190 protein-coding genes, 1 tRNA gene and 2 pseudogenes (2 of these 193 running past the window's edge) are annotated in these 230,686 nt (G+C 47.9%); 80 read left to right on the top strand and 113 right to left on the bottom strand.

Annotated features, from left to right (window positions below):
- Both H3H32_RS34950 and H3H32_RS34945 read left to right on the top strand, forming a co-directional pair.
- A protein-coding gene (locus H3H32_RS34950) for an Ig-like domain-containing protein (RefSeq protein ID WP_182460313.1) crosses the window boundary here: on the top strand, window positions 1-6,173 show its 3' portion. Its footprint begins 1,918 nt before the window's first position; the window shows 6,173 of its 8,091 coding nt (coding positions 1,919-8,091); its start codon lies beyond the left edge, outside the window; it ends in the stop codon at window positions 6,171-6,173.
- On the top strand, window positions 6,148-6,933 hold the full coding sequence (locus tag H3H32_RS34945) for a T9SS type A sorting domain-containing protein (RefSeq protein WP_182460312.1): 786 nt from the start codon (window positions 6,148-6,150) through the stop codon (window positions 6,931-6,933). The genes H3H32_RS34950 and H3H32_RS34945 overlap by 26 nt, the downstream gene beginning before the upstream one ends.
- A 277-nt stretch (window positions 6,934-7,210) precedes the next feature.
- On the opposite strand, the gene H3H32_RS34940 is transcribed toward H3H32_RS34945, so the two are convergent.
- The 19 genes from H3H32_RS34940 to H3H32_RS34855 all read right to left on the bottom strand — a co-directional run bounded on the left by H3H32_RS34940 (window position 7,211) and on the right by H3H32_RS34855 (window position 25,209).
- Window positions 7,211-8,206 carry a vWA domain-containing protein gene (locus H3H32_RS34940; RefSeq protein ID WP_182460311.1) on the bottom strand — a complete coding sequence of 332 codons (996 nt, stop codon included), beginning with the start codon at window positions 8,204-8,206 and terminating at the stop codon, window positions 7,211-7,213.
- Window positions 8,207-8,222: 16 nt separating this feature from the next.
- Complete coding sequence (locus tag H3H32_RS34935) at window positions 8,223-8,972, bottom strand: J domain-containing protein (protein WP_182460310.1); 750 nt, start codon at window positions 8,970-8,972, stop codon at window positions 8,223-8,225.
- Between the two features lie 117 nt (window positions 8,973-9,089).
- Window positions 9,090-10,301, bottom strand: coding sequence for a hypothetical protein (locus tag H3H32_RS34930; RefSeq protein ID WP_182460309.1), 1,212 nt, complete (start codon window positions 10,299-10,301; stop codon window positions 9,090-9,092).
- A gap of 212 nt (window positions 10,302-10,513) precedes the next feature.
- Entirely contained in the window at window positions 10,514-11,515 is a 1,002-nt protein-coding gene (locus tag H3H32_RS34925) for an IS110 family RNA-guided transposase (protein ID WP_182457633.1), read from the bottom strand.
- A 372-nt stretch (window positions 11,516-11,887) separates the two neighbouring features.
- The gene (locus tag H3H32_RS34920; protein ID WP_182460308.1) at window positions 11,888-12,172 is read right to left on the bottom strand and encodes a hypothetical protein; all 285 of its coding nucleotides are present in this window, start codon (window positions 12,170-12,172) and stop codon (window positions 11,888-11,890) included.
- A 180-nt stretch (window positions 12,173-12,352) separates the two neighbouring features.
- Window positions 12,353-13,288: an ATP-binding protein gene (locus tag H3H32_RS34915; protein WP_220472580.1), complete on the bottom strand. Its 936-nt coding sequence runs from the start codon at window positions 13,286-13,288 to the stop codon at window positions 12,353-12,355.
- 58 nt (window positions 13,289-13,346) lie between these two features.
- Window positions 13,347-13,751, bottom strand: a complete 405-nt coding sequence (locus H3H32_RS37225; protein WP_220472579.1) for a hypothetical protein — start codon at window positions 13,749-13,751, stop codon at window positions 13,347-13,349.
- A gap of 3 nt (window positions 13,752-13,754) precedes the next feature.
- A complete protein-coding gene (locus tag H3H32_RS34910; RefSeq protein ID WP_182460307.1) occupies window positions 13,755-13,922 on the bottom strand; it encodes a hypothetical protein in 168 nt (55 codons plus the stop codon).
- Window positions 13,919-14,413 (bottom strand): helix-hairpin-helix domain-containing protein, encoded by a 495-nt coding sequence (locus H3H32_RS34905; protein WP_182460306.1) that lies wholly within the window; start codon window positions 14,411-14,413, stop codon window positions 13,919-13,921. The genes H3H32_RS34910 and H3H32_RS34905 overlap by 4 nt, the downstream gene beginning before the upstream one ends.
- Window positions 14,414-14,415: 2 nt before the next feature.
- On the bottom strand, window positions 14,416-15,303 hold the full coding sequence (locus H3H32_RS34900) for an OmpA family protein (RefSeq protein WP_182460305.1): 888 nt from the start codon (window positions 15,301-15,303) through the stop codon (window positions 14,416-14,418).
- Between the two features lie 10 nt (window positions 15,304-15,313).
- Window positions 15,314-15,730 (bottom strand): type VI secretion system tube protein TssD, encoded by a 417-nt coding sequence (gene tssD / locus H3H32_RS34895; RefSeq protein WP_182460304.1) that lies wholly within the window; start codon window positions 15,728-15,730, stop codon window positions 15,314-15,316.
- Window positions 15,731-15,759: 29 nt separating this feature from the next.
- Window positions 15,760-16,158 (bottom strand): type VI secretion system tube protein TssD, encoded by a 399-nt coding sequence (gene tssD, locus H3H32_RS34890; RefSeq protein ID WP_182460303.1) that lies wholly within the window; start codon window positions 16,156-16,158, stop codon window positions 15,760-15,762.
- 59 nt (window positions 16,159-16,217) lie between these two features.
- Window positions 16,218-17,591 carry a DUF5458 family protein gene (locus tag H3H32_RS34885; RefSeq protein WP_182460302.1) on the bottom strand — a complete coding sequence of 458 codons (1,374 nt, stop codon included), beginning with the start codon at window positions 17,589-17,591 and terminating at the stop codon, window positions 16,218-16,220.
- A gap of 49 nt (window positions 17,592-17,640) precedes the next feature.
- Entirely contained in the window at window positions 17,641-18,099 is a 459-nt protein-coding gene (locus H3H32_RS34880) for a hypothetical protein (protein WP_182460301.1), read from the bottom strand.
- Between the two features lie 180 nt (window positions 18,100-18,279).
- Window positions 18,280-20,772, bottom strand: a complete 2,493-nt coding sequence (locus tag H3H32_RS34875) for an ATP-dependent Clp protease ATP-binding subunit (protein ID WP_182460300.1) — start codon at window positions 20,770-20,772, stop codon at window positions 18,280-18,282.
- A gap of 26 nt (window positions 20,773-20,798) precedes the next feature.
- Window positions 20,799-23,288 carry a type VI secretion system protein TssR domain-containing protein gene (tssR, locus tag H3H32_RS34870; RefSeq protein ID WP_182460299.1) on the bottom strand — a complete coding sequence of 830 codons (2,490 nt, stop codon included), beginning with the start codon at window positions 23,286-23,288 and terminating at the stop codon, window positions 20,799-20,801.
- Window positions 23,285-24,172, bottom strand: coding sequence for a PKD domain-containing protein (locus H3H32_RS34865; protein WP_182460298.1), 888 nt, complete (start codon window positions 24,170-24,172; stop codon window positions 23,285-23,287). Before H3H32_RS34865 ends, tssR begins: the two co-directional genes overlap by 4 nt.
- Before the next feature lie 5 nt (window positions 24,173-24,177).
- The gene (tssO, locus tag H3H32_RS34860) at window positions 24,178-24,693 is read right to left on the bottom strand and encodes a type VI secretion system TssO (RefSeq protein WP_182460297.1); all 516 of its coding nucleotides are present in this window, start codon (window positions 24,691-24,693) and stop codon (window positions 24,178-24,180) included.
- A gap of 9 nt (window positions 24,694-24,702) precedes the next feature.
- On the bottom strand, window positions 24,703-25,209 hold the full coding sequence (locus H3H32_RS34855; RefSeq protein WP_182460296.1) for a type VI secretion system TssO: 507 nt from the start codon (window positions 25,207-25,209) through the stop codon (window positions 24,703-24,705).
- 70 nt (window positions 25,210-25,279) lie between these two features.
- Here H3H32_RS34855 and H3H32_RS34850 point away from each other — a divergent pair, with 70 nt between their 5' ends.
- Entirely contained in the window at window positions 25,280-26,212 is a 933-nt protein-coding gene (locus tag H3H32_RS34850) for a type VI secretion system baseplate subunit TssG (protein WP_182460295.1), read from the top strand.
- Window positions 26,213-26,233: 21 nt separating this feature from the next.
- Here H3H32_RS34850 and H3H32_RS34845 read toward each other — a convergent pair whose 3' ends face one another.
- Genes H3H32_RS34845 through H3H32_RS34835 form a run of 3 tightly spaced genes read right to left on the bottom strand, consistent with a single transcriptional unit; the run spans window position 26,234 to window position 30,527 of the window.
- Window positions 26,234-28,132 (bottom strand): outer membrane beta-barrel protein, encoded by a 1,899-nt coding sequence (locus H3H32_RS34845; protein ID WP_182460294.1) that lies wholly within the window; start codon window positions 28,130-28,132, stop codon window positions 26,234-26,236.
- Between the two features lie 22 nt (window positions 28,133-28,154).
- Window positions 28,155-30,050, bottom strand: a complete 1,896-nt coding sequence (locus H3H32_RS34840) for a type VI secretion system baseplate subunit TssF (RefSeq protein ID WP_182460293.1) — start codon at window positions 30,048-30,050, stop codon at window positions 28,155-28,157.
- A 45-nt stretch (window positions 30,051-30,095) separates the two neighbouring features.
- Entirely contained in the window at window positions 30,096-30,527 is a 432-nt protein-coding gene (locus tag H3H32_RS34835) for a GPW/gp25 family protein (RefSeq protein ID WP_182460292.1), read from the bottom strand.
- 172 nt (window positions 30,528-30,699) lie between these two features.
- Between H3H32_RS34835 and H3H32_RS34830 the strand changes: the two genes are divergently transcribed.
- From H3H32_RS34830 to H3H32_RS34820, 3 genes are all read left to right on the top strand, one after another.
- A complete protein-coding gene (locus tag H3H32_RS34830) occupies window positions 30,700-32,430 on the top strand; it encodes a type VI secretion system Vgr family protein (protein WP_182460291.1) in 1,731 nt (576 codons plus the stop codon).
- Between the two features lie 144 nt (window positions 32,431-32,574).
- The gene (locus tag H3H32_RS34825) at window positions 32,575-33,852 is read left to right on the top strand and encodes a tetratricopeptide repeat protein (RefSeq protein ID WP_182460290.1); all 1,278 of its coding nucleotides are present in this window, start codon (window positions 32,575-32,577) and stop codon (window positions 33,850-33,852) included.
- Between the two features lie 180 nt (window positions 33,853-34,032).
- Complete coding sequence (locus tag H3H32_RS34820; protein WP_182460289.1) at window positions 34,033-37,029, top strand: DUF6531 domain-containing protein; 2,997 nt, start codon at window positions 34,033-34,035, stop codon at window positions 37,027-37,029.
- Here H3H32_RS34820 and H3H32_RS34815 read toward each other — a convergent pair.
- The 11 genes from H3H32_RS34815 to ubiE all read right to left on the bottom strand — a co-directional run bounded on the left by H3H32_RS34815 (window position 36,923) and on the right by ubiE (window position 48,393).
- The gene (locus H3H32_RS34815) at window positions 36,923-38,077 is read right to left on the bottom strand and encodes a hypothetical protein (protein ID WP_182460288.1); all 1,155 of its coding nucleotides are present in this window, start codon (window positions 38,075-38,077) and stop codon (window positions 36,923-36,925) included. The two genes, H3H32_RS34820 and H3H32_RS34815, sit on opposite strands and share 107 nt — an antisense overlap.
- Before the next feature lie 6 nt (window positions 38,078-38,083).
- Window positions 38,084-38,962 (bottom strand): TssN family type VI secretion system protein, encoded by an 879-nt coding sequence (locus H3H32_RS34810; protein WP_182460287.1) that lies wholly within the window; start codon window positions 38,960-38,962, stop codon window positions 38,084-38,086.
- A gap of 6 nt (window positions 38,963-38,968) precedes the next feature.
- Window positions 38,969-39,259, bottom strand: coding sequence for a PAAR domain-containing protein (locus H3H32_RS34805; RefSeq protein WP_182460286.1), 291 nt, complete (start codon window positions 39,257-39,259; stop codon window positions 38,969-38,971).
- An 80-nt stretch (window positions 39,260-39,339) separates the two neighbouring features.
- On the bottom strand, window positions 39,340-39,738 hold the full coding sequence (locus H3H32_RS34800) for a LytR/AlgR family response regulator transcription factor (protein WP_182460285.1): 399 nt from the start codon (window positions 39,736-39,738) through the stop codon (window positions 39,340-39,342).
- Between the two features lie 1,015 nt (window positions 39,739-40,753).
- Complete coding sequence (locus H3H32_RS34795) at window positions 40,754-40,954, bottom strand: winged helix-turn-helix transcriptional regulator (RefSeq protein WP_182460284.1); 201 nt, start codon at window positions 40,952-40,954, stop codon at window positions 40,754-40,756.
- Between the two features lie 181 nt (window positions 40,955-41,135).
- Window positions 41,136-42,347: a phage tail-like protein gene (locus H3H32_RS34790; protein WP_182460283.1), complete on the bottom strand. Its 1,212-nt coding sequence runs from the start codon at window positions 42,345-42,347 to the stop codon at window positions 41,136-41,138.
- A gap of 565 nt (window positions 42,348-42,912) precedes the next feature.
- Window positions 42,913-44,799, bottom strand: a complete 1,887-nt coding sequence (locus H3H32_RS34785) for a patatin-like phospholipase family protein (protein ID WP_182460282.1) — start codon at window positions 44,797-44,799, stop codon at window positions 42,913-42,915.
- A 542-nt stretch (window positions 44,800-45,341) separates the two neighbouring features.
- Complete coding sequence (locus H3H32_RS34780; protein WP_182460281.1) at window positions 45,342-46,634, bottom strand: ApeA N-terminal domain 1-containing protein; 1,293 nt, start codon at window positions 46,632-46,634, stop codon at window positions 45,342-45,344.
- Window positions 46,635-46,735: 101 nt separating this feature from the next.
- Window positions 46,736-46,810, bottom strand: a tRNA-Val gene (locus tag H3H32_RS34775).
- A gap of 123 nt (window positions 46,811-46,933) precedes the next feature.
- Window positions 46,934-47,713 carry a type IX secretion/gliding motility protein PorT/SprT gene (gene porT, locus H3H32_RS34770; RefSeq protein ID WP_182460280.1) on the bottom strand — a complete coding sequence of 260 codons (780 nt, stop codon included), beginning with the start codon at window positions 47,711-47,713 and terminating at the stop codon, window positions 46,934-46,936.
- Complete coding sequence (gene ubiE, locus H3H32_RS34765) at window positions 47,656-48,393, bottom strand: bifunctional demethylmenaquinone methyltransferase/2-methoxy-6-polyprenyl-1,4-benzoquinol methylase UbiE (protein ID WP_182460279.1); 738 nt, start codon at window positions 48,391-48,393, stop codon at window positions 47,656-47,658. Before ubiE ends, porT begins: the two co-directional genes overlap by 58 nt.
- Before the next feature lie 218 nt (window positions 48,394-48,611).
- Here ubiE and H3H32_RS34760 point away from each other — a divergent pair.
- Together H3H32_RS34760 and H3H32_RS34755 are read left to right on the top strand one after the other, a co-directional pair.
- Window positions 48,612-49,821: pseudogene (locus H3H32_RS34760) on the top strand (dipeptidase).
- A gap of 138 nt (window positions 49,822-49,959) precedes the next feature.
- The gene (locus tag H3H32_RS34755) at window positions 49,960-51,270 is read left to right on the top strand and encodes a Gfo/Idh/MocA family protein (RefSeq protein WP_182460278.1); all 1,311 of its coding nucleotides are present in this window, start codon (window positions 49,960-49,962) and stop codon (window positions 51,268-51,270) included.
- Between the two features lie 248 nt (window positions 51,271-51,518).
- Here the strand turns inward: H3H32_RS34755 and H3H32_RS34750 are convergent, their stop codons facing one another.
- Both H3H32_RS34750 and H3H32_RS34745 read right to left on the bottom strand, forming a co-directional pair.
- A complete protein-coding gene (locus H3H32_RS34750) occupies window positions 51,519-51,788 on the bottom strand; it encodes a hypothetical protein (RefSeq protein WP_182460277.1) in 270 nt (89 codons plus the stop codon).
- 271 nt (window positions 51,789-52,059) lie between these two features.
- Window positions 52,060-52,377, bottom strand: coding sequence for a hypothetical protein (locus tag H3H32_RS34745; protein ID WP_182460276.1), 318 nt, complete (start codon window positions 52,375-52,377; stop codon window positions 52,060-52,062).
- Window positions 52,378-52,959: 582 nt separating this feature from the next.
- On the opposite strand from H3H32_RS34745, the gene H3H32_RS34740 reads away from it, so the two are divergent.
- The 10 genes from H3H32_RS34740 to H3H32_RS34695 all read left to right on the top strand — a co-directional run bounded on the left by H3H32_RS34740 (window position 52,960) and on the right by H3H32_RS34695 (window position 64,182).
- Window positions 52,960-53,208: a hypothetical protein gene (locus H3H32_RS34740; RefSeq protein ID WP_182460275.1), complete on the top strand. Its 249-nt coding sequence runs from the start codon at window positions 52,960-52,962 to the stop codon at window positions 53,206-53,208.
- Between the two features lie 843 nt (window positions 53,209-54,051).
- Window positions 54,052-57,699, top strand: coding sequence for a DUF11 domain-containing protein (locus H3H32_RS34735; protein ID WP_182460274.1), 3,648 nt, complete (start codon window positions 54,052-54,054; stop codon window positions 57,697-57,699).
- Window positions 57,700-57,930: 231 nt separating this feature from the next.
- Window positions 57,931-58,683: a Fe-S cluster assembly ATPase SufC gene (gene sufC / locus H3H32_RS34730; protein ID WP_182460273.1), complete on the top strand. Its 753-nt coding sequence runs from the start codon at window positions 57,931-57,933 to the stop codon at window positions 58,681-58,683.
- Between the two features lie 81 nt (window positions 58,684-58,764).
- A complete protein-coding gene (gene sufD, locus H3H32_RS34725; RefSeq protein ID WP_182460272.1) occupies window positions 58,765-60,087 on the top strand; it encodes a Fe-S cluster assembly protein SufD in 1,323 nt (440 codons plus the stop codon).
- A gap of 89 nt (window positions 60,088-60,176) precedes the next feature.
- On the top strand, window positions 60,177-61,097 hold the full coding sequence (locus H3H32_RS34720) for an esterase-like activity of phytase family protein (protein WP_182460271.1): 921 nt from the start codon (window positions 60,177-60,179) through the stop codon (window positions 61,095-61,097).
- A gap of 96 nt (window positions 61,098-61,193) precedes the next feature.
- Complete coding sequence (locus H3H32_RS34715; protein ID WP_182460270.1) at window positions 61,194-62,432, top strand: cysteine desulfurase; 1,239 nt, start codon at window positions 61,194-61,196, stop codon at window positions 62,430-62,432.
- Between the two features lie 2 nt (window positions 62,433-62,434).
- Entirely contained in the window at window positions 62,435-62,860 is a 426-nt protein-coding gene (locus tag H3H32_RS34710) for a DUF433 domain-containing protein (RefSeq protein WP_182460269.1), read from the top strand.
- Window positions 62,850-63,314 (top strand): SufE family protein, encoded by a 465-nt coding sequence (locus tag H3H32_RS34705; protein ID WP_182460268.1) that lies wholly within the window; start codon window positions 62,850-62,852, stop codon window positions 63,312-63,314. The genes H3H32_RS34710 and H3H32_RS34705 overlap by 11 nt, the downstream gene beginning before the upstream one ends.
- Before the next feature lie 19 nt (window positions 63,315-63,333).
- On the top strand, window positions 63,334-63,645 hold the full coding sequence (locus H3H32_RS34700; protein ID WP_162387681.1) for a DUF59 domain-containing protein: 312 nt from the start codon (window positions 63,334-63,336) through the stop codon (window positions 63,643-63,645).
- A 105-nt stretch (window positions 63,646-63,750) separates the two neighbouring features.
- Window positions 63,751-64,182 carry a BrxA/BrxB family bacilliredoxin gene (locus tag H3H32_RS34695; RefSeq protein ID WP_182460267.1) on the top strand — a complete coding sequence of 144 codons (432 nt, stop codon included), beginning with the start codon at window positions 63,751-63,753 and terminating at the stop codon, window positions 64,180-64,182.
- A gap of 84 nt (window positions 64,183-64,266) precedes the next feature.
- On the opposite strand, the gene eboC is transcribed toward H3H32_RS34695, so the two are convergent.
- Entirely contained in the window at window positions 64,267-65,142 is an 876-nt protein-coding gene (gene eboC / locus H3H32_RS34690; protein ID WP_182460266.1) for a UbiA-like protein EboC, read from the bottom strand.
- Window positions 65,143-65,213: 71 nt separating this feature from the next.
- On the bottom strand, window positions 65,214-66,146 hold the full coding sequence (locus H3H32_RS34685) for a TatD family hydrolase (protein WP_182460265.1): 933 nt from the start codon (window positions 66,144-66,146) through the stop codon (window positions 65,214-65,216).
- Between the two features lie 222 nt (window positions 66,147-66,368).
- On the opposite strand from H3H32_RS34685, the gene H3H32_RS34680 reads away from it, so the two are divergent.
- Together H3H32_RS34680 and H3H32_RS34675 are read left to right on the top strand one after the other, a co-directional pair.
- Complete coding sequence (locus H3H32_RS34680; protein WP_182460264.1) at window positions 66,369-67,040, top strand: DUF4136 domain-containing protein; 672 nt, start codon at window positions 66,369-66,371, stop codon at window positions 67,038-67,040.
- A complete protein-coding gene (locus H3H32_RS34675) occupies window positions 67,037-67,690 on the top strand; it encodes an OmpW family outer membrane protein (RefSeq protein ID WP_182460263.1) in 654 nt (217 codons plus the stop codon). The genes H3H32_RS34680 and H3H32_RS34675 overlap by 4 nt, the downstream gene beginning before the upstream one ends.
- 102 nt (window positions 67,691-67,792) lie before the next feature.
- On the opposite strand, the gene H3H32_RS34670 is transcribed toward H3H32_RS34675, so the two are convergent.
- The gene (locus H3H32_RS34670; protein ID WP_182460262.1) at window positions 67,793-68,467 is read right to left on the bottom strand and encodes an EboA domain-containing protein; all 675 of its coding nucleotides are present in this window, start codon (window positions 68,465-68,467) and stop codon (window positions 67,793-67,795) included.
- 196 nt (window positions 68,468-68,663) lie between these two features.
- Here H3H32_RS34670 and H3H32_RS34665 point away from each other — a divergent pair, with 196 nt between their 5' ends.
- Together H3H32_RS34665 and H3H32_RS34660 are read left to right on the top strand one after the other, a co-directional pair.
- The gene (locus H3H32_RS34665) at window positions 68,664-70,475 is read left to right on the top strand and encodes an SGNH/GDSL hydrolase family protein (protein WP_182460261.1); all 1,812 of its coding nucleotides are present in this window, start codon (window positions 68,664-68,666) and stop codon (window positions 70,473-70,475) included.
- Window positions 70,476-70,521: 46 nt separating this feature from the next.
- Entirely contained in the window at window positions 70,522-70,941 is a 420-nt protein-coding gene (locus tag H3H32_RS34660; RefSeq protein WP_182460260.1) for a hypothetical protein, read from the top strand.
- 157 nt (window positions 70,942-71,098) lie between these two features.
- Here H3H32_RS34660 and H3H32_RS34655 read toward each other — a convergent pair whose 3' ends face one another.
- The 7 genes from H3H32_RS34655 to rpsU all read right to left on the bottom strand — a co-directional run bounded on the left by H3H32_RS34655 (window position 71,099) and on the right by rpsU (window position 85,294).
- Window positions 71,099-77,269, bottom strand: coding sequence for an NHL repeat-containing protein (locus tag H3H32_RS34655; protein ID WP_182460259.1), 6,171 nt, complete (start codon window positions 77,267-77,269; stop codon window positions 71,099-71,101).
- 101 nt (window positions 77,270-77,370) lie between these two features.
- Window positions 77,371-77,598, bottom strand: a complete 228-nt coding sequence (locus tag H3H32_RS37700; RefSeq protein ID WP_240543585.1) for a helix-turn-helix domain-containing protein — start codon at window positions 77,596-77,598, stop codon at window positions 77,371-77,373.
- Window positions 77,599-77,620: 22 nt separating this feature from the next.
- Window positions 77,621-81,517 (bottom strand): hybrid sensor histidine kinase/response regulator, encoded by a 3,897-nt coding sequence (locus H3H32_RS34650; protein ID WP_240543584.1) that lies wholly within the window; start codon window positions 81,515-81,517, stop codon window positions 77,621-77,623.
- 191 nt (window positions 81,518-81,708) lie between these two features.
- Window positions 81,709-82,674, bottom strand: a complete 966-nt coding sequence (locus H3H32_RS34645; RefSeq protein ID WP_182460258.1) for a methylenetetrahydrofolate reductase — start codon at window positions 82,672-82,674, stop codon at window positions 81,709-81,711.
- Between the two features lie 39 nt (window positions 82,675-82,713).
- The gene (locus H3H32_RS34640; protein WP_182464577.1) at window positions 82,714-83,646 is read right to left on the bottom strand and encodes a tyrosine-type recombinase/integrase; all 933 of its coding nucleotides are present in this window, start codon (window positions 83,644-83,646) and stop codon (window positions 82,714-82,716) included.
- A 49-nt stretch (window positions 83,647-83,695) separates the two neighbouring features.
- The gene (locus tag H3H32_RS34635) at window positions 83,696-84,697 is read right to left on the bottom strand and encodes an IS110 family RNA-guided transposase (protein ID WP_182457633.1); all 1,002 of its coding nucleotides are present in this window, start codon (window positions 84,695-84,697) and stop codon (window positions 83,696-83,698) included.
- Window positions 84,698-85,096: 399 nt separating this feature from the next.
- Entirely contained in the window at window positions 85,097-85,294 is a 198-nt protein-coding gene (rpsU, locus tag H3H32_RS34630) for a 30S ribosomal protein S21 (RefSeq protein ID WP_093830837.1), read from the bottom strand.
- A 56-nt stretch (window positions 85,295-85,350) separates the two neighbouring features.
- Here rpsU and H3H32_RS34625 point away from each other — a divergent pair, with 56 nt between their 5' ends.
- From H3H32_RS34625 to H3H32_RS34595, 7 genes are all read left to right on the top strand, one after another.
- Window positions 85,351-86,274 (top strand): Ppx/GppA phosphatase family protein, encoded by a 924-nt coding sequence (locus H3H32_RS34625; RefSeq protein WP_182460257.1) that lies wholly within the window; start codon window positions 85,351-85,353, stop codon window positions 86,272-86,274.
- Between the two features lie 97 nt (window positions 86,275-86,371).
- Window positions 86,372-87,364, top strand: a complete 993-nt coding sequence (locus tag H3H32_RS34620) for a bile acid:sodium symporter family protein (protein WP_182460256.1) — start codon at window positions 86,372-86,374, stop codon at window positions 87,362-87,364.
- A 111-nt stretch (window positions 87,365-87,475) separates the two neighbouring features.
- Window positions 87,476-87,880, top strand: coding sequence for a MarR family winged helix-turn-helix transcriptional regulator (locus H3H32_RS34615; RefSeq protein ID WP_182460255.1), 405 nt, complete (start codon window positions 87,476-87,478; stop codon window positions 87,878-87,880).
- Window positions 87,877-88,338, top strand: a complete 462-nt coding sequence (locus H3H32_RS34610; protein WP_182460254.1) for a DinB family protein — start codon at window positions 87,877-87,879, stop codon at window positions 88,336-88,338. Before H3H32_RS34615 ends, H3H32_RS34610 begins: the two co-directional genes overlap by 4 nt.
- Before the next feature lie 138 nt (window positions 88,339-88,476).
- Complete coding sequence (locus H3H32_RS34605) at window positions 88,477-89,007, top strand: DUF4442 domain-containing protein (protein ID WP_182460253.1); 531 nt, start codon at window positions 88,477-88,479, stop codon at window positions 89,005-89,007.
- Window position 89,008: 1 nt separating this feature from the next.
- A complete protein-coding gene (locus tag H3H32_RS34600; protein ID WP_182460252.1) occupies window positions 89,009-89,518 on the top strand; it encodes a PaaI family thioesterase in 510 nt (169 codons plus the stop codon).
- Window positions 89,519-89,528: 10 nt separating this feature from the next.
- Window positions 89,529-90,203 (top strand): alpha/beta hydrolase, encoded by a 675-nt coding sequence (locus tag H3H32_RS34595; protein ID WP_182464576.1) that lies wholly within the window; start codon window positions 89,529-89,531, stop codon window positions 90,201-90,203.
- Here H3H32_RS34595 and H3H32_RS34590 read toward each other — a convergent pair.
- From H3H32_RS34590 to H3H32_RS34580, 3 genes are all read right to left on the bottom strand, one after another.
- Window positions 90,174-90,917: a carboxypeptidase-like regulatory domain-containing protein gene (locus tag H3H32_RS34590; RefSeq protein WP_182460251.1), complete on the bottom strand. Its 744-nt coding sequence runs from the start codon at window positions 90,915-90,917 to the stop codon at window positions 90,174-90,176. The two genes, H3H32_RS34595 and H3H32_RS34590, sit on opposite strands and share 30 nt — an antisense overlap.
- A gap of 19 nt (window positions 90,918-90,936) precedes the next feature.
- A complete protein-coding gene (locus tag H3H32_RS34585; RefSeq protein WP_182460250.1) occupies window positions 90,937-91,404 on the bottom strand; it encodes a hypothetical protein in 468 nt (155 codons plus the stop codon).
- A 191-nt stretch (window positions 91,405-91,595) separates the two neighbouring features.
- Window positions 91,596-92,348, bottom strand: a complete 753-nt coding sequence (locus tag H3H32_RS34580; protein ID WP_182460249.1) for an SDR family NAD(P)-dependent oxidoreductase — start codon at window positions 92,346-92,348, stop codon at window positions 91,596-91,598.
- Between the two features lie 259 nt (window positions 92,349-92,607).
- On the opposite strand from H3H32_RS34580, the gene H3H32_RS34575 reads away from it, so the two are divergent.
- The 9 genes from H3H32_RS34575 (at window position 92,608) to H3H32_RS34535 (ending at window position 101,833) form a co-directional block, all read left to right on the top strand.
- Complete coding sequence (locus H3H32_RS34575; protein WP_182460248.1) at window positions 92,608-93,597, top strand: glycosyltransferase family 2 protein; 990 nt, start codon at window positions 92,608-92,610, stop codon at window positions 93,595-93,597.
- Between the two features lie 200 nt (window positions 93,598-93,797).
- Window positions 93,798-94,964 carry a 3-dehydroquinate synthase gene (locus H3H32_RS34570; protein ID WP_182460247.1) on the top strand — a complete coding sequence of 389 codons (1,167 nt, stop codon included), beginning with the start codon at window positions 93,798-93,800 and terminating at the stop codon, window positions 94,962-94,964.
- A complete protein-coding gene (gene eboE, locus H3H32_RS34565) occupies window positions 94,961-96,223 on the top strand; it encodes a metabolite traffic protein EboE (RefSeq protein WP_182460246.1) in 1,263 nt (420 codons plus the stop codon). The genes H3H32_RS34570 and eboE overlap by 4 nt, the downstream gene beginning before the upstream one ends.
- 47 nt (window positions 96,224-96,270) lie before the next feature.
- Entirely contained in the window at window positions 96,271-97,659 is a 1,389-nt protein-coding gene (locus H3H32_RS34560; RefSeq protein ID WP_182460245.1) for an alkaline phosphatase family protein, read from the top strand.
- A gap of 39 nt (window positions 97,660-97,698) precedes the next feature.
- Window positions 97,699-98,253, top strand: coding sequence for a hypothetical protein (locus H3H32_RS34555; RefSeq protein WP_182460244.1), 555 nt, complete (start codon window positions 97,699-97,701; stop codon window positions 98,251-98,253).
- A gap of 398 nt (window positions 98,254-98,651) precedes the next feature.
- Window positions 98,652-99,227, top strand: a complete 576-nt coding sequence (locus H3H32_RS34550; RefSeq protein ID WP_182460243.1) for an RNA polymerase sigma factor — start codon at window positions 98,652-98,654, stop codon at window positions 99,225-99,227.
- On the top strand, window positions 99,208-100,431 hold the full coding sequence (locus H3H32_RS34545; RefSeq protein WP_182460242.1) for a hypothetical protein: 1,224 nt from the start codon (window positions 99,208-99,210) through the stop codon (window positions 100,429-100,431). The genes H3H32_RS34550 and H3H32_RS34545 overlap by 20 nt, the downstream gene beginning before the upstream one ends.
- A 106-nt stretch (window positions 100,432-100,537) precedes the next feature.
- Window positions 100,538-101,047: a hypothetical protein gene (locus H3H32_RS34540; protein ID WP_182460241.1), complete on the top strand. Its 510-nt coding sequence runs from the start codon at window positions 100,538-100,540 to the stop codon at window positions 101,045-101,047.
- A gap of 36 nt (window positions 101,048-101,083) precedes the next feature.
- Window positions 101,084-101,833, top strand: a complete 750-nt coding sequence (locus H3H32_RS34535; RefSeq protein WP_182460240.1) for a cupin domain-containing protein — start codon at window positions 101,084-101,086, stop codon at window positions 101,831-101,833.
- A 482-nt stretch (window positions 101,834-102,315) separates the two neighbouring features.
- Here H3H32_RS34535 and H3H32_RS34530 read toward each other — a convergent pair whose 3' ends face one another.
- The 3 genes from H3H32_RS34530 to H3H32_RS34520 all read right to left on the bottom strand — a co-directional run bounded on the left by H3H32_RS34530 (window position 102,316) and on the right by H3H32_RS34520 (window position 103,490).
- Window positions 102,316-102,456, bottom strand: a complete 141-nt coding sequence (locus H3H32_RS34530) for a hypothetical protein (RefSeq protein WP_182460239.1) — start codon at window positions 102,454-102,456, stop codon at window positions 102,316-102,318.
- 80 nt (window positions 102,457-102,536) lie between these two features.
- Window positions 102,537-102,785, bottom strand: a complete 249-nt coding sequence (locus H3H32_RS34525) for a hypothetical protein (protein WP_182460238.1) — start codon at window positions 102,783-102,785, stop codon at window positions 102,537-102,539.
- A 159-nt stretch (window positions 102,786-102,944) separates the two neighbouring features.
- A complete protein-coding gene (locus H3H32_RS34520; RefSeq protein ID WP_182460237.1) occupies window positions 102,945-103,490 on the bottom strand; it encodes an RNA polymerase sigma factor in 546 nt (181 codons plus the stop codon).
- A 317-nt stretch (window positions 103,491-103,807) separates the two neighbouring features.
- Here H3H32_RS34520 and H3H32_RS34515 point away from each other — a divergent pair, with 317 nt between their 5' ends.
- From H3H32_RS34515 to H3H32_RS34500, 4 genes are all read left to right on the top strand, one after another.
- Complete coding sequence (locus H3H32_RS34515; RefSeq protein ID WP_182460236.1) at window positions 103,808-104,233, top strand: Hpt domain-containing protein; 426 nt, start codon at window positions 103,808-103,810, stop codon at window positions 104,231-104,233.
- Entirely contained in the window at window positions 104,230-104,922 is a 693-nt protein-coding gene (locus tag H3H32_RS34510; RefSeq protein WP_182460235.1) for a LytR/AlgR family response regulator transcription factor, read from the top strand. Before H3H32_RS34515 ends, H3H32_RS34510 begins: the two co-directional genes overlap by 4 nt.
- Before the next feature lie 728 nt (window positions 104,923-105,650).
- Entirely contained in the window at window positions 105,651-106,382 is a 732-nt protein-coding gene (locus tag H3H32_RS34505) for a 3-keto-disaccharide hydrolase (protein ID WP_182460234.1), read from the top strand.
- 29 nt (window positions 106,383-106,411) lie between these two features.
- A complete protein-coding gene (locus H3H32_RS34500) occupies window positions 106,412-107,140 on the top strand; it encodes a carbohydrate-binding protein (protein WP_182460233.1) in 729 nt (242 codons plus the stop codon).
- 9 nt (window positions 107,141-107,149) lie between these two features.
- Here the strand turns inward: H3H32_RS34500 and H3H32_RS34495 are convergent, their stop codons facing one another.
- The 3 genes from H3H32_RS34495 to H3H32_RS34485 form a co-directional block, all read right to left on the bottom strand.
- Window positions 107,150-109,123 (bottom strand): sensor histidine kinase, encoded by a 1,974-nt coding sequence (locus H3H32_RS34495; protein WP_182460232.1) that lies wholly within the window; start codon window positions 109,121-109,123, stop codon window positions 107,150-107,152.
- 126 nt (window positions 109,124-109,249) lie between these two features.
- Window positions 109,250-110,680: a Gfo/Idh/MocA family protein gene (locus tag H3H32_RS34490; RefSeq protein ID WP_182460231.1), complete on the bottom strand. Its 1,431-nt coding sequence runs from the start codon at window positions 110,678-110,680 to the stop codon at window positions 109,250-109,252.
- A 129-nt stretch (window positions 110,681-110,809) separates the two neighbouring features.
- The gene (locus tag H3H32_RS34485; RefSeq protein WP_182460230.1) at window positions 110,810-111,106 is read right to left on the bottom strand and encodes an SCP2 sterol-binding domain-containing protein; all 297 of its coding nucleotides are present in this window, start codon (window positions 111,104-111,106) and stop codon (window positions 110,810-110,812) included.
- A gap of 112 nt (window positions 111,107-111,218) precedes the next feature.
- Between H3H32_RS34485 and H3H32_RS34480 the strand changes: the two genes are divergently transcribed.
- The gene (locus H3H32_RS34480) at window positions 111,219-111,671 is read left to right on the top strand and encodes a hypothetical protein (protein ID WP_182460229.1); all 453 of its coding nucleotides are present in this window, start codon (window positions 111,219-111,221) and stop codon (window positions 111,669-111,671) included.
- Between the two features lie 230 nt (window positions 111,672-111,901).
- The gene (locus H3H32_RS34475; RefSeq protein ID WP_182460228.1) at window positions 111,902-112,357 is read left to right on the top strand and encodes a DUF2147 domain-containing protein; all 456 of its coding nucleotides are present in this window, start codon (window positions 111,902-111,904) and stop codon (window positions 112,355-112,357) included.
- A gap of 127 nt (window positions 112,358-112,484) precedes the next feature.
- Here H3H32_RS34475 and H3H32_RS34470 read toward each other — a convergent pair whose 3' ends face one another.
- The 9 genes from H3H32_RS34470 to H3H32_RS34430 all read right to left on the bottom strand — a co-directional run bounded on the left by H3H32_RS34470 (window position 112,485) and on the right by H3H32_RS34430 (window position 124,831).
- Window positions 112,485-113,726, bottom strand: a complete 1,242-nt coding sequence (locus H3H32_RS34470; RefSeq protein WP_182460227.1) for an alkaline phosphatase family protein — start codon at window positions 113,724-113,726, stop codon at window positions 112,485-112,487.
- 124 nt (window positions 113,727-113,850) lie between these two features.
- Window positions 113,851-114,933, bottom strand: coding sequence for an endo-1,4-beta-xylanase (locus H3H32_RS34465; protein WP_182460226.1), 1,083 nt, complete (start codon window positions 114,931-114,933; stop codon window positions 113,851-113,853).
- A gap of 73 nt (window positions 114,934-115,006) precedes the next feature.
- Window positions 115,007-115,810, bottom strand: a complete 804-nt coding sequence (locus tag H3H32_RS34460; protein WP_182460225.1) for an SDR family NAD(P)-dependent oxidoreductase — start codon at window positions 115,808-115,810, stop codon at window positions 115,007-115,009.
- Window positions 115,810-117,978 (bottom strand): alpha-glucuronidase family glycosyl hydrolase, encoded by a 2,169-nt coding sequence (locus H3H32_RS34455; protein ID WP_182460224.1) that lies wholly within the window; start codon window positions 117,976-117,978, stop codon window positions 115,810-115,812. The genes H3H32_RS34460 and H3H32_RS34455 overlap by 1 nt, the downstream gene beginning before the upstream one ends.
- 137 nt (window positions 117,979-118,115) lie before the next feature.
- Window positions 118,116-119,330: a mannonate dehydratase gene (gene uxuA, locus H3H32_RS34450; RefSeq protein WP_182460223.1), complete on the bottom strand. Its 1,215-nt coding sequence runs from the start codon at window positions 119,328-119,330 to the stop codon at window positions 118,116-118,118.
- A 98-nt stretch (window positions 119,331-119,428) separates the two neighbouring features.
- A complete protein-coding gene (locus H3H32_RS34445; protein WP_240543583.1) occupies window positions 119,429-120,859 on the bottom strand; it encodes an alpha/beta hydrolase family protein in 1,431 nt (476 codons plus the stop codon).
- A gap of 42 nt (window positions 120,860-120,901) precedes the next feature.
- Entirely contained in the window at window positions 120,902-122,218 is a 1,317-nt protein-coding gene (locus H3H32_RS34440) for an MFS transporter (protein WP_182464574.1), read from the bottom strand.
- Window positions 122,219-122,500: 282 nt separating this feature from the next.
- Window positions 122,501-123,778, bottom strand: a complete 1,278-nt coding sequence (locus tag H3H32_RS34435) for a mandelate racemase/muconate lactonizing enzyme family protein (protein WP_182460222.1) — start codon at window positions 123,776-123,778, stop codon at window positions 122,501-122,503.
- A 108-nt stretch (window positions 123,779-123,886) separates the two neighbouring features.
- On the bottom strand, window positions 123,887-124,831 hold the full coding sequence (locus H3H32_RS34430; RefSeq protein ID WP_182460221.1) for an RraA family protein: 945 nt from the start codon (window positions 124,829-124,831) through the stop codon (window positions 123,887-123,889).
- Between the two features lie 321 nt (window positions 124,832-125,152).
- Between H3H32_RS34430 and H3H32_RS34425 the strand changes: the two genes are divergently transcribed.
- From H3H32_RS34425 to H3H32_RS37685, 9 genes are all read left to right on the top strand, one after another.
- On the top strand, window positions 125,153-127,681 hold the full coding sequence (locus tag H3H32_RS34425; RefSeq protein WP_182460220.1) for a glutaminase family protein: 2,529 nt from the start codon (window positions 125,153-125,155) through the stop codon (window positions 127,679-127,681).
- A gap of 160 nt (window positions 127,682-127,841) precedes the next feature.
- A complete protein-coding gene (locus H3H32_RS34420; protein ID WP_240543582.1) occupies window positions 127,842-129,764 on the top strand; it encodes a glycoside hydrolase family 2 protein in 1,923 nt (640 codons plus the stop codon).
- A gap of 154 nt (window positions 129,765-129,918) precedes the next feature.
- Window positions 129,919-130,164 (top strand): hypothetical protein, encoded by a 246-nt coding sequence (locus H3H32_RS37695; protein WP_240543581.1) that lies wholly within the window; start codon window positions 129,919-129,921, stop codon window positions 130,162-130,164.
- Complete coding sequence (locus H3H32_RS34415; RefSeq protein ID WP_240543580.1) at window positions 130,100-130,918, top strand: family 43 glycosylhydrolase; 819 nt, start codon at window positions 130,100-130,102, stop codon at window positions 130,916-130,918. Before H3H32_RS37695 ends, H3H32_RS34415 begins: the two co-directional genes overlap by 65 nt.
- A 278-nt stretch (window positions 130,919-131,196) precedes the next feature.
- A complete protein-coding gene (locus H3H32_RS34410) occupies window positions 131,197-131,568 on the top strand; it encodes a BlaI/MecI/CopY family transcriptional regulator (protein ID WP_182460219.1) in 372 nt (123 codons plus the stop codon).
- Window positions 131,565-133,973, top strand: coding sequence for a TonB family protein (locus H3H32_RS34405; protein ID WP_220472578.1), 2,409 nt, complete (start codon window positions 131,565-131,567; stop codon window positions 133,971-133,973). The genes H3H32_RS34410 and H3H32_RS34405 overlap by 4 nt, the downstream gene beginning before the upstream one ends.
- A complete protein-coding gene (locus tag H3H32_RS34400; RefSeq protein ID WP_182460218.1) occupies window positions 133,970-135,346 on the top strand; it encodes a M56 family metallopeptidase in 1,377 nt (458 codons plus the stop codon). The genes H3H32_RS34405 and H3H32_RS34400 overlap by 4 nt, the downstream gene beginning before the upstream one ends.
- A 257-nt stretch (window positions 135,347-135,603) precedes the next feature.
- On the top strand, window positions 135,604-135,999 hold the full coding sequence (locus H3H32_RS37690) for a hypothetical protein (RefSeq protein ID WP_240543579.1): 396 nt from the start codon (window positions 135,604-135,606) through the stop codon (window positions 135,997-135,999).
- A 4-nt stretch (window positions 136,000-136,003) separates the two neighbouring features.
- Complete coding sequence (locus tag H3H32_RS37685) at window positions 136,004-136,426, top strand: hypothetical protein (RefSeq protein ID WP_240543578.1); 423 nt, start codon at window positions 136,004-136,006, stop codon at window positions 136,424-136,426.
- A gap of 30 nt (window positions 136,427-136,456) precedes the next feature.
- Here the strand turns inward: H3H32_RS37685 and H3H32_RS34390 are convergent, their stop codons facing one another.
- The 5 genes from H3H32_RS34390 to H3H32_RS34370 all read right to left on the bottom strand — a co-directional run bounded on the left by H3H32_RS34390 (window position 136,457) and on the right by H3H32_RS34370 (window position 142,242).
- On the bottom strand, window positions 136,457-136,717 hold the full coding sequence (locus tag H3H32_RS34390) for a hypothetical protein (protein ID WP_182460217.1): 261 nt from the start codon (window positions 136,715-136,717) through the stop codon (window positions 136,457-136,459).
- A gap of 64 nt (window positions 136,718-136,781) precedes the next feature.
- A complete protein-coding gene (locus tag H3H32_RS34385) occupies window positions 136,782-140,057 on the bottom strand; it encodes a M4 family metallopeptidase (protein ID WP_182460216.1) in 3,276 nt (1,091 codons plus the stop codon).
- 95 nt (window positions 140,058-140,152) lie between these two features.
- Complete coding sequence (locus H3H32_RS34380) at window positions 140,153-140,650, bottom strand: FAD-binding oxidoreductase (RefSeq protein ID WP_182460215.1); 498 nt, start codon at window positions 140,648-140,650, stop codon at window positions 140,153-140,155.
- 126 nt (window positions 140,651-140,776) lie between these two features.
- A complete protein-coding gene (locus H3H32_RS34375) occupies window positions 140,777-141,283 on the bottom strand; it encodes a histidine phosphatase family protein (RefSeq protein WP_182460214.1) in 507 nt (168 codons plus the stop codon).
- Window positions 141,284-141,435: 152 nt separating this feature from the next.
- Window positions 141,436-142,242, bottom strand: a complete 807-nt coding sequence (locus tag H3H32_RS34370) for a 3-keto-disaccharide hydrolase (RefSeq protein ID WP_182460213.1) — start codon at window positions 142,240-142,242, stop codon at window positions 141,436-141,438.
- Between the two features lie 134 nt (window positions 142,243-142,376).
- On the opposite strand from H3H32_RS34370, the gene H3H32_RS34365 reads away from it, so the two are divergent.
- The 3 genes from H3H32_RS34365 to H3H32_RS34355 all read left to right on the top strand — a co-directional run bounded on the left by H3H32_RS34365 (window position 142,377) and on the right by H3H32_RS34355 (window position 147,156).
- Window positions 142,377-144,263, top strand: a complete 1,887-nt coding sequence (locus tag H3H32_RS34365) for a 3-keto-alpha-glucoside-1,2-lyase-like domain-containing protein (protein ID WP_182460212.1) — start codon at window positions 142,377-142,379, stop codon at window positions 144,261-144,263.
- 89 nt (window positions 144,264-144,352) lie between these two features.
- The gene (locus H3H32_RS34360; protein ID WP_182460211.1) at window positions 144,353-146,371 is read left to right on the top strand and encodes a c-type cytochrome; all 2,019 of its coding nucleotides are present in this window, start codon (window positions 144,353-144,355) and stop codon (window positions 146,369-146,371) included.
- 191 nt (window positions 146,372-146,562) lie between these two features.
- Window positions 146,563-147,156 carry a hypothetical protein gene (locus H3H32_RS34355; RefSeq protein WP_182460210.1) on the top strand — a complete coding sequence of 198 codons (594 nt, stop codon included), beginning with the start codon at window positions 146,563-146,565 and terminating at the stop codon, window positions 147,154-147,156.
- Window positions 147,157-147,259: 103 nt separating this feature from the next.
- On the opposite strand, the gene H3H32_RS34350 is transcribed toward H3H32_RS34355, so the two are convergent.
- Complete coding sequence (locus tag H3H32_RS34350) at window positions 147,260-147,574, bottom strand: hypothetical protein (protein ID WP_182460209.1); 315 nt, start codon at window positions 147,572-147,574, stop codon at window positions 147,260-147,262.
- 201 nt (window positions 147,575-147,775) lie between these two features.
- Between H3H32_RS34350 and H3H32_RS34345 the strand changes: the two genes are divergently transcribed.
- On the top strand, window positions 147,776-148,912 hold the full coding sequence (locus H3H32_RS34345) for a TlpA disulfide reductase family protein (RefSeq protein ID WP_182460208.1): 1,137 nt from the start codon (window positions 147,776-147,778) through the stop codon (window positions 148,910-148,912).
- A 72-nt stretch (window positions 148,913-148,984) separates the two neighbouring features.
- On the opposite strand, the gene H3H32_RS34340 is transcribed toward H3H32_RS34345, so the two are convergent.
- A complete protein-coding gene (locus H3H32_RS34340) occupies window positions 148,985-150,037 on the bottom strand; it encodes a PD40 domain-containing protein (protein ID WP_182460207.1) in 1,053 nt (350 codons plus the stop codon).
- Window positions 150,038-150,223: 186 nt separating this feature from the next.
- Between H3H32_RS34340 and H3H32_RS34335 the strand changes: the two genes are divergently transcribed.
- The gene (locus H3H32_RS34335; protein WP_182460206.1) at window positions 150,224-151,291 is read left to right on the top strand and encodes a PLP-dependent cysteine synthase family protein; all 1,068 of its coding nucleotides are present in this window, start codon (window positions 150,224-150,226) and stop codon (window positions 151,289-151,291) included.
- Window positions 151,292-151,491: 200 nt separating this feature from the next.
- Here the strand turns inward: H3H32_RS34335 and H3H32_RS34330 are convergent, their stop codons facing one another.
- A complete protein-coding gene (locus tag H3H32_RS34330; RefSeq protein ID WP_182460205.1) occupies window positions 151,492-151,881 on the bottom strand; it encodes a T9SS type A sorting domain-containing protein in 390 nt (129 codons plus the stop codon).
- Between the two features lie 259 nt (window positions 151,882-152,140).
- On the opposite strand from H3H32_RS34330, the gene H3H32_RS34325 reads away from it, so the two are divergent.
- Both H3H32_RS34325 and H3H32_RS34320 read left to right on the top strand, forming a co-directional pair.
- The gene (locus tag H3H32_RS34325) at window positions 152,141-153,745 is read left to right on the top strand and encodes a DUF1800 domain-containing protein (protein ID WP_182460204.1); all 1,605 of its coding nucleotides are present in this window, start codon (window positions 152,141-152,143) and stop codon (window positions 153,743-153,745) included.
- A 90-nt stretch (window positions 153,746-153,835) separates the two neighbouring features.
- Window positions 153,836-155,122 (top strand): DUF1501 domain-containing protein, encoded by a 1,287-nt coding sequence (locus H3H32_RS34320; protein WP_182460203.1) that lies wholly within the window; start codon window positions 153,836-153,838, stop codon window positions 155,120-155,122.
- A gap of 90 nt (window positions 155,123-155,212) precedes the next feature.
- Here the strand turns inward: H3H32_RS34320 and H3H32_RS34315 are convergent, their stop codons facing one another.
- The 7 genes from H3H32_RS34315 to H3H32_RS34285 form a co-directional block, all read right to left on the bottom strand.
- Window positions 155,213-156,016, bottom strand: a complete 804-nt coding sequence (locus H3H32_RS34315) for a mycofactocin-coupled SDR family oxidoreductase (protein WP_182460202.1) — start codon at window positions 156,014-156,016, stop codon at window positions 155,213-155,215.
- 3 nt (window positions 156,017-156,019) lie between these two features.
- Window positions 156,020-156,565, bottom strand: coding sequence for a carboxymuconolactone decarboxylase family protein (locus H3H32_RS34310; protein ID WP_182460201.1), 546 nt, complete (start codon window positions 156,563-156,565; stop codon window positions 156,020-156,022).
- A 163-nt stretch (window positions 156,566-156,728) separates the two neighbouring features.
- The gene (locus H3H32_RS34305) at window positions 156,729-157,895 is read right to left on the bottom strand and encodes a methionine aminotransferase (RefSeq protein WP_182460200.1); all 1,167 of its coding nucleotides are present in this window, start codon (window positions 157,893-157,895) and stop codon (window positions 156,729-156,731) included.
- Between the two features lie 3 nt (window positions 157,896-157,898).
- Window positions 157,899-158,189 carry a hypothetical protein gene (locus tag H3H32_RS34300; RefSeq protein ID WP_182460199.1) on the bottom strand — a complete coding sequence of 97 codons (291 nt, stop codon included), beginning with the start codon at window positions 158,187-158,189 and terminating at the stop codon, window positions 157,899-157,901.
- Between the two features lie 119 nt (window positions 158,190-158,308).
- Window positions 158,309-159,265, bottom strand: a complete 957-nt coding sequence (locus tag H3H32_RS34295) for a DUF1684 domain-containing protein (RefSeq protein ID WP_182460198.1) — start codon at window positions 159,263-159,265, stop codon at window positions 158,309-158,311.
- A complete protein-coding gene (locus H3H32_RS34290) occupies window positions 159,262-160,491 on the bottom strand; it encodes a sterol desaturase family protein (RefSeq protein ID WP_182460197.1) in 1,230 nt (409 codons plus the stop codon). Before H3H32_RS34290 ends, H3H32_RS34295 begins: the two co-directional genes overlap by 4 nt.
- A 7-nt stretch (window positions 160,492-160,498) precedes the next feature.
- Window positions 160,499-161,317: a phytanoyl-CoA dioxygenase family protein gene (locus H3H32_RS34285; protein ID WP_182460196.1), complete on the bottom strand. Its 819-nt coding sequence runs from the start codon at window positions 161,315-161,317 to the stop codon at window positions 160,499-160,501.
- Window positions 161,318-161,813: 496 nt separating this feature from the next.
- On the opposite strand from H3H32_RS34285, the pseudogene H3H32_RS34280 reads away from it, so the two are divergent.
- Window positions 161,814-164,976, top strand: a pseudogene (locus H3H32_RS34280) (SusC/RagA family TonB-linked outer membrane protein).
- A 112-nt stretch (window positions 164,977-165,088) separates the two neighbouring features.
- On the top strand, window positions 165,089-166,621 hold the full coding sequence (locus H3H32_RS34275) for a SusD/RagB family nutrient-binding outer membrane lipoprotein (protein WP_182460195.1): 1,533 nt from the start codon (window positions 165,089-165,091) through the stop codon (window positions 166,619-166,621).
- 239 nt (window positions 166,622-166,860) lie between these two features.
- On the opposite strand, the gene egtD is transcribed toward H3H32_RS34275, so the two are convergent.
- The 5 genes from egtD to H3H32_RS34250 all read right to left on the bottom strand — a co-directional run bounded on the left by egtD (window position 166,861) and on the right by H3H32_RS34250 (window position 172,747).
- Entirely contained in the window at window positions 166,861-167,805 is a 945-nt protein-coding gene (egtD, locus tag H3H32_RS34270) for an L-histidine N(alpha)-methyltransferase (protein WP_240543850.1), read from the bottom strand.
- Between the two features lie 62 nt (window positions 167,806-167,867).
- The gene (gene egtB, locus H3H32_RS34265) at window positions 167,868-169,085 is read right to left on the bottom strand and encodes an ergothioneine biosynthesis protein EgtB (RefSeq protein WP_182460193.1); all 1,218 of its coding nucleotides are present in this window, start codon (window positions 169,083-169,085) and stop codon (window positions 167,868-167,870) included.
- 89 nt (window positions 169,086-169,174) lie between these two features.
- Entirely contained in the window at window positions 169,175-169,447 is a 273-nt protein-coding gene (locus tag H3H32_RS34260; protein ID WP_182460192.1) for a UBP-type zinc finger domain-containing protein, read from the bottom strand.
- 107 nt (window positions 169,448-169,554) lie between these two features.
- Window positions 169,555-171,216, bottom strand: a complete 1,662-nt coding sequence (locus H3H32_RS34255; RefSeq protein WP_182460191.1) for an NAD(P)/FAD-dependent oxidoreductase — start codon at window positions 171,214-171,216, stop codon at window positions 169,555-169,557.
- Window positions 171,217-171,346: 130 nt separating this feature from the next.
- Window positions 171,347-172,747 carry an ATP-binding protein gene (locus tag H3H32_RS34250; RefSeq protein ID WP_182460190.1) on the bottom strand — a complete coding sequence of 467 codons (1,401 nt, stop codon included), beginning with the start codon at window positions 172,745-172,747 and terminating at the stop codon, window positions 171,347-171,349.
- Between the two features lie 208 nt (window positions 172,748-172,955).
- On the opposite strand from H3H32_RS34250, the gene H3H32_RS34245 reads away from it, so the two are divergent.
- Window positions 172,956-173,867: a ChaN family lipoprotein gene (locus H3H32_RS34245; RefSeq protein WP_182464571.1), complete on the top strand. Its 912-nt coding sequence runs from the start codon at window positions 172,956-172,958 to the stop codon at window positions 173,865-173,867.
- A gap of 132 nt (window positions 173,868-173,999) precedes the next feature.
- The gene (locus H3H32_RS34240; protein ID WP_182460189.1) at window positions 174,000-174,764 is read left to right on the top strand and encodes an SDR family NAD(P)-dependent oxidoreductase; all 765 of its coding nucleotides are present in this window, start codon (window positions 174,000-174,002) and stop codon (window positions 174,762-174,764) included.
- Between the two features lie 22 nt (window positions 174,765-174,786).
- On the opposite strand, the gene H3H32_RS34235 is transcribed toward H3H32_RS34240, so the two are convergent.
- Genes H3H32_RS34235 through H3H32_RS34225 form a run of 3 tightly spaced genes read right to left on the bottom strand, consistent with a single transcriptional unit; the run spans window position 174,787 to window position 176,869 of the window.
- Window positions 174,787-175,170, bottom strand: coding sequence for an iron chaperone (locus tag H3H32_RS34235; RefSeq protein WP_182460188.1), 384 nt, complete (start codon window positions 175,168-175,170; stop codon window positions 174,787-174,789).
- An 11-nt stretch (window positions 175,171-175,181) separates the two neighbouring features.
- The gene (locus H3H32_RS34230; RefSeq protein ID WP_182460187.1) at window positions 175,182-175,802 is read right to left on the bottom strand and encodes a transposase; all 621 of its coding nucleotides are present in this window, start codon (window positions 175,800-175,802) and stop codon (window positions 175,182-175,184) included.
- Between the two features lie 17 nt (window positions 175,803-175,819).
- Window positions 175,820-176,869, bottom strand: coding sequence for a hypothetical protein (locus H3H32_RS34225; protein WP_182460186.1), 1,050 nt, complete (start codon window positions 176,867-176,869; stop codon window positions 175,820-175,822).
- A gap of 218 nt (window positions 176,870-177,087) precedes the next feature.
- Between H3H32_RS34225 and H3H32_RS34220 the strand changes: the two genes are divergently transcribed.
- From H3H32_RS34220 to H3H32_RS34190, 7 genes are all read left to right on the top strand, one after another.
- Window positions 177,088-178,305 carry a putative sugar nucleotidyl transferase gene (locus H3H32_RS34220; protein ID WP_182460185.1) on the top strand — a complete coding sequence of 406 codons (1,218 nt, stop codon included), beginning with the start codon at window positions 177,088-177,090 and terminating at the stop codon, window positions 178,303-178,305.
- A 247-nt stretch (window positions 178,306-178,552) separates the two neighbouring features.
- Entirely contained in the window at window positions 178,553-179,668 is a 1,116-nt protein-coding gene (locus H3H32_RS34215) for a DNA polymerase III subunit (RefSeq protein ID WP_182460184.1), read from the top strand.
- Window positions 179,669-179,759: 91 nt separating this feature from the next.
- Entirely contained in the window at window positions 179,760-180,227 is a 468-nt protein-coding gene (locus H3H32_RS34210) for an ATP-dependent zinc protease family protein (protein WP_240543577.1), read from the top strand.
- A gap of 69 nt (window positions 180,228-180,296) precedes the next feature.
- Window positions 180,297-181,205 (top strand): 30S ribosomal protein S6--L-glutamate ligase, encoded by a 909-nt coding sequence (gene rimK, locus H3H32_RS34205; protein ID WP_182460183.1) that lies wholly within the window; start codon window positions 180,297-180,299, stop codon window positions 181,203-181,205.
- Between the two features lie 121 nt (window positions 181,206-181,326).
- The gene (locus H3H32_RS34200; protein WP_182460182.1) at window positions 181,327-181,878 is read left to right on the top strand and encodes a hypothetical protein; all 552 of its coding nucleotides are present in this window, start codon (window positions 181,327-181,329) and stop codon (window positions 181,876-181,878) included.
- A 33-nt stretch (window positions 181,879-181,911) separates the two neighbouring features.
- A complete protein-coding gene (locus H3H32_RS34195; RefSeq protein ID WP_182460181.1) occupies window positions 181,912-182,151 on the top strand; it encodes a hypothetical protein in 240 nt (79 codons plus the stop codon).
- Window positions 182,136-182,423 carry a type II toxin-antitoxin system RelE/ParE family toxin gene (locus H3H32_RS34190; protein WP_182460180.1) on the top strand — a complete coding sequence of 96 codons (288 nt, stop codon included), beginning with the start codon at window positions 182,136-182,138 and terminating at the stop codon, window positions 182,421-182,423. The genes H3H32_RS34195 and H3H32_RS34190 overlap by 16 nt, the downstream gene beginning before the upstream one ends.
- 76 nt (window positions 182,424-182,499) lie before the next feature.
- On the opposite strand, the gene H3H32_RS34185 is transcribed toward H3H32_RS34190, so the two are convergent.
- The 4 genes from H3H32_RS34185 to H3H32_RS34170 all read right to left on the bottom strand — a co-directional run bounded on the left by H3H32_RS34185 (window position 182,500) and on the right by H3H32_RS34170 (window position 187,272).
- Window positions 182,500-183,354, bottom strand: a complete 855-nt coding sequence (locus tag H3H32_RS34185; protein ID WP_182460179.1) for a porin family protein — start codon at window positions 183,352-183,354, stop codon at window positions 182,500-182,502.
- 45 nt (window positions 183,355-183,399) lie between these two features.
- On the bottom strand, window positions 183,400-184,161 hold the full coding sequence (locus H3H32_RS34180; RefSeq protein ID WP_182460178.1) for a DUF3575 domain-containing protein: 762 nt from the start codon (window positions 184,159-184,161) through the stop codon (window positions 183,400-183,402).
- Between the two features lie 107 nt (window positions 184,162-184,268).
- The gene (locus H3H32_RS34175; protein WP_182460177.1) at window positions 184,269-184,910 is read right to left on the bottom strand and encodes a response regulator transcription factor; all 642 of its coding nucleotides are present in this window, start codon (window positions 184,908-184,910) and stop codon (window positions 184,269-184,271) included.
- 67 nt (window positions 184,911-184,977) lie between these two features.
- A complete protein-coding gene (locus tag H3H32_RS34170; RefSeq protein ID WP_182460176.1) occupies window positions 184,978-187,272 on the bottom strand; it encodes an ATP-binding protein in 2,295 nt (764 codons plus the stop codon).
- A 198-nt stretch (window positions 187,273-187,470) separates the two neighbouring features.
- Between H3H32_RS34170 and H3H32_RS34165 the strand changes: the two genes are divergently transcribed.
- The gene (locus H3H32_RS34165; protein ID WP_182460175.1) at window positions 187,471-188,382 is read left to right on the top strand and encodes a TIGR01777 family oxidoreductase; all 912 of its coding nucleotides are present in this window, start codon (window positions 187,471-187,473) and stop codon (window positions 188,380-188,382) included.
- A 72-nt stretch (window positions 188,383-188,454) separates the two neighbouring features.
- Here H3H32_RS34165 and H3H32_RS34160 read toward each other — a convergent pair whose 3' ends face one another.
- The gene (locus H3H32_RS34160; protein WP_182460174.1) at window positions 188,455-189,879 is read right to left on the bottom strand and encodes a mandelate racemase/muconate lactonizing enzyme family protein; all 1,425 of its coding nucleotides are present in this window, start codon (window positions 189,877-189,879) and stop codon (window positions 188,455-188,457) included.
- A 265-nt stretch (window positions 189,880-190,144) separates the two neighbouring features.
- Here H3H32_RS34160 and H3H32_RS34155 point away from each other — a divergent pair, with 265 nt between their 5' ends.
- Both H3H32_RS34155 and H3H32_RS34150 read left to right on the top strand, forming a co-directional pair.
- Window positions 190,145-191,083, top strand: a complete 939-nt coding sequence (locus H3H32_RS34155) for an RraA family protein (RefSeq protein WP_182460173.1) — start codon at window positions 190,145-190,147, stop codon at window positions 191,081-191,083.
- A 148-nt stretch (window positions 191,084-191,231) separates the two neighbouring features.
- Window positions 191,232-192,164, top strand: coding sequence for an RraA family protein (locus H3H32_RS34150; protein WP_182460172.1), 933 nt, complete (start codon window positions 191,232-191,234; stop codon window positions 192,162-192,164).
- Between the two features lie 151 nt (window positions 192,165-192,315).
- Here H3H32_RS34150 and H3H32_RS34145 read toward each other — a convergent pair whose 3' ends face one another.
- From H3H32_RS34145 to H3H32_RS34135, 3 genes are all read right to left on the bottom strand, one after another.
- The gene (locus tag H3H32_RS34145; protein WP_182460171.1) at window positions 192,316-194,436 is read right to left on the bottom strand and encodes a peptidylprolyl isomerase; all 2,121 of its coding nucleotides are present in this window, start codon (window positions 194,434-194,436) and stop codon (window positions 192,316-192,318) included.
- A gap of 170 nt (window positions 194,437-194,606) precedes the next feature.
- A complete protein-coding gene (locus H3H32_RS34140; RefSeq protein WP_182460170.1) occupies window positions 194,607-195,155 on the bottom strand; it encodes a sll1863 family stress response protein in 549 nt (182 codons plus the stop codon).
- Window positions 195,156-195,272: 117 nt separating this feature from the next.
- Window positions 195,273-195,860 carry a thioredoxin family protein gene (locus H3H32_RS34135; RefSeq protein ID WP_182464569.1) on the bottom strand — a complete coding sequence of 196 codons (588 nt, stop codon included), beginning with the start codon at window positions 195,858-195,860 and terminating at the stop codon, window positions 195,273-195,275.
- Between the two features lie 100 nt (window positions 195,861-195,960).
- Here H3H32_RS34135 and H3H32_RS34130 point away from each other — a divergent pair, with 100 nt between their 5' ends.
- Window positions 195,961-198,120 (top strand): ATP-binding protein, encoded by a 2,160-nt coding sequence (locus H3H32_RS34130; RefSeq protein WP_182460169.1) that lies wholly within the window; start codon window positions 195,961-195,963, stop codon window positions 198,118-198,120.
- 12 nt (window positions 198,121-198,132) lie between these two features.
- Here H3H32_RS34130 and H3H32_RS34125 read toward each other — a convergent pair whose 3' ends face one another.
- From H3H32_RS34125 to H3H32_RS34070, 12 genes are all read right to left on the bottom strand, one after another.
- Window positions 198,133-198,588 carry a hypothetical protein gene (locus H3H32_RS34125; protein ID WP_182460168.1) on the bottom strand — a complete coding sequence of 152 codons (456 nt, stop codon included), beginning with the start codon at window positions 198,586-198,588 and terminating at the stop codon, window positions 198,133-198,135.
- Complete coding sequence (locus H3H32_RS34120; RefSeq protein ID WP_182460167.1) at window positions 198,585-201,983, bottom strand: fibronectin type III domain-containing protein; 3,399 nt, start codon at window positions 201,981-201,983, stop codon at window positions 198,585-198,587. The genes H3H32_RS34125 and H3H32_RS34120 overlap by 4 nt, the downstream gene beginning before the upstream one ends.
- Before the next feature lie 2 nt (window positions 201,984-201,985).
- Window positions 201,986-204,112, bottom strand: coding sequence for a fibronectin type III domain-containing protein (locus tag H3H32_RS34115; protein ID WP_182460166.1), 2,127 nt, complete (start codon window positions 204,110-204,112; stop codon window positions 201,986-201,988).
- A 29-nt stretch (window positions 204,113-204,141) separates the two neighbouring features.
- Window positions 204,142-205,320, bottom strand: a complete 1,179-nt coding sequence (locus H3H32_RS34110; protein ID WP_182460165.1) for a hypothetical protein — start codon at window positions 205,318-205,320, stop codon at window positions 204,142-204,144.
- Complete coding sequence (locus H3H32_RS34105) at window positions 205,320-211,292, bottom strand: hypothetical protein (RefSeq protein ID WP_182460164.1); 5,973 nt, start codon at window positions 211,290-211,292, stop codon at window positions 205,320-205,322. The genes H3H32_RS34110 and H3H32_RS34105 overlap by 1 nt, the downstream gene beginning before the upstream one ends.
- 52 nt (window positions 211,293-211,344) lie before the next feature.
- On the bottom strand, window positions 211,345-213,039 hold the full coding sequence (locus H3H32_RS34100; RefSeq protein WP_182460163.1) for a hypothetical protein: 1,695 nt from the start codon (window positions 213,037-213,039) through the stop codon (window positions 211,345-211,347).
- 205 nt (window positions 213,040-213,244) lie between these two features.
- Entirely contained in the window at window positions 213,245-213,430 is a 186-nt protein-coding gene (locus H3H32_RS34095; protein ID WP_182460162.1) for a hypothetical protein, read from the bottom strand.
- A gap of 525 nt (window positions 213,431-213,955) precedes the next feature.
- Window positions 213,956-214,714: a hypothetical protein gene (locus H3H32_RS34090; RefSeq protein ID WP_182460161.1), complete on the bottom strand. Its 759-nt coding sequence runs from the start codon at window positions 214,712-214,714 to the stop codon at window positions 213,956-213,958.
- A 54-nt stretch (window positions 214,715-214,768) separates the two neighbouring features.
- Window positions 214,769-215,464 carry a hypothetical protein gene (locus tag H3H32_RS34085; protein ID WP_182460160.1) on the bottom strand — a complete coding sequence of 232 codons (696 nt, stop codon included), beginning with the start codon at window positions 215,462-215,464 and terminating at the stop codon, window positions 214,769-214,771.
- Window positions 215,465-215,717: 253 nt separating this feature from the next.
- Complete coding sequence (locus H3H32_RS34080; protein WP_182460159.1) at window positions 215,718-216,344, bottom strand: response regulator transcription factor; 627 nt, start codon at window positions 216,342-216,344, stop codon at window positions 215,718-215,720.
- An 80-nt stretch (window positions 216,345-216,424) separates the two neighbouring features.
- Complete coding sequence (locus H3H32_RS34075) at window positions 216,425-218,356, bottom strand: tetratricopeptide repeat-containing sensor histidine kinase (RefSeq protein ID WP_182460158.1); 1,932 nt, start codon at window positions 218,354-218,356, stop codon at window positions 216,425-216,427.
- A 106-nt stretch (window positions 218,357-218,462) separates the two neighbouring features.
- A complete protein-coding gene (locus H3H32_RS34070) occupies window positions 218,463-220,403 on the bottom strand; it encodes a tetratricopeptide repeat-containing sensor histidine kinase (protein ID WP_240543576.1) in 1,941 nt (646 codons plus the stop codon).
- Between the two features lie 181 nt (window positions 220,404-220,584).
- On the opposite strand from H3H32_RS34070, the gene H3H32_RS34065 reads away from it, so the two are divergent.
- The 3 genes from H3H32_RS34065 (at window position 220,585) to H3H32_RS34055 (ending at window position 223,260) form a co-directional block, all read left to right on the top strand.
- Window positions 220,585-221,196, top strand: a complete 612-nt coding sequence (locus H3H32_RS34065) for a TetR/AcrR family transcriptional regulator (RefSeq protein ID WP_182460156.1) — start codon at window positions 220,585-220,587, stop codon at window positions 221,194-221,196.
- Window positions 221,197-221,388: 192 nt separating this feature from the next.
- On the top strand, window positions 221,389-222,771 hold the full coding sequence (locus H3H32_RS34060) for a TolC family protein (RefSeq protein WP_182460155.1): 1,383 nt from the start codon (window positions 221,389-221,391) through the stop codon (window positions 222,769-222,771).
- 54 nt (window positions 222,772-222,825) lie between these two features.
- Window positions 222,826-223,260 (top strand): DUF3995 domain-containing protein, encoded by a 435-nt coding sequence (locus H3H32_RS34055; RefSeq protein WP_182460154.1) that lies wholly within the window; start codon window positions 222,826-222,828, stop codon window positions 223,258-223,260.
- A 68-nt stretch (window positions 223,261-223,328) separates the two neighbouring features.
- Here H3H32_RS34055 and H3H32_RS34050 read toward each other — a convergent pair whose 3' ends face one another.
- Window positions 223,329-223,658, bottom strand: coding sequence for a hypothetical protein (locus H3H32_RS34050; RefSeq protein ID WP_182460153.1), 330 nt, complete (start codon window positions 223,656-223,658; stop codon window positions 223,329-223,331).
- Window positions 223,651-223,869, bottom strand: coding sequence for a DUF433 domain-containing protein (locus tag H3H32_RS34045; protein WP_182460152.1), 219 nt, complete (start codon window positions 223,867-223,869; stop codon window positions 223,651-223,653). The genes H3H32_RS34050 and H3H32_RS34045 overlap by 8 nt, the downstream gene beginning before the upstream one ends.
- A 77-nt stretch (window positions 223,870-223,946) precedes the next feature.
- Between H3H32_RS34045 and H3H32_RS34040 the strand changes: the two genes are divergently transcribed.
- Entirely contained in the window at window positions 223,947-225,020 is a 1,074-nt protein-coding gene (locus H3H32_RS34040; protein ID WP_182460151.1) for an efflux RND transporter periplasmic adaptor subunit, read from the top strand.
- 98 nt (window positions 225,021-225,118) lie between these two features.
- A complete protein-coding gene (locus H3H32_RS34035; protein WP_182460150.1) occupies window positions 225,119-228,190 on the top strand; it encodes an efflux RND transporter permease subunit in 3,072 nt (1,023 codons plus the stop codon).
- Window positions 228,191-228,514: 324 nt separating this feature from the next.
- Here the strand turns inward: H3H32_RS34035 and H3H32_RS34030 are convergent, their stop codons facing one another.
- The 5 genes from H3H32_RS34030 to H3H32_RS34010 form a co-directional block, all read right to left on the bottom strand.
- Complete coding sequence (locus H3H32_RS34030; protein WP_182460149.1) at window positions 228,515-228,778, bottom strand: hypothetical protein; 264 nt, start codon at window positions 228,776-228,778, stop codon at window positions 228,515-228,517.
- 8 nt (window positions 228,779-228,786) lie between these two features.
- On the bottom strand, window positions 228,787-229,500 hold the full coding sequence (locus H3H32_RS34025; protein ID WP_182460148.1) for a hypothetical protein: 714 nt from the start codon (window positions 229,498-229,500) through the stop codon (window positions 228,787-228,789).
- On the bottom strand, window positions 229,478-229,972 hold the full coding sequence (locus H3H32_RS34020) for an RHS repeat-associated core domain-containing protein (RefSeq protein WP_182460147.1): 495 nt from the start codon (window positions 229,970-229,972) through the stop codon (window positions 229,478-229,480). Before H3H32_RS34020 ends, H3H32_RS34025 begins: the two co-directional genes overlap by 23 nt.
- Before the next feature lie 212 nt (window positions 229,973-230,184).
- A complete protein-coding gene (locus H3H32_RS34015; RefSeq protein ID WP_182460146.1) occupies window positions 230,185-230,556 on the bottom strand; it encodes a hypothetical protein in 372 nt (123 codons plus the stop codon).
- Window positions 230,557-230,568: 12 nt separating this feature from the next.
- On the bottom strand, window positions 230,569-230,686 hold the 3' end of the coding sequence (locus tag H3H32_RS34010) for a DUF6443 domain-containing protein (protein WP_182460145.1). The gene runs 3,398 nt beyond the window's last position; 118 of the gene's 3,516 nt are visible here — the last part of the coding sequence; its start codon lies beyond the right edge, outside the window — the gene reads right to left on this strand; its stop codon occupies window positions 230,569-230,571.

The following is a 230,686-nucleotide window of genomic DNA, read 5'->3' as shown; positions in this document are numbered from 1 at the left end:
CGGGTTCCTTAGTCTCATCAGTCACCGCAACAGGTACACTGACATGGTATACGGCCTCCAGTGGTGGTACAGGATCTACAGTGGCTCCCACCTTATCAACTACTGCCACAGGAACGACCACCTATTACGTCACGCAGACAAGTAGTAGCGGTTGCGAGAGTGATCGGGCAGCGATCACCTTTACCGTGAATCCACTACCTCCGGCTCCAACGGTGGCCTCTCCACCTTCGATTTTATACTGTCAGGATGTGACGGCTGCGGCTCTAACCGCTACGGGAACAAACCTGAAATGGTATACTGCGCAAACGGGTGGCGCCCTCTTGCCAACCCCTTTTACTCCCCCAACGAATGTGGCGGGTGCGATTCCCTATTATGTAAGCCAGACGGATGGCAATGGGTGTGAAAGCGCGCGCACAGAGTTCACGGTAGTCACTGCCTCCAGACCTGTTCCGCCAACGGTTAGTTCAACACCCGTCGTTTACTGCCAGTACGATACACCTGTTTCCCTGACTGCGACGGCCCTTCCCGGAAATACACTCGTATGGTATGGTCAGAGCGAAACTGGTGGTACAGCCTCAACGGGTTCAGGGTTCACCATACCAACAACTGATCCTGCTGTTTCTACTCGTTACTACGTCAGTCAGAAAGATGGGAATAATTGTGAGAGCACCACTCGGTCATTTATTACCGTTACAGTGAATGCTAAACCCGCTGCGCCCACCACAACGTCTATTACACTTTGCCAGAATGCCAGTACGGTTTCGTTACAAACAGGAGTTACCTCAGGCAGTAATCTAAAATGGTATGATGCGCAAACTGGCGGTACTATGTATACCGGAACGCCTGTTCTCTCTACCTCTGCCGTGGGTTCCACCACGTACTACGTGAGCCAGACCAGTGGCGATGGCTGCGAGAGCGATCGGAGCGCTGTTGTGGTAACGGTTAAACCTCTTCCTGTGGCACCTACCGTAACGCCGAACCCCCAATTGCTCTGCCAGAGTTCGGTACCGAGTCCATTAACGGCCATCGCTACAGGAACCCTGCGGTGGTATGATACTAATGGAAATGTCTATACGTCGGTAACTCCTTCGACAAACGCCGTTGGTCCTCTGTCGTATTCGGTAAGCCAGATTGTGGATGGTTGCGAAGGCCCAAAGGCTGCCCTGAACATTGTCGTGATTCCCAAACCAGCAGTGCCAACGGTGACCAGTTCGATTGCTGCCTGCCAATTGTCAACGCCAGTTGCGCTGACGGCTGTGGGCACTAACCTGAAGTGGTATACAGACCCAACGGCAGGAACTCCATCAACCATAGCGCCAACACCTTCCACAAATACACCTGGCCCAACTACCTATTATGTTACCCAAACGGACGCCAATGGTTGTGAAAGCGACCGGGCATCCATTTTGGTTCAGATTAAACCCAAGCCCAATGCACCTGGAACGGTACCCGTTAGCTTCTGTTCTAATCAGGTTACGGCTCTGACCGCCACGTTCGATCCAGGCACGACGCCAAACTGGTACGGCCAAAATCCCGCAAGTACGCCAACTGCAACCGCGACAATTCCAACAACTGCTGTCATTGGAGCACCGATCAATTACTACGTTAGCCAGACGCTGGACGGCTGCGAAAGTGACCAGGCAGCTATTGCCGTTACTATCAAGGCTCTTCCTGTAGCGCCAACGGTTAGCACCACCCCCGTTTTATATTGTCAGGATGCCACCGCAGCACCTTTATCGGCTACTGCGGCCAGTGGTGGAACGCTCAACTGGTATACGGTATCTACAGGCGGCAATGCTTCCTCCACGGCACCCATTCCACCAACAACCACCGGCACGCCACTTACTACCTACTACTATGTGAGCCAGACGGTTGACGGCTGCGAAGGGCCACGGGCCACCATTGCGGTTACCATTAACCCGAGACCAGTTGCACCAACGGTTACTGCATCGCTATCCTACTGCCAGAATGCAACGGCAACTCCCCTTAACGCCATCGCGCCAGGAACGTTGAAGTGGTACGCCGATCCAACAACGACTACCGTCATCCCGACGCCAACGCCGTCAACAACTACACCCGGCCCTACTAGCTATTATGTAACGCAAACCGATGTCAATGGCTGTGAGAGCAACCGGGCTAGTATTACCGTAACGATTATTGCCACCCCCACGGCGCCCGTTACCACAACCGCCACATTCTGTCAGGATGCTACGCCCGTTGCGTTGACGGCCACGGCTAGTTTGGGCGGCACGCTGAACTGGTATACCACTTCAGTTGGAGGTGTACCAACGTCAACCGCGCCTTTCCCGCCAACATCAGCTACGGGTACTACCACCTATTATGTTAGCCAGAGTATTAACGGATGTGAAGGGCCAAGAGCCAGCCTGGACGTTGTCGTCCTTCCTCGACCAGTGGCTCCTGCGGTCAGTACCACCCCGCTAAACTACTGTCAGAATGCAGTATCCGTTCCACTATCGGCTACGGCCAGCACGGGCGCTACGCTGAACTGGTACATAGTTCCAACCGGCGGAACGCCAAGTTCGGTGAGCCCAACTCCGTCTACGTCAGGAGTTGGATCTACTATTTATTACGTGAGCCAAACGGTGAATGGTTGTGAGGGACCACGGGCTAGTATTACGGTTACAATCAAGTCGCTACCCACGGCTCCTAGTGTTAACCCTACGGTCAATATCTGTCAGAATACGCCACCCATCACCTTGACGGCTACGGCCAGTTCGGGAGGGACGCTAAACTGGTATACTGTATCGATAGGAGGGACGCCATCGTCGACAGCACCCATAATCACGACGAGTCAATCCGGCACCACTACGTACTACGTGAGTCAGATTGTGGATGGCTGCGAAGGGTCACGAGCGGCTATTACGGTAATCATTACCGCTACGCCGGGAGCACCGGGCACATCGGCCATAAGTTTCTGTCTGAATGGAGCCGCAACGCCCTTAACCGCAACGGCCAGCTCTGGCGCTACGCTGAATTGGTATACGACTTCAACCGGCGGATCGCCCGTTGCAGCGCCAACGCCACCCACCTCGGCTACGGGTACCTTTACCTACTATGTGAGTCAGAGTTCGAATGGTTGTGAAGGTCCTCGGGCTAGTCTGGATGTGACCATACTACCTCGGCCAGCAGCGCCTACGGTGAGCACCAGTTCGGTAAGTTACTGTCAAAAAGAGGTCGCCACGGCGTTAACTGCTACACCGAGTAGTGGTGGCACATTGAACTGGTACACGATTTCGACGGGTGGAACGGCGAGCGCTTCGGCCCCTATTCCGCCGACAACAACCGCGCAGACGCTTACATACTACGTTAGCCAAAGTGTTAATGGTTGTGAAGGTCCTCAGGCTACGATTACTGTCACGATCAAGCCCTTGCCTGTTGCACCTAGCATCAATTCCAGCACGGTAAACTTTTGCCAGGGTAGTGTGGCTACAGCCTTGTCAGCTACACCTAGCCCTGGCGGTATCCTGAATTGGTATACTGTGCCAACCGATGGTACACCAAGTACAGCAGCCCCAACGCCACCCACATCGACACCAGGTATTACAATCTATTATGTTAGTCAGACCGTTAATGGTTGTGAAGGTCCTCGGGCAGCTATTACGGTGACCATTACGGCCACGCCTGGCGCACCAGGCACATCGGCGGTGAGCTACTGTCTGAATGCCGTTTCTGCACCACTAACAGCAGTAGCCAGTCTTGGCGGTACCTTGAACTGGTACCTTAACCAGACTGGTGGTGTATCGACGCCCATTGCGCCTTCTCCACCGACCACAACGGCGGGTGGTCTCACGTACTACGTCAGCCAGAGCGTTAACGGCTGTGAAGGACCACGAGCTAGCATTGCGGTTACGATCAAATCGCTGCCCTCGGCTCCTGGTCTCAGTGCCAGTGCGTTGAGCTATTGCCAGAACGCGACGTCTGCTCCTTTAACGGCCATTCCTAGCTCGGGTGGTACCTTAAACTGGTATACTGTGCCAGTCAATGGAAGTCCGAGTCAGACGGCACCAACTCCGCCAACCTCAGTGGTAGGTATTCTTAATTACTACGTCAGCCAAACGGTTAACGGTTGTGAGGGTGACCGGGTTAATATCGCTGTTAACATTAAAGCATTGCCCACGGCTCCGGGTGTTGCTACAGCCCCAATCGTTTATTGTCAGGGCGTTATAGCCACTGCGTTAACGGCATCGCCAACCAGTGGTGGCAGTTTGAACTGGTATACCACGCAAACGGGCGGAGTGGCTTCGTCGATAGCTCCTATACCGCCAACCACCTCACCGGGATACTTTACCTACTTTGTGAGTCAGACCGTTAGTGGTTGCGAAGGGCCAATGGCTTCCATTACTGTACTCATCCAGCCCACGCCCCCCGCGCCAACCGTTGGAAACGCACCCATTTATTGCCAGGGTGGTACCTCCACAGCCTTGTCGGCTGTGGCGACCAGTGGGGGTACGTTGAGCTGGTATACAACGCCAACAGGGGGGACGGGTTCCGCAATTCCGCCCGTTCCGCCGGTTACGGCTGCGGGTACGGTTACGTACTATGTCAGCCAGAATGTGAATGGCTGCGAAGGGCCACGAGTTAGCCTGGTCGCAACCATAAAAGCGTCTCCATCAGTGCCCGCCGTAACAGCCTCGCCTACGTACTGTCAGAATGCAGTTGCGGCTCCTTTAACAGCTACACCAAACGGCGGTGTGTTGAACTGGTACACGGCTTCGGCGGGGGGCAGTGCCTCGTCTATAGCGCCGGTTCCTCCAACAACTACGCCCGGAACCCAGGTCTATTATGTAAGTCAGACCGATGCCAATGGCTGCGAGAGTAACCGGGCACCCGTAACGGTTAAGATAAATCCGCTTCCAGTGGCACCTTCCACAACACCAGCTACTTTCTGCCAGGGCTCGGTAGCCACAGCACTTGTTGCGACGGCGGGGAGTGGAGGTTCGCTGAACTGGTATACAACGCCAACGGGTGGAACGAGCACACCGCTGGCACCGACACCCATTACAACGAATTCGGGCGTGTTGCCTTATTATGTGAGCCAGACCGATATCAATGGCTGTGAAAGCCCCAGGAGTTTGCTACTCGTGACGATTACGGCCATGCCAGCGCCACCTGTTTTCCCGGCAATAGCGCCAGTATGTCAGAATAGTACGCCTTTTGTTCTGGCGGCTGCCGGGCAAAGCCTGAAATGGTATGCCGATGCAACCACAACAGCAAGTCTGGGTAGTGCAGTTACACAGACAACTACGGTTCCCGGAACGTTTGTTTACTACGTCAGTCAGACCGTGAACTCGTGTGAAAGCGCCCGAGCAACGGCGCAGGTTGTTGTTAATCCCTTGCCAGCTGCGCCAGCGGTAGCTGCCAATCAAAACGGGTGCCAGGACGCCATCGTACAGCCACTTACCGCTACAGGTACGGCCCTTCAATGGTATGATGGGAACGACAACCTGATTTCGCCCCCAACGCCTGTAACTAAGGTTGACATTACCCAATCGTACAGCTATAAAGTGACGCAAACGATCAACGGTTGTGTGAGCCCCAAAGCCACAATTAACTATGTCGTTAACGTTACGCCATTGCCAACGGTTGTTTCGCCCATTGCCTTCTGTCAGAACACAACTCCGAGACCGTTAACGGCTTCGGGAACCAATTTGAAATGGACTGATCCGACGGGAGCTGTAACGACAAACGCACCGACTCCACCCACGGCCGTCGTAACTGCCGGTACCAGTTATTCGGTTACCCAGACAAGTGCGCTAGGTTGTGAAAGCCGGAAAGCCGAGATCAGGGTTGCCATCAATTCAGCGTCGGCGGCTAAACTGGAAGGTACTTCGTCTATTTATCTGGGTAATTCAGCGGTACTCACTCTGACGCTATCAGGCGTAGGGCCTTATAGCTATACGCTTTCCGATGGAACCAACGGAACGGCAGAAACAGCCCCAAATGGGGAGGCAACCGTCCGTAAAATTTCTGTTACGCCGGCCACCAGCACAACCTATGCCGTAACGGGTGTCGCGAATGCCTGTGGGAATGGCACAGTAACAGGGGGGGGCTGCGGTAACCGTCAAAGTACCTACCATTGCTACCAATGCGCTGTCGACATCCGTAGTCTGTACCAACACATCGTTTGTGGTACCGTTTTCAACTACGGGTGAGTTCGTATCCGGAAATGCCTTCACCGTCGAAATTGCGAGTGCCGTTGGCGATTCAGCCTCCCGAAAATACACTCCCATTGGTAATGGCGTTGTTCAAAGTGGTGGCATTAGCACCAGTATTCCGGGTACGTTTGCTTCCGGTCAGTACTATGTTCGGGTAATTGCCTTAAACGCGCCCTATCCGATTCTGGGAACACGGAGCCCAACCTTACTTACGGTGAGAGCTGCCCCAACTGCGTCGATAAGTGCCAGCAGTAATGTCATTTTTAACGGACAAAGCGTTGAACTCAATTTCGCGTTGACTGGCGAGGCACCCTGGACGGTAACTTATTCGAATGGCACGCAGGTTGCCGCATTTGGTACAAATTCGAATGTGTTTTCGGCGACCGTTACGCCCAATACGACAACTACCTATAAGCTACTGACGGTATCTAACGGGTGTGGCTCCGGCAAGATAGAAGGCGTTGATACGGTACGGGTTCGTGTCGATGTGTTAACGGCAGAAGAGGATTTGTTGAGCAATTCGGTGAAAGTATATCCCGTTCCGACGGATGGTACCGTAACGGTTGATATTGATTTATCGCTTCAGAAGGAAGCTGCCCAGTTGCAATTGGTAGGGCCTAACGGAGCTATTTTCGAGCAGGTAACGACTAAAAAACGCCAGACCCAGTTAGACTTGAACAAGGAGCCTGCGGGTACGTATTTGTTACACATTACCATCGGCGACCGCTCAACTGTCCGCAAAATCCTTAAATTGTAAGAGCGGAGATGCTGATTTCTAGGTGATCATATAGATTTTAAAACACATGGAATCGCCCGTATCCTCGGTCTATCTGAAACTCCGTCAGGAGTGACCTGTTAATAGAAAATAGTAGATTGGGCATAACCCCAAGCGCCGTAGGTGCGACCTATATACCAAGAATTAGGTCGCACCTACGGCGCTTCAGGCTCTTACTAAGCGACACGATCTATTGACAGGACGCCCTTACAGGGCTGGTTAGCCGTTGTCAAAAAGGTAAGTAAATGAAAAACCTTACCTAAATTCCGTTTGCCTGGAGGTTGGCTGCGAATCGCTGGTTATGCTGGGTAGGTGTGCCGATGTTCATGAATTTGACCAGCACGTTCATATCGGCGTTGCTGCACATGCCCACGTAGGTTGTTCGCTGATCGAGTCCAAATAGACTGGCAATGTCGGTATGGTACGGAGCGGGCATCTCACTCGACATATCGTAGAGTAACCGCGCGTATTGATCGGTTCCCAATTCGGCGGCTTTGGAGGGGAACAAAATGGTTTTACCCTGCTCGTCCGACACGTGAATATTCATCAGTAACACATGCCCGTCCATCGTATGAAGGCTCTTCAGCCGGTCGCAGCTGGCCAGTAGTTCGTCAGGCGTTGCATCCGTTGCTACGCCATCGGTAATATTGATGACCGTGGGCGGGTAAACGTCTTTGCCATTTTGGGCCGCCAGCCATTGCTGTATAAGTGACTCGGCCAGGCAGATGGCGCTTTTCATCGGCGTCCGATGCCGGTGAACCGGATTCAGCCAAACGGGCCGCTTCTCTGTAACGGAGAAGGTTCTTCCCCGGATGGTTCGCTCGGTGGCAATCTCCTCTACCCGAATGGTGGCTGCCGCTAGTTCGGCGGGCGAGAGAAACGTTTTCCCGGCCATATCTCCCGACCAGAGCAGATTTGCTTTGTCATCGCTGTAACCGCCGTAGCCAATCAGCGCAATATCGTAGTAATGGCGGATCTCGTCGCCTTTCTGGCAACGCAGGACTAATTCCAGCAACGTCTGATTAATGATCTGAGCTACCGCTGCGGCCTTGGAAAGCGATTGCCCCCGATAGATCGTTTGCTCATCCATTGACCCCGACTGATCAATCAGGAAAATAAACGCCGTGGGCGTCTGGCGCATGATCTGAGCCGAATAAGGTCGCTCTTTGATAGGTCGTTGCAGCAACTCCTGTACCGTTTTTTGTAAATCGGCAGCCGACAAGGCGTAAGACGGTAGGGGCTGTAGTTCAGACATAATACTGAATTGGTGGTTATGACGATTGGAATTGGTGTTGCAGATGGACTAGCTGTTGCTGCATCTGTTCCCGCAGGTTGGCAAAATGAGCGATTAAGTCAATGTCGTTGGCGATGCATTGATAAGCTTCGGTCGCTTTCAGATGATTGACTTCGGTTTGCAACCCTGCCTGACGACCCACAAGCCGTTGATGCCATTCGCGTAATGCCTCCAGATCGAGGTTCGTTTCAGGCCTGGTTATGAAGAGCAATCCATCGTTGAGGTCCTGCACCAACTGACGGACGGTTGTGAGGTCCCGACGCTGATAGGCGTCGTTGAGCCGAGCCATATAGGTTGTTGCCTGCGCCATGCGATCGGGATCATTGACATGCCGATCGGGGTGGGCCAGCATAACGGCTTGCCGATAGAGTCGTCGGATTTCCCGTTCTGCAATCTCGTCGAAGTCAGTAGGCTGGTGGGCAACGGCCTCCCGCACGGCCCGATTGGTTTTCTCAAACGTATCTTGCCAGGCTTTCGCTGTTTCGGCATCACTCCGTCGGCCAGTCTGAGCTGCTTTTCGGAGTGATAATGTCAATTGAAGTTCAACGGTCTGTGTAAGCAGGTCGCCGAGTTGGAGCCGGAACAGGCGATAATATCGGTCAATCTGGTATTGACAGGCTGCTTTCTCTTCCTCCAACAGCGCAATTTGAGCCTCTAACGCCCGAATCTGAGCCAGTAGATCATCTTTGGCAGGGTGCGGAGCAGGCAGGGACGATTGGACGTTCATCAACACCAAATATAAGCCAGAATCACCCAGGTCAGTTAACTAAATCGGCTCCATTTTTAAATCAGGCAACAAAGGAGACAATTCGGCTATGGATTTATAACCGAATTGACATAAAGCTCAAAGATTCGGATTAACATTAGGGGGCGTTTTTAGTTGAGCGTGCCTAAAGTAAGCTGTAAGCAGTTGCTGTTTGTAAGTACGAGGGGTAATAAGGCTAATCGGCGAAGCCCGGCGCATTAATGGCCTTGGACTACCAACTGCCAGACCCATAAGTCCCTTCCTGGCTCTATCGTTCCATTGACTCAGGGTGAACATATCACCGTCTTTTACAGGCAAATAAGCTGTTGACGATGTTGCTCCAGTATCTTTATTCTGCTCCCCTTTTACACTCTCCATATACATAGACAGCCCCTGAGACCATCCTTTGCCTGCTTCAATCCATTTGTACATAGCTGGATGAACCAGGTCTTTATAACCTCGATTGATTAACCGTTCGGCAGTAGCCCACTTCCGGCGTTCGCGCGAATTATGCGTGTCGATTGCCGCCTTCCTGAAAGCAAGAGTTTTGGTTTTTATTCCTCCTTTAGATTTATAAATTGATCCATGCACAGGGTGATAGCCCACTTGTGTACTGCCAGTTGGCGAAACCGTATCAAGTTGAGCAAAGGGCTCGCTGAATAGCTGATTGGTCATGATATTCGCCATGATACTGGTATCGGTCAGCCTATCTTCTTCAGTTCCAGCTTTTGAATTGTATTGATTCAATACCCACTTGCCCCGTAATCTGTCTTTAGTCCCATGATCACCCGTTAGTCCACGGCGCATATCCCCCTGGTCTTGACTAAGCGCTCCAGGGTGCCCACTGAGCGGCCTCTTTTGTTCGTTGGTTGTCCAGAGGAGATAACGAACTTCTTCACGCTCTCTTGACAATAAATCCGTTACATTTTTAATGTCTTCGAGCGATCGCCTATTATCTTTCATGTGCTGAACAATCTTACCAACAGTTGCCGTACTGACCATTTCATCGAGTCCAGTACCGCCAAAGTTTGCCCGGTGCTGAATCTGATTCATCCGGTATTTTTTTTTGTCCAGTGTCTTGGTAGAGCTAATTTGATTACGCCCCCAACGGCCGTATACGGCAGGCAGCCCTATTGTTGGACGACCTTTTACTTTTGTTGCATGTAAAATGAGCCGTTGTTGATAGCCTCTCGCGAAAGCATGTTTGCGCTTTACAGCGGGAATTTGGGCCGTTGCCCGACTACCTGCAGAAGGAATACCGCTTTTTTTTCGGGTAACCCATTTATCAAGATTCTTATTTGTATGTGGCATCTGTTGTATTTGAATTATACAGGTAGATGTACAAGAAGATTGCCCATTAGTTTAGTAAGTAAATATGGCTAGGGATTTTAATGGGAAATCCCTATTTTGACTATAATGTAGATAATTTGTTGATGTGTATTTCTTTATTTTTTATAGCCAGAACCTGTTTAAACTTTTGACTTAACAGCGTTTTTGTCATGAACTGTGTCAAAAAACAAGTTTTAAGCCAAATTTTGTTTGGATAGGCTGAACCCATTGACGAATTCAATATTCTTCTTCACCACCACAAACACCTGATGCAACAACTTATTCATCACCGCCACCATCGCCACTTTGTGGCATTTACCCTTGGCCCGTAGCCGATCATAAAGCGCTTTACAGCCCAAATTGTATTTACGGGCCGAACGAGCTGCCATGTATAAAAGGCCCCGTACATACCCTAAACCCGTGCGGGCCATCCGACCACGCCGACGAACCGAACTGCCCGATTGAGTTTGACTGGGGGCAATGCCCACGAACTTAGCTACCGCTTTGGCTGACTCGAATCCAGCCAGCCCATTGGTGGCCGTGCACAAGGCTTGAGAGGAAGCCGGCCCAATCCCCTTGACCCGCTGCATCCGCTCCGAAATGGCCTGCAACTCCTGTTGACTCAGCTGATCCAGTTCCTCTTCAAAGAGCGCAATCTGAGTCAGGTAGCTCTGTTGGAGAACCAGCAGGCTAGCCTTGACTTTCTGACTGGCCCGGGGGTCGAACGACAGCGCATGAAGCTGATTAGCCACCGCTTGCTGACTGATTCGCAGGTCGTTGAGGTGTTTGTGCTGTTGGCGAAGCTGATGTAGAGACTCATCGGCCAGTTGCGAAGGCTGGGGCTGAAAGACTTGTCCGTAGCGCGCCAATAGTGCCGCATCGCTCCGGTCGGTCTTGCTGATAGACTTCAGAGTGGCGGCAAAGCCTTTGCTTTGGTTGGGCGTAAGGAGGCTAAAGGGGCGATTTTGCAGGGCTAATACCCAAGCTAATCGAGCCGAATAGGTACCTGTATGCTCGAAAATGAGGTGGCTATTGGCGGGCAGTTCAGCAGCCCATTGCTCAATGGAGTCCGCTTGGTTGGGCAGGGTTTGATAGGCCCATTGGGGTTGCCCATTGGCATCGATTCCGATTTGGTAGCTGATGTGTAAGGTCTCTTTACTGACATCAACCCCGTAATAGATAGCTGGTTGGTTCATGCTAAAAACGAAAAAAGCGGGATACTACTCATGCTCTCGACATCATTGTGAAACGGGCTATATGCCCACTGAACTGTCCGGGTTCCATGAGATTGGCTCTCCAGGCTACCGATCATGACAACCGGTCTTTTAGACCATCCCGACGTAGGTATGACCTGGAGAACCAAAGATTATTTGTTCAGAGCAAACTTACAATCCCGACGCAGGAGGGATGACAAAAACTCCAATTATGACTCGGCTACAGAAAGTTTAAACAGGTTCCCAATAAAATAGAAGTATCGCCAAATAGTTTTCCTGAAAAATAATCCATTTGGCGATACCCAATTTTAATTCTACCAGCTACGTTAAACCTCAGTTAAAGGATAGTCATTATTATTCACCAGTGGCCTGACCGATAGCCCATCTTGTACCTACAGTCGCAGCACCGGCTAGCATCGTCATACGCCCTAGAGGTGTTCGTAACATGCCCCATCCCATCTGTCTCCTAAAAGCAGAAAAGCTTCTGGCTGGCATGTCAGCCCTCGTTAAACCTGCAGCCCTAGCCCCGCGATTAAGCAGGAAACCAGTTGCCGCAAAATAGCCCGTCATTCCATCTCTGGCCATTTGTTGAGGGTTATTATTATACCTCTGGTAGACCCGATCTCTTATAGAATCCATACGTATATAATTTAAGTGGTTGGGAATTAATTAAATCATTACTTTTTTGTTGACCAGTTAAACTTTTTTTGATAAGAAAATATGAGACTCTTTTTTGTCATTCCTACTAAAGTCGGAATGACAAAAAAAACGATTCAAATTCACCTAAAATAAGAAAGTTTCAAACAGCTTCAATAGTTATTAATTTCTGAATGTCTTTTTTCCAATTTCTTCCAGTGTTTTTCCTTCTTTATGAAATTCACGTTGCAAGCTTGATATAATATCATCGGAAGTAATTGGCCGTTGCCGATTAATGTTAATCATTACACAGGCTCGTAAAACATTCATGATAATGGCACCTGTAACCGCAAAGCGCTCACCTAGCTTGTCAAAGTCAATACTTGGATCAACGTCAACTGAATCCTTAAACGCCTGTCGCCACAAATTGGCGCGTTTCGATGCGTTGGGTGCGGGGAAATAAATCATGGACTGAAAGCGCCGGGCAAAAGCTTCGTCGATGTTATCTTTCAGGTTGGTTGCCAGAACAATTACACCCGGAAAGTTTTCCATCCGTTGCAGCAGAAAAGCCACTTCCTGATTGGCGTGCCGATCGTTAGACGACGTTGTTTCGGTCCGTTTACCAAACAGGGCATCGGCCTCATCAAAAAACAGAATCCAGCGCCGGCGCTCCGCTAAATCGAACACCCGCCCCAGGTTTTTCTCCGTTTCACCAATGTATTTAGACACAATCATGGATAGGTCAATTCGATACACATCCAGACCTGTCGATTTCCCTAACAAGCTAGCTGTTAGCGTTTTTCCCGTACCGGGTGGGCCATAGAACAACGCGCGATAACCGGGTTTGAGGTATTTTTTTAGCTGGGCGTTTTTTAAAATTGTGTCCGAATTATCAATCCAGGTTTTTATCTCTTTCACTTCCTCCATAATCTGATAGTCGAGAACCAGATCATCCCACTCTAGCGTGGTGGTTACGCGGCTGGCCGGAAAATCAGCACTAAAATCAGGACGGTTGCTTTCGCCCGTTGTAAGCAAGGCCCGGTATTCGTCAGATATAGTCAGCGCTCCACAGGTACTAGGTTCATTAGGGCCCGCGGGGTTTACCTGGATAATGTTCAACTGTACAAGCAGTGAATCATGAAATAAATAGGTCTGTAACCGGATACGGCGTGTCAGGTCAGAACCGGCTACCAGAAATAAAATTGTCTCGACCGTCGGTAAAAAACCACCCCGAGTATTGTCGCGAATCCCACCAAATTCCGTAAATGCCCGATCGTACGTAAGATTTCGGGTGAAAAAAAAAGTCGAGCACTTGCGGCCGAATATGCGGGGCAAGTGCCATAATCAGCATTAACCGCTCATAATTGCCAAGGCTATGCTCGCGAACTAACTGCGCATAGGCCGACTGATTATCGGTTAAATTAGGTTCATCAATCTCTTCAATAGAACCATAGGGGCTTTCCTGATTGAAGTAAAGTTCAAAACGAGTCGAAATCACGGCCTCCAGCCAATTTAACTCCCATTGCAGGGCATTTGAATTGGCAGTGATTGCAAACAACTCAATCATCGTTACATCACTCATTTGTCATTTCGGTAATACGTTTAATTTCTTCTGTAACTTCCGGATAGCCTGCTTTTGCGCGTCTATCTGCTTACGGTATTGCAGCCAGGCAATACCGCGGCCTAACCCGAAGGCCACTCCCAGCAAGAGGAGAATTTCTGTCAGTGCTACCCAGGGATTTAACGGATTCATGGCAAATAGAGTGGGCTAGTTCCTCTGGATTCACCCCGACGCATTTGCTCCTGCCAGGTGCGTAATTCATCCCAACGGCCCTCGGTCGCTAGTAACGCTTGCCCTGGCCAGGTTGCCGGATCATAGGTATGCAACAACGGACCATGTTCGGCCAGCACCCGGCGAACGGTAGATACAGGGGTTTCGGCCAGTTGTGAAAATCGGAAGACCCCGATGCTATTCAGGATCGCTTCTGACTTAGTATTAATGCCCGCAATCTCCTTTAAATCATCCCGACCGGGCATCGTTACAAATACTTCTTCAACTTCTGGTTCAATAATCTGCTCTATATCAAACGCTTCCTGAAGAACCTGACGTTTAGTCACTAAGTCGCTCAGTTGTTTCTTGAAGCGTTCCCGAAAAATGAAATAAGCCAGTACAGCTGTTCCCTGAAGCATCAGGAAGTGCAGCAGACTGGCGTCTTCTAAGTGAAACGGATTCAGTTCAAACATACTCAACGTCGTTCTACAAGCAACGTTACCCGTCGGTTCGCTTCACGACCCTCGGGTAAAGCGTTCGGCGCAATGGGCGATTTATCGCCCTGGGCTACTAACTGGAGCCATCGCTTATCGGCTCCTTGTTTCACCAGCGAATCCTGAATCACTCGCGCCCGTAGCCGCGACAGTTGCAGGTTCCGTACTTCTGTTCCAACACTATCCGTATGACCCGTAATCACTAGTCGATCCCGTTTGTGGTTGCGCAGGTAGGCAATGGCTTCGCGGGCAAACTGTTCGTTGTCGGGCGTATGGATATAGGCTGTACTTCCCGTCTGGAAATACAACTGTAGCGGATGAAACAGATCAACATACTTCTGGTGCCGCGCCAGCCAGTTTGCGTCAATCGTTATCGACTGAAAGGCAAACGACAGGGCATTCGTAGAATCCTGCACAAACAGCAACGCATTGGAAGCTTCTCCCCAAACCTTGATCTGCTCTTCGGGTACCCCGGCGCTCACCAAATACTGCTGAACACTGGTGGCCCGTAAAACCCCTAAGTTGGAAATCAATGTTTGCTTGCCTTCGGCTGGGGTATAATAACCAATCACCGTGAGCCATCGGCGAGGATTCGCTTTTAGGTAATCAGCCAGCGTATCCAATCCAGAACGGATGTTCCCGGAACGACTGTTCGCTGACCGATTACCTATTGATTTTAGTTCGCTGCCCGCCTGCTGGAATAGATTACCCCGTAGTTGAATCCGCAATTGATTGCCGTCAATAATGTGTACAGGGGGCAGAACAGGTTCTTCCGACAGCCGAATACGTTTGATGTAGAATAGGTGTACACAAACAGAAACGATTACCCAAACACCTAATCCCATCCACCATACCCATAGCTTACTCATGCGGGATCAATTAGCTATTGATTGGCCAGCCTGCGTCATATGCTGCCTTACCAACAGTTATTTTCTCTGCCGTGATGGATATATCTGCACTGAAATTGCTTGATCCTGCTGGTTGAAAGCCTTCCTTGTAGCTAGTAATGTAGCCATTTTTGAAATCGACCGTACGGAAAACTCCGTCTTTACCTGATTGCCAGAACTCGATTTTGCCATCGACGGCTTTATTCTGAGCATTGATCATCTTATCGATCAAATCTTCGTTTTGGGTTATTTCGATCGTCAATGACATATCACCCGCCCGAACGGCCGAGGAAGGACGTCCTTTCTGGTCATAATCCCGGCTGAAGGACGTACCAAAACTAAGAACGTCAAATGTACTTGTGCCAATAGTAAGTTTTGACGTAAAACCTACATCTGCTGCGTCTGCCATAATTAGTTAGTAATAAAGAGTTTAGGGAATTATTTCTTCACGGGCCACCGCTGATCCAGTACCGCTTTTTGAATGGTTATTTTTTCGGCCGAAATCGTAATTGAGCACGTATAGGCTGCGCCAGCCGCCGAAAACGATTCGCTATAGTTGACGATGTAAGCATTCGCGAACTCGATCTTGCGGGTTACTCCATCATCACCAGCATCCGTAAATTCTAAGGCTCCTTTATCAAAAGGTTTATTTTGCGAATTGACCATGTGCTCGACCAAGGCTGATTTCTCCGTGACTTCCACCGTAAATGAGAATTGGCCACCCATGACGTGGCTGGACGGTCTTCCTTTGACATCAACGCTTCTGGAAAAGCCAATGTCTCCTCCCAGAATATCGAATGTGTCGGCGCCCAGCGTAATTTTACTTGAATATGGCATAATGCTAGCTATAAAAAGTTGAAAGATGAAACGTTAGGAATAGTCAGTTTACAGGGCGGTTAGATCTGACCGTAATCAGATGTCCATTCTGGACTTTCCACGTCATCGCCCCGACGACCGTCGAGCCGAATAACAAAGCTCTTGGCAGGGAAGTAAGGCGTCAGTCGGATGTCGAGATAGATACGATCCTTTATTTTGTCATCGCGTTCCAGGCGCATGATGCGGAATTGATCGATCAGTTTATCTGGTCCTTTAATGCTATCCAGGAAGCCAGCAATCTGCCGACGTAAATCCGCTTCGATGAGCGAGTTCCAGTTTTCGAAGGCCCGACGGTTCAGGAAGTCGAATAGCACTTTGGTGATGTAATCGAATACCCGAACAACGGAGTAGGTTTGTAGACCCATGTTGTCGCCGTTAAAGAGGGTTTTGCTACCGAAAGCCATAACCCGACCGTACTCGTCGATCATGGGCACCAGATTCAGGCGCTCAACGGCCGACAGTTCGCTTTTACGAAGTGGGAAGCGAACACCCGGTACTTCATTCATACCACCGTGTTTCTTACCCGCCGTTACCTGCGACATCAGCGTGTAGTAGATTTTGCCGGCCAGTGCCATGGAAGGCGGAACGTACAAATTCTCTACTTCACCTACTTCAGCTACTTTACTACGGCCCACAACCCAGTTACAGGTCATGATAACGCTGGAGCGGAACAACTCTGCCCCTGTCATATTGGCTGTGCTGAACAGGTCGATAACGTCTTCTGAGCTTTCAAGATCGGCGAAATCGGTGAACAGGGTTACTTTGTTGTTATGCGCAATTTTGGCCCATTTCTCTAACACGGCATTCGATCCCATGAAGCCAGGAACGACCAAAAGCGAATAGTTCTGACGCAGGTCAAGGCGATCATAGTTCTGTTTCAGCTCATCGGCGATGTAATCGATGAAGCGAGAGTTGTCCAGATCGGTCAGTTGATCAAAACCAGCATTAACGATGGTAACGTTCGACAACTTATCCGCTTCGGCATTCTTGTAGAACAAAGAAAGCGCCCGGTAGTTGGTTTCCAGTTCCCGCGTTGTTTCCAGCGCTGTTAACAGGTTTTTTTGCAGATTTTGCTCAACTTCCGTTGCCTTATCTTTTGCCGTATCGAGCATTTCGTTCTGATTTTCAGACGAGCTCAGTACTTCGATCCAGAGTTTAAGTTTTTCTTTCAGGACGGCCCGATCCGTTTCTTTGGTTGGGTCGCCCATGTATATTTTCTTCCGCGCTTTGCGGTCGGGGTTCAGGTTTTGTGAACCATCAATAAAACTTTCGATAAAGGCATAACCACCGTAAGCGGATAGGGCAGGAATGCCAGGAAGGGTGGCGCCACGGCTAATCCCTGTAGAGGGCCGTGCATCAAGTTGTGCTGAGGATGCTGTAGGTTCGCTTTCCATGAAGACGTATAAGGGACTGATTGAGAGAAAAGAAGAAGAGTTTGATAAGTTAAGCCTCGGTTTTTTCGCCTGCTTCGAGTTCCGCCACTAAGGCTTGCAGCGTTTCGATCAATGCCGCTTTGGTATCGGGGTTCCCCAAGGCTGTTTGCAGAATCCGGTGGCCCTGCAAGCGACGGCTGATTTGGGTGTATTCCTGAAACTGGGCATCCAATGAGCGAAGAAATGGGCTTTGAGCAACCATTTCTTTAACCCGAAAATCGGCTACGCTCCGAAATTTCAAGGTTTCTTTCTTTGGCATACCCTCGATCGTTTCCATCTCGACTTCCACTTCGGGCTTAAAGTGATCGAAAACAGCTTCAACGGTTTTCAAGCCATAGACAGTCTCTGGATTAACCGGAGTCTGGTGCGTAAGTTTTTGTGCTAGCAGCGTACGATTGAAGGGGATATTAACGATACCCTCCGCTGATTCGGGCTTAATCTCGTTACCACCAATTTCGAAGTCAAACATATCTTATTCAGCTGATTTTTAAGTTTATCAAAGCTATCAATAAGACGGTAGGCAGCAAGATGCTCGCTTCGCCAAGGGGGGTAATTTCAAACAAACGGTATCTTTTTTTGCGGCTCGCAATCAGTGCCCAATCTCGTTTTTTTACTGCGAAAACTATAAAGTATACAAAACGGGTAACGCCTAGTTTATCTGCCAAACCAGCTCAGCGGCTTGCTCATCCCAGCCAACGTTCAAGGCCTGGCCTTTCTGCAATTGCCCGGAAATAATCAGGCGTGAGATTGGTCGGCGTAGCTGGTTCCGGATAATACCGGCCAGTGGGCGAGCACCGTATTGAGGAGTGAACCCCTGCAAGGCTAACTGCCGTCGGGCTTCTTCGCTGACGGTTAAATCAATACCCTGTTGCTGAAGACTTTTGTGCAGATGCGCCAGCTGGATGTCGAAAATCCGGACCACATTTTCCTCTTTCATTGGGGAGAATGGGATGATTTCGGTAATCCGGGCCAGAAATTCAGGGCGAAACTGGCCCGTCATCCGCGTCATTAATTGCTGCGACGTTGGCATTCGCCCGGCCTGAAACTCACCGCTAATCCATTCACTACCAATGTTGGAGGTAAAAATGAGCAACGCATTCGTAAAGTCGCCTTCCTTGCCGAGCTTATCGTGCAAACGACCTTCATCCATGATTTGCAGAAAGATGTCGAAAACAGAGTTGTGGGCCTTTTCAATCTCATCGAACAGAACAACGGAGTAAGGCTGTTTCCGAATCTTATTTACCAATAATCCGCCCTCTTCATAACCGACATAGCCCGGAGGGGCACCATAGAGTAAGGCCGCGGAATGTTCTTCCTTAAACTCCGACATATCGAAACGGATCAGCGCCCGTTCATCGTTGAACAGAAAATCGGCCAGCGATTTCGACAATTCGGTTTTTCCGGTACCCGTAGGCCCAAGCAGGAAGAACGAACCAATGGGCTGGCCTGCTCGCTGCAAGCCACTGCGCGATTCCAGAATAGCGTCGGACAGGGCGTGTAAGGCGTGATCTTGCCCCACCACGCGCCGTTGCAGAAAGCTCTCCATCGACAAGAGTCGCTCCTTTTCCTGGGCCTGCACCTTGCCCATCGGAATCCCCGTTTTGTGGGCCACAACGGCCGCCAGGTCGCTGGTGGTAACTGTGGCTTCCTGTTTACTGGCTAATTCCTTGAAACGACCTAATTTCCCGATGATGTACTCATGATACGCCACGGCTGTTTCCAGCTCGGCTGGGTCGATGTCGTCTTCCCACTGGCCCAACAAAACCGGGCTGACCTGGTGATGCAGCAACGTGTCAATCCAGCGGTATTCTTCCAAGGCCTCTTCCGGCGTTAGGTCGCCCTGGGCCAACTCGTTAATGGTCTTTTCAATCTGACTCAGTTCAGTACCCGACGTTTCCATTGCCATCCGAATGGCGGCCATCGTTCGGTCGAGCAGATCAAGGGCGGAGTCAGGTAATCGGCGTTCCTTGCTGTATCGGCGGGCTAGCCGGATGCAGGTTGAGATTACCTCTGGCTGTATTTTTAACTGGTGATGCTGTTCGTAGGCTGGCACAAGCCCGCGCATCATTCGTTCGGCCACTTTCTCGTTGGGTTCCGCTACGGTCAGCATCTCAAACCGACGGCTCAGTGCCTGATCGGGTTCAATTAGCTTTCGGTATTCTTCGGGGGTTGTTGCCCCAATCACAGTCAGTTCACCCCGCGCCAGTTCTGGCTTTAGCAAGTTGGCCACCCCGTTTCCGGCCGATCCTTTCGGATCGAGCAGCATGTGGATTTCGTCGATGAACAGAATACACTTTTCGTATTGCTTGACGTCTTTGATGACCGTTTTTAGCCGGTCTTCCACTTCACCTTTGTACGAAGCGCCAGCCAGCAAGGCACCGGGGTCCAGTTCCAGCAGAATGGCATTTTTCATTCGGGCAGGCACCAATCCTGCCACGATCTGTTGCGCCAGCCCGTCGATCAGTGCGCTCTTCCCAACACCCGGATCACCCACCACCATCACGTTAGGCTTGCTGCGTCGACCCAGAATCTCAAGCATGGTTCGTACTTCTTCATTTCGCCCAACCACAGGGTCCAGTTTGCCCGCACGGGCCTGAGCGGTTTTGTCGATGCAGAACTTGGGTTCTTTGGTCATCGACGGATAACTGGTCTGCTCCTTCCCGTTGGTACCTGTTCCTGTCTGAGCGCCAGTTGTAGAAGGAGCTGTCGATAAATCGCGCACAAACCGTTCCATCAGATCGCGCTCCTGCAACGGTAGCGAGCGAAGCTGATCGGCCGAAAAACCAACACCTGGCTTGGTTAAAGCGGCCAACACACAGATGATTTCGATGTAATCCAGCCCCAGCTTGACGCGCAGAAAGTCGGCTTCGTTCATAACCCGCTCCACCGATTCGTCGGGTTCTGGATTTGTTACCGCCTGCCCCACACGAGGCAGTTCTTCCATCCAGACATCGGCCCAGTCGAAAATATAAGCCACATCATGCTGTAAGGCGCTCAGCAAAGCACTCCCGCCCACATCATCATGAAGCATAGCCCGCATGAGGTGGGCTGCCGAATATTTCTCATTGTAGTACTCACGTGCTAAGGCACGGGCAATGTGTAGGGCTTTTTCGACCGATTGATTCAGAGGTAAGTGGCGCATAACCGAGCAGAGTTGAGGTAGAGGGTTTATTTAAATAGGTCTTCGCTAATCCAGTAGTAAGTCCGGCCGTTCGATGCGAATCGGCTGTTTCGGAAGGTGGGTATGCGTCGAAAATAGTCGCGTCGTTCGCGTAGTACATACAAAACCTGATTGAGCAACGCATCGGACACCTGCTTACGGCTGGTCAAATCGCCAAGAGCAATGCGTTTAAACAACGGATTCGCAACGGGCAAATCCAATAAGCCTTTCAGTAGTTGATCCAGCGTGACGGAGCCCCGAGTGGATAAACTGGCTTCGTTCAGCACCTGTCGATAACGATTATGGAGCCGTATCCGGTCGAGGTAAAGGCTTGGGTCGATGTCATCACCGCTTAGCATATCCAGCCATCGGCCAATGCCATCATATTCATCAAGCGGAAGTAAGGCAATATACTTCCAGCGTGTCCCTCCGCTAAGTCGCTCCGGCGTGTACGCCCGCGTCAGGTACGGATATTCGTCAATACGCGTCAGCGTAGAGGGGCTGACAGGCAGTTTCAGTCCCGCAGAGGCATACACCGGGCTCAGCTTTGGATTTACCCGGTCGCCCTGAGGTTCCAGTTTCTGAAAGGTTTTTTCTAAAGCCGCCGTCACTTTCTGCGATTCGTTGGAGACTTGCTGAAACAGACTATCGGTAGCGGCATATAATTCCTTGAAGGGTAGCGCCTGATTTTTACGGGGAAAAAGCACCCAGCCCGGCACCATGCTGCGGTCGGGATACGCCAGTTGGTACACATTCCGGTCGCCCATCCGAAGGTTAAACTCATTCGTAGCGGTAACCATATCGGGCCGAACAAGCCGCGCTTTTTTGAGATCGCTGCCTCTGTTGGCTATCTCCATAACCAACTCCCGGCTGTGGAGAATAAAGTTATTGGGAATGTCGCCCGGAGCGCCGAAAGGCTGAAAAGCCAGCAATCGACATTCTATCGTTTTCAGCGCTGTTGGAATCAGCTTACCGTCAATAATCGACTGTACATCGCCGTTGATTCCGACCAATATGATAATGTTGTTTTCGTCGGGATGGTTAGCAAACTGCTTTAAGGCTTCGCTAACACCCGATCGGATGCATTTCGGTTCGGCCTCCGGGCGATTCCGGGGCGGTGGCGCAATGCGACTTAACCGACTCAGCAAGCTCGTGTAATTGGGCGTTAAGGGAAGGAGCGTAACCTTGCCTTTGAGCGTCTTGCTGTCATCCGATTTTTCATAATCGTCATAAACGACTGAGCCAACCTGTAACGAAATGGTCCGTGTCGTATCCTGCGACAGCTGAGTAATTGTAAACTGAATGGTGTTCATCAATTCGCCCCAATAGGGCTGCATGGCGGGACTCCCTTCTACGACGTAAACAAGATTATAATTCGCTGTATTGGCCCGGACACGGGGCAGTATTTGGTTCGAAATCGTCTGTCCGATCACATTCAGCACTGGAACCTGTCGCTTCTCAACCAGCGGGGTTAGCGCATTGGTCAGCAATACAACCTGGCTGTCTTTAACGCTGTATTGTTTCAGTACCGGAAATTTAGGCCCCAGCCGATCCCAGGAAACAGCCGGGAAGGTACTGTTAATGAGGGTTGAATCACGACCTCCCCGAAGCAGTGCCGAAACGGATCGATAAAAGGAAATGGGCTTGGACGATAGGTTGGCGGTGTCGGCTTCGATGAATAAACGCTGGCCAATCGGCTGTAACACTTCAATGGGTGTCCAGCCTAACATGATCTGTTTGACACTATCAGTTGGGAACCAGGATGCTCGCCCGACCAGCGCTTGCCGACGCGTTTCGGAGAGTTTATACACATAGGCCAGGTCATACAGGCGCATTCTGGTATCAGCAAGCGCCTGCTGAGAAGGGTCCATATAAAGCCGAATCGAGTCATTGGACAGGTAATGCTCGGGGTTTGTCAGCAGGGCGGGTTGGGCTAATACAGCACTTACGATCTGTGCCCGGCGTTGATCCGACGATCGACTACTCTGGTTAGCCAGCAAAAAGCGGCTTTTGAGCGCCCAGCCGTAGTAAACAACGGCTTTTCGATCGGGGATAACACGCTTGGAAAACTTATTGCCAATAACGAGCGCCGGATCGTACTTAATGAGTTTTAAATAGCCATTGCGCTCTTTCAGCACATAAAAGGCTTCCATAAACCCCATTTTCTTAAAAGGCGTTGTGCCGTTTGAACTCCGAAACGTTATGTTGTTATTGCGATCAGAATAGACAATCCAGGGCGAACCGCCAGGTGGCTGTAGATTAGCCTTAGCGCCTGATTTGGATATGCCAACACCTGATTGCATCTGGTTGGGCGTTCCCGATACGGGTACCAGATTGTCGGGCTGACGAGCCACGCGCAGGAAAAAAGGCAATTGGGCTCGGGCCAGGTCGGGACAGCCGAGCCAAAGCGTCAGAACAACAAGGCAATACCAGAGCCGGTCTAACCGAAACTGCCGATTAGGGGAATAAACTGGCCAGTAAATCGGCAGGCATTTCATGGTTTATGTTGAGTCACATTTAAGCGTGTAATGCAGGACGTAACCGAATCGGAAACGACTGCAACCCCATCAATATGGACTCCCTGATCGAACTGGAGACCCATGCAATAGGAATAAAAATCGTTGGCTTTTGTGTTGTTAATCTGAACAAGCGAATTGTTGCGATTGCACAGGTATTTGCTCAGCAAATAATTATAGTTGCTATTAAATGATTGGCCATCAGCAATTTGCTGAAGCCGACGTCGAATATCACTGCCAACGATATCCAGCGAATCGATGGGGGGATCAAACTTGTTATAGCCCCGTATGATGGTAATCTGCTTCCGAATCGGATACTTCGTTACATCCGTCATCAACTCAATGGTATAGGTATGGGGCTTCGAACGATCTTCGTCGGCAGGGTAACTATAAATAGCCGTCTGATCGCGGGAATCGACCTGTCCGCTGGCCCCGAATCGCCAGGTGAACTGACTCGCCCGCCCACCCACAGCCGTAAAAACCAGCTTCTCCCGTTCATAACCCGTTGATGGTCCCTGTATCTGCACGAGAGAATCCTGCCGGATAACCATCGGCTCTGGTCTGATCACGACTGAAAACGTTCGGGTTACTTCTTTATTGACCCGTAAGCGAATCAGATAGGTACCCGGCCGATAATAGCGGACTACCCCCCTTGCTCGCGGTGACTCCTGCCCATCGCCAAATTCCCAGTGCCATTGTTCGGCCTGACTCGTGCTATCCATGTAGCGAACCGGCTGGCCAACCACTTGCTGAACAGGGTACACCCTGGCCTGAATTTCTACATCGGAGGTATACCAGTACAACACAACCAGCATACCTACAGTAAGCAAAAAGGCCCGGGCCGATAAGGTCATTTTACTGTTCATAGTACTTATCGGGAACTGGTGACAGACGGATTTGCGCCTGGGGCTGGGGCAGCACCGGGGAACATCCCGACACTACAGTCATCCAATTGTTTACGAAACAAACTAATGTTCGATTGTTTACTCCAAACCAGCTTTTTGTCTACGTACATCATCTTGTAGAAGTCGGCAATCTGCGCAAACGTCCGAAACCGGGTCCCCTCCGATTGTGGGTTGGATAGGCGACGGATTTCATTCAGGCGATCTTCAATATCGACTTCAATAAATACAGCATTGATCTCAGGCCGATAGACAACAATGGCATGATAGGCCGAATCGAGCAGGGGTATGTTGTCAAGTTGGCTTTTCAAGACCCGTTCTTTCATCTTGATTTGATTCGACAGGTACTTCGATTCTGAACTTGAATACGTTTTATTACGAAACGCAATCCAGCTAACTACTACAGACAAGAAGCTAATAGCCGCCAGCAGGTAGATAAATTGGAGACGACGTTCGCGCATCGTAAGCCGAAAAAAACTATTCATAAGACTGGGTTAATTAGCGATGGGCCCTCTCCGTTTATTTTGCCGATTTTCCTCTACAGCCTGTTGCAAACATCCTCTTAGTTCATCCCGCAGGTCGCCTTCTTCAACCATTGACTTGTTCAGGGAGTCTTTTAACAATAACATCTCGTTTACATGACTGAATAAGCGATTGTAAACCACAAAGTACTGCTGGGTTTTCTGTTGCTGACTGACCAATCGGGTAAACTCTTCTTTCTTCCGGGTAACCAACCGTTGTAATTGCTGGTCATCCTGATTCCGATTTGTGTTCATCAGGCTCATATAGGTGTACAATGAGTCAACTTTATCGGCCAGCATCGCATCCGTATAAATGACCCGATCAAACGCTTCTTTTTGCTGAATCAATTGAGTTGCCTGACGCAAACTTGTTTGAACACAGGAATACACACAGAGTATCGTTACCACCAATAAGCTGGTAAACCAGGTAAAAAAATGATTGAAAGCCTGCTTAATCTCTTTATGATTTAATGATTTCATTCGCGTAGAAAGATTCTTTCATTGGAAACTGATAACTTGTTCTTTCAATACCTCAACTCCTTATAAACTCATGTCTGTCTCTGATCCATCGGCCGTTTCATCTCCTTATTTCCTCGATCTCCTTGATGTCGATTTTAAGGCCGAAATTTTAGCGGCTTCCCTGGCTAATCAACAGATGGCTCCCGAACGGATCATTGTCAATCCAACCGGGCTCTATAGTCGAGCCTACTCCAAAGACATTGAGGACGTTAGCGACTGGTTGCTGGAAGGCTCAACCTTCATTTACAACCGCATCGATACACCCCGCGAGGGCTTGTTCGATATGTTGCCCCATTACCTGTTTTTCAGTCCAGCAGAATCGACAGGTCCCCAAAATGTCGATCAACTTCTTGACGGCATACGACGGGATCGGGATGAAGAACGACAGGCGCGCTTGTTTTTTCTTCCCTTCGATGCTGAACTGAATCACCTGCGTACCCTTTCTGTTCATTACGATAGTTCGGTTGACCATCTGGATGGCGCTACCGAGATTATTAAACAGTTTGCCGAACACTGGCCAATCATAAACGCTATGAGCCGTAGTCAGGCGGGTATTTTTATTCAAATACTGCCCTGGCTACACCTGCTTCGCAGTAATCTGCCCTGGTTCGGCCGCTTTCTCCACCTCTTCTTTGGGGTTCCGGCTCAAGTTGAAGCGGGACGCCGATTAGATGAATCAACACGCGAGGGCGGCTTACCAAGACTGGACAACTGCCGACTTGGCATTGATACCGTTGTTAGCGACCATTTCGACGCCGACTGGAATGGGATACGGATTAGTATTGGTCCCGTTCCGGATAACCGGGTGGCCGATTTTCTGCCACACTCAAAAACGATTGCTCTATTGCATAATCTCATTGACTATTTTTTACCTGTTTCCAGCGAAGTATCGGTTTCCGTGTTAACGAAATCAGATGCTCCTAAAACAGCGGATACATTTCTGGGTTACAATTCTTTTCTTTAACCACATCGTAGTTTCCCGGCATTACGGCTTGCCTTTTTTCGTTGGTGAGCGCGTTGGTTTCTTTATCGACGGTTGCCTGATTGGGCCAGTGCGCGGACCCATATAGTGTAAGCGTTGATCTTTTGTTGCCTCGCCAATGATCATTGAACAGCCATCGGGCTCAACGATTATATAGTTGTTTTGCAGGAGCTCCTGGCTATTGACGCGATTAATCGTATACTGATACACCGTTGGCTGCGTCGGTAGCGGAAGACGACTCGGCCAGCTAAAATCCAGCTCCTGCGTTGCTCCTTCATAAAGAAGCCTAAAGACGATTTTGGACGTATAGAGTTCCGTATTCGCCCGCACAGAATCAGAACGTATTGCCGTACTCTTCACAGAGTCTGCCCGAACGGAATCAGATCGGACAGCAATGGCGCGCGCAGAATCAGAACGCACTGCATTTACCCTGGCTGAATCCAACCGAATCGAATCCGTCCGGATCGAATCTGATCGCATCGCCTTATCCCTCGCAGAATCAGAGCGCACAGAGTCGGGACGTAGGGCAGCTGTTTTTACCGAATCTACTTTTGCCGAATTCGCCCGAATTGTATCAGTTCGTGCAACAGGCTGACTAACAGGCTTGGTTTGAGCCGGTTTTTGTGACCCTACACTTGGTTTGGGTGCAGGTTTGGTGGCTTTAGACGTAACCCTGGCGACCCTTTCTAAACTCAACTCATACAGTTTAAGCGTATAGATAGGAGCCGGTTCGCGGGGAATAGCTGCCTGTCGGGCCGATGGACGTATATAAAAACCGAGTGTTCCAGCAACGGGCTCGCTGCGGCACGATTGCTCAAATTCGTCATTGCGAACGGTAGAAACGGAGTAGAAAAAATAACTCGCTGAATCTGGCAATGCGAGTTGCGTTGGCCAGATGAACTGAGAATCTTTCCCCGTTTTTTCGTAGATCAGCCGGTTGCCGGGTAAGGTATACAGCCGGAACGAATACTGTTCGCCCTCGGTATAGATAGGCGCACTACTTCGCCATTTCAACGTCGGTCGACTATTTATACCCACCTCGTATTCGTTGGGCTGATTGGGGTCCAGAATGGGCGGATAACAAACAGGCTTGGGCGCTCTTGCGGGAACGTCGTTGGTCCCTTGCCGTTTGGACGACAGAAACCGGTACGAAACCCCAAACTGAACACCTATCGTATTCATATCCAGACGCTTCTGCGAAAAGCCATTTGAACTGTTTACCTGTGTATACCCAAGCGAGGTCAAGGTCGTGTTGGCCGATAAGCCTATTCCTACTTGCGGACTAACCTGGTATTTGAAGCCAGCACTTCCGGTGAATCCAATTCGAGCCCGTTGATCGCTTGGCGAAACTGTTGTAACGTATGTGCCATTCAACAGATTATCCTGTGTAGTACCCGATATGTAAGCGCCCAGAATAGGGGCATCGTTATAAAATACTCCGCCCCTAAGCTCTACATCGAACAGTAGTCGCTGGCTCAGTGGAAATGAAAAAGCGGGCCCAACCGCCAGCATAAAACTGTGCTGGGAGGTAAGCGGCAGCACATGAGGAGTCGGGAATAAAGGGATCGACTTATCCAGTCGGTATAAATCACTTACCCGTAAATTCTGATAGCCAGCTAAAACGCCAATCCCCCAATTTCGCCCAACAAAATAATCGGCAGAGAGCGTGGTCTGAACTCCATTTGTCAGATACAGATTGTCATTCAAATAGCCTTTCTGTTGTAACTGGTGGTAGCCAATAGTACCACTCAATCGCCATTTAAAAGGGGCAAAAGCATCAATGGATGTGGGGTGGGTTAATACTAAGGGGTTAGGATTGTAAAGTAGCGAATCCTGTGCCACCCCCCGATTAACCAGGGCAAGAACAGCATAACTAACTACAAACCAGAAAACGATACGCATAAACGATATACATGGCTAAAATCTAAACTTGTGTGGTTACGTCGGCCAGGAATAACCTGTACGTAGTAACCTGCCCCGACCGATGAATCAGTTTCTGGAGAAGTCCCTCCATAACAACATGCCATTCGGCCTGGGTAAGGGTGCAGTCCTCTGCCGGATGCAGGCTAATATCAACAGTGCGCATCAGACCTTCTTTTACTGTACCTCCTGTAGCAACTCCTTTTTTTATTGTTACCGACTCCAGTAAAGGGCCTAGTTCATGGTGAAAAAAGGCCCTGGTATCTTCCAGCGTTACTATACGCTGGTGGGTCATGAGCGCATATCGGTAGGTTTGAACGCGATGAAGCGCATCAGGGCGATTCCGGCCGCCAATAGTGGTCGTTAACAACCGAATACTGTCGTTGTGCAAACTGCTCGTATCAAAAGCCTGTAAAAGCGTGCCCACCGGAATGCGGTTGGCCAGTTCGCAGTTGGTTGTCCAGAAATCGACCTGCATCGTGTCTCCCTCTTCAAACGGTTTAAACAGCACATACTGATTAAGCGCTATCGGCGACGTCATGGTAGTCTGCACTTTGCGCTCAAGCTGCTCAAGCTTCTCCTGGAGTTGAGTCAGTAGTAAGCGCACCGTATCCTGCCCATATACAGCAAACGCAACCGACTCATCCCGAAGTAGTTCGAGCAGAAATGTCAGTTGTTCACGGGCGTTTCGTTCGTCGAATCGTTCTACTCCACCCCGCCGAACGGAATAGCCGCCTTCTTCGATATGATCGGCTTTATGAAACGGAAAGGGGCTGAAAAGGCGCTCCTTGCTATCCATAACCATCCTAACCAGTAGCAACGTTTCGAACGGAGCGGTTCGCAAAGGCAGAAGGTTATAATTGGCGGTTGTCCGGTAAAGAATCCGGTTCGCTTTCCGGTTCAAGACCGGAAATGCATTGAGTTCAACCGATACCTTTTCCAATATCGTTTCGTCGAATCGGGCCGGAAAAGTCACCTGCAACCAAAGTAATGATTCGCTTGCCAGTGGGCCTAGATTTTTTACCCCAAAAGCTTCCGCAAACGCAGGCGGATAAGGCAATTTTTCATCTTCCAACTGCCCGATTTCAGGCTGTTTAAGGTGAACAAAGCGAGGCTGATACATCTGGCGGATGTCATTCTCGAGTTGATAACTGATCTCGTATTCCGACAGTAACTGCGCCGGGCCATCGTGCTGGCGCTGATTCGATTCTGCGTAAGCTGGGCCAACAGCTGTTTGTAGCGGAGCCCCATTCAGGTACCAGCCACTTAAGGCTAGTAATGGAAGCAACGGCTGTGGATTTACGTCACTAGGCCAGTCGAAGAAGAAATTTACCCGATCGAGGGATTCAACGGCCGAATTAAGCGCCAACCCAATCCAGAGCGTTTTTGGTGCAAGCTTACGCAGCGGCATGGTTTGCGCGACAAGGCGTTTGCCCAACTGCGGATGAATCGAATATAACTGGGCACCCGAAGCGAGGTAGGCTATACGGCCATCAACAAGTCGTAGCGAGTCGACGGGGGAGAAAAACATATCCTGCAAACTGTCCAGTTCGCCCATCAACTGCGACGCGTATTTCTGTTGATAAAGAAAGCTTTGTGTCGGCTCTAACTCAACAACCGGTTCGGCCGGGTAGGCCTGCATAATTGCGTGGGCCGGGCGAGGAATGGTCAGCAGATCTGGCGTTAGTAAATCGGCCAGCCGCTCCAATACCCGCCCCTCCGACTCCATAAACTCATTGCTGATTTTATAGACCTCATTGGCCAGGGTATCGATCAGCATCCGGACGAACGTATCGAGATTGTTCAGGTCCCGCACTCCCCACATCTGCATGATGTGGAGTAGTAAACGTTGCCGAATAGCCTCCTGGGAAAAATACGATCGTTGGTCACTCAGCGGCATGGGTGTTCAGGTAAGGAAAGTGAGACTACCAGTAAATACGGTTTGTTAGCTTGCCAGTTGCCCTACATGGAGTTGGGTCGAAAACCGGAACGGCTCTTCCGTTTCAACCACCGTAGCGTTTACTGTCACGGTCGCCAATTGTCGATAATCTTCCGGAGCACCTTCTGAGCGATGATCAACGGCTCGGAACTCTACTGAAATTTTAGGATTTCGCAGGCGGGGTTCGTGTTGCCGAATGGCCACTTCAAGCGATTCGCGCAGGTAGTCAATCCAATGGCTGGTTCTAATCGTACGATCGAACTCGATGTCCCAGATTTTGCAGCCAAATGAGCGGTCGCTTCGGAGTTCACCGTAACGGGTATGGAGTAATAAATAGAGCGTCTGTGCAATGGAAACGCCCACCCCACAGGTTGGTATTTCCTTTCCGGCCATGATGGGGCCAAATCGGATCGGCAGGCGGTAAAGTGACTGATTCATAACAGTTTACAGGTAGAGGAAGAGGCTGCCTTAACAAAGACTAACCAATAAACAAAATTGGTTGGTAATCGACAAGCATTTTCTTACATTCGGCGTGCTTAATTCCAGTACCGGAATGAAGGCTCATTTCTCATCGTAGTTTGAAAACCTTTTCTCCCTACTTCCTCTTGCCATGCCTGCTTATTCCATTGTTGCCGAAACAACCTTACTCATCGACGGGAAAAAAATCTCGTCTTTTCAATCGCTAACGTTACAGCAGTCTATCCACTCCACCCACGAATTTCGGGTATTCTTCGAGCACGACGCCATTGAGGAATTGGTGACGTTGTTTTCGGATAAATTTGATCAGCTACAGCGGAAGTCGCTCGATCTGACGATCAAAGGAGACCCATCGTCAGCACCCCTGGAGTTTAAAGGCGTTATTACCCAAACGGAGTTGCGGCAACAGGATGATGGCTATTGGGGACTCATGACGCTGATTGGTCATGGAAACTGTGAAGCGCTGAAGACGGTGCCCGGTACACAAACGTTTATTGATAAATCGATTTCGGATGTGGTGTCGGCCTGCCTGAGTTCATACAGCCAGCCCAAGAAGGTAACCGCTCCGCTAGGACCTGCCAAGCTGCCATTTTGCGTTCGTTACCAGGAGTCGACCTGGGACTTTCTTAAACGACTGGCCTATGATTTCGGGGCCTGGTTTTACTACGACGGTGGCAAGCTGCAATTTACGACCAGCCCCGGCACACCTTCGGCCCTGACCTTAACGTTTGGGGCCAATCTGGTTCAGTTTCGCACGGGTGTACGAGCGGCACCTACTTATTTCAAACACTATGATTATTTGCCAGAAGAGGATCGGCAGTTAGAATCGGAAACAGGAAAGGATCTGGCTCCTTATGGTAAACCCGAAACCAGTGGGGGAATTAACCCACACCCGGCTCAGGCTACAGCTGATATGACACCCTATCGCGACAATCGTAAAGCGGCCCTGGCTGCCGAAGAAAAATACATGGATGGTCAGGCTAGAGTGCCTGGGCTGTACCCCGGTTGCAAGATTGTTGTAAAAGATGCTCCGTCGGGTAGAGGTGGGCAATCGGTCCCGTATCTCATCACGGATATTGTCCATTACGTGAGCGGAGTTGGGCAGTATCATAATCGGTTTCGGGCTATTCCTGCCGATGTGGTGGCCATGCCTGTGCGTAAGCTGGTGCGACCAATGGCCCAAACACAAATTGGCACCGTTACCGACAACAAAGATCCTAAAGGGATGGGCCGGGTAAAAGTACAGATGCTTTGGATGAAAGCCCCGGAAACGACTCCATTTATCCGGATGACTCTGCCGCACTTTGGCCTTCACGCCGACAATAAAAAAACGCGTGGGTTTCAGTTCGTACCCACCGTTGGCGATCAGGTTATGGTCGGTTTCGAATACAATGATCCTGAACGCCCCTTTGTGATTGGGGCACTACCGCACGGCAAGAATAGCGGCATCGATACCAGTAAGCCCGAGGAAGAAAAGCATATTAGCGTAGGCAGCGGCAGCACGCTGACCTTCATTGAGAAACCGACGCTTAAAGAAATTTATGTGAAAGTGGATGATAAGAATTTCATCCAGATTTCCGTACCCAACGGACAGGGAGCCATCACCGTCCAGTCGTCAAAGGATATATTGATAAAGGCCACAGCCAAAGTTACTGTTGAGGCTCAGGAAATTGCCTTGTCGGGTACCACTGTTACCATAGAGGGAAAACAGGCTGTGAATATTAAAGGGGCTCAGATAAAAATAGAAGGAACGGGCTCGGTGGGTATAAAGGGGGCCATGACCGATGTGGAAGGGTCGGGCACCTTAAACGTTAAAAGCTCGGGAATGACAACCGTAAAGGGGTCAATGGTCATGATCAATTAAGGAGAGGTTTAATGAATAATGGATAATGTAAAATGGACAATGCGTAGTCGTTAACTTCCGCTCTCATAACCAATACTTTAACTATTATCCATTACACATTGTACATTATTCATTTTACATTATCCATTATCCATTAAGTAGTTTATGCCGTTTGTTGCGACAAATCCGCTGAGTCAGCGGCTGGCGGTTCTGGAGCGGCTTTGGCTGGAATTCCGTCGGCTCTCCAACGCGCGCTTGTGCCGATGGTTATTTGCTCCCGGAGAAGCCTGGTTTTTAGATACCTTTCTGCAGGAACAAGCAGGAGTTGACGCGGTTTCTAACGATATTTTTCTGACCCTCCGAACGCCTGTTCAACATTGGCAAACGTATTTCGAGCAGGCATTAGACGAGTTAACCGGCCTCATCAACCACGATGTAGCGCTACTGGCCGACCGGGATTTGGCTATCGTTTGGGCGAGCGAACCGAAAAAAGCGGAGGAAGACCCACTGGCCCGTTTTGTTGGTTATCTGAATCGATTCATGAAAGGGCTGAGTGCCCATACCGACGGCGCACTCGTATTATGCTTACTGCCAAAATCATTCGCAAGCCCTACCGTACTGGATCAGATGCTGACGGCGCTATTGCAGGCTAATTTATCACCCGATATTCGACTTATTGTAGCCGATACCATTGGCGAAGAACAACTGGCAACGCTACCGGGTCGTTTTGGGAAGGCCGTACATTCGCATCCGATTGATCTCCAGCTCCAGAAACTAACCCGTCAACTTGCCTCGTTTGGGCCACCCACCGCGCCCGATGTGAAATTTCGCCAATGGCATGCCGAACTGACCAATGCCATGGCACAACGTAATCTGCGCGATGTGGAGTACTTTGCCAACAACTGTTTACTGATTTGCCAGCAGGAAAATTGGCGTAGTTTGGAAGCCAGTGTAAATTTATCCGTGGCCCATGCCTATGTTGATCATCGTCGGTACGAAGAAGCGCTCTCGCTCTATAATCGGGTTATTGATCAAATGGAAATTTTATTCAATCAGGGCGACGAGACTGCGGGTCGAATGAGCATTATGGCCTGGTTGGGGGCGGGTAGTGTATACACGGAGTTACGCCAGCGGCAACGCGCCATCGACTGTTATGGGCTGGCCAGTGAACGAGCCGAGGCATTACAGGAATGGCTGCTGGCTATTGAAAGCCATCGTCGGTTAGGGGCTGCTTATACACAAGAGAGCCGAATGCGCCTATCCGAAACGCATTATCTCCAGTTATTTACATTAGCCGAGCACTTACCAGCGGAGCACCATCAACTGGCGAGGCTACCCGAAATCGGTCAACTTTATTGGCAGCAACAACAAACGCCCGAAAAAAGGCAGAAAGTGACGGAGTTGCTAAACCAGTTGCTGGGTACTGGTTGGCGTAAAACATAAACAAATGGCCATTGCTGTGATGTCAGATTCTTAAGTCTTATCGTGATGTCAGGTTCTTCAACCTGACATGTTAGGTTTCTCAAAACCTACTGTTCGCACCTATAGGTTTTGAGAAACCTCGCATGTCGGTTATAAGTAACCGACACCACAGTACGCAGTTTTATAATCAGAATCTTCCCTATGTCAGAATCTCCCGTATTTCGTTCAGGCTTGCGTCGATTACTTTACCCCGCCAGTACCCGTAGCCTAGTTACGGAAGAAGTAAGCAATGGGCAACTGGACGAGTTACTGGAACGGTTGGAGCTTCGACCTGAGGATTGCCAGGCCTTACCATCCACACAGCGCACCCTGGCCGGGCGATTTGTAGATGTAACATCCGGCGAAGTACTGGTAGAGCAAATGGATGTTGATATTCCGGGTGTAGTGCCATTCCGGTGGGGTCGTTTCTGGCGTTCCAATCAGTTAACAGTTGGTTCTTTGGGCAATGGCTGGCGGCATTCGTACGATTTTGTTTTGCTGGAAGATCGGCGGAGTAGGCAGGTATTGATCCGGCTGCCCGATACTAGAGGAGTGTTCTTCCCAGTCCTGCTTGAAGGAGAAACCTTTCTGAATCGATCCGAAAAGCTCAGGCTCAATCGGGATGAGCAAGGATACTGGTTACAGGGATCGGATGGGTTGCGGTATCGTTTTGCCATGAATCCCAGTGGCAGCCTTTGTCGGTTAGCGGCTGTCGAAACGGTCGGAACAGCGTATCGTATCCGGTTCAGTTATAGCAGCACAGGACATCTACGGCGAATAAGCGATGATTTTCAGCGGGTAATTGACGTTATAACAGACGCTCAACATCGCATTGTCCGGCTGGAAATCACGCTGCCCGACCAGCCCCTAAAGCGCTTACCCCTGGTGGAGTATCGTTACGATGATGTTCAGGATTTAAAAGAGGTGCTTGTTCTGGAACAACCTGCCGCTCAGTATCATTACCGCCAGCATCGGATTATCCGCCTGACGGATCGATTTCGCCAGAGTGTTTATCTCGCCTACGAAAAAATAGGGAATCAATACCTGTGCATCGAATTCAGTATGGACAAGAAGCAGTCTTCATTACGGTTTCAGTATCTGCCCGATGAAGGACGTACACAGGTTATTGATGGAGCGGGTGGAGTCCGGCAGTATGTGCACGAAGGCGGAATTGTTCAGCGATTTATTAGTGCAGGTGGGCGGCAACGGGTATGGTTCTTCAGCGAGTATGGCGAGCTGTTGAGCGAACAGGATTCGCTGGGGAATACGTCGTTCTTTACCTACGACGATGAGGGTAATATGACGCAGGCTGCCTGGCCCGATGGAGGAGCCATGCAAATGCAGTATAACGATACCGGTCAATTGATTGCCCTAACGGATCGGGCCGATGGTTTCTGGCAATGGACCTACGACGAATCGGGGCGGCTTCTGTCCTGCATAAATCCAACTGGTACTGAAACAAAATTCACCTATCAGGAAGATGGTTTGCCCGAAGAAATGACGCTGCCAAACGGACAATGGACTCGGTGGGGGTATGATTCGTACGGGTATCGAAAATCACAAACTGATGCAACGGGCAGTCAGATCACCTGGGACTACGCCTTTCTGGGTCAATTAATTAGCATTACTTATCCAGACGGAACCAGAACCGACGTAGTGAGAAAGACGAATGAGCAGTCAATTGTACTTACGCCCAATGGTGGCCAGCCTGATACCCAATATCAGCCCACCTATGATGCAGACGGTCTACTCATTCGGCTTCGGCGTACCAATCGACTGAACTGGCAATTTATTCGGGACGCTGCCGGAAGGGTGCGTGAATATACTCGCTCGGATGGTACATCCACGAATTTTCACTACGATTCGGCCGGGAGACCAACAGAGATACTTTTCAGTGATGGAAGCTGGTATCATTACACCTACCGTTCGGATGGGTGGTTAATGGAGGCCGCAACGCCAACCACACTCGTTCAGTTTGAGCGCGATGCACAAGGCAGGGTTTTGGCCGAAACTGCGGGGTCAATTCGTGTGGAAACTGTATACGATACAGCCGGTCGACGGTTAAGCTGGCAACCGTCAGATAAGGAAGCTATACAGTATGTATATGATGATCTGGGCTATCTAAGCGATCAGAAGCATCCGCAGTGGCAACTTCAGTTTATATACGACCGGCTAGGGCGACCGATCGAACGTCAGATGCCGGGTGGTCTGTGGAGTCGGTGGCAGTACGATGTTGGTTCACGGCCAATTGGTCATCAGCTTTTTTGGGGTAGTGGTTTACAGGCTTCCCGTTCTCAGGCCTACCGATGGGAGCAGGAACGGATTATGCGTATAGACGATAATCGATTTGGAACCGTTTCGCTTCACTATGACAGCTTTAATGACCCGACCGAAGCCATTTGTTCGGTTGGATGGACCGATCGATGGGTTGCCGATCGATCTCATTATCAACAGAAACTCCTCAATCCAGCCACCGAAACAGCAGAACCTGGATGGCAGGTTACAACGGTTGGTACGTCTCGTTTTTATTACGATGCCGATGGTTATCTACGTGAGAAACGCGTATCTGGCCAACTGTGGCAGTTCCAATGGCATGAGTCGGGGGTATTGCGGCAGGTTATTCGACCGAATAACGAGATCGTTACGTTCAGCTATGATGCCCTCGGACGACGTATTGAAAAAAAGATTGGCGACTATCGTGTCCGCTGGGCGTGGGATGGCCAGCGACTGCTTCACGAATGGCACCAGAAACCGGGTAGCGAACCAGTGCAGCTAACCTGGTACACGACAACAGGAAACCAATCAACTATGCTGCAGGTTGGCGACCAGTGGTATAGCCTGGTGTCTAACTGGTTAGGGCAGCCCTTATCGTTGCATAACCTACAGGGTGAACCGGTTTGGGAGTGGCGATGGTGCCTCTTTGGGAAAACGCACAACCAGACTGGCCCACCTCATTGGCATACGTTGCGGGGAATTGGTCAATATGAAGATCAGGAAGCTGGACTGATTTACACCAATTTCCGTTATTTCGATGCCGCAACAGGGCTCCCTATCAGTCCAGAATATTCCAGCCCCGCCGGGTGGGCGCGATCTGGATGGGAGCCTCCTCACGCACCAGAATCGTATCTTTCCGCTGCCCGATATATTCGAGTGTACTAAGTTTATTCCAGAGTCGGGTAAAAACAGCCAGAAACTGCTCAATCGCCACCATAGAAACCCCAATTTGCTGATGGTTATAGTCGTGTTCGAGCAGGCGGAGAAGTAGTTCCTCAAATTGGCCGGGCGTTACATCCGTCCATTCATAGAAATAATGCAGCAGTTCCTCTTTCTGTCGAGTCGGCAGGCAGTATAATTCGGTATAAATGATACTCGTCAGATTCGCAAAATAACCAACCAGATATACCGGTGGGTGCTGGTGATCGAGGTTACGATATTGAAAAAAAACGGTGCCCAGATAATCCAGGATTCGGTTGCAGAAGGCCTGAACCCGGCGGGCCAGATCAGATGGCTGGGGCTGGTCGAATACCTTACGAATAATTTTGAACGAACTAACCTGAATCTCATTCAGGCCCCACCCAAAATTTTTGTAATACTGAATCAATCGGGGGTGACTAGCTACTGAAGCGCAAGGGGGAATATACTGGCTATCAATAACATAATGCCCTTCCAGGTAGGTCGCTTTTCCAATAATCAGGTGATGGTGTCCTAATTCATTGGCATTCACTTGTTGAGACGAAACCACCATTAATCGATACGAATACTCGGTATAAGGGTGCCGTAAGGGCGATTCTTCCGGGTCTGGATTCCCAATGGGTACTTTCTCAAACGGGTTGACGACCAGAATCACATCGTAGTCGGGCCGAAGCTGATCGTCGGTACTCAAATTGATTTCAAAGGAGGCTGTTAAAACAGTAAACTTCAGCACATCCGGGTTAATCGCAATCCGGCAACCACCCTGTGTGATGGCATTACAGCGATATAAGCGAACCTCAACGTGGTTGCTGTTTTTTTCTAATAGATCAAATTCGTGGGCAACCGATGTCCCCCTAACTGGCGGCAAAAGGCCGTAATTATAGCTGGTAAGAAACAGAGATACCGAATCGCGCACTAAATCCTGAACATGATGGTCGGTCTCAACAAAATGCTGTTGCGACAGCTTCATTCCATCGACCCAGTTAACCGGAAGGTGGTTTTTAGGAAATAACATAAGTAGTTAGCTAATTTCTTCCACCCGCTTGGCAACAATCAGGTAGTTTTCACGGAGATTATTCTGGGCGATTGTCTGTTCAAAATCAATGTACGACCGTAAGCGGAATAATGAAGGCTTAAGGCTGTAAAATAGCCATCCATACTCATGGGCCGTGTCATCGAACGTCTGAATCGGATCGTTTGGGAATTTATGGTTATAATCATCCACAAATTTTTGGAACCACATACCAAATGGAACATCGCCGGATGTACGGGCCTTTACTTTAATGGGGGGATCTTTCCGGTTCGGGTCTTTATAGATCTGAACCTCCAACAGCATCAGTCGGTAATAATCGACTCCTTCCATAGCTACCTCCTCGGCATGACGAGGATAATACCAGAGCTTATAGATTTCGTTAGGTACGTTAACTAACGCATTAAATGTATAAGCGAAAAGTACGGGTAACAGAAACGGCAATAAACTAGTGGATGCCCATAAGTCGTACTGAAGCAATCCATATCGCAGGCTACTTAAATAATTAAAAGCAGGCGTGAATAAGATAATACCCAGCCCTGCAATACTTCCCGTTAGCAGAACCACAAACGCGGGCTTGGTAGAAAACGCAGGCCCCATATCGTTTATCATCCGGTTTAAGAAAAAAATACCGCATAATAAGCTAAATACCTGTACCACTATGTAGTATACGGGAATAAATTGTAGTCCATTTAAGCCGAATAGTCCGGCAATACCCAGCACGAATGAGCTAATCAGGGCGATCAGAATCAACCGCTTATTAGTCATCAGTTCATACTTACGATTTAGCCATATCGTTGTGATACACAACCCTGCTGTAAGTAAAACGATTAGTATGTAACTTATGAGGAACGGGGATACAACATCCATAAATTATTATCCACCAATTATTACCGTTGGCAAACCTAACGCAATAGCACCTCCATGGGCGGTCGTATCGCCCATGCGAGCTGCCGGGGCACCACCAATCATCACGGTTGCGGAGCCTTTGATGATGGTATCGGGCGGGCCAACGCAGACCGCCGAATCGCCAGCACGAGCAGCGGGCATATTACCAATAAGAACTGTAGGACAGCCTGGCCCGATAACGGGACCACCAACGTGCGGAACAAGAGCCGTTACCATCGGACAGGTGTGCAGGTCAGTTAAACGAGCAGCGGGAGGCATAGAGGATTAGGATAAGAGCACGTAAACTAACTGTAATTTATGAAAACTTCAGAATAAGGCGCGGTAATTCTGATTATTAATCAGGCTCCAGGCTGAAGATGTTGTAACTCTTTTTTTACCATAGACCAACGACGCCTGGAAATCACGATTTCGGCCCCAGTAGCCAGGCGTAAAAGTGGCCCCCGGTGAGTTAGTTGGGTTTTCTGTACATAATTTCGGTTTATAACGCAGTTTTGATGAACTCGTATAAAGTTTTCGATGGGTAACTGACTGGCGTAATGCTTAATCGTGTAGGCCATCATTTGCTTAGTGCCATCGCTCCAGTATAACCAGCTATACCCACGAACGCCTTTTATCATAATTAAGTCGTCGATTGGTTTACTTTGCCAACCAATCTTAAGATCATTAACTCGCACCGATAAAAGCAGGTTTGACACTAATGTCTCGTCAGAAACTGAATTAATAAAGCGATTACTCATAGTTTTTAGGATTAGGCATTTCACAAAAACATGAATTAATGGTAATTTTTACATCATTAATTCCGTATTTATACTTGCTCCGTATCTAGTTTAAATACGGCTTTAAATAAGTACTCTTATTACCAGTGTGTTATCGTTGATGGCAAAAAACTAAGCCCACTTTTTAGATGTGCCCATTATTAACTAATTGATGACAATATCTATACTTAATATATGATTAGTAATATTATATATTTAAATAATGACTTAGAAATTTTTTACTTATAAGAATCAAAGATTATCAGCTAAGCAATCAATTTCTATTGTATTATTTCTATGAATGTATATCGTTTTATGAATAATGTATAGACTTGCTAAATAAATCTATATGCCTGAGGTATAGAATGGTTGGGCTTAGAAAGATAGACATATTTCATACGTTCTCTTTATAATTAAAACAAGGATTAAGGGTGCTGCTGTTAGCATCAGATAAAAGAAGACAAACCACTATCTAATTCCTAGTTGACCATATGGACAAAAAATGGACAAAATGTTAATTCGTTGCTTTTCAGTAGATTGCAAATGGATTTACTGAGCCGTCAGCAGTTCCACGAAATGGTCATTTTACAATACTCATTTGGATACAGCGATAAATCGTTAGACGAGCATTCCATAGCTAAGGAGTAAACGGCAAGTTGTCGTTTTATTAAGTTGGTAAATTGACATAAATAATATCTCTACGTAGGGAAGCCCCCTTCGGATTTATAATCTAGCTCTCAGGCAAACCTAATAGAGTATTCCCTTGTCAAAAATGACAATTCCAGGTAACTAAAAAGACGAAATGTATGTCAACGTCACCTGGTGGTAGTTGAACGTTGATAATTGGTAGGTGAATAGAAAAGTTAGCGAAGGTGAAGTGGCGAATGAAATGCTTATGGTAAGAGCGGCTACCAGAAATCAACTGAGAACCCGTGTTTACTATTTGGCGGGGCGGTTGCCAAACACTACAACAATGAGCTACAAACTCAGATTGGTCTTAATTTAATGCCCAGCCAAATGGAGCAGAGCCGGATTGGCTATTCGCAAGTTTCTCTTCTCCTCCTTCGTTTATTAAGTACAAAATCTCCTTCAGAGAACTGGCCAGCTCGGTTACCTCATACTCAACTTTGGGCGGCCCCTGTGGATCGACAATGCGCTGTATCAAGCCGTCTGCTTCCAATAATTTCAGAATCATCATCAAGTAATTGGCGAATCACCTTGGTCAGCCCCAGATGCTTAACAGTCAGTCTTAACATAGCATTTTGCCTACCTAGATTCTATGGATTCTAATGAATCCTATTTTTCACATTATCCTGATAATCACCGGACAAAATTCAGGTAGAATTAAAAGAATCCATAGAAACTAACTTAAACGAGCATTAATTGGTCAGGACGGTTTTCCAGGTAGTTCCGTTCCAGAACTCTTTCGTGTGCGTTGTCAGATTGTAAATTTCCAAGCCTTCATAAGGCGTCAGTGCGTCGCGTTGGGCAGTGGTAAATCGATTACCCCGAACCCCAAAGCGGCCATTTTCATCAACTACGACCGTTTTTAAGCTGCCTATCAAATCCGTGCTGTTACTAGTCATATCCGGAGTCCGGATGGGTGTTGCGCCGTGTAATACACTTTTATAGCTGCTATTACTAGGGTCGAAAACAGATTGCCCCTGCACAAGAGTTTGACCATATTGAAAAAGTCCGCCTTCGATGTTTAAGGTCGTAGGAAACGTAGCATTATCCTTACACTTCACACTCAGGTTATAACCCCTATGTGCTGCCGATATCAGCGAAAGGCCCGTAAACGACCCCATTGTAAACACCAAAGGACCATGCATACCAACGCTCACCTGCGCACCGTATCCACCTGATGGTTGTATAATACTCTGATTATTGGCGCTAAATATATAAGTTGAATTATCCAGATACATTCTCCCGATCGTAACATAATACAGGTTTGAGCAGGACACGGAAGGTCGAAGAGTTGATCCCATAATAATTATATCACCCCCGTCTAATACGATCCGATTTGAGCCATTTAAGGTTAAATCAAGCGTAATTAGTTGTACCATTGATCCCGTACTGGCATATAAGCCTGCATTCAAGACTACATAGGCAGGTGCGGGATAATCCGGCGAATACAGGAAAACGTACTTATTACTGACCCCGTGATCTTGACTCAGCACAACCGGATTGGCTGACGTCGTATTACGAACACTGACGTAATAGCTATACGCTGAACTACCGTTTATCCATTCAATAGCTTTATCTAAAGTTTTGAACACTACCCCACCCGTAAAGCTTTCGGTCTGAACTGTATATTCAGCGGGGTCTTTTGTATCGTCCCCATTCACAGGGTCAATAGCGATGAATAGCGAACTGGTTGCATTGAGTGTATGATAGGTTAATTTGTCGACCTTGTTAATGCCCCCTATCGTTACATTTCCGGTTAGCGTCGTGCTGACTGGCTGATTTATTACGTCCACCTTCGGGCTAGACTTACGTAGGTTTTGATTTACTTGTCGGCCAATTTCAGCGTTTTGACCAAAAGCCAGAAAGGTAGTCAACGATAGAACGATAGATAGAATACGTCTCATTTCGAGCTATTTAATTAAGTAACCATTAATTGTATCCAGCTTGATCGTTACGGGCAGATTCCTGCTTATGGAAGTGGATATACTTCTTTATCACTTTTCCTTGATGATGTACACCTTACAGATAGGCAAACTCAATAATTTACTCTCGACATAAAATTCTGTTTACTCTTGCGACTATAGGTCACTTGAAGTTATCGAAAATTCAATGGATGCCGAATTCACTACCATCAATAACCGAGCCTATCAGCAGTGGGTTTCTGGGTAGTACCAGACTCTCCGCCTGCATATCATTGACGACTAAACATCAGGGTTCACCGTTTAGTCGGTAAGTATAGTCGCCAGGGAGTAGCTATTCGCTGAACGATGTCCGCGAAAAAATGGAAAGGTAGCAATAAGAATAGAATGCATTTTGGCTTCATAGTCCACCTGGAAACGCCCAATGAAGCCACAATGGACCTTGAAAGGATGATGGATGAGCTGGTCTACTTAACTATGGCGCCTAGTGCTCAGACGGCCCTGTTCAAATGCGAAGGCGTCAAAATGTTTAAGATATCGCACGGGCGGCTTAATCAGCATCGGTCGTTCCAACAGCCGGACGATTCTTCAGCAATTCCTTCGTCAACCGGATAATGTTCTTTTTGAGCAGGTCATGATCGTATAAATCCTCAATCACAATTTCTTCCACCTGGTCGGCCAGCGCTCCCATTATTTTCGACTTGAATAATCGGACCCCTAACCCTATCCAGGGATTAGCAAACGCACCATTGGCTTTCAGGATGGCGAATAATCGGGTCTTCAATGCGGTGCGGGAACGTCCCAATAGTTTACGTAGCTCCGTTACCGTTCGGGCTGGATAAACTGGAATAGGCTCGTCTAAGGGAGTAATTGGGTTCGAACGATCGTCAGAAACAGCTTTTTCAAGGTGTTCCGGGTCAATATCTGGGATAATAGGCAGGTAGCACTTGCCCTGACTCTCAAACGCAAATGTTTTCCGGGCTGCTGGATCGCTGTAACCTGCTACGAAGATCAGGTTATCGGTGTCGGCATCAATCCGAAAATGTTCCCGAAGGAATTTCTGGCAGTTGAGCCGTCCCAACTGAAAATCGTGAGTTCGATACTGCTTGGTCAGAAACCCGCCAAAGCCACCCAGTGAGCCACAGGCAATAGCCAATGAGCCAACAATTTTCCGTTTCCCATCTATTCGAGTGGGCGCTATTATATACTTACTAATCAGATTCTGGTTAACCGCCTGCTGTAAATTCTCCTGCTTAAATCGAAGCTGAGTTCGCATAGTCGAATAAATCTGCCCGATTAGGGTTTTTAGCAGTATCCTCCGTTCTGGCTTAATTTGTGGGGCATTCTCCACCGTCGGAAATGGTTCAATCATCAGAACAGAAGCGCCGGTCAAGTTATTCACTTCCCAGGCATACCTCTCCTTATTCACTTCAGGTTCCTGCTGGATGTATTTCCATTCGACCTCTGCTGTTTTGGGGTCGGTTTTCTTTTCCCGATTACGAAATTCCAGAATATCCTGAGCTATCTCAAAAGGTTCGTTGTTCAGGAGTCCGCCATCTACGTTAACACTGGCATACACTTTGTCATCTTCCAGGCCGAAAATAGCTTTAGGGGCTCGATAGTTTATAAATCGATTCAGTCGTAAATACTTTCCTTCCCGGTAAACGGGCCGCCATCGTAATCCAATCGGAAATGCTCCGGTAGCCATAGCACAGTCTCGTAAGGTTCGTAATCCATCGTTCGATTCATCGCCGAATTGAATGGGTATGATGCCATCTTTATTCTCCTGTTTACTAACAATAAAGTGACCGAAATCCCGGTGATTAAGACTAATATACCGGCCATCAACTTCATGTTCGGGGTCGGAGATAGTCCGGTGTGTTTCGGAATCATTGTCGAACTTAATGACCTCCTGAAACCCAGTCAGATTACTCATAGATATGCATATTTCCAGGTTTTCAGCAACGTACGTCCGGGGTGGAAACGGCTCTTTAACCTCAAGCATATCCTGCGCGATCTGGTCGATGAAGTTAGAGTTCAGTACCGAAGCAGCTCCATGTTCAGGCAGATCGTCGTCATCGAGCATGATGGGTAACATCTCATCGGCCAACAGGTCAACCCAGGCCTGATAGAGCTTATTCTTCCCTTTAAAGTTCAGGTAGCCTCCATTTTTCTGGTTTACAGGATCAATGTGATCGTGGAGGGCAGCTGCCGCAATGGCTGCTGTCATTCCTCCTGCCGAAGCCCCGGTCATGCTATCTAGTATAACCCGATGTTTGGGGATGCGCGGGTCATGAACTTTTGAATTTCGGGCCTGTTCCCAACGGTCGAGCGCTTCTATGAGGTAATCCATGACTCCGGCGGTATAGGCTCCGGCAGAGATTGCCCCAGCCATACACAGACCGAGGTAAAAAGGACGATTTTCGGTAGAGGCCATTGTAGAAAAGGTTCAGGCAGAATAGACTATTGAAAGTACATATTCTTTCTGCTCCTTTATCAGTCGACTCTTTCAATCCGTTAAAATAGTAGGCTACTTTAGTTAATGGTAGGGCGTCAGTAAGCTTCTAATGATTTCAGCACTACTCTCTAAACTCAATAACGAATCTACCTAAGATTTTACCAGACCTGCAACGGTTTGGCAAGGTGAGTGCCTTTCTGGACACAGATGAACCGGGCCGTAAAGCACTTGCCAAAATCAAGTCGTCATCAATCAATGTCATTGACTTCTCAAAGACCTATAACGGCTTCAAAGACTTCAATGATTATATGACTAAGGGCAGGACTTTTTGAGGACTTTGGCTAGGACTTTCTGAGGACTTTTCGAGGACTTTGGGCAAGACTAGCCTATTTTGGGTAGATCTTTTCGAGGACTTTTTGAGAACTTGTCAGATATATAGCATTTAGGCTTTTGGATGGCTTTAAGGAGGCTTTAGGCAGGCTTTCGGGGAATTTGGGGTAGGCTTTTGGGTGGCTTTCTGACTACATATGTCGAGCAGTTAGATTTCCAAAAGTCTTTTTGGCATCTATACCAATATCATGCAGAAGAAGCGACAAGAGTACTATCCTTGATTTGACTGCATATTTATACAATTGTGGTACAGTCAAGATATTCGTTGAGGTTGTCGAATTCTCACCATAGTGAGTTAAATAATTCCTATTATCCATTACGACTTCTATGAAGTCATTTTCGTCGTTTATGAATGTATCGTAGTCTACTTGGCCTACTATCGTTTTTAATATATTCAGTAATTCAATGAGCCTTTCTTTTAGATGTGTATTTTTTTCTTGGCGCTTACTGCTTTTGGGATACCTAGCTTTATGGTATACTTCCAAAACTCTGACATTTTCTAGAAATACTTCTTCCGAAAAGGGTGTATTAATAAATAGATGTTTGGAGGCAACCCATGTAATATATGTGTAATCATCTGACTTTCTATAAGCAAACCATTTTGCTAGTATATCAGGAAAATTAATCAACTCTCGGTAATGAGATAAATAGCCTAGGTGAGCAGAGTAGTTATTGAAAAATCGTTTATGAACTTGATCATAATACAATGAATGGGTTTCACTAGGATTATTTTTTTCAATGGTGCTGTTTAATATAAATGCAGGTTGATAATATAGAATTTGTAAGAATCTTCGTAAATGTTCACTATATCGACTAAATATTTCAAGATTAAGCTCGCCTTGTGTCGATTTAAAAACTGTACTTATATTTTCTGTGAGAAAGAAGCCAGTTTCATTACTGCTTTCTTGTTTAGTTGAATAATCAAAACGAATAGATAAATCTAAATATTCATCTATTTGACAATCAATATCTTTACTGCGCTTATATGTTAAAGTAAGTGTATCGTCATCGTCAATATTGGTGTTAATTTCACTTAATATTCGAAGCCATTGATTTAACCCACTATATTTTACGGACATAGAATTAAACAGTAATTCATTTGTGCTGTCATAGTAGAAACCCTCAATTACAAGCGTAGGATTTATTTTAAATGAGTTACCTCCGCTTGACGACCAGTGATTACCGGTTAATATGCTATCTAAAAGTGTTATGTTTTTTTGCGTTTTATAATCTAGACCAACTATATAGCTTATTTTATTGATTCTCTGTAAATTAAATATAACGTCATAAGAAACGGACTCCATTGATGCTTCTAAGACAAACTTTTCCTTAGGTGAATAGGAAAGCGTGCCTAACAATTTTAGCTCACCAATGCCTTCTACTTCAAAACTCCATTCCCCTAACCAGCTCTTTTCTTCTGTCATAATTTTACTTACATACAAATATTCAATAAGCTAATGTAAGTAAGTCTGTAAAGCAAAAAAACCTTCAAAACTTACCGTTTTGAAGGTTTTTTTGCTTTTTGTGGGAGTTGACGGGTTCGAACCGCCGACCCTCTGCTTGTAAGGCAGATGCTCTGAACCAGCTGAGCTAAACTCCCTTTTTTTTGTCCCTGCTTCGTTGCGTTTGGGAGTGCAAATATAAAAGGCTAAAAGAGCATTTTGCAAGCATTTGGCTAAAAAAAAATCAACTTTTTTGTAAGCCTCTGATAGCCAATAGGTATTTACTCGAAATTTAAATATAACGTTACCGAATGGCTTGTCAGCTTGTTGATCCCAATGCCCGCCGAGTTCGTGCTTGGGTTGTAAAGATTGACAAGACCGTGAGAAAAGCGCAATTCGGGAGCGAATTTAAAGAACTCGAAATATTGCTCCAGACCAATACCATACTCGATGGCAAAGTCCATTGTACCCGTACTAAGCTTACTGGCCCCCTGAAGCTCCTTCCGACGCACATTACTTTCAATGCTGAACGTACCACCCGCCAGCAAATACATGCGCGTATTGTTCCGTCGCTCGGATTTGTACTTGAGCAAAAGGGGGAAATCAATCCAGGTTGATTCGCGCGTTTCGGTTTTTGACGTTCCGCCTGGGTAGTCGTAATGTACTTCCCGACTGAAAAGCGATACCGAAGGGATCAATCGTAAATCGAAACGATCGTTCAGATAGGCATTGATCGATAAACCAACCCGAAAAGCAGGCTTATTGGGCGAATAAATGCGATAAGCCGAATCGGCCGATAAAAATGTTGGACTATAGCCAACACTGAACCGTGTGACAGGAGCCGCAAAGAAAAACCCGTAATGAATTGTTTTGTCGTCGTAACGTTCGAGGTGCTTCCGGACGTATTTGTACGACTGTCCGTTTGCCTGATGATACCCCAGTATACCAATGAGCAAAACAACGCTAAACCGTGCCGATAATCGAATGCAACGATTGAGCGGCCCTAAGCCAGTTTGTGGCCTATGTAAATTGACGCAACGCCGAAGGTGAGCGGTATCCATTTAGTGTTTGTAAAACCTGCTTTTTCGTAAATACGCAGAAAATCGGGACCATCGGGGAAAGCCTGCACAGATTCGGGCAGGTAGGTATAGGCCGATGCATCTTTACTGACTACGCGCCCGATGAGCGGGAGAATGGTTCGGGAGTAAAAACTGTACAGTTGTTTAAACGGAAATTGGCGTGGATTCGAAAACTCCAGTACCAGGCATACACCGCCCGGACGCGTTACGCGATACATGTCGGTTAAGCCTTTAAGCAATGTTTCGAAGTTGCGCACACCAAATGCAACGATGACAGCATCGAAATCATTGTCTGGCAAGGGTAAACCTTCTGAATCGCCCATACGCATTTCAATGATCTGATCAACACCCCGCTTTTTCATTTTGTCGCGCCCAACGGATAGCATGCCTTCCGAAATGTCCATCCCCACGATTTTTTCTGGTTTAAGTGCTAAAGCTTCCAGGGCAAAATCGCCGGTGCCGGTGGCAATATCCAGAATCCGTTTAGGGGGCTTGGCTGCGGCTTTGCGCAGCTCGCGTATGGCTCGTTTACGCCAGAGAATGTCAATGCCGCCACTCAAAACATGATTCAACAAGTCATATTTAGGTGAAATACTATCGAACATTTCGGCGACCTGTTCGCGCTTGGAGGTGTCTTTATCTTTGTAAGGAACGACTGCCATAGTAAATGATTGAATGATTGAGTTATTGAATGACCGGGCCGCCGACGCGGTGAATAAAATTTGCGTCAGCTATTCGATCATTCAATCACTCAATCATTCTAAATTAATTATACAAAGGTAATGCCATATCTGTAGGTTTCTGGCGAAAGTTTGTCATTTCGGTGGGCAATGTGTAGTTTAGACTCAATGCTATTTTCTCATATACAACTTGGCCTACTATGTCTCCTCTTTTTTTCTTAACCTTCCTGACACTGAATTCATTGGTAACTCATCCCGCTGTTGATGACGATCCAATTGTGAAAAAAGCACATAAAATCCATCAAAAGGTATTAGCGCTGGATACCCATGCCGATGCACCAATTATGATGCAGAAGCCCGGCTTTGATGTAGGTGTTGCCCACGATACCAAACGCGACGGTTCGCAGATTGATTTCCCCCGAATGAAGCAGGGAGGAATGGACGCTATGTTTTTCGCGGTCTATACCTCACAAGGTCCGCGTACTGATGAAGGTCATGCCGAAGCAAAACGGAATGCCTTAAATCAATTTGATCTGATTCATAAAGCTCTCAAAAAATACCCTGATCTGGCCGAGCTGGCCACTACACCAGCCGATGCCTATCGAATTAAGAAAGCAGGGAAGCGGGCTGTGTTTATCGGCATGGAAAATGGGTATCCGGTTGGTAAGGATTTAGCCATGCTTAAAACCTATTATGACCTGGGATGCCGATACATGACCTTGACGCACTTCGCGAATAACCTGATTGGCGACTCATCGACCGATCCTGATGGCCCTATGTATGGGGGGCTAAGTGATTTCGGGAAACTGGTGGTGCCAGAAATGAATCGACTTGGTATTTTAATCGATGTATCGCACGTGGCCGACAGTACATTTTACGATGCCCTGGCGCTCTCCAAAGCTCCGGTTATCGCTTCGCACTCTAATTGCCGGGCGATATGCGATTTTCCCAGAAATATGACCGACGATATGATTAAAGCGATTGCGGCCAAAGGGGGGGGTAGTACAGGTGAACTTTGTGAGCGATTACCTTAAAAAGCCATCCGATGCACACCGGGCAGCGAAAACCAAAATTCGGATGGCTCAGGTCGGTAAAGTATCGACACCCGAAATGGAAGCTAGAATGACCGCTATGAGCGATTCTGTGGCCAAGACCTATGCGTCGGAACGGGCTAACTTATCCGACATTGCCGACCATATTGATCACATCGTTAAACTTGTGGGAATCAACCACGTAGGGATCGGATCTGATTTTGATGGCGGAGGGGGTGTAAATGGCCTTGAAGACGTCAGCCAGATCGAAAATCTAACCGTCGAACTCGTTCGTCGAAACTATACAGAAGCCGATATTGCGAAAATCTGGGGCGGCAACCTGCTTCGTGTACTCGGGCAGGCGAAGGTAGGAAAGTAGGTGTAGATTACTGGCAACTGCGTTCATTATTGGTTGTTCGGGCAAGTTGACGGTAAAAAATGCGTTCGGGCAACTTTAGAATGGTATAAAGCCATTCTTTGGCTTGTCAACGTAATAACCGCAAACCTTGATTTTCCGATGAACCGTACCGATTTTCTGAAAACATCCGCTCTGGCCGGGGCTTCACTCATTACCGATCCCGTTCAGGTTCGAGCGTTCATTACACGTCAGCCAGCTAAAAAATACCGCACGGCGTTGGTAGGAACAGGCTGGTGGGGTGGTAATATTCTGCTGAATGCTGTACAGGCGGGTGAGTCGAAAATCGTTGCACTTTGCGATGTGGATACACGCCAGCTTCAGAAAACCAGCGATGCACTAAGTAAGCTAACGTCTGATAAGCCCAAGCTCTACCGCGATTATCGCGAAATGCTGATTGCAGAAAAGCCCGAAATTGTAATCGTGGCCACTCCCGATCACTGGCACCCACTTATTGCCATTGCGGCCATGAAGGCGGGCGCACACGTGTATGTCGAAAAGCCCATTAGCCATACCATCAATGAAGGAAAGGCGATGGTACGAACAGCACGGGAAACGGGAAAAATTTGTCAGGTGGGTATGCACCGACGCGTGTCGCCCCACAATGTGTCGGGTCGAGAGTTTATTCAGTCTGGAAAGGTTGGGAAGATTGGTATGGCAAGGGCATTTGTGCATTATGCAGGTGGAGCTGGCCAACCAACTCCTGATGCCGAAGCGCCTAAAGAAATAGACTGGAACATGTGGTGCGGCCCTGCTCCGCTCCGCGCTTATAATCCAGCCATGCACCCACGGAGCTGGCGTAATTTCTTAGATTATGCCAACGGTACCCTTGGCGACTGGGGCATTCACTGGATGGATCAGATTTTATGGGTAACCGAACGAAATCATCCTAAAAAAGTCTACACAACAGGCGGTCGGGCCATCAAAAAGGACAGTACTGACGCACCTGACCACCAAGTGTCGACCTTTGAGTTTGATGACGACTTTACAGCTGTCTGGGAGCACCGAACCTTTGGTGGCAACATGGCAGAGAAAACGCATCCACAACAAGCTGTAGGGGTTTATTTCTACGGAACCGAAGGAACCTTCCATATGGGTTGGCTCGATGGCTGGACATTCTATCCGTCAGACCCGAAAAAGCCGGTTATTCATCAGGATGCCCAACTAGATAAACCCGATGATCAGAACATTGCGCTGCTATGGGCTAATTTCCTGAGTAGTATAAAAAGCAATAAACTACCGGTCTGCGACATTGAGATTGGTCATCGCTCAACGAATATGGCGCTTCTGGGTATGTTGTCGTTGAAACTTGGCCGCAGTGTTGAATGGGATGGTAAGCAGATTCCAAATGATCCGGAGGCAAATAAGCTGTTAAGTCGGGCCTACCGGGGCGAATGGCAATACCCTGTTTAAACACCACTTGATTGCTTTGCAGAAATGTTGACCGTAGACTAACTCGACTTTAGTTATTAGTTACTTTTTATGGGTGGCTCGTCTTAAGTATATCATCTACGAGCTAACCCATAAATGCTTAAGCCCAGCCATTGAATGGCTGGGTTTTTTAGTAATTAGCTTTATTGGCAACGAACCAGATCGAGTTACTGCCCAACTTGATTCGTGTTCTGTTCGTGTACGATTGGCCCCTAAGTCCCCATAAGAACTTAGTACGCTAACTCATATAAATCCTTGTCCGCAACGGATTCTTCCTCAGAAAACTTTTCCAGAACAAGCTTAGCGAAAGCTACTTTATCCGACTTACGGTATTGACTTGGAGACTGCCTGCCAGAAGGCGCCTTAAAGTCTTGACTGACCCGCTCGCACATAGCCCACAGGTTCGGATTCATTCTGATTTTGTATTGTCGAATTGGTGTGTCCTCGGCAAACCAAAGATCGATCACGTTCTTTGTCGATAATTTTACTATAGCACCCATACTACATTGTATTGGTAAAAAAGAACAAATGTTTAATTATTTAATGATAAAATTAAATAATTAATGAAAATATAATGAAAAGCCTATGTATTGGCCTTTTTTGACTGGTTCCGTCTGAACTGTCAGATGGTGATTATTAACGCATTTAGCCTGTTAATTGATATTGATCTTACCAAAGGCAACAAAAGTGCCACACTAAAAAAAAAACGATGCCAACAGGAGTTGGCACCGTTTTTCGGACACTAAATCATGACGATTTAACTACCCAAATTTAGTGTTTCGGTAGCCAGACTTTATAGGGAAAACTACCTCGATTACCAGGCGCATAAAATGGAATGGCAGTAAATGTTACCTCTTTCGAGGATTTATCAAGTGCCTGGCCCGTAACTACATTGACTCCGTTCAGTAACTCCGGTTTATAAATCAGTTTCAATTGTGGATTCGCCCTGAACTGATAGGCATCCAGCTCTGGATTGCTAATGCCTTCCAGGCTGTAAACAATTGGACCGGATGCAATGGCTATTTTACCCTTAATTGTTTGGATCGAATCGTTTGGGAAGACGACTCGGGGTTGAATGGGCAGATTCAAATCAATCCGATCGCCTTTTTTCTAGGTTCGATGAATTGTGACATAGCCATTTTGGGGCTGTACAGGAACGGGCGTTTCTCCTTAACTAGTACAATCAATCAGTAAACGCCTTTGCACAAAGAGAAAAAACTACAAATCAAAAGGGCGGCATTCATAGTTTATTGTTTGTTACCCAAACAAGGAGGCCGGGCAATGGATGTACGCAGGAAATAAACTGTTATTATTTGTAGAATAAAATTTCATAGTTCTGTTACCTTTTAGGCGTATCTGTGTCTAAAGAGTATCAAGTCAATTTAAACCTGTAAATGTTAAAAGCCTGACCACTACGGTCAATAGTATATACTTCACTCTTAGGGAGGGTGAACAACTACAAACGCTGATTCTAATAGGATCAGCGTTTTTGTTTCTACGACCTGCCTAAGATCGACGGGCGAGATTGGAGGCAGAGTAACAGACTTAGTAGATGACATTTGTTACTAGTTCGTAACGTTTAGTGGCCTATACGGTTCCGGAAATATACCGTTTAGAAAATAAATGAAATTTTTAAAAACCTCTCAAGTCTATCAGACGTATACTTATACTATGAACGAGCTTGACGACCTCCTCAGTTTTTATCAGGGCCGCTGTTTACCCGATACGGCGTTTACTATCTCTAAATGGGCGAGTACCAATAACCTACGCCAGTGTGTAAAAATAGCGCTCACTACGGCCAGAGCTGGTAATAAAGCCAGTCTCAAAACACTTCGGCAAATTCGGGAACGGTTGCTAATTCTGGAAAATCCACTGACTCAACAGCAACAGGTTGTGTCCCAACAGAACCCGAGACGTTGACGATCAGCTTCCGAGAACTGGATATTCGGGAGCGACTTCTTCCTAAAAAAACAGATTTAGAACGTCAACTTAAGTTAATTCGGAGCCGGAGTGGGCTCCGTTTTTTGCTTTTTAATGACTTTTGTAAAAAAAATTTGCTCCTCTACTAAACAACGAAGTTAAGTCTGGCCGTCTTGACCATTTTTAGCCTATCACAGACCGAGCTTGCTATTAGAAATAAAACATGAACATTATTGCATATATTAATTGATTATTCGACTAACCTATCGACAGTTGGCAACTGAAAATAGACTTAATAAGACCTTGTAATCGGATTAAAAAAAACGGTTTCTTACAAGAGCAGAACACCTAGACAGTAATAGTCATCTCGATCAATGCAAAACCTTATTTACCTTATAATCAGCAACTATACGCAATAGTTGGTGTAATTAATTTCAGGAAATAGCATTACTTAATCAACACAAAAAACAATATTTCCTTCGAATTACACCAAAATAATTGGCCGTGTTTTTTTGCTATAAGCATCGGTAACTAATCAATGGAAAATCCGATAAAAGCCTTAGCTGAAGAGAGAAAAACAGGCTTTGGAACATTCGAATTTAGAACAGACCAAACCATTAAACGTAACTAATAAAGCAAAAAGAGATTCAATACAAATGTTACCATTTATTGTTTTAATACAACAATATACAATAAAATATCAATATAAGTAAACATAAAATCCACCTTTATGGCAAATTAAAACCTATCAAGAATATCATATCTCCATATATGGCACATGGTTTGCTATGGCAGTTTCGGACTTGCAAATAAATCAAGTTCTGTGCTCAACCGATTTGCTATATGCTCACGCTTATTTCTAACCCATCTGCATGTAAGACGCTACTTACTCATCGTTTGCAGGTGCTCCATTCATTCAAGTTAGGCCTTCTAAGCGTCTTAGCAATCGGTATATTCCTTTCAAGCCAAGTCGTTCGTGCGCAGTGTTCAACAGCAATTACGGTTCTTCCGGGTGTGTGTAACACGACCACGAATACCTACTCGAGTACGGCCATTGTAACGATTACCAATCCACCAGTTGGTATATTGACTATCACAGACGGGGATCAGAGTAAAACGCTAGCGACTGCAGCGACCACTTCAGCCACGTTCACTGCTGTGTTTACGGGCTTAATCTCCGACGGTAATTCGCATACGGTAACAGCTGCTCCGTTTGGATGTAATGCAGCAACAGCCACCTATTCGGCTCCAGGATCTTGCACTCAACCTGTAGGCGCTCAACTGTCGTTGACAAAGCTGGTCGATAAGTCAAAAGCGAAGCTCGGCGATGTTTTGTCATACACAATGGTGCTAACTAATGTAGGCAGTTCCACAGCAACCAATGTTGTAGTTCGGGATTCACTCTCAACAGGGCTAACTTTTGTAACTGGGTCATCCACAGCTCCCACTGGCACTACATTCAATCAGGGAACGCCTGTTAGTACCTGGAAGGTGGCTTCTTTAACTGCTAACCAAAGCTATAATCTGGTTTATCAAGCTACTGTAGACAGTTCGGGTGTGCTTTACAATCAGGCCATTATTACTGGTGATACGGCTACCGTCTGTACATCTGTACCAATCCTGGTCTGCACAGGCGATGTATACGTTTTTCGTTTAACAGCCAAACCAGGCCGATCTAGCTATCGTTGGTTCAAGAATGATGTCGAACTTACCAGCCAAACCACAAATACGCTGGATATAACTGCGCCGGGCACGTATAGTCTGGCCGTAGACAATGTATCGGGTAAATGTCCAGATTTTAGTTGTTGCCCGTTTATTGTTCAGGAAGACACTCTTCCCACGTTTCGAGCTATTGCAGTACCGGCAACTTGTACAGGTAGTACCACATTAACAAACGGAAATATTACGCTAAGCAATTTCCGTTCTGCTTACACCTACCAGTATTCATTAGGTACAGATTTTAACCCGGCGGCCTCTTTATCCGGTGCTCCTAAAACTATTCCGGCAGGTGGCGTAATTGTTAGCAATTTGGCAAGTCCCGCCACCGCTCAATCGTACACAGTCCGGGTGTATAATTCATCAGGTTGCTATACGGATGTGACTGCGGTGTTGTTACCGACCGTTTGCTGTAGCGTCAGTGTTTCAGCAACTCCTGGTTCGTGTGCTCCTCTTACTAGCACTTACTCAACAACGGCCCTTATTAGCTTAACGAATCCAATGGCCGGTACGTTAACGGTGAGCGATGGCCCTAAGAGTTTGACGTTTGCTACTACAGCAGGCAGCTCAACCACCTTCGCAGCTATTTTCGATAATATAATTTCAGACGGATCTAGCCATACGGTAGTCGTTAGTTTGCCTGGGTGTTCAACGGCCAGCACCACCTATACGGCTCCTGGTTCCTGTAGTATTGGCCTGGGCGTGAGCATTACAAATTCCGGCACCTGTCTACCCGCCACCAATACGTATACGGCCACGGGAGTTATCAGTCTAACAAACGCCACAACCGGATCTGTTATAATTACCGATGGCGCCAATACGACTACCATCTCGGTCAGTGCAGGAGCCACTTCAGTGCCTTATTCGATGAGTGGGTTACTCAGTGGCACTGGTTCGCATACGGTGACCGCTACTTATTTAGGTCATACCGCCAGTGCGAGCTATACGTCACCCCTATCTTGTTCTGTAGCCCCAACCTGCAGCCTGAGCGCGACAGCTACTGCGGGCATATGCGCCACTGCCACAAACACCTATTCGGCATCCGTTGTTATCTCGCTGACCAACTCTTCAGCAACAACGCTTAGTATCAATCTTCCTGGATTTTCACCTAGTAGCCAGACCGTTGCCTCAGGTATCACCAACTTTACAGTTATCCTGCCTAATCTGCCTTCTGACGGAGTCAACCACACAGTCACCATTAGTTCTCCGGATTGTGGAACCACTACAGCCACCTTCACGGCACCTGGCTCCTGCTCTGTAACGCCTGTCTGCTCCATGACTATAGTGCCCACGCCCGGACAGTGCCAAACCGCGACCAATACATTCACTACTGTGGCTGTTGTAACCGTAAATAATCCGCCGACAGGCGTGCTCACAGTTACCGATGGACCAGCTAGCTTAACGTTTGCGACAACGGCCGGTAGCAATGCATCCTTCACCGCTACGCTGGCCAATATTGTTTCGAATGGAGCCAGTCATACGGTTACAGCCTCATTACCAGGTTGCAGCATGACAACAGCTACTTACACGGCCCCCGGCTCCTGTTCAGTCGCACCTATTTGCTCACTCGTAGCATCGGTTACAGCTGGTCAATGCGCAGTTGCGACCAATACGTATTCATCTACCGCTGTTATCCAATTGACCAATCCTGTGGCCGGTACGCTGACTGTTTCGGATGGTCCAAGCAGTGCTACGTTTGTGACAACGGCCGGTAGCAGCGCTGTCTTTACCATTACGTTCATCGATTTAAAATCGGATGGATCAACGCACACCGTGATAGCCAGTTTGCCAGGCTGTGGTACTACAACAGCTAGCTACAGCGCTCCTGTATCCTGCTCGGTAACGCCAACACCCGTTTGCTCGATCAGTGCCATAGCAACCGTAGGGGCATGTGCGCCAGCAACCAACACCCACTCATCAACGGTCGTCATTTCACTGACCAATCCAACAACGGGAACACTGACCGTTACGAATAGAGGGCAAATTCAAACGTTCCAAACCAGTTCGGCAACAACCAGCCTAACCGCTATTTTCAGCAATCTGATCTCCGACGGAGCGAGTCATAGTGTGACGGTAAGCTTACCAGATTGTTCAACAACCAGCGCCACCTACACCGCTCCTGCCTCTTGTAGTGCTGGCATAAGGTTGGCAGTTACCGATCCGGGCGTTTGTATACCGGGAACCAATACATATAACACAACTGGCGTCGTTAGTCTGACGAACGCTACAACTGGCGTCCTCACAATCACCGATGGCTCCAGTAGCCTTACAGTTACAGTCGCTACCAGTGCAACATCAGTTCCTTACTCACTGAGTGGATTACCAAGTGGAACTGGTTTACACACGGTAGTCGTCAGTTATTTAGGGCAAACTGCCAGTACAACGTACACCGCCCCTCTCTCCTGCTCTCCAGCTTGTAGCGTAACAGCAGTAGCCACAGCCATACCAGTTACCTGTGCAGGAACGATGGCGCTTCAAAATGGCAAGATTGTGATTAACGGATTCTCAACGGGCGATACGTATCAGTACTCGGGTGGAGTTGTCTTTAATTCAGCGGTTGCTTTATCAGGCCCGGCCCAGGCAGTTCCGGCAGGGGGCGTTATCGTCAGTAATCTGGCAAATCCGGCCTCAGCGCAACCATTCACAGTACGCATCTATTCAACTTCAGGCTGTTATAAAGATTCGACGGTCATGCTAACACCTTCGGTTTGCACCTGTCCTGCAAACGCCTGTGTGCCGTTGGTCGTTAAATTAACAAGACGAGTTAGACGGTAACCAAATCCAGAATTAACTCATTTTCATTAACGCATAAAAAACAGTGTGATCGTTACTAAACCCGCATCTCAACGGCGGGTTTTGGTATTTTTAGCGTATAATGCTCATTATCGGCGAAGAAGAATCGGCGTGGTCAACTTTTAAACGGCCTATTTTGTTACCCTACCAGATCAGATACCATTTCATCTGTTAACTTTGCGGCTTTGTTTGCCCGTCACGATATAACTTATTATGTTATCCATCAGTAATTTACAGGCCTCAATAGGCGAAAAAGAAATATTAAGAGGTCTCAATCTGGAAGTCAACCCCGGTGAGGTTCACGCCATAATGGGTCCTAACGGAGCAGGCAAGAGCACGTTGGCCTCGGTTCTGGCAGGCCGCGAAGACTATACGGTAACGGGTGGAAGTGTAGAATTTGACGGTAAGGACTTACTGGATATGGCTCCCGAAGAACGCGCTGCCGAAGGTATTTTCTTAGCGTTTCAATATCCTGTAGAAATTCCAGGCGTTAGCACCACTAACTTCTTAAAAACAGCCCTGAACGAGATCCGGAAGTATCGCGGTCAGGACCCACTCGATGCGGTTCAGTTTCTGAAGTTGATGAAAGAGAAAATGAAGCTCGTTAACATCGACCAATCCTTACTGAGTCGTTCATTGAACGAAGGCTTTTCGGGTGGAGAGAAAAAGCGGAACGAAATTTTCCAGATGGCGATGCTCGAACCAAAATTAGCGATCCTGGACGAAACCGATTCGGGTCTGGACATCGACGCCCTACGAATTGTGGCCGATGGCGTTAATCAACTGCGCTCACCAGAACGGGCTACGATTGTGGTAACCCACTACCAACGTCTACTCGACTACATCGTGCCTGATTATGTACACGTACTATACAAAGGTCGCATTGTGAAATCGGGACCGAAAGAACTGGCGCTTGAACTGGAAGAAAAAGGATACGACTGGATTAAAGCCGAAGCAGCAGTATAAATCAATGATGAATGATGAATAATGAATGACTCGTATTGAAATCATTCATCATTTATCATTCAGTCATTCATCATTAAAGAAATGACTCCATACGCATCCTATAACGATTTTAAAGACCAGTTGCTGGCGGCTTTCCGGGACAACGAGGAGCGCATGAACGGCGAGCGAAAAGCCCCGTTACATCAACTCCGCCGGGCGGCTTTGAAGCAATTTGATCAGCTTGGCTTTCCAACGACTCGCAACGAGGAATGGAAATATTCTAGTGTCAGTGGTTTATTAAAGCAATCGTTTGACCTCGACGATAACGCGACGGTAACGGCTGAAGATCTGGCTCCACTCGAAATTCCAAACCTCGATGGTAATCTATTGTACTTCATCAATGGCCAATATCATCCTGAACTATCTCGCCTTGTCAGCCCTGCCGAACAGGTAAAAATTACCAGTTTAGCGGAAGCTATTAAAAGTGAACCGGAGCTAATCGGGACCCACTTTGCGCATTACGCTGATTATAAGGACAACGCTTTTACAGCATTGAATACGGCGCTGGCTACTGATGGTGTAGTAATTCGTGTGCCCGATAATACAACCGTTGAGCAGCCAATTATCCTTCGTTTCATTACCGACGCGCGTACCAAAAACGTTGCATCTCAACCTCGTAACCTGGTTGTGGTTGGTAAAAACGCGGAGGTCATGATGGCCGAATCGTATCGGACACTCGGCGAAGGCACAAGCTTTGTCAATGTGGTAACCGAAATCGTGCTTGATCACGATGCTCGTATGCAGTTTTATAAAGTGCAGAACGAAACCGAGAAAGCCTACCACATCGGTACGACGCAGGTTAACCAGAAAGACAATAGCCACTTCTATTCGGCTACGATTACCCTTAACGGCAACTTCGTTCGGAACAACCTGAACATTGTGCTCAACGGCCAGCATGCCGAAGCGTTTATGTACGGTTTGTATATGCCCAACGGTCGCCAGCATGTGGACAACCACACGCTTGTTGACCATGCCATGCCAAATTCATACAGCAACGAGCTTTACAAGGGGATTCTGGATGACAATAGCACGGGGGTTTTCAACGGTAAGATTTTCGTTCGTCCCGATGCCCAGAAAACCAATGCTTATCAGTCTTGCAAGAACGTCGTATTGTCGCCGGGAGCCTCGATGAACACGAAACCTCAGTTGGAAATCTTTGCCGACGATGTTAAATGTTCGCACGGGACAACCACAGGACAACTAAACGATGAAGCGCTGTTCTACATGCGTTCGCGGGGTATTCCGAAAGATGAAGCGCGTACGTTATTGTTATATGCCTTCTCGCAGGATGTAATTAGCCAGATCAAAATTCAACCCATCCGCGAATACCTGGAGCGGGTTGTTACGGAGAAATTAACGAAGTAAATCGTTAATGAATAATGGATAATGCAGAATGGATAATGGTTCGTCCGATAATCGTTATTCATTCTACATTATCCATTATTCATTTCTATATGAGACAACTACTTGTACTTACTCTATTTCTCACTCTTGGTGGTGCTGCATTCGGACAAAGCCTTCAGTTTACTTTTGAAGGAGATTCATTAACCTTGCCATTAGTTCGGGATAGCCTCCGGGGAATCTCAGGTCTCGAAATTGTTCCGTCTACAGGCGAGTGGCATTTTGTGAGCGACCGTGGCTGGCATTTTGTCTTTACGAACATCAAAACTATCCGCGACTTACGGGATGACTCACACCTGAAACTGGCTCAGAAAACCCCGTTCTGGTTTGAAAGTATCCGCTACAATACACAAAGCAGCACGTATTTCTGGACTGACGAACATGAATTTGTTACGTCGGTACTTTATGGAAAAGCCGTTCGTGATAGCACCAGTCAGATTTTATTAAAAATACCGCTCGCAGCTCCGAACAAAGGGTTGGAAGGGCTGGCTATGACCTCTACAGGCGCTTTATGGGTAGCTCCCGAAGCGGGCTGGGAAGGCGAAACACGCATAAGTCAGGATACGATTACATTCTTTCGCTATCCAAATCCGCTCGCTGCCGATCCGGTTGTCGAACGCTTCGCCTATCCGATCAATCGTTGTACTTTTGCACAAGGAGAAGAGCGCGTAGGTGGTATTTCGGAAATATTAGCCATTGATGATCAGCGCGTACTGGTATTGGAACGATGCTACGATGCTAGTCAAAAACGGGTGACGGCCAATTTATACATAGCCACGCCCAATGAGCAAACCCATACGTTAACCAAAGAACTGGCCTTCGATTTTAACCGCCAGTTTCCGGGCAACGTCTGCAACCTCGAAGCAATGGCCTGGGCCGACGAGCAACACCAGACATTAGTACTCATGGCCGACGATAATTTCAAGCAGAATCGAACGCTACGAAATCAGGTGATTGTTTTACGAAAACGATAGGCGACCGACCGAACCTAACCGTACTCGATTTGCGTTTTACGGATGACTCTTTTGTCAGCGTTATGTTTAGTTTATTCCTCTCTTCGCGAATACTCCATGCAACTAGCCATAGATAATATGCTTGATATTCAACGGATTCGTCAGGATTTCCCAATACTTGATCAGGAAATTAACGGTCGTCCGTTGGTCTATTTCGACAATGCCGCTACCAATCAGAAGCCGCTGCCGGTTATTAATGCCCTGACCCAATACTACGAGGGCTACAATGCCAACATTCACCGGGGAATTCACCACTTGGCGGAGCAGGCAACCGCTGCCTTCGAAGCCTCACGCCGGGCGGTTCAGTCCTTTTTGAATGCCAAACACTGGCAGGAAATCATCTTCACCTATGGTACCACCGATGGTATCAACCTAGTGGCTCAGAGTTATGGGCGGAATTTTCTGAAAGCAGGCGATGAGATCATTGTTTCAACGATGGAGCACCACTCCAACATCGTTCCCTGGCAGATGCTCTGTGAAGAAAAGGGCTGCATTCTGAAAGTTATTCCAATAAACGACGAAGGCGAGTTATTGCTGGATGAGTACGAAAAACTACTATCCGAAAAAACCAAATTCGTTTCCTGCGTACACGTTTCCAATTCGTTGGGAACCATCAACCCTGTCAAATTCATCATCGACAAAGCCCACGAAGTTGGCGCCGTTGTCCTGATCGACGGGGCACAAGCCAGTTCCCATCTTGAACTCGACGTTCAGGCACTCGATGCCGATTTCTATGTACTCTCGGCCCATAAACTTTACGGCCCGACAGGCATGGGAGTCCTCTATGGCAAGAAGGATATACTGGACGCCATGCCGCCGTACCGAGGTGGTGGTGAGATGATAAAGGAGGTCACGTTTGCGAAAACAACCTATAGCGATCTGCCCTACAAGTTTGAAGCGGGCACCCCTAACATTGCCGATGTAGTAGCGGTTAAAACGGCCCTTGAGTACATGGCAGCTTTAGGTAAAGAGAACATTGCCGCTCACGAAAACGACCTGCTCCAATACGCAACGGCGCAGTTGAGTGAATTGGACGGGTTACGAATTATAGGGCAGGCTAAGGATAAAATCGGCGTTATTTCCTTTGTGCTGGACGGTATTCACCACCAGGATATTGGTGTCATTTTAGACCAGCAGGGTATCGCCGTTCGGACGGGTCATCACTGCACCATGCCTTTGATGCAACGTCTGGGTATTGCCGGAACTACGCGGGCCTCCTTTGCGGTTTATAACACCAGAGATGAGGTTGACCGACTGGTAGTAGGGTTGCGTCGGGTTCAGAAAATGATGTTGTAAAGATGATAAAGTTACTAAAACGCATTAATGAGCCTGATACTCCTAATGTATTGCCCACAATTCGCAGTACCACAATAACCGTTGAGCAAGTACATTATGAGTTGATGCTTCGAACCTCTCACGATCTAATTCTAGCTAAATATCCTGACTTAGAAAATGAAGACATTCAAGCCGTATGGGTTTATAAAGCGTTTCAGAATAACAAAGACGGAGTTATTGACTTGCAAGAGTTGATTAGTACGTTAAAGACGTTACCTAAAAAAGTTAGCCTTCTACAATTGTACGATCATATTGACTTCATTTTTCAGATACAGAAAGGAGTTGCGGAGACTGTTGAAGAAATAGGAACACCTCATGAGCAAGTTATGCGTGAAATGAGAGAGTACATTACAGGTCTGAAAGCTAAAGCAAACCTAAATGACAATTAACGAAAAGCAGGACGAGATCATTGAGGAGTTCGACTCCCTCGATAATGAGCTTAAGGAAGTTGGATTCGATCTGAGCGAGAGATTACTTCAGAAGACGGATTATATAATGGACTTAGGTCAAAAATTACCATCAATGCCTGAATCAGATAAAACTGAAGATAATAGAATCTTTGGTTGTCAGTCTGTTGTCTGGTTAACCGCTAGAATGCAAGATGATAAGCTGTATTTTAGTGGTGATGGCGACCAATATGCAAAAATTTCAAAGGGTATAATTAGCCTTCTTATTCGTGCTTTATCAGGTGCAAAGCCTGAGGAAATTGCTAATGCTAACCTATATTTTATTGATAAAATTGGCATGCAAAGCTTCATTTCCTCAAGAAGAACTGGTGGCTTGGCATCAATGGTTGAACGAATGAAAGCTTACGGACGCGAGTATTCAGGCCAAGAAGCATAGTCTTTAAGAAAAGAAGAAAATGACAGACGAAGAATTAAAAGAACAAGTCGTATTAGCGCTTAAGGGTGTGTATGACCCCGAGATTCCGGTGGATGTATACGAGCTGGGGCTGATTTACGATATCAAGATATTTCCGGTCAACAACGTCTATATTCTGATGACGCTGACCTCGCCTTCTTGCCCTTCAGCAGGTTCTATTCCTGCTGAGATCGAAGAGAAAGTACGGGCTATTGACGGTGTCAACGATGTAAGCGTTGAACTGACCTTCGATCCCCCCTACTCTACCGAACTTATGTCGGAAGTAGCTAAATTAGAACTGGGATTTATGTGATTTACGAAGTATGAATTACGATGTGCAATTTAGGTTGTGTCGTAATTCAAGTTCGAGATCTCTTCCCAAATCGTAAATCGTAAATAAAAAATCGTAAATAAAATTATGTATCCTCCTCATTTGCTTGTCCCAATGCGGGAAGACCTGACCAGCGTTGGGTTTGAAGAATTAACGACTGCCGATGCAGTGGTGAACACAATGGAAAATGCCGAAGGCACTATGCTTGTTGTCGTGAATTCGGTATGTGGTTGTGCAGCTGGTGCGGCTCGTCCAGGTGTGAAAGCGGCTTTAGCTGCCAGTGCCGTGAAACCCGACAAAATGGTGACTGTATTTGCCGGTGGTGATCTGGATGCGGTCGCTAAAATGCGGGAGTATCTGTTACCTTATCCTCCATCATCGCCAGCTATTGGTATTTTCAAAGATGGCGAATTAGTGCATTTCATTGAGCGGCACCACATTGAAGGCCGTTCGGCACAGATGATTGCCCAACACCTCGAAATGGCGCTGGAAGAGTTTTGTACGCCAGCTAACGCGTAATTAGTGCAGTGAGTAACGCGGACATCCTGTCCGCATGGCTACTAGTTCATGTAGAGTCATGCGGACAGGATGTCCGCGTTACGTTTATGTCACAGCAAATGCTTTCGCCAGAAACCGCGACAGCGGTAATAAACAGAACACCAGAAAAGCCATTGGGAAGTTGGCAAAAGCCGCTACCCAGGCGGCATTCATCACAATCAGGGATAAGACACCTGCTTTAACGGCCATTCCTATATTTTTGCCAACGGGTTCTTTAACCGCACGCCAGAGGGGCGGAAAAATATAGTAGCCAAACAGGGCCAAAAATGGCAAAGCTGTACCCAATTGTTGCTGGCGTTGCGCCAGTGCGGCTACACAACCAATCACAAGGGCATATAAAATACCTGCAAAGCGCAGGGTAGTCGGACTTCCGCCATGCACTTCTCCCCGGCTAATCATGGTGATGGCGGCAATATACGCAATCGGAACTAGCCCGACCCAAGCCCAGGGCAGCACCTGATCGGGCAAGATACTGACACCCAATAGCAAATTCAGCCCCCGGCACAAGCCCATATTAACTGGCCCCAGCAAATTGTGGTGTTTCCCGAAACGGTCGTAAACCAGCGATGCAATGGAAATGGCAATAGCCAGAAAACCCGACGTCGGGTTAACCATAAACGAAGCGCCAATTCCTACAATTAGCAAGGCAATACCTAGTCCAATAGCCGTCGATTTACTAACAATGCCACTTGGTATGGGGCGTTCCGGGCGCTCGATGGCATCTAATTCGGCATCGAACACATCGTTAAAAACGACTCCTCCTCCATAAAGGCCAACCGTTGCCAGCGAAAGCCAGCCAGCGGGTGCGGGCGACGAATCAGGGATCAGAAAATAGCCCGCAATAGCCATCCCCGCTAGTACATCGGCAACGGCTGTTACCAGATTCGCGGGACGGGTGAGGGAGAGAAGCGCCTTGAGCATAATGTATGATGCATGATATAGGATGTAGATATAAGTACTTGTCATACATTATACATCATATATCATACATTCTATTTTATGATTGTTGATTCCTTGTCTACTCGTGGTGCCTGTCCTCCACGGAGGATTGAGCTGCCGTTGTACCGTTGACTTTGGTCGATGCCTATTGGTTGAGTAAGATCTTCCAGACTCAGTTGACCACTTTGGGCAAAGGCCGTTACTGCATTGGTGAACGTTACCAGTTTAATTGCTTCGTCCGAAATACCACGTTGTTTCATCAAAGCAGCCGTTTTTGGAACAGCGAGTGGATCACTGATGCCCCAATCGGCGGCTGAGTTGATCATGATGCGTTCGGGTCCGTACTGTTTTACAATCTCAACCATCCGTTCGTTCCCCATTTTGGTAAATGGATAGATGGTAAAGCCCGCCCAGAAACCCCGATCAAGCACTTCGCGCACTGTTTCTTCATTGTTATGATCGACAATTACCATGCCTGGATCCAGACCATGTTCCAGGGCAATGTCCATACTACGGGTGGTACCCTGTTTTTTGTCGCGGTGGGGGGTGTGGATTTGGACCGGCAAACCAGCCTCTTTCGCCAAATCCAGTTGCGCTCGGTAATATTTATCCTCGGCGGCTGTTTGATCGTCGAAACCAATTTCGCCAACACCAACTACCCCTTCTTTATAGATGAACAACGGCAGGATTTCCATAACCTGCTCGGCTAATTCTTCCTGATTCGCTTCTTTCGAATTGAGTCCAATCGTACAATAATGTCGAATACCAAATTGCGAGGCCCGGAATCGCTCCCAGCCAACCAGGCTAGCGAAATAATCCCGGAATGAATCAACACCCGTGCGGGGTTGTCCCAGCCAGAAAGCAGGTTCAATCAAAGCGACTACGCCCGCGTCGGCCATAGCCTGATAATCGTCAGTAGTTCGGGAGGTCATGTGGACGTGCATATCGAAAAACGACATGCCCCGAATGGAATCCATAAAATCCATATTCACGTCTATTAAAAATGGATAACCAGTAATGCTTAATGAATGGCTATTGCGCTGATAAGCTATTATTCATTGAACATTCTTCATTACTCATTTGATTTGGCAGGCAAAGTTCTCGAAAAATCTGGCCCTATGCCAGATGATTTTTACCCACATTTTAATTCAACTTTTGCAAACCTCCGAGTAGTCTATTCGTTTTATAGGTAGACAACAAATGTAATCATGAATATGCTTCAACAACGCAAGTCAGAAAAAGGGAGCCTATGGGCGATACTACTGCTGCTGATGGTTGGTATCGGGTTTACTGCCTGTCGCGACAATGCGGTCAATGATTTAAGCCCAGCCGATAGCCCCGTTTATATCACAAACTACGACCAATCGGTAAACTTCAGTCAGTACAAAACGTTTAGCCTGCCCGATTCGGTTATTGTTGAGTCGAATGATGCCTATGCGATGGCGCAGAACAGCATCTCAACGCGCTTTGTGACGAACGTAGCGAGCGCCTTAACCAGTCGGGGGTTTCAGCGAGTAGCAAAGGGAGATACAGCTGATTTGGGGGTGGCCATTATACGGGTCAACAATCAGTACACGGGGATTTCGTCAAACCCTTATTCGTACTATTCAAACTATTGGGGGTATGGCGGTTTCGGCGGGTATGGCTATTCGCCGTATTATCCTAGCTATTACACCTATCAGGTCACGGATCAGTACTGGGAAATTCAGATCGTTGATCTGAAAAACCGGCCAACAACCAGTAACGGTCAGCAGCAATTGAACGTCATTTTTGATGCGACAATTCGAGGAACAGACGTGACAGATACGCAGGCTGTCGATCTGGCAACTACTGCCATTTTCAATCAATCACCTTATTTGAAGGCCACCCAAACACTATGAAACGGATCATTGCAGTCATCGCGCTGCTTGGCCTGACAACGTCGGCCTGGGCGCAATACAAAAATGAATACAACCCGGAGTCATCAATCTATGACCGGTATGTCACGTTCAATATCTCAGCTCGGTATGGTGTCGCTTTTCCAATGGGAAGCCAGCAGGATTATATCAACAAAATATCACCAACTAACCTGGCTCTGGATGCTGAGTGGCTATTTCCGAAACGATTTTCAATAGGGTTGAAAACGGGCTATCAGTACGCTAATCAGCGCTTTCCAAGGCAAGTGTATCAGTATGAAGATCAGTCGATTTCGGCAGTTCAAACCCGAACCTTGTCCGTCATTCCGGCGATGATTTCCCTCTCGTACTACTTCGCGGAGAACTCAGCTGCCATTCGGCCTTACATACAAATGGCAGGCGGTGGTGCTTTTGTGGATTACACTAACTATTTCGGCCCACTCGCCGATCAGAAGAATGGCTTCAAAGGAGCCATTGCCCCTGCTATCGGTTTGAAATACTATGGCCGACGTGAACAAGGGTTTGGTGCCGAAATTCAGGCGCAGTATCAGAATGTATTTTTCAATTATGACCTGCTAAAAAACTCAGCCCCCTCGCTGATGCTATCGGCAGGGCTTGTGTATCGGTGGTATTAGTTTGGTTTACAGTTTTTGGTTTGAGGTTTACGGTGGGCTGACACACGAATACTGCCCGCGCTAGCCCACCGTAAACCTCAAACCAAAAACTGTAAACCAAATTTACATCAACTCCTCCATATGCTCCGGCAAACTGCGCCCGGCAGCTCGGCGTTCGGCGGCAAAATCAGCCAGCGTTTGGGCCAGTCGGGCGTTGTTGCGTTCGTTCAGCCCAATAATTTGCGTGACATCTTTATCGGTAAAAAACGCTTTCATAATCAACTGATTCCAGGCTGGTTCATCGAAGTAATCGGCTGGGAAAGGATTATGTAACATAATCGCCGATTGCACATCAGCAATGTTGTTTCGAATACCTTCTGTTGCCTGAAATTTCCACGATTCGGGATAAGCCAGCACGGGTAGCGCCGAATAAAGCGCTACTAATTCATTCATCTCAGCCGCTTTAAATAGCTGGCTGATGGTGTTAAAATAGAACTCCTTGTCATCGGCCGGCAGTTGAAGCAGCCACCACACGCGAGCCAGTCGGTCCATTGTCCAGCCCGTAACGGTAAAACCCGTCCGAACACGCTCCAACGCAAAAGCCATGTCTTCGGGCACTTCAACCTGCTGTTTCCCGACAAAACGAGGTAAGGCCGTAAACACACGATAGAACGCTGAAACCTGCGGATTAGCGTGAAAGGAATCCACCTGTTGGCGCAGGTAGTTTACCGCTTTTTCAGAATTGGGTTGCTGTTCAATCAGATAAAACAGCGTTTGGCTCATCTGGGAGATATTCATGATGCAAAAATACTTGCGTAATTAGTACCCTACCTTATCAAAAACACATTAGTAGATGACTATACTCAGCTTTAATCGTAGGACAAGTTTTTCTTCGACAGGATTCACAAGATTCACAGGATTAATTTCGTCAATAGTTATCCTGTAAATCCTGTCGAAGAAAAACTAATGATTAGTCAGTTTTTGACGTTCGATTATGAAAAAAACAATACTCCTTTCATTTGCATTCATTTGTTTCACGAACCTGACCGTTTTTGCTCAACAAACCACAGAGTATGTCTGGTGGAATCCGGCTCAGTCTATGTTTCCGGTTATCGAAGGCCAGGGTTGGTCGGGTCAATCGATTCAAAAGCCGTATGATCGCCTACCTGCTCAGGCCGAGAAAAGCGTCCGAAAAGAAGTCTGGAGTTTATCGCACAACGCAGCGGGACTTCTTATTCGATTCAGAGCCAGCACCGATCAGGTTGTTGTTCGCTATACGGTAAGCGGAAAACAGACGGCCCTCCCACACATGCCCGCAACCGGCGTTAGTGGAGTTGACTTATACGCCGTCAATAGCGACGGCAATCAGCTTTGGTGTGCAGGGAAATATACATTCGGGGATACTATTCAATACCGATTTACCGGCCTCGAACCCAATGATCCTTATCACCAGAAAGGACGCGAATATCGGCTCTATCTCCCGCTTTATAATTCTGTTAGCTGGCTCGAAATTGGCGTCCCCCAAGGTGTAACGTTCACGCCATTAGCCGTTCGAAATGATAAACCAATCGTCATTTATGGAACGTCTATTGCTCAGGGTGCCTGCGCATCGCGGCCAGGTATGGCCTGGACCGCCATTTTAGGTCGGAAACTGGATCGACCCATCATCAACCTGGGCTTTTCGGGCAATGGCCGATTAGAGAAAGAGGTCGTTGATCTATTGCCCGACATCGATGCTAAATTATACGTCTTAGATTGCCTCCCCAATTTAGTCGCTACAGTCGGCATCAAACCCGACGAGATAAAAAGCCGCATCATTGAATCAGTCAAAATGCTCCGGCAACGAAAACCATTAACGCCTATTCTCCTGGTCGAGCATGCGGGCTACACAGAGGGATCGTTGAATCCAACCCGGCGACAACTGTACACGGAGGTGAATGAGTTGATGCAACAAGCCTTTGCCCAGTTGAAAAGCGAAGGTGTCCAAAAACTGTATCTTCTTCCCAAATCGGCCATTAATTTGAGTAATGACGCGATGGTAGATGGTACGCACCCAACTGATCTGGGTATGCAGCAGTATGCCGATGCTTACGAACGCAGCATTCGCCCGATTCTGAACGAACCTGTTGGCGAAATTTCTACGATGAAGCCCATCACACAATATCGCGACGCACGTAATTACGATTGGGAAACCCGTCACAACGATATTCTGGCCCGCCTGAAAACCAAACCGCCACGAATCCTTTTCTTCGGCAACTCGATCACACATTTCTGGGGAGGAGAACCCAAATCAACCCCGGCAAATGGTGTTGACAGTTGGAACGCCAGCATGGAGCCGTTAGGCGTACAAAACATGGGTTACGGCTGGGATCGAATCGAAAACGTTCTGTGGCGCGTCTATCACGGCGAACTCGACGGTTATTCACCAGCTCAGATCGTCCTGATGATCGGCACGAATAACCTCCAATATAACACCGACTCCGAGATTAGTGAAGGGCTTGGCTTTCTGGTCCGTGCCATGCAGGCCCGGCAACCTAACGCAGCCATTTTGATGATTGGTATATTGCCCCGTCGGCAAATGGAAGCGCGTATTGCAGCCTTGAATCAGCGTATTGCTCAGGTCGCTGGCGAAGTGAACGCTACGTTTATCCAGCCAGGCACCGTATTTCTAAAGCCCGACGGAAAAATTGACGAGTCTTTTTTCAGCGACGGGCTCCATCCAAATGCCGAAGGCTATCGTCAATTCGCAGCCAAGTTAGTACCGTATCTGAAAGCACCAGAGCCAGCACCTAAAGCACGTAAGTAAAGAAAGCATTGAATGTAGTCTCAGGACTACGCCGAACAGTCATGTTATGCAGGGATCAAAGCCAGATTATCAGAATTTAGGGTTGTCAACTATAATGGGGACTCAACTTAGACTATTAGTTGAAACGCAGCTATTAGCAGAGTTAACTAACTATGGACTAGAGACTAATAATCTAAAATTTGATTGGTCAGGCAGTTGCATTCAAGGACATGATGCTAGTTATTTAGATGGGCAACTGGAAAATTTTTCTGGAATCTTCCTCTTTGATACAAACGACCAATTAATTGTAGATGGTTGGATGGAGTTTATCCATGAGGGAAATTTCTTTTTAGCTTACTGGGAGTTTATAGCTGTGTGGGAAGAGCAAAAGAAGGTTTTCGAAAAAGCAAAGCCTGGTATTCCAGACCATATTTGGCAACAAATTCCAGATGATCTTAAATGGAACTACGAAAAAGAACGTTTATGATCAAAACGCTTCCAAAGCAAATAGTATTCACATGGTTGAGGTTAGTAATTCGCGGCCAAACTATTACCCTACTTGAAAGCGCAGGAGCCGAGTGTGAAAGAGAAGAAATAATCTTTAGGGTGCATCCCAATCGGTATGCACCCTAAAGATTTAGCCTTTACAGCCCCGAGATTATTCGAGCATAGACATTGTTAGACAAATTACTATCGTAACCACTGGTCTGATCATTGGCTACGTTTATCGTGATACTAGACACGCTACCCGAGTTAGCCGTTGTCCGACGAACCGTAAAGCCTAAATTCATCACGCCATTGGCCCCGATCCGCTGTCCATCATTGACCCTCACGCTCAATTGCTGACTCGTGGCTGGCGTATTTAATTCCCATTTATTATTGTCTACCGAGACTGCGCTTCCTCCTGAGATTGTAAGGCTGGTTATAGACGTACTGAAGCCTATCGTATAACCCACTGGCACAGTAATCGTAACGACAATTGCGCCCGCATTAGTGGGTACACCATTGACTTCCTGTACAGTTACCAACAACTCCTTACTGCCATTGACCGGAAAGTTCGCATCGGGCAGGTTTATGATAGGCGATAAATCGGGGCCTTGCACAGCGGTTACGCTCACCAGAACAGTTTGACTACAGCCTACCCCATTACTGGCTACTACAGTAAAACTCTTTACGCCTGCCGAAGTCAGACTGGCTGCTACAGTCGAGTTGGTGGCTGAAGTCGTGAACGCTGCCCCAGTCGGTGCACTCCACTGATAGCTTGCGGCTCCAGAAGCTGTCAAATTCACAATACTTCCGACATTGGCCAGCGAGGTAGATACCGAAGCTGACGCTGTTGGTGATGCAAACAGAGGAACAGTTGGGGTGGTAACTGTACAGCCAAAGATATCCGTAACCTTCGCCGAATAGACGCCCCCCGTTGTTGGCGAATAGGTTAGCGGCAATCCGCCCCATTTTTGAACTCGGTAATTATTAGCTTCGGAGACATAGATGGCCCCAGCGACGTCCAACGTCACGCCATAGGCATAGCTCATTTGATTGGCAGCCGATCCTATCCCATTGCCACCTGCGACGGTCACGCCCGATGAGGCACCTGCCGCCCATTTCTGTACCCGAAAATTAAGTCGATCAACTACATAAATCGCGCCGACAGCATCAACATATAAGCCATTGGGTTGATTAAATTGGTTAGCCGCCGAACCCTGTCCATTGCCGCCCGCTACGGTCGTGCCCGATGATGCGCCAGCCATCCACTTCTGAATCCGGTTATTCGAACGATCAGTTACGTAAATCGCACCTAATGCATCTACCGAAATACCCGTTGGATAATTGAGTTGATTGGCCGCCGAACCCTGTCCATTGCCGCCCGCTACGGTCGTACCCGATGTGGCACCGGCCGCCCATTTCTGTACCCGATGATTATTGGCATCAGTAATAAACATGTTTCCAAAACCATCCATGTATATGCCAGTAGGAGAATTAAGCTGATCGACCGCTGAGCCTGCGCCATTGCCGCCCGCTACAGTTACGCCCGATGTGGCACCTGCCGTCCATTTCTGAATCCGATGATTGCTCTGATCGACCACGTACATTGCCCCCGAGCCATCTACATACACAGCGTACGGAAAATTAAGTTGATTGGCCGCCGAACCTGCGCCATTGCCGCCCGCTACGGTTGTACCTGATGTGGCACCTGCCGCCCATTTCTGAATCCGATGATTGTTTTGATCGACCACATAAATTGCTCCCGAGCCATCTACATAGATGCCCATTGGAGCATTTAACTCGCTAGCCGATGCGCCTTGCCCAGTCCCTGCAACCAGTACACCTGACGTAGCCGATTGCGGGGTACTGGTAAAAACTACCGTAGCCTCCTTATACCAATCTAATCGACTAATAGGCATAGCACTCCCGACTGCCAGATTAGCCACGCCTATGCAACTACTCAGCGCTGTATTAACCAGGCTAGTGCTGAACGTCCCGCAGTTAACCGTTACGTCCACCGTGTTATTACCCGCACACCCACTCGTTGTTCCTGTTACAGCATACCTGGTTGTGACGGATGGGGTCACAACGATAGTACTGCCACTTTGCCCCGTTGACCAAACATACGATGTTGCCCCTGAGGCCGTCAACGTGGCACTTTGTCCGTTGGAAATGGTTGGTGTAGCTGGGCTGATCGTTACGGTGGGAGCGCCTGTCACGGCTACTGCATTTGTTGTAGCGGAGAACCCATACATGTCCGTTATTTTGGCAGTATAGCTTCCTCCAGTTATAGGTGAATACATCAAACTGACGCTGCGCCACCTCTGGATACGATGGTTATTAAAATCAGCTACATAGATTACGCCTACCGCATTGACATACACCGCATAAGGATTGGCTAGCTGGTTGGCCCCGCTTCCTGCTCCATTACCGCCAGCCACAGTCGTACCCGATGTAGACTGGGTCGAGTTAGCCGGGAACTGCTGAATTCGGTGGTTATTCTGGTCGGCTACATAGATTGCTCCATCACTATCCACAAATACGCCCGTTGGATTATTTAGCTGCGTGGCCGTTGAGCCAGAGCCATTTCCGCCAGCTACGGTCGTGCCCAATGTGGCTCCCGATGCCCATTTCTGAATTCGGTGGTTATTCTTATCAGCTATATAGATGGCTCCTGTTCCATCCAGAACCAGCCCTGTTGGGCTGTCTAGTTGATTGGCGGCCGAGCCGGAACCGTTACCACCTGCTACAGTAACACCCGACGATGCCCCCGTTACCCATTTCTGAACCCGGTGGTTGTTCTGGTCGACTACATAAACCGTTCCGGCTCCATCTACATAAATCCCAAAAGGGCCATTGAGCTGATTGGCGGCCGAGCCAGAGCCATTGCCCCCCGCTACAGTCACCCCCGATGATGCCCCCGGTTCCCATTTCTGAACGCGGCTGTTGAGATAATCCGTTACATATAGCGTTCCAGAGGGCGTTACAAACAAACCAGCCGCATAGTTGAATTGATTAGCCGCCGATCCAGCCAAACCTCCGGGATCTCCCGCAACAGTCACACCCGAGGTAGCACCCGGTGTCCACTTCTGAATCCGGTGGTTGTCGTTGTCAGCCACATAGACCGCGCCAGAGGCATCCACTGAAACACCAGTCGGATTGTTGAGTTGGTTTAAGCCAGTTCCTTCGCCGTTGTTACCTGCAACCGTTACGCCTGCGCTGGTGGATTGGGCGCTACTGGTCGAAACCAGCGTATTATCTTTATACCACGCTACTTTCGTCAGAACAGATGCCGTACTAATAATCAGACTAGCGGCTCCAACACAGCTACTGAGTCCAGCATTGCTCAACGTTCCGGAGGGCGATACGCCGATTAACATACTAGCTGTACCTGAACATCCGCCCGCTATACCTGTCACCGAATAAACCGTAGAGGCAACTGGCGAAACAGTAATACCAGTCCCCGTCTGCCCCGTCGACCAGGTATATGACGTAGCCCCCGATGCCGTCAGGACAGCATTTTGCCCGCCAGTAATGACGGATGTACTTGGGCTAATCGTTACGATAAGGTTGTTTACGGTGATAGCGTTAGTTGTAGCCGTATATCCGGTCACATCAGTAACCCTGGCCGTGTAAGTACCCGTAACCATAGGCTGATAGGTAGACACGCGAGTAGGTGCCCATTGCTGAATGCGGTTATTGCCTGCATCGGCTATGTAAATGGTTCCCGACCGATCGACTGCCACTCCACTGGCATTGTTGAATTGGTTGGTCGCCGAGCCTTGTCCATTGCCGCCCGCTACGGTCGTGCCCGATGATGCGCCGGGAAGCCACTGCTGAATGCGATTACTGGCATCCGAGATATAGATAACACCTTCTCCGTCGACATAGACACCCGATGGGTTATTAAGTTGGTTCGGAGCCGGGCCATAACTATTGCCCCCGGCAACGGTCGTACCCGACGATGCCCCCGGTTCCCATTTCTGAACCCGATGATTATTATAGTCGGCCACGTAAACAGCGCCAAATCTATTTACATATACACCCGTAGGCCAATAGAGTTGATTAGCTGCCGAACCGGCGCTGTTTCCTCCGGCTACTGTTACCCCTACCGTAGCATCTACGGCCCATTTCTGTACCCGGTGATTCGAATAATCGGCGACATAAACAGTCCCAAAGGCGTCGACGGATACACCTACCGGGAAATTCAATTGATTGGCCGCCGAACCAACCCCATTCCCACCAGCCACCGTCACGCCCGATGTAGCACCCGGTATCCACTTCTGAATTCGATTATTATTTCGATCGGCCACATAGATGGCGCCAAAGGCATCGACAGCCACTCCAGCAGGGTTATTTAGTTGGTTGGCTGCCGAACCAGCGCCATTTCCTCCGGCCACCGTCACGCCAGAGGTTGCTCCCGGTGCCCACTTCTGAATCCGGTGATTGGCTTGATCGGCCACATAAACGGCACCGGCTCCATCTACATACACCCCAGCAGGAGTACTCAGTTGATTAAGCCCTGACCCAGCCCCGTTGCCACCCGCTACACTTGTTCCTACAGAGGCACTCTGTGGCAAGCTAGTCGTCAGGAATATTGACCCGTTATACCAGTCAATGCGGGTAAGCGTCGACGAGCTGGCAACCGACAAACTAGTCACCCCTACACAGGTAGAAGCTCCCACATTGGTTATGGTCATTTTGGGTATAACGCCCACCGTAACACTGGCACTGGCTCTCGTAGAACATGTGGGTGTTGTACCGATTACAGAATAAACGGTTGTATAGGAAGGCGAAACCACAATTGAGCTGCCGGTCTGTCCTGTCGACCAGCTATAGGATGTAGCTCCTGATACATTCAGGGTAGCACTCTGTCCCGCATTGATGCTGGGCAAAGTCGGACTAATGCTGATCGTAGTCAGCGTAATCGTAATAGCACTGGTTGTCGCGGTACAGCCATAAGCGTCCGTAATTTTGGCGGTGTAGCTTCCCGCCGTTGTGGGCAAATAGGTTGGGGTCAATGAGGCCGGTGCCCACTTCTGAACCCGGTAATTCAGTTGATCAGCCACATAAATAGCGCCCGATGCATCCACATGAATCCCTGCAATAGCCCTGAACTGATTAGCCGCAGTGCCATACCCATTGCCACCCGCTACCGTTACGCCAGAAGTGGCTCCCGGCACCCATTTTTGAACCCGATTATTGTCGCTGTCGGAAACATAAACTCCCCCAAACGCATCAACATATAAGCTCTGAGGGCTATTGAGTTGATTAGCCGCCGAGCCAGCGCCATTACCACCTGCCACCGTCACGCCAGAAGTGGCCCCTACAGCCCATTTTTGAACCCGGTTATTATCCCGATCCGATACATATACGGCTCCCGCGGCATCTACCCACACATCAGTTGGGCTATTGAGTTGATTAGCCGCCGAACCCTGTCCATTGCCGCCCGCTACGGTTGTACCTGAGCTAGCCCCCGATGCCCACTTCTGAATCCGGTGATTATCCCGATCAGCCACATAAATCGCGCCCGATGCATCCACATAAACGCCAACTGGATTGTAGAACTGATTGGCCGCCGAACCAAAACTCGCTCCACCTGCCGCCAATGTTGACTCAAGCCCTCCGCCATTTGCCCACTTTCTGATACTGGCATAACTGGTAGTATAAAGAGTGCCCGCTCCATCCAGAAATACATCAGCCGGAGAAATGAGTTGGTTGGCCGCTGTCCCCTGCCCATTGCCACCACCCACTGTTGTGCCCTGTCCATTATTAGGAGACCATTTCTGAATCCGGTGATTGTTCTGATCTGCAATGAAAATGTTTCCTGTCCCATCGACATACAAACCAGTAGGCAGATCGAGTTGGTTAGCCGCCGAACCCTGCCCGTGGCCGCCCGCCACCGTTGTAACCGATGCAGCGGCCTGCGGCAGAGCCGTATAGACCAAGGTCGTACCGTTGTACCATTCAACCTTACTAATCGGGGTTGAACTACTGACCGACAAACTAGCAGCACCAACACAATTACCGGCATTTGTGTTGACCAAACTCACCGTAGGCGTTGTGCAAGCTGCGGGCCGACTCGCAGCTGCAGACGTCCGCATGAAGCCGTTCGAAGTTGCATAGGTTAATGCAGAGCGGGAATGCCCAGGGCGATTTTCTGCCTGGACTACCGTAGTACCTCTTAGCACGAACAGACTGATAAGTACGAAAAAATACCAGTGCTTTTTGAAAAGATTGGGTAGTGTATTAGCGTTCTGACGCGACAAAAAACTACCTGACAGGTTAGCCGATAACGTTGTTAAAAAAGAGGAAGATGTTCGATTCATAACCTACTGTTTTCAGGGAGAATACGGATTGAAAACAGCAAGGCAAGTCTACCTCTGCCTGGTCAGAACGAGGTGGAGGATTCTGTCAAATAGGTGGAGGATTATCCCAAATGCCGGAAATTGGCCGGAGAAACGCCAAATTCATCCGAAAACTGCCTGCTGAAGTACTTCGGATCATCGAAACCAACAGCGTAAGCCACTTCCGAAATGTTTAGCTCGGTAGAGGTCAGTAACTCTTTCGCTTTGCCCAATCGAAGCATCCGAACATAGCGAACAATCGGCATTCCTGTTAAGGCAACCAACTTCCGATGAAGGGTCGAACGACTCATTCCCATTTGCAAACAAAGTTCGTCAATAGAGAAATAGGCATTCTCCGAACTGTGGCTCCAGCAACGACCGCAACCTGCGCAGAAACTGATCTTCCAACGATTCTTCGCCGTCGGGAGCAGGCCGTTCGGGCGGTGTGGGTTGCAGTACCAGCTGACTGTAGTGACGTTGCAGAACGCGCCGGGACTGGAGCAGATTGCTGAGCACTACGGTTAGTTCTTCCCGCTGAAAGGGTTTGGTCAAATAGGCATCGGCACCCCGTCGGAGGCCAGCAACCCGGTCGCTAAAGGAAGCACGGGCGGTGAGCAGAACAATGGGTATGTGGCTGGTCCGAGCATCATTTTTCAGCGTATCACAGACTTGAAACCCATCTTTCTGGGGCATCATCACATCACTCAGAATCAGATCGGGTATTTTGTCGATCGCTAGATCGATACCCGCCTGACCATTATTGGCCCGACTAATTCGGTAGTCCGTCTCAATACAGGAGATAATATAGGTCGCTACGTCCTCATTGTCTTCTACCAGCAACAGAAGTGGTTTATCATCAGCTCCCTCTTCCAGCGAATCGACCACATCAAGCCTGTCGGAACTAGTAGTAATGGTCTTGGCTACGGATACCGACGCCAGAGGAGCCTGATGAGTCTGACGCAACTGAATAACAAACTCCGCTCCCTGACCAGGTAAACTGCGCACCGCCAGTCCGCCCTGCATGAGCATCACCAGTTCACGCACCAACGAAAGGCCAATGCCCGTTCCGCCAAGTTCAGCAACTGGCTGGTTCGCCACCGCGTCGGTCGACTGCTGAAAAAATCGATCGAAAATCCGTGGAAGGTTATCTGTGTCGATGCCTGGCCCGGTATCACGCACGCAGATGGAGAGCCAGGATTCACCCAGTTGCCGGATTGGCGCAATTGCTTCGTAATAGCCTCTACTAGTGAGCGAATCATTCGTTTCCTGCGTCGTTAATTTCAGATAAACGTGACCATCTGAGGGCGTAAATTTGATGGCGTTCGTTAGTAGATTGGACAGAATATCCTGGAGCTTGTCTTTGTCAAAATCAATTTCCAAGCTTTGAGCATCTGTCTGGAAATGCACCTGAATAGCCTTAAGCGCACCCATCGTGTGAAACGACTCAGCGATGTAACGGGTAAAGCTAACGATGTCGGCCCGAATGGGTTGCAGATGCATTTCGCCCGCTTCGAGTTTGGAAAGATCCAGAATCTGGTTGATTAGTCGTAATAGGTTGCTACCGTTACGTTCGATGAGGTCCGCAACCCGATGACTTCGTTGTATAAGCTCGTCTGTTTTATACCGTTTTATCTCCGAGGCCATACCCAGAATAACCGTTAAAGGCGTCCGAAATTCGTGGGAAATATTGGCAAAAAAGCGCGATTTGGTCTCATCGAGCTGAAGAAGCGTATATGCCTGTTGTTCAATCAATTGCTTATCTTCTTCAATTTGGGCCGTAGCCTGTTTAATCTCGCTTTGCAGCCGAAGCTGTTCCTGCTGATGATTCCAGATACGCCACTTCAGCCAAGCCCAGATGCCAGCTAGTAGCAACAGAATCGACAAAACGATGAACCAGACTTGCAGGTAAACGGGTCGTTGTACCTCTACTTCGATCCGTAGCGTATTGGCCGACCATTGCCCGTTGGCTGCCTGCCCCTTGATCAAAAGCGTATGGGTGCCGTAGGGTAAATTGCCCAGCCGCAACGAGGACTCTGTTTGCTGAGTCCATGTGTTGTCGAGACCGTTGAATTGGTAGGCATATACATTCTTTTCGGCATCTGTGAAATTTAGCAGGGCAAAATCAAGCACTGCCGTCTGATCGCCGGGTGGAATAACAATCCGGTTGGTGTTTACGAGTTCTTCTGTTTTATCGATCAGTTGATTGCGCGAATTATCGAGTTGCCTGAACGATACCAGGCGAATAGGCAGTGGAACGGGTGGTTTTTCGGCATCAAAATTCTGAGGATCAAAGAAGGTAATGCCATTTAGTCCTCCGAAATAAAGCCGACCAGCTTTGTCCTGAAAATGGGCAATCCGATTGAATTCATTGTGGGTGATGCCGTCCTGCACAAAATAGGTTCGGGTGGTCAGGCGAACCGGATCAAATTGCATAATTCCGTAGTCGCTACTGAGCCATAATTTTCCTCTTTGATCGGCATAGACAGCATAGATATTGTTATTGGCTAGCCCTTCACTACGTCGGAATTGCTGGTACTGATGCTGTTGTCGATCCCAGCGAATCAGACCTGAGTTAGCCGTGGCTAGCCAATAAATCTCGTTTACATCCTGATAAACATGCTGATAACTGTCGGCAGGCAGGTAAAAATCGTCTTTCCCGCCACTCCAGTAACGAGCCGTAACTCCTTTGGCTGGGTCAAGCGTGTATAAGCCAGTTCCTGAACAAACCCAAAAGATACCCCGACGATCGGGAGCGATATGGAGTATATGCGACTGAGCAAGTTCAGTAAACTGATTATACTGCATAAATGGCTTTACCTGCCCAGTTTTAGCCTGGATCAGCCAAAGCCCAGGACGGCCACCGGCTATCCATCGATCGGCCTGCATCGGACAGATCGTCCAGAGCATGTTCGTCTGCGGCAGTGCCGAGAGCCTATGCGTACCCGTTTTGAGATCATATTCCAGAAATTGGTTTCCGGCACCCAGCGCGAGCTTATCGGGTTGGATCGTGGTCAGCGCCACCATCGGATCATAGGGTAAATGATCAACTAACTTTTTGATGGTACCACCTGACAGATTACTCGTGTAAAGACCGAATTTCTCAAGATTAGCGTAAACCTGATTCCCGATTACGGTAACCCCACGAATCGCAGCTATTTTTTCGCTGGTGAGGTTGGCATCATAAAATAATCGGTGAAAATGATTTTTTGCGACGTTGACCTGGTACACCCCAAAGCTGGTGCCTAGCCACATTCCGCCGTTACGATCCCGAAAAAAACTCCGATTCTCAAGCGTTTTACCCGATAGCTGATTGGTTATGTCAAGCAGGGTTCGATTGGTTGAATCGCGCAGGCAGGTTCCATCCCACCGGAGTCCGGTATGATCAAAAGCGTAGCAGATCGGGTAAATATTTTTCCGTACGAATGGCTCACGGAAAGGCGGCATCTGACGCTGATTACCAGACTCATCGACGCAATACAACGTAAAATTTGTCTTGTTCGGTAGCCCGTCAGTAGTTAGGTAGAAAAACTCAACACCCGCGTTCTGTTGTCCCAAACAGGGTACAATTTCCTGTTGTGCATGCCGGAACTGATGTACTACCTTACCCTCCGCTGTTAGTTCGATTAACTGGTTCGCATCGGCAACTACCCAAACCGTATTTCGGGATGTTGTCTTGACTACGTCGAGTGTTTTATACTGCGGTAGTTGAACATAACGCAGCCCGGATTTGGGATGATAGGAAGCTAATACCCCTGGAGACCGGTTTGTAAAAAAAATATATCCATCCGGGCTGCCGACCAGGCGTTGATCACGGGTTGACAATCGGGAAACTAGCTGTTTTTTGAATTTCTCCTCGAATGAACTAGTCGTACCATTCAACGGATTAAACAGCGTTATTCTCGATTCACCATATGGGCCCATGAGCCATAACAATCCATCGGCATCCTGACTAATAGACTGTATATCGTCAAAATCCAGCCCGTTACGATCTTTTGTGAAGGTAGTAAACGTTTTTCCGTCGAAGCGGCTCAAGCCAAACTTGGTACCGAACCACATAAACCCTTGCCGGTCCTGAAAAATGGCATTTACCTCTCGGTGCGCTAAGCCATTCTCCGGCCCATAGTGTTTCACCCAGGCCACATAGGGCTGCGCTTCGGCCAGTGTACCTAGCCAAAGAAGTAAGCCCAGAAGAAGACTACCAATTTTCAGGTTATTCAATAATGCCAGCAAAAGAGGATACGGGTTAGCTGGTTTACGAATGGCAAACGTAAAAAAAAGGCAAATCTATCCTCTTTGTAGAGAATAGATTTGCCTAAATTGTTAGACGTATAAAACCCTATGACCAGGAAACAGATAACGCTTTCGTTACGAATCGATTAGCTATGGCCATTTTTTAGGACCAAACTACAGATTGTCTTTTTTCATTTGACAACCTGCGCTTCGTAATCTTTCGCCACTTTACGAACACCTTTATCCTTCAGCATCTGGCCTATGCCCTCTGCTATGCTGATAGACGCTTCGATCTCGGCTTTGCGAATAGCAACGCTTTCGATATTGAAGCCGAAAGGAATAGAACGCTCCATACAAAATGTGGTCAGCTCGGAAGCAATATCAAGGCATATCTTTACCGATTTCTCAAGAATATCGTCTGACTTTTTGAGTTCTTCCTTCAATTCATCCGGCACGTGAATACCCAGCCATTCCATAAACTGGAGTGTTTTTGCTGATCCACAGGCGGTAATTGTAAAAATAACCGTCGGAGGAGAGATATTCTTTTCTGTACAACTGATTACTAGATCTTCGATAACCTGCTTTGCGTAGTCAAGATTGAAAATGCACTGTGAAATAAAGTACGATACACCACTACTCATTTTATCCAGTATCCTAGCATCCTCATCCTTCAACAGGTTATGCCGCTCGGGGATGGTTACGGCACCGATAACGGAGGTGTCTTGATGTCTGCTCCAGATCTCGTAAGCTTCTGGCAGGCTCGTTTTTACCGGATAATCTGGTGCTGGTACACCAACAAAAACAGGATAGAAATTCTGGTTATGTAGCTCTTCCAGCCAATCCGATAGCTCTACGGGAGAAAATTTTCCGGCAGGACGATAGATGATTTTCGGAATGTTTAACGAGCCTAGATGTGTAGAGGCAAACTCAAGCGGATCAAGCGCATTTAAAAATGGGAAGGGCCTTTCTTCTTTCGTTCGGGCCGACTCATCCTGGACATCATACACCACAAGTGCATCGATATCCAAAGTAGTCAGTCGCTCAATTGTTTTTTGGGCAATCTCAGCAACGCGTTCGGGTGTGGTACCAACTTTGGGTGGAGTGATGCCGTAAAGTAACACGCCTGATTCGGCAGATTTGATCTTTTCTAGAAACATAAACAGTATGTAAACCAGGAATTTAGGAAATGACTTTCTTTATTTTTTTGCCTTCGGATGCGCTTGATCGTAGGTTTTCTTGAGTTGCTCGAGGCTGGTATGCGTATAAACCTGAGTGGCTGCCAGACTGCTATGCCCCAGCAAATCTTTAATGGCGTTCAGGTCAGCGCCCCGATTAAGTAGATGCGTAGCAAACGAGTGACGCAATACGTGTGGGCTTTTCTTCTCAAGCGTGGTAACGAGCGCAAGATTTTTCTTTACAATTCGCTGAATCAGAACCGGGTAAGCAGGCACACCTTTATCACTGACAATCAAAATGGTTTGATCGGCCTGACCCGAAAACTCCTTTTCTTTCAACTGATTATATTGCTGTATAAGCTCAAACAAGGGTTGGGTCAGCGGGATAATTCGGTGTTTGTTCCGTTTACCCAGCACCAGAATCGTTTTATCGTAGAGGTTCACGTCAGCGGTTTTCAGACCCGTTAGCTCGCTCAATCGAATACCCGTGCCGTAGAGTAGTTCGAGCACGAGCTTGTCACGAATGCCTTCAAACGTATCGGGGAATTCGATGTCGTTGAGCAGCATCTCCATTGGCTTTTCTTCGACATATTGCGGCAACCGTTTACTAGCTTTCAGCGCCTGAATTTTCGTCATCGGATCAAGCTCGATCACCTTCCGACGAACCAGAAAATTATAGAAACTCCGTAACGTAGCAATCTTCCGATTCACCGACGACTTGTCTATGTCGGCCTCAACCAGACTCACAATCCACGACCGAATGTGCCGAAAATCAGCCCGTTCAGGCTGGTCGACATTACATTCCGTTGCCAGAAATAAGGTGAACTGCTCCAGGTCGTTTGCATAAGCCGTAAGCGTATGATGACTCAGCCGCTTTTCGTAGCGAATATGCTGGAGGAAGTCTGAACAAACAGTTTGCCCTGCGGAATTTGTCGGATTGCCCTGGTTTTCCATTGCCAAATCTAATCTGTTTTTTGTCATGAACTGTGTCAAAAAACAAGTTTTAAGCCAAATTTTGTTTGGATAGGCTGAACCCATTGACGAATTCAATATTCTTCTTCACCACCACAAACACCTGATGCAACAACTTATTCATCACCGCCACCATCGCCACTTTGTGGCATTTACCCTTGGCCCGTAGCCGATCATAAAGCGCTTTACAGCCCAAATTGTATTTACGGGCCGAACGAGCTGCCATGTATAAAAGGCCCCGTACATACCCTAAACCCGTGCGGGCCATCCGACCACGCCGACGAACCGAACTGCCCGATTGAGTTTGACTGGGGGCAATGCCCACGAACTTAGCTACCGCTTTGGCTGACTCGAATCCAGCCAGCCCATTGGTGGCCGTGCACAAGGCTTGAGAGGAAGCCGGCCCAATCCCCTTGACCCGCTGCATCCGCTCCGAAATGGCCTGCAACTCCTGTTGACTCAGCTGATCCAGTTCCTCTTCAAAGAGCGCAATCTGAGTCAGGTAGCTCTGTTGGAGAACCAGCAGGCTAGCCTTGACTTTCTGACTGGCCCGGGGGTCGAACGACAGCGCATGAAGCTGATTAGCCACCGCTTGCTGACTGATTCGCAGGTCGTTGAGGTGTTTGTGCTGTTGGCGAAGCTGATGTAGAGACTCATCGGCCAGTTGCGAAGGCTGGGGCTGAAAGACTTGTCCGTAGCGCGCCAATAGTGCCGCATCGCTCCGGTCGGTCTTGCTGATAGACTTCAGAGTGGCGGCAAAGCCTTTGCTTTGGTTGGGCGTAAGGAGGCTAAAGGGGCGATTTTGCAGGGCTAATACCCAAGCTAATCGAGCCGAATAGGTACCTGTATGCTCGAAAATGAGGTGGCTATTGGCGGGCAGTTCAGCAGCCCATTGCTCAATGGAGTCCGCTTGGTTGGGCAGGGTTTGATAGGCCCATTGGGGTTGCCCATTGGCATCGATTCCGATTTGGTAGCTGATGTGTAAGGTCTCTTTACTGACATCAACCCCGTAATAGATAGCTGGTTGGTTCATGCTAAAAACGAAAAAAGCGGGATACTACTCATGCTCTCGACATCATTGTGAAACGGGCTATATGCCCACTGAACTGTCCGGGTTCCATGAGATTGGCTCTCCAGGCTACCGATCATGACAACCGGTCTTTTAGACCATCCCGACGTAGGTATGACCTGGAGAACCAAAGATTATTTGTTCAGAGCAAACTTACAATTCCGACGACAGGAGGAATCTCAAGCTTGATTAATAAGCGACTTTGAGATTCCTCCTGTCGTCGGAATGACAAAAAGGGGGGTCATAAAAAAGCAGCAAACATCTCTGCTTGCTGCTTTTATGTCTTAGTTGACTGTTACTCTCGCTGACTGCGCATTCAACGAGTTATTTCGGCCAACTACGCACCACCGGCGGATTAAAATCCTATTGCTCGGTGTGGTTGCCGTACATTCTTTCTTTGTACGTAGCCTTAATAATCTCTGTGCGACGCTTTACCGATGGTTTCTGGAAAGCTGTCCGCGAGCGCAACTGCCGCAACACACCCGTCTTTTCGAACTTCTTTTTGAAGCGTTTCAGGGCCTTGTCAATCGACTCGTTGTCTTTTACGTTAATGATAAGCATTGTAAATATTGTGTTTTAGCTAAAAACCGGGTCGCAAAGGTAATAGATTTGCAATTATGAAACAAGCCATTATTGACTTAGGCACCAACACGTTCCATCTCTTCATCGCTGAAATAGAAGGCAATACGCCTAAAATCCTATTCCGCGAAAGCCTGCCTGCTAAAATTGGCGAGGCAGGTATCAATAAGGGAATCATTACCGAAGAAGGCATTGAGCGTGCCCTGGGCGTGCTGACCTATTTTCGACAGGTGCTCGATCAACATATTATAGACCCAGAAAAGGTAGTGGCTCTTGGTACAAGCGCCATTCGGGTAGCGCGCAATCAGCAGGAATTTATTGATCGGGTTCAACAAAAAACGGGTATTCAAATTAGGGTCATTTCAGGCGATCAGGAAGCAGCCTATATTTATCAGGGTATCCGGGCGGCTGGTGCGTTAGATGACTCAACGGCTTTAGTCATTGACATTGGTGGCGGCAGCGTCGAATTTATTCTGGGGAATCAAAACCGGGTTTTCTGGAAGCAAAGTTTCGAAATAGGTGGGCAGCGGCTTCGCGAACGATTCATGAGTTCTGACCCCATCAGTTCTGGAAGTATCCGTCGGTTACACGATTATTTTCAGGAACAACTGCTGCCACTCGCTAACGCTATTCATCAGTATCAACCCGCCGTGTTAGTTGGTTCATCAGGTTCGTTCGATACGCTGGTTGATATGTGGTACATGCATTCGAAAGGGCACTTGCCCGATCCCAATCAGGCTGCGTTTACGTTGCCAATCGAGGAGTTTTATCGTGCCTATGAATTACTCATCACGAAAAATCACGCGGAACGAATGGAGATTCCGGGTATGATCGAACTGCGGGTCGATATGATTGTGGTCGCCGTTTGCCTGATTGATTATGTGCTCAGAACGTACGGCATTTCGCAAATACGCACGTCGACCTATTCACTAAAAGAGGGCGTATTTGCTTCGTTGCGTTAATGAATAATGCATGATGTAAAATGAATGATGGAGGCAGGTATGTTTTTCATCAAATCAGCTTTTCATTGTACATTTTACATTATTCATTCGTCAGTAGATGAAAGCTGAAACCAACGATCGCTCGTCTTATCAAAATCTTATTTTTACGGCGCTCCTGATTGCATTTGTCGGGATAGCTTTCGCCTTTCCGGGGTTGTTCCTTAACATTGGCGATTTCCCATTGAAGAAGCTAATTGTTCCGTTACTGCAAATCATTATGCTGGGCATGGGAGCCACCATGTCGATTAAAGATTTCGAGGGCGTTATTCAGCAACCACGCGCTGTATTTATCGGCGTAGCCTGCCATTTCCTAATTATGCCGTTGTTAGGCTACACGCTGGCCAATACCTTTAGTTTTCCGCCCGAAATTGCAGCGGGTGTGGTGCTTATCGGTTGCTCACCTAGTGGTTTAGCTTCGAACGTAATGTGTTTCATTGCCAAAGCTAATGTGCCTTTATCCATCACGGTCACAACTATGTCAACGCTGTTAGCGCCTTTGCTGATGCCTGCGCTGATGAAATTACTGGCCGGTCAATTCATCGAAATCTCGTTCCTGAAAATGATGATTGAGATTATGGAGATCGTTATCGCCCCAATTATAGTAGGGCTGATTTTAAACCGTATTTTTCGCAAATCGGCAGTGATACTAAACCGCGTTATGCCTTTAATGTCGATGGGTGGCATTATTCTCATTGTTGCCGTTATCACAGCCGCCGGACGCGACAGTTTATTAAGTGTAGGCTGGATACTCGTGTTTTGCGTATTAGTTCATAATCTCTGTGGGTTTATGCTGGGGTATTGGTCGGCGCGTTTGTGTGGTATGGATGAGCAAAGCTGCCGGACAATAGCTATCGAAGTAGGTCTGCAAAATGCGGGACTGGCTTCGGGTATTGCCGTGCAACTGGGTAAAGTAGCCACGGTAGGTCTCGCCCCTGCCCTCTTTGGCCCTATCATGAACACGAACGGTTCCTTACTAGCCACCTACTGGAGCCAGCACCCGGTACAAGGAGTTGCTTTGGACGAAACAACTCATGAGCCTGTAAATACATAGGATGCTTAGTTTATCAGGATACACCTTTCATAATCACCCTTTTATCTTATGGGTGATTATTTTTAATTCCATTAAGTTGCATATACAACTTTTGTTTCTAACCTTTATAACATGAACTCCGAAACCTACTGCATTGCGGGTCGCTTGCGAATGTTAGCCAGGATTATAACCGGCCACTACAACGATGCCTTCACGCAAGAGGGAGTTACGTTCGCGCAGGCGGGTTTACTGATGCACATTTTCCCGCAGCCAGGGGTCCGGCAAGCCGTGTTGTCGAAACGATTGCAGATTGAGAAATCGGCAATGAGTCGGGATGTGCAGCTATTACAAAAAAAAGGCTGGCTGACCGACGACCTGCGTCACGGCCTGTTTCTGACCGAAGAGGGACGATTGTTAGCCAAACGATGTCATAAAATCTGGAAAGCACTAAACCTACAAGTTCACGACACACTTGGCCTGGATGCGGTTCAGGGCCTGTCGATTTTTTCTGATAAAGTAATCGCGTTACAAAAATGACAACTGAACTCTTATCTCAAATCTGGCAAATGAATCAGGTTTCGTCGCAGGCGCCGATTCGGAAACTAACCCTCGATAATTATCACAACCGCTTAACGCCAGAAACGGCTTCGGCAGGTTTTATTGCCTTACACATGGCCGAGTCGATGCACCGGATGGCCAGCTTACTTTTTGGGCGCGAGGTCAGTATTCCCATTCAAGCCAGTGGTGGTATTTCCGACAAAGGCCAACTGTTTGACTTAGTGTCGATTCAACAAACCATGAATGATAGCTTCGCGATGATTACGAAACAGATTCAACTGACTAGCGACGACCAATGGGCTGAAATAATCTCCTCGCCTTTTGGCGAAGTGCCTCGCATGCAGGTATTGGTTTTTCTGATGCATCATAACTCTTATCATTCTGGCCAAATCGCTCAGGCGATCAAAAAAGGGCAAGCGTTTTCCTTGATTAGTTAAGCCATTAGCAACTGGCGCGAGTATTTACTCGTGCCTTTAATTTAGCCAGCATTCGCTGGCCCATAGATTGACGGAGCGCCAGCGAATGCTGGCTAAATTAAAGGCACAGGTAAATACCTGCGCCAGAGTTAGCCACAAATGAAACCATCCTTCTTACAAACTAACCGTAAGGAATCAGCCAAATCGTGGCTCTTTCGAACAGGACTGAACTGGTATCCGATGTTTTTTGGAACAGGCGGTAAAATTCTGTTCTGGTCGAGCGATTGGCGGGAAGTTCATGTACGATTGCGCCGAAATATCTGGACCTACAACTACGTAGGAACCATCTTTGGCGGCAGCCTATTTTCTGCCACCGATCCATTTTACATGGTAATGTTACTTCGCATTTTGGGCAATCAGTATGTGGTCTGGGACAAATCGGCCAGCATCCGATTTCGCAAACCTGGTCGAAGTGCGCTCTATGCCCGTTTTGAAATCACGGATGAGCAACTCGAAACTATTCGGGCGGAGGTAGCGGCAAATGGTCAGACGGAGCATGTTTTCAATATTCAGTGGCTCGATAAACAATCTGTCGTGCATGCCGAACTCGAACGCCTGTGTTACATCGCCGATAAAACGCATTACGAACAACGCAAAAACGAGAAACAACAATCACGATTTCGACGATAAGATGACAACAGCGCAAAACGAAACGCAACGTACACGAACCTACTCGTGGGAAGATCAGACCATTGGCGCTAAAGTCGGCGCTACCTTATCGGGCATGGAGTACTTGCAGGGAATTATGGCCGGTCTGTATCCTCCTCCGGCCATTGCCCACACACTGGATATGGCGCTTGAATCGGTCGAAGAAGGGAAAGCTGTTTTCTCGATTGTGCCGCAGGAGTTCCATTACAATCCAATTGGTGGGGTGCATGGTGGCGTTTTCTGTACTATGCTCGACTCAGCCTTAGCCTGCGCCATTCATTCGACCTTACAGGCCGGAACAGGCTACACAACCCTTGAGCTGAAAGTTAACTTTATTCGCCCGTTAACCATCCGGACAGGCAAAGTGCTGCCGATTGGCACGCTCATACATGCAGGTCGATCGACAGCTACCGCAGAAGGTAAAATCGTGGATGAACAAGGCAAACTCTACGCCCATGCCACCACAACCTGTATGCTGTTCCCCTGGAAATAATCAGCTGACAATCATGACCGAACATCACCTGCCTGTTCAACGGACAGCCCGTTATTATACAATTGGTTCTTTAACGGAACAGACGAAAGCTATCTGGTTCTGCCTGCATGGTTTTGGACAACTGGCGCAGTACTTCGGCCGAAAGTTTACGGGGTTGGATGATGGCGAAACGTTCGTTGTTGTACCGGAAGGATTATCTCGGTCATATACCGATAGCAGCTATCAGCGGGTTGGCGCTTCCTGGATGACCCGCGAAGATCGGGACTATGAAATCAGTGATTATATTCTTTATCTGAACTCGCTTTATGACCGTGTTCTGAACGGTCTGAAACCCGACGAGACAGGTTTGCAAATAACGGTTTTAGGTTTCTCGCAAGGTGCCGCTACGGCCTGTCGATGGTTGAATGCCCAACATGTTCATGCTGATCGACTCATTTTATGGGCTGGTTATTTACCTCATGGTCTTGCCGATCTCATTAACCCAGCTACACTTGAAACGACCGAAACCCATTATGTATATGGTCGGCAGGACGAATACCTTGTAGAACTGGACGATATCAATGAGTACTTAACCCGACTGCAAACCGATATACCTACCTTAAAAATCACTGCTTTTGACGGTGGCCATCGGGTTGACCCAGACGTATTGAAAACGCTAGTGACTGTTACGCCGACGATTCCGTAGACGCTGGAAAAAGGTTTGTTTTTTGTATCCACCAACAACAACTACTTCTCCCAGCAGCTTTTGATCTTCATATAACACTATTGAGAGGGGCTCCGAGCGATCGGGTGGTATTTGAACTTCAGTCGTTATGAATCCAATCATAGCCATTACTACTGTAATCTGTTTATCCAGATAGTCAGTAGGAACTCTTAACTGAAAGTGGCCCGTCGAATCCGTATTAGCCCCTCGGGATGTTCCTTTAATAATAACAGTAGCCCCACCGAGACCTGCTTTCGTCACATTATCCACTATCCGGCCTGTAATTACCCGCGACGAGTCTGTAGCGGTAGTGACTTCAGTCGACGGTTGATCAGTTGTAGCAATAGGACGTTGCTCGGTTTGTAAAGTTGACGGACGAGCAAGTGTTGAATGGGCATCAGCCTGAACCGTTTGATAGCCTAACAAACCTGCGGTTAACAGGCTAAAAAAACGCCCTGAAGAATGAGCCGTAGGTGTGGGAGCCTGTAATGTTCTGTCGAGCTGGCTTACCCGAAAACGGCCACAGGTTGAACTTGCCGACTGACTTATATTACTGACAATCTGCTGGTCGGTCATGCCGGAAAAGTCAACGACCGTTTTCTGGCAGCTATCACAAAAACGGCCTGTTTCGATAGGTGCCATATCCTGCCAACGCTGCTGGCAAGGCGTATCGACCGTGAGTTGAATTCGTTTCATTGCCCTATAGATCAGTACTTCATTGTTGATTTTTTACTAAACCAACTGCCCTACTCAATGTATATCGAGTAACATTGTCCGTCAGGTCATTCAGCCCAATATAGAGCCAAAAAGCGCGTTCGGTCATTTCTTCTACGTCGAAATGAGTGCTGTATGCAGCCGAACCCATCTTAAAATAATATGATTTCCCTCGCTCAAACTTAATAAAAACTGGCTTCCGTTTCGGGCTGGAAGCAGGCGGTTGATAATTATTTTCAGCATAAGGTGACTCCCGAATAACTCCCAGACTGTCTGCATCTGTTTCAATAAGAACATAACCATTATTTTTTACCTTGATGGGCTTGCTGGGGTTAAGGGTCGTATAGAACTGAATGCCTCCTAACGTCTGTGCTCCATTTTTAACAAGATAGATTTTGGTTGGTGTTGATTGAGCCTGCCCTAAAAAAGTCATCAGGCAAAACAGGAAAATGAAGCTGGCCGTTTTCATTGTCACGTTATCATTTTGTATCGTTAGAAACTAAAACACCAGTATACTACACAATACCACCAAACAAAATTAAATTACACTTAAAATACAGAAAGTACAAATTCGACATTGTAGAGAGTGTTGTTAAAAAGTCGCGTCGCAGTTGTTTTTGATGAATTGCGACGCGGCTTTTTAGCAACGCATTAACCTAATTATTTCCGATAAATAGTAGTTGCTGCTGCTTGTGCCCCGGCTAAAATCGTCATATCGGCAATCGTAACATGGGCCGGAGCCGTTACCGCATAAACAATCGTATCGGCAATATCTTCTGGAGTTAGCGGAGAGAATCCGGCGTATACTTTAGCTGCCCGCTCGGCATCTCCTTTGAAACGCACGACCGAAAACTCGGTTTCAACAGCTCCCGGCGCAATATTCGTCACTTTAATCCCATGCTGGGTCAAGTCGAGCCGCATGCCTGCGCTGAGCGCTTCAACGGCGGCTTTACTAGCGCAATACACAGCCCCATTGGCATAGGTCTCCTTACCCGCTACCGAACTTAGGTTAACAATATGGCCCCGCTGACGCTCTACCATACCCGGCATAACCGCTTTCGAGACATAAAGCAGGCCCTGCACGTTTCCATCAATCATCATATCCCAATCCTGGGGCGATCCGTCCTGAATCGGCGACAAACCATGTGCATTGCCCGCACTATTCACCAGAATATCGATCGCCTGCCATTCTTCAGGTAAGCTACGAATAGCGTCGTCGACTTCAAGCCAGTTACGCACGTCGAAATTGAGCGTTGTAACGGCTGTTTGCTGGCTCAGGCGTTCCTGTAATTCATCTAAGCGCTCCTGCCGACGTCCACAGAGAATCAGGCGAAAATCAAGGTCAGCGAAAGCTTCGGCGGTAGCGCGGCCAATACCAGAAGTGGCGCCGGTAATAAGTGCAATGCGAGACATAACAAGGACTAAAGAAGTTGATGTTGCAAAGATAAACCCACGGTCGAACCATCAAGAAGAACAACCATTAATTCTCCGGCAACTGATCCAGCCAAAACCAATTATAAGCATACAATCATTTATCTGCCAATTGCTTAGCACTCAGCCCGAAGCTAGACGATACCCGTTAACCGATTTTGGTCAGGTTTTTGCAAGGCGTTGATTAGCTGTAACCCAACAAATAACTACTGAGCTTATATACCTTTTCATTACCAGTTGTATGCTACCTGAATTTTCGGTTGTGATCCCAACCTATCAGCAACCGGCCCTGCTTCTTAAATGTCTCGACGCACTTGGGCGTCAGCGGCTATCGCGCGACCAGTTCGAAATTATTGTGGTCGATGAGGGAAACTCGCCCGAAACCGAAACCGCTGTTCAGCTTTTTGCGAAACAGGTAGCCCGCGACGGTGGTCCAATCGAAGTCCGTTACCTCGGTCAGCCCGAACGACGTGGCCCCGCTGCCGCCCGAAATCGGGGTTGGCGAGCAGCCCGTGGGCGCATCATTGCCTTTACCGACGACGATTGCCTTCCCGAATCCGAATGGCTATCCTCAGCTCTCCTATGTTTCCAGCGTGGAGCACAGGTCATGAGCGGTCAATTACGCGTTTACTTACCAAATCAGCCCACTCCACTCGACCGAACGGCTACGATCTTAAAGCGGGCCGAGTTTATGTCGTCGAACTGTTTTTGTCGGAAGTCGACGCTTGAGCGAGTCAATGGTTTCGAGGAAGCATTCGATATCGATTGGCGCGAAGACAGCGATCTACAGTTCAAATTCATTCAGGCAGGTATTCCGATTGGGAAATGTACCGAGGCCGTCGTTGTGCACCATATTCGTCCGTGCCCCTGGTACGGACTCTTACGCGATGAGCGCAACAACAGTTACGATGCCTTGCTGTATAAACGCCATCCCAATTTATTTCGGGAGCGTATTCCCTCCTTCCGTCGGCAGGTACTTCAGTATTACGCATCTGTCATCAGTATCAGCAGTGGGCTGGCCGGATTAGTAACCGGGCATTTCGTTATCGCTCTACTTGGGCTAGGCATCTGGGCGCTGTTATCCACCTATCTAATTATCAGGCATCTACCCAAATCGCCACTTAATTCGACAACCGTTAAACATGCCGTACTAACGGCGCTGGCCACGCCTTTTTTATCTGTTTACTGGCGACTTCATGGTGCCTTTAAATACAAAGTGCTATACCTGTAGCGGGATGCAAGGGGCACGGGGCACGGATCTTAGTAGTAGTTTCTGGTATCCCTACCCCACGCTCCATCCGTAAAGCTCCATGCTCCGCGCTCCCTGCACCTTGCTAATCGCTTATTTTGGCCGTTTATAAGGAACCATTAGCGATTCGATTGTATTTTTGAAAGATAAAGGCAGTGGTACTCAACTATCTTTATTCGTTCATGAATCATTTGCATCAGGCGTTCAGTGTTCGGTTTACGTACACTGTTTTCTTTACCAATCAGCTTTTCAAAAAAGCAAACTCACTGCTATCCGATTTTTTCAGTCAGCAGTCTACGGGTGATATTCGAAAAAAGCTTCTTTTCGTGATTGATTCGGGGGTTATCGACGCCCATCCTAATCTTCAATCACAGATTACTACCTATTTCGACCAACATACTGATATAGTTGACCTTATTCCCGATTTATTAATCATTCCAGGGGGCGAAACCGCTAAGAATGAGCCGATATATGTGGAAAAGATTGTGGATGCGGTGGATAAGTATGGTATCGATCGGCATTCGTATGTAGTTGCCATTGGCGGTGGATCAATCCTCGATTTAGTTGGTTATGCAGCCGCTATTTCGCACCGGGGCATTCGTCACGTCCGTATTCCAACCACCGTGTTGTCGCAAAATGATTCGGGCGTTGGGGTAAAAAATGGCGTCAACTATCGCGGCAAGAAAAACTTTCTGGGCACGTTTGTCCCACCTGTAGCGGTCTTTAACGATAGTTCTTTCCTGACTACGCTTGATGATCGGGATTGGCGATCAGGCATTGCAGAAGCCGTTAAAGTGGCTTTGATTAAAGATGCCAGCTTTTTCGAATGGATCGAGGCTAATGCGCAGGCACTCGCAGCCCGCGATTCGGAAGCGATGGATTACCTTATCCACCGTTGTGCCCAAATGCACCTGGAGCATATTTCGGGGGGCGATCCATTTGAAATGGGATCATCCCGTCCGCTGGACTTTGGCCACTGGAGCGCCCACAAACTGGAACAACTGACCAGCTTCGAACTCCGACATGGCGAAGCCGTAGCTATTGGCATCGCGATGGATAGCGTGTATTCGCACCAACTCGGCTGGCTAACAGAGCAGGATACTCATCGTATTCTGACCACGCTACGCACCCTTGGCTTTTCGCTCTACCAACCCATGCTCGATGCCAACGACAGCGCTGGAGTACTGAAAGGCCTGGCTGAATTCCGGGAACACCTGGGTGGTCAGCTTACGATTATGCTCCTGGAAGCTATTGGCCGGGGTGTTGAAGTCCACGAAATGAATCCCGATCTCGTTCGGCAGGCGATTGCTACCCTCAAAGAACAGGAACAACAGGCGCAACTCGTATGAATAACCTTGCCCTTGGTCACCTCGGCTATTGTACCAACATCCATGCAGGCGAAACGTGGGCCGATCATTTCGCATCTTTACAGAAAGCCATTCCAGAACTAAAGAAACGGTTGTCGCCGGATGCCCCTTTTGGAATTGGCTTACGCTTATCTAACATAGCTAGTGAAGAACTGGAACTGCCCGAAAATTTAATTGCCTTTCAGCACTGGCTGGCAAATAACGAGTGTTATGTGTTTACCATGAACGGTTTTCCATTCGGCGGCTTTCACAATACGGTCGTTAAAGATCAGGTGCATGCCCCCGACTGGACAACCGAAGCACGAGTTGAATACACCAAACGGTTGTTCCGGATTTTATCGGTTCTGCTCCCTGTCGATGAGCTGGGGAATGCCATTCAGGGAGGTATTTCGACCTCGCCCCTTTCGTATCGCTATTGGTTCGAGTGGGACCAGCCTGCCGCCCGCGACTATATTTTTTCGCAAACAACCCAGAATATACTCGAAGTAGTGGCCGATCTGATGCGCTTACGCCAGCAAACAGATCGGTTGATGCACCTCGATCTGGAACCTGAACCCGACGGCTTAATCGAAACAACCGACGAGTTCATCACCTGGTTTACCGATTACCTGTTGCCTATGGGCATCGATCAAATCAGCGAACAGTTTGGACTAACCGATGAACAGGCCGAAACCGCGATCTGCGAACATGTTCGGTTATGCTTCGATGTTTGCCATGTGGCCGTTGGTTACGAAAAACCGGCCGAAGTACTGGCCAAGTTAAAAGACTACGGGTTGCGCGTTGGCAAAGTACAAATTAGTGCCGCTCTGAAAGCCGAATTTCCGGAGCCGGGGTCGCGTTCGACTGCCGAAGGACGTGAAATCGTAAAACAAGCCTTTGCGCAATTCAACGAACCAACTTATCTGCATCAGGTAGTAGCGCGTACGCGATCGGGAGAACTGCTACGTTTTGCTGATTTGCCCGAAGCTCTGGCTGCTTTTGATGACAATCATGTGGAATGGCGCGCCCATTTCCACGTACCGATATTTATTTCGGAATACGGGGTGTTGAAATCGACGCAGGACGATATTCAGACTGTCCTTAACTTGCAGGCCACCAATAAATTCACGAACCAGATGGAAGTAGAAACCTACACCTGGGACGTTTTACCAGCTGATTTAAAGCTCGGCTTAGTTGATTCGATTGATCGGGAAATGAAATGGGTGTATAAATCAATCGGGGCCGCCCGTGCGGATGAATGATGAATGTCCTTGCGGTATCCATCATTCATCATTCATCATTCATCATTATGAAAAAGACTGTAGTACTCGATGTTGTTGGTCTGTCGTATTCGCTGATTGGCGAACACACGCCTTTTCTGAAACAGTGGTTCGCGAAGAAACACCAGGCGACCATTGATCCTATGCTACCGGCGCTAACCACATCGGTACAGTCTACATACGTAACGGGCAAATGGCCGAGTGAAACGGGTATTGTTGGCAACGGCTGGTACGATCGCACCGATTCGGAAGTGAAATTCTGGAAACAGTCGAACAAGTTGGTAGCGGGTGAGAAAATCTGGGAACGCGCCAAAAAGATCGACCCCAATTTCACGGTTTCCAAGATGTTCTGGTGGTACAATATGTACTCTACCGCCGATTTTTCGGCTACCCCACGCCCACAGTACCCATCGGATGGTCTGAAAATCCCCGATTGCTATACTCATCCGGGCGATCTACGCGATAGACTTCAGAAAGAGCTTGGCACGTTCCCATTGTTCCAGTTCTGGGGACCTGCAACAACCATTAAATCCTCGCGCTGGATTGCCGACGCGTCGATGCTGGTCGATAAGTGGCACAACCCAACACTCACGCTGATTTACCTGCCGCACCTGGATTATTGTCTACAGAAATTTGGCCAGGACTTCTCCAAAATCGCGAACGACCTCCGCGAAATCGACGACGTTTGCCGCGACCTGATTCAATACTATGAGCAACAAGGTGCTGAAGTAATTGTCCTCTCAGAATACGGAATTACGAACGTCAGCAAGCCCATTCACATAAATCGAATTCTGCGTGAAGCGGGCATGATCCGTTACCGCGAAGAGCGTGGTCTGGAGATGTTCGATGGTGGTGCATCGCCTGCCTTCGCTACCCCAGATCACCAGATTGCTCACGTGTACATCAACGACCCGTCGGTTTTTGATAAAGTACGGGCATTGCTGGAAAAAACACCGGGCATTGAGTTGGTTCTGGATAAAGAGCAACAAAAGAAATACCACATCGACCACGAACGTTCGGGCGATCTGGTTGTCGTTGCCGATGCCGAGAGCTGGTTTACGTACTATTACTGGCTCGACGATGCTCGTGCTCCGGATTACGCCCGACTGGTAGCCATTCACCAAAAGCCTGGTTACGATCCAGTTGAGATGTTTATGGACCAAACCAACCCGCTGATTAAACTCAAAGCGGGGTACAAATTGGGACGTAAATTGCTGGGCTTCCGGTATCTGATGAATGTAATTTCGCTGGATGCTACACTCGTTAAAGGATCGCACGGGCGAGTAGATACCCCACCCGACTATCATCCGGTATTTGTTAGCAGCAAAAATGTAGGTAAATCCTTGTCAGCCATTGATGTATATGATCGAATCTGGGACGCCTTATCCATGGAAACCGTTGAAAAACAGATGCAGTGAGTTCTTGGTTATTCAGTCGAAAGCCAGTAATTTACCTGTATGAAAGCATTCTACGCCCTCGTTCTGCTCGTTTCTGGTTGCATTTCGAATCGACCATCGGCAATTAATGCTCCTGCCGATGGTGCCGAATATTATCAACACAACCAGCCTATGGCAGTTGTGCAGTCTCGATTATATCCAGACCCACAGGGTGGTCTTGGGCACTCGCAGGACCCCGATATTCGGGTAACGGATATAAAGTTGACGGCCAGCTACACCGTTTTATATCTGACATTCGGCAAAGACCGAACCGCCCGCGACAATAATTACTTCGGAACCAGTAGTATCTCTTTTAACCCAAAAGCGGTGCTTGCTTCGGCCGATGGCAAAAAGACCTATGCCCTCCTCAAAACAGAAGGCATACCCATGACGCCCGACTCCCGCGAAATTAAGAACGACGAAAAAGTCCCGTTTGTCTTGTACTTCGAGCGGCTGGATAAGGGCGTGGAATCCTTCGATTTGTTCGAGTGTAAAAGTGATAATCAAAACTCCTGTTTCAACGTAGCCGGTATGAATATCCATAACCCGCTCACGCCAACAGCCTCTCAGAACTAGTTTTTTCTCCAACATCCCAATGTGGCGTCAGGTGCTTACACCTGACGTTTTAGGTTTCTCAAAACCTACTGTTTGCACCTATAGGTTTTGAGAAACCTAAAAGTGTCGGTTACTTATAACCGACACCACAAATCTCCAATCCAAAAAAAAATAAAATTTCCCGCCAGCGTTTTCTACGCGTTGTTCGTCTATGTCTTTACAGGTCAACTATTGACCCTACTTCCACCATGCAGCCTTATTCCTAAAATAAATCGATCGTACAAACCAATGCACAAGGCTATGTAACAAACATCACCAAAATCGTTAACTATCCATCGGCAAGCGATCAGGACTAGACCACCATCGAAACCTATACGTATTTGGGTTGCCAGTAATTCATACTCAACGGTTCTTTCAACTTGACAGAACGTCCATTAACTGATATTCTCAAAGACTGTCGACGAGGTCGGGAGGCTGCCAGGCAAGCGTTTTATGAACGCTTCTACAGCTATGCCTTGTCGGTTTGTCTGGCCTATGCCAGCGATCGGGAAGATGCTCGTGAAATGCTGAACGATGGTTTTCTGAAGGCATTTCGGCATATGGATGAACTCAAAAACGAAGCCGTAGTTGTACCGTGGTTAAGGCGCATTATGGTCAATACGGCTATTGATTATTACCGCCGAAACCGGAAACGGGCTTTGGAAGTCTCAACAGATTCGGTTGACTATAGCCTTGAAGAACCTTATCTAAATGAAGAAGCTATTTTTTCGCAGCTTTCGGTCGAACACATTCTAACTGTATTGCATCAATTACCAACCCCATACCGTATGGTCTTCAGTTTATACGTTCTTGAAGGCTATTCGCACCGTGAAATTGCGGACCAACTCAACATTGCTGAAAGCACATCAAGGGCACACCTATCCGAAGCAAACCGATTATTACGTCAGGCATTGATCAATCAACTTCCCACTACCCATGAGCGAACAAACCGATAAACCGCTCCATGACTGGGTACGTCAGTCAATGGACGCCTATCGTCCCGACTACAATCCAACCGATTGGGTAGCGCTCCAACGAACGCTACGTCGTCGGCTATGGATGCGTTGGAGCATGTGGGGAAGCGGGAGTTTGGTGCTCCTGGGGTTTCTTAGCTGGTTTATTCTTCGGCAGCCAATGGATAAAATCGCCTATGCAAACAAGGTCACAAGCACGAACAAAACACCGCAACGGGAGGAGAATCAAGCGACGGCAATACCTTCTGTAGTCAGCTCTTTACCAAGTGATTTAGCTCAACACAAACTAGTACCAACTCTATCGAAGCGTAATCCAGCCAAAGCCATGCAGAGCGCCGAATCGGGAACGGTTCATCTACCCAATTTGCTTTTGAGTCTCTCAGATATAAAAAGCCAGCCGACTAACTTAACCGACAAGATTCACTATAGCCAACCTGTTGCGTTCAGCCCGGAAGAGACAACGATAAAACAACAAATACTAACGGGCGATTTTGGCTCGGATTCAACGTCGTATCAGGCACTAGCCCGCAACCTGCGCGCATGGCCTGAGGCCGTAATTGTCTGCGATCTTACAACCAGTATGTATCCATACACGACTCAGCTATTCGCCTGGTTTAAGAAAAATGCCCGAAATCCGGACATAAAGGGTTTGGTATTCTTTACAGACTGCGATAGTCTGGGTCAGCAAACTCGACCGGGTGGGCCAGCGGGTCGTATGTTCATTACGCATGAACTCAATCCCACGCAAGGATTACCCGTTTTGGTAGAAGCTGCCCGCAATACAATTCAAAACAAAGACGATGCAGAAAATGATATAGAAGCCCTCTTAAAGGCCCAACAGGCATTTCCCGACGCAAAGCACCTGATTCTAATTGCCGATAACATGAGTGCCGTTAAAGACATGGCCTTATTGGCTAACGTTCGAAAACCTGTTCATGTAGTGCTTTGCGGAACAACAGGTAGCGATACGACACTAGCTTTCCAGCCAAATTATTACACGATTGCCAGCCAGACCCGAGGGAGTTTACACACTCTCGAAGACGATCTCATTCCCAGCCGCTTATCGAAATCCACTACACTCCGGGTTGGCTCAGTTTATTATCGATATAGACCTCGTACGAAGCAGTTTAAGCCTACCCCATTTAATCATCGACCAAGGAATTTTCTGGGTTTTCTTTGGCTATGAGGTATTCTCAGAAAAAAGTACTTATCTTTTTTTGTTCATATATGTACCGAATACAGCGATCGGGCGTTAATAGGAAATAGAATTTCCGTAAAGCTTGTATTTGGTTATGCCTCTTTTTTCATCAATTAAACGTCATCTCCGTTTATCTACTCTTCTCTTTATCAGCCTGATTTTTAGTATAGTTACGTTCGCCCAGATTAATTTAACGTACCGACTGCTTAATGGTTATTTTCTAAGTAACGATACTCCTGTCAATAAAGGAAAACCCACCTTGTTTGTATTTGAACAGGCCGAAACGTTTGGCCAAGTTTTCAAACCTGGCGCTACCAGCAAGCGCCCCGATGTAGTGAATTTCGCGAAAGAAATGGTAATAGGCATCGCCCTTTCGCCAACGAACAAGCCACCAAAACTATCTGTCAGTAAAGTATTTGTGCAGGATTCTATCCTAACCATTCGGTACATTCGAATGGCTGATACAACGCTAACACATAACCCGCAGTCCTTTACAAGTCAGCCTATGCTGCTGTTTTCCATTCCCAAGCAGGCCATTTTGAAAACCAAGCTTGTTGAGAATGGAAAGGTGGTGCAACTACTGAAGAAACACGAAGAGGAGTAGTACCTTCGGGGGATAATTCCAGTAGCTCCCTTGTCAATGAGATTCTTCCTGATTTTCTGGGTCAGTGTTTTAGCCTACTTTCCAGCATTCTCGCAGGCTAGCGTATCAAACGTCTATTCGCATACGCCTTTACCAACTGATTATCAGGAGAAAACCTTATTCGAAGGAACCACCCGAGATTACTCCCACTTCCTCATTCAATCCATAACAATAGGCCCCAACCAGCCTGCCCAAGCCGTTCAACAGCTCGATGAAGAGGTACTATTGCTCGTCAAATCGGGTGAACTTACCCTATCATTGGGCGATAAACACAAGGCGCTAAAGCCCGGCAATCTGGCTATCGTTATGCCTGGTGATGAGTACCGAGTGGAAAATAAAACGGCCCAACCCCTTACGTATTATGAGCTCAGATACACCTCTAACGAAGTGCCAGACCTGGATTTGTATCGGTTGGTGGGTGGCTCCTTCTGGGTCGATTGGCAGGGCGTTGCCACTACTCCTACCACTGAGGGCAGTAAACAGCAGTTAGTCCCCTACCCTACAATCATGAGTAGTCGCGTGGCTATGCAGTTGACGACTCTCAAGTCTGGCTTAGAAAATCCGCCAGTTCATAAGCACCGAGCTGCGGAAGTCATACTTATCCTCAAGAATCCCGTTCAAATGCATATTGCAGGACGGGAAAAAGAAGTTCAGGCTGGGGATCTTATTTTTATTGATTCAGAAGTACCCCACAGTATTCGCCCAGACAGCCCAACAGGCAGCACTTATTTGTCGCTTCAATTTTGACTATACAGGTGGCTGTCGTTTTCGTAATCAGCTGATAGCCAGCCATGACATAAAAAAGTCCCTACTAGCAATTACTAGCAGGGACTTGGTTTACTAAGATAATTTCTAGGATAGTAAGCTATTAGCAGCAGTACGGTAGCAGTATTTATTTCGATATGAAATAAGGCACTAGTTACCGAATACGCAAATACATTAATAAAACTTACAATAAAAACCTACGATTATACAATTACAACGGTTTGTTGCCTCCAAAAGTGGTCTACTTTCCAACACGTCTACCAATACCGTATGCAGTATAAACTGACGAAATTGGCTCTATGTAGTGTTTTTTTCGGCTCAGGTAGATGATTAATCGGCAAATTTTGGTATTCACCAAATAGCGCAAAGCAGTGTACATCCTTACTAGCCAGGCGTCTATTGCTTAAAAGTGCAGTATGGGATACTGCTTATATCAGGTAAAGATTATAGGCTGCCAAGGTTAACTACAGCCACAAGGCTTTGAAGCAAAGCTGGCCAATGCCGTACCAGAAAAGACCCGTAAGGATCAGTAAAAGCACCCAGGCACCTATATTGGTCAGGTCAGTTTTCGTAATATCAGTGGTAACAATGATACGTATTTTCATAACAGCAATGGAACATGGAACTACTCCATTGCAAGCAAAGTCCGTACCAAAAACGGGGCATACTCCTTGCCTTAATCAGCTTATAAATAGCTCTTCTTAGCCTCTTCAATATCAGTCTCCGTTAAAAGACCCATCTGGCCAAGGGTGGTTAATCCTTCAACAACCTGAGCCCTCTTTACATCGTCAGACAAATCTGTCGGCGTCTCTCCGTATACTGCCTGGTCAACGGCTACCCGCAGTTGGATAACATTATCTAGCGCAAATACATCATTGAAATGAGCCATTGGCTCATCGTCGGTAGGCTTAGCGGCCAATTTACGTTTTGCCATAGAAAAAGAGCGTTATGTTTCTCCTATTAACCAGAAAACATCCATTAGGTTGTAAATACAGAGATTTCTGGTAAAAAATGGTACTTGTTCTCAGCGGTTCCTGTCTATACGCAAGTTCACTACTTGTCAATGGATCACCGACATCAAACCACCCAGCAATTATTGGTACGCACACAATCGGTAAACCTTTTCGCGGCTTCGCTTAATTCTCATTTTAACGGTACTGATCTTCAGATCGTATAATTCAGCAATTTCCTCAATCCGCATGCCTTGCTCATACTTGAGTTTTAGGAGCGTCTGCTCATTCGTTGACAGACTGGACATAGCCTGCTGAAGCACTTGAAGCGAATGTTCCTGATTTTGAGTCTCCTGGCTATCGACTGCCGTATCCTGGCCATCCGTCTCTTCAAGTGGCGAGAGGGGAAGCCGTTTGGCTAAACGAAGTTGTCCGGCACAGTAATTGAATGTAATTGAGTACAGCCAGGTAGAGAAAGTTGACCGTTCATGAAAAGTATCTAATTTACTGAACATCTTGATAAAGATGTCGTGCGTAAAGTCATGGGCATTGTCCGTGTCTTTAGTAATAGATAAACACTGACGATATACTTTATTAGCGTACCGATTATACAGGGTTTCGAAACATTGATTAGGATGCTCTGGCATGTATTGCCGGATCAGCGCTTCGTCGGTTAATGCAGTGGACATAAATGCGTTTTGTAGTTGTAGACATGTAGTTTAGTGGAATAAAATTGCTAGTTATGTAATCGATTAGTGACTAGTATTCGATGAATAGCACGAATCGGCGGTTTTTGGGTAATTATTGGTTTCTTTTCGCTCGATCAATATACCTCAACTGAGGTTTTTCCACTGCCCGCACTGGCAGCGGATTGGCAGGAATAAAACCAGGAGTCACTATTTTTTATAATATATTCTCATTAAAAACACATCCTAACCTCAATAATTATTTACATTAGTACCTAATATTATACTTATAATGTAGGAAATGAATTTATTGCACACTTATGATCATTACTACAAGTATTGGGCTAAATCACATGGATCAGAATGATGAAGCAATACAGATTACGAATACGCTGGATAGAGATCGACTAAGCGAATTGTATGGCGAGGATGCAGACTATGCCGCCACCATGTTCGAGACGTTTTTAGACGATGTATTGCCCGAGTTCAATGAATTTAATGAGTTAATGCAGGAGCAACGCTGGGAAGAAGGACGCCAACTAGCTCATAAGCTAAGACCTACACTGGGTATGGTTGGCTTGTCGGATCTGGAAACCGCACTGGCTCAGTTAGAGAGATTAATCATTACAAAAGTCGAGCCCAAACAGGTTCGGAATTATTGGCGCTTGTTCTATAACAGTCTACTCAGTAAAAAAACGCTGATACAGACCGAGTGGGAGCGCCTTCTGACAACTAATAAGTTATGATTCTTAGGTGTATAATCGTTGATGATGAAACAATGGCTCGTAAGGCATTGCAACGGCTCTGTGAGCAACATGAGTCATTGCAGATAATAGCTATTTGTGAAAACGCAACTCAGGCATTGACTGTATTGGCCGATCAGGAAATCGATCTGCTCTGGCTGGATGTCGAAATGCCAGAATTGTCTGGTTTTGACTTACTGGATCGGCTTCCTATTATGCCGCAAGTCATTCTGACAACGAGCAAAACCGATTATGCATTTGATGCCTTTCAATACCAAGTTACCGATTATTTAAAAAAACCCATCGCCCAGCTTCGCTTCAAACTAGCCGTTGAAAAGGCACTGGCCGCTCAGAAAAAACAGGAGCAAGTCCAGATGGGCGACAAGAAAGCCATCTACGTAAAGAGTGATGGCCGCTACGTTCGTGTACCCTACGATTCAATTATGTATATTGAAAATACGGGAGACTATGTGAAAATCCAGACCAATAGCCAGTCATTTGTGGTTTATACAACCATGAAATCGCTGGAAGAGAAACTAGGCACCCAATTTCTACGCGTCCATCGGTCCTACATCATCAACCTGGATAAGATTGTAGATATTGAAGAAAGTAACCTGGTCGTAGCGTCGAAAGTGATTCCCATCAGCCGCGCTAACAAGTCCGAGCTAATGAGTCGCTTGAATTTACTATAATTAGATTACTCATAATCAATCAATTACTAAGTAATCTAATCAAAACCTGCGGCTTATATTGCGGCAATTACACCTAATGTAACAATAGCCATAGCCAGCAGTGTATAGATAATGTAGTTTAACAGAGTTGAGTGCCTACTGCGTGTGTGCATGACAGTTAATTATGAGGAATGCTTCTCTATTTTAGACTATAATCACCATATCAGTCACTATAGATTTATTAAATGGCATAATTGACAACAAATCAGGCATAAACATATGCCTCATCTGACCGCCAAGAAAGGCCACCCGAAGTCTGCTGATCGCTCCCAGACGTCGGATAAAAATAAATGCAAAACCCGAGTATTTCCGGATGTACTAAAATGGACGTTCCGTGTCCACAATCGTACACTTCAGCTTCGACCAACTAATCACATCTACCTATATATCAACTACTTATCTTTTTGGTATAGTAGTTGACTTAACGCCATTGTGTTTCCATTAATGCACTCAGCCAGTACTAATTCATAGGATAGCAGCATTGCAATGGAGTTTAGGTTAAGAAAACGTGAAGGCCATGCTCACCTTGAAGCATGGCCTTTTTGTTGCTATCATTCAAGGTGTTAGCTCTACGTAAGGGCTGTACGTGAGTAGATTATACCCACGCGCCCGCTTCCGATTTTATTTGCTATCAGCCGAGATTAGCCAATAGCAATAAATCAGTTAGAAAGCTCTTATTACCTGTGATTATGAAAAACAGAGTCGCCAACCATTGGCTGATTGTCAGTAATCTTCTCTTAGTAACTACCTATGGTCTGGCTGCTACGCCACCCATTCGGAATGAATCGCCCAGAATTACCCAACAAGCTCAGCCCAACACAGCCAACGGCTGGCGACAGCTTTTTAACGGTACCGATTTAACCGGCTGGAAACATGTAGGTAAAGGCAGTATGTCTGTCGAAAATGGCCTCATTCGCGGGCATGGGGGTATGGGTTTGTTATACTGGACAAAAGAAAAATTCGGCAACTGCACCATCCGAGTGGTTTACAAAATGCAGAAAACGAATAGCAATTCGGGTGTTTATATACGAATACCCCTCGAACCTCGTGAAGAATGGATGCCCGTGCACTATGGCTACGAAGTACAAATTGACAACCACCCCGAAACCTCTAAGGAAGATGATACCCACATAACGGGAACGCTTTACTCCTTAAACAAGCCACTAGCCAAACCCGGCAAACCCGGCCCGGAATGGAACACAATGGAGATTACGCTCAACGGTCCGCGCACCATCATCTCGGTCAACGGGGTAAAAGTGACCGATTATAAAGAAGGCGACCCTGTTCCGGCACGCAAATTCGATTTTGAGCCTTACCGTGGCCTGCGGCCCAATGAAGGTTATATAGGCTTACAGAATCACGGCGAACACGATGTTGTTTTCTTCAAGGAGGTATCGGTAAAGCCACTCAGCAAAAACTAGCCCTTTCTCCAGATTGATCTCCATTACACATGAAATACGACCGATTAACGCCTTCATGCCAGTTCAGTACCACTAGCCGCTATGGGGCAGTCCTATGCACAGCAGTCCTGTTGCTACTCGCGACCTCATCTGTTATGGCTCAAATCCCCAAATCGTATAAAGGAAAGCCATTTCGAGATGCCGACTATACCAAGGGTGCCCAATTAATCCCTGGTCGGGTTGAGTTAGCGTATTATGATCTGGGGGGCGAAGGCGTTGCTTATCATGACACGGACCCGATTAATAAGGGCAGTGGCGAGCTAAATCGTAAACCCGACCACCAACGACCAGGTGTTCCAGAATACCTGGTGCATTTCAGAGAAAAAGAAGGTGTCGATATTTCGTTCACGAAGGACTTCGCTGATTTCAATCATCCGAATAAAGTCGATCCTAAAGTGAACCAGTTATACATTGGCTGGCAGGAAGATGGCGAATGGACGAATTATACCGTTAACGTACAAGTACCAGGCCAGTACCGAATCATCACCGTCTACGGTTTTCAGGACAATAAATCGTCGTTATGGCTCAATAACCAAAAGGCGGTTGATCTGGTAATGCCCGAAAACACAGGCGACTATCATCGCTGGACACAGGCTACAGTAGGTGAAATTACTTTTCCGGTTGCCGGGTCCAACCTGCTAACCTTGCACTATAACAAAGGCTCAAACCTGGCTTATCTGGATTTTGTGTTGGTTAAAGAAATGCCAGCAGGCAAGTAAGTTTAGCCCTCAGATTTCTACCTCGACTGTTGTCCCGTTATCCGCAAAAACCCGGAATGTACCACCTAGCTCCTGCGCGCGGGTCTGCATATTTTGCAGTCCGTAATGGTGGCTGGAAATCGCTCCATTAGCCCACGTAAAACCCCGACCGTCGTCATGAATCTGTAGATTGATATGGCCACTGGGGCTAACCTGCAACTGAACCGTAGCGGTAGAGGCCTGGGCATGTTTGACAACATTGGTCAATGCCTCCTGCACAATTCGAAATAGATTCAGCACCTGTGTAGACGAAAGTCGCTGCGTTTGCGAACCCGTTACCACTACATCGACGTTCAGGCCGTCGTCCTGATGAAAGTAGCGATTGATATATTGATCAAGTCGCTCACCAAACTCCTCCACCGTAAAACTTTCCTGGTGAATCGCCCAGATGGTTTCGCGCAGGAGTTTGACAGCTTCGCGGGTGTGCATCACAATATTCCGCAATCGACTCGCCCATTGTTTGCCATCTTTAACCGACTGTTTCTCCGCCTGATCGCTAATCTGCGTCAGGTTTGTGACAATAAACGCCAGATGCGCTCCCACATTATCATGAAGATCACGGGCGATACGCTCTTTTTCGACGAGCAAGCTATTTTTCAAGGCCAGCGTCTGCACTTCAGACTGATACGCTCGCTGCTGCTGAACGATACTTTCTTTGACAAGGCGCTCGGTTTGATCGCGGTCCATTTTATAGCGATAAGCCAGGGCAACCGTTAACATGAGCACTTCAAACAAAGCGGCTGGTGCATAATAGGCAAAATTGGCAACGGGCTCATAAGTGGGCAATACACCAAAATTGGAAAAAACCTGCGCGAGGTTTAAGGTATAAAACGGCAACACAGCCAACGAATACAACCAGGCTTCGCCGACATGATATCCTCGAACGATGCTAACGACGATATAAGCGATAATAACGGGCAGTGGGAGCCAGTAAAGTGCCGAAAACGCCCGGATCATGACCAACTCCAGGGTAGGTGTCAACGGAACAAACCACTCCGCGGTTAAGACAATCAGGCAAGCAACGCCCCCAAAAAGAACCCACGTCCCGATTATATGCCAACGATGTGATGGCGTGTTTCGAAGGCTCAGGAACGTACGAACAAAAGTCAGCTGGGAATAAAACAGAATCAGCGGAAACAAAAAGTAAACATTCTGCCTGGGCATCCAGAACTGCGCATCGAACGCAAACTGGTTCATAAATCCATCGTTGATAAAGAAAAACCCAACGAGGCCCAACAGACAAAAAATATACTTCGAATAGATTCGGTCGAATGTCGTCAGAAAAAAAATCAGGCTCATAAACGCCACAAACGTCAGCGTAAACAGCACTCCTCCCCAATATAAATAGCTACGCTGTACGAATGAGTTATAGGCCGACTCCTGAACGAGTTCGACGGGGACAATTTGCGTACCCCGATGTTTCAGTACTCGTAAATAAACCGTTACGTTTTGCTGGGCGGGAACAGTAAACGGAAACCAGAAATGACGGTGAGAGCGGATTCGTTGATCAGCCCGTACTTTCCATCCCATTACTGGTGAGGTTGACAACACCTGATTATTGGCGTCGACCACAAAAAGCTGAAGCTCATCGAAACACCAGAAATCGATTTCAGTAAGCCATTTCTGCTCCTTATGCGATTGATTCTGGGGCCGAAATCGTATCCATATTGGTTCAGCCAACTTGGTACCCGTAATAATACCAAAGTTAGGAACAGGCGATGTTATTGGCTGAAAAGTGGCCCCTGTAGCCAACTTGATAACGTCGGCGATGGTCTGGGTATGTGAAGAATCGTGTAAATAAGCTAGTCGCCCACTCAATGACACCCGCTCATCGTGCTCAGGTAGCGCAATGACAGGCTGACTGCTCAATGGCTGTGCCGTTAGCCGGAAAGCCAGTAAACAACAGGTCAGAAATGAAAATACAAATTGGCGAAAGCGTCTCATCAGTGATCCGAGGTACCACTAATGTATGAATTTATTTAAAGAGTGAAAGAATGAATGAGTGAAAGAGTGACTGTGCGGTGAAAGTCATGCGCTAGCCACTCTTTCACTCATTCATTCTTTCACTCTTTACAATGTATACCCGCCGTTATATTGCCGCCGAACAAACTGGTTGGCGTAGTCGAAATTGGTGATTTTCATATTGTCGCCGTCCCAGAACAGTTTTTTACGACCCGTGAATTTCCCTCCTTCGCGAGCCAGATAGGAGCGCGTAGCCAGATTACCCATCAATACGGTTTCGGTCAGTGGTCCCGACTGATCGAATGACGAGGAGGTATAGGCACCAAATCCCTGTTTGCAGGCCTTTACCCACTGTTGCTGATGGCCTTCTGTTTTACCCTCTACCAGTGGCTTTTCAGGCTTTGGCAGTTCTTTACCGCTAAACTTGTCGGCAGGCAATAACTTAGGATCATTCCCAAAGAGACCACCCGTCAGCATTCCTTTGGTGCCGATAAACAGCATTCCTCCGTCGATTTCCCGGAACACATCGTTATAGTCTATCCCTTCAGGAAGTTGCGGACGAATCCCCCCATCGAACCACGAAAATTTAATCTCTTTCACCTTCTTGTCTTCCGATGGAAACGTTAGGTGAATGGCTGAAGAGGGCGGGCAACTATCGTCATAAAATGCTTCTTTGAAAAAATCGGAATAGACCGAGCCGACACTACACTCAACAGACGTTGGGTATTTGAGTTTCAGGGCTCGGAAAGGAACATCCATGAAATGACATCCCATGTCGCCAAGCGCACCTGTTCCGAAATCCCAGTAACCGCGCCAACGCGTAGGCATGTAGGCTTCGTGATAATCGCGGGTTGGAGCCGTACCCAGCCAAAGCGGCCAGTTCACTTCGAGTGGAATGGGCTGCGATTCGCCTTTCTCTCTCGGCGACTTAACGCCCTGCGGCCATACGGGTCGATTGGTCCAGCAATACACTGTATGCACATGACCAATCATTTTGTTCTGGATAGCGGTTTCGATGATGCGCGTAGCATCGCCCGAACTCCCCTGATTACCCATCTGGGTGACGACTTTATATTTTTGGGCAGCTTCGGTCAGCATCCGGGCCTCGTAAATGTCGTGCGTGAGTGGCTTTTCAACATACACATGCTTGCCCATTTTCATAGCCGCCATCGCTATGGGTGCGTGCATATGGTCGGGCGTACTGACAATTACGGCGTCGAAGGTCTTACCCGCCTTATCGAACATTTCGCGGTAATCCTGAAAATAGGGAGCGTTGGGAAACTTAGCGCGGAATTTTTTCGCTTGTCGATCATCGACATCGCATAAGGCTACGAAGTTGTCGGAACCATTATTATAGGCCAATCGGATATTCACATCGGCCTTGCCGCCACAGCCCACAGCGGCAATATTGAGCTTATCCGATGGGGCAATAATCCGCGAACCATCCGCCAGCTTTCCACCCAGCACATGACGCGGCACAATAAAGAAACTGGCAGCAGCTACTGCACTACCTTCCAGAAATTTACGACGAGAGGGCATAGTTAATGATGAATTATGAATGATAAATGCAGACTTCTCTTCAGAGAATGTAGTAAGCCTAGAAATCAGCGCTACTACTGATTCGTCATGCCTACTCTTCATTTATCATTCATAATTCATCATTATTTTTTACCCCATAATCTGGCCCATTTTCATGGCGATGCCCATATCACCTTTGATTTTGAGCTTGCCCATCATGACGGCCATCATCGGATTAAGATCGCCAGTGCTCATTTTAACGAGATTATCGATCGTTATTTGTAGTTCGCAATCGGCGGGTTTATCGTCGTTTGAGACCGTGGCAGGCGATTGCGTAGCGTCGATATAAACAACACCCTGATCAGTTACAAGCTTAACTGTAGCGTTGATACTGTCGGCGTGTGTAACTTTGTTCCGAGTTTGCTCGGTTAGTTCTTGCAGAGTCATCAGATTTGGATTTCGTTGTTGAAAAGAAACTCAGCCGCGAAAATAAGGTTTCTACGTAACGCGGACATCCTGTCCGCCAAATTCTCTTGCGGACAGGATGTCCGCGTTACTTATGCGTTCTCAATATTTAACTCTCCTCTGCATTCTCACATTTCTCAGCTGTGCCTGGGGTTTAGTCGACTCTGCTGTTTCATTCTTTCAAACCGATGCGGTATCTGAAACAACCTACGTAGAAGGCCCCAGCAAAGAGCCTAAGAAAGAAAAAAAGGTCGACACGTATTATGAAGACCGATCGGCGGGCGATGCACCTACTCCCAGCGATCCTGTTCAGGTGAAATCACTGGCCATTGCACAATTCGGTTATTCGTTGCTCACACTCATTGGGGCCATACTCATGTTTCGGCTTCAACGGGTAGGCTTCTGGATTTATGTAGCGGGGGTCGCTGTTGGCCTTGTGTTACCGATCATTCTAGGTGGCGTCGTTGCCTTAAATACGTCCTTCGGTGCGTTTTTTAGTATCATTTTCGCCGGACTATACTGGCTTTCACTCAAGGAAATGCATTAATTCTAGTCGATTTTGGGGCAGTTTTACATATGCAATATCTTCAAGATATGGCGTATGTAAACGAATTATTTAACGTGCCAATCGACAAAACCTCTTTTCATACGTTTATATAACAGGACTTTGGCAAAAAGCCGTGCCATCGCAACAGCGAACCATAATTAATCTTGCCCCTTAATTAAACTATGGCCCGTTTTTTTTACCAAAGTCCTGTATACTAAAAACACTCACGTATGAACCCGTTACGCTTAACCACGTTGTTCCTGATCGTTTGCTTTTCATTGGCTTCCTTCGCTTCCAAAGCCGACGATCCCGATGCGCTTTTAGGCAAATGGCTCAGTTCCAAAAAGAGAAATCAGGTTCAGATTTATAAACAGGGTAATAAATACTATGGCAAACTAGTCTGGATGCTGGAACCTAACGAGCCGGGCACCGGAAAACCAAAAGTCGATAAAGAAAATCCTGACGAAAAACTGCGAAACCGCCCGCTTATGCAGGTAGTCTTGTTGACGAATCTGACATATAAAGGCAATAATACCTGGGGCGACGGAGAGATTTATAACCCTGAAGATGGCAAGACCTACAGCTGCGAAGTATCGCTCAAAGGCCCAAATGCCATTGATCTGCGCGGTTACGTTATGGGCTTGAGTTTTCTGGGAAAATCAAAAACCTGGACACGCGTGCAGTAGATTTTTTAGCCTGTATTCGAGATTCAGACTCTTATTAACCATTCTATTTTTGTCATCTCGACGAGAGATCTCAATATCACTACCTTGAGATCTCTCGTCGAGATGACAAAAATCACAATAATACATCTCACTCAACAATCCAACGCGATAGGTGATTATACCGTCCTTCCAATACGATCTTAAAGAACCCTTTGGGAAAGGTCGATACATCGATCATTGCCGCTTCTGCTTTTACAGGAAATTCACCAAGCAATCTGTAGTCGTCGCGCTTGCCTTCTTCGAAGTGATTGGTGGTCGAAACCCAGACTTTTACGGTTCCCTCTGGTTCCACCGCTTTCCAATTCAAGGCAATCTTGCTTCCCTCTTTTTTAACAGTTGGCTCCACAATCGACAGTTTACCAGTTAGCGGAACGCCATCTATTTCAAAAGCCTGTTCCTTCGGAATTGTCAGTTGCAGATGACGAGCCAATGTTGGCATAATATCGACAATACCGGGCGTGTTCTTTTTAAACTGACTATTCAGGTCTTTGGCATTGGTCACGATCCAGGTGGCTCGCTCCCGATCCGATTGGCCACCGTGGTTTTTACCCGTTTCAACCGTTCGCCCGTGATCGGTAGTGATGAACAGTTGCCAGTCTTCGCTATAGGTTTTCTGACGATATTGGATGGCCTTCCAAAGCCTCCCAATTTGGTCATCCATAATGTTGACGGCTTTGTAGAACTGCTCACTGTCGCCGTATTTATGTCCCATATCATCGGTATATTCGAGGTACACCCACGCTAAATCGGGGCTTTCATTTTGAATATACTGAGCGGCTTCGTTGACAACCTTCTCATCAATCTGATGGATATACTCCGACTCTTTATCGTGCCGATATAGTAAAGTATCGTGCTCCAATCCATCGAATGAATAATCGATTCGGAGGTGGCCGGTTTGTGGTAAATCTTCGCCGATTAACTTGGTTCGATTATCGAGCCAAGTGGAGAAGACAGCACTTTTTTTGAAGGGATACTGGCTTTCAAAAAAGCGAAAGATGGTCCAATACTGATAATTGGGGGCTTTAATGCTATTGTCCCATACATTGTGTTTGTTGACCCAGGTACCCGTAAGCAGACTATTATAACCCACTGCCGAGATGGTTGGTGTCTGTGAATACGTGTTTTTCTGCCCGCCAACATACGCCCGTGCATAACCGCCTTCTTTGGCAATGGCTTTGAGGTTTCGCGTGGGTTGCTTTTCAATCACATCTGCCGGAATCCCATCAACAATGACAAACAGGGCTTTTTTGGGTTTCGTTTGCCCCCAGCTGTAGTGAGTAAAGAGCAGCAACCCACCCATTAAAAGTCGTAATGTCGATGTTCGTTTCATAATGTAAATTTTTGACAGGATTAACAGGATAAAACAGGATTTAAAAAGTGAGATAGAAAATCCTGTTTTATCCTGTTAATCCTGTCAAAAGTAGAACTTGTTGTAAACACCTGCGAGAAACCTGTCAAAACTTCACAACTTCATAATACGCTTTCTTCGGCTTTAGGTTGGCATCAAACAGCAGCGGGTAGTTTTTGCGACCCGCTACCGGATGCGAGTCCAACCACGAATGTTTGTCAGAGACATTCCAGAAGGTTACGCCTGTAATCTCCTGTTTCTTTTCACGGAAAATCCGAAATACATTCCGATACTGCTCTTCCTGTTTCTGTGCCATCTCTGGCGTAAACGCATCCGACTCGTCAGGCCGTTTGTCGCGTCGACCACCCTGCTCTGCCGGATAGACCGATACGTCCAGTTCGGTGATCTGTACCTTCAGGCCCAACGACGAAAATTTGTCAATCGCAGCCTCCAGTGCTAGCTCACCCGGTTCGTAAATTGACCAATGCCCCTGCAAGCCAACCCCATGAATAGGCACTTTCGCATCGACTAACTTCTTCAGCAACTGATAAATACGGTCGCGCTTGCTAGGCCGCTCGGTATTGTAGTCGTTATACACGAGTTGCGCGTTAGGGTCGGCTTCGTGAGCGTATTCAAAGGCTTTTGCAATGAATTCCTCTCCGCATATCTGCGACCAGGGCGAATCGCGCAGAAATTTCTGGGCGTTATCATCAATGGCTTCGTTCACGACATCCCACTGATAAATCTTGCCTTTATAACGGGTTACCACTTCGGTAATGTGATCTTTCAAACGTTTCAGCAAAACCTCTTTCGATACCGTTTTACCCTCCGCATCCGTGAACAGCCATTTCGGCGTTTGCTGATGCCAGCACAGGTTATGCCCCCGAACTTTCATGCCGTGTTTCTGCGCAAAGTCGACAATGGCATCCGCATCTTTCCAGTAGTACGTATTTTCTTCCGGGTGAATGGGCCCCATTTTCATCGCGTTCTCCGCCGTCAGGCTGTTGAACTGCCTGAGAATCAACTCGGCTTCCGGGCCGACCAGATTTCGAGGGCCAACCGCTACACCAATTGGGAAATAATCTTTATAGGCGGATTTGAGCGTCGGTTCAACTAAGTGCGGTTTTAGGGCTGAACCGAGTAATACTATCGCGCCAATGAGCAATGAATAGATGAAGCGTTGGTTCATAATTGCGAGCTAATTTGTCGTATTGTGGTGTCGGGTTCTTCAACCCGACACCACAATCACCAACAAGGGAGTTTTAAAACCCAATCGAATTGCCGCCATCGACCGGCAAAGAAGCCCCAGTGATGTATTTGGCGGCTTCGGAAGCCAGGAAAACAGCGGCCCAGCCGATGTCTTCGGGTTGACCAAATTTTCCCATCGGTGTCCGGCGCATGGCACGAGCGAAACGGTCGGGGTCGCCACCCATCGCCGTTTTACTCATCGCAGTCTCAATGAAACCGGGCGCAATGGCATTGACCCGAACCCCATTGCCGGAAAACTCCGACGCCAGCACCTTCACCATACCCTCCACCCCGGATTTAGACGCTGCATAAGCCGCCACCCGGTCAATGCCGTAGTAGGCTGCCATCGACGATATCATAATAATGGAACCACTTTTGCGAGCCATCATTCGTTTGGCACAGGCGCGGGTCAGGCTAAAAACCGAGTTCAGGTTCGTATGGACAATTCGGTCGAAATCTTCATCGGTGACTTCCAATGCGGGTTTTTTCATGTTGATCCCGGCATTGTTCACCAGTGTATCAATGGGGCCATACGTCGATTCAATTTGCTCGACCAATTCATCTAACGAGGCCCGATTCGTTACGTCATTAACCATGTAATGAGCCCGTTCGCCCAAAGTGACAACGGCCTCTTGTAACGGCTGTTCCCGCCGACCAGTGATAACAACGCGCCCTCCAGCCTGCACCATACAACGGGCAATATCGAGACCGATACCACTGCCTCCCCCGGTGATCAGGGCAAGTTTACCTTCGAGCGAAAAAACAGAATAATTGGGTGACGGCTGACCGTCGACGGGGGTATTGTGTATTTGTTCCACTAGCGTAATTTATAAATTTCGGATAAGCGTTTAACATCCTCCAGCGTCCGTTCTGGTTTCGGGAAAGGGGCTGGGATGGGTTGTTTGGAGTAGGTCTGGAGATACAAAATCCAAGAATCGCGCCACCAGATGGCTTCCTTGTGTTGAGTTGCCAACCGCCCCGTTACATCGGCAAAAATTTCAGGATCAATGGCTGGTTTGACCTGCGCCCATTGCTGCTGCATCCACCTAACCGAATCGGCACCCGTATAGAAACGGGTACAGAGTTCATCCCAAAGCGTTCGGCCAGAACTTAGCTTTTTGGTCCACGGCACATGATGAAACCAGAGTAAATAGGGCAGCGGGCAGGTTTCCGGGTTATTCCATTGTTTCTGAACTTCTGGTCTGTACTGTGCCAGCGCATTGCTACCCGTAGCTGTCCGGTCGAAACCAAGCCCAATGGAGTCGGCCCGATGGTAGTAGATGGCGGTCCAATCGGGACGAGCGCTTTTTTCCTGCCAGGGTTCAGGCGCAAAATGTACACCCGACCACGGACGAGACAAACCGATGGGCGTGTTATAGTCAACGTAAATCTCCCGCGATTTCAGCATCAAATTCGCAATGGTCTTAACGGCTTTCGGTTCGCTGGTGAGGGTCATCTTGATCCACTCGTTAGCAATGGCTTCCGACGACAAGGTATGATCCCAAGCCAGTCGTCCGTAGGCATACCAGTTGGCTTGTGCCATCGGGTTGCCGGTCCAGTTTCGGTCGGAGCCTGTATTAGCTACCCCCGCAATGGCGGTCATTTTATAGCCGTGCAAACTTCCGTCGATTACTCGCGCAACAGTTGATGGATCGACTGGTAAATCTTTACCTCTCACGACAAATTTACCTAAGGTGGGTTCTGGGGATGCTTCTACTTTACCTTTTATGTAAGTATCTGATTCCAGACATTCTTTAAAAATTGGTGCTTCATAGACCCAATGCGTTGCAAAACCCGTGTACTCCTGCGTAATCTGAAACTCCATCGACAGGGGCGTTTTGGGCATATTCCCAAACAAGGGGGAGAAGGGTTCGCGCGGCTGAAAATCAATCGGGCCGTTCTTGACCTGAATAATCACCTTCTTGTCGAATTTGCCATCGAGAGGGGTAAATTCTTCGTGAGCGGCTTTAAACCGATCTGCCTTGGGGTCGGCTTTGTAGACGAAGGCGCGCCACATCACAATGCCATCGTAGGGAGTCAGGGCTTCGGCCAGCATGTTAGCGCCGTCAGCATGAGTACGTCCATAATCTTGTGGCCCTGGCTCACCTTCGGAGTTAGCTTTGACCAGAAATCCGCCAAAATCGGGAATGAGTTTGTAAATCTCGTTGGTTTTATCGGCCCACCATTTTCGCACTTCAGGGTCGAGTGGATCGGCCGTTTTTAGTCCACCAATAGTTTTCGGAGCCGGAAAATAAACCGACAAATACACCCGTATTCCGTAAGCTCGAAAGACATTGGCGAGGGCAGCTACCTTTTCTAAATACTCGGCAGTTAGAAAGCGGGCACTGGCATTCACATTATTGACAACGGTTCCATTGATACCGATTGAGGCATTAGCACGGGCGTAATCACGGTAGCGCGGATCAACCGTGGCAGGTAGTTCATACCATTTCCAAAGTGACTCACCTGCATACCCACGCTCGATCGTTCCGTTCGTATTGTCCCAGTGATTGAGCAGCCGGTAGCGGATTTTGGGATTGCTATTCAGAGAAAGATTAGCAATTGGCTGGCCCATTTGTACTTGTCGCAGTAAGGCGAAAACGCCATAGAGTATCCCCTTATCCGATTTGCTTGCAATATTGATAGTCGTTCGGCTTGTAATCCGATAGCCTTCCTGTGTTAGTTGCTGCGGATCTGCGCTAGCGTCTTTACTGACGGTCAAAAGTACACCTCCTGTTCGACTTCCAGCACTGGCAACAATAGGGATAGATTTTCCTAATAATCCCTGTAAGCCCATTTGCAACTCATCAGCAGCTGATTTCAAAATCGGGCTTTGATTGCTTACGGCAATAAACTGGCACGAGCGGGCGTACTCCTCTCGTTTGGCTACGTCTTTAATTAGGTCGTATTTCAGCCAAAGGCGATAGCCATCGTCAGCGTGAGCCAGATTACTGAGTAGTAAAAGGCAGAAAATTAATCGTTTCATTTTTAGTAAGATTCTGGCGCGGGTATTCACCCGTGCCTACTAATATAGTCAGCATTCGCTGACGCATGTACAGACAGAACGCCAGTGAATACTGGCTATATGACTAGGCACGGGTAAATACCCGCGCCAGTTTGAAATCACAAACTCCGCTCAATACCCATTTCTAAACCCCGTAACTCTGCCAATCCGCGCAGGCGACCAATGGCCGAATAGCCGGGATACGTTTTCTTATGCAAATCGTCGAGCATTTGGTGTCCGTGGTCGGGGCGCATGGGAATATTAATTTCACCCACACCTGCTGTTGAACGTCGTTTCTGTTCCAGAACGATCTCCTTCACAACGGCGTACATATCGACATCACCTGCCAAATGGTCGGCTTCGTGGAAGATGCCAGGCCGGACTGAGGTTCCGTCTTCTTCACGTTTGGTCGTTCGTAAATGAATGAAATGAATGCGTTCGCCAAAGCGACGAATCATGGCAGGCAGATCATTATCAGCGCGAATGCCTAATGAACCGGTACAGAACGTAATCCCGTTGGCTGTTACACTGCAGGCAGCCATCAACTGAGCTAAATCCGATTCTGTACTCACGACGCGGGGTAGGCCTAACAATGGATATGGTGGGTCATCGGGGTGAATACACAGATTAACGCCCACTTCCTGTGCAACGGGGGCTACTTGCTGGATAAAGTAATAGAGATTCTCGCGAAGCTCAGCATCGCCAATAATGGCATATTCATCCAGCAAACCCTGAAACGTAGCAAGGGTAAATGCTTCTTCGGAACCGGGCAAGCCCAACAGCACAATGTTCGACAGTTCAGTAATCTGCTCAGCCGTCATCTGGCTGAATTTCTGGTGAGCCGACTCAATGATTTCGGGTTCGTAATCGGTTTCGGCACCGGGGCGTTTGAGGATGCACAGATCGAACACAGCGAAATCTTCCCAAACGAACCGGAGCGCGCGCGAACCATCGGGCATTTCGTAATTCAGGTTCGTGCGCGACCAATCGAGCACCGGCATGAAATTGTAACAGACCGTGTTGATGCCACAAGCCGCCAGATTCCGAATCGACTGTTTGTAGTTTTCAATGTAATTAGCTCGGGTTGGCCGCCCTTTTTTGATGTCTTCGTGCACCGGTAAACTTTCGACTACGGTCCAGTGCAAGGGTGAATAGCGCTGATTGCCAGCTTCAACTAGCTGTTTGCGCTCAGTAATGGCCTCAGTCGTCCATAGTTCGCCCACCGGAATCTGATGAAGCGCCGTAACCACACCCGAGCAACCTGCCTGCCGAATATCCATCAACGAAACCGGATCATTCGGCCCGAACCACCGCATGGTTTGTAACATTCCCATTTTTACTCTCGTTAGACGTAGATATGGTTTTGGCTGTACCCATGGGCTTTTTATACTAATTCATACACGGGCTTCAGCCCGTAGGTACAGCCCCAAACTTATTTTTTAGAAAATTCACGCTTCGCAAATTCCAGAAACACCGGCCAATCGAGCGAATCGACGTGGCCTCCTTCGTGATTTCGGAAAGCCAGTTCGCCATCAATTAGCGACACATCGGGGGCGGGCATCGTAGTCGTTCCTACACCTTTTTTGCCGAGTAATTCATAAACCGGACTGGCACCGACGCAGGCTAGAAATTCGCCTTTGGGATCGGCCCAACTGTCTTTCGTGCCGCCTGTAATAAATAAGGGTCGGGGGGCAATGAGCGTCATCAACTCGTGCGCATCAACTGGCATGGCGGCCCAGTTTCCGCCATATTTCAGGAAGTTGCCCGCCATCCAGTGGTATTCGCCCGAACTGGCTACGTTGTCAATCGTTTCCCCCCAGCTACGCTTTTCCAAAGACGCACCCAATGAACCAGAGCAACTTGCGAAAACGATAGCCCAGCGTTGATCCAGTGCGCCGGCCAGCAGTGCCGTTTTACCCCAGCGCGAATGTCCCTGAATACCAATCTGTTTGGCATTGATCGTGTTATCTTTTTCAAAATAATCAAGAACGCGGCTCAATCCCCAACTCCAGGCAGCTAATACGCCCCATTCGTCGGGTTGGCGGTCTTTGCCTCCGTTCATCAGGCCGATGATTCCTTCATGCAAGCCTGCTCCGTTGTCTGCCTGAATAGCACCCGTATTCACTAACGCAACGGCCCAACCTGCATCAATCAGTTTTTCGATGTTTGCCACAGGTTGTGGAAACGCCCCCCAAACGATGACCATCAGCGGGATCTTGCCGGATGCATTGACCGGACGATAATAGGTAACCGGAATACTCGGTGTGACGGTCGGGTATCGGGCATTATCGACATTGCCCGTGATCATTTTCCGGAGTGCTTTCCCGTTCAGAACCGTACTGTCGATGCCAGAAGGTACAAACGTCACCTTTGGTGTATTGGTTGGTGTTTTTCCGTAAATCTCCGTCAGGTAATCGTTCAGAATTTCGGGCCTGCGCTGCTTCCACCAAGTAGTAGCATCTTTTACGGGTTTGCCATTTTTCAGCTTTAGCGGATCTGGTAGTATGTAGTCATTTGCCTTAGCCTCCTCATAATTCGTCCAGTTACCCCAACCCGACCGACCATGGTTGTTACCGGCTTCGTCGTACCAGTTGTTTGTGCCTTCTTTCGGCTTCAGATGTTGGGGGCGTTTAGGATCGTCGGCAGGTGGTGGCAAAGTGGGTAGTTTCAGATTGAGCTTGTCCATCATCTTCTGCCAATCTTCCTGACTCGCGGCCCGCATTTTATTCATATAAGCCGTCCGCTCCTCCGACGTCATTTTCTGGAGATTGGGGGCTTGAGCATTGGCATTTCGGATAGCCAAACCGACAAGTACACAGGCTATTAACTGCCAACGTTGGAATAAATAGATACGGTTTTTCATAGCTCTGATAGCGCGAACGTCTTCGTTCGTGACGTCTAAATTTTACACCTTAGCTTTTACCCGGCTGAAAACGAAAATATAGAGCATCGTCCAGGCGACTAAATAGGCAAAGCCAGCGATGTAAAAAATGACATAATAGCCATCCGACAGGCTTCCCAACGCTTTGTAATGATCCAGAATCCGCCCGACGAGTAGCGGAAAAACAGCACCGCCCAGCGTACCGGCCATCGTTCCTAAACCAACCACCCGGCTCAAAACCTGCTTCGGGAATTGATCGGCAGCTACGGTGAAAATATTAGCCGACCAGGCCTGGTGAGCCGCTACAGCCAGTGACAAAATCGCAATAACTGGCCACATGCTGCCCATTTGGCTAATGGCCATCACGGGTGTGATGCAGATGGCAAATAAGGCCATCGCCCACTGCCGCGCCCGTGTGGGATGCCAACCTTTTTCAATAAGGGTAGACGACAGCCAACCGCCCCCAACGCTACCAATGGTAGCTGCCAGATAAATGACGATTAGTGGAGCACCTAATTTTTTCAAATCAAGGTGATAAATATTCGACAGATAGGATGGTAACCAGAACAGGAAAAACCACCAGATAGGGTCGGTTAAAAGTTTGCCACTCATAAAACCCCAGATCGCTTTATTGGCGAAGATTGGATAGTGAGTTGGAGTATCGGTGAGAAGGTCAGTTGCAGCGGCATCACCAGCCACCGATGGTTCAACAGGAGATTCGCCGGTAATGTGAGCCAGTTCGGCCGCGCTAACCCGTTTATGCCGCGCAGGGACCTCATAGTAAAACCACCAGGCCACAATCCAGAGAAAACCGAGGGCCCCCGTTGCGATAAAAGTCATTTGCCATCCGGCCAGAAGCGCCAAAGGCGGTACAATAGCGGGGGCTACTACGGCACCAATGTTAGCTCCAGAGTTGAAAATCCCAACGGCTAACGCTCGCTCTTTTTGCGGAAACCACTCGGCTACAGTTTTAATAGAAGCCGGAAAGTTACCCGCTTCGCCAATGCCTAACAGTCCACGGGCAATCATGAACCCAGATGTACCACCGGCCAGCGCATGGCCCATTGCCGCAAAACTCCATACCAGAATAGCGCCTATATAGCCAATTTTAGTACCAATCCGGTCGATGATATAGCCCGCCAACAAGGTACTGGCTCCGTAGAAAAAAGTAAAAACGGTTACGATATCGCCATAGTCGGTTTCGGTCCAGTTAAACTCTTTTTCCAGAATTGGCTTCAACAGACTCATCACCTGCCGGTCGAGGTAGTTGATGGTCGTTGCAAAAAAGAGAAGCCCGACAATTATCCAGCGATAATTGCTTGAGGTGGGCGCACTGCCCATTGAACTCGGGGGCCCAGCAGCTACAGGAGTAGGTCTTGTTGTCAATGGAAAAATTTGATAAATGAGTGTCGATAAAACGCGACTATCCTGGTTAGTTACTGAAGTTGTTTTAAACTTTTATATTTCATTGACAAGTGAGTTTTTTGTCATTCCGACGCCAGGAGGAATCTCAAGTCTATTGATAAGCAAGCTTGAGATTCCTCCTGGCGTCGGAATGACAAAAAGTACCGACCAGTTTCATTTGAGAAAGTTCAAGACTTCCCCTTGTCAAAAACACAACATCTACACAAAAAACGGTACGTCTTTCGGAGCGTATTTCCGCATGCCTTCTTCGTTGATTTCGACGCCGATACCGGGTTTGTTGGATAACGGAATGAATCCTTTTTCCACCATAGGCCCGTCGAATGTGACGATTTCCTTGAACATCGGCTCCTCGTGGAAATAAATCTGCCATTCCAGAATCAGGAAGTTCGGTACCGATGCGCAGACGTGGCTCGACGCCATAGCGCCCAGATACGAAGCCACCATGTGCGGGGCAAACGGCACATAATACAAATTGGCCAGGTTGGCAATCCGTTGGGCCTCTCCTAATCCGCCTGCTTTTTGCAAATCGGGCATGATGATGTCGACGGCGCCAATTTCGAGGAGTTTACGGAATCCGTGGGCCAGATAATGGTTTTCTCCGGCGCAGATGGGCGTATTCGACGCTTCCCGAATTTGCCGATATGCTTCCGGATTTTCGGCCGGAATCGGTTCTTCCAGAAACAACAGATTCAATGGCTCCATCATCTTGGCCACCCGACGCCCCGTTGTGACATCGTACCGACCGTGCATATCGACACAGATGTCAATCTTAGGACCAACCGCTTTTCGGACACCGGCAATCTGGTTGTACATCCGCTCCAGTTCGCCCTGACTGGCGGTCCAGTTGTAAGCGTCGTATTTATTGGGGTCGTTCCGTTCGTCGATGTCATATTTCACGGCCGTAAAACCCATATCGACGGCTTTCTTAGCGCTTTTCCCGAAAGCTTCAGCGCTGGTGTCGGTCTCGCGATAGGCTCCGGTATCGCAATACACGCGGATTTTGTCCCGGAATTTGCCGCCCAGCAATTGATAAACGGGCATGCCGAGTGCTTTCCCAGTTAAGTCCCAAAGCGCCGTTTCAATAGCCGACAATACAGAGATATAAATCCCGGACTGGGCCCCTTCAAAGAAACCAGATTTCCGAACATCTTCAAACAGGCGATTGACATTGAGCGGACTCTTACCCTTAATTCGCTCACCCATCAATTTCACCAGATGATACGTTCCAACCGACGCATCGACCGCTTCGCCACAGCCCCAGATTCCCTGATTGGTATGAATTTTAACGAACAGACTATGGCCATTTCGGGTGTAGCCACATTTAATATCTGTGATTTTCAGATCGGATGGCGCCGACGATAAAGGGGCATTATGAACGGCCGTTTCCAGTCCTTCGCCGAAACTGGCTAAGGCATTGGCACTGAAAACACTGGCTAAAGCACTTTTAGTCAGAAAAGAACGACGAGATGTTGTCATAAGAAGAAGGTTTATGGTTTACGGTTTATAGTTTACGGTTGGCTGACGCATTAGCAGTATTTTTGAGGCAGTTAACCGTAAACTATAAACCGTAAACCGAATACTGTTTTACCAGGTACGGGTTTTCAAATAATCCTGAATTTGCTCTTTCGGGACGGGGAGTTCGCTCACGTGGTCGTTGAGCCATTTCGAGAAATCCTTTTCGATCTCATCCGACCAGCGCGAATCAATCTGACCCGGTGTGTATTTCTGTTCGCGCAGTCGCAGATGGCCGAACATGTCGCGTAACCGGATAATCTCTGACGTTTTCACCACTTTCTCGGCCAGATGGGGCGGAATAAACGCAACACCCCCATTACGACCGAGCACGACATCTCCTGGCATAACCATCACTTTACCGATGCGGGTTGGGCGATTGATGCCTACCAATGTGGTATTCAAATCACCTTCGGGATTGTGGTGCGAGGGGTGATAACTTCTGAAATAAGACGTAAATCCACCAATTTCTTTCAACCCGGCCACATCCCGAACAGCACCTTCGTAAACGATACCATTACCTGTTTTGGCATAAATTGAATTACCCAGATTGTCGCCGATGGTTGGGCCATCTTCGTGCATCCCAAACTGGTCAACCACATACACATCACCCTTGACAAGCATGTCAATTGGCCAGGCATTCTGCGATTTCACACGACCATCTTTGGTGTGTCCTTTTTCATCCGTCACCCGATGCACATCCGGCCGACCGGGCATAAAAGTAGCCGTGAGTGCCCGGCCCACCAGTACGCTATCCGGATTGATCGTTTGCCAATCACCCGCGAACTGATACCGGTATTTTTCGCCTTTCATAACAGCCCAGGCTTCTTCGTGCGTCACCAGCTTCATGCGTTTCAGAATAGCATCTGGCACTTTTGGGCGTCCGTCGGGGAAGCGTTCGCCTTTCCAGTCGGGCGTCAGAAAGATCAGTTCTTCTTTAGAAATCTGTTGTGCAACCGATACCGAAGTCAGCCCGGTCATCAACAGCCCAATCGCCAGTACAAATACCTGTTTCATGGTTAGTGAAAAGAAATTAAAAGGTTTAGTATACGGCTGATAAGAAGCCCAATTAGCAGTTCTACCCGACCAGACACATGAAATTCTTGTAATGAAAGAGCCTTTATGCAACTAGCCGGTTTGTTGCATAAAACTTACCCCTCTGATGCGTTCAGAAAGCACTTGTTTATGCAACAAGCCATTTTTTCGCCTTATTTTTAGCTAAAAAAATTACCCACCTCAAATCTGGGTAAACGGCTAAATCCATATCGAATAAGTAAAGGAGTCTATTCTGTTGGTTTATAGTGTCTGCAACGGAAGCTCGCTAAACAAACGTTCTTAATGCGCAAAAATCCCATTTCCCACATTTCATTTTTACTCTTCTTTGCTCTGTCAATCGGGCAAACACATGCCCAGACACTACGCCCACCAGCTTATCCGCTAATTACGCACGACCCTTATTTTAGTGTCTGGAGTATGACCGATAAGCTTACCGATTCGCCAACGCGCCACTGGACGGGCAAGCCACAGTCGTTGGAGGGAATTATACGCGTCGATGGAAAAGCGTATCAGTTTCTGGGCGCTGTTCCAACCACTTACGAACCCATTTTAGCAAGCGGTGAAGTACAGGCTTATGCTGCCCAATACACGATGACCAAACCCAGTGCGGGTTGGGAGAAATCAGACTTTACTGCCAGTGGCTGGAAATCGGGACAGGGGCCTTTTGGCGATACGCCCGAGGCTAAAACAAAATGGACCAATAGCGACAATGCCGGTATGAAAGATGGCATTTATTACCGTCGTGAATTTACCTACGATGGCAAATCCGACCCGTCGAAATTCCTGCTCTCCATCAGTCATGATGACGACGTAGTTGTTTATCTGAACGGCACCAAGATTCTGGATAAGCCTGATTACACCAATGAATATATTCTTTTGCCCTTCCCTGAAGCGGGTCAGAAAGCGTTGCAGAAGGGCAAAAATGTATTGGCCGTACATTGCGTAAGCCCTCGGGGTGGTTCGTTTATCGACATTGGCATTGTTAATCCGATCAAGTCATCAACGATGGAAACCGCTACGCAAACGGGCGTAACGGTATCGGCGACGCAAACCAACTACGAGTTTACCGCTGGCCCCGTAAATCTAGCCCTTACGTTTCTGTCGCCTTTATTGCTGGATGAAGTGGACGTAGCTGCCCGACCAATCACCTACGTAACGTTTGAGGTTCGCTCGGCAGATCGGAAGTCACATGCGGTGCAGGTTTATCTGAGTGAGTCAGGTACACTGGCCACTAACACAATCGGGCAGGAGGTTGTGCTGAAAGCTGGGCAGGCTCCCGGCCTCATTTATCAAACCGTTGGCACTCAGGCACAATCCGTTCTCGCCAAGAAAGGCGACAATGTGCGAATCGACTGGGGCTATGCGTATCTGGCCACTCCGCAGGAAAAGGGTAACCAGACCGGCAATGGCATGGCACCGGGCCTGAAACACGCGTTTTTAACAACGGGACAACTCCCTACCGATAACAAAGCATCTGTTCCGGCCAACAAACCTCGGGCCGCCGTCGATGTAGCCGTTGCCAGTGTTCTCGATTTTGGCAACGTAACGAAAGCCACCGAAAAGCACCTGATGCTGGGTTACGATGACTTGTATTCGGTACAGTATTTTAAGCAAAATCTGCGCCCCTGGTGGAATCGGACGGGGAAAGTAACCATGCCTGCACTACTCCAGGTAGCTGAGAAAGATTACAACCGACTCCGGGAAAAATGCACCAAATTCGATAGCAAACTTCGTTCCGACGCCCGCAAAGCTGGCGGTACCGATTACGCTGATTTATGCGTACTGGCTTATCGTCAGGCTATTGCCGCCCACAAGATTGTGGCGGGCCCCAAAGGTGAAACGCTTTTCTTGTCGAAGGAAAATTTCTCCAACGGCTCTATTGGTACGGTTGACGTGACGTATCCATCGGCCCCGCTCTTTCTACTTTATAATCCAACCTTGCTGAAGGGTATGATGGAGCCTATTTTCTATTATTCCGAAAGCGGTAATTGGAAAAAGCCGTTTGCCGCTCACGATGTAGGAACGTACCCACTCGCTAACGGTCAGACCTATGGCGAAGATATGCCGGTAGAAGAATGTGGGAATATGCTCCTGCTAGCTGGCGCTATTACCGGAGCCGAAGGGAACGCCAATTATGCCAAACAACACTGGAAAACCCTGACGACCTGGGTTGAATACCTCAAGAAAGATGGCTTCGACCCGGCTAATCAGCTCTGCACCGACGACTTTGCCGGACATATTGCCCGAAACGCCAACCTGTCGGTCAAGGCTATTTTGGGTATTGCGGCCTATGGACAGATGGCGGCTCAACTGGGTGACAAAGCAACCTCAGAAAGTTACCTGAAAACGGCACGGGAAATGGCGACAAAATGGCAACAACTCGCTCTCGACAAAACGGCGTCGCAACTGCCGCATTACGACCTGACATTCGAGAACCAATCTGACACCTGGAGCCAGAAATACAATCTGGTTTGGGATAAGCTGCTGGACATGAACGTATTTCCAAAGGAGATTCCGCAAACCGAAATCGCCTATTACCTGACCAAGCAAAAGACCTACGGACTCCCTTTAGATAGCCGAAAAACCTACACCAAGTCGGACTGGATCATGTGGACGGCTACGCTCGCTAAATCAGACCGCGATTTCGAGGCATTTATCAAGCCCGTCTGGAAATACGTCAACGAAACACCTACACGGGTTCCGCTCTCCGATTGGCACGAGACAACCAATGCCAAACAGGTTGGTTTTCAGGCTCGTTCGGTGGTAGGCGGCTATTTCATCAAAATGCTCGAAGGGAAATTGAGCAAGTAACATTTCTGTTTTTTTGTCATTCCGACGAAAGGAGGAATCTCAAAGTCTCCCATTAAGGCAAGCTTGGCTAAGAAGGGGCATTGAGATTCCTCCTTTCGTCGGAATGACAAAAAATAGCCAAAGCAATCTTAACCAGTACCTAAACCAACTCCATACATTCATGCTTTCCACCCGACTCCTTTCCGCTGCGCTTAGCCTTACTCTGCTAGGGGCAGGATTGGCAATTGCCCAAACGCCTGTTTCGAATCAGCCGCGTACCGCTCCTATCATGAGCCGTTGGGAAAAACAAATTACGCCCGAAAATGCCTGGCGCGAGTACCCTCGTCCGCAAATGGTTCGTCAACAATGGCAGAACCTAAATGGTATGTGGGAATATGCCATCACGCCCAAAACGACACCGCAACCGACCCGCTACGACGGTCAGATTCTGGTTCCGTTCTGTCTGGAATCGACGGTATCAAAAGTCAACAAATCACTCACCGCCGACCAGCGTTTGTGGTATCGTCGGGACGTTGGTGTGCCGAAAGATTGGGCTGGTCAACGTGTACTCCTTCATTTCGGGGCTGTTGATTATGAATGCAGTCTGTGGGTAAATGGTGGCCTGGTTGGTTCACATACGGGCGGTTCAGATTCGTTTAGTTTCGACATTACCGATTTTCTGAAAGATGGCCAGAATCAACTGGTGTTGGGTGTAACCGATCCGACCTCAACCGGAGAGCAGCCTCGCGGAAAACAGCTGATGAATCCTCACGGCATCTGGTACACGCCGGTTTCGGGTATCTGGCAAACAGTCTGGATGGAACCTGTTCCGAAACAGACGTACATTGAGGAAGTGAAACTAACGCCAGAGCTGGATTCCAGCCGCCTTCGGGTGGATGTGTTGCTCGATAAACCTGCTGACAATTTCACCACAGCGATCCGTCTGACGGCGATGGATGGTAATCAGCCTGTTGCTACAGCACTCGTCAGGGCAGGTCGAACCGGTTGGCTGAACATCAAAACACCCAAACTCTGGTCACCGGATAGCCCGTTCCTGTACACTATAAAAGTTGAGTTGGTTACCGTAACTGACCCCTTCGGCGATACACCCCGCAACAAACGTACACGTCAGGATGCACCTATAATCGCTGCCTTTGCGAATGCAACGGTTACAGGTAACCCTGTCGATGTGGTGACGGGTTATTTCGCTATGCGTAAAATTTCGATCGGTGCTGGTCCAGTGGCCAATCAACCCGTGCTGTTATTGAACAATAAGTTTGTGTTTCAGAACGGCCCACTCGATCAGGGCTGGTGGCCCGGTGGTTTACTAACGCCACCATCTGACGAAGGCATGGCATTTGAAATTGATTTCCTCAAAAAGTCGGGTTTCAACATGCTTCGGAAGCACATCAAAGTTGAGCCAGACCGCTACTATTATCTCTGCGATAAGCTAGGCATACTGGTGTGGCAAGACATGCCATCGGGTTTTCTGGAAGGTCAGAATGAACATCCCGGCGATCAGTCGGAGCCAATCCGTCGATCGAAAGGGAAAGAGCAGTTTGAGCTGGAATTGCGCCGGATGATGAATCGCCTGCATAATCACCCCAGCATCGTAACCTGGGTTGTGCATAACGAAGGCTGGGGACAATATGAAAACAAACGGCTGGCCGACTGGGTAAAAGCGCTCGACCCAAGCCGAACGATCAACGCATCCAGCGGTTGGAATGATGTCGGCGCGGGCGATTTCTACGACATTCATACTTACGAAGAAGAGCCCAAGTCGCCAACGCCTAAATCAAATCGGGTGGTGGTGATCGGTGAATTTGGCGGTATTGGCTGGCCAGTTCAGGGCCATCTCTGGAATCCGGAAATGCGCAACTGGGGCTACCAGACCTATCAATCGGCCGATGTGGTGCAGAAAGCGTATGAAAAGAAATACGCCAAAATCGTTGAGTACTATAAGAAACAGGCGTTATCGGCAGCAGTTTACACCCAAACAACGGACGTAGAAGGCGAAGTAAACGGACTGTTGACCTACGATCGGGAAGTGATCAAGATTCCCGTTGAAACGTTACAGAAAATTCACGCGCCGTTGTTTAAGTAAAAGTCGTTTCGTGCTGGCGCGGGTATTTACCCGTGCCTTTTTATATAGCCAGCATTCGCTGGCGCTTGAAAATCTAACTCATGCGTCAGTGAATACTAACGAGATTATAGGCACGAGTAAATACTCGCGCCAGTTTCGCAGTCTCAAATTAACCATGAAGAACCTTAGGGGCTTTCTTTTATTCGCTACACTGATTGGGGCACTCACGACGCTTGCAACTGCACAATCGTCGAAGCCAGCGATGATGTTTGGCGATACTACGCACCGGAAACCAGGCTTTGCCAAAGAACCCACACGTGGTCCGCTTTGGCAAGGCCTACCTGATGTACTACTCCGTGCCACTCTACAAAGATTCGAGCGGAACAGATCATTGGGGTATTGGTATTGCGCGCAGTACTGATCTGACTAACTGGGCGAAAGTGGGTGAGATTACGCCCGTTGCAGATTATGAGAAAAAGGGCTTGTGTGCTCCGGGAGCGCTCGTTCGGGATGGAAAAGTACATCTGTTTTACCAAACCTATGGAAACGGACGTAACGATGCGATTTGTCACGCGGTTTCGACCGATGGCATTCATTTCGACCGAAATCCAACTAACCCAATTTTCCACCCGGCCATCAGTGATTGGTCGTGCGGGCGAGCCATCGACGCCGAAGTTATCAAGTTCAAAGACCAGTATTTTTTGTACTTCGCAACCCGTGATCCAGCGTATAAAATTCAGCAACTGGGTGTGGCTACAGCGCCCGCCAATACGAACTTCAATCGGGAAGAATGGCAGCAAGTAGATAATAAAGGTCCAATTCTAAAACCGGAACTACCCTGGGAAGGCGAATGCATTGAAGGCGCTTCGGTCGTTGAGCGCAATGGGCAGCTCTACATGTTTTATGCCGGAGCGTACAACAACTGGCCTCAGCAAATCGGTGTTGCCCGAAGCACAGATGGTATTCATTGGGAACGAGTTCAATCTGAGCCATTCCTTAAAAACGGTGCCCCCGGAACCTGGAATTCCAGCGAATCGGGCCACCCGCACATTTTTGCCAATACTAACGGGAAGACGTATCTATTCTACCAGGGGAACAACGACAAAGGTAAAAGCTGGTTCTTATCCAATGTGCTCGTCGGCTGGACGAATTTGGGGCCTACGTTAACAAAGTGAACTATGGATAATTCAAAAGTATAATCTCACTATTAATCAGTCATTTTACCAGAACACTTTATCATCCTGACGAAAGGAAGGATCTTAAGGAATCCTTATTTGATTGTTAGGAAAGTGTAAGATCCTTCCTTTCGTCAGGATGACAAAAAAAGAAATCCCCTTTTCTGACTCAGAAAAGGGGATTTCTTTTTTTTCACAAACAAATAACTAATACATTAGTTGTAAAACTAAATCATTAGTCATACATTTCGACCACAATTAACAGTCTCCTGTGAATCATGCAGATACGCGAATTAACCAAAGCTGAAGAAGAGATTATGCGGGTTCTTTGGCAGCTAAAAAAGGCCTTCGTTAAAGATGTGCTGGCCGAATTACCCGAGCCGAAACCCGCCTATAATACCGTCTCTACGATTATCCGTATTCTGGAGAAAAAGGAATTGGTTGGCTACACGGCTTATGGTAAAACGCATGAGTACTATCCGCTCATCACCGAAGAGGAATATCGGCGCTTTCAGACGGAGCAATTGATGGCAAACTACTTCGATAATTCGCTCAAAAAGCTGGTGTCGTTTTTCGTAAAAGACAAGAACATCAGCCTCACCGAAGCCGACGAGATTATCAAACTCCTAAACAAACAGAAAGATCAATGAACGCCCTTGACTACCTCCTGAAAGCTAACCTCTACGGCTTGCTATTTGCAGGTTGTTATTGGCTGCTCCTGCGTCGGCACACATTTTTCAGCCTCAATCGGGCGTATTTGCTGGCTTCTGTTATTCTGTCGCTGGTGCTTCCGCTGGTGATCTTACCGACGAAAACCGTCGAAACGCTTCCGGTCACCATGCCTGTTGGTGTAATCGCATTACCAGTGTCAGCGGTTGTAGCTGCCCCCGTTGACACTGGTCCAGATTGGGAGCAGGTAGGTTTATGGGCCTACGCACTGGTTGCGTTGGTACTGCTTGTCCGGTTGGGAATACGCGTCGGACGATTGGTGTGGCTGATTCGGCGGTCACCCCAGCAAGTTCATGAGGGCTTTATACTCGTCCAGCCCAATGATCCGACCCTCCCTACCTTTTCATTTTTTCAATACATTATTCTCAACCCCACCGATACGCGCAATGAATTGATTCTTCAACATGAATTGGTTCACGTTCGACAATGTCATAGTGCCGATGTGTTGGGAATGTGCCTACTACAGGCACTTTTCTGGGCCTGCCCAACGATCTGGCTCATCGACCGACTTTTGCGTCAGGTACATGAATTTCTGGCCGATAAACCCGCCAGTCAACCCACCGAATACGCTCGTTTTTTAGTGGCTTATTCCTTTGGTACGCAACTCGGCCTAAGCGGTCCCGACACGTTGACGAATAGTTTCTTCAATCCTTCGCTCCTGAAACAACGGATCATGATGCTTCAGCAGAAAGCTACCACCCGCTGGGCATTGAGCAAGTATATGCTGGTACTCCCACTGGTGTTTGGTTTACTGGCTATGACCACAGCAAGAGAGGAGATTGCGGCTGTCGTCAGTCAGGTAACGGATGATACCATTACCGTTTCGGGTAAGATTACCAGCGCCGTAGATAAGAAGCCCTTGCCCGGAGCAAACGTAGTCGTTGCTGGTACTAAAAAAGGAACATCAACGAATGCCCACGGATACTTTAAGCTTGAAAATGTCCCCAAAACGGCCCTATTGGCTGTTAGCTTCGTTGGCTTCACAATGGCAACTGTTCCCGTCGAAAATCGAACAACAATTGACGTAGCGCTGGCACTGGCAGACCCAGACGAATTGCCTACCATGGGCGCTACGGCAGCCTACAAGGGCATAAAGCCCAACCCGTTGATGCCCCTTCGAACTCCGCCGTCGTCACAAACGATCAATGGAGAGGTTTATACAGCTGTTGAAGAACCCGCTGTTTTCCCAACCGGAATACCGGGATTAATGCAGTACGTTGCCCATTCGCTCCGATACCCGACCAAAGCTAAAGCGGCTGGTATTCAAGGCAATGTACTTGTACAATTTGTGGTATCACCCACTGGCGCCATTAGTTCGGCAGTCGTTAAGAAGGGTATTGGTAGTGGGTGCAACGAAGAAGCCTTGCGTGTTGTGCGTCAAATGCCGAAATGGATTCCCGGAAAGCAGAATGGCAAAGCGATAGCAACACAACATGTATTACCAATTCAGTTTGCACTTGACGCCAAAGAGGATACACGAACGGGGCAAGTAGTAGGCAATCAGCTGAACGATGTATCTGTTACTGTTACTGGATACGAATCACCACCTTCTTCCGCGGCTCAACCCACCACGCGCAGCCAGGCGAACGAGGTTTTCACCGTTGTTGAAAAGCAGCCAGAATTTCCAGGAGGTATGCGGGCCTTAGGTCAATATCTTTCCCGAAACTTACGCTATCCTTCAGAAGCCCAGCAGAACAAAGTTGAAGGCCGGGTATTTGTCCAGTTTGTTGTTTCCCAAACAGGCGAAATTCGAAATCTACGGGTTCTAAAAGGCGTTGGCGGTGGCTGTGATGAAGAAGCCGTACGCGTAGTAAGTCAGATGCCGAAATGGAATCCAGGCATGCAGGACGGTAAAGCCGTAGATGTACAATACAACCTTCCGATTCAGTTTGCACTGGAAAAATGGGAAGACAAGCGTACTGGCCAGATTGAGCCAAACCCTAAAACAGGTTCTGAACAGAAGGCTGGCTTTGTTCTCGATAAAAACAAGAACAATAAACTCACTCTCGATGACCCTACGTCTGGCAGCAAAGAGCGGTATGCCATGCGCCTGCCAGATTCGCTACGGAATCCAAAATCCTCGGTTACCATTCGAGGTAGAGGCCTCTTAGGTGAGTTAGGCGGTGAACCTCTCTACATTTTGGACGGCGTTGAAGTTCAAAAATCGGCGTTCAGCAAATCTGTCTCTAATTCGAATACGCTCGACCTACTTAACCTTGATCCTAAGGACATTAAGAGCATCGATGTATTGAAAGATGGGTCAGCAGCAGCTTACGGCGAGAAAGGTAAATATGGCGTCATTATTATAACCTCGAAAAAGAAATGAATACGCTCCCCTATCTCTTAATCGCCAGCCTATATCTGCTGTTATTCTACGGTAGCTATTGGCTGTTTCTCCACCGAAACACGTTTTTCGATCTGAACCGCTGGTATTTGCTGGCGACGGTTGGGCTGTCGTTCGTACTTCCTTTCGTCGAATTACCGATCGGAACAGCCGAGTCTTTACCGATTGGAACGCTGACCTTACCCGCTTTTACCGTCGGAGCGTCCAGCCAATCGGATAGTCTGACAACAACGCAATGGCTCTGGCTTATATACAGTCTTGGCGTAGCGGTAATGTTGTTGCGATTGGGTGTACATCTAACATCGGTTTTTAAGCTGATTAAGCAAGGCAGCGCAGAACCCAACCCAACGTATACCCTCGTCCGGCTCCCCGACGATTCGACTCCTTCGTTTTCATTCGGGCGTTATCTGGTACTAAATCAAACCGATTCGCTTACTGAACCCGATGCGCTGCTACGTCATGAAGAAGCGCATATTCGCCAGCGCCACACGATCGATGTGCTGTTTATAGAAATTGTGCAGGCTGCTTTATGGTTCAATCCAGTGCTGTTGCTCTATAAACATGCCTTGCAGGAAGTCCACGAGTTTCTGGCCGACCGAACTGTCCTGAAAACACCACAGCCCGATTACCCCCGTCAATTAGTTGCCTATGCGCTCAATATGCCCGTTACGGCCCTAACGACTCCTTTTGTCTCTAAATCAACCCTTAAACAACGGATTATTATGTTACAAAAACCCGCATCCCATCGTCGAGCCTTGCTCGGCTATGCTCTGATTCTGCCCGTGGCAGCCTGTCTGGTTATGTGTACACAATCGGGCCAGGATCAATCGCAGAGTGCTATTATCCCTGCTAGTGAATCTGCCCGTAAAGCCGTGAAAGTGGACGGGGAAGTTTTTACCGTAGTTGAAAACCAACCCGCATTTCCCGGTGGTATGAAAGAATTAGGCGCCTATTTAGCTAATAATCTGAAATACCCGGCTGCTGCCCAGAAGGTAAAAGCCGAGGGACGCGTATTTGTTAATTTCATTGTGACAAAAACCGGCGAGGTTACTGATGTTAAGATATTGAAAGACGTTGGCTTTGGCACTGGTGAGGAAGCCGTCCGCGTTGTACAAAATATGCCTAAGTGGCAACCCGCCACTCAGAATGGAAAAGTGGTAAATGTTCGATATAACTTGCCAATCAATTTCACATTGGAAGAAAAAAGTGATCAGGCTACCCTCGATAAATTCGATCATTTTATCCTTAATGGGAAGGCAACTACGAAAGAAGCAATAGAAACACTTCAGCCAGATGCCATTGCCAAGGTGAATGTCATGAAGAACACCAAAACGATTGAGATCACAACGAAATAGATCTGCGAACAAACTCAACATAAACATGAGTCATCCCGAATTTTATGGGCTGACTAAAAAAAGAGCCTCCTTTCTTAGTTTTGAGCATCACCACAACGCCAAAGCCAGAAAGGAGGTCTTTTTATGTCTGAGACATACCAAAAAAAAAGAGTATTCCTGTTCAAAAGTCAACAGCCACTACCTTTTTACACACTAAAGCCTGGCAGTATCTTTAGCCGGTTCAAGAAAAGCTACTAGACCAGATTGATAAGCGACGGGTGGCTACCTTCGCCACCTTGTTTACCAGTATTCTATTGTTACGAAATAGTAAGACGGGCCTCTTACTTAGTGAGTTAGGTAGCTATATCACCGGTTATGCGCACGCGCTGGCCGGTACCAAACGACTCAGTAACCTGCTCCGGTGTAAAAACTGGGATGCTTCACTGATTGATGCCTTCTTTTTCCAGCAAACTCAAGAGCGGATTGCCCAATTGCGGGAGGTCAACAAACGCCCTTTGCTGTTATGGGATGATAGCCGCCTAGAAAAACCCGAGAGCTGGTTTGTCGAGGGACTTTGCTCGGTAGAGAGTAGTAAGGCCAAACGCCTAACCGAAATCAAGAAAGGCTTTTTCAAGCTATGTCAGCGTAGGCTGGTTAGCCGTTCATCATCCTGACTTCATGCAGCGTGAGTTGTTTCTAATCGTAGTTCGGGATAAGAAAAACCAGCAACCCCCGATGTATCTGCTGACGTCGGTACTCATCAAAACCGTCACAGATGCCTGGGAGATGGTTCACAGTTATATGCACCGGTGGCAAGTTGAGCAGGCCTTTCGGGTAGGTAAAGCGGAACTAGGTATGGAATCGCCCAGGCTTTGGTTCTGGGAAAACCGGTTGAAGCTCTTGGCGATGGTGGCTTTAGTGTATGACTTTTTGCTATCTCTATTGAGGAATTGGCCCCATTGGGTACCCCTTTTTCTCAAACAGTGGGTGCCAAGAACCGGAAATCGACACCGAATTGCTTCAGTGCCGATTTACAGACTTCGAATTGCGATTGCTAATGCGCTAATGGTCGCTTTCGCTATCACTCAAAATTCGGGATGACTCATGTCTATACGATCAAACTTTAGAACGCTACTTCAATTTGTCTTGTAAAATAGTCAAAATCAATTGTTGTGTCTGTTGAATATCCGCGACGGTTGTTTCTAAGCGAGCCTGACCACTTTTCAGCTCAGCAATATCCGCTTCTACTTTATCAAAGCGTTTATCAACCTCATTAAACCGTTGATTCACGGTTACGGTCAAGTCAGCCAAGCCTCTGGTAATGGTTTCAAGCTGCCGCCCCTGGTCAACAGAAAGGTGTTCTAATCGCTCTACGCGTTCTTCCAGATACATACTCAACTATACAGTTTTATTTGATTCAGGTACTAGGACGAAAAAAAATGGCAAACGTCATTCCCTATTCCTTCATTACTTTCTTAGTTGTGGTTCCGTTTGCCGTTTGAATTTGCAGGAAGTATAGCCCTTTAGGCAGGTGGCCAATTTCCAGGGTGGCTGTGCGCTGGTGTCCGCGAAGAGTAGGCTGTAAGGCTATAGCTCCCGTGAGTGTTTGAAGTGATAATTTTTCAACGGTTTCCGTTCCGGGCAATTCGACGGTTAGCGTACTTCCCGCCGGATTCGGGTAAACGGACAATGCGTCAGCCCAGGCGGGTTCGGTACCTGTGACTGTTAATACGTTGAATGTTCGCTCCACAGCCGTTGCGGCAGCAAACTGATCGTTTCCGTTCTGGAAAGCCTGCACCGTAACAGCTCCTACACCCGTAAATTTCAGGGTTGTGCCAGTCAAGGTAGCCGGGCCACTTTTCACCTGAAACCCAACCGTCAGGTTCGACGAGCAGGTTGCTTTCAGCGTTAGGTCACCCTGATTGGAATAACGGTCAGCAATGGCGTCGAACGTAATCGTTTGGGCTGTTTTAGCAGCGCGGGTACCTTGTGTGTACCAGACTGGCCATTTCGCATCTGTGTACAATACTGTAGCCGAGCCTGACGGGGTAATTTTATCGGCGCCCATATTGATACCCGATACATTTTCACTTGTTCCCGACTCGGTGCTGAACACAAGTCTGTTATCAAGACGCGAATAGCTTGGGAAGCCTAATGTATTGTTTTCATACACAATGTTCACCTTACCCGCATTCAGGTCAACAGCAACTACCTCATAAGTATCGTCGGTTTCGTTCAGGTAATCAAAGGCGATTACGTCGGGCGAGTTTTTAGAAAATGACGGGTTGCCGATACTCTCACCTTCGTCCAGATTAGAAAATAATTTTTCAATCTCACCTTTGGCAAAGTCTTTAGTCGTATTACTCCAGACATTGATAAAACCCACATCCCAATAGTCAATATCATCGCCAGAGCTGTTTTTAAGAGCGTTGTAAGCATCGTAGACAATGTTTTCGCCCGTGAAATCCCACTCAAAGGAATCGGCATATTGAACGTCGCCGGTCTGGACTCCCTGTGTGTATGTTGGATTGTAGAGCTTAAATGTTACCCCTTGTTTCTTATCATAGCTATACACATAAATGGAAGCATCTTTATCGGCAGTAAGCGCAGCTAGTTTGGTGCCATCTTTCGAAATGGCTACGTTATCCCAAATAGGATCATTTGAAATAATCGTTTCGGTTGGAGTGCCTGTCAGATTCACTGAGCGAATACGTTTATCCGTCGTTACGTAATATGCGTATTTTCCATCGTCGGTCACGCTGGGACGATGGACTAAACCCAAGGCCGATTTCTGGTCAAACTTCGATCCTGCACCTACCGTTGTTGAATACAACTTCGATGTAGTCGCATCGGCCAGTAAGAGTAAATCCTGACCCGAAGCTACCGGTACATCAGGGGTCTTGGGTGTAGTTGAAGTTCCTTCCGTAATGCCGACAGCATCAAACGCGCTCTTAGCCGCCGACACTTCAGCACCCGTTGCTCCATACAAATCGCTGGTGGCTTTGATAACAGCCAGGCGCAAATCCAGGAATTGGGATGTGCGGACCAGGTAGGTCGTCAGGGCACGATAGTAAACTTTTTCGGCTTTCTCTTTCCCTACAGCAGTCGCAAATTTGTAGAACGCAAAGTTTGGGATACCACTGTTGATGTGTACGCCACCGTTATCATCACTAGTCGTTTCATACTGCGACATAGTAGCGGGCTGATAGCCGTTGGGGTCTTTGCTCTTGCCACCCTGATTGGGGTTCGATAGGTTCCGCAATGCTCCTGATGGCAGCACAGCAGGGGTAGCAATCGTCTCACCAATCGTCCAGTTGTCCCGGTCGATCATAGCGCCGAATACGTCGGCAAACGATTCATTGATGGCCCCTGACTGGCTTTTGTATTGCAAATTGGCGGTGTTCTGAATAACTCCATGCGTCATTTCGTGTCCGGCAACATCTAACCCACCCGCTAATGGTTTCAGGAGTTTTCCATTTCCGTAGGCCATCACTTTTCCATTCCAATAAGCATTGTCCATGGCTTTTCCGTCATCGTCGGGCATGTTCACAATAGATACCATCGTTTCGCCAGTACCACTCAGCCCATTTCGATTATGGGTATTTTTATAATAATCGTAGGCGACCCCTGCGTTGTAATGCGCCGAAACGGCGGTCGGCGTCCAATCGGCGTTGTTGGTAGAGGTAATCTGATAGATTTTCTGGTTAGTACCAAATGTATTTCGGGCGTCTACCGTCCAGAGAGCGCCAACCGGATTATCGGGCATTTTAGATGTTGAGCTATTAAACATCGATCGCGATGCATCAATCAGGTAATAACCTGTGTTCGTTTGCTGGTAGGTCTGGAAGGTCCGCGTTACCCCATTCAAATCTTTCCCGGTTGCCTTAATCGGTCCCACGAACGAACAAGTATGGTTGTACTTGTCGAGTACTTCGCCAGTTTGGGCGTCAACCACATATTCCCAACGTTCGAGCATGTTGGGTCGAACGGTCAATGCATAGGCTAATTTTGCAACACCGTCTGGCATGGTGAACACACACAGTTCGCCTTCCGTCGATTTCATTTTCAACAACTTATCACCAAACGATCGGACTGTTGACGTTTTGCGAACATCCTTGAGTGCTTGTTCAGAGGCATCTGAAATCGTCAGTTTAGGCGTTGTTGCCAGATCGGCCGACACAGGCTGATAATGGCCATTTAGCAACGTTACTTCATTATCCGTCAGGTGTGCAACAAGTTCAGAACCCAACACGGGCACACCCCGATGCGTTTGTGTTAGGCGAATGTGCATCTGGCCCAGATCGTCGGTTTCGGTGCGGGTAACGGTGAAGTTGGCTTCTGGGTTATCGAGCTTCAGCAATCCACGAACCTGCCCCATAAACTGGTAGGCTACCGATGCTGCCGCCGTTGCCGAGAGCCGCGCCCCCTTTACCTTTGTTTGATTAGTTACTGAATTTGGGTTGATTTTTCGCTCAATAAATATCGGCAAACCCGTCTCTGCATTCCGCACAATCCGCAACCGAAGTGGTTCTGGATTAAGCTGTGCCCCGCCTGTTAACGTCTGACGCCCAGTCCTGTCTTTGGGTAGTGGAATCGCCTGAACATTCAACCGTTCGGCCAGGCCAACCGTTGGCGTTGTGGTTTTCAGCTTACGACCAAAGCCGGGATTGGGTTGCTGTGCCCAGGCCGAAGTCGTCGTTAGAAGTGTCAGAATTAGGAGATGAGTTTTCATACTATATAAGCTTTTTGGTATACGGTATTTGGTATACAGTTAGCTGGTGTGTCAACGGTTCATGCGTCCGCCAACCGTAAACCAAATACCATTTTCTACTTCAGTCTTAGCGAAGCCGGAATCATGGCCATGAACGAATCGTAGATTTTCGGATAGGTAGTCGGGACCGTTTTATCCACAGCACCCCAGGCCACTTTGTAATTCAGTTTACCTTTTCGCCACTGGACGAACTTATACATATTGCCAGGGTTGTCGAACTTGGTCGTTTTGATTTTGGCGTTCACTTCAACCGACTCAAACACGCGCTTCGTATTGGCGGCTGTCTGCTGACCGATGTACGTAAAATTCGTATCGCGATTACGTTTGCCAAACAATTTCCCGTTTTCCAGCAGATAATAAGTCGTTGAGGCTCCCGTAATGCCTCCCCCACTGCCCACCATAATCTGGCGTTGTTTGTAGGTAGCGGGTGTAACGGCAATAGCGGTTTTACGAACTTCCGGCATCTTATCGCCAGCGGCACGGATACCCTCCTGGGCATAAAGCAGATTCGATACAGTCAGAAAAGAAAATAGAGTTAGTGATAGGTGTTTCATTCGATAAATTAGAAATCGACAGGATAGCGAAACAAAGGTATTGTGACTTACCAGCTTCGTTACTAGTGCATTAGTATGACTTGTAGAAAACAGCGTATGAGACGACATATAACCTTGATGAGTCACTTACGGCGGGGTCATCTGGCCATAGGTCGTCTGCGAAAACGTAACGGATTTACGGAACAATCCCCGATGAAGCCTCACCTGTAGCAGATTATCAAAATCGCCTGATTCTATCCTAGTCATTGTCGGTTGAGCGCCCAGCCCTCTGGCGATTTCCAGAATTGTATTGCTATGACCTACCACCAAGACGGTTTTTCCTTTACTAGTGCCAACCCGATTCACAATAGCCTCAGTAGGTTTCGCTGGATAATCAATTACTGGAACTCCCAGTCGCTGGGCCAGTGGCTGAACCGTTTGTCGGGTACGTCGGTAGGGCGTTGAGAAAATGGAATCGATAGGCTGATTGCCTAATCGTTCGGCCAGAGCAGCTGCCCGTGCATAACCCGCCGGACTCAGATTCGTGGTATCGGTTTCGTTCACCTTCTCCCCATGACGAACAATATAAACGGTGGTTGTGGAGCAGGCTGAAGAGATGACGATTAGGAAAATAAAAAGAGTAAAATAGCGCATAAATGACGTGTACCTACGGGCTTTAGCCCGTGTTTAGGTTAGGATTAACAAAGACTTACGGGCTAAAGCCCATCGGTACAGAGCGACAATGATACAAAAAAGCCCCCGGCTAATTGCCGGGGGCCTAATGGTTGTTCGTAAGCGGTTATCTTCTATAATTCCCGAACCCAGATATTCCGGAAACCAACTGGGTTGCCGTGATCCTGAAGGAGAATTGGGCCAGCACCGTGAGGCTGTACTTTTGGATAACCAATGTATTCGGTTGTACCGCGAATAGCCGCGTGATTTTGTACCAGAATGCCGTTCAGTAATACAGTTACATACGCGTAGTCTGTCATCATACCCGCTTTGTTGAATTTAGGGGCCTGATAAATGACATCGTAGGTTTGCCACTCACCGGGTTTACGGCTTGGGTTAGCCAATGGAATCGCCTGTTTGTAGATCGAACCCACCATACCATCTACGTACGTTGGGTTATTGTAGTTGTCAAGAACCTGCAACTCATAACGGCCTTGCAAAAAGACACCGCTGTTACCACGGCCTTGGCTGTTACCTTCTACTTTCTCAGGGGTTTTGAATTCCAGGTGAAGCTGGAAATCATTGAATTCTTTTTTCGAGCGAGCCGAGAAGCCTTTGGTCGAATACAAAATGCCATCGGTTACGGGCCATTTCAGCGGTCCTTCGTTGGTTTTTTCCCAGTTAGCAGGCGAGTAACCTTTGATAGCCACCCATTCGTCGGTGTTTTTACCGTCGAAAAGGACAACTGCGTCGGATGGAGGAGTTGTTCCGCTTGTATTCGCAGAAACGACACCAGGTGTAACAACAGGAGGAACAGGCTCCCAAATCTCGGTCGACTGGGGCGTTTGTTTGCTAGGTTCAGTTTGGGCTACAGCCTGATTGGTGATGGCTAAGCTCGCTAGGCCGACACAGACAGCAAGCGATAGATGTACGTTTTTCATAGAAAATTATAAAGAAATTTACTCGGGTTAATGGATTCTCAGGTAAAACGCTCAAAGATAAGTCTAACTGTCAATTGGCAGTCTTTTAAAGGGAAAAAATGTAACTTTCGGCCTTCAAACTACATGATAAACGTATGGTAAACCTATCCATTTCAGCTCGTCTCAGCGGACTGCTGGCTGTTGGCTGGATTGTGGGTATTGGCCTGGCAACCGCCCAGCCAACCCCTGCGCCGGGTATCGCGCTCCCGCTCAACGACTTGAGTGCTTTCGTATCTCCCACCTCTAACTGGCGCATAGCTGGTGGCGTTCGGGCCGATCTTAACAAAGAAAATACGCTCATAACCGAAAAAGGCACGGGCGTGCTGGTCAACATCCCGCTGGATCATCCCAAAGCTGATCCCAAAAATCCGTACAAATATGATCTGTTCACAACGCTCCAGCACGGGGATGTCGACCTGGAATTAGATTATATGATGGCCTCGAAGTCGAATTCGGGGGTGTATTTGCAAGGTCGCTACGAAATCCAGTTACGCGATAGCTGGGAAATTCGCACGCCCAATGTGCACGACAATGGTAGCGTTTATGAACGTTGGGACGAAAAACGGCCCGAAGGTCATAAAGGCTACGAAGGCCACGCTGCCCGTCAAAATGCCAGCCGTGCGCCCGGTTTATGGCAACACATGAAAATCTCGTTTCAGGCCCCTCGATTTAATGCCAACGGGCAAAAAACCGAAAATGGCCGCGTGATTCGGGTTGAGTTGAATGGTGTTGTCATTCAGGAAGATGTTGAACTGACTGGCCCAACGCGCGGCTCTGCCTTTGCCGATGAAAAAGCCACAGGACCACTCCGCATCCAGGGCGATCATGGTGCCGTTGCGCTTCGTAACATCCGTTATGTCACCTACGACAAGCCCCGTCCCGAACTGATGAACCTGAAATATGCTGTGTATAAAGGCAAGTTTCAGAAAGAACCGGAGTACGACAAAACCGCTCCTGAATCAGAAGGTGCCACAACGATTTTATCGGCTTCGGTTAGTCGCATTCCGAACGAGTTCCTGATTCGTTATACGGGCACCTTACGAGTTTCGGAACCCGGCGAATACAGCTTCAATCTGGGCGTTCCAGGTGGTGGTGGATTGATGAAAATCAATAACCAGTCGGTCATTGCGCCGGGCGAGTGGAATGCCAAAGGCAAAGCAACGCTTCCTAAAGGTGACCTGCCCTTCGAATTGCTCTACGCCAAATTTGTCGATTGGGCACAGCCTTCGCTGGGACTGACCGTAGCAGGCCCCGGTATTCGCGAATACGTTATCAGCGATGGTGCAGGCGGTACCGGCGAAGAAGTCGATCCTATCATCGTAGATGCACCCACCAACACCATCCTGCGTAGCTTCATGGATATGCCCGGTGAGAAAAATACGCAAGGCAATACGCTTCGCGTAACCCACGCCATTTCGGTAGGTAGCCCAGAGCAAGTTCATTATACCTATGATTTAGATAAAGGTGCATTGGTGCAGGTTTGGCGGGGTGGATTTCTGGATACTACGCCTATGTGGCACGAGCGCGGTGATGGTTCTTCACGGCCAAGGGGTATGGTTCAGCGTCTGGGCGCTCCGGTGTTGTTTTTGGGCAAATTGGCTTCCCCACAAGCCAACTGGATTGCCGATACGACTGGATCGAGTTACCATCCGAAAGGTTATGTGCTGGATGACAGCGATCGCCCAACATTCCGCTATCAAAGCTACGGCGCATCGGTTGACGATAAAATCCGGGTCCTGAACGAAGGAAAAGGTATTCAACGCGAAGTGACTGTTACCAACCCAACCAGCGATCTCTACGCCCGACTCATTAGCGGTGCCAACATTAGCGCCCTGGAAAACGGCATGTACCTCGTTGATGGACAGGAATACGTTCGTATCGACGATGTTGCCGGAGCTAAACCGACCATTCGGGAAGCCAACGGCCGCCAGGAGTTGATTGTGCCAGTAAAAGGGAAGTTGACCTACTCGATCTTGTTCTAAATGTATAATGGTCAATGAATAATGGAAAATGCCTTCCGGCTATCCATCATTACACATTATCCATTATACACTATACATTGAAACTGTTCATGAAAAAGATACTAACAACCCTCTTTACGATCGCCAGCCTCACGGGGGTTATGGCGCAGGAATCGCCGAAGGAGGAAGATTTTTTCAAGATTCTAAAAGTAACCGCACCCGAGGGCACGCTGCTCGAAGTAGGCGGCATGACCGTGTTGCCAAATGGCGATTTGGGCGTGGCGACGCGTCGGGGCGATGTCTGGATTGTTGAAAATCCCACCAGCCGCAAGCCTTTCTTCCGCAAGTTCGCATCAGGTTTGCATGAGATTCTGGGCTTGACGTACAAAGACGGTGCGCTTTATTGCGCTCAGCGTGGCGAATTGACCAAAATGATTGACTCCAATCAGGACGGGAAAGCCGATGTGTTCGAAACGGTTTATGCCTGGCCATTGTCGGGGCATTACCATGAGTATAGCTTCGGGCCTAAGATTGCTCCCGATGGCCAGTTCTTTGTAACGGGTAACGTGGCCTTCGGCGATGAAGAATGGTGGCGGGGTGAAAGCCGTGTCCCCTGGCGCGGTTGGACGATGAAAATCAGCGAAAACGGCACCATGCAGCCTTGGGCTACGGGTATGCGCTCGCCTTGTGGTCTGGGTATTTTCGATGGTGAATTGTTCTACGCCGATAACCAGGGCGACTGGATGGGTTCGGGTGGTGTTGTACACGTTAAGAAAGGTGCTTTCGTTGGTCACCCAGCCGGTTTGCGCTGGACGGGCATGGCTAACTCACCCGTTAAACTGACCGCCGAACAGTTTAATGCTAAAATTGACGAACGCCGTCGTCGGGATGAAAATGGCCGTGCTATCAAACCCGAGAACATCGTTAATGAAACGCCAAATCTGCTCTACGCTATGAAAGAGCAGTTTCCGAATGCCGATATTCAGACGCCTGCGGTCTGGTTGCCACACGGTATTCTGGGTATTTCGAACTCCGAGATTCTGGAGATTCCACAAGGTGCCTTTGGTCCATTTGCAGGCCAGTTGCTGGTTGGCGATCAGGGCATGAGTAAGATCTCGCGGGTGTTCATGGAAAAAGTGAACGGCGAGTATCAGGGTGGTGCTATTGAATTCCGTAACGGCTTCAAATCAGGTGTGTTGCGGATGGCCTTCGCCAAAGATGGTTCGCTGTTCGTAGGTGAAACCAACCGCGGATGGGGTTCGGCTGGCGATGCCAATGAAGGCTTACAACGGCTTGTCTGGAACAACGCGGTGCCGTTCGAAATGCGTACCGTAAAAGCGATGCCCGACGGCTTCGAGGTGGAATTTACAAGTCCTGTTGATCGTAAATCGGCCGAAGACCTGGCGTCGTACCGGGTTGAGAGCTTTCTGTACAAATACCATTCGGTGTACGGTAGCCCAACGATCAACAAGGAAGCTCTTCCAATCAAAGGTGTAAAGGTTTCGGCGGATGGTCTGAAAGCCCGGCTGATTGTAGGCGACTTACGTAAATACTACATCCACCAACTAACGCTGGATGGTGTTCGGGGAGCTACGGGCTCATATTCACTCGTTCACCCAATTGCGTATTACACGCTCAACAACATTCCCGATGGCGAGAAATTAGCCATGAGCGACGTAAGCACGAAGAATTCGGCAGCTACTCCGGCAACACCTGCTGCACCAACAGCTACCGAAACGGGCAAGAAAACAACTCCCGCTAAAGCAGGTGCAAAACCCGTTACAGGTGGCAAGCCTAAGTTGGTAGAAGGTCAGGCGGTAACGATGGCGAAGGCGCCAACCTATGAGGAAGTGAAAGGCTTGTTGACTCGCCACACCTGCGCGGCTTGCCATCAGGCCAACAAACGTCAGGTGGGTCCAGCGTTTGCAGACGTAGCCAAACGCAAATACACCAACGACCAGATTGTGGACTTGATCTATAGTCCCAAGCCTCATAACTGGCCCGATTACGCCACCGAGATGCCGCCCATGCCGCAAGTCCCCAAAGCCGACGCGCTGAAGATTGCCGCCTGGATCAACTCGCTGGCACCAGCTAGTGGAAGCGAATCAAAAGGTGAGCCGAAGCCATAAGAGCTGATTGAGACATTTTGGCCTAAAACACAAATAAGAATCCAGTGGATTCTTATTTGTGTTTTAGGCCAAAATGGGCATTTATTTAGCTAGCACTTCAAGCTAAAATAAAATACTTTTTTCTTATTTTAGTCCAGCTTTAATCTCTTTTTAATAGATTTGGTCAACGTTATACCTATTCTTTTCACACTATGAAGTTTATCTATCTTCTATCAGCAGTACTTTTACTGACTACTTCTTCGCTACACGCACAAGACACCACTAAACACGAAATCGGCTTACGAATCAGTGGCTTCAGTAACATAGGCTTCATTTATAAAAAGAAGCTTAGCGAAAATACGTACCGTCGTTATCGACTGGCTTTTGGCAATCTTAATGCAAACTTTCACGATAGTAGCATGCTACTATTCGGTTTTTCGGCAGGTGGCGCTATGGGCAAAGAGAAGCGTAGAGCCATTAACGATAAGCTCCAGTTTGTTTACGGCACCGAATTAATTGCCAGCATTAGCCTAAATTCATCCTCTACAGGAAACCTAACCATTGAGGATGGAAATGGAGGAACAACTACTTATAAGGGTTCCGATCTTCTGATTGTTACGCCTTCTGTCGGTATAGGCTTTGTGCTTGGAGCACAGTATAATTTTAATCCAAGATGGTACATCAGTGCCGAGCTGATTCCTTCCATTACGGCCAGCAGCTCTTTTGGGAGTGGTTCGGCCTTATATAGTTTCCAGGCAGGTTTCAATTCATCGAGCGCCGGGGTTACAGGGGCCTATCGATTTTAACCAGCAACTTGTAAGGCTTTCAGTACTAACATGAACCTATTAAATGTGAGTTATAGCTACTGCTGCTTCCGGGATCACAGAGCCACAAATCACGTTATTTAGGCTAATTCTCTATGAAGCTATACTGCTCTACCGATACACTTAGTCGCACCCGAACGCCCTCCTTGCAAGCTTCCAATCGGTCATTCAGGCTATCTTCTTCAGCTTCTAACTGTTTCTCCTGTTCCCGACATTCTTTCTGAAATTTTTTCAGTTGATCAAAATCAGCATTTCCATTGCATAAATGCGTTAGCCTGGATCGGTTAACAGCCCCGATTGTGTTGGATCGAACACTGAAAAATGACGACTCGAAGTTGATGTAGGCCGTTAGTGAGTTTACCTTACAAGAATCCTGGTATTTTAAGCTGTGATTTAGCACGCTTAGTAAATGGGAATTTTCCAAATAACTGATGCTACGCACCTGACATTCGGCGCTATTTTTTTGACAGGATGGACAGGATTGGCTCTATTAACCAGACAAATCCTGTTAATCCTGTAAATCCTGTCGAAGAAAACTGTTACCGAAAAGCGGAATCTATTTCTTATTTTTAAGCTTTATAATCAGCAAACACAACGATCCATGACACGTTTTTTCGTGACCGCATTACTCCTGAGTTCGTCGACGCTCTGGGCACAGAATGGTCCTTATACGCTCAATGCGAAACTGGCTGGTACCAAATCCCCAGCAAAAGCGTACCTCCGTTATATGGAAGGCAGCACCGCGAAAATGGATTCTGCTCAACTTCAAAATGGGGTATTTTCATTCAAAGGAACCGTTGACAATCCGACGCAGGCAACCTTATTCGTTGATAAACTGGGAACGGGTTTCAGCCGAACCAGACCCATAGCAACTACTACCGTTTATCTCGAACCGGGTACGATTACCGTAACCAGCCCTGATTCCCTGGACAATGCCGTTGTTAGTGGCACTCCATTAAACGCCGATTATCAAAAACTGACCATCATGCTCAAGCCCACGTCGGAGAAGATGAGCCAGTTGATGAAAGAATACCGGGCGTTAACTCCCGAACAGCGCAAAAACAAGGAAATTGAAGAGAGTCTGGATAAACGGTACGAAGTCATTGAAGCTGATCAGAAGAAAGTTAAGGCGCAATTCATTAAAGAAAACCCGAAGAGTCTGGTTAGCCTAAATACCTTGCAACGTTACGATTACACCCCAGAATACGCCGAAGTTGGCCCTATGTTCGACGGTCTGTCCGACGCCTTGAAAAACAGTAAAGACGGGCAGGAATACGCCAAACAATTGGCTAGTGTTAAAGCCACTTCGATTGGTGCTATGGCTCCCGAATTTACCCAGGCTGATACGGCTGGTAAAGCCGTCGCGCTGAGTTCATTTCGGGGGAAATATGTACTGGTCGATTTCTGGGCGAGCTGGTGCGGTCCCTGCCGGGCCGAAAACCCGAATGTGGTGAAAAACTTCCATCAATATAAAGACAAAAACTTCACCGTATTGGGCGTTTCGCTGGATCGACCCAATGCCAAAGAAGCCTGGTTGAAAGCCATTCATAAAGACGGTTTAGACTGGACGCAGGTATCGGATCTGAAATTCTGGGATAACGAGGTCGCTAAACAATATGGCATTCGGTCGATTCCCCAGAACTTTTTGATTGGTCCCGACGGCAAGATTGTCGCAAAAAATGTTCGGGGTGAGGAATTGGGCAAAAAATTGAACGAATTCCTGGTAGCCAAACCCTGATTTCACTGTCCATAATACTACTGGCATCTATCCAAAGGTGGGTGGATGCCAGTTTTTTTGTAGCCTCACTGTTTATTTCGGCACACCAACCCTATATAAATCAAATCCGCCTTTTCCCCCTGGTCGATTTGACGAGAAAATCATTAACTGATTGCCGAACCCTTCAACAGTACATAAAATAGGGCGATACTCATCATAAGAAGTATTAATAGCGCCACCAAAATTAACTGGTGCCGACCAGTGATCGCCATCCCATTTACTGTAATACAAATCGTATCCCCCATACCCACCCGGTCGGTTTGACGTGAACACTAACGTATTACCACTAATAAATGGGCATTTATCATCGCTTTCTGTTGATAATTCAGCTATGCGTTCAATGGGTACATTCGTTAGAGTAGGTAATCTGGCATGTAACTCTGTGGGTAATAAGGTAGGAAGCATCGCTCTGTAAATATCAAATGAACCTCCCCTGTTCGATGTAAAGTAGATGGAACGATACGTCTGGTCAAAAGTTGGATAACCATCGTCGGCAGAAGAGTTTAAAAACGGAACTAGCACAGGCTCCCCAAATTGCTTGTTACTCCAGGAGTTGGATAACCCAGCCACAGACTTCACGGAATCCTGATAATTATGCGTCAGATAGATATCTAAATTACCCGTTCGATCTGATGCAAACAACATTAAATATTCACCATTGTGCATAAAATAGGACTCATCATTACGCAGTAAATCGTGAGCGTATGACCGTATATAAGGTCCAAGTTCATTGGCTGAGGAATTAACTACACCAGTAGCCCAGATTAAGGGGTTTTGCTCTATAACAGCATCCAAACCTCCATACGGATGATTGTCAAATGTAAATTTTCCATTGTTAAGATCGAACCACGTATTAAGTGATTCATGAATAAGATTAAAATCGGATCGGCCTCCTCGCTTTGAGGAAAAAACGAATGCGATTACATTGCCTACCACATGGCTGGTTGAATTATAGTCATCATCCGGGGAATTAATATCGCCAAGATTGGCTGTTGTCTCAGGGAATACTCCTTCGCTGTAATGATGCTCAAATAGATCACAACCAACCAGAATCAATAGGCAGGCGAGGGCTAGTACACGTTTCATAGTTGAGATGCTGTTTCAACGTATAGATACAAACTGATGGCAAATCGTTGTAAAGCAGACTAGTATACAGAAAATAAAATGGCTGATTATATACCCAAAGCCGAACCATGATTCTATTTTTACCTGATTATGACCATTGCCGTCTTTGCCTAATGGCGTTGTCACAGTATTTTCTTACCGACCAATATGACTTCATCGACCCCAGCTGAAATTTCACCAGCCATTCAGGAGAAATTTGAACACCTCTGGCATCTGGTGGGCAATACGCCCATGCTCGAGCTTTTTTATACCGATCAGGGACAGCCACGCTCACTCTACGTCAAATGCGAACACTATAACCTGACGGGCAGCATGAAAGACCGAATGGCGCTTCATGTATTGCATCAGGCGTATCGGCAAGGCCATATCAAACCCGGCGACCGCATTGTGGAAGCCACCAGTGGTAGCTCGGGAATTGCGTTTTCGGCAGTGGGCAGGGCGTTGGGACACCCAGTTACGATTATTATGCCTGCTGGAATCAGTCAGGAACGGATCGATATTATCCGAAGCCTGGGCGCTGATATTGTGCTGTTTACCAAAGAAGAGGGTGGTTTTATGGGCGCTATTCGGCGGTCGGAGGAGTTGGCTGCCAGTGACCCAAATGTATTTTTACCGCGTCAGTTTGCTAATCAATATAATGCCGAAGCTCATCGCCTGACAACCGGCAAGGAAATCTGGCTGCAACTCCAGGGAGTAGATATTACGCCCGATGCTTTTGTGGCTGGTGTGGGAACGGGCGGTACCGTCATGGGCGTGGGCCGCTACTTAAAATCGCGTAAACCCGACATTCGTATTCACCCCCTCGAACCCGCCGAGTCACCAACATTATCAGTGGGCTACAAAACGGGTACGCACCGCATTCAGGGCTTTTTCGATGAGTTTATCCCGGATATCCTGAAACTAAACGAACTGGACAAAGTAGTTCAGGCCAACGATGGCGACTCTATTCTGGTCGCGCAGAAACTGGCGCTTCAATTAGGCGTTGCCGTCGGGATTTCGTCGGGTGCCAACTTAATTGGTGCCATCAATCTCGTTCGCGAATTAGGCCCGGATGCCCGCGTCGTAACGATCCTCTGCGACAGCAACAAAAAATACCTCAGCACCGATCTGGTCAAAGAAGAACCTGTAAAACCCGGCTACGTAGCGCCCGATATTGAGTTCACTGACTACCGTCCTATTAGCCGATTACTGGTAGGAAGACCGGGCGTGTTTTAAAGATTAACCAGACTGGCGCGGGTATTTACCCGTGCCTTTCCATTTCGCCAGCATTCGCTGACGCGACAAACTAGACGGCCCGCCAGTGAATACTGGCGATATAGAAAGGCACGAGTAAATACTCGCGCCAGATTGCACATTCACGAAAAAGCCGCTCCCGATAATCAGGAGCGGCTTTGTTATATTACTAGATGTGATTATTAATTCAGCGCGATAACGCGGCTTGGGGTTACAGGTTGTTGGGTGGCAATCGTTATTTTGTGCGAAGTGGTCTCGACACCATTGGTGATCTCTACCTGATAAACACCATCGGGCAGATCACTTAAGTTTAAGCGAGTGCGGTATTGGCTTTCGTTTTTGCCAAGATGGCGGGTGTAAACGACTTTGCCCTCTGCATCTTTCAAACTAACATCGACGGTACCCCCTTTCTGCTTGTCAAGAGCAATGCTGAGTTTACCCGAAACGGTTGTGTAAACAGCTGACTGATAAGAGACTGCCGTTGTTCCAGGATTAACTTCGGCGAAGGTAGCGGCAGAGGTAGCAACACCTAAAGTAAGAGCCAATGCGAGTGATTTGATAAGCGTTTTCATGATGGTTATGTTTTTTGTTGTTGTCTACTGTTTAGCGGGGTTGTTCCCGATTGTTGAGTCAAAGATATAGGCTTAAGATGGTACTATGCATTACAAACTACCGGAACGGTTGCCGGACTTGATGAGTGGCAGGAAACCAAGGACGGTTGAGCGAGCGGGAGCATTTTATTTCTGTTAAACTTCTATTAAAAGTGGGCCAATGCGCTCCATTTCGTGTTAATAGCTTACCACAGGGATGCTCAACCACTCGAATTAACGCATGGAAAACGCAGAAATCCAGGCTCAGCTAGAGCCATTCCGCACAAAATGGACAGCCGCAGATGCGCAACACCTGCTTCGACGCACGATGTTTGGAGCAAAACCTGCCGACGTGGCGCATATGCAAACGCTCTCGCTCAAAAAAGCGCTGAATGAATTGCTGGCCGATGAGCCAGCCCCACTCCCACCCATCAATAATTACAACGACGATAAATTCACCGACGACGAAATAAACCCCGGCGAAACCTGGATAACGTCCATCAACTACGATGGTATGAATAACTACCGCCGGAAAAACTCACTCAAAGCGTGGTGGCTAGGCTTGATGCTCAATCAAAGCCGAACGTTACGCGAGAAAATGGTGGTCTTCTGGCACAATCATTTCGTTACGGAAAGCAACATGGTCGACAATGCGCTGATGTGCTATCGGAACAATGCATTGATGCGGACCCACGCATTGGGTAATTTTAAAGAGTTGGTCAAGGCCGTGACGAAAGATCCGGCCATGTTGAAATACCTCAATGGTAATTCGAATAACAAAAAAGCGCCGGATGAAAATTACGGTCGTGAATTACAGGAGTTGTTCACCGTAGGGAAAGGCCCCGGATCTCACTATACCGAAGCCGATGTGAAAGCTGCCGCCAAAGTACTGACCGGCTTTCGAAACGACACCACTACGTTCGTCAGCCTATTTGATCCCGGTCGGCATGATAGCAGCGACAAAGTGTTTTCAGATTTTTATCAGAATACAACCATCAAAGGCCGTCGCGGGCCGGAGGGCGAACAGGAGCTAGATGACCTGCTTACCATGATTTTCGCGCAGGAGGAAGTAGCCCGGTTTATCTGCCGAAAGCTCTATCGGTATTTTGTCTATCATCAAATTGATGCGGATACCGAAGCCAACGTTATTACTCCTCTAGCGGCTGTCTTTCGGGCGAATAAATATGAGATCAAACCGGTATTGCGGGAGCTGTTTGGCAGCCAGCATTTTTTCGACGCCACCAATCGAGGAGCGCTTATCAAAAGTCCACTCGATTATACGGTAGGGCTTTGTCGGGAGTATGACATTGCATTTCCTGATGCGACTACTTACGTCGACCAATACGGTCTTTGGTTTGCCATTCAGAATCAGACGGCGAACATGCAGCAGAATATCGGCGACCCACCGAATGTGGCCGGTTGGCCAGCCTATTATCAGGAGCCGATGTTTGATCGCCTTTGGGTAAACTCGGATACGCTGCCCAAACGCAATGTATTTTCGGACGGCATGACCAACGGCAACATCAACCGAAACGGTAAAAAGCTGATGATTGATGTCGTGGCGTTCACCCAGTCACTGCCCAACCCCGCCGATCCCGTTGCCCTGATTGACGATGCCGTCCGGCGATTATATGCCATCGAGCTTCCCGATAAAGACAAGCAATATATCAAGACGAGCATTTTGCTATCGGGTTTACAGGGCGGCATGTCGGATCATTACTGGACACAAGCCTGGCAAAATCTAACTACCACACCCGACGATGCCGCTAACAAAACCAACGTAACAAAAAAGCTAAAAAGCCTGTACAAGTACCTGATGAATTTGCCTCAGTATCAACTAACATAATTTTGAATGATAGAGTGATTGAATGATAGAATAATGCGTGCGTTAGCTATTCAATCATTCTGTCACTCTATCATTCAATCATTAGAAATCATGCAACGTCGAGACTTCATAAAACATACTGTCCTCGCTGGGGTCGTGTTGCCCCAGTTCTTGAATGGGTATTCGGTTCGGGCAATGGCGCAAACGTCGTTGATGCCTACCATTGGGCAAGATTTGCCAAATGATCGGGTATTGGTATTGATTCAGCTTGTTGGTGGAAACGACGGGTTGAATACGGTTATCCCAGTCGATCAATACGGTGCGTATCAGGCTGCCCGACCGAATATTGCGCTCCCGCAGAACAAAATTCTGAAATTAAACGGAGCCGACACGGTAGCACTACATCCCGCGCTGACCGAAATTCAGCAGCTTTTCAATGAAGGGAAAGCGGGTATTGTTCAGGCTGTTAGTTATCCCAAACCAAACTTCTCGCATTTTCGGGCAACCGATATCTGGATGACAGGCTCCGATTCCGACAAAATCCTGAATACGGGCTGGGCAGGTCGGTATTTGAACGATACGTTTCCCGGTTTTCCCGAGAAATATCCGACCGAAGCTATGCCCGATCCATTAGCGATTCAAATAGGGTCGGTTGTCGCATCGGCGTTTCAGGGACCAGCGTTCCCGATGGGCCTCGCAATCAGCAATCCTTCTTCGTTTTATGATCTGGTTGAAGACAAAACCGAAACAACGCCAAGCACTCGTTGGGGTGACCAGTTGGCCTATCTGGAAAAAGTGTCACAGAAAACGGATCAATACGCGGGTGTGATCAAGAAAGCCGCTCAGAGCATTACCAAACAGTCGGATAAGTACCCCACACCGGGCAAAAACCCACTGGCTGACCAGTTGAAAATCGTAGCCCGACTCATCGCCGGAGGCCTACGAACCAAAGTGTATCTGGTGAGTCTTAGCGGTTTCGATACGCACGCCAAACAGGTCGAAGCCGACGACACAACGACGGGTGTACAGGCTCAGTTACTGCGCCGGGTATCCGAAGCCGTTGGTGCGTTTATGGATGATTTGAAAGGATTGAATGCCGCCGATCGGGTAATGGGCATGACGTTCTCCGAATTCGGCCGGCGCATCAAATCCAACGCCAGTGGTGGTACGGATCACGGTGCCGCTGCCCCGGTTTTTTATTTTGGCAATACCGTTAAAGGGGGCGTAATCGGCACAAATCCGCAATTACCAGCCAATGCCACCGTCAACGATAACGTAGCCATGCAGCACGACTTCCGGTCGGTTTACGCAACGGTTTTACAGCAATGGCTCAATCTGCCATCCAATGATATTCAGACGGTATTAATGGGGCAGTTTCCGTTATTGCCGATGGTGTAGCGCGGACATCCTGTCCGCATAGCCTTGATAAGTTTTTCTCTTCAGCTATGCGGACAGGATGCTGGTACGCCAGCCCGGCCGCGTTACAAATCACCGCGTTAGCAAGCCCGCATCCAGTACAAATTGTGAGCCCGTCACATACCGAGCGCCATCCGAAACCAGGTACAGCACCATAGCCGATACATCTTCGGGCTCCACCCAGGGAACGGGTAGCAGATTTCCCGCTGAACGTTCGGCAATTTCCTGCGTGGTGGTCCCTTCCAACTCGGCCAGTCCGTCGTTCATAGGGGTGTTAACACCCGTTGGGTGAATGGAGTTAACCCGAATGTTGTACGGAGCCAATTCAATTGCCCATGATTTCGTCAGACCAACCAGGCCCCATTTTGAAGCCGCATAGTGGCTTAGGCGACTCATGCCCCGAAGACCGGCAATGGACGAGTTATTGATGATAACGCCCGATTTCTGTTCCATCATCACTGGAATCACCCGTTTAGCCACCAACCAGGCTCCTTTCAGATTGATGTCGATCATGGCGTCCCATTCGTCTTCGGGCAATTCGTGAACCAAGCCATAGGCGCAGATACCCGCATTGTTGAACAGAATATCAATCCGACCAAAACGAGCAACGGCGGCATCTACGGCTGGTTTTATATCTGCATCTCGCCGAACATCGCCCTGTGCGATAAGGCAGGTCACATCCAGGGCTTCCACTTCTCGTTTCAGCGATTCCAGTTCACTTTCGGAGCCGAGTGCGTAACCCGGATAGGCCAGTGGTTTAGCCAGATCAAAGGCTATTATATGCGTTCCCGATTTGGCTAAGGCCAATGCTACAGCCCTCCCCTGCCCGTGGGCTGCGCCCGTAATAAAAGCTACTTTGCCTTGTAAATCACTCATGGTTTACGGGTGAGTTTGGGTTAACGGAAGATAGGGATACAGATACTCATCGACATCTACGTTCAGTGTATTATTGAAGATATTGGTCGCAACCATCTGGCCCGCAAAAGCCACCAGCACAACGATCTGGGCATCGGTATAACATTCACTAATGGGTGCATAGAGTTCGTCAGAAACCTCGCCCTTGTTTTGCGCAATGGCACTGCCGAAGTTAATGACATCCTGTTCGTGATCGGTTAGTTGGATCTCTTCAGGACGCTCACCATTGTCTATAATGATCCGGCGAAAAAACGTAGTGCAGACCGGGCAATCCGACCCTTCCGAAATCGAATGCGCGTACAAATACGCCAGCCGATCTCCCACAATCCCTTTCACTTGCTCATACAATGGATACCATTGCATATACACCTGAAACGCCAGCAGCGACCTACCCAGCGTGGCTTTCATATTGGTGATGCGGCTACCGGGATGATCGGCAACGTGCGCATCAAAAGCGGCCTGAACATCGGGCGTCGCTTCGTTGTACGGAAGGGGAGAAATTCGGGACATAGCTAAGGCTCAACAGGCTCCGGCTGTTTGTTCATTCGTATGATCAACGTCAAACAGCCGGAGCCTGTTTGAGCCTACATTGTACCTACGGGCTTCAGCCCGTATATGGATTGAATTGATACACGGCTGAAGCCCGTGGGTACAATCTAATCACCCAATACACCTATAAGTTACGCAATCGCTCGGCGGCTTCGGCCAGAATGGCATCGTCTTTGGCAAAGCAGAACCGCAGGATTTTGTAATCGTTTTTCTGGTTGTAAAATACCGAAACTGGAATCGATGCAACACCAATTTCTTTCGTTAACCGAATCGCTAGGTCATAATCCGGCTCATCGGTGATGTCGGTATAGGAAACCGTTTGAAAGAAGCTACCTTCTGCTGGTTTCCAGGTGAATCGGGAGCCTTGCAAGCCAGCTAGAAACAAGTCACGCTTGCGCTGGTAGAAAGCTGGTAATTGGCGGTAGTGGTCCGGTTCTTTCAGGTAATCAGCCAGTGCATATTGAATGGGCGTAACCGTGCTGAAGGTCAGGTATTGGTGAATTTTCCGAAACTCAACACTCAATTCCTTGGGTGCCAGGCAGTAGCCAATTTTCCAACCCGTAATGTGAAACGTTTTGCCAAACGATCCAATGACAAACGTGCGCTCCCTCAGTTCAGGATGCATCATGAGTGAATTATGAACTCGACCGTCGAATAGAATATGCTCGTACACCTCATCGCTCACAATCCAGATGTTTCGGTCACGCACCAGATTCGCTAACTGCGCCAAATCGTCAGTCGTCCACACATGCCCGGTTGGATTGTGTGGCGTGTTGACCATAATCAGCCGGGTTTTATCCGTGATTTTGTCTCGCACCACTTGCCAGTCGATGCTATAATCAGGTGGGGTAAGGGTGACGTAAACGGGCACGCCACCGTTCAGGTCGATGGCGGGAACGTAACTGTCGTAAGCAGGTTCAAAAACCAGCACTTCATCCCCCGGACGAACCACAGCTGTAACAGTGGCAAAGATGGCTTCGGTGGCACCCGACGTAATCGTGATTTCAGTTTCGGGATGATAATTTACGCCATACTGATCGGCCGTTTTCTGCGCGATAGCCTCTCGTAAAGCTGGAACACCCGTCATGGGTGCATACTGGTTAAATCCCCCTCGCAAGTATTTCTCAACCAGCGATACTAATTCGGGGGAGCAATCGAAACCCGGAAAACCTTGTGATAGATTGATAGCCCCGGTTTCGGTCGCTAATTTCGACATGACTGTAAAAATCGTCGTGCCAACGGTGGGCAGTTTCGATGCAAGGCTAGCCAGTAGAGGTGTTTGGTTGGTCATTACTTAAAGTGCCGTGTTGTATCCATCGGAAAACAATTCTCCGAGTGATACCTTGTCAATATAGGGTTCCAGTTCGTCCACATTCGCCAGAACGCGCACCAAATTAACGCTATACTTCCGCTGACAAATCCACATCTCTACAAAAAAGGCGTTAATGGCATATAAATGCAGCCAGAATCCCGGAATTCGACGTGCTTCGAGGAGTTTGCCCTGCTGCCAGATCAGATTTAACTGATCCTGATAAGCCAGGTTATGAAAGTGATCGGCCCCGTTACCGTTGAGGTTACTCTTCATGGGTAAATGGATAATGAATAATGTAAAATGAATAATTACCAATCCATAAACCTCTATCTATCAACACGTTCATTACACATTATCCATTTTACATTATCCATTTGCTTACTAAAATAATATCAATGATCACCGTACCGTTTTTCGCCCGCTGTAATGGCCAGCGCCAACTTGTTTTGCTTCGGCGGCAAGGGGCAGGTGGCAAAGGTTGTGAAGGCACAGGGCGGATTGATCGCCTGATTGAAGTCAAGCGTGGTTGTGCCATCAGAGCCTGCTTTGGGTGCGTATAAGAACCGGCCCGCGCCGTAGGTATCGTGGGTGTTGGTTGGATCGCCGAACAGGATAAACAATTTTTCCCCTTCGCCTGCCGCATCCAAACGGTAGGTTTTACCCCCTCGCTCAAAAACGAGTGTACCGGCCAATGGATACTGAGAAATCTGCCCAAGTACATCCATAATCGGAATAGTTTTGGGCTCTGATGGGACTTCCAGACGAGCTTTTACTTTCCAGCTTTCATCCACCGGATAGCGATTTATTCCATGAAACTCACTCAACAGTGGGCTTTCCAGATCGCGCAACCGAACCCCATATTTTTCACCCCGTTTGATGATGAACCAGCGGAGCGATCCGTGTTGCAGCACAACGGCCTTTTTGCTTTCCGGCGAAAAAATCGTTTCGGTTGTCAGCACAGGTTGTGGCTTTTCCGTACCTGTAGTCGACCGGTCAACGAGGACAGCCGCTTCGGGCGCGGGAGTAAATAAGACGGCCCCCTTGGTGAGTTGAAAGCTTCCTAATTGAGCGGGTGCCTTGCCAGATGGAAACGCAATGTCATTACCAGGATCACCACCGACTTTATTGTCACCCTCCTTCAGCCAGAATAAACCCGCGATGTTCAGCCAGCCGGATTCACTTTTAAGCGACTTCAGGCGGTTCTGATGCCATTCGTCAATCTGTGCTTTGTAGGACGGTTCGTCGGTGGTTCGCCAGCCAACCGACGCGAACATAGCCAGCAACCATAAACCGAAAAAACTGCCCGAATAGATGTTCAGGGGCTTGATAGATGAATCCGTGTAGTTCATAGTGAGGAACCGTATAACAACTGAAAATATCGTTTTTGAATACCAGAGAAATACGCCCAGAGCGACAAGGCGCCAATGTAGCCCAGCACAATAATCATGGGGTAACCTAACACACTATATAAGGCCAGCCAAAGTACCGCAACTCGCCCAATTTCAAGATATAGTACCCATTGCCGCTGTTCGAGTAGGGCACCACAGTTAATCAACGTTAAAAGAATAAACAGGGCGGTCAGAAACTGGAGATAGCCCGGCACATACGATTCCATCAGCAGGAAGGTGAACAGAATTAACAGTATACCAGCCATCTGCCCAATAACATACCCTTTAAATCGGCGACTTTTTGTATGAATAGCTGTCCGACTGGCCGCATCGCCCGATAAAAACCGCTCCTCCAGTTCTTCCCGAATATGCGGATCGACCGAGTCGGGGCGCCCAAACAAAACCTTCCACTTCGCCGACCAGTCGCTTGCCCGCCGGGTGGCAACCAACACTTCGAGCAAACCATGAAAATGCTGCCATAAAAAACTATGGCTGTCGAGCGGTTTGGTTAAGCCATAAACGGGTTCTTCATTTTCTTCCACAAATGTGCCGAATAGTTTGTCCCAGATAATGAGTACGTCACCGTAGTTTTTGTCCAGGTATTCTGGGTTACTGGCATGATGAACCCGGTGATGCGAAGGCGTCACCAGAATATATTCGAGCCAGCCTAATTTGCCAATCGTACGCGTGTGGATAAAAAACGGATACAGTCCATGAAGCAGCAGGATGGTCGTAATCATCGCTGGCGGAAAACCAATAATAGGCAAAATAGACCAAAAGCCAGTGCGAAGAATGGCCTGAAAAACAGTAATTCGGGCCGAAACCGTATAATTGAAATCGTCGCTCTGGTGATGCACGATATGAACGGCCCAAAACACGTTGATTTCGTGCGCCAACCGGTGATACCAATACCACACAAAGTCTGTCGCTATGAACACCCCGATCCAGCCCCAGGCACTCGCCCGAATATCGAGAAACGCGTAGTGCCGATGCAGGTAATCATACCAGAAATAAAACACCCCAACGGTAAAACTGTCCAGCAATCGTTCGGCAATACCGACGTTCAGGTTGGCGATTGAGTTATTGAACTGGAAATAGGTCTTCTTCTGCCGTTTCGCGACAAGATATTCTACCCCTATAAAAAATAGGAAGAGCGGAACCGCAAACGCAAGCCAATTGACATGCATGAGTATCTTAATTCTGGATTCTGGCTGCGAAACGGTGATAAAACGGCGTTTTACTGGAAGCGCTTTTCGGCTGGTACTCACCCGTAATAATGGGGATGTACATCACCCGACGGCGACTTTCGGCTCCCAGCTTAGGCGACTGCTCAACGCGATGCCATAAGCTGCCATTATGAATAGTTAGATCGCCTGCTTCGATATCGAACCCAACCTCACGCCGATCGGGGCGGTGGTCGATGAACTGCCGCTTCCGGAACAAGGTCATCAGGGTATTTTGCTTATGCGTACCGGGCAACACACGGAGGCCACCGTTGCTCTTGGGGCAGTCATCTAAATGCAAACCCACGTTCAGCATTGGGCGGATACGATGACCCAGGAACAGATCACGCGGACTGTCGGTATGCCAGCCCATGCGTGAGAAATTGCTTTCGGGAGTGCGAACGTAGTGATTGACCACTAAACCATCTTTCTCCTCCTCGCTAATACGACCGTCGTAGGGTTGTAGTAAGGATGTGAGCCCCCGTAAACGCTCATCGTGCAGGAACTCGCGCAATACAGGGCTAAACAGAGAGGCAAACGCAAATCGCTGTACAATAGGTTGCCCGTTTTCGTCACGACCGAATTTCAGGGGCGTTCCATTGATCTTATCCACTTTCTCGGCAAGCCAGTTGGCTTCTATGCGCTGTAGTTCTCCCAGAAAAAGCTGTACCGTATCGCGACTAACAAAGTTTTTAATGTGTAGAAAGCCGTTTTTGTTAAAAAAGGCTACTTGGGCATCAGTTAAAGTTGCCAATGGCTGGATGGCAACTGGGTGTTTAGTGAGTACCATTGATGTTCAATTAAGTTAAACTAACAATAAATCTATTTAGTATACAGAATTACTATAGTAATTCTGTCAATGAAAAGCAAACTGTCGTTTGCTGAAAAAATCAGGTCATTAAACTAAAAAAATCACTTCTAAAGGCCGATTAATGAACGACAAAAGTGGTTTTGTCCAGCATTAAGTCATGCTCAAAGGTGTTTTCAGTTCTGCTCAATAAAGAGAAAAAACGGCGTAACAGACTACTAATAAGCCTATTCCCGAAAAGAATACTCGTTCCCAAGTCCTTGAAAACACCTATCCCCCTAGGTTGATGGACAAAGGTGAATATCACTTTTCAGTATTCCAAATTTTTTTTTAATCTCATCTTGGAACAGAACATAAATAGTGTCAAATTCACACTTTATTTCTTACTAACTAAATAAGATTAATTTGTCTTATTCGGATACATAAGCCAAAAAAACAACCAATCTGTCCTATAATGAAACACAATGTACGAATGAGAATGAGCGCCTACTGCTTTTTTCTTTGGGCCGCCTTCTTACTTACAAATCTGGCTCAGGCACAGGATCGCCGAGTCACGGGCCGCGTTATATCCAGCAAGGATCAGCAACCCGTTCCTGGTGTCAATATCCTGGTCAGGGATACACAACTCGGAACGACCACCGATGGGAATGGTAATTTTACCCTGAACGTTGCGCCCAACGTTTCCCTCGTTTTCAGCTCTATTGGTTTTGAGGGTCAGACCGTGGCTATTGGCAATCAGACCCAATTAACTATTACTCTGAAAGAAGCCGAGACAGAGCTTGGGTGAAGTAGTTGTAACGGCGCTGGGTATTAAAAAGGAAGCGAAACGATTAGGCTATGCCACGGCCATCGTTAACCCGGAACAGGTCACGACTAACCGCTCGGTTAACTTTATCAATGCGTTGCAGGGTAAAATTGCGGGGGTAAACATTAGCAGCCTCGGTACAGGCGCAGCAGGCACCAGTAAAATTCGCATACGGGGTCAGTCTTCATTTTCGGGACAGAACTCACCCCTCATTGTTATCAATGGTGTTCCCGTCGATAACACCAATTTTGGCCAGAATAACGGGAATACGGGTAGTGACAACTCCATTGGTAGCCGCGATCGGAATTACTCCGATGGTGGTGACGGTCTATCTTCAATCAACCCCGACGATATTGAAGGAATGACCGTTTTGAAAGGTGGTACCGCTGCCGCTCTCTACGGCTCACGAGCCAAAGACGGTGCCATCCTGATTACGACCAAAACCAAAGGAACGGGCCAGGGAATTGGGGTTACTTACAACATGAACTTCACATCCGATCACCCATTAGACTACACCGATTATCAGTATGAGTATGGTCAGGGTGAATATGGTGTTCGACCCACGGCCCCTAACCCAACCTCAGGTGTATGGAGTTTTGGCGAAAAGTTTGCCGGTCAGACGCAGGTTTTGTTTGGGGGCGTAACCGTTCCCTATGCTCCGGTTCGGAATCGGATCAATACGTTCTATCGCGACGGCTCTACAATGACCAACTCCATTGCCGTTTCGACAGGTAATGAGAAAGGTGGCCTTAACCTGTCGCTGTCAAATCTGGATAACAAAGGCATTGCCCGAAATAACACCTTTAGCCGTAAAACGATCAACCTGGGTTTCACCTATAATCTGTCACCCCGACTCACGGTTACGGGCACGCTCAATTACTCCAATGAGTACAACAAAAACCCACCTCAGATTGCTCAGCAGGATAACAGCACACCTACGGTAATTTATACGCTGGCCAACTCCATGCCACTTGATGTACTGGAAGCAAACCAAATCAATCCAGCAACGGGTAACGAGTTTATCTATTCACGGTTTATGAACCGGACGAACCCCTATTTCGTCATGAATTATAAATTCGAGAACATCCGTCGGGACCGCTTGTTTGGCAATGTTTCGGCCCGCTATAACGTCACGGACTGGTTATATGTGCAGGGCCGGGTTGGGCAGGATTACTGGTCGCGAGATCAGGATTATAACTTCCCAACGGGTCAGGCTTCGTTGGCCGCTGCTCCAGCCGGATTCGTCAATGGTGCGTATGTGCAGGAGGCTCGTCGGTTCCGCGAGTTGAATACGGATTTCCTGATTGGTGCCAATCATAAATTCGGAGTCTTCGGTATTGATCTTACGGCAGGGGGTAACCAGTTGTATCGCCGGAGTGATCTGAACAGTGTTCTGGCCACTGACTTTGTTGTTCGGGGGCTTTATACACCTCAGAATGGCCGGGTGAAAGACCCACAGTACAGCTTGAGCGAGCGGAAAGTAAATTCGTTATATGGAGCCGCTGAGTTTTCGTACAAAGACTTCCTTTACCTGAACGGAACGGTTCGGAACGACTGGTTCTCAACGCTGTCTCCGGCCAACCGAAGCATCCTGTATCCATCTGTAACGGGTAGCTTCGTCTTTTCGCAAGCCTTCAACAACTTACCTTCCTGGTTGAATTTCGGTAAGTTACGGGCGGCTTATGCCGAAGTGGGTAGCGATGGCGACGTAGGCCCTTACTCGAATAATCTCTTCTATGGCGTCAATGCCAACCTCTTCCCAAATCCGGCTGGCAATGGCCAACCGCTGGGCTACATTACCTCTAATACGGTTCCCAGCACCACACTTAAACCAAGTCGTGTAGCCGAAACTGAGTTAGGTCTGGAGTTGAAGTTGTTCAATAACCGGGTGGGCCTTGATGTGGCGGTTTACAGCAAAATCACCAGCGACCAGATCGTTGCCAAGCAATCATCTGATGCGTCGGGTTATACCAGTTCGCTTATCAACAGCGGTCAAAGCCGCAATCAGGGAATCGAAGTATTATTGAACCTATCGCCGGTACGGACGAAAAATTTCTCCTGGGATGTAACCTTCAACGGGTCGTATAACCAGACCAAATTGCTCCGGCTCATAACCGACACACCAGGTGAGCAAATCGTTGTGGGCACAGGTATCTACGTCGGTGAATTACGGCAGGTAGTAGGCCAGCAATTAGGCCAGTTGTACACCTATGGATATAAGCGCACTGCTGATGGTCAGCTTATCAATGGAACCGACGGTCTGCCTGTACGAACCGATGCACCAATTTCATTTGGCTCTGCCCTGCCCCGTTTCGTGGGTGGTATCACTAATGGATTCAATTACAAAGGACTAAGCTTATCTGTACTGATCGACTTTAAACTGGGTGGCAAAATGATTTCGGGCACCAACCTGAATGCCTTCCGGCACGGCTTGCAGAAAGAAACGCTGGTAGGTCGGGGTGACCCAGACAACAAGATGGTTGGCCCTGGCGTAAACGAGAAAGGCGAAGTCAACGCCGTTCGGGCGTTTGTGCAGGATTACTATTCAGTAGGACGTTCTAAGAGTCTGGGTGAGCAAGTCGTTTATGATGCGGGCTTGTGGAAGCTGCGCCAGATCAGCCTGGGCTATGACTTCACTAAACTATTACCCAAAACCTTGTTCATCAAAGGAGTACGTCTGAGTGCAGTAGCCAACAATGTAGCAATTCTGAAGAAGTGGGTACCCAACATCGACCCTGAACAATTCGGCTTCAGCTCGGATAACCTGATTGGTCTGGAATCGACTGGTTTACCCACCACTCGTAGTGTTGGTTTCAACCTGAACGTTAAATTTTAAATAGGTTTACGGTATTTGGTTTGAGGTTTATGGTTGGCTGACGCGCCCTTGTTTTGGCCGGTCTGCCGGTGCGGTAAACCAACCGAATACCGTAAACGACAAACACATAATTATGAAAAAGATATTTTTTATACTACCACTGCTTGCCCTGCTTCTGGTCACTAGCAGTTGCGACAAAGGGTTCGATGAACTGAACATTAACCCGACAGCGGCAACAACGCTTAATCCCGTATTTACGTTTAACAATGCCATGGTTGGCACCTCGTTTCCGGGGTCAATTCTGGTTTTTGAGGAACCTATCGTTCAGCAGATATTCACCCCGAACTCTGGTATCAATGCAGGGGGTAATTTTAATATCGACAACAGAGGACCCACGGGTAACAATGGCGGTATCTGGCGTCAATATTATCAGAACGTAGTTCGCTATCTGGTCGATGCAGCCAATCAAACTAAAACGGATGCCAATCGGACTAACCTCTACAATATGATCCGTATCTGGAAAGCCTATGTCTTTAATGTACTAACAGATACTTATGGCGATATTCCCTATAGCCAGGCTGGACTCGGGTATATTTCGGGAAACGTTATACCGAAATACGATACGCAGGAGAGCATTTATAATGACCTCATTAAAGAGCTAACCGAAGCAACGGCCGCTTTAGATGCAGCCAAACCCACAGAAGCGGGCGAGATTACTTACGGGGGCGACATTGCAAAATGGAAAAAGTTCGGCAATTCACTGTTGCTGCGGGTTGGTATGCGGCTCTCGAAAGTGAATCCTACACTGGCACAATCGACGGTACAGAAAGCTATTGCCGGTGGTCTGATGACCTCAAACGCCGATAATGCAGTCGTTCGCAACAATGCTAACTATACGAACGGTGTGGGCGCTACTGTCAATTCGACCGAAGCGGCCAACTATTACCTCACGGGTGCCTTTGTGAATTACCTCAAAGCAACGTCCGATCCTCGCCTGGTGTCTATTGCCGTACGTTATGTAGGGGCCAAAAGTGGCCCAGAACAAACAGCTGCGAAGGCCAATCGTGACCCGGCGGTACAAATTGGTATGCCAATGGGCTACGATAATGGTACGATTGCTGCCAAAGCCACGGCCGACGGACTAGCCAGTTTCTACGATTATTCGCAGTTGGATCGAACCCGGATGGGCAGTCAGTTTGCCCCATGCTACCTAGTTACGTATGCGCAAACACAATTACTGCTGGCTGAAGCGGCCCAGCGAACCTGGACAACAGGAAACGCTGCCGACTTTTATAATGCTGGGGTTACAGCGCACATGAAACAGTTGGGCGATTATGATGCTACATCGCTGGTTTCGGATGCAAACATCGCAGCTTATTTACAAAAGAATCCCTATGATCCCGCAAAAGGGCTTGAAGTGATTAACACCCAGTATTGGATTGTTTCATTCCTGAACGGCCCTGAATTGTTCGCTAACTTCCGACGTAGTGGATTTCCCGCGCTAACACCTAACCCTTATCCGGGTAAAGAAATCAAAGGGAATTTCATTTACCGCTTATCCTATCCAGATTCTGAGCAATCTGTCAATACAGCCAACCGCCAGGAAGCTGTTACACGGCAAGGTCCTGATAATCTGGATACCCACGTGTGGTGGGATAAGCAATAGCCCAATCTTACTTTTTTCTTAACCTAAACTATGCGAACAGCCCAACTATATTAGTTGGGCTTGTTTGTTTATCATCGAAGCTGTTTAAACTTTCTCATTCAGGCTGAAAATGCATCGTTTTTTGTCATTCCGACCTTAGGAGGAATCTCAAGGTTGATTAGTAGGGGAGCTAGAGATTCCTCCTAAGGTCGGAATGACAAAAATTACACTCATATTTAACAGGAAAAGCTTAAACAGCTCTATCGTTCAAACACAACGTCCGCAAAGTACCCTTTGCAGTCGGTAAACCAGCCCGTCACCGAAAAACCCGTTTGCTGGGCTAAGTTTTCAATCTGCGCCCGCGTAAATTTCCGGGAAATCTCGGTATGAATGATTTCACCGTAGTCGAACGGCACGGTCATGTCTAATGCGCCAATTTGAACAGTTTGCGCTTTCTGGCTCACCAGATACGAGCGCGCTTCGCCTGTTTCGGGATTGTATACTTCGTAATGATCAAAAGCACTCAAATCGAAATTAGCATCCAGCTCACGATTGATTCGTCGGAGCAGATTTAGATTGAAAGCTCGTGTTATCCCCTGCTTATCATTGTAAGCAGCATGAATCACAGCCGGATGTTTCTGTAGATCAAAGCCCGTCAGTACCAAATCGCCGGGTTGGAGATGGTCGTGAAGTTGCTGATAAAAATCAATTGCATCTTCAGGTGCGAAGTTGCCGATGTTCGAGCCTAGAAATAAAACAACCCGCCGAGCGTCTGATTCTTCCGACAGTTGCTCGAGGGCGTTGAAATAGTCATCGTGCCGGGGATTAAGCCGAAGATCAGGCCATTTCTGACGAAGGTCAATCACTAATTCATCCAGTGCATCAACCGAAATATCGACCGGCGCATAGGTAAAGTCGGCGTTTTTATCGGCAAAGAATCCGAGTAGAATTTTCGTTTTCAGGCCGTCGCCCGCACCCAGTTCAACCAGTTCAAATGGGCGGTTATCAGTTGCAAATTGGCGAAGTAAATCAGCTTTATATGTATCCAGAATTTCGTACTCTGAGCGGGTCAGGTAATATTCCGGCGCATGCATAATTTCCTGAAACAGTCGGCTCCCCTCGGCATCATAGAAAAACCGAGACGATAATCGCTTGGGTGTTTTCTGCAAACCCGTCCGCACTTCATCGGCAAGGGCGGAGGGCATAATTGTATCAACATCACCCCTACCACTTTCTAAACTCAACCGCGTGCCCTCTGCTCCCTGCCCTATGCCCGCTCCACCAAGCGTATTCCCGTATACTGCCATCGTTTGTCTGGTTGAAAAAAATTGCGATAAGTCGGCCGCGAATGACCTTCGGGAGTAGCTACCGAAGCCCCACGCAGAACGATTTGGCCACTCATAAATTTACCATTGTATTCACCTACGGCACCTGCTGCCGTTATAAAACCGGGGTAAGGCAAATAGGCCGAATTGGTCCACTCCCAACGAGTCCCCCAGTTAAGTTGACGACTAGTTGTCTGTACTGTGCCCGAGCCCACGGCTGACGAATCCACGGCGGCCACTTCCCATTCAAATTCAGTAGGCAAACGCGTTCCTTTCCAGCGGGCGTAAGCATCGGCTTCATATTGACTCACGTGGCAAACCGGAACAGCCAAATCAATCGGCGTTAATCCGTCGAATGTATAATTCCACCACTCGCCATCAATCTGGTGCCAATATAAAGGAGCCTTTATAGCATTAGCTTGTACCCACGCCCAACCATCCGACAGCCAATGGCGGAAATCCGTATAGCCACCAGCTTCTATAAACTCCAGGTATTCGCCATTGGTAACCAGATTTCCATAGAGCGTTGTATCGTTCAGATAGACCTTATGCTGCCCTAGTTCGTTGTCGAAATAAAACGATTGGGAGGTAGACGGATGTCCAATTAAATAGATGCCCTCCTTTATTGAAACGGGCGGATTTATTGCCTGTCGCAGATGCTCAACGATAGGCATCTTAATAATCGGCAATAGTGGATTGTGACCCAGAATGTACTTGATATCGGTAATAAGCAATTCCTGGTGTTGTTGCTCATGATTCAGGCCTAATTCAATAAGCGCGTGAAGTTCAGGCGATAACTCTGCCTTATTCAAGAACCGGCTCATGTGCTCATCCACATAATCACGGTACATGTATACGCCTTCCACAGTTGGGCGACTCAGATTCCCACGATCTGTTCGCAGCACACGCTTACCAACTGTCTCGTAGTAACTATTAAATACGTAACTAAAATCGTCGTGGAAGGGTCGATAATCTGGTGCGTTAGGGACTAAAACGAAGGTTTCCCAGAACCAGGTTGTGTGCCCCAAATGCCATTTAGGCGGACTAACATCAACAATGGGTTGCACTACATAATCTTCGGTTTCAAGCCCCTGACAAATTGTTTCGGAGTGAGCTCTTACCCGAAAATATTGGTCAGTAAGTGTTTGTTCGGCAATCATTCAGGTACGGTTTTGGGTGTGCGATCGGCATAGGATTAGTAAGCCTACAGTAATCGTGAAAGTCTTAACCTGAATCGTGAGTTCCTTGTTTAATAATTTACCATTTGTTCATCTACAAAACACCACAACCATCGTTCGCCCGGCTCAGACGAGACCACAACAGGGTGCTCACTGACCAGAAAATGCTTTGTAGCATGTTTATTGGGCGAAGAATCGCAGCAGAGTGTTGTACCGCAGGTCTGGCAGGTACGCAAATGCACCCACGAATCGCCAGTTTTAATGCACTCTTCACATACGTACTCACGAGCCGTACGGATTTCTGTCAAAGCAGACAGGTGTTCGCAAATAGTTGGTCTAATCATAGTATTGGGTTTATATGAGATGTAGGATGTATGAAGTAGGATATATGATGATTCCTTTCGCGTCAGCCACATCATACATCATATACCCTATATCATACATCAAGTAATCAGTTTTCGGCCAGGTATTTATGAACAAAGCTCACGGCCATAGCGCCTTCACCTACGGCCGAGGCAACCCGGTTCATGGCTCCAGCTCGCACATCGCCAGCGGCAAAAATGCCTGCGCTGCATGTTTCGAGTAGGTACGGCTCCCGGTCATGCTTCCATACTTGCTTGAAGTCGGCGTAACGAGCCAGATCGCGCCCAGTCGCGATGAATCCTTTGGGATCTTTGATGATATTCATTTCGATCCAGTCGGTCAGGGGTTTTGTGCCGATGAAGATAAACAGCCCGGCAGCTTTCACGGTCCGACGTTCGTGCGAATCCATATTTTCCAGCACCAGGCATTCCAGGAGGTCATTACCTAACCCCTCAACAATTTCGGTACAACCCAAGACAGTAATATTTGGCGTTCGGCCGATCTGGTCAATAAGGTATTGCGACATGGTTTCGGACAAGTCAGGGCGACGGACGCAGATGAATACTTTCGATGCCGTTCTCGACAAATACATAGCCCCTTGCCCCGCCGAATTACCACCGCCAACTACATAAACCGGCTTTCCTTTGAAAGCATATGCTTCGGTGGTAGCTGCCCCATAGTAAACGCCAGCTCCGGTAAATTTGTCGAGGCTTTCGTTCTCTAATTTATGGTACGATACCCCTGTGCTTAGCACAATAGCCCGTGCTACCACCTCACTATCATCGGCCATTTTAATGTGTTTGTATTGCCCCTGCGATTGAATGGAGACAACTTCCTGAGGAGCCAGAAATTCGACGCCAAAGCGTTGCGCCTGCGCAATAGCCCGACGGGTCAAATCAGCGCCACTCAGTCCATTGGGGAAGCCGAGGTAATTTTCAATTCGCGAGCTCGTACCTGCCTGTCCACCAGGGGCTCGTTTATCGACCAGAATGGTTCTCAATCCTTCGGAGCCACCATATACCGCAGCGGCCAGTCCAGCAGGCCCAGCTCCAATAATCGCCAGATCGTAAAGACTTTGCGTTGCTTTAGGTTGTAAACCTAGCTTACCACCCAACTCAGCAATCGTAGGTCGTGCCAGGACGGTTCCATCTTCCAGTACGACAGCGGGTAAATCATTCCGATTTTTGTCGTGCAAATCAAGTAGCTCCTGCGCCTGAGGGTCATTTTCAATATCGAGCCACTGATAGGGGAATAGGTTGCCCGCCAGAAAATCCTTTAAATCATGCGACTGTGACGAGAATTGATACCCTATCAGTTTTAAGCCTTCAAAAGCAGGCCGGTAGTCTGACTGCCAGTCGCCGAGCAGATCATCCAGAACCGGATAAAGTTTTTCTTCGGGTGGGTCCCAGGGTTTGGCAATGTAGTAATCCAGTTGAACTTCATTGATAGCCCGAACAGCCGCATCGGTGTCCGAATAAGCCGTGAGCAAGGTCCGTTTGGCATTCGGAAAAATCTTGCGGGCCTGCATCAGAAACTCGACACCCGTCAATTCAGGCATACGCTGGTCAGACAGGAACAGGGCCACTTCCTCCCCTTTCTTCTTGAATTCGGGCAAGGAATCAAGCGCTTCGCGAACGGAGCTGGTGGCTATAATACGGTATTGCTTGCGGTATTTTTTTCGCAAATCCTGCTGGATCGCCTGTAATACCTGTGGATCGTCGTCAATGGCAAAAATGATGGGTAGTTTCATGAGATTAGTCAAAGAGTGAAAGAGCGAATGAGTGAAAGAGTGATGATCCGGCATTCCGGCTGGCGCGTCGTTTTCTACCGCTAGGGCAGACCACTCATTCGCTCTCTCACTCTTTCGCCTTTCTTAACGCTCATTGAGTCGGTAAACAAACACTAAACTCCGTTCGGCCTGGCTTTGACTGGACTTTGACAGAACCATTGTGGTGTTTCACAATGCCCTGAACAATATCCAGACCGAGGCCCGTGCCTTTACCAATTCCTTTTGTTGTAAAAAACGGTTCAAATATTTTGTCCTGAATATCGCCCGGAATACCCGAACCATTATCAATTACCTTAGTCAATACAAAGTCTGAACCGTCGGGTTGGCTGCTGATTTCAAGCGTTCCACCATCGGGCAGCGCATCAACGGCATTGTCGATTAGGTTCGTCCAGACCTGATTCAATTCACCCGGCCAGCCACAAACGTCGGGCAAATCACTGGGCAAGTTCAGTGTCAGGTTAATGTGTTTACTTCTGACTTTATGATCCAGCAAAGTAAGCGTATTCCGAATGCCTTCTGCCAATTGGATGCGTTCTTTCCCGGTTCCCCGGTCCATGTGGGTATAGTTTTTAATGGAGTTGACCAGCGTCGAGATTCGTTTAGAAGCCTCACTAATATCCAGCACTAATTTCTCGGTCACCAGATTATTAACCAGCCAGGTGACTACACCCAGCAAATTCTTATCGCCAATTTTTTCCAGAATCCAGTCCAGGTCCTCGACGGTAAAGCAGTATTCGACTAAGGGACCAGCTAAATCCATCGAGTCATCTACCCCATGATCGTCGAGCCAGTCGGTCAGATCATCTTCGAGATTACTCCGCTCCAGCAACGTCATGGGCGAACCAGCCCCTTTGGCCAGACATTGATCTAATTTCCCGAAAAATACCGTGTTGACCGAATCCACCTGCTCGTCGGTCAGGTTGAGATGCATGATGGTTTTGAAGGCTTCGGGGGTGGCTCGCATATGCGTTTTCAGTGTATCGGCGGAACGCACGACGGCAGCCACAGGATTATTCAGTTCGTGCGCCAACCCTGCCGACAAGCGCCCAAGCGATGCCATTTTTTCATTCTGCTGCGTCAACTTCGTAAAATCCCGAACGCGGGTAGTCATCTGATGAACTAGAGCTTCGGTCAGTTCATAGCAGGCATGAATCAGGTCGGGCAGTTGGTTGCGGTGGAGCCGAAGTAAGCGGGTTTCCTTTTCGGTCACCATCCGATTCGGAATGCTTTTCATCCGCGAAAAGGGTAGCACACCCAAAATGGCATGGGCATCGTAGGTCAGAATTTCATCACCTGAGCTGTTGGTGCCTGTATCAATCCGGATGCGGCCTTCCAACAATAGCGATAGATAATCGACGGGGTCATTCGCTTTATAAATGATCGTTTCGGCAGGAATGGTAACCTCTTCAGAGCGGCCAATGACCCACTGAAGCTGTTCATCAGGCACACCATCGAAAGCGGGAAACTGACGCAGGGTTTCTACTAAATTCATAGGAGGAAGAGGACTAATAACCGACTAGGTAACTAATTGTTTTGCGGATTGGTTAACATCCGAAAGCAAACTGATGGCACTACATGTTAAGATAGGGGCTTTTTTTGACAGAATTATAGTTTAGCTGCCGTTTGGATTGCTAGGATTGCTACCTTAGAATCTTTCAAAATAACTTTGTCCGCCATTTCGACAAAGAACTTTCTATATGATGCGCTACCTAGTACCACTACTTTGCTGTCTGGCCATTGCCTTCCGCGCCGATAAACCGGCCTACCGATTATATACTCCCAATTTAAAATCCACAACCTACGCCAAACTACTTCGCCAAGCCGTAGAAGCTGACGTTGTGCTGTTTGGCGAATTGCACAACGACCCCATTTGCCACTGGCTCGAATTCCAATTAACCAAAGATTTGCAGGCAGCCAAAAAAGGCAATCTAATACTTGGTGCCGAGATGTTCGAAGCAGACAATCAAACCGCGCTCACCGACTATGTTCAGGGTAAAACAACGGCCAAAGAATTAGCTACGCAAGCCCGCTTATGGTCTAATTTCAATACCGATTACAAACCCATTGCCGATTTTGCCCGCGAGGAGCATATCCCATTTATAGCCACGAATGTACCCCGCCGATATGCCCGACTAGTATCGAGACAGGGATTAGCCGCGCTCGATACGGTTTCTGCCGAAGCAAAAACCCAGATGGCTCCGTTACCCCTCACCGTCGATTTAACGCTCCCAGGCTATAAAGGCATGATGGATATGATGGGTGGAAGTTCCTCACCCGGCAGCACTACCAGTGCCGCCAACACCAATCCGCATGGAATGACGAGCGATATGACGGCCAACTTCGCCCGCGCCCAGGCCATTAAAGACGCAACGATGGCCCATTTCATTCTGCAAAACCGGAAACCCGGTCAGACATTACTGCATTTTAACGGCGATTATCATTCTAAAAATTTCGAGGGAATTGTGTGGTACCTGCGTAAGCAACAACCTACACTCAAAATCCTAACGATTTCCTCAGTTGAGATACCCGACATCGACAAACCTGCGAGCGAGAATCGGAATCTTGCCGACTTTGTCATCGCTATCCCCGCCGATATGACGAAAACGTATTAACGGTCGTTGGCTAAGTTTTAGAGAAGATTTAGTTTGTTTATGGTTTACAGTATTCGGTTTACGGTAGACTGATGCACCAATTACCATCGCGTCAGCCTAGCCTAACCGAATACCGTAAACCATAAACCGTCCATGATTAAAGACTTACTCAACCTCTCCGATAAAAACGCACTTGTCACAGGTTCCAGTCAGGGGATTGGTCAGGCCATTGCGCTGGCGCTGGCTGAATTTGGGGCAAACGTCATTGTTCATAATCGGAGTGGCAACGAAGAGGCCCAAAACGTGGCCAACCACATTCGACAACTTGGTCGTAAAAGTGCCGTGATCGGCGTCGATCTCGCAGAAGAGGATGCCATTGAGAAACTATACACACAGGCCGCTAAGGCACTGGGAGCTATTGATATTCTGGTGATTAACGCATCCGTACAAGTCCCGGATCAATGGCAGGAAACCACACCCGACGATTTCGATAAACAGGTAAACGCCAACTGGAAGTCGACATTGTTGATGATTCAACGATTTTCACCCGGTATGACCAAGCGTGGCTGGGGCCGAATTCTAACCATCGGGAGTGTGCAGGAATTGAAGCCTCACCCTGCCATGATCGTGTATGCGGGCACCAAAGCAGCCGTTGCCAACATGGTTCGGAATCTGGCGTTACAACTCGCCGATAAAGGAGTTACGGTTAATAATCTCTCACCCGGCGTTATCGAGACACCGCGCATCGGTGAGCCAACTCCCCCCATTCCCGAGCACATAAGCGACCGCATGAGCATTCCGGTTGGCTCCGCAGGTCAACCCGAAGACATTGCCGGTATGGCCACGCTCCTCTGCTCCGACGCAGGCCGATACGTTACGGGGCAAACAATTTTTGTCGATGGCGGTATGAGTTTGTAAGCTGTAGCGAACTCATCAGGCACTACACGTTCTTTTTGCCTTTTGCCGCTACTTTAGCCTGGTTTTGATTAATCCGATACTTCGTAATTCGGGTGATCAGTTCTAACGGAAGTGGTTGATCAAGCGGAAATTGAACCGACCCTTTTGCGCCTTTATACCCAGCTAACTCTTCCTTAAACTCTTCTAAAGCTCTTGGCGCTGGATAGAAGCCAATATGGTTTTTAAACGCGCCGAAATGAACCAGGTTCCCGTTCAGTTTTAAGGTAGGAAGTCCATAGCTGATTGCTTCTTCAGCCTCTGGTGCAGCCTGTTTAAGCGTCTGCCTAACTTGTTGTAAAAGCACCTGAGTCGCTTCCGGGAAATCAGCGATGTAGGCGTCGATATTGGTTGGGGTATTTGTTGTCATGGTAGGCTTCATTATCTATAAAACTTATCATTATCCCATCTTGACGGATTGTCTCTAATATAACCCGAAATGTTTTGGTAAGCCTCTTCATTTCGTATAATGTGCTCGTAGTAGTTCCGCTGCCACACTTTACCGTTAAAAGGCATCCAGCCCATCCCTTTTACACCCCGAATGTATTCAACTGTTGTAATCGATTTGAAAGCATCCATCATATCACCAACCGTTTTTCGCTCTGGAGTTGGAGTACTCGCTGAGGCAATCGTTGGGGCAATCGTTGGGGCAATCCCTTGTGGTTGCCCTTCCATATCTTCCGCATTTCCTTCTTCGTGTTTTTGGGCGACCACAAGGGGCGCCCCTACATCCGTAATTTGTAATATGCCATGAAAATGATTCGGCATAACCACAAACTCATGCAAATCAATATGGGTAAATCGGGTTGGCAGGACCAGCCACTGAGCCTCCACCATTTTACCCGCGTCATTTAGCTGCAACTCGCCGTTTTTTATTTCGCCCAATAAGCATGCTCTATCCTGACAACAGATGGTTATGAAATACAATCCCGCTTGTGAATAATCATAACCTTTTAATCGAATAGACCGCCGATGGTGAATGGCCGGATTATATGTGTTCATATTGACAATTTGATTAATCATAAAACCATCCCCTCCGCCACCAATGCCCAGCTATGGGCTTCACATTGCCAACGCATCTGAACAATAGAGCGGTCGGCAAAACGGCGTAGCCAGGGTTGCTCATAAGCGGTCAGTAAACCCGCAATGAAGAAATGAAAGGTTTTTACATCCTGCTCAATACCGTCAAGCGATGGAAGGGTGACGGTTTCGCCTAAGCGAACCAAAGCCGTTGTCAACATAACCTGTTCAACACGGTTCGTGGCTTTCGACAATTCATGGTAGGCATCGACAATCAGTCGGGAGCGAATGGGCTCCAGTTCCGAAATAGGAAAAGCATCCATTAACCTCGCCAGATGATAAATAATCAGGGAGGTTCGGGCGTAGTGGGGCGAACACCGAAATGGCTCCGATACGTATCGCCCTGATTCGACAATTGATCGTAAATACGTCAGTGAATCTGCATCGTGCTGATTTAACGGCAACTTGTACTGATAAATACAGAAGAGCATGTTGCTCAACGCACAGGCATCGAAATCAATGCCCATGTTTTTCCCAAACCAGGTTGAGTAAGCGCGTAGCTGCCGGTATTCTGGATAGGTATTCCGAATTTTGTGGCGTTGACTGCCGTTGGCGTGCTGAGTCAGCTTGTCTTTCAACCAATGTTTATCGGCATCGGGTTGGTTGGTCGTCAGGTAAACCATAGCCGTATCGTCGATGTCGTCGGGAATCCGGAAATGCTCAAACCGATGGAACAGATGCCCATTTGGAAAATGTTGGGACGGGCGCGTAGGCCAGAAATTATAGGTATTCAGGCCATCTTTGTTCCGAAACATGGGGTAAGCAATAGCAGCCCGTTCGGCTATTTGGTCAATCAATAATCGAGTTTCTGACCCGACAAGAGCATGCAGCGACTGCAACGTAAAAACCGTAATCGCCGTAAAGAATACATTGGTATCCTGCCGCTGGTACCCAATCGTATCATTTCGACGAACACAGGGGAACAAGCCGGTCTCCTTCTGTAAATCGGCAATGCGCTGAATGATGGCGTCGGTTTTCGGGACAGTCATAGTTTTGGTAATAGCAATAGAACGCTGATTTTTATGATTATCATGATTTACACAGATTTAGATAAGATAAATCATAGTCTATTGTAAAAAATAAAAGAAATTACCCCTTATCTTAATCATCATAAAAATCAGCATCCTATCGTAAAAGTACTGTTTCATGTATTCTTTTTTTAACGATTAAGGTTAGATATTTGCCGTCTGATCCATTGACTTACTCAATGCCGAACCTGATTTTATTTGACGATCCGGTTATCCGAACAGCGCTGCTGCCCTTCACCTTTACGCGACCGGTGGCGGGTATTCGTGTGGGTATCCAAACGCTGGCCGAAAAATGGGCTGATGTGCTTGGCCAGACAGGATCGTTTTTGACAGAACCGTATTTACGAGCCAAATTCGCTCAGAATGCAGGCTCCGACAATTGGTATATCAACGGGGCTGTTTGTCCAACACCAGCACTGCATGAGGCCATTTTAGCGCTAACACCCGGCGCAGGTCTTATAACGGCAGGTGGTGTTGTGCTAGCCATCCGAACGAATACTAAATTGACGGCTTCGCCTACGATCAACGGCAGCTATAGCTTTCAGCCGTTCGATGAGCCACTAACCATCATCTATAATCTGTGGGATATTTTCGTTCATAATGGCGACCAGATTCGGGCCGATTTTGCCCGATTAACCGCCGGACGAACATCAGAACCCATCACAGACCCCTTTACGCGTTGCTACGCTCCCGAAAACATTTTCGTAGAACCCGGCGCGACCATTCGGGCCTCTATTCTAAATGCAGAAGGCGGGCCGATTTACATTGGAAAGAACGCAACGATTAGTGAAGGCTCTATTGTAATGGGGCCGTTCTCGCTTGGTGAGGAATCGACCGTGAACTGGGGCGGCAAAATGCGTAGTAACACCACCATTGGGCCATTTTGTAAAGTAGGTGGCGAAGTAAGCAACTCCATCTTCTTCGGCCATAGCAACAAAGGGCACGATGGCTTTTTAGGCAATTCGGCCATTGGCGAATGGTGTAATCTGGGCGCTAACGTAAATAACTCGAACCTCAAAAACGACTATAGCAACGTTAAACTCCACTCCTACGCAACGGGGCGACTTGAAGATACGGGTCGTATTTTCTGTGGCCTCATGATGGGCGACTTTACCAAAGCGGGTATCAGCACCATGTTCAATACCGGCACTGTTGTGGGCGTTAGCGCCAACGTGTTTGGCAGTGGATTTCAACCTAAACACATATCTTCCTTCTCATGGGGCGGGGCTATTGACGGCTTCACCACTTATCGACTAGAAAAAGCGCTTCATGTAGCAGCCGAAGCCTTTAAACGACGCAATAAAGTATTTGATAAACAGGAAGAAGACATCCTCAGAGAAATCTTCACGCTGGAGCGAACCCGATCCTTTGATAACTCATCCCCATTCGATTTATAGCTTTTCCTTCTCCCTTTCTCCTGTTATAGGGGCTAATCTTATAGAGGTTTTATGTAAATGATGTAAAGTTGACATTTTAGCAGCTTTCTACCCCTAAATCCTCTGAAGGGGACTTTGCTTATTTGCGGATAAAGCTCCCTTCAGGGGATTTAGGGGTTAAAAAGCTCCATGTTAGACCGGTTAAAATACGATTTTCAAAATTCCAACAAAGTTAGGTTAAAGGAGAAAGGCTGGAAAAAACGGACTTATGCAATTTTCTGAAATAATTGGCCAGGAAGAAACCAAGCAGCTATTGCTGCGAGCGGTTCAAACGAACCATCTTGCACATGCCTTGTTGTTCGATGGTCCCGAAGGCAGTGCGAATCTGGCGCTGGCCTTGGCCCTGGCTCAATATGTCAACTGCGAGGATAAACAGGCCAACGATGCCTGCGGGCGATGTGCGTCCTGTATAAAAAGCCAGAAACTGGTTCACCCCGATCAGCACATGGTTTTTCCGGTGGCCAATCTGGGAAAGGGCAAAAATTCCGAAACGTATTTAGCCGACTGGCGAAAGTTTCTGCTCGAACAACCCTATCGAACCTTACCCAACTGGCTCGAAACGATGGGAGCCGACAACAAACAGGGCAATATTTCGGCCGAAGAAGCTCGAAATATTCTGCAAAAGCTGTCGCTCAAAGCCTATGAGGGGGCCTACAAGATTATGCTCATCTGGCTTCCCGAACTGATGAACGTGACCTCGGCCAATGCGTTATTGAAAGTACTGGAAGAACCACCAGCGCAAACCTTGTTTCTGCTCGTGACGAATCAGCCCGATAAGCTGCTCATCACGATTCTATCCAGAACCCAACGGGTAGCCGTACGGGCATTTACGGATGAGGAAGTGGCTACCTACCTGCGTCAGCACCTGAATCTCGATGAAACCACAGCCCGTCGTATCGCTTATCTGGCCGACGGGAATCTGGCTGAAGCCCTGCAACTAAGCCAGAACGATACGGCCTCGATGGATCAGCACAATTGGTTTGCCGAATGGATGCGTACCTGCTACCGACAGGATCTGATTTCGCTGGTTAAACAGGCTGATCAATTCGACGGTTTCAACAAGGAAAAGCAGAAAGGGCTTTTGGAATATAGTATCCGTTTGTACCGCGATCTATTTCTCTGGCAGCAGGGAGCCGCCGAATTATTACGCTTGCCAGACAACGAGATGGCCTTTGTCAAGAATTTTGCTAAAATATTAACGATCAATCACATAGAAAGAATCGTACACGATCTAAACGAAGCAACTTACCATCTCGAACGCAACGCCCGCGCCAAGATGATTATGCTCGATATGTCCTTAACATTCAGCCGGTTGATTAGATAAAGTTATAGAGTTAAAGGTTGTATGGTTATAAAGTTGATTCTCTGCTCATAAACTATACAACTGTATAACTCTGCAACTATACAACTCCTCCATGAAAGCCAAAACGCCTAAGCCTAAGCAAATTATTGGCATGACAGACCTTGTCGATTTTCCAGACTTGAGTCTTTTCGATGTGCAGGCTAAAATTGATACGGGAGCCTATACATCGGCTTTACATTGCAAAGATGTTCGCCTGGTGAAGTCGGGCGTTCGAACCATGTTAAGTTTCTTGTTAATTGGTAAAAGTGGCGAGGAAGCGCGGCCGTTTTATAGCAACGAGTTCAGCCAGCGCATGATTCGCAACTCATTCGGCGTGGCGGAAAAACGCTATGTTATTAAAACCCGAATTATTTTATTCGGACGAACCATTCGGGCTGAGTTTACCCTCGCCGACCGGGAAAACCTCAAAAATCCAGTGCTATTAGGGCGAAAACTGCTCCGTAACCGCTTTATCGTAGACGTTTCTCAGAAAAACTTATCGTACCAGAAAAAAAAGTCGCAAGTCCACAGTCAAAAGTAGTTAGTAAAACGAATTATTCGCTTTTACTGGCCTAGCGTATCGACTGATAGTCAGCGACTACCCACTTTTATGCGTATTGCCATTCTATCGGCTAAGCCTGATTTATACTCAACCCAACGACTTCTTGAAGCCGCCAGTCAGCGTGGCCATCAGGGCGTTGTCATTAATCATTTGAACTGCCAGGTCATGATCGAAGGCGGCAAGCCTTCCATTCTCTACGAAGGGACTGAACTGGACTCATTCGATGCCGTGGTCCCTCGTATTGGGGCCTCAGTTACCGACTATGGCTGTGCCGTTGTCCGGCAGTTTGAAATGATGGGCGTTTTCACAACCGCCAAATCGCAAGCTATTATGCGTTCCCGTAACAAACTGCGGAGTTTGCAGGTCCTTTCGAAAGCAGGCGTTGGCTTACCCAAAACGGTTTTTGCCAACCACCCTAAAAACGGCGACATCACCCGACTCATTAACCTAGTTGGTGGCCCGCCCGTTGTGATTAAGTTACTGGAAGGAACACAGGGAATTGGTGTCGTGCTGGCCGAAACGACTAAAGCGGCCAAGTCGACCATCGAGGCATTTTATGGACTGAAAAAGAACGTATTAGTTCAGGAGTTCATCGCCGAATCTAAAGGTGCCGACATCCGGGCGATTGTTATTGGCGGCAAGGTGGTTGGCGCCATGAAACGCCAGGGGGCCGATGGCGACTTCCGGTCAAACATCCACCGGGGTGGCAACGCTTGCGCCGTAGAACTTACGCCCGATCAGGAAAAAACGGCGATCGATGCCACCCGCGCCCTCGGGCTGAAAGTTGCCGGTGTTGATATGCTCCCCTCCGATCGGGGCCTGCTCGTTCTGGAAGTAAACTCGTCGCCGGGCCTGGAAGGAATTGAAACGGCAACAGGTATCGACATTGCCTCGCAGATCATCACCTACATTGAAGATAAAATCCGCACCGACGAAGGCGATACGGTGGGCGTTTAATTAAATTTTGAATGAGTGAATGATAGAATGAGTGAATACTGGAAATAGCAAATGAATGCTCAGAACAGGATAACTTAGCACTCTATTCACTCATTCTATCATTCACTCATTCATCATTAAAATGGCCCTTGACCCTGACCTGAAGAAAGCCATTGTCCGTATGCCTGGCACGGAGAAAGATAAATTGCTGCTACGTTTAATTGCCAAAGATGCTGTGCTGACCGAGCGGCTTCAGTTTGAGCTGGTGGAAGAAGGCCAGACGATCGATGAACGGCGCAATCTAATCCGGGAGTTTATCGATCGTACCGCCAAACTTCATGCCGACACGGCGGGTTGGCTGATGATGGACATGCGCACTGTAAGTGGCTATATCAGTCGCCATCTGAAAGTAACAAAAGACAAGTACGGTGAGGTAGACCTAATGCTGTATATGCTCAATACGTTCTACGACAACAATGCACCTCTGCTTCAGAAGTACAACTCCCGGACTGATAAAGCGGCAGAGTACATCGCCAAACGCACCGATCAGGTTTTGAAAAAAGCCAGCAAACTCGACCCTGACTATCACATCGAGTTTGCCGACGAGATCAATAAACTGTTAAACTGGGTCAATCATACCGCTTCAGCCCATTACGCCCGCCAATTGGCGCTGCCGAAGGAATGGTTAGTGTGAGATAAAAGTTTATATTTGATAAAACTCAAGACTATGGCTACCTCGGATTTAAAGTCAATCTTACATCAACAAATTGACCGGCTTCAAGACCCTCAAGATGTTCAGGATTTGCTACTAACGGTGAGCGAGTTTGTCAGTCAGCGCACAAATATCTTCAGCGAAACACCTGAGTTACTTACTCAATTAGAAAAAGTTCTATCCTCTTCACAGGTAACTTATCTAACCCCTCATGATGTGGTAGCCAAAGAAGCAAAACAATGGATTACACCATAGTATGGTCGGATGAGGCTAAAGAAAACTACCGACTTATTGCCTTGTATTTGCTAGATGCATTTGGTTTTACAACTGCCGATCGGTTCACAGATACGATTAACAACAAATTACGTATTCTGGAAAAGATGCCTTTTATAGGACGGCAGTTAGACCAGTTGACAGCTGTTCGTAAACTTCCTTTGCAGCCCTACAACATAATTTATTATGCTGTAGTTGAAAGGCAGGTTATCATACTCAATATTCTTGATAGTCGCCAAAGTACCTTGCCTTGATTTTCGGTTAATGATTAGCTTACAATTAGGTGAATCCATCCCAAGAGCAATCAAATCCTGCGAGGTTACCATAGCCCTATTTCTTTCTGATCATGGCTGTCAGTTTCTTAAGCGGATAGGCTATGTTCAGGCTTAAGGAGCGCGTTTTGGTCTTGTCGTCGCCACGGGCAGGGTCGATGTTGACTAATCCCAATTCATATTCCAGGCTCAATCGTAACTCCTGCGCCAATTCATAACCCGCCGTGAAGGCAACTCCGGCATCGAAGCGCTTATAACCCGTGAGCTTGTCGAAAGCCGGATAGGATTCATTACCACCCTGGTAACTGTAACTGTTTTTTCCCCACAGGCCATAGCCTAGATAGATCCCAGGACCACCAAATAGGCGGCCTTTACCATTAGGCAGATCATGGTTATAGAGTACATAGCCCATCGTTTCCAGATAGGTCATCCGCGTTTTCGAGGTACTATAAGCATCGGTATCTTTCCCGCCCTTACCAATTAGCTGAAAGCCATACAGCAAACTGACGTGACTTAAAAATGGAGCCTTCTCGGATGGAGCCGTAGGGCCAGGCAAATTCGAGTTAGTAGCCAGCAAGGTAGTTGGATCGGCGGGTTGGGGCTTGCGAAACGAGCTGTTCTTGTTTTGATAATAGTTAAGCATCTGGTTCACTAAACCCTTATTATTGAACTTAATAGCCAGGTTCAGAACCAACACATCGGCAGGATGATTTCGTAGATCGTTAAGACCTGGTGTGTACTGATACGACGGCCCAGACAACCGTAAACGAGCTAAATCAATTGATGCAGACAGAAATGTTTGGACTTGCTTATCCGCTTCGGTTGGCGTTGGCTGAGGTAGGTTTTGCCCCCAGACAATCTTGGTCAACAAAATAAAAAATAGTACGACTAGTGCATATATTGTATTTTTCATGGCTGTAATTAGTTGGGTTGACTTAAAAGCTTCTTATTCTTCCTCTCAGAAACTATAGGCAAAGGCGAGTCCGAAAGCCCGAACGCCGTAATAAGGTCCGTTTAAGGTGGCTGTAATCGTCGGCAGATTCAGGGACGACTGTACGGTATAAAGGGGCAGCTGCGTATTGTCGATATCGTTCTTCAGCTTTATGATATCGGCTGGTTTCAGGCTGGGCCAGAGGGGATCTTCGCCCGTAAAGGTGGATTTCACATTTGTTCCGTAAAAAGGTCCCAGCAACCACAAATCAAGACCAACGTGTTTGCCAAACAGCCATTGATAGCCCAGTAAAACGCCAGCTCCACCCCCACTAAAACTCGCATTCAGGTGCGCATGGTGCAGAATACCATCGCTGGGGGTGTAGGTGTAATCGTTGCTGATATCCATGCTCGCATAGCGCACAAAGGGTGCCAGATACCAGCCTGTAGGCGCATGACCCGCTAGGTAGAAACGATATTCGAGTGTTCCAATCTTCTTGTTAAACAAGGTGGTTTCAATAGCGCGTCTAGCATCCTGGTTATCGCCGTATTGATCCAGAAGGGCGCTTTTGAACGGAACTGGCGTATTGCTGGGCGTATAACTACCCGACAGCGTGATGGAACTATGTCGATTCAGTACCCGCTCAACCTGTAGGGTATAACTATTGATAACGACACCAGATAAGTTTAGCTTAACAACCGTTCGGCTCATAAGTACCTGTGCCGTTGCTACTTGCAGACACAGACCGAGCATTAACAAAGTCAGCAGAAATGATGATTGCTTTTCCATACGGGTGAATAATTAAAGCGTAGACGTTGATTTGCTCAACAAAACTCGCCTTAGCCACTCCCCTATGAAATAGTTACTGCTAACGATTTTTGAGGTAGTTTCCTCCTTTACACCAAGCCCTGTTCGCGGGCAAAATTGACCAAACCTACTGGCGTATCGATCCCAAGTTTTCGGGCAATGTTACGTCGGTGAGCGTTGATTGTAAATTCACTGACTGTGAGTTCATCTGCGATTTGCCGGGTGGTCTCTCCCCGACTAATTAGTTGAATTATTTCGACCTCGCGTTTCGTCAGCTGATATTTCTGCATAAAGGCATCTTCCGCCATATCCACTGCCGAAGTATGACGTGTAGAGTCAACTACAGGTTGTAGCGTCGGGAACCACGGCTTGCCCGACCAAACTTGCTGCACAGCCGTTTTGAGCGTTGGCGCATCGGTCGATTTGAGCAAGTAGCCCATGCCGCCCAAGGCCTGTACTTCCCGAATTCGCTGCGGCTGGTTGTAGCTGGTAAACACGATCACCTTCACCGTAGGGAAATCCCGTCGAATCTGTTTAAGGGCTGTCAGACCATCCGTTTTAGGCATATTTAGGTCCAGCAGAACCATATCGACCGGATGCAGGTGCAGGTAATCAAGCAGTTGGTGGCCATTAGTAACGGGCGGTAATAAATCCGTATCGGGTAAGTCGGACAGTACGCTTCGCAGTCCGTCGAGCAAAAGAGGGTGATCATCGGCAAGGAGAAGACGCATAGGAGTAGGTAGCCTGTTAAAATGACTTAAAATTCTGATCTACAGCGTTCGTCTGAAATAGTTATCCCTAACTAATTTCCGATTCAACAGACTCGCTTTTGCCCTTCACCTGCTTCGGAACTTCGATATTGTCGATAACCACTAACGTTCCCCCGTCGGCCTTACGCTGTACGTCCATCTGTCCATGACGAAGCGCTACTTTGCCCCGGATTGTCTGCAATCCCTGCCCATCGCCTATTGTATCTGCTGGTATTCCTACGCCGTTATCCTCCACCAAAATCGTTACGTGCTGATCATGCTCAATCACCTCAATGGTGGCTTCGGTAGCCTGCGCGTGCCGGATAACGTTATGCACCAATTCCTGCACAATTCGGTAAAGATCACTCAGAAAAGAGATTGGCAAAGCTTCTTCAAAACCAACCACAATCGTCTGAATTTTAACTTTCTCCGACAGATTGATGCTCTCGGCCAGCTCTTCAACCGCTCGCTTAAAACCCTGTTTTTCAATCAATTGCGGGGTCAACCGATGGCTGATTCTACGCACCGTACTCGTTACAGACGCCAGCACGTCCTGCGCTTTACGCAGTTTTGGTTCTGTAGGCGTATCCGATTCTACCGTTTCTAGGGCTGACGATACGTTAAGTAAAACCACAGCCAGCAACGGATTTACCTCATTATGAAGCTGATCGGCAATAGTTAACCGTTCGTTTTCTTCGGCCTGCATAACGCCATGCATCAGATCAATTTGCCGCTGTTTTTCAAGCTGTTCTAACTGACTCTGTTGCAAAGCTTCCCGCTGGCGGGCGCGAATCTGCCGATTTCGAACATAAAGGGTCAGTAAAACAATTGCCAGCAAGGCCAGCGCCAGGATGACTCCGTAGAATAGTCGTTCGCGCTGGAGCTGCCGTTCGCGCGCTGCGTTTTCAGCATTCAGACGACTGATTTGCTCTTCCTTATCCCGAATGCGCACACGGGCCAGAATCTGCTGGACAGCCCTGTACTGATTCAAATTCGTCAGCGAATCCCGAATGGCATAGTACGTTCCTAACGCTTGTCCGTAGTGCGGATAATCGCCCTGCGCTTTGTTGAGTTCGGCCAACGACTGATAGTAATACAACCCGATAGCTGAGTATTGATCAGCAGTTGCCGCTTTTGTTAACGGTAGTAACATCTGCCGCGCCTTCGCATAATCGCCCAGGCGAAGTAAAGCCCTGACGTAAAACAGTTCGAGCGGAATTCGGGAAAATGAGCCCGATGCCACACCTTTTGTCAGCGACTGTTTATAATACTCAATGGCTTTTGTCAACTGACCATCATGCTCGGCCAACAAACCGGCAGCTAAGAAATAACCAGAATACGGAATTTGAGCTTCGACTCCGCCAAACTGCCGCCGACTCGAATCAATAAACGCTCTGGCTTCTTTAATCTGGCCCTGATAAACTCGCATTGTTGCCATTTCGGCATTGAAATAAGGAACATTGGGCGCTTTAGGATTGGGGCGAACTAGTGCGTCATAGACCATATCCACAAATTTGCCCGCATTGTCGTAATCCGTTAGCAATATATTTAGCTGCGCCAGTTTGAAGAGAACTGTAGGGCGAGGACTACGAAAGTAAACGGTTGTCCGTTCATAAAAACGGGGATTTCGAGCTAAACTGCTATCGTTAGCAAGTTCGAGCAGACTGTCAAAGGCCATCACCTGCTCTTGCGGATTAGTCAGGCAATACGAAGCACGGCTATGTCTTGCCATAAACAACGCATATTTTGTCGGCAAGCCCGTTGCCAATCGAATCGATTCGTTGAAATCAGCGCACATCGCTTCATTCTGTCCCGCTCGGTTACGTGACGCTCCTCGAAAATTAAGCAGTAGCGCTAACGTCTCTCGATCATTAATGGCACGGGCCGCCTGTTCGCCCAAGGCTAAGTAATGAGCCAGCGAGTCGGGTTTATCCCAACTGTGATACAACTGAACGGTATACGTCAGGGCATCGCAATAAAGTTTGGGAATTGGTCGGGCATTCTGCCGGGCTTGCCGAAACAGGGGCTCAGCTTCGTCGAAATGGTTCAGCGATTCTTTCGCCTTTCCCCAGTTAATAAGCAGGATATGCGTCCAGCGCCGATTATTCGTTTTCTTCACTTTGGGAACGTACTCGGCCAGCCATTCGTAAGCCAGCGGCAGGTTGGTTTGCCCCATATCCTGAATCAGATCACAGGTTTCCCGAAACGTATTTTCGGTGATTGGCTGGCGCTGCATTCGTACCCAGGCAGCCCGCCCTTCGGCTTCGGTATAGGTTCTTGCCCATCCGGCAGTATAGGTTAAAAGAGCTACAAGTACAAAACCTATAAGTTGCCGAATAGTCATAACGGGTATCGTTTAACGCTATAGAACATATATATGTAAAAATAATCGCTCAGTCGAGCGGTTTTCATACTTTTGATCAAATGGGCTAAAGGTCAGTCATTTACACGATAATCCGGGTAAGACCTTACCTCATTTCTAAAAACAACCTGTCTACACGGTGCGTTATAAGTTTGTACCCACCAACTCGATTGCTGACGTATGAATGAAACAGTATTGATTACAGGGGGCACCGGCTCTATTGGTCGGCGCTTAACCCAATTGCTCCAACAGAAAGGGTATCAAGTCTCGCTACTAAGCCGATCGCCAAAGACCATTCCGGAAGTGCGCGTGTATTTGTGGGATGTAAAAAAAGGGCAGATTGACCCACAAGCGATTACCACTGCCGATCATATTATTCATCTGGCCGGAGAAGGCATTGCCGATGAACGCTGGACTGATGAGCGAAAAGATGAAATTTTGAACAGCCGTACGCAATCCACCGAACTACTGGCTCAGACATTAGAGGAAACGGATCACCATGTAAAATCATTTATCGGGGCATCGGCTATTGGCTACTATGGAGCCGATACCGGCGACCGGCCACTAACCGAAACCAGCGTAGGTGGCACCGATTTTATGGCGCAGGTGGTTCGGGCGTGGGAGCGTTCGGAAGATCAGATTGCCGCACTTGGTATTCGTACGGTGAAAATGCGAACGGGTATCGTATTAACGATGACGGGCGGTGCGTTACCCAAATTAGTCCAGCCAGTTCGGCTTGGGGCAGGTGCTCCTATTGGTTCTGGACAGCAATATATGTCGTGGATTCACTTCGACGACCTCTGTCAGATGTATATTCAAGCCTTGGCCGATGACTCGTGGCGAGGAGCTTACAATGCAGTAGCACCCAATCCGGTCACGAATGAAACGTTGACAAAGGCGATTGCTCAGGTGTTACACCGACCCACTATTTTGCCAAACATTCCCGCTTTTGCGATCAAGCTTCTCTACGGCGAAATGGCGATTGTTGTTACTGGAGGGAATTATGTACTGAACAAGCGCATCGCCGAAGAGACGACGTTTGCATATCAGTATACCGATTTGACCAAGGCACTGGAGGATTTGTTAACGTAACGTGGACATCCTGTCCGCAGTGTAGAAAAGATATAGTTTATCTCACACTGCGGACAGAATGTCCGCGTTACTCTAACTCCACTCCCGGTCGGCCGAATCTTTCGTATTCCAGACATCGGTAGGCGCAAACCAGGTGCCACCTTTTTTGAGAAATTTCTTGGCAACCTCTTCGTTTAGTTCAACGCCAAGGCCTGGTTTATCAGGAACCCGAACAAATCCTTTGTCAACAATTGGTTTGATACCCGTTACCAAATCTTCCCAACCGGCCACATCGACGCCGTGATGTTCCAGCGCGACAAAATTCTCCGTAGCAGCTGCACAGTGTACGTTGGCCATCATCGAGATTGGCGATCCGGCAAAGTGCATCGCCATTGGAATACCTTTTTCTTCGGCATAATCGCCTATTTTCTTGGTTTCCAACAACCCGCCTGACGATGCCAGATCAGGGTGAATCATATCGATGGCTTTCGCATCGATGAGTTTAATAAATCCTTCTTTCAGATAGATATCTTCGCCAGTCAATGTCGGCGTGTCGATAGCGTCAGAAATCTGTTTCCATTGATCGGTATAGAACCAGGGAACAAGATCTTCGAGCCACGCGAGCCGGAATGGCTCCATCGCTTTACCAATTTGAATAGCGGTATTTACGTCGAAGTGACCAAAGTGATCGGCAGCTAACGGGGTATCGTAGCCCACAATTTCACGCACTTTACCCACGTGTTCCACTAATCTATCCAGTCCTTTTTTCGTGACCTGAATCCGCGTAAACGGGTGTTTTGTGTTGGCATAGTTGCCTAGTTTCCCTGGCTCTGCATCACTCCACTGGCGTTTTACACTCCAGTTGTTGGCATTCACCAGCATACCCGGTTGATCGGCCAGCATACCAATACCGAAATCCATTTTTAGGAACGTATAGCCCTGATCCCGGCGCTTTTTCATATTCTCCGCGAATCCTTCGTAGGTATCAGCTTCGGGTGTATCGGCATACAACCGGATAAAGTCACGGTATTTGCCACCCAGAAGTTGATAAGCGGGTACACCATATGCTTTACCAGCCAAATCCCAAAGTGCCATTTCAACGCCACAAACGCCACCAGCTGCCCGGCTTTGTCCGCCAAACTGCTTGATCTGCTTGAATATCTGTTCTACGTTGCACGGGTTCTTGCCCAACAGTCGGCTTTTCAGCATGAGCGCGTAGTTGGCACTGGCTCCGTCGCGAACCTCACCCCAGCCTACCAGACCCTGGTTCGTATCGATTCGAATAATTGGGCTACTGAAAGGCACGCCTTGCAGGATGGCCACCCGCATATCTGTAATTTTCAGTTCCGATGGTTTGGCAAAACGGCTTACTTTCTGCGTAATAAATTCCATCTCCTGTTCTGGCGATTTATCGAACATGAGACCGAGTGAGAGACCACCTAATCCCGCTTTACGGAAAAAGTCACGGCGATCAGAGGAGTTGTCGGGAGAAGACAACCGGGAGAAAATGTCTTTCATGGTAGAACTTGAGGGTTTAAGGCTATTCTATACAGGATTTTAGAAATGAGTAGGGGCATTCCGCGGCAAAATTGAACGAGCGCCTACTATGGTCTAACGTTCTCGTCAGGGATGTATATAAGTAGACTAATGCCAGTATTTTACTTATGCTTTAGGCTTTTTGGTTTAGAATTCCCCCTTAAATCCTTCGTTTTTCCATCTCAAAGGTGATTTCCTGTGTAAGCTGAAAATCAATTTGATTGACCAATCAACTCTACCTAAAGCAATGACAAAAAAAACACTCGTCGTATTGACACTTATTACCCTTTCGGTGAGCTTTTTCGCCCAGGCGCAACGGATAGGTTCATCGCCTGAATACATAACGGCATTAACCTCAAACTGGAAAGGCGAACGGTTCCCGGACGGTCGTCCGAAGATTCCGGATATCGTGCTGGAACGGCTACAGAATTGTACGCTGGAACAGATTTGGGGGTATCTGGGTAAAAAAGGTTATCGGAATCAGGTCGAGAAAGACTGGGTTATTCTTAAACCCGGTGAAACAATGACAGGGCGAGCCGTAACGGCTCAATTTATGCCTACCCGTCCTGATCTCGATAGTCTGGTACGGGCGCAGGGCAAAGCTGAAGGTCGTTCGCAAAAAGGCGGGATCAACATCTGGCCCATCGATATCCTGACCAAAGGCGATATTTACGTAGCTGATGGTTATGGCAAGATTAAAGACGGCACGCTGATCGGGTCTAGCCTGGGCAATGCCATTTATGGCAAAACAGGCAAAGGCGTCGTTTTTTATGGATCGGTTCGCGACATGCAGGAATTGAAGGACACCAAAGGCTTCAACGCTTGGGTAAAAGGGCATGATCCGTCTTATATTAAAGACATGACTCCAACGTCCATCAATGCGCCTATTCGCATTGGAGAGGTTACCGTACTTCCTGGTGATGCCGTTTTTGCTAACGAATACGGCACCGTGTTTATCCCGGCCCATCTCGTTGAAGGATTGGTATCGGCCTCTGAAATGACTGCCTTACGCGATGAATTTGAGCGAGTTCTTTTGCAACAAGGTAAATACCCATCGGGCGAAATTCACGGCGATTGGTCGGATAAAATCAAAGGTGAATTCAGAACATGGGTTAGTAAGTATCCTAAGAAGTTAGCGATCACCCAAAAAGATGTGGATGCTTATCTGGCAAAAGAAGGGCATTAATAGATTTATTGGATCTGGCGCGGGTTTGAACCCGTGCCTTCTATATAGCCAGCATTCGCTGGCCCTCATTCAACCAGCGTCAGTGAATACTGACGAATAAGAAGGCACGGGTAAATACCCGCGCCAGTGTTCATAATTAACAACTCGAATGAAATCCCGAATTACTGTCTTAGCATCACTTATCACTGCGTTTTGTGCCGCGGGTCCTTTACTTGCACAAACAATCCCTAAAGATGAATTGATCTTTTTAACATCGGAATGGAAAGGCGAACGGTTCCCGGATGGTCGTCCTAAAGTTTCGGATAACTTAATAGAACGGGCTAAACACATTGGGATTGATGATGCCTGGACCGTCTTAAAAAACGAAGGCTACACCAATCAGTTTGAAGGCAACTGGAAACTGATTCACAACGATGTTGCTGTAACCGGACGAGCCGTAACGGCCATGTTCATGCCCAGTCGGCCCGATGTTGAGAAAACGATTAAAGAACGCGGCATTACCAAGCAAGGTCGAAAAGGCAACACCAATACCTGGCCGATAGAAACCCTGACCAAAGGCGATGTGTATGTGGCCGATGGTTTTGGTAAAATTGGTGGGGGAACCTTAGTAGGTGCCACCTTGGGCAACGCTATTTTCAGTAAAACGGGCAATGGGGTGATCTTCAATGGAGCGGCCAGAGATTTGCAGGAACTCGAAAACATAAAAGGGTTCAACGCCTTTGTTCGCGATTTTCATCCGTCGTTTCTGGAAGAAATGGTGCTCATGGGTCTGAACACACCAATCCGAATCGGCAATGTGATGGTCCTCCCTGGCGATTTGGTGATTGCGCAACGAGAAGGCGTTCTTTTTGTACCGGCCCACATGGCCGAGCAGGTTGTCAGCACCGCCGAGTTTGTTGTCCGTAAAGATCAGTTTGGCTTTGAAACCGTCAAGTCGGGCAAATACACCACCGGTCAGATCGATAGTCAATGGACCGACGAAATCAAAACTGATTTCCTGAAATGGTTGACGCAACATCCAGAGCTAGGAACGATGACTCGGCCAGAATTGGATAAAGTAATGAGTAAGAGAACCTGGTGATACTGTAGCGCGGCTGGAAAGCCGCGTAGCCGCAGGCTAACTATGTAACCGGAAGTTTTAGCCTAAAGTTACGCGGCTTTCCAGCCGCGCTACAATAAAAAGGCTCCCGTTGTTCAACGGGAGCCTTTTTACTAAACGATAGCTAACTCTATTAATAGAACTTCGCCCGGCGATCTTCTACTTTCGATGCATCTTTGATAGCCTCGTTGATGTAGAAACCTACACGTGAGGTATTGTTTTGCTGAAGCTGTGTTTTGTACATCGTGTAGTCAGCAACGGCTGGAGCAGGTGTCAGCGAGGCTGTTTCCATGATCAGTACACCGCTTTCGCCAGCGAAAGGTTTCGAGCGTTTGCCAGGCTTCAGACCGAATGCTTTTCCTAAAGCAACAGGATCAACACCCGCGCTACGCAGGAAGCCAGTAGCCAGATTAACATCATCAGCCAGTTCAACTAAGGCTCCTGAACCGTACTTTTGAGCAACCGCATCAAGCGTACCGCTTGGGTTACCTAGTTTGCTGATAATCTGCTCAGCTTTCAGTTCGTTACGAACTTTAGCGGTCAACTCAGTCCGGTAGTCTTCAACTTCTACCTTGTCTTTATCCGTTTTGTTGGTCAATACGGCAATAACATATTGGTCACCCACTTCGAATGGTTCCGAAACAGAATTCAGATCAGTTTTATCATTGAATGCCCAACGAACAATCTGCCGAACTTCGGTGCCTGACAAAGCATTGATCTGAGCAGCTCCTTCTGGAATCCGATCAGCTGTCGCTACGACCAGCGATTTATCTTCTTTCACCTTAGCATCAAACTCTTCTTTGCTGTGAACCGTCGAGGCAAACTCATCGGCTTTGCGCAGCGCTTCATCACGCGTTGTTTGGCTTGGTGCAATCGTTTTACCGATAGCGGCTACACGGTAGAGCGTATTGGTTTTAGGCTGCGTTACTTTGATGATGTGATAACCAAATTCGGTTTCAACCAGACGAGGAATCAGACCAGCACCCGTAGCACCAAAAACAGCTGATTCAAATGGTTTTACCATCTGACCATTGTTTTTAAAATAACCTAAGTCACCACCAGCCTGAGCAGAACCATCCTGGCTGTTAGCCTGTGCCAATGCTTCGAAACTAGCACCACCCTGAATTTGCTTCAGGATACCTTCTGCCTTCCGACGAGCCTCTGCCTTAGCCGAATCAGCCAACCCTTTGGTTTGGATCAGGATATGGCTGGCGCGAGCGGTATAGCTTGTATCTTTCTTACTACCACCGTATTTGTAGATGAAATAGGTGTTGTTCTCACGGAAGGGGCCATAAATACCACCTGGCGTAAACGTTGGGATAGCCGCCCGGAGTTGTTCTGGCATTTCGCCTGCGGTCAGGTAAAGAGGAACTCGAACGTCGCTATTTTGCTGAGCAAAAGTCGAGTCGTTCGAAGCTGCGCCTAATCCACGTGCCAACGACTTGATTTCGTTGTACAACGTCGCGCTATCTTCTTTAGAAGGAGCAACCGAGAACGTTACATACTGAATTGACCGGCTGTCGGCACCAGGATACTCATCTTTGTGCTTGTTGAGGTAATCCTGCAACTGCGAGTCGGTCACCTTAACCGTCGTATCGTTGATCGTGTAATATGGCACGAACAGGAATTTCACATTCGCTTTCGAATTTTGCGCCTGATATTCCTTCTGAGCTTCAGCCGTAGTAGCAAAGATCGACATACGCATCAGCCCTTCGTACTTGTCGCGAAGCCGGTTCGAGCTTAAGTTTTTCTCGAAACTAGCCCAGGCAGTCTGTTGCTGAATAGGCAGATTCTTTAAGCCTTTCAAATAGCTAATGATTGAGCTTTTGTCGAAAACGCCCGTTTGAGGATTTGTAAATGCCTGACGAACGGCGGGGCTGATGTTGTTGCCCTGTACCATGTCGACAAGTTCTTCGGGCGAAACCTGAAGGCCAAGCTTATCGAACTCTTTCTGGTAGGCAATGTCAAACAGCAGCTGATTCCAGGCTTGTTCCCGAACCTGACCCATTTCCTGATCGCCAGGAGCGCGGCCCGTTTGTTGTTCGTATTGTGCCCGAAGTTCGTCTACTTTCGCATTGAACTCTTGATAATCAATGGATTGACCGGCAATTTCGCCGACTTTTTGTTGATCGCCACCGAACAGCAGGCTACGGCCGCCGAGCAAATCTCCACCCACAATGAACAGGATCAAACTGACGGCAATAACGCCTACAGCCAACCCCGAACGTTCTCTGATCTTATTAATGACAGACATTTCGCTTTTAACAGTCAATTTAGCCCGCAAAATAACAATTTTCCCTGTTCGAATACAAGTAGTAACTGTATATCTATCCCCAAAAGTGAGGAGTTGGCTCCACAACGTCTAAACAAAAACGGTGCCACCTCCTGAGAGAAATGGCACCGTTTCCAAAAAAGAGCCTAAACTTAGTTGTCTTTTTTCAATTTATCGCCCGCTTTATCGAAGGCATCGCCTATGTCACGACCGGCGCTTTTAAAGCCCGATTTTACATCTTTCCAGGCATCGGCAGTCGCATTTTTGGCTTTATCGATGTCTCGATCTAAGTCTCTCCGCTCATCTTCCAGCTTCACTTTCTGGCGTTCGGTTTCGGCTTTCGCCTTATCTTTTTGTTTGTCGGCCTTTGCCTTTAATTCATCAATTTTCGCATCCAGTTTTTCTTTCTGGATCTTCATTTTAGCAACCGCTTCGTCGCGTTCTCGCTTAAAATCAGCGGATATCTCTTCTGATTTGGCATCCGCCTTCTCGCCCGCTTCTTTTAAATCTTCCTTCGCCTTTTCGGTCGCATCCTTAGTATCAGCGGCAATGGCATCGCCCGTTTTTTCGAGCGCATCCTCTGTACGCGATTCTTTTTTACCGTCGGAACCGCACGCTTGCAAGAGTGCCAATGAGGCTACCAACATTAGGGTACCGGCAACGTTCTTCAATCGGGTCAGTATTAATTGTGGCTTTTTCATAATACGTTGTGTGTAGTTTGATTTCTACCAACCCTTTTGACAAATGATGTGCCAGAACTTACATCCCTCACCCCAACCCCTCTCCCAAACAGGAGAGGGGCTAAACATTCTCATTTCCTACTTCCATTTAATCGCGCAACCAATGGGTTTGGTGATGGGTGATTGAACGGGACGACCAGCTAACAGGCTACTGACGGCCTCATCGACATACCGACGTTGTACACTGGCTTCGTCCTGTGGGCTATCGTCGATGGTCCCTACGTATTCCAGAACGAACTGGTTATTTGTTTGCTTGAGCACATACACCTGTGGCGTACGCGTGGCGCCAAAAGCCCGAGCGATAGCCTGTGTTTCGTCGATGGTATAAGCATATGGAAAACTCTTATCGCGGGCACGAACTTTCATATTTTCGAAGGAGTCTTCTTCATAAGCAGCCGGGTCATTCGGCATGATGGCCAGTACCGGGTAGCCCTGGGACGAAAATTTACGATCCAGCGCACTGACTCGATCTTCATAGGCTTTCGCAAATGGGCAGTGATTGCTCATAAACACGACGATCAATCCTTTCTGAGAACGGTAATCGGCTAACGAAATCGTACGACCATCTACGTTTTTCAGGCGAAAATCGGCGACAACGTCCCCTAATGTATAGCCTTTCGGTTGAGCCTGTGCCGTTGATAAAGTCAGTGACACCAGCAGGGCCATTAAGGCAAAGCGAACTAGTTTATTTGTTTTCACCGGAGTATTCTTTTTTGGTTAGACAACAAATACAGCATAAAGATTAGTTTACCCGTATTTTAGCCCAATGAATCGACTACTACTTGGGATAACTTTCGTGTTGCTTATAACCAATATCGCTGTTGGCCAACTGGTACGCATATCCAACGAAAGTAATCTGGAGTTAGGCAGAGATAAGTGGCAATTTATGCCCGGCGATGATATGAAATGGGCTGACTCGGCCTTTAATGACAAGTCATGGAAAAAACGGTCTATTGAAACAGCGATCGAACTAAACGATACGACATGGTCAAAAAACCAGGCCTGGTTCCGGCAATCCCTGTATCCCGGAAAAAGTCTTCGTCAGAAAGATCTTCGTCTCGTTGTCAAGCAGTTCGGTTCGTCTGAAATTTATCTGGATGGGAAACTATTTGCCACGCTTAAACCCGCCCGGTTTGATTCAGGCGGTTCTCAGCGACTTATTCGATTTATTCCCATTCACTTTTCCGATACAAGCCGACATACACTGGCCATTCGGTACCAGTTTCGACGCGATCCAATCGTTCAGGCATCGACCGACATTTCTCCGTTAAGCATTCATTTTCAGGAAGCCGATCAGGTGGGCATTTCGTTAGTGGATGAAACCCAGTGGCCAGCGATACTCAATGGATGCTTTATAGGTTTATGTGGCGTATTGGCGCTCCTCCATTTTCTGTTTTACCGGGCTAATCGGAAGCAGCCAATTAACCGGACGCTGGCCTGGGCTATGCTGTTTTTTGCCCTTTCGGCCGCCATGTCGGAGTTAAATGACTACGTAGGTACACTCACGTATGTTTCGTTAACCGATCTGCTGAGTGATGTAAGTCTTCATGCAGGTTTCATCCTGATTCTCACCGCTGTTTATCAGTATTTACACCTCCGCCGACGCTGGATTTATTATGGTATTCTGGCCATAGTTTTTCTTGACCAGCTTTATCGAACAGGTATTGGTAGCCTCCTCAACGAATTCGGCTGGATTCCCCTGGCACTAGTTATCCTCGATTATATCCGGGTAAGCTGGTTAGGGCGCAAAATGAAGGATGTGGATGCCCGATTACCCTGGAATGCCCTGAAAGCGTCTTTATATTGCTTTTTGCTCATCATTGTATTTGGTATTATCACCGGCATTTTCGAATCGCTTCGGAATAATGTTATAGAGTACATGCTGGTTGTTTTCGTGCTTCTCGTTGCGGGCGCCATCATTAGTATTCCCGTTGGCCTGTCGCTTTCTCTGGTACGCGATTACACCCGCACCTATAAGGCTCTAGGCGATAATCTCCGGGAAGTTGAACAACTTTCGGCCCGAACGCTGGCTCAGGAACAGGAAAAGCAACACTTGCTGGCCCGGCAAAATGAATTACTGGAAGAACAGGTACAGGCTCGTACGGCAGAACTCCACCAGTCTCTCGAAGAACTAAAGGCAACACAGGATCAATTAATACAACGGGAAAAATTAGCTTCATTGGGTGAACTGACCGCGGGCATTGCTCATGAAATTCAGAATCCACTCAACTTCGTCAATAACTTCGCCGAAGTCTCGGTCGAACTTGTGCAGGAGATTAATGAAGAACGGGCAAAGCCCGAAGGTGAACGCGATACTGAACTGGAAACCGATTTGTTAAGTGATCTGGGCCAGAATGTACAGAAAATCAGTGATCACGGCAAACGGGCCGCCAGCATCGTTCGGGGTATGCTTCAGCACAGCCGAGCCAGTTCGGGACAGAAACAACCCACTGATCTAAATGCGCTCATCAATGAATACCTGCGGCTGGCTTATCAGGGGCTTCGGGCAAAAGATAAATCGTTCAATGCGCATCTGACTACCCACTTTGCCCCCAATCTACCGACAATCAACCTGGTACCGGAAGACATTGGGCGAGTATTGGTCAACCTGTTCAACAATGCGTTTTATGCCGTCCAGCAGAAGAGTCAGTTGGAATCCGGTTTTTCACCAATGGTATTTGTTCAAACTAGCCAGGATGGTGGTCAATTAGTTATCCAGATCAGGGATAATGGAACGGGCATTCCTGACGAGGTTCGCCAGAAAGTATTTCAGCCTTTTTTCACGACCAAACCCCCAGGCCAGGGAACTGGGCTAGGTTTATCGCTTAGCTACGATATTATTGCCAAAGGACACGGCGGCCTATTGAGCGTCGACACCAAACTAGGAAAGTTTACAAAATTTACGATAAAGCTTCCGCTTGAGTAAGCATGGCATGAATCACTCCGGTATCAACGCATACTGATCAATCGTATTCCCCGTCTTCCGGCTTTCAGCGGTGCGTTCCAAGCTTAACGACAGTCCATCGGGTTCGCTCAGAATATAATATTCAATATTGCCGCCGGTGTTGGTTGGCTTCGGGTTTAGATTCGACAAAATCAGTCGTTTGTTATCGGTCGAGACGGTCCAGGTGCCAACGGTTAATCGGCCGTCCACGTCTTTCAACCGCACGGTATCGGGCCTACTCAGGTCGAGCCGAAAGTTCGTGTAGCCGGGTTTAATATTATTGGTAGCACCCAGCGTAAACACCAATAAATCGGCTTCTTTTACGGTGTTGGCTTTCCAGACTTTGTTAATCAGCGACGTAATGGGCGTAACCGTTTTGGGCTGACAGGCTGCCAGACTCCCAAGAATAGCTGTAATCAACAGGTATATAACAGGCGTTTGCTTTTTCATGGCAGCAGAATACGTTTGGCAAGTTTGCGCCCATCGGCAACAATATTAATGATATACAGACCCGTAGGCAGGGTATCGAGATTGTAGTCCCAGCGATCAGCCGGACGTACCTTTCGGTTGTCGGTCAGTACAGTTCCCCCACTGGCTGTATGAAGCTGAATCGTCGTCTGGGCCGTTGTAAACCAGTTTGTAATGACGTGTAGTGTACGTTGACTCACAAAAAGCGTGGTATGGGTTTCCAGCTCATCTTCCACAGCGATGATCACTTCTTCAACCCGCGCCGTTGCGACATTTGAATAATCTGAACTACCCGCTGTATTTACGGCTTTGATCCGGTAATAATAGGTTGTAAACTCCTGTAAACCCATGTCCACATAGCTCGTCTGCGAAGCCGGGATTTGCTTAAGCTCAGAAAAGGGCCCGTTAGGATTTGAAGCCCGCTCAATGACAATAGTAACCGCTTTAGCGCTCACGGCTGCCCATGTCAGTTTTATCTGATCGTAATCAAACACCTGAGCGACTAAATTAGTCGGAGTTGCTGGCGGGGCTAGAGGTGTTGTGGCGCAGGCAGCATCGGTATAAGCCGAAGGGCCAGCCGCATTTTTCGCTCGTACCCGATAGCAGTACTGCGTATCGTCGGTCAGGTTCTTGTCTTCATACGTAGTCGTATTGGCAGGTACATCCATAATCTTGGTGAAGGTGCCTGTCGCGCTAGTACCCCGCTCGATCTCGAAACCACTCTCGTTATTCGACAGATCGGCCCAAACCAGGTTGATCTGGCTTGTCGATACGACAGTAGCGGTCAGTCGGGCGGGAGCGGCTGGCGGGACATCGGGCGTAGCCGCATCGGCGACGTTACTATTATTCCCCGTTCCGCTCACGTTAGTTGCCCGAATGCGGTAATAATAATGCTGATTCTTGGTCAGGCCATTGTCTGTATAGCTGGTTGCAGTACCCGCTACCGTCGAGACAGAAGTCCAATTGCTAACGCCGTCAGGGCTGCGTTCAATAACGATGGTGGCTGCATTTGGGATAGCCGTCCAAGCCAGGCTAATCTGGGTCGTTGAAATAGCTGTGGCTTTCAGGTCTTGGGCTGCTGTAGGTGGACCAACGGGTGTTGTGGCATCAACCACATTGGAATTGCCCGATGGCCCGGCTGCGTTAACGGCCCGTACTTGGTAATAGTAATGGGTTTGGGGGGCAACCGTCTGATCGTTATACGTAGTCGTGTTGGCAGGCAGGTCGATGAGCTTGGTAAACGTAGCCCCATCAGGCGATCGTTCCAGTACAAACCCACTTTCGTTGGTCGAGTTGTCGGCCCACTGCAAACTGATTTGACTGTAGGTCACCGACGTAATCGTCAGATTAGTTGGCGCTGTTGGCGGTACGTCAGGAGTGGTTGCATCAGCGACGTTACTATTATTACCTGTTCCACTCGCATTAGTCGCCCGGATTCGGTAATAATAGTGTTGATTCGGCGTCAGGCCATTATCGGTATAGCTCGTTGCCGTACCGGCCACCGTTGTGAGCGAATTCCAGTTACTTGACCCGTCTGGACTCCGCTCAATGACGATACTGGTCGCATTGGCGATAGCACTCCAGGTCAAACTGATTTGCGTAGTTGACGTGGCCGTGGCTTTCAAATCCTGAGCGGCAACGGGCGGACCAGCAGGCGTGGTTATGTCTACGACATTGGACGGGTTCGACGAACCAGCCGCATTGACCGCCCGAATGCGGTAATAATAATGCGTCTGTGGCTGTACAGATTGATCTGCATAGGCCGTCGCGTTTGCGCCCGCATCCGCAATTTTGCTCCAGTTGGCCCCATCTGTCGAGCGTTCGATCTGAAATCCAGCTTCGTTGTTCGACAGATCAGCCCATTGCAGGCTAACCTGATTGTAGGTAAATGAGGTAATAGTCAGCCGGGCTGGATCGGCAGGCGGCACATCGGGCGTAATGGCATTCGCAACGCCAGAATAATCGCCCGGAACACCAGCACTGTTCACCGCCCGAACCCGATAGTAATAGCGCGTATTGGGCGTCCGTTCATTATCGGAAAATGTAGTGGCTGTCGCAGGCGAAGGGCCAATCTGTTGCCAGCCATCGTTACCATTCGGGCTGCGTTCCAGTTGATAGCCACTAGCTCCGGCTACCGCGTCCCAACTCACATTAATTTGGGTAGTTGACGTTGCTACAGCCGCTACATTTTGCGGAACGCCTGCGGGAGGTGCGGGCGTCGTAGCGCAGGCAGGCGGATCGGTATAACCGCTGGCACCCGCATCGTTCACAGCGCGCACCCGATAGCAGTATTGCGTACTTGCCTGAACACTCTGATCGCTGTACTTAGTCGTGTTAGCCCCTACGTCAGCAAGTTTAGTATACGTACCCGCCGAGCCATTTGTAGATCGTTCAACCTCAAATCGGGTTTCATTATTACTTAGGTCAGCCCATTGCAGATCGATTCGGTTATAAGCCACCGCTTGAGCCTGCATTCGGCCGGGAGCCGCTGGGATGCTTTGGAGGGTCGTTTTACAAACTATTGCCGAATAGTCATGCCCACTTTCACCAATCCGGTAGCAGTATTCCGTGTTCGATTCCAGACCCGTATCGGTAAATTCGCCACTATCGGCCAGCCAGTCTTTGATCTTATCAAAATTGCCCGTTTGTCCTTTGCGTCGTTCAATCGTAATGCCCGATTCTTTCCCGTAAGGCGTCCAGTTTAGCTTAATGGAACTACTGCTTAACGTGGTTGCGGTCAAATTTTTGATATTGGTCGGCGTGAGTGGAATTGTTTGGCAGGCAGGTCCGGCATAGCCCGATGAGCCTCCAGTATTCACTGCCTGAACTCGGTAACAATATTGCTGGCCACCAAGTACGCCATTGTCTGTCAAAGTAGGCGCCCGGCTGTACGAAACGGTCTGATATAGGCTATAGGCCCCACCTTGTACAGACCGCTCGACCCGATAAGTTGACGCCGTACCGCCTGAGCCATTGCTCCAGCTAAGCACCACACTACCGTTTTGCAGGGTTGCCGTAAGGCCCGTTGGCATTCCTGGTGGTTCGGGAGGTGTGGTAATGGTGAATTCGTTGGAATAACCCGAAGCCGCTCCCGTCGCAAAAACGGCCCGAACTCGGTAAGTTCCTCCGCCAGTTGTATTGTCGGTATAGGTTGTCACATTGGCGCTAACTTCACCGATTTTGGTATAGCTGGCGAAGTTGTTTCGTTCGATCTCAAACTTGGTTTCGTTCGTCGAATTGTCTTTCCAGGTAAGCACCACCCGATTGTATGCCGGTGCCGTCCCCGACAGATTCGTTGGGGCATTGGACTGCGCCAACAGATGAGTTGACGCCAGCAGCATCAAGCTCAGTACAAGAAAACCTATGCGTGATTTCATAGCTAGTTGACGTCAATTTTTACCCGATTCGAAAGTCCCGACTCACGCCCATCTTGATAAATTACTTTAACCGCGTACTCATATTGTCCTTTCTGAACGGCTCGATCCGTAAAGGTCAGCTCACGGTTAACGGCATCATACGAGCGTAAAATCTTGGCCTCGTTGGACCGGTAAATGACAAAACGAGCGTATTGATCAGGGTGCTTCCAGTTCAAGACAACGGTCTTACCATCGGGACTTACCTGCACGCTAAGCTGCTTAGCCGGACGAGGCACCATCTGTAACGTGCTCGTATTGAGCGGAAATGATTCGCCAGATCGCAACCCGGCCGAATCAATTGCTACGAGCATATAGCTGTACTGGGTATTTGGTTTTACCTGCTGATCTACGTAGCTATTTTGTTTCGGCGTTAACTTGCCTAACTCATGCCAGTTCTCGGTATTTGCCCCCCGGCGATACAAAACCTGCTCCCGAACGTCTTCGCTGATGCTGGCTACCCATCGTAAGGCAATAGCAGTGTCGCTGGCCACGTAATCGCTAATAACCGGACTGGTCGGTGCCACTTTATCGGGCCGAGCTAATTCCAGCATATCGGATGGTGGACTTGGGTTGTAATTTTTGTCGTAGGCGACAACGCGGTAATACAGTTTCTTCGTTAACGTGGTCAGCGTAGTGCGATCTTCGAAAACACTGGTTGGCAGATAGCTGCTGGTACGATTGGTGAACACATGGTCGGCCTGATTCGCCATCAATACCGCATAACCCAGAATATCAGGCTCTTTGTTTGGGTCCCAGACAATCCGTACAAAGCCTGTTGTGTCAATATAGCCCTGTAAATTTTTGGGTTTCGCCGGACCCGTTACATCCTTGAACGTGCAGTAAGCGGCCATCGACGGGTTCGAATTCTTCGCCGTGTCGATCGCAATTACTTTGTAAAATGTTTTCTCGTAGGGGTTCGCCGTTTCATCGACGTATTCACGAACCGTTTTGCCCAGTACCTGCTTTGTTAGCGGACTCAGTGGTTTGTTTTCGTCGCTTCCCCGCGCAATAATGTACCCGGCAAAATCGGAGGACATACTAGGCTGCTCCCAGGTAATGCGAACTTTACTACCGCTCAGGTGTTTGGCCTGCACGTTTCGAGCGCCAACGGGTGGCGTTAAGTCGACACCTTGTGCGGTTATAACGGGCGAGGGGATGCTTCGCTCGGCAAAAGGCGAAATGCCCACCACGCGGTACTGGTATTTCACGTAATTCTGTTTTAGCGAATCGACGTAGCTATACAATGCCTGCTCCGACTGAATCGGCGCTTGCGTATAGGGCATCCGATTCATGCGTCGAAATGTTCGTCCGCCATCCTGCGAACGCTCAATGTAATAGGCAGAAAACAGTTCGTCAGTAACCTGCCGATCCCAAACGAGTTTGATGGCGTGGTCTTTTTGTTCTGCCCGAACAACTGGCATCGGCGGACGGGTATAAGGCCCCACGTTGCTAACCAGCACCTTTTGTTCATCAACCGACAGCAGCTTTCCGTCGTAACGGGGTGTTAGGTAATAAAAATACTGTACTCCTTTTTTGACGGCCCGGTCGATGTATCCTAATCCCATACCTTCTGCATGACGCGCGTTTTCATCGGCCAGCATCAGCAGAAACATTAGTTGAAAATCGTCCCGACTTTTCTGCTGCATTAGCTTATCGAGCGTCACGGGATCGTTGGCCGACTGAAGGACACTGCTTTTTCCGTAAATCAATTGGGCGCAGGCAGCCGCCAGACTATCAGTGCGCGAAACGCGTTGTTTCCACTCGTTGAGTGTCCAGACTTTTACATCTTTCTGAAAATCGACCTGTAATCGCCCATTGGCACCCAGGCTCCTACGCGTTAAGATATACCCGCCACTGCGGTTGATTTCGCGGTACAGAATAATGTTATGAGGAGCCCATCGAACAACAACCGAGTCGCCAAAGGCTCGACCTATCATGGATAATTCGAAATGGGTATCGTTGCTGGAAGTGGCCGTTTGAGCAGGAGGACGGGTAGCCGCTGGCGTAGTTGGGCCTGGCGCACGTTGGGCCATCAGACTCGAGCCCGACATACCCATGAACAGAACAAGAAGCGTGACGAATACTTTCATGATCAGGTTTCTGAAAAAGAGTCGAGCCGTTAATGAATAGGAGTTGGAGGAGCAGGCGTGCCCGATGATTGACCGTTAGACGTATTACCCGATGACGAACCGGGTTGAACAACAATGACGCCGTTGGTGCCGCCAGGAACCGTTACTACGCCTACCCCCGAAAAGTCATTACTAACCGATTTAGCCAGATTCAGCGCGTAAGGCGATGGAAAGGGCGGAATACCATTTTTCAGCGCGTATTCATCGACGTAGCGGTCGCCGGTGCCGTCTTTATTCGTTACGTCTGAAGCCAGTGTAGCGCCTGGTAGTAGTTTGAGATAAAAGCCAATAACCGAGCCCGGTTTGGTCAGTTGCCAGTAACTGCCGCTTTTAATTCGCGTAAATGTTTTGAAAAGCGTATTCACTTGTGCGCTGTTCGCTACTGAGCCCGTTGAAACAACTGAACCTACCACATCTATCGCACTAGACACTGCCTGACTGACAGCCCCCAAACTCTCATTTTTCTTGACTTCACTCAGCACCAGAGCCACACAGTCTTTGGCGGTGTCCCGAATCCGGTCTTTTCCCCGGCTGGGGTCGCTACCCTGAGAAGCCATATAGGTCATATTCGGATTGTATTGCGTAATAGACACTTCTCCCGAAGCCGTTGCTGCGCTGCTCAACCTATTCTGAAAGAAATAATTGCGATAGTCATCATTCAGCGAGAGAAAATCGTCTGTGTAGAAATCCAGATTCAACGATGTGGTAATACTCTTCATAAACTTTTCCCGACCAGCCTGACTCATGCTTTTAGGCTGCCCCGTTTGTGTGCCAACGGCCATATGATACTCGTAGGTTAGGCCTCCTGCCACGGCTAAAAGTTTATCGATTAGCGCTTTACGCTGTGGATACGCTTCATTGAGTGTACTGATCATTACATCGATATTGTCTTCCAGTCGTTCGACATAGGCTTTATATACGGGCGCATTCAAAAACATCATGCCATATTTTCCGGGCGTACTCACAAATGCCTGTCCGCCTAAAGTCATCGGCACCGTTTTTTGACTCATATCGTCCACGGTGATTGCGGTATTGGCAACCTTCGCCATATCCTGCTGACTCATCTTTAGGCTGTACTGAGCCAATCCTGCCGATGGATACACCAGGCTGATAATCAGCGAAAGTAGCCCGGTAATTCCGTAAGCCTGGAGTTGATTTTTCGTTTTCATTAGTTCTGCGTAATGCCTTTCAGGCTATTTTTTGAAATGGGTGTCTGAGCGTTATCGAAACCGCCCTGGTTGAAGAGGACTACCTGCCTCATCAGTTGCTCATAATCGACTGTAGCAGCAGTGGTATTAGCCGTCGTTTTGAACAAAATATTGCCATTACTCAACTGATAGCTCGACAGACCATTGATCAGGTTAACCATTGGTTTCACAAAATCGGCAAACCAGGGATTCGTTGTATCCAGCACTTTTTGAAGCACTAACGGGGGCAACGCGCTACCGTTAGGCAACTTCTTCCAAAGCAACTCGTAGCTATCAAAGCCTTCGGGATTTTGAACAGGAATGGTATATGCTTCGATATTATCCGTCCGAACGGTTTTCTGTTCAGCCGTCAGGAATGGGCTAGCTTTCAGTTTTTCGGCCAGTGTGTTATACTGGCTGGTCTGGAAATAATAGGTGTAAACGGGCTGTTCCAACTGGGTTTTTACATCGACTTCCTCGTCGCTCTTACCCTTGCCCAGCTTGATATCCGTCATCGACCCGGCCGACTGTCCGGTTACTTTTGCGCCGATGGCATTTCCCTGACTGCTGTTCCCGCTCTGTATAGTCTGATCAATGTAGGCCGAATTATACCCCTGCGCCAACCCATTCACAGCCGATACTTTACTGCCCAATACACCAGTCCCTGGCCCCAATCCGGGTTTAGATGAAGCTGTGGCATCGCTACCAAAGCCAAATTCGGCTTTCTGCCCACCCAAATACTTGTCTTCCAGATCTTTGCGAATTTTACCCTTCTGCTGAGCAATGATTTTCTTCTGTTCGGCCACCAGCGCATCGGTCGGTTCTCGGAAGATTTCGATGCGGTATAAGGTTTTCTTTTGCAGGAATGTAAGCGGGATACCGAAACGCAATAGCTTCCCGTCGAACTTGACACTGCTGTTCGTCCAGACACTGCTGGGGTCCTTTTTGTCGAACTTATTCCCTTTCAGCGCGGTATAACGCACACTGAGCTTGTAATATTTGTCGCTCTCAATTTTGTCGAGACAGCAGCCAAAATTACTGGCTAGTTCAACGTAACCGAAGATTCCGCCGTCGCCAATGGTGTAATACCGCTGTCCTTCGAACGGATAGGAGTACGCAACCGACGGTACCGCTCCATCCTGGCTGAGCGAACTAACACATTCGCCCGTTGTGAACGTGTACGATTTAGTTTGGAAAACCAGTTGATTTTTATACTGGTAGGGCTCATATTTATTCGTGCCCGTGTTCAATAAATTGACGGTTACAGTCAGCGATACGTTAAACTTAGCATTGGGTGGCAGTGTAGCATCGCGGAAGAACGTTACATTGAAGTTGCCACCTCCATCGGCATCATTACCGAAACGCAGCCGACCGCTGTTATCGAGCGCACAAGCCGGGTTTGTGGTACTTGCCTGCACCTGGGTAGTTACAAACGGATTGGCAGGTGTACCACTCGTGAAATCCAACCGGAATGTCCGGAAACTCGAAACAGGCTGTCTTGACTCAGGATCAACATCATTGATTTGAATCAAGGTCCGAACAGGGTAGCTGAATTCGGCATAATAAGGGGCGATGACCGATACATTCTTGCTGTTGTTTTCGGGCGTCATACCCGCAATGATGGGCAGATCGGCAAACGGATTGGGTTGTTCGAAAGCCGGTTTGCATTGCTCATCTTTGTTATACCACATCTCGAAAGTAGTACTGCCCTTGATGCGGCCACCCAAAGCCCGATAACGTAACAGAATGCTGCCATGTATCCAGATCGGATTCACCATACCCCCTTCGAGCAGGGCCGCAGCCTGTACCTTGAGGAGTTCCAGATAGCCCGAATAAATCCAGATGTCGATGTTGATACCGAGTGTCAGCGCCAGGTCGGCGTACATCTGACCATTGGCATACCAGCCATTAAAGCCTGGTATTTGTCCATTACCGCAGGGGGCCGTTACTTTTTGCAGAGCCAGATCAAAACCAAACGCGGCATGGAATTTGGCTTCAAAAGGTCCAAATGTAAACTTGTCGTCGGTAACAAAACCTGACCCGAAAGCTAACGCGTCGGTCCCGGCCAACTGACCGCCTTTGTAGCCCAGCGCAGTCAGATCAGCCGCCGACATACCCCAGGGTGGTGGCGGCAATACCGTCACGCCATCTGGTTTTAGGTTGTGGTACATCACAAAATACGACCCAAACGTAAGCGCCCCTAAACTCTTCACCTTGATAGAAAGCTTTACCCGTTCTGAACTGGCGAAGCAGTCATCGGCATTGCCACAGGGCGTTGCATCGGGTAGACCAATGAAGAAGTACCAATCACCAGGCTGCTCTTTGCTAAAATCCTGGTTTTGATCAGGATTACCCAGAGACGGTGGAAAAGAGACGTGTAAACCTAGATCCCCGTTCCCAGTCACACTCAATACGCCACCGGCAGGTTCATAGTGGAGGTTAAGCCCGAACTTGCTATCGAAATAACCATTGTCAAAATTGACATCGATATAGCCAACCCCTGTTGCCAGCGCTTTGTCGCGGTCAGGGCCAAACAGAGCCGCATCCAGGTCTAATCGTAAATCGCTTAAATGGAAGCCGTTATCGGTACTCACGGTTGCAGCCATTACCCCGTTCATATCGAGCAGGTCTTTGGTTTGCACCGTCACTTCTACGGCCACTTCAAACCCGTCGTGTTTCTGGCTGGGCGTGAACTTAACGGGTGCCCCTACTTTGGGTTTTCCATTAGCGTCGGTCTGGGTTTCCTTAATCATGTTGTGGAAAGCACCACCACCGAAAGCGGCCAGCGTTAGGGGCGTACCCGGAATGGGAACGGGCGCAGGCAGATCGGCTTTGCCGCCTACTTGCCAATATCGGAACCCATTGACCCGCCCAAAATAGCCTCCCAGCGAAAAGCCTGCGCCTAGTAATTTGACGTTCAGATCACCCTTGAAACCAGTACCATAGGGAGCCTCATTGTCGAAAAATTCCGCAGTGCCGTCGATTCGCATAAAGCTCAGATTCCCATGAATACCCACCGAATCGACCCCTACTTTATCGAAATCCCAGTCGGGGCGTTTGTTGGAACCGAATCCAATTTTAAACCGAACGTAAGGGGTAATGGCCGCGTGGATATTCCCTTCCATTAGTGTAATGTCGCCGGTGAATTTGAAATCGTATTTGCCTGTCTGCCCCTTTGTCTTATCCAGACTAACGCCCTTAATCGTAACCGGGAAACCTTCGTCGTCGGCAGCGGCCAGCAGCGATTTCTGGGGAGATGCAAACGAGGAATTAATGGAGCCAGACGTGAAATAGCTGGTCCCGTCAGGAGGGGAACTTTGCAGCTTCATGCCCATAATGGTCATGCCCGGCGACACGATTTTGGCATCCACACTCAGCTTGGCATTGAGCGTAACGGAGGCATTGAATGCTCCATCTTTATTTCCCTGATTGCCAACGGTGATATTTGTACCGTCGAGCACCGATAGTTTTGCTGCCCAAAGCTTTACATTGACATCTTCTTTTGGCGAAACGATCTGGAACTGGTACTTCAGGCCGCTGTTGGGTTTTTCATCTTTCGAGAGGGTGCAGGTGTAGGGCCAGATCGACGCCTTTTCCATCTTCTTCTCGTCGGGATTGTACTTAAAGATGGGCATAACAACGCGTCCGGCCAGCCGTGCATTCTTAAACTGACTCATCAGCAGGTTAAGCTTTAGAGTGTCGGCTGAGCAATACCAGCCATCCAGCGATCCTTCGCCCAGCGAAATAACCGGCGTGGCCATGAAGGCGCCCGTAAAGCCATTGTTATCGTAAATCAGGTTTTCGACGGACACCGTTGACGGCTTACCCTGGTTCAGCGACTTCAACACGGTTGTGGTCACTTTCAGCTTGGGGAAAAACAACCCTGTCCATTCAGGCCCTGGCTTCTGACCAGTCTGGGGATAATCGCTGGGCAACTTGGCCGTGTATTCATCAGGCGACTCTGACTGGTCGTAAATACCGGGCTTCCCATCCATCGAAAAGATGAAATCGCGGGAGAGTTTATCGACGTAAAAATCAGGAAATTCGACCGTAGCGGTCCAGTCGTTCAGATCGGCCTTTGGTGAGTCGTAGACCAACGTAAATGCTACGTCTTTATCCTTGTTCGCGCCGTTGGCTTCTTTTAGGCCGGGTGGTTTTAGGTCAGCGACAATATGGAACGTTTTGAAGTCCCAATTGGTCAGATTGACGTTTGTAATCTTCTTGAAATCCAGATTGTTTGCAGACTTATTATTGACGTCTGTAGTGGCTCCTTTCAGCGTCAACAGTTTGGATAAGGGCATATCCAGTCCCAGATAAAGCGTCATGTCGCCACAGATTGGCTTATCAGGACTCATGCATACTTTCGTTGCACTCAACGGAACGCCCCCAAACTGTGCGCTGGCAACTTTGAACCAGGTAACGGCATCGAAATACGCTTGAGCAGGCTCAAAGACCACATTGGTGACCGCCACGTCTACATGAGCGGTGTATACACCCAGCGGCATTTCCCAGCCAACACTGTTTTTCGAATTGGTAACACTTTCCTTTACCTGATCTTTTATGGCATCCAGCTTTTTACTGATACTACTTACGTCAGCTGGTTTCAGGTCAAGTGCACTGAAGTCGGGTTTGTCGTAACCGGGCAACAGGCTGGCGTTTTGTTGCAATAATCCACGAATTTTACCCGCAATGACTTGCCCACCCGAATTGCATTGCACCTTACTGAGCGACACCCGTAACTTAATGTACCCTCCGCCCACGTACGGAAGCTGCACGGTGCCCGTACCGTTAATTTTCTGTTCGCCATCCAACTGTACGCCTGCTAGATCGACCGTAAAACCAGCGACTGTTAATTGCTTCTTGCTGACGGCCGTCTGGTTATCAGCTACACTTCCGGTTGTGTTCGAAGGTGGGGTTTTGCAGTTACAATTGGTAATTTTCTGTTCGTAAGGCGTCGATGGAGCGGGGATTTTGTCGGCTATAGCGGTAGCGCCTGCTGGTGGCGTATCCTGTGCGTCCAGGCCGGGAATCGGCAAGATAACTGTAGGTTTCTGAACCAGTTCGAATCCTGGCTTCTGAGCTACTGCCGGTAAGCCAGTGCCATAGGTAAACGAACACACGGGACTTTTGCCGTCGTTCTGAAAATTTAGTTTACCCGAACGATCAATCGCCTGCACTCGCCAGGCGTATCGCTTACCGACCTGCAAAGGGGGCTGGGTTGGGCCATACAAAAACGTACTCGTTCGTAAATTCCGCACCTCGACGCCCGACTTGGGTAACGCAACCGCGTCGATAAATACGTTAGGGTCTACATTCGTTTGAGGTAATTCAACAATCCGTAAAGTGTATTCAACCGACGCGGGTGATACACCTGCGGGCGGTGTCCAGGTAAAGACAACGGCCTGTGGGTTTGTAGCCGTTACTTCCGCATCACAAAGGGGCGAAATCAGAATAGGCGGCTCCACTGATTTCACAACAATAGGAGCCGAGCAACCCAGCGGAAATTCGGAGGAAAGGGGCTGCCCAAAAGCAGTTACAGCCGTGTTGGTAGCCGATTCGTTGTAGGCCCGAATGCAAAGCTGGTACGTACCATCGGGCAAGGGTAACCCTCTAGATAACAGATTTTTATTGATACCCATCACCTCCACCTGATTCAGATCGAAAAGACCTTCCAGATCGTTTCGGGTAAGCAGCGTTTGGCCGGGTGGTATCGTAACGGGCCGGGGTGGACGGTAACTAGGCGAGGTTCGAATCTCGATGCCATTATCGCCCGTTAACTGACCCGTTAGCCGAACCTGATAACTCGTACGGCTGGTATTGATAATGAACACCCGCACCTGCTGACCAGCACCGGGATAATCCTGCAAATAGGCGCTATAAGGCGGCATAACGCTCACCTGAACTTGCAGAGGAAAGGTCTGCGAGAATGCAGGCTTAACCGCGAAGACTGCCAAGATAATCGCAAAGGTCACTAAGATTCTTTGCGCTCTTTGCGGTTTATCTGATTTAAAACGAGATTCCATAGCCAAGATTTCCTCTGAGTTCGTTGAAAGTCTGTTCCTGAATACCTGTATTTGAGTTCAGATAGTTGAGCGAGACGGTTAGTGTTTGCCGTTTGGCTACCTGATAGCCACCATTAGCCGAAACCGTTATGACCTTCCCCGTTATACCCGACTGCTGATTGACGAGGTAACTGGCGTTGAATGAGGTCGTTAGTTTTTTGTCGAGAAAGGATTGGGTAGCGCCAAGCGTCGGGCCGAAAAACCGGACGGTTTGGTTCGTATCGCCAACGGCAATGGGCAGTTGTGTCTGCGTGTACGACAGCATGCCGTTGAAGCCCCAGCCCGTGGTCGTTTGCTGATAGAAATAACCCAGATTCAGGTTGACGTTGTTATTTTCGGTCTGGTTAGCCGTGCTCGCGTTCAGATCACTCAGCTTTTGGTAGGTGGTCGTTAAGGTAAACACCTGCATAACATCTTCTTTTTGAATTGTATAGCGTGTATTTACCGTAGCCGATAGATTGTTCTGAGCTAATTTCAGGGTGTCGATAATAGGTCGAATTCCGGCTTGCTGACTGATGCCATAGTTAGACAGTTGTACGTCAATACCAAATTTAGTCGCCGGGTTATAGGAAGCGGTCAGAGAGCCAATAGTTCGCCCGGTGCGGGCACTTTTGTTATTGGCAAGGTTGTCATACTGAACCCCATAACTCCCCGACAAGCGAAGTTTCCCCTCCATTAGCGTGAGGTTTGGCGCAATGGCGTAGCTTTCAATATCACTCTGGAAATAATAAGCGCCCATCGTCTGGAAATTCGGATCGATGCGCTTGTATTGAAGTTTGATACCCGCCATCTGGCCCTTGTAACCAATAGATGCCTGGGTTGCCTGGGTAAGTTGAGTAGCGAGTCGAGGGGTAATCAGTTTGCCGAACAACCGTACGACCGGATTGCTTCCCTCTGTTTCTACTACAGAGCTTCGAACATCGCGCGTATAGGCGCTTACAGCTTCGTCCAGTTCAACCGTAATATGCTTCAAAATCAGCAATCGGGTAGTAAGACCAACTACCAGATTTTCGGCGGGGGCCACCGCTTGAGAGGTCGACTGGGGAACCGATGCAATAGAGGCCGAATCATCTTTGGCCCGAAGCATAATCAGGTCAACGTAATTCGTGGGTTTACCGTAGCCAATTTTTACGGCATAACCCGTTCGCTGATAGGCAGGAATAATATCGGGTTCGGCGATATTGGTGGAGATGGCTTTATTGAACCGGCCATAAACGGCCCCCAGCCGTAGCATACCAGGATTTAGTTCAACCCCACCGCCCAGAAAGGTATGACCAGCCAGCGTGAACGGTGAGAAGGATACGTTGCGGTAGCCCGCATGAACAGTAGCCCATTTATAGGTTGGCGAAACGCCAAACTGATTGAAAGGTTGCCGGAAGCTGCTGCCCTGATTTCCCAGCACAGCCGAAAATGGAAGGGAGATTCCGCCCGGTAATGTTACGGTTACTGAACCGCTTATCCCAAAAGGCGAAGTCTGGTTGCGGGCTTCGATACCAGTCGCCGTATAAAAGCCTGCGTAAGCATTTAGGCCACCAGATACCTTTACAGGCACCGATTTACTACTGGGTGAATCGGTCTGAGCCCACACTGGGCAACTCAGCCAAAACCCGAAAAGTAGAAGTAGTAGAGTTGAGCGCATTCTTTGACACAGATTTTACTCGAATATCTTGTATCAAAACTACTCAGCACTCGTGCGTGCATCAATCGGATAAATGTATGATAGGGAAACTACGCGAATACGCCAATCATACACAACTTACTGTTAATCAATATATTACCAAAACAAGAAAATTAACTAAGGATTGAATCAATACGTAGTTTTACCCAATACGGCGCGGTAGCCACTAGATAATCGCCGACCAGATAGTTCGCACGGTCAGGGCGAATAAAGAGAAACCAATGCCAAAAACAACAGACCAGGTAGTAATCCGAATAAGCTGATCAGCTAAACGAGGGCTAACTTTTGGGAGCGAGAACGAGAAGAAGAAAGCCGACAGAGGCAGTTGCAATGAGTACTTTTTAACAGACACGGTTAGTTCGTTTTTGAATTAAAGTTACAAGTTAGATGCGATCACAAAGAAAAAGTCACAGACGATTTTCATAAATGTAATTAGTACATATACGTAGGGTATAAATACTTAGATTCAACAACTAGTACTTTAATTTTATCTCAACGAAAAACACCTGTGAATCAATTAAATACCACAAATAATAGTGCTGCTACTCATCTTTCGCGTAGCTTTTAGGAGCCTTGAAAATCCCTAATTGAAAATAGCGCTGGCGACAAGATGAACATTGTAAGGCTCTGCCAGGAATAAGTTTCTGTAGTCCGACTCGATGAATGCGTCGAGCATCGATATTGCCGCAAGCAGGGCAGCTCATGGAGAATTGGAATGAGTTAAAGATGTTGATTGACAAGATACTATACTAATGAAGTGGATAAACAATCTATTCTGACGAATAGAACAAAAAAAGTAACAATATGTTAATTCAAATTTTCTTGGGCTATCCCTTCGAATAGTCGTAGGCCGTCCCTCCCATCGGCGTCGACACCATCAAAAACTTACCTGCATGCTCTGCACAACCGGATTGAGCACTTGCATGGCTGCCAAAGACGATAAAAATTCACTATCGCCCATCAGCTTGTTATAGGCTTTCTCCTGGGCAGGAGTCTGCGTGGCCGAAGGGCCAAGGCCTATTGCCAGAAACATCTTTTTATTGGATAGTCCTAGTTTGCCACCTTGCCAATTCGATACCATACCGCCATAATCCCAGGCGAAACCCCACAATTTAAACGGCTTTCCATTTCGCTGTTCCAGTTCCTTTAACGTAGTACCTATACGCAGACCGTCGACTGTGGCCCAACGCGTAGGCATAACATTTTTAAGTGGCTCGCCTTCGTCATCAGTAAGTTTCGGACGAATGAGGATCGTTTCGGGCTTTGTTCGTTTTTCGTCGGTATAAATGATCTGCACCTCATCTGAAGTGTCTTTATAAAGCGTTGTTCCTATAAATTCGGCACCTTCAGGCCCATATAAGGTATCGCCAGCCGTAACTACCGATGGGCCTAACAGCTTAATTAATTCAGCTTCGGACGTAGCTGATTTGATAGGCCCGACCTGCCTGCCCGGTATGATCAGAAAATCACTATTGGCCGTCTTTGTATTTTCATTAGCCTCCAACTTAGTGGCCTTGTCCGTTGAGACAGAGTCCGTTTTCGCTTGCTTGTCAGTTTGTTCGGTCGATGACGTTTTTGGCTGGCAAGCGCATAGTACAGCGGCTAACAGCAGTATTAGCAATGGGGTAGTAGGCATAGGTTAAACGAAAGCAGGCTAGGTGGAGAATGGTGTGGATAGAATTTGTAGCGGTCAATTCGAAGGATCGCCAGTAATGCTGGGCTGAATATCGATCCAGGCTTCTGCCCGATCGCGAAGGGGAGTCTGAACAGACATCGACATCTTGGTTGTCGTTACGTCATTTTCAAGATACACCTCGTGTGGCCCAATCATCAGTCCATCTTTTTTGCTATAAATCCACGACAGATCGAACGTCAGGATGGCCTGATCATTTATTCCGGCAGGCATGGCAACACTCGATAGTACGGTTGAAATCTCATCGGATGGTAAACAACTCGTGACTTTACACGTACGAACCTGATAGCCTTTGCTGACGGGGAAAGCGGGGGTGTTTCGGCGGGTAAAATACGCTTTTACGGTGTAGGTTATCTGTCCTCCCTGGCCGGCAGGAGCCGATTTTTTAGCCTTGTTGAATGGCAACGGCGTAATAGCAGGCTGCCCTTTCACGGGTTTTACCGTTCCCAGCAACGAGCCATCGTTTCCATAAAATTCCAGTTTATCGAACGAAAATTCACAGGCATAAGGCCGATCTTTCCCATTTGTCAGTTTGCAGGGAAGAAGAATTGGCGGAATCTTTTGCAGTTTCTTAGGATCGAACTTGATTGTCATACTGCCTGGCTTGGTCAGCGTGTATGATAGGGGCTTTTGTGCATATAAAGAGACTGATAGCGTCATTGCCATCAACAACAGCATTAGTTTCGTTTTCATTGGTAGATTCGTTAAGAGATGGAAAGAGCACTTACAAAACTGGTATAATCGACCGATTGTACCCGAGGTACGGGTGTTTTTTGTGGATATGTTGATAACTCTACGAACTTATCCACACCACTACAGGGCTTTACCAAAGTAGATTCTGTTGATTCTACCAGATTCCATTGATGGTATTCTACCGATAATCAATAACTAAATCGTCAATTAGAATCAAAAGAAGCTCCAGAATCTAAATTGGAAGAGTACTTGGCTATTTGAACAACCCTGTTTTTAGCGCTTTCGCTACCGCTTCGGACTTGGAGTTGACGTGCAGTTTTTCGTAGATATTGACAATGTGCGTGCGAACCGTACCCATACTGATACCACAGTGGTGCGCAATCAGCTTGTAGCTGTCGCCTTCCACGAGTCGCTGTAGTACTTCTTTTTCTTTGTCAGTGAGCAGGAAGTTATCGGCCTTGGGTTGCCGAAATGCCTCCAGTACTTTCAGAGCAATGGACGGCGTCATGGCTGCTCCCCCATTCATCACTTCACGAATGGCATCCATGATCTTATCGGCGGGCGTTTTCTTCAATAAATAGCCTACAGCCCCGGCCGAGACAGCCGCAAAAATGCGTTCCACGTCTTCAAACACAGTCAGCATCAGAATTTTGGGTCGGGTTGTCTGCTGACGAATAAGTTTAACGGCTTCAATACCCGTCCGACCAGGCATATCAATATCCATCAGAATTACATCGGGTTGATTCATCAGAACAGCCTCAACAGCCTGGAGGGCATTCGGATACTGCCCAGTCACAATCAGGTCGTCGCTTGCGTCGAAAATCAGGGCGAGTGTTTCCCGAAGCGAGTCATTATCATCGAAAATAGAAATGCGGATCATAAGCTATGTAGGCTCTGGCTGCTTATCTGGCAAAAATAGGGCAACTTCGAATACCGATAAATCGGATAAACGTATGACCTCTACGAACTAACTACCAATTGAAGGCGCGTGCCCTGACCCGGCGACGACTGAATTTCTAACGACCCACCCACCGATTTGGCGCGCTGCTTCATGCTGTCCTGCCCCGTTCGTTCGCTGGGCTGGTCCGGATCAAATCCTCGGCCATTGTCCTGAATCACGACCTGGAGCTGACTATTTTTTCGCTCAAAACGAACCGTTGCCTGTGTAGCCCCAGAGTATTTAACCAGATTATTAATAGCCTCTTTCCCAATCAAATACAGGTTTCGGCGCACATCCATTGAGATGGGTGCTTCTTCCAAAGCAGCATCGATCTGGAACGAGCATTGAATATTTTTCGACTCCATCAATGGCTGCGCATATTCCTGCAATCGCAGAACAATCCGATGCAGGGAGTCGTTGCCGGGGTTAATGGTCCAGATGATTTCATCAATCGATTCGAGAATCTGGCGTGCGTCGGTATAGATTTTCTGAACCATTTTCTGGGCCGTTTCGGGTCGGTTCTGACTCAGCAACGTATCGGTATGGCCACTCAGCATCGAAATACTACTGAGTGTACTACCTACCTCGTCGTGAAGATCATGGGCAATCTGTTTACGCAACTGCTGCGCTTCTTCGAGCCGTTGGAGCCGAGATCGGTTGAGTAACCAGGCGCTCACGCTGGCTCCCAATAAAAGCAGAAGCACACCACCGGCAATCAGCACATTGGTTCGGAAGCGAGTACGCTCATGCTCCTGCTGATTGAGTTTGGCTTGCTGCTGAAGGAGTTTAATTTGGGCTTCTTTCTTTTCCGTTTCGTATTTGACCATCAATCGTTGTACTTCGGCTGTAGTACGAATAGTTGTCGTAGAATCCATACGTTGGTTTCGTTCGAGCTGGAAAACATAGGCCTGCTGGAAGTCCTTCATGCCACCGTACAGATCGGCCAGGCCCTGCGTATAGATGGCTATTTTCGTATTGTCCTCCAGTTCATTAGCCAGGGCCAGCGCCTTTTTCATGTTCTGCTCCGCCAGCTTATAGTCTTTAAGATCTTCATACACCTGCCCCAGATTGAAATAATCGGTAGCCATCGCCCCTTTACTTTCCTGCTTCTTATTGAGAACCAAAGCTTGCTCTATGGGGCGTTTTGCCTCCTCAAATCGTTTGGCCTCTCGTAAAACTAAGCCCGTATTAACTAAAATGTCCGCCTGTAATAGCTCTGATTCAGACTCTTTCGCGTGTTTAAGCGCTATCCGGTAGTAGGCTAATGCTTTATCGTATTGGTTCAGATCATCATAGCATCTGCCGATATTCTGCTCGGCAATGGCCATACCGTAAGGGTATTTTAAATTCTGGTTCAGTACGAGTGCCTGCTGAAAATACCCAATGGCTTCGCGGGGTCGCTTCGTTTCTTTCAGGGCAAGGCCAACGCCGTTGTATGTATTCTCATTGCGGGGCAGGATGTTATACTGCTCCTGCATTCTGAGCGAACGCAGTGAAATTTCGAGGGCTTTTTCGTGCTGATTCACTTGGCGATAAGCCGTTCCGATATTCGTCATAGCATTGGCCAGGGTGCGCGGAGGGAGCTTATTGGTCTCAGCAATAGCCAGGGCTTTCTGCAAATACTCCAGCGTTTGTTGTCCTTTGCCCAACAGATAATAATTGGCCCCTAAAAAGGTATTAGCCTGATAGATACCCCGACCGAAATTCAATTTAATTGCTAATATTTCGGCTACGCGAAGCAACGAATCGGCCCTGTCATAATTGGCTCTTGCCTTGGTAGTCAGATTCCCCAATCGAAGCAACGCATTCACATAGTTTGTATCGGTTGGCGTATGCGACTGCACATAGGTTTCGAGCGAATCGAGCGATTTGGGTAGTTGTGCATGAACGATATCAATACTGGCGAAGGTCAGTAAGAATGTGATCAGCCGTAAAGAGTAAAGCGATTTCATTTATTTCAAATTCAGATTTAGGTTTAGGCTTTTCGCTGGGAGCCGTGCCACAGTTAGCCAAAAGAAACCGTGGCACGGCTCTCAGCGAAAGACCTAAAATCGTATTTCATCCGGCAATAGCGGTTGTTAGCACGAGTCGAGTTCCTCGCTCGGGAGCCGATTGAACATCCAGCGACCCTCCCATCGCTTCGGCGCGTTGTTTCATGCTGGTTTGGCCCGTACGTTCTCGGGACTGTGTTACATCAAAACCGCGCCCATTGTCCTCAATCAACACCTCAAGCTGGTTATCCCGTCGCGCAAATCGAACCGTGGCCTGCGTGGCTTCGGAGTACTTAACCAAATTATTAATAGCCTCTTTTCCAATCAGATATAAACTCCGACGAACTTCCATAGAAATAGGGATATCAGCTAATTCGGGATCGGTCTGAAACGAGAAGCTAATGTCTTTCGACTCCATCAGCGGTTGCGCATATTCCTGAAGCCGCAACGCAATTCGCTGCAAGGAGTCGTTTCCGGGGTTGATCGTCCAGATAATCTCGTCCATAGCTTCCAGAATCTGACGCGCATCGGTATTAATTTTCTGGATGGCACGTTCAACCGCTTCAGGTCGTTTTTGGGCAATAAGGCTATTAACCATTCCGCTAAGCAGCGAGATGCTACTCAGCGTACTGCCTACTTCGTCGTGCAAATCGTGCGCAATTTGCCTGCGTAAACGCTGGGCTTCCTCAAGTCGCCGGAGTCGGGAGCGATTCAGCAACCACGCGCTCACAGCTCCCCCTAACAAAAGCAACATGGTGCCGCCAATGAGCAGGGCGTTCCGTTGAAAGCGCTGGCGAATCAGCTCTTCGTTATGAAGCTGGGCCTGCTGATGAAGTAGTTTAATTTGGGCTTCCTTTTTCTCGCTTTCGTAGTGCGCAATTAGCCGTTGAACTTCAGCGCTGGTCTGCACAGAAATAAGTGAATCCTTACGGTTGTTCTTTTCGAGTTGAAAGGCGTAGGCCTGCTGAAAATCTTTCGCTCCACCGTAGAAATCGGCCAGGCCCTGCGTATAGTTCGCAATTTGCTCTTTATTGCCCCGCTCTTTCGCCAGATCCAGTGCTTTTTTAAGATTCGCTTCGGCAGGTTTATAGTCCTTCAGTTCTTCATAAATCTGACCCAGATTGAAATAAGCCGTTGCCATTGTTGCTTTGTTCTCCTGCTTGCGGCCAATAGCCAACGATTGTGTTACAAACGGTATTCCTTCTTTGGGATGATTCGATAGTTTTAGGGCTAAACCGATATTAACCAGAATATCAGCCTGTAACAGCTCAAATTCAACTTCTTTCGCATGCTTTAGAGCCAATTTGTAGGAAGCCAACGACTTGTCATATTGCTTCAGCCCATCATAGCAAATACCTATGTTGTTTTCGATAATGGCTGCGCCACTGATGTTTTTTCCAGCATGCATCAAGGCTAAAGCCTGCCGGTAATAGGTAAGTGCTTCGTTGAATTTGTTAAGCTCCCGGAGTGCGCTACCGATGCCGCCGTAGGTAGTAGCAATTCGTGGTTGAACGTTATACTGCTCCTGAAGCCGCAATGAACGGAGTTGCATCGTTATGACTTTCTCGTACTGCTGTAGCTTACTCAAAGCCGCAGCCACGTTCGATATAGCCCCACAAATAAACCTGGGGCTGAGTTTATACTGTTCGGCCGTTGTCAACGCTTTCTGAAAGTATTCTACGGCCAGCGGTTGCCGATCGGTCAGGTAATAAATTGATCCTCGATTGGTATAAGCTTTGGCCAGTCCCATGCCATACTGGAGCCTGGTCGCGATCTGCTCCGATACCTGTAATATAGAATCAGCCTTAGCGTAATCTGGATTAGCCACCGAATGGAGTTCGCGCCCTAGTACGTTCAGCGCCCGGACGTAGTTTGTATCCTGAACCGTATGGTTTTTCAGATAGACCCGCACCGAATCGAGTGAATTAGGTACTTGTGCTAACGCCGTAAAGGATACGCCAACTAGTAACTTAATAACGGATAAGATGACCAGATAACTGTATTTCATATCTTCCATGGAGTCAATCCCCTAAATATTAGTGAATTATTGAACAAATGAAAATTCAGTTAGGCATCGGTCATCTAGCCACTATGAAGAGTAACCGTTTAATTAAAAATCTAAAAAAAATAGGCAGACATTTGTTTACTAAACAGTGTTCAGTAAGTTTGCATCGTTAATTAACAAACCAATGGGTATCACAGAGCGGAAAGAACGGGAGCGGGAAGAAATGCGGCAGTTAATTCTGGATGGCGCACAAAAGCTTTTTCTGGCCAATGGCTTCGAGAAGGTTAGCATCCGGAACATTGCCGACGAAATTGAGTACAGTCCAGCCACGATTTACCTGTATTTTAAAGATAAAAACCAGTTGCTTTTTGCACTTCACCAGCGCGGTTTTGTCAAAATGATTGGCGAGTTCATGCCTTTACAGTTGCTGACAGACCCGTTTGAGAAGTTGGTCGAAATGGGCCGGGCTTATATCCGGTTTGCGGTTGAGAATCCAGAATTGTTCGACCTGATGTTCATCATGACGGCTCCAATGGACACGCTCGATAAAGAAGATTGGGTAGAAGGCGATCAGGCATTTGGGCTGCTCATGAGCATTGTCCAGGAGTGCATGGATGCCGGTATTTTTCAGAAACACGATGTTCAGTCAACGGCGATGATGATCTGGAGCGGGATTCATGGCTATACCGCTCTGTTTCTACGGAAACGATTAGGCATGATTCCAGAATGCGACCGTCAATCGGTTATGGATGATGCGTTTAACCTGTTTTGCGAAACGTTACGGCGAGGGTTATAATGGGTGGAGGTAGGTGGCGTCGGTTACTTATAACCGACGCAGTGAGGTTTCTCAAAACCGAACCAGTAATATCAACGAGGTTTTAAGAAACCTCGCAATGTCAGGTTTAAGAACCTGACACCACCAATCATAATAAGCTTCCCTATTTTTTTGACCATACACTAAACACTGTTTATTAATTGATAAGCGATTATGAGACTTAGTTATAAGCATATCCGCTATTTGAGCCTGCTTATCCCGTTTTCGGTAGTGGCCCAGCCCGCTCCGTCAAGCCAATCAACGATTTTAGATGGTTATGTTCGGGAAGGTTTGGCAAACAATCTGGCGCTTCGGCAGGAGTCGCTGGAAATTAGCCGTGTTACGGAATCGCTCAATCAGGCAAAATCGTTGTTTTATCCCCGTATTGCCTTTAACCCAACTTATTCGCTGGCGGCTGGTGGTCGACGGTTGGAATTCCCGGTGGGTGATTTGCTCAATCCAGCCTACAAAACGCTGAACCAGCTTATTGGTGCGGACAAGTTTCCGACGAACATCGAAAATGTGAACCAATTGCTGGCTCCCAACAACTTCCACGACACGAAGTTCACGGTTCAGTATTCGATCTTCAACACCGATATTCAGTACAACTATTTGATTCAGAAACAGCTCGTTTCGGCGCAGGAAGCTCGCAAACGCGTTGTTGAAAACGAACTTCGGTATAATATTGCCACTGCCTATTACCAATATCTGCAAACACTCGACGCTATTCGAATTTTTGAGAACTCCCGTCAGCTATTAACCGGGCTGGCACGTTTGAACGAGAAATTTGTCAGCAATAACGTAGCGACAAAAGAGGTTGTTACATCAGCACGTTACGAAATCAGTAAGGTTGATCAGCAACTAGCCGTAGCTCAGAAAAATCGGGAAGCTGCTCGCGCTTACTTCAATTTTCTACTCAATCGGGAGCTGACAACGGCTGTTGATGTCGACTCCACCCTCACCAAAATTCTGCCTGAATCGAAAGAAAATCTGACCGAGTTACAACAAACAGCCCTGCATAGTCGGCAGGAACTGAATCAGTTAGGTGGCTCATTACAGGCCGCCCAAACGCTGGTCAAACTGAACGAAGCCAACGCTAAAATCCCCAATGTATATGTGGGCGGTAATGCGGGTTTCCAGGGATACGGCTACACGTTCCAGAATCAGGCGTATATGGTTGCGCAAGTTGGCCTTCAATGGGATTTATTTCGAGGCTACGAAAAACGCTCGAAAATTCAACAGGCCAAGATTCAGACCAACGCCCTCCAAACGCGTATGGCCGAGGTTCAGCGGCAAATTCAACTTCAGGTGTTGCAGGCTTATTACGACCTCAATGCCGCTACCGAGAGTTTAGCCGCCACCCAGAGTGGCATGGTCAACGCCGACCAGACGTTTCGGGTCATCGACAGCAAATACCGCAACGGACAGTCGTTGTTGATTGAGTATCTGCGGTATCAGAATGACCAATTAACGGCACAATTGCAGCACTCGTTGGCTCGCACAGACGTACTCGTCAAACGGGCTGCTTTGGATCGGGCGGTGGCGGTTGGGCAGTGATTAATCATGAATGGATAATGATTAAGGGACAATGAATAATTTCAGCTCGTTAGTATGATACCTGCTATCACAAACTCCATCATTTTGCTGGTAGTCAGCGGCATCCATGTTTACTGGGCCCTTGGCGGCAACTGGGGCTTACGGGAATCTCTGCCTGAACGAAACGGCACAAAAATGCTTCGGCCGGGCCGGTTCATTACCTTCATTGTGGCTATTATTTTCAGCGGGATGGCTCTTTTTTATCTCTATAAAATTGGCCACTTCCCTTCGATCAATTCACTAATACCGACCTGGTTAAGCCAATACGGTCTCTGGATATTAGCCATTATTTTTCTTATACGTGCCCTCGGCGACTTTCGTTATGTCGGCTTTTTCAAACGAATACGCAACAGCCGTTTCGCGGATTTAGACACAAAGTTTTACTCACCACTGTGTTTGCTGCTGAGTGCAAACACATTCCTATTGATTTTTTCCCTATCAAAATCATGAAAGAATCTTACAACTCTTTTGCATTAGCGATAGAGGTATCAATTACCCAAAGCGGCTAAACACTGGCATTAACGATCAATCCAATTGTAATCCTGAATATTGCCTTGTTCGAATAGCAGTTTGATTTTTTCGACAAATGGCAGAACCATCTCATATTGATTATCAAGCGTATCCAGAACAATTAGCTTGACATTCCATTTGCGATAATTCTGTTGATAACTCAGATTCTTATCTGCTGTAACGAGGTATTCGATACCGTCCCGGTTCATTGCCTGAAGCAGTTCACCATTACGTAGCGAATGCCAGCCTTTTTCAGGAACAGTGCTAACCTCATAATCTTCGCCAAAGCGGTACTTAAGTTTTTTGGGTAGGTTTTCGTCTAGGAGCAGTTTAGGCACGTGCAACAGAATTAAGCGTTACAGTTGATTCGGCCAGATCTAAAACAGCGAGCGCCTGTTCGTATTTAACCGATGGAAAATCATCAATAAACTCGATCACGGTATGACCACCTTTTACATAATCGAACAAATTCTTAACTGGGACTCGTGTGTTAAAAAAAACGGGGGTTCCACTCTGAATATCCGGGTGTATGGTGATAAGTTGATTCATGGTCGAAAGCATTAATGTCCAATACACTTAGAAACAGCGACAACTTAGCAAAAGTGTCCTAGCAAACAAATAAGCGCATGAAACTATCACAAATAGTGTACTCTATTTTAGTTGCCGTCGTGCTCTGGTCATGTGGCAGTAAAGCCAGCACAGACGAAAAAACCACCGCCACTGCACCCGAAGATGCGGTCGTTCCAATCAAATTATCGCCGGTAAGCACCGTTGTACGGGCTGAGCCTGTTGTGGCATCGGGTCTGGTTTCTTCGGCGCAGGAGGTACGCTTATCGTTCAAAATTGGTGGCATCATCAACCGTATGTTTGTCGAAGAAGGGCAATCGGTTCGGAAAGGGCAGCTCCTAGCCACGCTCGATCTAACCGAAATCAATGCACAGGTGAGTCAGGCACAACTGGCGAATGAGAAAGCAGAGCGTGATCTGGGCCGCGTTAAAAGTCTATATGCCGATACTGCCGCCACACTAGAGCAACTTCAGAATGCCACGACAGGCACCAACGTAGCCAAACAAAATCTGACCATTGCCCGATTCAACCAAAGTTACGCGCAGATTCATTCGACAGTTGATGGGACCGTAATCCGTAAAATTGCCAATGCGGGCGAGCTGATCTCAGCAGGGGCATCTGTTTACCAGATTTCATCAAATCGCCCGAGCGATTGGGTTGTGCGCGTGGGCGTATCTGACAAAGACTGGGCGCGACTCCGGTTGGGCAACCGTGCCAGTATCACCCTCGACGCTTACCCCGATCGCACATTTACCGGTACCGTTAGCGAGCTAGCCCAGGCTGCCGATCCAGCCAACAAGCTTTATGAGGTGGAAGTCCGAATTAATCCCGGTGGGGTAAAACTTGCACCCGGTCTGTTTGCGAAAGTAACCCTCGTTCCGGCCCAAAGCCGTAGTTACACCTTAGTCCCCATCGAAGCAATTGTAGAAGGAAATGGCAAAGAAGGGTTTGTCTATCTATTGGCCGATGACAACCGGAGCGCCGGACCGTTACACGTCCGCAAAGTGCCGATCCAAATTGGCTTTATCGATGGCGATAAAGTACTAATAACGAACGGGTTACCTGGTGTAAAAGACGTAGTCACCGGCGGATCGGCATATCTGACAGAAGAATCAAGCGTAGTTGTGAAATAACCATTTAAACACGGAGTACACAGAGTACAAACAGAGAAACACGGAATCCTCAGTGACCTCCGTGAAGCCCTCCGTGATCTCTGTGTTTAGAAAAAACTATGAACTTATCCGAATTTTCCGTTAAAAACTGGCAGTTTATGTTGGTGCTGTTTCTGGGCGTAGCCGCCCTGGGCATCAACTCACTGCTCAATATGCCACGGGGCGAAGACCCCGAATTTACGGCACCTAGTTTTGCCGTAGCGGTCATTTATCCCGGCACCGATGCGCTTGATATGGAAAAGCTGGTGGTTGATCCGGGAGAAGCCCGGTTCAATGCACTGGAGAACATGAACCACGTGATTACCAACGTGGATGATGGTCTGGCCGTGTTCCGACTTGATTACGATTACGGTGTCGATCCAGAAGAAAAATACCAGGAAATTATCCGGGAAGTAAACGCGCTGAAGGCCGAGCTACCTTCGGATATTTACCGGATCGATATAAAGAAATTTTCGCCAACCGACGTCAGTATTGTACAGGTAGCGCTGCTGTCGGAAGTGGCTTCTTCCAAAGAGTTAGGTGAGTATGCCGACAAACTGAAAGAAGACTTTGAGAAAGTAAAAAGCCTGAAAAATGCCGAAGACTGGGGCTATCCGGCATCGGTGGTCCGGGTATCGCTGAACATTGAAAAAATGGCTCAGAATGGCGTGGCCGTAAACCGGGTATTGGGTGCCATTCAGGCAGAAAATCTGAATATTCCGGGCGGCAATATTCAGGCCGGTACGCGGAAATTCAACGTTAAAACCGCTGGTGACTACCAATCGCTCGACGAAATCCGGAATACAATTGTTTCGACCAACGGCCAGAAAATCATCTATTTACGTGACGTAGCCGACGTTGATTTTAATTACGAAGACGAAACGTACATCACACGTCTGAATGGCCACCGGGCTGTTCTTGTAACAGCAGGTCAAAAAACGGGCGAAAACATTGCCAAAGTTGGTGAGCAGTTGAATCCCGTTATCGATCGGTTTGCAAAAACACTACCTCCACACATTACGCTCGTTAAAAATTTCGACCAGACGGTTAGCGTCAACAAACGACTCGCCCATTTTGTACAGGATTTTGGTCTGGCCATTCTGCTTGTTTCGCTTACCCTGCTCCCACTCGGTTTCCGGGCTGCCATCGTCGTCATGATCTCGATTCCACTATCGCTGGCAATTGGCTTAGCGGGTCTCGACTTTCTTGGATTCAGTATCAACCAGTTAAGTATCGTCGGGCTGATTGTTGCCCTGGGTATTCTGGTCGATGACTCCATCGTGGTTGTCGAAAATATCGAGCGTTATCTCCGTGATGGGTATTCAAAACGGGAAGCCGCGATTAAGGCCACTGGCCAAATTACATTGGCCGTTATTGGCTGTACTGTTACGCTGATTCTCGCATTCTTGCCACTCTTGTTTTTGCCCGAAGCTTCTGGCGATTTCATACGTTCATTGCCGATGGCGGTCGTAACGACGATTCTGGCGTCGTTGCTGGTATCGCTGACGATTGTTCCTTTTTTGTCGAGCCGGATTTTAAAGGAGTCTCATAATCCAGAAGGAAACATCTTCATGCGTGCACTCAAAAAAGTCATCAGCGGTTCCTACAGTCGCCTGTTGCACTGGGGCTTACGTCACCCAGTCGTTACGCTGCTGGTAGCGGGGGTGTTGTTTACAGGCGCTTTATACATGTTTAAAATTGTGGGTTTCGCGCTGTTTCCAGCTTCCGAAAAACCGCAGTTTCTGATCAATATCGATACACCCGATGGCACCAGTTTATCAGAAACCGACCGGGTAGCCCGTTACGTGGAAGGCGTTCTGAAAAAAGAGCCCGACGTTAAATACGTTACCACAAACGTGGGCCGGGGCCAGCCGCGTATTTATTACAACATCATTCAACGGAACGAATCGCCCAATTATGCTCAGTTTTACGTGCAATTGGTGGATGTAGAACCTGCTGAAAAGCGCGTATTGATCGATAAGTTGCGCGAGCGATTCAAATTCTATCCGAACGCAAAAATTGAAGTAAAAGACTTTGAGCAAGGTCCCGATCAGGAAGCTCCAGTAGCCATTCGCGTATTTGGCGAAAACCTCGACACCCTGAAAGTGATGGCTGCCCGGGTTGAAACTGCCTTCAAACAAACGCCCGGTCTGATTTACGTCAACAACCCGTTATCCAGCCAGAAAACCGATTTGCGGGTACGCATCAACAAAGAGAAAGCAGGCCTGTTAGGCATTTCCATTGCCGATGTGAACCGCACTATCCGGCTCGCTATTGCAGGTCTGAACGTGGGTACCTTTAAAGAGCCCAATGGCGACGATTACACCATCAACGTAACCCTTCCCAAAGGCAAAGTAGCTGACCAGCATGTTTTGAGCAATCTGTATGTCAATACGTTAACGGGATCAGCAGTACCGTTGCGCCAGATTGCCGATCTCGAATTTGAGAGTAGCATGAACCAGATTCGCCACTACGATAAAGACCGTTATGTGACGATCACCGGCTTTGTAAAAACGGGCTATCTGGTCGATAATGTATTCAACGGGGTGTTATCAAAACTCGACAAAATGAAATTCCCGACGGGTTTCAGCTATAAAGCGGCTGGTGAGCTGGAAAGCCGTGAGAAATCATTCGGTGGTTTAGGTACCATTATTCTCATCACCATTTTTGGGTTCATTGCCGTTCTGGTGCTGGAATTTGGCACCTTTAAAAGCACGTTGATTGTGCTATCGGTAATTCCGCTAGGTGTCATTGGCGCAGTGCTGGCCCTGTATTTCACTGGCAATCCGTTCTCGTTCGTAGCGGTTATTGGGTTGATTGCCTTGATTGGTATCGAAGTTAAAAACTCTATTCTCCTGGTTGATTTCACCAACCATCTACGCGAAGAAGGCATGTCGTTAATCGACGCGATTCAGGAAGCGGGCGAAATCCGATTTGTGCCTATTGTACTCACCTCATTGACGGCCATTGGTGGCCTGATCCCGCTGGCTATCGAAGGAAACCCGCTCTATTCGCCACTCGCCTGGGTAATTATTGGCGGTCTGATTTCCAGCACGTTGCTATCACGCATTGTTACGCCTGTGTTGTATAAGTTGTTGCCACCGGGTGTTGTTGTAAAATCGGTCCCAGCGAAGGAACCGGAGATGGCGTAAGATCAGACTTGTACCCTTCTCGCATGTCGGTTTTAAGAAACCGGCATGCGAGGTTTCTTAAAACCCATTCTATATGGCGTTCGGTTTTGAGAAACCTCACGTGTCAGCTATAAGTACCGCGCGGGCGTTCCCGCTGACATCAATAGAAGGCAGTTTGAGCAGGTTATAATCAATCTGAGAAATATCCCGATTTAAATACTATCGGGCCAGTACGCATAATCGTCACCCGATGTGTTGCCATCGGCAAAACCAACGGTATTACTACTAGCATCAGTGACGAATAAAAGTTTACCCATGACAAAAAAAGGGGGGTTATTGGAAAAATTATTCTTTCCTAGCCATTGATTTTAACAACACAATTGTTTCCGCATTATCACAATTTGCCAACAGTTTTTTATCTACAGTCTCTGCAAATTTCTCAGAAACTAACCCTCTTTTTACAAGCTCTATATCCTGTAAAAGACTATCAATTAAATAAAAATCACCATCTTCCATTATTGCCTTATCTCTTTTTAGACCTATTCGTGCCCAAAAATCACCGTCACCTCTATAGTCCTTATAAACATTTAGCTTTGCTTCTGTAATCATTGTGTTATTTATTTAACGTCATGAAAAATCATGTTTACCTTATTCTGCTTAAGAATTGGATATTCGATTGCTCTCCAAGTGCTTTCTAAACGAACTCCACCCGATGCATTATGAAATATGTTTACAGATCCTTTTGCCCCATTTGCAAAGTTTGTAGATAGACTGTTCCATATATAGCTAGAAATGGAGCTTGACTTTGGTAAAATTGTTCGATTCAATTGTCTCATAATCCGTCCACCCAAAGTCATTTCTAAAGTCTTCATTCCGTTTGCTTTAGCAAAGTCTTCAGCGGCACTTTGTGCAATATACTCACCAGACCAAAATACCCTTCTTCCTGTATTAGCTATAGCACTTTCTGTACTGAATAATGGTCCACCTAGGGTCATCAAACCACCCAATCGGGTTTTGATTTTATCATCATAACTATTGAAACCTCTGCCGCCTAAATGGTTATCGGCAAACATTGAGTAAATTCCATCAGCGAATCCATAGGTGAGCTGTTGGGCAATGTTGCCATCGCGCCAACGGTCTGCCATATCAGGTTCATAAGCTTTAATAGTAGCTTGCTTGTTGTCTTTTCTGGGAGGATCATTTGGGTCTTGCTTACCATCTCCGCTCCCACCAACACCATTGGTACTGCCGCCAACATAGCCCCCTTCGCCTATGCTGACACCCCCATGAAAAGTTACATTCCCAAAATCATTCTCGTTCGGAGCGGTCATACTTCTGACTTTCTCTCCCATCAGGATCAATCATACGCACCGGATTGTTATTTCCGTACACAAATGGACTGAATCGCCGATTGACCTCTGCCAAAGGATCAACTACGCCCCAACGACCAATCGTCGCATCATACAACCGGGCGCCATAATCCAACACTCCACCGCCTAACTCCGCTAAACTCTCTTTGCTGTTGTACTTGAGTCGGTTCGAATTAGCCCCTTTGCTTAATCCAGATAACTCCAAACCCCAGGGGTCATAATCCGTCCATTGACCTACCTGGATTGCCACTAAACTGTCATAGTAAACCGCACGGATGTTGCCCAGATGATCCACATGAAAATACTCGTAGCGGGCGGGGTCATCATCCCCCGGAACCACCCGTCCTTCGGGAGTAGGAATTTGTTCAAAATGGCTATTCAGAAAGCGGGTATAGGTGGTGTAGTCACGCACATCACCAGTAGAGGTACTCATACGCAACTTCTGACCACTAGCCGTATAAGTGTAAGAAACCACTTTGCCCGTACTGAAACTGATTTGTTTAGGCAGCTTTAGCAGGTTATAATCAATCTGGCTAATACCCCGATTTAAATCTTTCTTCAGACTTCCATCGGGCCAGTACTCATAATCATTACCGATGGTGTTGCCATCGGCGAACCCAGCCGTGTTGCTACTGGCATCGGTATTTATTTTATAACCTCATACTTTAAATCTTTGCAATAAATTATAAAATCTGAATTAGGGTTTTCTAATAAGCTAGACTGACTGTAATAAAGAGGAAAGAAGTCAACTATAACGTTTCCATCTTCGCGCTTTAATAAAGCGGAATTTATCAAAGTACTTGAAGTATTTTCATTTTCAATGAAACGAAATTTTATCACATCCAAAAAGGATAATTTAATCACATCCCATTCATAATCATTAAGCTTATTCATGCAGCGAATTACCACTTCAATAGTTCGACTATTGCTACTATTTTCAGTAAGGCTTATATAACATACTTTCAATATTAGTGAGTCAGAGAATTGCTCGTAAGTATTTATGATTTCTGATAACATATTATTGAATAATTAATGCCCAATTGGAGTAGAATAAGATACCCCCTTTGGAACTTGTAAATATTGTGACGGCACTAAATTATAAGGAATATGACCCTGATGCCCACTCCCTAAATTACCTGGTATGGTC

Source organism: Spirosoma foliorum (assembly GCF_014117325.1).
GTDB classification, from domain to species: Bacteria; Bacteroidota; Bacteroidia; order Cytophagales; family Spirosomataceae; genus Spirosoma; species Spirosoma foliorum.
This window is presented reverse-complemented; position numbering and strand designations above follow the sequence as displayed.

What these genes read in the sequence shown, in the direction of transcription:
- H3H32_RS34940 (WP_182460311.1), bottom strand. Translation starts at nt 8,206, where the DNA reads ATGTCTGAACTACAGCCCCTACCGTCTTACGCCTTGTCGGCTGCCGAT.
- H3H32_RS34935 (WP_182460310.1), bottom strand. Translation starts at nt 8,972, where the DNA reads ATGAACGTCCAATCGTCCCTGCCTGCTCCGCACCCTGCCAAAGATGAT.
- H3H32_RS34930 (WP_182460309.1), bottom strand. Translation starts at nt 10,301, where the DNA reads ATGCCACATACAAATAAGAATCTTGATAAATGGGTTACCCGAAAAAAA.
- H3H32_RS34925 (WP_182457633.1), bottom strand. Translation starts at nt 11,515, where the DNA reads ATGAACCAACCAGCTATCTATTACGGGGTTGATGTCAGTAAAGAGACC.
- H3H32_RS34920 (WP_182460308.1), bottom strand. Translation starts at nt 12,172, where the DNA reads ATGGATTCTATAAGAGATCGGGTCTACCAGAGGTATAATAATAACCCT.
- H3H32_RS37225 (WP_220472579.1), bottom strand. Translation starts at nt 13,751, where the DNA reads ATGAGTGATGTAACGATGATTGAGTTGTTTGCAATCACTGCCAATTCA.
- H3H32_RS34910 (WP_182460307.1), bottom strand. Translation starts at nt 13,922, where the DNA reads ATGAATCCGTTAAATCCCTGGGTAGCACTGACAGAAATTCTCCTCTTG.
- H3H32_RS34905 (WP_182460306.1), bottom strand. Translation starts at nt 14,413, where the DNA reads ATGTTTGAACTGAATCCGTTTCACTTAGAAGACGCCAGTCTGCTGCAC.
- H3H32_RS34900 (WP_182460305.1), bottom strand. Translation starts at nt 15,303, where the DNA reads ATGAGTAAGCTATGGGTATGGTGGATGGGATTAGGTGTTTGGGTAATC.
- tssD (WP_182460304.1), bottom strand. Translation starts at nt 15,730, where the DNA reads ATGGCAGACGCAGCAGATGTAGGTTTTACGTCAAAACTTACTATTGGC.
- tssD (WP_182460303.1), bottom strand. Translation starts at nt 16,158, where the DNA reads ATGCCATATTCAAGTAAAATTACGCTGGGCGCCGACACATTCGATATT.
- H3H32_RS34885 (WP_182460302.1), bottom strand. Translation starts at nt 17,591, where the DNA reads ATGGAAAGCGAACCTACAGCATCCTCAGCACAACTTGATGCACGGCCC.
- H3H32_RS34880 (WP_182460301.1), bottom strand. Translation starts at nt 18,099, where the DNA reads ATGTTTGACTTCGAAATTGGTGGTAACGAGATTAAGCCCGAATCAGCG.
- H3H32_RS34875 (WP_182460300.1), bottom strand. Translation starts at nt 20,772, where the DNA reads ATGCGCCACTTACCTCTGAATCAATCGGTCGAAAAAGCCCTACACATT.
- tssR (WP_182460299.1), bottom strand. Translation starts at nt 23,288, where the DNA reads ATGAAATGCCTGCCGATTTACTGGCCAGTTTATTCCCCTAATCGGCAG.
- H3H32_RS34865 (WP_182460298.1), bottom strand. Translation starts at nt 24,172, where the DNA reads ATGAACAGTAAAATGACCTTATCGGCCCGGGCCTTTTTGCTTACTGTA.
- tssO (WP_182460297.1), bottom strand. Translation starts at nt 24,693, where the DNA reads ATGAATAGTTTTTTTCGGCTTACGATGCGCGAACGTCGTCTCCAATTT.
- H3H32_RS34855 (WP_182460296.1), bottom strand. Translation starts at nt 25,209, where the DNA reads ATGAAATCATTAAATCATAAAGAGATTAAGCAGGCTTTCAATCATTTT.
- H3H32_RS34850 (WP_182460295.1), top strand. Translation starts at nt 25,280, where the DNA reads ATGTCTGTCTCTGATCCATCGGCCGTTTCATCTCCTTATTTCCTCGAT.
- H3H32_RS34845 (WP_182460294.1), bottom strand. Translation starts at nt 28,132, where the DNA reads ATGCGTATCGTTTTCTGGTTTGTAGTTAGTTATGCTGTTCTTGCCCTG.
- H3H32_RS34840 (WP_182460293.1), bottom strand. Translation starts at nt 30,050, where the DNA reads ATGCCGCTGAGTGACCAACGATCGTATTTTTCCCAGGAGGCTATTCGG.
- H3H32_RS34835 (WP_182460292.1), bottom strand. Translation starts at nt 30,527, where the DNA reads ATGAATCAGTCACTTTACCGCCTGCCGATCCGATTTGGCCCCATCATG.
- H3H32_RS34830 (WP_182460291.1), top strand. Translation starts at nt 30,700, where the DNA reads ATGCCTGCTTATTCCATTGTTGCCGAAACAACCTTACTCATCGACGGG.
- H3H32_RS34825 (WP_182460290.1), top strand. Translation starts at nt 32,575, where the DNA reads ATGCCGTTTGTTGCGACAAATCCGCTGAGTCAGCGGCTGGCGGTTCTG.
- H3H32_RS34820 (WP_182460289.1), top strand. Translation starts at nt 34,033, where the DNA reads ATGTCAGAATCTCCCGTATTTCGTTCAGGCTTGCGTCGATTACTTTAC.
- H3H32_RS34815 (WP_182460288.1), bottom strand. Translation starts at nt 38,077, where the DNA reads ATGTTATTTCCTAAAAACCACCTTCCGGTTAACTGGGTCGATGGAATG.
- H3H32_RS34810 (WP_182460287.1), bottom strand. Translation starts at nt 38,962, where the DNA reads ATGGATGTTGTATCCCCGTTCCTCATAAGTTACATACTAATCGTTTTA.
- H3H32_RS34805 (WP_182460286.1), bottom strand. Translation starts at nt 39,259, where the DNA reads ATGCCTCCCGCTGCTCGTTTAACTGACCTGCACACCTGTCCGATGGTA.
- H3H32_RS34800 (WP_182460285.1), bottom strand. Translation starts at nt 39,738, where the DNA reads ATGAGTAATCGCTTTATTAATTCAGTTTCTGACGAGACATTAGTGTCA.
- H3H32_RS34795 (WP_182460284.1), bottom strand. Translation starts at nt 40,954, where the DNA reads ATGATGATTCTGAAATTATTGGAAGCAGACGGCTTGATACAGCGCATT.
- H3H32_RS34790 (WP_182460283.1), bottom strand. Translation starts at nt 42,347, where the DNA reads ATGAGACGTATTCTATCTATCGTTCTATCGTTGACTACCTTTCTGGCT.
- H3H32_RS34785 (WP_182460282.1), bottom strand. Translation starts at nt 44,799, where the DNA reads ATGGCCTCTACCGAAAATCGTCCTTTTTACCTCGGTCTGTGTATGGCT.
- H3H32_RS34780 (WP_182460281.1), bottom strand. Translation starts at nt 46,634, where the DNA reads ATGACAGAAGAAAAGAGCTGGTTAGGGGAATGGAGTTTTGAAGTAGAA.
- porT (WP_182460280.1), bottom strand. Translation starts at nt 47,713, where the DNA reads ATGGATACCGCTCACCTTCGGCGTTGCGTCAATTTACATAGGCCACAA.
- ubiE (WP_182460279.1), bottom strand. Translation starts at nt 48,393, where the DNA reads ATGGCAGTCGTTCCTTACAAAGATAAAGACACCTCCAAGCGCGAACAG.
- H3H32_RS34755 (WP_182460278.1), top strand. Translation starts at nt 49,960, where the DNA reads ATGAACCGTACCGATTTTCTGAAAACATCCGCTCTGGCCGGGGCTTCA.
- H3H32_RS34750 (WP_182460277.1), bottom strand. Translation starts at nt 51,788, where the DNA reads ATGGGTGCTATAGTAAAATTATCGACAAAGAACGTGATCGATCTTTGG.
- H3H32_RS34740 (WP_182460275.1), top strand. Translation starts at nt 52,960, where the DNA reads ATGAACGAGCTTGACGACCTCCTCAGTTTTTATCAGGGCCGCTGTTTA.
- H3H32_RS34735 (WP_182460274.1), top strand. Translation starts at nt 54,052, where the DNA reads ATGCTCACGCTTATTTCTAACCCATCTGCATGTAAGACGCTACTTACT.
- sufC (WP_182460273.1), top strand. Translation starts at nt 57,931, where the DNA reads ATGTTATCCATCAGTAATTTACAGGCCTCAATAGGCGAAAAAGAAATA.
- sufD (WP_182460272.1), top strand. Translation starts at nt 58,765, where the DNA reads ATGACTCCATACGCATCCTATAACGATTTTAAAGACCAGTTGCTGGCG.
- H3H32_RS34720 (WP_182460271.1), top strand. Translation starts at nt 60,177, where the DNA reads ATGAGACAACTACTTGTACTTACTCTATTTCTCACTCTTGGTGGTGCT.
- H3H32_RS34715 (WP_182460270.1), top strand. Translation starts at nt 61,194, where the DNA reads ATGCAACTAGCCATAGATAATATGCTTGATATTCAACGGATTCGTCAG.
- H3H32_RS34710 (WP_182460269.1), top strand. Translation starts at nt 62,435, where the DNA reads ATGATAAAGTTACTAAAACGCATTAATGAGCCTGATACTCCTAATGTA.
- H3H32_RS34705 (WP_182460268.1), top strand. Translation starts at nt 62,850, where the DNA reads ATGACAATTAACGAAAAGCAGGACGAGATCATTGAGGAGTTCGACTCC.
- H3H32_RS34700 (WP_162387681.1), top strand. Translation starts at nt 63,334, where the DNA reads ATGACAGACGAAGAATTAAAAGAACAAGTCGTATTAGCGCTTAAGGGT.
- H3H32_RS34695 (WP_182460267.1), top strand. Translation starts at nt 63,751, where the DNA reads ATGTATCCTCCTCATTTGCTTGTCCCAATGCGGGAAGACCTGACCAGC.
- eboC (WP_182460266.1), bottom strand. Translation starts at nt 65,142, where the DNA reads ATGCTCAAGGCGCTTCTCTCCCTCACCCGTCCCGCGAATCTGGTAACA.
- H3H32_RS34685 (WP_182460265.1), bottom strand. Translation starts at nt 66,146, where the DNA reads ATGGATTTTATGGATTCCATTCGGGGCATGTCGTTTTTCGATATGCAC.
- H3H32_RS34680 (WP_182460264.1), top strand. Translation starts at nt 66,369, where the DNA reads ATGAATATGCTTCAACAACGCAAGTCAGAAAAAGGGAGCCTATGGGCG.
- H3H32_RS34675 (WP_182460263.1), top strand. Translation starts at nt 67,037, where the DNA reads ATGAAACGGATCATTGCAGTCATCGCGCTGCTTGGCCTGACAACGTCG.
- H3H32_RS34670 (WP_182460262.1), bottom strand. Translation starts at nt 68,467, where the DNA reads ATGAATATCTCCCAGATGAGCCAAACGCTGTTTTATCTGATTGAACAG.
- H3H32_RS34665 (WP_182460261.1), top strand. Translation starts at nt 68,664, where the DNA reads ATGAAAAAAACAATACTCCTTTCATTTGCATTCATTTGTTTCACGAAC.
- H3H32_RS34660 (WP_182460260.1), top strand. Translation starts at nt 70,522, where the DNA reads ATGCAGGGATCAAAGCCAGATTATCAGAATTTAGGGTTGTCAACTATA.
- H3H32_RS34655 (WP_182460259.1), bottom strand. Translation starts at nt 77,269, where the DNA reads ATGAATCGAACATCTTCCTCTTTTTTAACAACGTTATCGGCTAACCTG.
- H3H32_RS37700 (WP_240543585.1), bottom strand. Translation starts at nt 77,598, where the DNA reads ATGAGTCGTTCGACCCTTCATCGGAAGTTGGTTGCCTTAACAGGAATG.
- H3H32_RS34645 (WP_182460258.1), bottom strand. Translation starts at nt 82,674, where the DNA reads ATGTTTCTAGAAAAGATCAAATCTGCCGAATCAGGCGTGTTACTTTAC.
- H3H32_RS34640 (WP_182464577.1), bottom strand. Translation starts at nt 83,646, where the DNA reads ATGGAAAACCAGGGCAATCCGACAAATTCCGCAGGGCAAACTGTTTGT.
- H3H32_RS34635 (WP_182457633.1), bottom strand. Translation starts at nt 84,697, where the DNA reads ATGAACCAACCAGCTATCTATTACGGGGTTGATGTCAGTAAAGAGACC.
- rpsU (WP_093830837.1), bottom strand. Translation starts at nt 85,294, where the DNA reads ATGCTTATCATTAACGTAAAAGACAACGAGTCGATTGACAAGGCCCTG.
- H3H32_RS34625 (WP_182460257.1), top strand. Translation starts at nt 85,351, where the DNA reads ATGAAACAAGCCATTATTGACTTAGGCACCAACACGTTCCATCTCTTC.
- H3H32_RS34620 (WP_182460256.1), top strand. Translation starts at nt 86,372, where the DNA reads ATGAAAGCTGAAACCAACGATCGCTCGTCTTATCAAAATCTTATTTTT.
- H3H32_RS34615 (WP_182460255.1), top strand. Translation starts at nt 87,476, where the DNA reads ATGAACTCCGAAACCTACTGCATTGCGGGTCGCTTGCGAATGTTAGCC.
- H3H32_RS34610 (WP_182460254.1), top strand. Translation starts at nt 87,877, where the DNA reads ATGACAACTGAACTCTTATCTCAAATCTGGCAAATGAATCAGGTTTCG.
- H3H32_RS34605 (WP_182460253.1), top strand. Translation starts at nt 88,477, where the DNA reads ATGAAACCATCCTTCTTACAAACTAACCGTAAGGAATCAGCCAAATCG.
- H3H32_RS34600 (WP_182460252.1), top strand. Translation starts at nt 89,009, where the DNA reads ATGACAACAGCGCAAAACGAAACGCAACGTACACGAACCTACTCGTGG.
- H3H32_RS34590 (WP_182460251.1), bottom strand. Translation starts at nt 90,917, where the DNA reads ATGAAACGAATTCAACTCACGGTCGATACGCCTTGCCAGCAGCGTTGG.
- H3H32_RS34585 (WP_182460250.1), bottom strand. Translation starts at nt 91,404, where the DNA reads ATGAAAACGGCCAGCTTCATTTTCCTGTTTTGCCTGATGACTTTTTTA.
- H3H32_RS34580 (WP_182460249.1), bottom strand. Translation starts at nt 92,348, where the DNA reads ATGTCTCGCATTGCACTTATTACCGGCGCCACTTCTGGTATTGGCCGC.
- H3H32_RS34575 (WP_182460248.1), top strand. Translation starts at nt 92,608, where the DNA reads ATGCTACCTGAATTTTCGGTTGTGATCCCAACCTATCAGCAACCGGCC.
- H3H32_RS34570 (WP_182460247.1), top strand. Translation starts at nt 93,798, where the DNA reads ATGAATCATTTGCATCAGGCGTTCAGTGTTCGGTTTACGTACACTGTT.
- eboE (WP_182460246.1), top strand. Translation starts at nt 94,961, where the DNA reads ATGAATAACCTTGCCCTTGGTCACCTCGGCTATTGTACCAACATCCAT.
- H3H32_RS34560 (WP_182460245.1), top strand. Translation starts at nt 96,271, where the DNA reads ATGAAAAAGACTGTAGTACTCGATGTTGTTGGTCTGTCGTATTCGCTG.
- H3H32_RS34555 (WP_182460244.1), top strand. Translation starts at nt 97,699, where the DNA reads ATGAAAGCATTCTACGCCCTCGTTCTGCTCGTTTCTGGTTGCATTTCG.
- H3H32_RS34545 (WP_182460242.1), top strand. Translation starts at nt 99,208, where the DNA reads ATGAGCGAACAAACCGATAAACCGCTCCATGACTGGGTACGTCAGTCA.
- H3H32_RS34540 (WP_182460241.1), top strand. Translation starts at nt 100,538, where the DNA reads ATGCCTCTTTTTTCATCAATTAAACGTCATCTCCGTTTATCTACTCTT.
- H3H32_RS34535 (WP_182460240.1), top strand. Translation starts at nt 101,084, where the DNA reads ATGAGATTCTTCCTGATTTTCTGGGTCAGTGTTTTAGCCTACTTTCCA.
- H3H32_RS34530 (WP_182460239.1), bottom strand. Translation starts at nt 102,456, where the DNA reads ATGAAAATACGTATCATTGTTACCACTGATATTACGAAAACTGACCTG.
- H3H32_RS34525 (WP_182460238.1), bottom strand. Translation starts at nt 102,785, where the DNA reads ATGGCAAAACGTAAATTGGCCGCTAAGCCTACCGACGATGAGCCAATG.
- H3H32_RS34520 (WP_182460237.1), bottom strand. Translation starts at nt 103,490, where the DNA reads ATGTCCACTGCATTAACCGACGAAGCGCTGATCCGGCAATACATGCCA.
- H3H32_RS34515 (WP_182460236.1), top strand. Translation starts at nt 103,808, where the DNA reads ATGATCATTACTACAAGTATTGGGCTAAATCACATGGATCAGAATGAT.
- H3H32_RS34510 (WP_182460235.1), top strand. Translation starts at nt 104,230, where the DNA reads ATGATTCTTAGGTGTATAATCGTTGATGATGAAACAATGGCTCGTAAG.
- H3H32_RS34505 (WP_182460234.1), top strand. Translation starts at nt 105,651, where the DNA reads ATGAAAAACAGAGTCGCCAACCATTGGCTGATTGTCAGTAATCTTCTC.
- H3H32_RS34500 (WP_182460233.1), top strand. Translation starts at nt 106,412, where the DNA reads ATGAAATACGACCGATTAACGCCTTCATGCCAGTTCAGTACCACTAGC.
- H3H32_RS34495 (WP_182460232.1), bottom strand. Translation starts at nt 109,123, where the DNA reads ATGAGACGCTTTCGCCAATTTGTATTTTCATTTCTGACCTGTTGTTTA.
- H3H32_RS34490 (WP_182460231.1), bottom strand. Translation starts at nt 110,680, where the DNA reads ATGCCCTCTCGTCGTAAATTTCTGGAAGGTAGTGCAGTAGCTGCTGCC.
- H3H32_RS34485 (WP_182460230.1), bottom strand. Translation starts at nt 111,106, where the DNA reads ATGACTCTGCAAGAACTAACCGAGCAAACTCGGAACAAAGTTACACAC.
- H3H32_RS34480 (WP_182460229.1), top strand. Translation starts at nt 111,219, where the DNA reads ATGCGTTCTCAATATTTAACTCTCCTCTGCATTCTCACATTTCTCAGC.
- H3H32_RS34475 (WP_182460228.1), top strand. Translation starts at nt 111,902, where the DNA reads ATGAACCCGTTACGCTTAACCACGTTGTTCCTGATCGTTTGCTTTTCA.
- H3H32_RS34470 (WP_182460227.1), bottom strand. Translation starts at nt 113,726, where the DNA reads ATGAAACGAACATCGACATTACGACTTTTAATGGGTGGGTTGCTGCTC.
- H3H32_RS34465 (WP_182460226.1), bottom strand. Translation starts at nt 114,933, where the DNA reads ATGAACCAACGCTTCATCTATTCATTGCTCATTGGCGCGATAGTATTA.
- H3H32_RS34455 (WP_182460224.1), bottom strand. Translation starts at nt 117,978, where the DNA reads ATGAAACGATTAATTTTCTGCCTTTTACTACTCAGTAATCTGGCTCAC.
- uxuA (WP_182460223.1), bottom strand. Translation starts at nt 119,330, where the DNA reads ATGGGAATGTTACAAACCATGCGGTGGTTCGGGCCGAATGATCCGGTT.
- H3H32_RS34445 (WP_240543583.1), bottom strand. Translation starts at nt 120,859, where the DNA reads ATGAAAAACCGTATCTATTTATTCCAACGTTGGCAGTTAATAGCCTGT.
- H3H32_RS34440 (WP_182464574.1), bottom strand. Translation starts at nt 122,218, where the DNA reads ATGGGCAGTGCGCCCACCTCAAGCAATTATCGCTGGATAATTGTCGGG.
- H3H32_RS34435 (WP_182460222.1), bottom strand. Translation starts at nt 123,778, where the DNA reads ATGACAACATCTCGTCGTTCTTTTCTGACTAAAAGTGCTTTAGCCAGT.
- H3H32_RS34430 (WP_182460221.1), bottom strand. Translation starts at nt 124,831, where the DNA reads ATGAAACAGGTATTTGTACTGGCGATTGGGCTGTTGATGACCGGGCTG.
- H3H32_RS34425 (WP_182460220.1), top strand. Translation starts at nt 125,153, where the DNA reads ATGCGCAAAAATCCCATTTCCCACATTTCATTTTTACTCTTCTTTGCT.
- H3H32_RS34420 (WP_240543582.1), top strand. Translation starts at nt 127,842, where the DNA reads ATGCTTTCCACCCGACTCCTTTCCGCTGCGCTTAGCCTTACTCTGCTA.
- H3H32_RS37695 (WP_240543581.1), top strand. Translation starts at nt 129,919, where the DNA reads ATGAAGAACCTTAGGGGCTTTCTTTTATTCGCTACACTGATTGGGGCA.
- H3H32_RS34410 (WP_182460219.1), top strand. Translation starts at nt 131,197, where the DNA reads ATGCAGATACGCGAATTAACCAAAGCTGAAGAAGAGATTATGCGGGTT.
- H3H32_RS34405 (WP_220472578.1), top strand. Translation starts at nt 131,565, where the DNA reads ATGAACGCCCTTGACTACCTCCTGAAAGCTAACCTCTACGGCTTGCTA.
- H3H32_RS34400 (WP_182460218.1), top strand. Translation starts at nt 133,970, where the DNA reads ATGAATACGCTCCCCTATCTCTTAATCGCCAGCCTATATCTGCTGTTA.
- H3H32_RS37685 (WP_240543578.1), top strand. Translation starts at nt 136,004, where the DNA reads ATGCAGCGTGAGTTGTTTCTAATCGTAGTTCGGGATAAGAAAAACCAG.
- H3H32_RS34390 (WP_182460217.1), bottom strand. Translation starts at nt 136,717, where the DNA reads ATGTATCTGGAAGAACGCGTAGAGCGATTAGAACACCTTTCTGTTGAC.
- H3H32_RS34385 (WP_182460216.1), bottom strand. Translation starts at nt 140,057, where the DNA reads ATGAAAACTCATCTCCTAATTCTGACACTTCTAACGACGACTTCGGCC.
- H3H32_RS34380 (WP_182460215.1), bottom strand. Translation starts at nt 140,650, where the DNA reads ATGAAACACCTATCACTAACTCTATTTTCTTTTCTGACTGTATCGAAT.
- H3H32_RS34375 (WP_182460214.1), bottom strand. Translation starts at nt 141,283, where the DNA reads ATGCGCTATTTTACTCTTTTTATTTTCCTAATCGTCATCTCTTCAGCC.
- H3H32_RS34370 (WP_182460213.1), bottom strand. Translation starts at nt 142,242, where the DNA reads ATGAAAAACGTACATCTATCGCTTGCTGTCTGTGTCGGCCTAGCGAGC.
- H3H32_RS34365 (WP_182460212.1), top strand. Translation starts at nt 142,377, where the DNA reads ATGGTAAACCTATCCATTTCAGCTCGTCTCAGCGGACTGCTGGCTGTT.
- H3H32_RS34360 (WP_182460211.1), top strand. Translation starts at nt 144,353, where the DNA reads ATGAAAAAGATACTAACAACCCTCTTTACGATCGCCAGCCTCACGGGG.
- H3H32_RS34355 (WP_182460210.1), top strand. Translation starts at nt 146,563, where the DNA reads ATGAAGTTTATCTATCTTCTATCAGCAGTACTTTTACTGACTACTTCT.
- H3H32_RS34345 (WP_182460208.1), top strand. Translation starts at nt 147,776, where the DNA reads ATGACACGTTTTTTCGTGACCGCATTACTCCTGAGTTCGTCGACGCTC.
- H3H32_RS34340 (WP_182460207.1), bottom strand. Translation starts at nt 150,037, where the DNA reads ATGAAACGTGTACTAGCCCTCGCCTGCCTATTGATTCTGGTTGGTTGT.
- H3H32_RS34335 (WP_182460206.1), top strand. Translation starts at nt 150,224, where the DNA reads ATGACTTCATCGACCCCAGCTGAAATTTCACCAGCCATTCAGGAGAAA.
- H3H32_RS34330 (WP_182460205.1), bottom strand. Translation starts at nt 151,881, where the DNA reads ATGAAAACGCTTATCAAATCACTCGCATTGGCTCTTACTTTAGGTGTT.
- H3H32_RS34325 (WP_182460204.1), top strand. Translation starts at nt 152,141, where the DNA reads ATGGAAAACGCAGAAATCCAGGCTCAGCTAGAGCCATTCCGCACAAAA.
- H3H32_RS34320 (WP_182460203.1), top strand. Translation starts at nt 153,836, where the DNA reads ATGCAACGTCGAGACTTCATAAAACATACTGTCCTCGCTGGGGTCGTG.
- H3H32_RS34315 (WP_182460202.1), bottom strand. Translation starts at nt 156,016, where the DNA reads ATGAGTGATTTACAAGGCAAAGTAGCTTTTATTACGGGCGCAGCCCAC.
- H3H32_RS34310 (WP_182460201.1), bottom strand. Translation starts at nt 156,565, where the DNA reads ATGTCCCGAATTTCTCCCCTTCCGTACAACGAAGCGACGCCCGATGTT.
- H3H32_RS34305 (WP_182460200.1), bottom strand. Translation starts at nt 157,895, where the DNA reads ATGACCAACCAAACACCTCTACTGGCTAGCCTTGCATCGAAACTGCCC.
- H3H32_RS34300 (WP_182460199.1), bottom strand. Translation starts at nt 158,189, where the DNA reads ATGAAGAGTAACCTCAACGGTAACGGGGCCGATCACTTTCATAACCTG.
- H3H32_RS34295 (WP_182460198.1), bottom strand. Translation starts at nt 159,265, where the DNA reads ATGAACTACACGGATTCATCTATCAAGCCCCTGAACATCTATTCGGGC.
- H3H32_RS34290 (WP_182460197.1), bottom strand. Translation starts at nt 160,491, where the DNA reads ATGCATGTCAATTGGCTTGCGTTTGCGGTTCCGCTCTTCCTATTTTTT.
- H3H32_RS34285 (WP_182460196.1), bottom strand. Translation starts at nt 161,317, where the DNA reads ATGGTACTCACTAAACACCCAGTTGCCATCCAGCCATTGGCAACTTTA.
- H3H32_RS34275 (WP_182460195.1), top strand. Translation starts at nt 165,089, where the DNA reads ATGAAAAAGATATTTTTTATACTACCACTGCTTGCCCTGCTTCTGGTC.
- egtD (WP_240543850.1), bottom strand. Translation starts at nt 167,805, where the DNA reads ATGCCCTCCGCCCTTGCCGATGAAGTGCGGACGGGTTTGCAGAAAACA.
- egtB (WP_182460193.1), bottom strand. Translation starts at nt 169,085, where the DNA reads ATGATTGCCGAACAAACACTTACTGACCAATATTTTCGGGTAAGAGCT.
- H3H32_RS34260 (WP_182460192.1), bottom strand. Translation starts at nt 169,447, where the DNA reads ATGATTAGACCAACTATTTGCGAACACCTGTCTGCTTTGACAGAAATC.
- H3H32_RS34255 (WP_182460191.1), bottom strand. Translation starts at nt 171,216, where the DNA reads ATGAAACTACCCATCATTTTTGCCATTGACGACGATCCACAGGTATTA.
- H3H32_RS34250 (WP_182460190.1), bottom strand. Translation starts at nt 172,747, where the DNA reads ATGAATTTAGTAGAAACCCTGCGTCAGTTTCCCGCTTTCGATGGTGTG.
- H3H32_RS34245 (WP_182464571.1), top strand. Translation starts at nt 172,956, where the DNA reads ATGCGCTACCTAGTACCACTACTTTGCTGTCTGGCCATTGCCTTCCGC.
- H3H32_RS34240 (WP_182460189.1), top strand. Translation starts at nt 174,000, where the DNA reads ATGATTAAAGACTTACTCAACCTCTCCGATAAAAACGCACTTGTCACA.
- H3H32_RS34235 (WP_182460188.1), bottom strand. Translation starts at nt 175,170, where the DNA reads ATGACAACAAATACCCCAACCAATATCGACGCCTACATCGCTGATTTC.
- H3H32_RS34230 (WP_182460187.1), bottom strand. Translation starts at nt 175,802, where the DNA reads ATGAACACATATAATCCGGCCATTCACCATCGGCGGTCTATTCGATTA.
- H3H32_RS34225 (WP_182460186.1), bottom strand. Translation starts at nt 176,869, where the DNA reads ATGACTGTCCCGAAAACCGACGCCATCATTCAGCGCATTGCCGATTTA.
- H3H32_RS34220 (WP_182460185.1), top strand. Translation starts at nt 177,088, where the DNA reads ATGCCGAACCTGATTTTATTTGACGATCCGGTTATCCGAACAGCGCTG.
- H3H32_RS34215 (WP_182460184.1), top strand. Translation starts at nt 178,553, where the DNA reads ATGCAATTTTCTGAAATAATTGGCCAGGAAGAAACCAAGCAGCTATTG.
- H3H32_RS34210 (WP_240543577.1), top strand. Translation starts at nt 179,760, where the DNA reads ATGAAAGCCAAAACGCCTAAGCCTAAGCAAATTATTGGCATGACAGAC.
- rimK (WP_182460183.1), top strand. Translation starts at nt 180,297, where the DNA reads ATGCGTATTGCCATTCTATCGGCTAAGCCTGATTTATACTCAACCCAA.
- H3H32_RS34200 (WP_182460182.1), top strand. Translation starts at nt 181,327, where the DNA reads ATGGCCCTTGACCCTGACCTGAAGAAAGCCATTGTCCGTATGCCTGGC.
- H3H32_RS34195 (WP_182460181.1), top strand. Translation starts at nt 181,912, where the DNA reads ATGGCTACCTCGGATTTAAAGTCAATCTTACATCAACAAATTGACCGG.
- H3H32_RS34190 (WP_182460180.1), top strand. Translation starts at nt 182,136, where the DNA reads ATGGATTACACCATAGTATGGTCGGATGAGGCTAAAGAAAACTACCGA.
- H3H32_RS34185 (WP_182460179.1), bottom strand. Translation starts at nt 183,354, where the DNA reads ATGAAAAATACAATATATGCACTAGTCGTACTATTTTTTATTTTGTTG.
- H3H32_RS34180 (WP_182460178.1), bottom strand. Translation starts at nt 184,161, where the DNA reads ATGGAAAAGCAATCATCATTTCTGCTGACTTTGTTAATGCTCGGTCTG.
- H3H32_RS34175 (WP_182460177.1), bottom strand. Translation starts at nt 184,910, where the DNA reads ATGCGTCTTCTCCTTGCCGATGATCACCCTCTTTTGCTCGACGGACTG.
- H3H32_RS34170 (WP_182460176.1), bottom strand. Translation starts at nt 187,272, where the DNA reads ATGACTATTCGGCAACTTATAGGTTTTGTACTTGTAGCTCTTTTAACC.
- H3H32_RS34165 (WP_182460175.1), top strand. Translation starts at nt 187,471, where the DNA reads ATGAATGAAACAGTATTGATTACAGGGGGCACCGGCTCTATTGGTCGG.
- H3H32_RS34160 (WP_182460174.1), bottom strand. Translation starts at nt 189,879, where the DNA reads ATGAAAGACATTTTCTCCCGGTTGTCTTCTCCCGACAACTCCTCTGAT.
- H3H32_RS34155 (WP_182460173.1), top strand. Translation starts at nt 190,145, where the DNA reads ATGACAAAAAAAACACTCGTCGTATTGACACTTATTACCCTTTCGGTG.
- H3H32_RS34150 (WP_182460172.1), top strand. Translation starts at nt 191,232, where the DNA reads ATGAAATCCCGAATTACTGTCTTAGCATCACTTATCACTGCGTTTTGT.
- H3H32_RS34145 (WP_182460171.1), bottom strand. Translation starts at nt 194,436, where the DNA reads ATGTCTGTCATTAATAAGATCAGAGAACGTTCGGGGTTGGCTGTAGGC.
- H3H32_RS34140 (WP_182460170.1), bottom strand. Translation starts at nt 195,155, where the DNA reads ATGAAAAAGCCACAATTAATACTGACCCGATTGAAGAACGTTGCCGGT.
- H3H32_RS34135 (WP_182464569.1), bottom strand. Translation starts at nt 195,860, where the DNA reads ATGGCCCTGCTGGTGTCACTGACTTTATCAACGGCACAGGCTCAACCG.
- H3H32_RS34130 (WP_182460169.1), top strand. Translation starts at nt 195,961, where the DNA reads ATGAATCGACTACTACTTGGGATAACTTTCGTGTTGCTTATAACCAAT.
- H3H32_RS34125 (WP_182460168.1), bottom strand. Translation starts at nt 198,588, where the DNA reads ATGAAAAAGCAAACGCCTGTTATATACCTGTTGATTACAGCTATTCTT.
- H3H32_RS34120 (WP_182460167.1), bottom strand. Translation starts at nt 201,983, where the DNA reads ATGAAATCACGCATAGGTTTTCTTGTACTGAGCTTGATGCTGCTGGCG.
- H3H32_RS34115 (WP_182460166.1), bottom strand. Translation starts at nt 204,112, where the DNA reads ATGAAAGTATTCGTCACGCTTCTTGTTCTGTTCATGGGTATGTCGGGC.
- H3H32_RS34110 (WP_182460165.1), bottom strand. Translation starts at nt 205,320, where the DNA reads ATGAAAACGAAAAATCAACTCCAGGCTTACGGAATTACCGGGCTACTT.
- H3H32_RS34100 (WP_182460163.1), bottom strand. Translation starts at nt 213,039, where the DNA reads ATGCGCTCAACTCTACTACTTCTACTTTTCGGGTTTTGGCTGAGTTGC.
- H3H32_RS34090 (WP_182460161.1), bottom strand. Translation starts at nt 214,714, where the DNA reads ATGCCTACTACCCCATTGCTAATACTGCTGTTAGCCGCTGTACTATGC.
- H3H32_RS34085 (WP_182460160.1), bottom strand. Translation starts at nt 215,464, where the DNA reads ATGAAAACGAAACTAATGCTGTTGTTGATGGCAATGACGCTATCAGTC.
- H3H32_RS34080 (WP_182460159.1), bottom strand. Translation starts at nt 216,344, where the DNA reads ATGATCCGCATTTCTATTTTCGATGATAATGACTCGCTTCGGGAAACA.
- H3H32_RS34075 (WP_182460158.1), bottom strand. Translation starts at nt 218,356, where the DNA reads ATGAAATCGCTTTACTCTTTACGGCTGATCACATTCTTACTGACCTTC.
- H3H32_RS34070 (WP_240543576.1), bottom strand. Translation starts at nt 220,403, where the DNA reads ATGAAATACAGTTATCTGGTCATCTTATCCGTTATTAAGTTACTAGTT.
- H3H32_RS34065 (WP_182460156.1), top strand. Translation starts at nt 220,585, where the DNA reads ATGGGTATCACAGAGCGGAAAGAACGGGAGCGGGAAGAAATGCGGCAG.
- H3H32_RS34060 (WP_182460155.1), top strand. Translation starts at nt 221,389, where the DNA reads ATGAGACTTAGTTATAAGCATATCCGCTATTTGAGCCTGCTTATCCCG.
- H3H32_RS34055 (WP_182460154.1), top strand. Translation starts at nt 222,826, where the DNA reads ATGATACCTGCTATCACAAACTCCATCATTTTGCTGGTAGTCAGCGGC.
- H3H32_RS34045 (WP_182460152.1), bottom strand. Translation starts at nt 223,869, where the DNA reads ATGAATCAACTTATCACCATACACCCGGATATTCAGAGTGGAACCCCC.
- H3H32_RS34040 (WP_182460151.1), top strand. Translation starts at nt 223,947, where the DNA reads ATGAAACTATCACAAATAGTGTACTCTATTTTAGTTGCCGTCGTGCTC.
- H3H32_RS34035 (WP_182460150.1), top strand. Translation starts at nt 225,119, where the DNA reads ATGAACTTATCCGAATTTTCCGTTAAAAACTGGCAGTTTATGTTGGTG.
- H3H32_RS34030 (WP_182460149.1), bottom strand. Translation starts at nt 228,778, where the DNA reads ATGATTACAGAAGCAAAGCTAAATGTTTATAAGGACTATAGAGGTGAC.
- H3H32_RS34025 (WP_182460148.1), bottom strand. Translation starts at nt 229,500, where the DNA reads ATGACCGCTCCGAACGAGAATGATTTTGGGAATGTAACTTTTCATGGG.
- H3H32_RS34020 (WP_182460147.1), bottom strand. Translation starts at nt 229,972, where the DNA reads ATGAGTACCTCTACTGGTGATGTGCGTGACTACACCACCTATACCCGC.
- H3H32_RS34015 (WP_182460146.1), bottom strand. Translation starts at nt 230,556, where the DNA reads ATGTTATCAGAAATCATAAATACTTACGAGCAATTCTCTGACTCACTA.